The sequence below is a fragment of the Herbaspirillum huttiense genome (genome assembly GCF_047300815.1).
GTDB classification, from domain to species: Bacteria; Pseudomonadota; Gammaproteobacteria; order Burkholderiales; family Burkholderiaceae_D; genus Herbaspirillum; species Herbaspirillum huttiense_A.
The window spans coordinates 3,126,318-3,355,963 of sequence record NZ_CP178608.1 but is presented as its reverse complement, the minus strand read 5'-3'; the positions used below and the strand labels follow the sequence as shown (position 1 = coordinate 3,355,963).

Annotated in this window: 203 protein-coding genes, 2 tRNA genes, 1 pseudogene and 1 riboswitch (2 of these 207 cut by a window edge); of the genes and pseudogenes, 129 read left to right on the top strand and 77 right to left on the bottom strand. The window is 62.7% G+C overall.

Translation table 11 applies throughout. From position 1 onward, the window contains the following. From ACLRDN_RS15425 to ACLRDN_RS15340, 18 genes are all read right to left on the bottom strand, one after another. Window positions 1–1,814, bottom strand: partial view of a molybdopterin-dependent oxidoreductase gene (locus ACLRDN_RS15425; RefSeq protein WP_413457010.1) — the 5' portion only. It extends 964 nt beyond the left edge of the window; the window shows 1,814 of its 2,778 coding nt (coding positions 1–1,814); it begins with the start codon at window positions 1,812–1,814; its stop codon lies off the left edge, out of view. 49 nt (window positions 1,815–1,863) lie between these two features. Continuing rightward, window positions 1,864–3,087: an NAD(P)/FAD-dependent oxidoreductase gene (locus ACLRDN_RS15420; RefSeq protein WP_413457009.1), complete on the bottom strand. Its 1,224-nt coding sequence runs from the start codon at window positions 3,085–3,087 to the stop codon at window positions 1,864–1,866. Window position 3,088: 1 nt separating this feature from the next. Further along, window positions 3,089–3,451 carry a nitrite reductase small subunit NirD gene (gene nirD, locus ACLRDN_RS15415; RefSeq protein WP_034337836.1) on the bottom strand — a complete coding sequence of 121 codons (363 nt, stop codon included), beginning with the start codon at window positions 3,449–3,451 and terminating at the stop codon, window positions 3,089–3,091. Window positions 3,452–3,477: 26 nt separating this feature from the next. After that, window positions 3,478–6,051 (bottom strand): nitrite reductase large subunit NirB, encoded by a 2,574-nt coding sequence (nirB, locus tag ACLRDN_RS15410; RefSeq protein WP_209566856.1) that lies wholly within the window; start codon window positions 6,049–6,051, stop codon window positions 3,478–3,480. An 11-nt stretch (window positions 6,052–6,062) separates the two neighbouring features. Further along, the gene (locus ACLRDN_RS15405) at window positions 6,063–7,370 is read right to left on the bottom strand and encodes an MFS transporter (RefSeq protein WP_413457008.1); all 1,308 of its coding nucleotides are present in this window, start codon (window positions 7,368–7,370) and stop codon (window positions 6,063–6,065) included. Window positions 7,371–7,727: 357 nt separating this feature from the next. Next, window positions 7,728–8,690 carry a dienelactone hydrolase family protein gene (locus ACLRDN_RS15400; RefSeq protein WP_413457007.1) on the bottom strand — a complete coding sequence of 321 codons (963 nt, stop codon included), beginning with the start codon at window positions 8,688–8,690 and terminating at the stop codon, window positions 7,728–7,730. Between the two features lie 137 nt (window positions 8,691–8,827). After that, window positions 8,828–9,145: a YnfA family protein gene (locus ACLRDN_RS15395; RefSeq protein WP_413457006.1), complete on the bottom strand. Its 318-nt coding sequence runs from the start codon at window positions 9,143–9,145 to the stop codon at window positions 8,828–8,830. Window positions 9,146–9,156: 11 nt separating this feature from the next. Continuing rightward, a complete protein-coding gene (locus ACLRDN_RS15390) occupies window positions 9,157–9,648 on the bottom strand; it encodes an MgtC/SapB family protein (RefSeq protein WP_413457005.1) in 492 nt (163 codons plus the stop codon). Window positions 9,649–9,912: 264 nt separating this feature from the next. Further along, entirely contained in the window at window positions 9,913–10,344 is a 432-nt protein-coding gene (locus tag ACLRDN_RS15385; RefSeq protein WP_413457004.1) for a hypothetical protein, read from the bottom strand. Window positions 10,345–10,543: 199 nt separating this feature from the next. Then, window positions 10,544–11,365 carry a helix-turn-helix transcriptional regulator gene (locus tag ACLRDN_RS15380; protein WP_413457003.1) on the bottom strand — a complete coding sequence of 274 codons (822 nt, stop codon included), beginning with the start codon at window positions 11,363–11,365 and terminating at the stop codon, window positions 10,544–10,546. Window positions 11,366–11,371: 6 nt separating this feature from the next. Next, on the bottom strand, window positions 11,372–11,926 hold the full coding sequence (locus tag ACLRDN_RS15375; RefSeq protein WP_413457002.1) for a YbhB/YbcL family Raf kinase inhibitor-like protein: 555 nt from the start codon (window positions 11,924–11,926) through the stop codon (window positions 11,372–11,374). 125 nt (window positions 11,927–12,051) lie between these two features. After that, window positions 12,052–13,101, bottom strand: a complete 1,050-nt coding sequence (locus ACLRDN_RS15370; RefSeq protein ID WP_413457001.1) for a hypothetical protein — start codon at window positions 13,099–13,101, stop codon at window positions 12,052–12,054. Window positions 13,102–13,168: 67 nt separating this feature from the next. Beyond that, entirely contained in the window at window positions 13,169–14,044 is an 876-nt protein-coding gene (locus tag ACLRDN_RS15365; protein ID WP_413457000.1) for a hypothetical protein, read from the bottom strand. A 25-nt stretch (window positions 14,045–14,069) separates the two neighbouring features. Next, window positions 14,070–16,517, bottom strand: a complete 2,448-nt coding sequence (locus ACLRDN_RS15360) for an NfrA family protein (RefSeq protein WP_413456999.1) — start codon at window positions 16,515–16,517, stop codon at window positions 14,070–14,072. 33 nt (window positions 16,518–16,550) lie between these two features. Further along, entirely contained in the window at window positions 16,551–18,719 is a 2,169-nt protein-coding gene (locus ACLRDN_RS15355; RefSeq protein WP_413456998.1) for a glycosyl transferase family protein, read from the bottom strand. A gap of 9 nt (window positions 18,720–18,728) precedes the next feature. Next, complete coding sequence (locus ACLRDN_RS15350) at window positions 18,729–21,029, bottom strand: hypothetical protein (RefSeq protein WP_413456997.1); 2,301 nt, start codon at window positions 21,027–21,029, stop codon at window positions 18,729–18,731. Window positions 21,030–21,535: 506 nt separating this feature from the next. Next, the gene (wecB, locus tag ACLRDN_RS15345; protein ID WP_413456996.1) at window positions 21,536–22,696 is read right to left on the bottom strand and encodes a non-hydrolyzing UDP-N-acetylglucosamine 2-epimerase; all 1,161 of its coding nucleotides are present in this window, start codon (window positions 22,694–22,696) and stop codon (window positions 21,536–21,538) included. Between the two features lie 215 nt (window positions 22,697–22,911). Beyond that, the gene (locus tag ACLRDN_RS15340; RefSeq protein WP_413456995.1) at window positions 22,912–23,172 is read right to left on the bottom strand and encodes a hypothetical protein; all 261 of its coding nucleotides are present in this window, start codon (window positions 23,170–23,172) and stop codon (window positions 22,912–22,914) included. Between the two features lie 132 nt (window positions 23,173–23,304). On the opposite strand from ACLRDN_RS15340, the gene ACLRDN_RS15335 reads away from it, so the two are divergent. Both ACLRDN_RS15335 and ACLRDN_RS15330 read left to right on the top strand, forming a co-directional pair. After that, window positions 23,305–23,685 carry a CidA/LrgA family protein gene (locus ACLRDN_RS15335; protein WP_413456994.1) on the top strand — a complete coding sequence of 127 codons (381 nt, stop codon included), beginning with the start codon at window positions 23,305–23,307 and terminating at the stop codon, window positions 23,683–23,685. Then, complete coding sequence (locus ACLRDN_RS15330; protein WP_413456993.1) at window positions 23,685–24,425, top strand: LrgB family protein; 741 nt, start codon at window positions 23,685–23,687, stop codon at window positions 24,423–24,425. The genes ACLRDN_RS15335 and ACLRDN_RS15330 overlap by 1 nt, the downstream gene beginning before the upstream one ends. Before the next feature lie 16 nt (window positions 24,426–24,441). Here ACLRDN_RS15330 and ACLRDN_RS15325 read toward each other — a convergent pair whose 3' ends face one another. From ACLRDN_RS15325 to ACLRDN_RS15305, 5 genes are all read right to left on the bottom strand, one after another. Beyond that, window positions 24,442–25,359 (bottom strand): LysR family transcriptional regulator, encoded by a 918-nt coding sequence (locus tag ACLRDN_RS15325; protein ID WP_413456992.1) that lies wholly within the window; start codon window positions 25,357–25,359, stop codon window positions 24,442–24,444. Between the two features lie 100 nt (window positions 25,360–25,459). Next, on the bottom strand, window positions 25,460–26,062 hold the full coding sequence (locus ACLRDN_RS15320) for an ABC-type transport auxiliary lipoprotein family protein (RefSeq protein ID WP_413456991.1): 603 nt from the start codon (window positions 26,060–26,062) through the stop codon (window positions 25,460–25,462). Next, window positions 26,059–26,976, bottom strand: a complete 918-nt coding sequence (locus tag ACLRDN_RS15315) for an MlaD family protein (RefSeq protein ID WP_413456990.1) — start codon at window positions 26,974–26,976, stop codon at window positions 26,059–26,061. Before ACLRDN_RS15315 ends, ACLRDN_RS15320 begins: the two co-directional genes overlap by 4 nt. Continuing rightward, complete coding sequence (locus ACLRDN_RS15310; RefSeq protein WP_413456989.1) at window positions 26,976–27,806, bottom strand: ABC transporter ATP-binding protein; 831 nt, start codon at window positions 27,804–27,806, stop codon at window positions 26,976–26,978. The genes ACLRDN_RS15315 and ACLRDN_RS15310 overlap by 1 nt, the downstream gene beginning before the upstream one ends. Then, a complete protein-coding gene (locus ACLRDN_RS15305) occupies window positions 27,800–28,933 on the bottom strand; it encodes an MlaE family ABC transporter permease (RefSeq protein WP_413456988.1) in 1,134 nt (377 codons plus the stop codon). Before ACLRDN_RS15305 ends, ACLRDN_RS15310 begins: the two co-directional genes overlap by 7 nt. Window positions 28,934–29,225: 292 nt before the next feature. On the opposite strand from ACLRDN_RS15305, the gene ACLRDN_RS15300 reads away from it, so the two are divergent. The 3 genes from ACLRDN_RS15300 (at window position 29,226) to ACLRDN_RS15290 (ending at window position 34,384) form a co-directional block, all read left to right on the top strand. Further along, a complete protein-coding gene (locus ACLRDN_RS15300) occupies window positions 29,226–30,347 on the top strand; it encodes a porin (protein ID WP_413456987.1) in 1,122 nt (373 codons plus the stop codon). Window positions 30,348–30,590: 243 nt separating this feature from the next. After that, complete coding sequence (gene tynA, locus ACLRDN_RS15295) at window positions 30,591–32,882, top strand: primary-amine oxidase (protein WP_413456986.1); 2,292 nt, start codon at window positions 30,591–30,593, stop codon at window positions 32,880–32,882. 71 nt (window positions 32,883–32,953) lie between these two features. Then, the gene (locus ACLRDN_RS15290) at window positions 32,954–34,384 is read left to right on the top strand and encodes an aldehyde dehydrogenase family protein (protein ID WP_413456985.1); all 1,431 of its coding nucleotides are present in this window, start codon (window positions 32,954–32,956) and stop codon (window positions 34,382–34,384) included. A gap of 92 nt (window positions 34,385–34,476) precedes the next feature. On the opposite strand, the gene ACLRDN_RS15285 is transcribed toward ACLRDN_RS15290, so the two are convergent. From ACLRDN_RS15285 to ACLRDN_RS15265, 5 genes are all read right to left on the bottom strand, one after another. Beyond that, entirely contained in the window at window positions 34,477–35,472 is a 996-nt protein-coding gene (locus ACLRDN_RS15285; protein WP_413456984.1) for a YCF48-related protein, read from the bottom strand. Between the two features lie 22 nt (window positions 35,473–35,494). Next, the gene (locus ACLRDN_RS15280) at window positions 35,495–37,864 is read right to left on the bottom strand and encodes an efflux RND transporter permease subunit (RefSeq protein ID WP_413456983.1); all 2,370 of its coding nucleotides are present in this window, start codon (window positions 37,862–37,864) and stop codon (window positions 35,495–35,497) included. Between the two features lie 114 nt (window positions 37,865–37,978). Continuing rightward, a complete protein-coding gene (locus ACLRDN_RS15275; RefSeq protein ID WP_413456982.1) occupies window positions 37,979–39,670 on the bottom strand; it encodes a DUF1302 domain-containing protein in 1,692 nt (563 codons plus the stop codon). Window positions 39,671–39,710: 40 nt separating this feature from the next. Further along, complete coding sequence (locus ACLRDN_RS15270) at window positions 39,711–41,072, bottom strand: DUF1329 domain-containing protein (protein WP_413456981.1); 1,362 nt, start codon at window positions 41,070–41,072, stop codon at window positions 39,711–39,713. Window positions 41,073–41,769: 697 nt separating this feature from the next. Further along, window positions 41,770–42,765, bottom strand: a complete 996-nt coding sequence (locus tag ACLRDN_RS15265; protein ID WP_413456980.1) for a helix-turn-helix domain-containing protein — start codon at window positions 42,763–42,765, stop codon at window positions 41,770–41,772. 781 nt (window positions 42,766–43,546) lie between these two features. Between ACLRDN_RS15265 and ACLRDN_RS15260 the strand changes: the two genes are divergently transcribed. The 4 genes from ACLRDN_RS15260 to ACLRDN_RS15245 all read left to right on the top strand — a co-directional run bounded on the left by ACLRDN_RS15260 (window position 43,547) and on the right by ACLRDN_RS15245 (window position 52,207). Continuing rightward, a complete protein-coding gene (locus ACLRDN_RS15260) occupies window positions 43,547–47,155 on the top strand; it encodes a calcium-binding protein (protein WP_413456979.1) in 3,609 nt (1,202 codons plus the stop codon). 90 nt (window positions 47,156–47,245) lie between these two features. Next, window positions 47,246–49,423, top strand: coding sequence for a type I secretion system permease/ATPase (locus tag ACLRDN_RS15255; RefSeq protein WP_413456978.1), 2,178 nt, complete (start codon window positions 47,246–47,248; stop codon window positions 49,421–49,423). Further along, window positions 49,420–50,763: an HlyD family type I secretion periplasmic adaptor subunit gene (locus ACLRDN_RS15250; RefSeq protein WP_413456977.1), complete on the top strand. Its 1,344-nt coding sequence runs from the start codon at window positions 49,420–49,422 to the stop codon at window positions 50,761–50,763. The genes ACLRDN_RS15255 and ACLRDN_RS15250 overlap by 4 nt, the downstream gene beginning before the upstream one ends. Continuing rightward, window positions 50,753–52,207 carry a TolC family protein gene (locus tag ACLRDN_RS15245; RefSeq protein WP_413456976.1) on the top strand — a complete coding sequence of 485 codons (1,455 nt, stop codon included), beginning with the start codon at window positions 50,753–50,755 and terminating at the stop codon, window positions 52,205–52,207. The genes ACLRDN_RS15250 and ACLRDN_RS15245 overlap by 11 nt, the downstream gene beginning before the upstream one ends. A 27-nt stretch (window positions 52,208–52,234) precedes the next feature. Here ACLRDN_RS15245 and ACLRDN_RS15240 read toward each other — a convergent pair whose 3' ends face one another. Next, window positions 52,235–53,425, bottom strand: a complete 1,191-nt coding sequence (locus ACLRDN_RS15240; protein WP_413456975.1) for an MFS transporter — start codon at window positions 53,423–53,425, stop codon at window positions 52,235–52,237. Between the two features lie 312 nt (window positions 53,426–53,737). Here ACLRDN_RS15240 and ACLRDN_RS15235 point away from each other — a divergent pair, with 312 nt between their 5' ends. Then, complete coding sequence (locus ACLRDN_RS15235) at window positions 53,738–56,302, top strand: EAL domain-containing protein (protein WP_413456974.1); 2,565 nt, start codon at window positions 53,738–53,740, stop codon at window positions 56,300–56,302. Between the two features lie 19 nt (window positions 56,303–56,321). On the opposite strand, the gene ACLRDN_RS15230 is transcribed toward ACLRDN_RS15235, so the two are convergent. The 5 genes from ACLRDN_RS15230 to ACLRDN_RS15210 form a co-directional block, all read right to left on the bottom strand. Then, complete coding sequence (locus ACLRDN_RS15230; protein ID WP_413456973.1) at window positions 56,322–57,134, bottom strand: helix-turn-helix domain-containing protein; 813 nt, start codon at window positions 57,132–57,134, stop codon at window positions 56,322–56,324. 9 nt (window positions 57,135–57,143) lie between these two features. Then, entirely contained in the window at window positions 57,144–57,869 is a 726-nt protein-coding gene (locus ACLRDN_RS15225) for a cysteine hydrolase (RefSeq protein WP_413456972.1), read from the bottom strand. Window positions 57,870–57,969: 100 nt separating this feature from the next. Next, window positions 57,970–58,593: a metal-dependent phosphohydrolase gene (locus tag ACLRDN_RS15220; RefSeq protein ID WP_413456971.1), complete on the bottom strand. Its 624-nt coding sequence runs from the start codon at window positions 58,591–58,593 to the stop codon at window positions 57,970–57,972. Window positions 58,594–58,682: 89 nt separating this feature from the next. After that, window positions 58,683–59,303 carry a glutathione S-transferase family protein gene (locus ACLRDN_RS15215; protein ID WP_413456970.1) on the bottom strand — a complete coding sequence of 207 codons (621 nt, stop codon included), beginning with the start codon at window positions 59,301–59,303 and terminating at the stop codon, window positions 58,683–58,685. A 70-nt stretch (window positions 59,304–59,373) separates the two neighbouring features. Then, a complete protein-coding gene (locus tag ACLRDN_RS15210; RefSeq protein WP_413456969.1) occupies window positions 59,374–60,015 on the bottom strand; it encodes an HD domain-containing protein in 642 nt (213 codons plus the stop codon). 116 nt (window positions 60,016–60,131) lie between these two features. On the opposite strand from ACLRDN_RS15210, the gene ACLRDN_RS15205 reads away from it, so the two are divergent. The 3 genes from ACLRDN_RS15205 to ACLRDN_RS15195 all read left to right on the top strand — a co-directional run bounded on the left by ACLRDN_RS15205 (window position 60,132) and on the right by ACLRDN_RS15195 (window position 62,810). Beyond that, entirely contained in the window at window positions 60,132–61,127 is a 996-nt protein-coding gene (locus tag ACLRDN_RS15205) for a GlxA family transcriptional regulator (RefSeq protein ID WP_413456968.1), read from the top strand. 120 nt (window positions 61,128–61,247) lie between these two features. Beyond that, on the top strand, window positions 61,248–61,817 hold the full coding sequence (locus ACLRDN_RS15200; RefSeq protein ID WP_413456967.1) for a TetR family transcriptional regulator: 570 nt from the start codon (window positions 61,248–61,250) through the stop codon (window positions 61,815–61,817). Between the two features lie 93 nt (window positions 61,818–61,910). Continuing rightward, on the top strand, window positions 61,911–62,810 hold the full coding sequence (locus tag ACLRDN_RS15195) for an NAD(P)H-binding protein (RefSeq protein WP_413456966.1): 900 nt from the start codon (window positions 61,911–61,913) through the stop codon (window positions 62,808–62,810). A gap of 53 nt (window positions 62,811–62,863) precedes the next feature. Here ACLRDN_RS15195 and ACLRDN_RS15190 read toward each other — a convergent pair whose 3' ends face one another. After that, a complete protein-coding gene (locus tag ACLRDN_RS15190; protein WP_413456965.1) occupies window positions 62,864–63,988 on the bottom strand; it encodes a sterol desaturase family protein in 1,125 nt (374 codons plus the stop codon). Window positions 63,989–64,452: 464 nt separating this feature from the next. Between ACLRDN_RS15190 and ACLRDN_RS15185 the strand changes: the two genes are divergently transcribed. The 6 genes from ACLRDN_RS15185 to ACLRDN_RS15160 all read left to right on the top strand — a co-directional run bounded on the left by ACLRDN_RS15185 (window position 64,453) and on the right by ACLRDN_RS15160 (window position 70,788). Next, entirely contained in the window at window positions 64,453–64,875 is a 423-nt protein-coding gene (locus ACLRDN_RS15185; protein WP_413456964.1) for a hypothetical protein, read from the top strand. Between the two features lie 90 nt (window positions 64,876–64,965). Beyond that, on the top strand, window positions 64,966–65,370 hold the full coding sequence (locus tag ACLRDN_RS15180) for a winged helix-turn-helix transcriptional regulator (protein ID WP_413456963.1): 405 nt from the start codon (window positions 64,966–64,968) through the stop codon (window positions 65,368–65,370). Next, complete coding sequence (locus ACLRDN_RS15175; RefSeq protein ID WP_413460454.1) at window positions 65,286–65,636, top strand: hypothetical protein; 351 nt, start codon at window positions 65,286–65,288, stop codon at window positions 65,634–65,636. The genes ACLRDN_RS15180 and ACLRDN_RS15175 overlap by 85 nt, the downstream gene beginning before the upstream one ends. 3 nt (window positions 65,637–65,639) lie before the next feature. Continuing rightward, window positions 65,640–66,350, top strand: a complete 711-nt coding sequence (locus ACLRDN_RS15170; RefSeq protein ID WP_413456962.1) for a flagellar motor protein MotB — start codon at window positions 65,640–65,642, stop codon at window positions 66,348–66,350. Further along, complete coding sequence (locus ACLRDN_RS15165; RefSeq protein ID WP_413456961.1) at window positions 66,347–67,996, top strand: EH signature domain-containing protein; 1,650 nt, start codon at window positions 66,347–66,349, stop codon at window positions 67,994–67,996. Before ACLRDN_RS15170 ends, ACLRDN_RS15165 begins: the two co-directional genes overlap by 4 nt. 8 nt (window positions 67,997–68,004) lie before the next feature. After that, window positions 68,005–70,788, top strand: coding sequence for an SNF2-related protein (locus ACLRDN_RS15160; protein ID WP_413456960.1), 2,784 nt, complete (start codon window positions 68,005–68,007; stop codon window positions 70,786–70,788). A gap of 361 nt (window positions 70,789–71,149) precedes the next feature. Here ACLRDN_RS15160 and ACLRDN_RS15155 read toward each other — a convergent pair whose 3' ends face one another. Next, window positions 71,150–71,296 (bottom strand): hypothetical protein, encoded by a 147-nt coding sequence (locus ACLRDN_RS15155; RefSeq protein ID WP_413456959.1) that lies wholly within the window; start codon window positions 71,294–71,296, stop codon window positions 71,150–71,152. A 329-nt stretch (window positions 71,297–71,625) separates the two neighbouring features. Here ACLRDN_RS15155 and ACLRDN_RS15150 point away from each other — a divergent pair, with 329 nt between their 5' ends. The 8 genes and pseudogenes from ACLRDN_RS15150 to ACLRDN_RS15115 all read left to right on the top strand — a co-directional run bounded on the left by ACLRDN_RS15150 (window position 71,626) and on the right by ACLRDN_RS15115 (window position 82,945). Then, window positions 71,626–72,780: a hypothetical protein gene (locus ACLRDN_RS15150; RefSeq protein ID WP_413456958.1), complete on the top strand. Its 1,155-nt coding sequence runs from the start codon at window positions 71,626–71,628 to the stop codon at window positions 72,778–72,780. Then, a complete protein-coding gene (locus ACLRDN_RS15145) occupies window positions 72,777–74,735 on the top strand; it encodes a hypothetical protein (RefSeq protein WP_413456957.1) in 1,959 nt (652 codons plus the stop codon). Before ACLRDN_RS15150 ends, ACLRDN_RS15145 begins: the two co-directional genes overlap by 4 nt. Next, entirely contained in the window at window positions 74,722–77,445 is a 2,724-nt protein-coding gene (locus ACLRDN_RS15140) for a hypothetical protein (protein ID WP_413456956.1), read from the top strand. Before ACLRDN_RS15145 ends, ACLRDN_RS15140 begins: the two co-directional genes overlap by 14 nt. Window positions 77,446–78,018: 573 nt before the next feature. Further along, window positions 78,019–79,233, top strand: coding sequence for a tyrosine-type recombinase/integrase (locus tag ACLRDN_RS15135; protein ID WP_413456955.1), 1,215 nt, complete (start codon window positions 78,019–78,021; stop codon window positions 79,231–79,233). Between the two features lie 438 nt (window positions 79,234–79,671). Further along, complete coding sequence (locus tag ACLRDN_RS15130; RefSeq protein ID WP_413456954.1) at window positions 79,672–79,998, top strand: hypothetical protein; 327 nt, start codon at window positions 79,672–79,674, stop codon at window positions 79,996–79,998. Window positions 79,999–80,061: 63 nt separating this feature from the next. Beyond that, window positions 80,062–80,409 (top strand): annotated as a pseudogene (locus tag ACLRDN_RS15125) (antA/AntB antirepressor family protein); the annotation flags it as partial. Between the two features lie 485 nt (window positions 80,410–80,894). Continuing rightward, window positions 80,895–81,968: a nucleoid-associated protein gene (locus tag ACLRDN_RS15120; protein WP_413456953.1), complete on the top strand. Its 1,074-nt coding sequence runs from the start codon at window positions 80,895–80,897 to the stop codon at window positions 81,966–81,968. Next, a complete protein-coding gene (locus ACLRDN_RS15115; protein WP_413456952.1) occupies window positions 81,965–82,945 on the top strand; it encodes a GTP pyrophosphokinase family protein in 981 nt (326 codons plus the stop codon). Before ACLRDN_RS15120 ends, ACLRDN_RS15115 begins: the two co-directional genes overlap by 4 nt. A gap of 133 nt (window positions 82,946–83,078) precedes the next feature. Here the strand turns inward: ACLRDN_RS15115 and ACLRDN_RS15110 are convergent, their stop codons facing one another. Beyond that, complete coding sequence (locus tag ACLRDN_RS15110; protein ID WP_413456951.1) at window positions 83,079–83,831, bottom strand: S1 family peptidase; 753 nt, start codon at window positions 83,829–83,831, stop codon at window positions 83,079–83,081. Window positions 83,832–83,908: 77 nt separating this feature from the next. Continuing rightward, window positions 83,909–84,739, bottom strand: a complete 831-nt coding sequence (locus tag ACLRDN_RS15105) for a hypothetical protein (protein ID WP_413456950.1) — start codon at window positions 84,737–84,739, stop codon at window positions 83,909–83,911. Window positions 84,740–84,908: 169 nt separating this feature from the next. Between ACLRDN_RS15105 and ACLRDN_RS15100 the strand changes: the two genes are divergently transcribed. The 14 genes from ACLRDN_RS15100 to ACLRDN_RS15035 all read left to right on the top strand — a co-directional run bounded on the left by ACLRDN_RS15100 (window position 84,909) and on the right by ACLRDN_RS15035 (window position 96,687). After that, window positions 84,909–85,796: a restriction endonuclease gene (locus tag ACLRDN_RS15100; protein WP_413456949.1), complete on the top strand. Its 888-nt coding sequence runs from the start codon at window positions 84,909–84,911 to the stop codon at window positions 85,794–85,796. A gap of 326 nt (window positions 85,797–86,122) precedes the next feature. After that, window positions 86,123–86,449 (top strand): hypothetical protein, encoded by a 327-nt coding sequence (locus ACLRDN_RS15095; RefSeq protein WP_413456948.1) that lies wholly within the window; start codon window positions 86,123–86,125, stop codon window positions 86,447–86,449. Between the two features lie 448 nt (window positions 86,450–86,897). Beyond that, window positions 86,898–87,521, top strand: coding sequence for a hypothetical protein (locus ACLRDN_RS15090; RefSeq protein ID WP_413456947.1), 624 nt, complete (start codon window positions 86,898–86,900; stop codon window positions 87,519–87,521). A gap of 213 nt (window positions 87,522–87,734) precedes the next feature. Then, window positions 87,735–88,493, top strand: a complete 759-nt coding sequence (locus ACLRDN_RS15085; RefSeq protein ID WP_413456946.1) for a hypothetical protein — start codon at window positions 87,735–87,737, stop codon at window positions 88,491–88,493. Between the two features lie 68 nt (window positions 88,494–88,561). After that, window positions 88,562–88,951, top strand: coding sequence for a hypothetical protein (locus ACLRDN_RS15080; RefSeq protein ID WP_413456945.1), 390 nt, complete (start codon window positions 88,562–88,564; stop codon window positions 88,949–88,951). Window positions 88,952–89,342: 391 nt separating this feature from the next. Beyond that, complete coding sequence (locus ACLRDN_RS15075; protein ID WP_413456944.1) at window positions 89,343–90,221, top strand: hypothetical protein; 879 nt, start codon at window positions 89,343–89,345, stop codon at window positions 90,219–90,221. Window positions 90,222–90,340: 119 nt separating this feature from the next. Further along, window positions 90,341–90,583: a helix-turn-helix transcriptional regulator gene (locus ACLRDN_RS15070; protein WP_231738658.1), complete on the top strand. Its 243-nt coding sequence runs from the start codon at window positions 90,341–90,343 to the stop codon at window positions 90,581–90,583. Window positions 90,584–90,594: 11 nt separating this feature from the next. Continuing rightward, the gene (locus ACLRDN_RS15065) at window positions 90,595–91,356 is read left to right on the top strand and encodes a phage antirepressor KilAC domain-containing protein (RefSeq protein WP_413456943.1); all 762 of its coding nucleotides are present in this window, start codon (window positions 90,595–90,597) and stop codon (window positions 91,354–91,356) included. Then, on the top strand, window positions 91,356–92,159 hold the full coding sequence (locus tag ACLRDN_RS15060) for a hypothetical protein (protein WP_413456942.1): 804 nt from the start codon (window positions 91,356–91,358) through the stop codon (window positions 92,157–92,159). The genes ACLRDN_RS15065 and ACLRDN_RS15060 overlap by 1 nt, the downstream gene beginning before the upstream one ends. Window positions 92,160–92,167: 8 nt before the next feature. Next, complete coding sequence (locus tag ACLRDN_RS15055; RefSeq protein ID WP_413456941.1) at window positions 92,168–93,526, top strand: replicative DNA helicase; 1,359 nt, start codon at window positions 92,168–92,170, stop codon at window positions 93,524–93,526. A 282-nt stretch (window positions 93,527–93,808) separates the two neighbouring features. Beyond that, complete coding sequence (locus ACLRDN_RS15050; protein ID WP_413456940.1) at window positions 93,809–94,594, top strand: hypothetical protein; 786 nt, start codon at window positions 93,809–93,811, stop codon at window positions 94,592–94,594. A 77-nt stretch (window positions 94,595–94,671) separates the two neighbouring features. Next, window positions 94,672–95,820 carry a phage baseplate assembly protein gene (locus ACLRDN_RS15045; protein ID WP_413456939.1) on the top strand — a complete coding sequence of 383 codons (1,149 nt, stop codon included), beginning with the start codon at window positions 94,672–94,674 and terminating at the stop codon, window positions 95,818–95,820. Beyond that, window positions 95,820–96,443 carry a phage baseplate assembly protein V gene (locus ACLRDN_RS15040; RefSeq protein ID WP_413456938.1) on the top strand — a complete coding sequence of 208 codons (624 nt, stop codon included), beginning with the start codon at window positions 95,820–95,822 and terminating at the stop codon, window positions 96,441–96,443. Before ACLRDN_RS15045 ends, ACLRDN_RS15040 begins: the two co-directional genes overlap by 1 nt. A 22-nt stretch (window positions 96,444–96,465) precedes the next feature. Then, window positions 96,466–96,687, top strand: coding sequence for a hypothetical protein (locus ACLRDN_RS15035; protein ID WP_413456937.1), 222 nt, complete (start codon window positions 96,466–96,468; stop codon window positions 96,685–96,687). A gap of 432 nt (window positions 96,688–97,119) precedes the next feature. On the opposite strand, the gene ACLRDN_RS15030 is transcribed toward ACLRDN_RS15035, so the two are convergent. From ACLRDN_RS15030 to ACLRDN_RS15015, 4 genes are all read right to left on the bottom strand, one after another. Beyond that, window positions 97,120–97,785, bottom strand: a complete 666-nt coding sequence (locus tag ACLRDN_RS15030) for a hypothetical protein (protein WP_413456936.1) — start codon at window positions 97,783–97,785, stop codon at window positions 97,120–97,122. Window positions 97,786–97,934: 149 nt separating this feature from the next. Then, window positions 97,935–98,024: transfer RNA gene (locus tag ACLRDN_RS15025), tRNA-Ser, on the bottom strand. 112 nt (window positions 98,025–98,136) lie between these two features. Continuing rightward, on the bottom strand, window positions 98,137–98,925 hold the full coding sequence (locus tag ACLRDN_RS15020; protein ID WP_413456935.1) for an SDR family oxidoreductase: 789 nt from the start codon (window positions 98,923–98,925) through the stop codon (window positions 98,137–98,139). 97 nt (window positions 98,926–99,022) lie between these two features. After that, window positions 99,023–99,172 (bottom strand): hypothetical protein, encoded by a 150-nt coding sequence (locus ACLRDN_RS15015; protein WP_413456934.1) that lies wholly within the window; start codon window positions 99,170–99,172, stop codon window positions 99,023–99,025. 12 nt (window positions 99,173–99,184) lie between these two features. Here ACLRDN_RS15015 and ACLRDN_RS15010 point away from each other — a divergent pair, with 12 nt between their 5' ends. Continuing rightward, the gene (locus tag ACLRDN_RS15010) at window positions 99,185–99,949 is read left to right on the top strand and encodes a sulfite exporter TauE/SafE family protein (RefSeq protein WP_413456933.1); all 765 of its coding nucleotides are present in this window, start codon (window positions 99,185–99,187) and stop codon (window positions 99,947–99,949) included. Window positions 99,950–99,970: 21 nt separating this feature from the next. Here the strand turns inward: ACLRDN_RS15010 and ACLRDN_RS15005 are convergent, their stop codons facing one another. Continuing rightward, a complete protein-coding gene (locus ACLRDN_RS15005) occupies window positions 99,971–100,909 on the bottom strand; it encodes a LysR substrate-binding domain-containing protein (RefSeq protein ID WP_413456932.1) in 939 nt (312 codons plus the stop codon). Window positions 100,910–101,204: 295 nt separating this feature from the next. On the opposite strand from ACLRDN_RS15005, the gene ACLRDN_RS15000 reads away from it, so the two are divergent. The 14 genes from ACLRDN_RS15000 (at window position 101,205) to ACLRDN_RS14935 (ending at window position 116,026) form a co-directional block, all read left to right on the top strand. Then, window positions 101,205–102,065 (top strand): MaoC family dehydratase N-terminal domain-containing protein, encoded by an 861-nt coding sequence (locus ACLRDN_RS15000; protein WP_413456931.1) that lies wholly within the window; start codon window positions 101,205–101,207, stop codon window positions 102,063–102,065. A gap of 43 nt (window positions 102,066–102,108) precedes the next feature. After that, on the top strand, window positions 102,109–103,275 hold the full coding sequence (locus tag ACLRDN_RS14995) for an acyl-CoA dehydrogenase family protein (protein WP_413456930.1): 1,167 nt from the start codon (window positions 102,109–102,111) through the stop codon (window positions 103,273–103,275). An 8-nt stretch (window positions 103,276–103,283) separates the two neighbouring features. After that, window positions 103,284–104,687 (top strand): MmgE/PrpD family protein, encoded by a 1,404-nt coding sequence (locus ACLRDN_RS14990; protein ID WP_413456929.1) that lies wholly within the window; start codon window positions 103,284–103,286, stop codon window positions 104,685–104,687. Between the two features lie 54 nt (window positions 104,688–104,741). After that, entirely contained in the window at window positions 104,742–105,932 is a 1,191-nt protein-coding gene (locus tag ACLRDN_RS14985; protein WP_413456928.1) for a CaiB/BaiF CoA transferase family protein, read from the top strand. Next, window positions 105,932–106,771 carry an HpcH/HpaI aldolase/citrate lyase family protein gene (locus tag ACLRDN_RS14980; RefSeq protein WP_413456927.1) on the top strand — a complete coding sequence of 280 codons (840 nt, stop codon included), beginning with the start codon at window positions 105,932–105,934 and terminating at the stop codon, window positions 106,769–106,771. Before ACLRDN_RS14985 ends, ACLRDN_RS14980 begins: the two co-directional genes overlap by 1 nt. 93 nt (window positions 106,772–106,864) lie before the next feature. Further along, window positions 106,865–108,175 carry an ABC transporter substrate-binding protein gene (locus tag ACLRDN_RS14975; RefSeq protein ID WP_413456926.1) on the top strand — a complete coding sequence of 437 codons (1,311 nt, stop codon included), beginning with the start codon at window positions 106,865–106,867 and terminating at the stop codon, window positions 108,173–108,175. A gap of 19 nt (window positions 108,176–108,194) precedes the next feature. Further along, a complete protein-coding gene (locus ACLRDN_RS14970) occupies window positions 108,195–109,100 on the top strand; it encodes a branched-chain amino acid ABC transporter permease (protein WP_413456925.1) in 906 nt (301 codons plus the stop codon). Continuing rightward, on the top strand, window positions 109,100–110,089 hold the full coding sequence (locus tag ACLRDN_RS14965; protein WP_413456924.1) for a branched-chain amino acid ABC transporter permease: 990 nt from the start codon (window positions 109,100–109,102) through the stop codon (window positions 110,087–110,089). The genes ACLRDN_RS14970 and ACLRDN_RS14965 overlap by 1 nt, the downstream gene beginning before the upstream one ends. After that, the gene (locus ACLRDN_RS14960; RefSeq protein WP_413456923.1) at window positions 110,086–110,826 is read left to right on the top strand and encodes an ABC transporter ATP-binding protein; all 741 of its coding nucleotides are present in this window, start codon (window positions 110,086–110,088) and stop codon (window positions 110,824–110,826) included. Before ACLRDN_RS14965 ends, ACLRDN_RS14960 begins: the two co-directional genes overlap by 4 nt. Window position 110,827: 1 nt before the next feature. After that, window positions 110,828–111,505, top strand: coding sequence for an ABC transporter ATP-binding protein (locus ACLRDN_RS14955; RefSeq protein ID WP_413456922.1), 678 nt, complete (start codon window positions 110,828–110,830; stop codon window positions 111,503–111,505). A gap of 64 nt (window positions 111,506–111,569) precedes the next feature. Then, window positions 111,570–113,012, top strand: a complete 1,443-nt coding sequence (locus ACLRDN_RS14950) for an aldehyde dehydrogenase family protein (RefSeq protein ID WP_413456921.1) — start codon at window positions 111,570–111,572, stop codon at window positions 113,010–113,012. 10 nt (window positions 113,013–113,022) lie between these two features. Continuing rightward, complete coding sequence (locus ACLRDN_RS14945; RefSeq protein WP_413456920.1) at window positions 113,023–113,793, top strand: SDR family oxidoreductase; 771 nt, start codon at window positions 113,023–113,025, stop codon at window positions 113,791–113,793. Window positions 113,794–113,823: 30 nt separating this feature from the next. Next, window positions 113,824–114,948 carry a zinc-dependent alcohol dehydrogenase family protein gene (locus tag ACLRDN_RS14940; RefSeq protein ID WP_413456919.1) on the top strand — a complete coding sequence of 375 codons (1,125 nt, stop codon included), beginning with the start codon at window positions 113,824–113,826 and terminating at the stop codon, window positions 114,946–114,948. Window positions 114,949–115,000: 52 nt separating this feature from the next. After that, entirely contained in the window at window positions 115,001–116,026 is a 1,026-nt protein-coding gene (locus tag ACLRDN_RS14935; protein ID WP_413456918.1) for a TRAP transporter substrate-binding protein, read from the top strand. Between the two features lie 80 nt (window positions 116,027–116,106). Here ACLRDN_RS14935 and ACLRDN_RS14930 read toward each other — a convergent pair whose 3' ends face one another. Then, window positions 116,107–116,415, bottom strand: a complete 309-nt coding sequence (locus tag ACLRDN_RS14930; RefSeq protein WP_413456917.1) for a hypothetical protein — start codon at window positions 116,413–116,415, stop codon at window positions 116,107–116,109. A gap of 144 nt (window positions 116,416–116,559) precedes the next feature. Next, a complete protein-coding gene (argC, locus tag ACLRDN_RS14925) occupies window positions 116,560–117,492 on the bottom strand; it encodes an N-acetyl-gamma-glutamyl-phosphate reductase (protein WP_413456916.1) in 933 nt (310 codons plus the stop codon). Window positions 117,493–117,648: 156 nt separating this feature from the next. Between argC and ACLRDN_RS14920 the strand changes: the two genes are divergently transcribed. Further along, window positions 117,649–118,566 carry a LysR family transcriptional regulator gene (locus ACLRDN_RS14920; RefSeq protein WP_413456915.1) on the top strand — a complete coding sequence of 306 codons (918 nt, stop codon included), beginning with the start codon at window positions 117,649–117,651 and terminating at the stop codon, window positions 118,564–118,566. Here ACLRDN_RS14920 and ACLRDN_RS14915 read toward each other — a convergent pair. Next, window positions 118,532–119,290, bottom strand: a complete 759-nt coding sequence (locus ACLRDN_RS14915) for a GNAT family N-acetyltransferase (protein WP_413456914.1) — start codon at window positions 119,288–119,290, stop codon at window positions 118,532–118,534. The genes ACLRDN_RS14920 and ACLRDN_RS14915 overlap by 35 nt on opposite strands. A gap of 103 nt (window positions 119,291–119,393) precedes the next feature. On the opposite strand from ACLRDN_RS14915, the gene ACLRDN_RS14910 reads away from it, so the two are divergent. Further along, entirely contained in the window at window positions 119,394–120,869 is a 1,476-nt protein-coding gene (locus ACLRDN_RS14910) for a PLP-dependent aminotransferase family protein (protein ID WP_413456913.1), read from the top strand. On the opposite strand, the gene ACLRDN_RS14905 is transcribed toward ACLRDN_RS14910, so the two are convergent. The 6 genes from ACLRDN_RS14905 to prfB all read right to left on the bottom strand — a co-directional run bounded on the left by ACLRDN_RS14905 (window position 120,851) and on the right by prfB (window position 127,078). Next, a complete protein-coding gene (locus ACLRDN_RS14905) occupies window positions 120,851–121,285 on the bottom strand; it encodes a histidine kinase (protein ID WP_413456912.1) in 435 nt (144 codons plus the stop codon). The two genes, ACLRDN_RS14910 and ACLRDN_RS14905, sit on opposite strands and share 19 nt — an antisense overlap. 123 nt (window positions 121,286–121,408) lie before the next feature. Further along, on the bottom strand, window positions 121,409–121,891 hold the full coding sequence (locus ACLRDN_RS14900) for a DUF4118 domain-containing protein (protein WP_413456911.1): 483 nt from the start codon (window positions 121,889–121,891) through the stop codon (window positions 121,409–121,411). 122 nt (window positions 121,892–122,013) lie between these two features. Next, window positions 122,014–122,946, bottom strand: coding sequence for an alpha/beta hydrolase (locus tag ACLRDN_RS14895; protein ID WP_413456910.1), 933 nt, complete (start codon window positions 122,944–122,946; stop codon window positions 122,014–122,016). 428 nt (window positions 122,947–123,374) lie between these two features. Beyond that, window positions 123,375–124,058, bottom strand: a complete 684-nt coding sequence (locus tag ACLRDN_RS14890) for a glycine zipper 2TM domain-containing protein (protein WP_413456909.1) — start codon at window positions 124,056–124,058, stop codon at window positions 123,375–123,377. Window positions 124,059–124,356: 298 nt separating this feature from the next. Beyond that, on the bottom strand, window positions 124,357–125,898 hold the full coding sequence (lysS, locus tag ACLRDN_RS14885) for a lysine--tRNA ligase (RefSeq protein WP_413456908.1): 1,542 nt from the start codon (window positions 125,896–125,898) through the stop codon (window positions 124,357–124,359). Window positions 125,899–125,973: 75 nt separating this feature from the next. After that, window positions 125,974–127,078 (bottom strand): peptide chain release factor 2 gene (gene prfB / locus ACLRDN_RS14880; RefSeq protein ID WP_100245601.1). Its coding sequence is split into 2 segments (ribosomal slippage): window positions 125,974–126,996 and window positions 126,998–127,078, totalling 1,104 coding nucleotides; the frame shifts between segments, so codons are not numbered across the junction. 177 nt (window positions 127,079–127,255) lie between these two features. Here prfB and ACLRDN_RS14875 point away from each other — a divergent pair. Next, window positions 127,256–129,211 carry a PhoX family protein gene (locus tag ACLRDN_RS14875; RefSeq protein ID WP_413456907.1) on the top strand — a complete coding sequence of 652 codons (1,956 nt, stop codon included), beginning with the start codon at window positions 127,256–127,258 and terminating at the stop codon, window positions 129,209–129,211. An 87-nt stretch (window positions 129,212–129,298) separates the two neighbouring features. Beyond that, window positions 129,299–130,030, top strand: coding sequence for a hypothetical protein (locus ACLRDN_RS14870; protein ID WP_413456906.1), 732 nt, complete (start codon window positions 129,299–129,301; stop codon window positions 130,028–130,030). On the opposite strand, the gene ACLRDN_RS14865 is transcribed toward ACLRDN_RS14870, so the two are convergent. The 4 genes from ACLRDN_RS14865 to ACLRDN_RS14850 all read right to left on the bottom strand — a co-directional run bounded on the left by ACLRDN_RS14865 (window position 129,972) and on the right by ACLRDN_RS14850 (window position 136,797). Beyond that, window positions 129,972–131,657, bottom strand: a complete 1,686-nt coding sequence (locus tag ACLRDN_RS14865; RefSeq protein ID WP_413456905.1) for a diguanylate cyclase domain-containing protein — start codon at window positions 131,655–131,657, stop codon at window positions 129,972–129,974. The two genes, ACLRDN_RS14870 and ACLRDN_RS14865, sit on opposite strands and share 59 nt — an antisense overlap. A gap of 221 nt (window positions 131,658–131,878) precedes the next feature. After that, window positions 131,879–133,573 (bottom strand): single-stranded-DNA-specific exonuclease RecJ, encoded by a 1,695-nt coding sequence (recJ, locus tag ACLRDN_RS14860; protein ID WP_413456904.1) that lies wholly within the window; start codon window positions 133,571–133,573, stop codon window positions 131,879–131,881. Beyond that, entirely contained in the window at window positions 133,570–134,601 is a 1,032-nt protein-coding gene (locus tag ACLRDN_RS14855) for a hypothetical protein (RefSeq protein WP_413456903.1), read from the bottom strand. The genes recJ and ACLRDN_RS14855 overlap by 4 nt, the downstream gene beginning before the upstream one ends. Window positions 134,602–134,673: 72 nt before the next feature. Then, window positions 134,674–136,797 carry an ATP-dependent helicase gene (locus tag ACLRDN_RS14850; protein WP_413456902.1) on the bottom strand — a complete coding sequence of 708 codons (2,124 nt, stop codon included), beginning with the start codon at window positions 136,795–136,797 and terminating at the stop codon, window positions 134,674–134,676. A 329-nt stretch (window positions 136,798–137,126) separates the two neighbouring features. Here ACLRDN_RS14850 and ACLRDN_RS14845 point away from each other — a divergent pair, with 329 nt between their 5' ends. The 10 genes from ACLRDN_RS14845 to pnuC all read left to right on the top strand — a co-directional run bounded on the left by ACLRDN_RS14845 (window position 137,127) and on the right by pnuC (window position 149,228). Then, complete coding sequence (locus ACLRDN_RS14845; protein WP_413456901.1) at window positions 137,127–138,392, top strand: lipoprotein-releasing ABC transporter permease subunit; 1,266 nt, start codon at window positions 137,127–137,129, stop codon at window positions 138,390–138,392. After that, the gene (gene lolD, locus ACLRDN_RS14840) at window positions 138,385–139,101 is read left to right on the top strand and encodes a lipoprotein-releasing ABC transporter ATP-binding protein LolD (protein ID WP_413456900.1); all 717 of its coding nucleotides are present in this window, start codon (window positions 138,385–138,387) and stop codon (window positions 139,099–139,101) included. Before ACLRDN_RS14845 ends, lolD begins: the two co-directional genes overlap by 8 nt. A gap of 106 nt (window positions 139,102–139,207) precedes the next feature. Then, window positions 139,208–140,380 carry an acetylornithine deacetylase gene (gene argE / locus ACLRDN_RS14835; RefSeq protein WP_288064773.1) on the top strand — a complete coding sequence of 391 codons (1,173 nt, stop codon included), beginning with the start codon at window positions 139,208–139,210 and terminating at the stop codon, window positions 140,378–140,380. A 312-nt stretch (window positions 140,381–140,692) separates the two neighbouring features. Further along, window positions 140,693–141,499 (top strand): TatD family hydrolase, encoded by an 807-nt coding sequence (locus ACLRDN_RS14830; protein ID WP_413456899.1) that lies wholly within the window; start codon window positions 140,693–140,695, stop codon window positions 141,497–141,499. After that, on the top strand, window positions 141,499–143,988 hold the full coding sequence (locus ACLRDN_RS14825) for a DNA internalization-related competence protein ComEC/Rec2 (RefSeq protein ID WP_413456898.1): 2,490 nt from the start codon (window positions 141,499–141,501) through the stop codon (window positions 143,986–143,988). Before ACLRDN_RS14830 ends, ACLRDN_RS14825 begins: the two co-directional genes overlap by 1 nt. A 117-nt stretch (window positions 143,989–144,105) precedes the next feature. Further along, window positions 144,106–144,921, top strand: coding sequence for an alpha/beta fold hydrolase (locus ACLRDN_RS14820; protein WP_413456897.1), 816 nt, complete (start codon window positions 144,106–144,108; stop codon window positions 144,919–144,921). Window positions 144,922–145,104: 183 nt separating this feature from the next. Further along, window positions 145,105–146,757, top strand: a complete 1,653-nt coding sequence (locus ACLRDN_RS14815) for a CTP synthase (RefSeq protein WP_154135161.1) — start codon at window positions 145,105–145,107, stop codon at window positions 146,755–146,757. A gap of 113 nt (window positions 146,758–146,870) precedes the next feature. Continuing rightward, complete coding sequence (eno, locus tag ACLRDN_RS14810; RefSeq protein ID WP_039785546.1) at window positions 146,871–148,154, top strand: phosphopyruvate hydratase; 1,284 nt, start codon at window positions 146,871–146,873, stop codon at window positions 148,152–148,154. A 52-nt stretch (window positions 148,155–148,206) separates the two neighbouring features. Beyond that, complete coding sequence (ftsB, locus tag ACLRDN_RS14805; RefSeq protein ID WP_413456896.1) at window positions 148,207–148,599, top strand: cell division protein FtsB; 393 nt, start codon at window positions 148,207–148,209, stop codon at window positions 148,597–148,599. Between the two features lie 23 nt (window positions 148,600–148,622). Beyond that, the gene (gene pnuC / locus ACLRDN_RS14800) at window positions 148,623–149,228 is read left to right on the top strand and encodes a nicotinamide riboside transporter PnuC (RefSeq protein ID WP_413456895.1); all 606 of its coding nucleotides are present in this window, start codon (window positions 148,623–148,625) and stop codon (window positions 149,226–149,228) included. Window positions 149,229–149,245: 17 nt separating this feature from the next. Here the strand turns inward: pnuC and ACLRDN_RS14795 are convergent, their stop codons facing one another. The 3 genes from ACLRDN_RS14795 to ACLRDN_RS14785 all read right to left on the bottom strand — a co-directional run bounded on the left by ACLRDN_RS14795 (window position 149,246) and on the right by ACLRDN_RS14785 (window position 152,596). After that, a complete protein-coding gene (locus ACLRDN_RS14795; RefSeq protein ID WP_413456894.1) occupies window positions 149,246–150,871 on the bottom strand; it encodes a GGDEF domain-containing protein in 1,626 nt (541 codons plus the stop codon). A gap of 292 nt (window positions 150,872–151,163) precedes the next feature. Next, window positions 151,164–151,817 (bottom strand): response regulator, encoded by a 654-nt coding sequence (locus ACLRDN_RS14790; protein ID WP_413456893.1) that lies wholly within the window; start codon window positions 151,815–151,817, stop codon window positions 151,164–151,166. Window positions 151,818–151,891: 74 nt separating this feature from the next. Then, window positions 151,892–152,596: a sensor histidine kinase gene (locus ACLRDN_RS14785; RefSeq protein ID WP_413456892.1), complete on the bottom strand. Its 705-nt coding sequence runs from the start codon at window positions 152,594–152,596 to the stop codon at window positions 151,892–151,894. A 181-nt stretch (window positions 152,597–152,777) separates the two neighbouring features. Here ACLRDN_RS14785 and ACLRDN_RS14780 point away from each other — a divergent pair. Then, window positions 152,778–152,854: transfer RNA gene (locus tag ACLRDN_RS14780), tRNA-Arg, on the top strand. A gap of 282 nt (window positions 152,855–153,136) precedes the next feature. Here ACLRDN_RS14780 and ACLRDN_RS14775 read toward each other — a convergent pair. Continuing rightward, window positions 153,137–153,565, bottom strand: coding sequence for a response regulator (locus ACLRDN_RS14775; protein WP_413456891.1), 429 nt, complete (start codon window positions 153,563–153,565; stop codon window positions 153,137–153,139). Between the two features lie 460 nt (window positions 153,566–154,025). Between ACLRDN_RS14775 and ACLRDN_RS14770 the strand changes: the two genes are divergently transcribed. From ACLRDN_RS14770 to ACLRDN_RS14735, 8 genes are all read left to right on the top strand, one after another. After that, window positions 154,026–155,141 carry a patatin-like phospholipase family protein gene (locus ACLRDN_RS14770; RefSeq protein WP_413456890.1) on the top strand — a complete coding sequence of 372 codons (1,116 nt, stop codon included), beginning with the start codon at window positions 154,026–154,028 and terminating at the stop codon, window positions 155,139–155,141. A 106-nt stretch (window positions 155,142–155,247) separates the two neighbouring features. Then, the gene (locus ACLRDN_RS14765; RefSeq protein ID WP_413456889.1) at window positions 155,248–156,888 is read left to right on the top strand and encodes a methyl-accepting chemotaxis protein; all 1,641 of its coding nucleotides are present in this window, start codon (window positions 155,248–155,250) and stop codon (window positions 156,886–156,888) included. A 218-nt stretch (window positions 156,889–157,106) separates the two neighbouring features. Further along, the gene (locus tag ACLRDN_RS14760; protein ID WP_145601356.1) at window positions 157,107–157,652 is read left to right on the top strand and encodes an iron transporter; all 546 of its coding nucleotides are present in this window, start codon (window positions 157,107–157,109) and stop codon (window positions 157,650–157,652) included. Between the two features lie 107 nt (window positions 157,653–157,759). After that, window positions 157,760–158,110, top strand: coding sequence for a cupredoxin domain-containing protein (locus ACLRDN_RS14755; protein ID WP_413456888.1), 351 nt, complete (start codon window positions 157,760–157,762; stop codon window positions 158,108–158,110). A 63-nt stretch (window positions 158,111–158,173) separates the two neighbouring features. Then, window positions 158,174–159,052: an FTR1 family iron permease gene (locus ACLRDN_RS14750; protein WP_413456887.1), complete on the top strand. Its 879-nt coding sequence runs from the start codon at window positions 158,174–158,176 to the stop codon at window positions 159,050–159,052. 56 nt (window positions 159,053–159,108) lie between these two features. Continuing rightward, on the top strand, window positions 159,109–160,446 hold the full coding sequence (locus ACLRDN_RS14745; protein WP_413460403.1) for a 4Fe-4S binding protein: 1,338 nt from the start codon (window positions 159,109–159,111) through the stop codon (window positions 160,444–160,446). A gap of 165 nt (window positions 160,447–160,611) precedes the next feature. Continuing rightward, a complete protein-coding gene (locus tag ACLRDN_RS14740; protein WP_413456886.1) occupies window positions 160,612–160,947 on the top strand; it encodes a zinc ribbon domain-containing protein YjdM in 336 nt (111 codons plus the stop codon). A gap of 124 nt (window positions 160,948–161,071) precedes the next feature. Continuing rightward, on the top strand, window positions 161,072–162,079 hold the full coding sequence (locus ACLRDN_RS14735) for a bile acid:sodium symporter family protein (protein ID WP_413456885.1): 1,008 nt from the start codon (window positions 161,072–161,074) through the stop codon (window positions 162,077–162,079). Between the two features lie 81 nt (window positions 162,080–162,160). Here ACLRDN_RS14735 and ACLRDN_RS14730 read toward each other — a convergent pair whose 3' ends face one another. Further along, entirely contained in the window at window positions 162,161–163,210 is a 1,050-nt protein-coding gene (locus tag ACLRDN_RS14730) for an NADP(H)-dependent aldo-keto reductase (RefSeq protein ID WP_413456884.1), read from the bottom strand. 197 nt (window positions 163,211–163,407) lie between these two features. Here ACLRDN_RS14730 and ACLRDN_RS14725 point away from each other — a divergent pair, with 197 nt between their 5' ends. Then, a complete protein-coding gene (locus tag ACLRDN_RS14725; protein ID WP_413456883.1) occupies window positions 163,408–164,679 on the top strand; it encodes an MFS transporter in 1,272 nt (423 codons plus the stop codon). Between the two features lie 24 nt (window positions 164,680–164,703). On the opposite strand, the gene ACLRDN_RS14720 is transcribed toward ACLRDN_RS14725, so the two are convergent. After that, window positions 164,704–167,907 (bottom strand): EAL domain-containing protein, encoded by a 3,204-nt coding sequence (locus ACLRDN_RS14720; protein ID WP_413456882.1) that lies wholly within the window; start codon window positions 167,905–167,907, stop codon window positions 164,704–164,706. Window positions 167,908–168,510: 603 nt separating this feature from the next. Here ACLRDN_RS14720 and ACLRDN_RS14715 point away from each other — a divergent pair. After that, complete coding sequence (locus ACLRDN_RS14715) at window positions 168,511–169,617, top strand: S-(hydroxymethyl)glutathione dehydrogenase/class III alcohol dehydrogenase (RefSeq protein ID WP_013234687.1); 1,107 nt, start codon at window positions 168,511–168,513, stop codon at window positions 169,615–169,617. Between the two features lie 10 nt (window positions 169,618–169,627). Continuing rightward, window positions 169,628–170,479 (top strand): S-formylglutathione hydrolase, encoded by an 852-nt coding sequence (gene fghA / locus ACLRDN_RS14710; RefSeq protein ID WP_413456881.1) that lies wholly within the window; start codon window positions 169,628–169,630, stop codon window positions 170,477–170,479. Between the two features lie 196 nt (window positions 170,480–170,675). On the opposite strand, the gene ACLRDN_RS14705 is transcribed toward fghA, so the two are convergent. The 4 genes from ACLRDN_RS14705 to ACLRDN_RS14690 form a co-directional block, all read right to left on the bottom strand. Beyond that, window positions 170,676–171,161, bottom strand: coding sequence for a hypothetical protein (locus tag ACLRDN_RS14705; protein ID WP_413456880.1), 486 nt, complete (start codon window positions 171,159–171,161; stop codon window positions 170,676–170,678). Between the two features lie 25 nt (window positions 171,162–171,186). Next, entirely contained in the window at window positions 171,187–171,849 is a 663-nt protein-coding gene (locus tag ACLRDN_RS14700; protein WP_413456879.1) for a DUF6402 family protein, read from the bottom strand. 355 nt (window positions 171,850–172,204) lie between these two features. Beyond that, window positions 172,205–173,128 carry a Gfo/Idh/MocA family protein gene (locus tag ACLRDN_RS14695; protein ID WP_413456878.1) on the bottom strand — a complete coding sequence of 308 codons (924 nt, stop codon included), beginning with the start codon at window positions 173,126–173,128 and terminating at the stop codon, window positions 172,205–172,207. 46 nt (window positions 173,129–173,174) lie between these two features. Continuing rightward, window positions 173,175–174,164 carry an aldo/keto reductase gene (locus tag ACLRDN_RS14690; protein WP_413456877.1) on the bottom strand — a complete coding sequence of 330 codons (990 nt, stop codon included), beginning with the start codon at window positions 174,162–174,164 and terminating at the stop codon, window positions 173,175–173,177. Window positions 174,165–174,276: 112 nt separating this feature from the next. Here ACLRDN_RS14690 and ACLRDN_RS14685 point away from each other — a divergent pair, with 112 nt between their 5' ends. Further along, window positions 174,277–175,194 (top strand): LysR family transcriptional regulator, encoded by a 918-nt coding sequence (locus ACLRDN_RS14685; protein WP_209534672.1) that lies wholly within the window; start codon window positions 174,277–174,279, stop codon window positions 175,192–175,194. 19 nt (window positions 175,195–175,213) lie between these two features. Here the strand turns inward: ACLRDN_RS14685 and ACLRDN_RS14680 are convergent, their stop codons facing one another. The 3 genes from ACLRDN_RS14680 to ACLRDN_RS14670 all read right to left on the bottom strand — a co-directional run bounded on the left by ACLRDN_RS14680 (window position 175,214) and on the right by ACLRDN_RS14670 (window position 179,704). Beyond that, complete coding sequence (locus ACLRDN_RS14680; RefSeq protein WP_413456876.1) at window positions 175,214–176,782, bottom strand: DHA2 family efflux MFS transporter permease subunit; 1,569 nt, start codon at window positions 176,780–176,782, stop codon at window positions 175,214–175,216. A 50-nt stretch (window positions 176,783–176,832) separates the two neighbouring features. Beyond that, complete coding sequence (locus ACLRDN_RS14675) at window positions 176,833–178,071, bottom strand: HlyD family efflux transporter periplasmic adaptor subunit (RefSeq protein WP_413456875.1); 1,239 nt, start codon at window positions 178,069–178,071, stop codon at window positions 176,833–176,835. A 142-nt stretch (window positions 178,072–178,213) separates the two neighbouring features. After that, complete coding sequence (locus ACLRDN_RS14670; RefSeq protein ID WP_413456874.1) at window positions 178,214–179,704, bottom strand: efflux transporter outer membrane subunit; 1,491 nt, start codon at window positions 179,702–179,704, stop codon at window positions 178,214–178,216. A gap of 265 nt (window positions 179,705–179,969) precedes the next feature. Between ACLRDN_RS14670 and ACLRDN_RS14665 the strand changes: the two genes are divergently transcribed. The 9 genes from ACLRDN_RS14665 (at window position 179,970) to ACLRDN_RS14625 (ending at window position 187,772) form a co-directional block, all read left to right on the top strand. After that, a complete protein-coding gene (locus ACLRDN_RS14665; protein ID WP_413456873.1) occupies window positions 179,970–180,587 on the top strand; it encodes a TetR/AcrR family transcriptional regulator in 618 nt (205 codons plus the stop codon). Window positions 180,588–180,890: 303 nt separating this feature from the next. After that, entirely contained in the window at window positions 180,891–181,502 is a 612-nt protein-coding gene (locus tag ACLRDN_RS14660) for a methylamine utilization protein (protein WP_413456872.1), read from the top strand. A gap of 52 nt (window positions 181,503–181,554) precedes the next feature. Continuing rightward, window positions 181,555–183,945 carry a putative bifunctional diguanylate cyclase/phosphodiesterase gene (locus ACLRDN_RS14655; protein WP_413456871.1) on the top strand — a complete coding sequence of 797 codons (2,391 nt, stop codon included), beginning with the start codon at window positions 181,555–181,557 and terminating at the stop codon, window positions 183,943–183,945. 57 nt (window positions 183,946–184,002) lie between these two features. Beyond that, window positions 184,003–185,016: a DUF3034 family protein gene (locus ACLRDN_RS14650; protein WP_413456870.1), complete on the top strand. Its 1,014-nt coding sequence runs from the start codon at window positions 184,003–184,005 to the stop codon at window positions 185,014–185,016. A 16-nt stretch (window positions 185,017–185,032) separates the two neighbouring features. Next, on the top strand, window positions 185,033–185,479 hold the full coding sequence (locus tag ACLRDN_RS14645) for a group I truncated hemoglobin (protein WP_413456869.1): 447 nt from the start codon (window positions 185,033–185,035) through the stop codon (window positions 185,477–185,479). Window positions 185,480–185,578: 99 nt separating this feature from the next. Beyond that, the gene (locus ACLRDN_RS14640; protein WP_413456868.1) at window positions 185,579–185,950 is read left to right on the top strand and encodes a hypothetical protein; all 372 of its coding nucleotides are present in this window, start codon (window positions 185,579–185,581) and stop codon (window positions 185,948–185,950) included. A gap of 15 nt (window positions 185,951–185,965) precedes the next feature. Further along, window positions 185,966–186,523, top strand: a complete 558-nt coding sequence (locus ACLRDN_RS14635) for an RNA polymerase sigma factor (protein ID WP_413456867.1) — start codon at window positions 185,966–185,968, stop codon at window positions 186,521–186,523. Continuing rightward, window positions 186,520–187,374, top strand: coding sequence for an anti-sigma factor family protein (locus ACLRDN_RS14630; RefSeq protein ID WP_413456866.1), 855 nt, complete (start codon window positions 186,520–186,522; stop codon window positions 187,372–187,374). Before ACLRDN_RS14635 ends, ACLRDN_RS14630 begins: the two co-directional genes overlap by 4 nt. A 209-nt stretch (window positions 187,375–187,583) precedes the next feature. Next, a complete protein-coding gene (locus ACLRDN_RS14625; protein WP_034331488.1) occupies window positions 187,584–187,772 on the top strand; it encodes a hypothetical protein in 189 nt (62 codons plus the stop codon). A gap of 88 nt (window positions 187,773–187,860) precedes the next feature. Here the strand turns inward: ACLRDN_RS14625 and ACLRDN_RS14620 are convergent, their stop codons facing one another. Then, a complete protein-coding gene (locus tag ACLRDN_RS14620; RefSeq protein ID WP_413456865.1) occupies window positions 187,861–188,196 on the bottom strand; it encodes a helix-turn-helix domain-containing protein in 336 nt (111 codons plus the stop codon). Beyond that, a complete protein-coding gene (locus ACLRDN_RS14615) occupies window positions 188,177–188,554 on the bottom strand; it encodes a type II toxin-antitoxin system RelE/ParE family toxin (RefSeq protein WP_413456864.1) in 378 nt (125 codons plus the stop codon). The genes ACLRDN_RS14620 and ACLRDN_RS14615 overlap by 20 nt, the downstream gene beginning before the upstream one ends. Before the next feature lie 207 nt (window positions 188,555–188,761). Here ACLRDN_RS14615 and ACLRDN_RS14610 point away from each other — a divergent pair, with 207 nt between their 5' ends. The 4 genes from ACLRDN_RS14610 to ACLRDN_RS14595 all read left to right on the top strand — a co-directional run bounded on the left by ACLRDN_RS14610 (window position 188,762) and on the right by ACLRDN_RS14595 (window position 191,696). Then, the gene (locus ACLRDN_RS14610) at window positions 188,762–188,950 is read left to right on the top strand and encodes a YjfB family protein (RefSeq protein ID WP_413456863.1); all 189 of its coding nucleotides are present in this window, start codon (window positions 188,762–188,764) and stop codon (window positions 188,948–188,950) included. 213 nt (window positions 188,951–189,163) lie between these two features. After that, window positions 189,164–189,466: a helix-turn-helix domain-containing protein gene (locus ACLRDN_RS14605; protein ID WP_413456862.1), complete on the top strand. Its 303-nt coding sequence runs from the start codon at window positions 189,164–189,166 to the stop codon at window positions 189,464–189,466. Beyond that, window positions 189,463–190,800 carry a type II toxin-antitoxin system HipA family toxin gene (locus ACLRDN_RS14600; protein ID WP_413456861.1) on the top strand — a complete coding sequence of 446 codons (1,338 nt, stop codon included), beginning with the start codon at window positions 189,463–189,465 and terminating at the stop codon, window positions 190,798–190,800. Before ACLRDN_RS14605 ends, ACLRDN_RS14600 begins: the two co-directional genes overlap by 4 nt. Continuing rightward, window positions 190,797–191,696, top strand: coding sequence for a pseudouridine synthase (locus ACLRDN_RS14595; RefSeq protein WP_413456860.1), 900 nt, complete (start codon window positions 190,797–190,799; stop codon window positions 191,694–191,696). Before ACLRDN_RS14600 ends, ACLRDN_RS14595 begins: the two co-directional genes overlap by 4 nt. Before the next feature lie 18 nt (window positions 191,697–191,714). Here ACLRDN_RS14595 and ACLRDN_RS14590 read toward each other — a convergent pair whose 3' ends face one another. Continuing rightward, window positions 191,715–192,383: a GntR family transcriptional regulator gene (locus ACLRDN_RS14590; RefSeq protein ID WP_088753532.1), complete on the bottom strand. Its 669-nt coding sequence runs from the start codon at window positions 192,381–192,383 to the stop codon at window positions 191,715–191,717. A 147-nt stretch (window positions 192,384–192,530) separates the two neighbouring features. Between ACLRDN_RS14590 and dctP the strand changes: the two genes are divergently transcribed. The 14 genes from dctP (at window position 192,531) to ACLRDN_RS14520 (ending at window position 204,290) form a co-directional block, all read left to right on the top strand. Further along, window positions 192,531–193,553 carry a TRAP transporter substrate-binding protein DctP gene (gene dctP / locus ACLRDN_RS14585; RefSeq protein WP_413456859.1) on the top strand — a complete coding sequence of 341 codons (1,023 nt, stop codon included), beginning with the start codon at window positions 192,531–192,533 and terminating at the stop codon, window positions 193,551–193,553. Next, on the top strand, window positions 193,550–194,128 hold the full coding sequence (locus ACLRDN_RS14580) for a TRAP transporter small permease (RefSeq protein WP_413456858.1): 579 nt from the start codon (window positions 193,550–193,552) through the stop codon (window positions 194,126–194,128). The genes dctP and ACLRDN_RS14580 overlap by 4 nt, the downstream gene beginning before the upstream one ends. Continuing rightward, on the top strand, window positions 194,125–195,474 hold the full coding sequence (locus ACLRDN_RS14575) for a TRAP transporter large permease (protein ID WP_121041604.1): 1,350 nt from the start codon (window positions 194,125–194,127) through the stop codon (window positions 195,472–195,474). The genes ACLRDN_RS14580 and ACLRDN_RS14575 overlap by 4 nt, the downstream gene beginning before the upstream one ends. Then, window positions 195,475–197,142, top strand: a complete 1,668-nt coding sequence (gene mdcA / locus ACLRDN_RS14570) for a malonate decarboxylase subunit alpha (protein WP_413456857.1) — start codon at window positions 195,475–195,477, stop codon at window positions 197,140–197,142. It begins immediately after the preceding gene. A 24-nt stretch (window positions 197,143–197,166) separates the two neighbouring features. Then, a complete protein-coding gene (mdcC, locus tag ACLRDN_RS14565) occupies window positions 197,167–197,481 on the top strand; it encodes a malonate decarboxylase acyl carrier protein (protein WP_413456856.1) in 315 nt (104 codons plus the stop codon). Continuing rightward, on the top strand, window positions 197,478–198,374 hold the full coding sequence (locus ACLRDN_RS14560) for a biotin-independent malonate decarboxylase subunit beta (RefSeq protein WP_413456855.1): 897 nt from the start codon (window positions 197,478–197,480) through the stop codon (window positions 198,372–198,374). Before mdcC ends, ACLRDN_RS14560 begins: the two co-directional genes overlap by 4 nt. 9 nt (window positions 198,375–198,383) lie before the next feature. Then, window positions 198,384–199,124: a biotin-independent malonate decarboxylase subunit gamma gene (gene mdcE, locus ACLRDN_RS14555; RefSeq protein ID WP_413456854.1), complete on the top strand. Its 741-nt coding sequence runs from the start codon at window positions 198,384–198,386 to the stop codon at window positions 199,122–199,124. A gap of 2 nt (window positions 199,125–199,126) precedes the next feature. Further along, window positions 199,127–199,849, top strand: coding sequence for a malonate decarboxylase holo-[acyl-carrier-protein] synthase (gene mdcG, locus ACLRDN_RS14550; protein ID WP_413456853.1), 723 nt, complete (start codon window positions 199,127–199,129; stop codon window positions 199,847–199,849). Beyond that, complete coding sequence (gene mdcB / locus ACLRDN_RS14545) at window positions 199,837–200,751, top strand: triphosphoribosyl-dephospho-CoA synthase MdcB (RefSeq protein ID WP_413456852.1); 915 nt, start codon at window positions 199,837–199,839, stop codon at window positions 200,749–200,751. The genes mdcG and mdcB overlap by 13 nt, the downstream gene beginning before the upstream one ends. After that, complete coding sequence (locus tag ACLRDN_RS14540) at window positions 200,748–201,692, top strand: ACP S-malonyltransferase (RefSeq protein WP_413456851.1); 945 nt, start codon at window positions 200,748–200,750, stop codon at window positions 201,690–201,692. Before mdcB ends, ACLRDN_RS14540 begins: the two co-directional genes overlap by 4 nt. A 213-nt stretch (window positions 201,693–201,905) precedes the next feature. Next, window positions 201,906–202,154, top strand: coding sequence for a DUF6139 family protein (locus tag ACLRDN_RS14535; RefSeq protein WP_413456850.1), 249 nt, complete (start codon window positions 201,906–201,908; stop codon window positions 202,152–202,154). Window positions 202,155–202,191: 37 nt separating this feature from the next. After that, a complete protein-coding gene (locus tag ACLRDN_RS14530) occupies window positions 202,192–202,434 on the top strand; it encodes a hypothetical protein (protein ID WP_413456849.1) in 243 nt (80 codons plus the stop codon). 213 nt (window positions 202,435–202,647) lie between these two features. After that, window positions 202,648–203,580, top strand: a complete 933-nt coding sequence (locus tag ACLRDN_RS14525; RefSeq protein ID WP_413456848.1) for a 2-hydroxyacid dehydrogenase — start codon at window positions 202,648–202,650, stop codon at window positions 203,578–203,580. Between the two features lie 215 nt (window positions 203,581–203,795). Further along, window positions 203,796–204,290, top strand: coding sequence for an acyl-CoA thioesterase (locus ACLRDN_RS14520; RefSeq protein WP_413456847.1), 495 nt, complete (start codon window positions 203,796–203,798; stop codon window positions 204,288–204,290). An 82-nt stretch (window positions 204,291–204,372) separates the two neighbouring features. Here the strand turns inward: ACLRDN_RS14520 and ACLRDN_RS14515 are convergent, their stop codons facing one another. After that, the gene (locus ACLRDN_RS14515) at window positions 204,373–205,161 is read right to left on the bottom strand and encodes a 2-keto-4-pentenoate hydratase (protein ID WP_413456846.1); all 789 of its coding nucleotides are present in this window, start codon (window positions 205,159–205,161) and stop codon (window positions 204,373–204,375) included. Window positions 205,162–205,190: 29 nt separating this feature from the next. Beyond that, window positions 205,191–205,646 (bottom strand): CopD family protein, encoded by a 456-nt coding sequence (locus tag ACLRDN_RS14510; protein WP_413456845.1) that lies wholly within the window; start codon window positions 205,644–205,646, stop codon window positions 205,191–205,193. A 176-nt stretch (window positions 205,647–205,822) separates the two neighbouring features. On the opposite strand from ACLRDN_RS14510, the gene ACLRDN_RS14505 reads away from it, so the two are divergent. Together ACLRDN_RS14505 and ACLRDN_RS14500 are read left to right on the top strand one after the other, a co-directional pair. Beyond that, window positions 205,823–206,719 (top strand): MOSC domain-containing protein, encoded by an 897-nt coding sequence (locus ACLRDN_RS14505; RefSeq protein WP_413456844.1) that lies wholly within the window; start codon window positions 205,823–205,825, stop codon window positions 206,717–206,719. A 77-nt stretch (window positions 206,720–206,796) separates the two neighbouring features. Further along, window positions 206,797–207,963, top strand: coding sequence for a branched-chain amino acid ABC transporter substrate-binding protein (locus ACLRDN_RS14500; RefSeq protein ID WP_413456843.1), 1,167 nt, complete (start codon window positions 206,797–206,799; stop codon window positions 207,961–207,963). Window positions 207,964–208,043: 80 nt separating this feature from the next. Here the strand turns inward: ACLRDN_RS14500 and ACLRDN_RS14495 are convergent, their stop codons facing one another. The 3 genes from ACLRDN_RS14495 to ACLRDN_RS14485 form a co-directional block, all read right to left on the bottom strand. After that, entirely contained in the window at window positions 208,044–208,505 is a 462-nt protein-coding gene (locus ACLRDN_RS14495; protein WP_413456842.1) for a hypothetical protein, read from the bottom strand. A gap of 337 nt (window positions 208,506–208,842) precedes the next feature. Next, a complete protein-coding gene (galU, locus tag ACLRDN_RS14490) occupies window positions 208,843–209,856 on the bottom strand; it encodes a UTP--glucose-1-phosphate uridylyltransferase GalU (protein ID WP_413456841.1) in 1,014 nt (337 codons plus the stop codon). 71 nt (window positions 209,857–209,927) lie between these two features. After that, on the bottom strand, window positions 209,928–210,335 hold the full coding sequence (locus ACLRDN_RS14485) for a hypothetical protein (protein ID WP_413456840.1): 408 nt from the start codon (window positions 210,333–210,335) through the stop codon (window positions 209,928–209,930). Between the two features lie 409 nt (window positions 210,336–210,744). On the opposite strand from ACLRDN_RS14485, the gene ACLRDN_RS14480 reads away from it, so the two are divergent. From ACLRDN_RS14480 to cobJ, 17 genes are all read left to right on the top strand, one after another. Continuing rightward, window positions 210,745–210,996, top strand: coding sequence for a GlsB/YeaQ/YmgE family stress response membrane protein (locus ACLRDN_RS14480; protein WP_006463945.1), 252 nt, complete (start codon window positions 210,745–210,747; stop codon window positions 210,994–210,996). Between the two features lie 316 nt (window positions 210,997–211,312). Continuing rightward, window positions 211,313–212,962, top strand: coding sequence for a phosphoglucomutase (alpha-D-glucose-1,6-bisphosphate-dependent) (gene pgm, locus ACLRDN_RS14475; RefSeq protein ID WP_413456839.1), 1,650 nt, complete (start codon window positions 211,313–211,315; stop codon window positions 212,960–212,962). 156 nt (window positions 212,963–213,118) lie between these two features. Then, on the top strand, window positions 213,119–213,478 hold the full coding sequence (locus tag ACLRDN_RS14470) for a hypothetical protein (protein WP_413456838.1): 360 nt from the start codon (window positions 213,119–213,121) through the stop codon (window positions 213,476–213,478). Between the two features lie 545 nt (window positions 213,479–214,023). After that, window positions 214,024–214,707 carry a hypothetical protein gene (locus ACLRDN_RS14465; RefSeq protein WP_413456837.1) on the top strand — a complete coding sequence of 228 codons (684 nt, stop codon included), beginning with the start codon at window positions 214,024–214,026 and terminating at the stop codon, window positions 214,705–214,707. 120 nt (window positions 214,708–214,827) lie between these two features. Continuing rightward, window positions 214,828–215,463, top strand: coding sequence for a hypothetical protein (locus ACLRDN_RS14460; RefSeq protein ID WP_413456836.1), 636 nt, complete (start codon window positions 214,828–214,830; stop codon window positions 215,461–215,463). 78 nt (window positions 215,464–215,541) lie between these two features. Further along, window positions 215,542–215,772: riboswitch (cobalamin riboswitch) on the top strand. A gap of 139 nt (window positions 215,773–215,911) precedes the next feature. Then, window positions 215,912–216,127 carry a CbtB domain-containing protein gene (locus ACLRDN_RS14455; protein ID WP_402705285.1) on the top strand — a complete coding sequence of 72 codons (216 nt, stop codon included), beginning with the start codon at window positions 215,912–215,914 and terminating at the stop codon, window positions 216,125–216,127. Window positions 216,128–216,137: 10 nt separating this feature from the next. Further along, on the top strand, window positions 216,138–216,890 hold the full coding sequence (locus tag ACLRDN_RS14450; RefSeq protein WP_413456835.1) for a CbtA family protein: 753 nt from the start codon (window positions 216,138–216,140) through the stop codon (window positions 216,888–216,890). 64 nt (window positions 216,891–216,954) lie between these two features. After that, a complete protein-coding gene (locus ACLRDN_RS14445; RefSeq protein WP_413456834.1) occupies window positions 216,955–217,296 on the top strand; it encodes a (2Fe-2S) ferredoxin domain-containing protein in 342 nt (113 codons plus the stop codon). Beyond that, complete coding sequence (locus ACLRDN_RS14440) at window positions 217,289–221,419, top strand: cobaltochelatase subunit CobN (RefSeq protein WP_413456833.1); 4,131 nt, start codon at window positions 217,289–217,291, stop codon at window positions 221,417–221,419. Before ACLRDN_RS14445 ends, ACLRDN_RS14440 begins: the two co-directional genes overlap by 8 nt. Beyond that, window positions 221,416–223,404, top strand: a complete 1,989-nt coding sequence (locus tag ACLRDN_RS14435) for a putative cobaltochelatase (protein WP_413456832.1) — start codon at window positions 221,416–221,418, stop codon at window positions 223,402–223,404. Before ACLRDN_RS14440 ends, ACLRDN_RS14435 begins: the two co-directional genes overlap by 4 nt. A 13-nt stretch (window positions 223,405–223,417) precedes the next feature. Beyond that, window positions 223,418–224,143, top strand: a complete 726-nt coding sequence (locus ACLRDN_RS14430; RefSeq protein WP_413456831.1) for a cobalt-precorrin-7 (C(5))-methyltransferase — start codon at window positions 223,418–223,420, stop codon at window positions 224,141–224,143. Further along, window positions 224,140–225,717: a precorrin-8X methylmutase gene (locus ACLRDN_RS14425; protein ID WP_413456830.1), complete on the top strand. Its 1,578-nt coding sequence runs from the start codon at window positions 224,140–224,142 to the stop codon at window positions 225,715–225,717. The genes ACLRDN_RS14430 and ACLRDN_RS14425 overlap by 4 nt, the downstream gene beginning before the upstream one ends. Further along, on the top strand, window positions 225,714–226,907 hold the full coding sequence (gene cbiD, locus ACLRDN_RS14420; protein ID WP_413456829.1) for a cobalt-precorrin-5B (C(1))-methyltransferase CbiD: 1,194 nt from the start codon (window positions 225,714–225,716) through the stop codon (window positions 226,905–226,907). The genes ACLRDN_RS14425 and cbiD overlap by 4 nt, the downstream gene beginning before the upstream one ends. Beyond that, window positions 226,904–227,662 carry a precorrin-2 C(20)-methyltransferase gene (gene cobI / locus ACLRDN_RS14415; RefSeq protein ID WP_413456828.1) on the top strand — a complete coding sequence of 253 codons (759 nt, stop codon included), beginning with the start codon at window positions 226,904–226,906 and terminating at the stop codon, window positions 227,660–227,662. Before cbiD ends, cobI begins: the two co-directional genes overlap by 4 nt. After that, the gene (gene cobM, locus ACLRDN_RS14410) at window positions 227,659–228,435 is read left to right on the top strand and encodes a precorrin-4 C(11)-methyltransferase (protein ID WP_413456827.1); all 777 of its coding nucleotides are present in this window, start codon (window positions 227,659–227,661) and stop codon (window positions 228,433–228,435) included. Before cobI ends, cobM begins: the two co-directional genes overlap by 4 nt. Next, entirely contained in the window at window positions 228,432–229,235 is an 804-nt protein-coding gene (locus tag ACLRDN_RS14405; protein ID WP_413456826.1) for a cobalamin biosynthesis protein, read from the top strand. Before cobM ends, ACLRDN_RS14405 begins: the two co-directional genes overlap by 4 nt. 18 nt (window positions 229,236–229,253) lie before the next feature. Further along, window positions 229,254–229,646: the 5' portion of a precorrin-3B C(17)-methyltransferase gene (cobJ, locus tag ACLRDN_RS14400; protein WP_413456825.1), read on the top strand. It continues 1,167 nt past the right edge of the window; only the first 393 of its 1,560 coding nucleotides appear in the window; the start codon lies at window positions 229,254–229,256; its stop codon lies beyond the right edge, outside the window.

The following is a 229,646-nucleotide window of genomic DNA, read 5'->3' as shown; positions in this document are numbered from 1 at the left end:
CAAACGGCATGGCCCGCAGCGCGCGGCGCGGTCGGTACAAATCGCGCACGCCCATCGGCGTGGCTGAAACGATGATCTTCCAGAACGCGTGCCGTGCCGCTGACGCTGCCATCGGACAAGCGCTGCACCGGCCACTGGATCGGTGCCATTGCGTCATACGCGGCCTTGTCCATTCCGGTCAGGCCGGAGAGATTGAAGACGCGGCGTGCGTGGTGTTCACCTCCTGCACCGGCCTCGCCATTGCGATGCGCGGAGAGGCGCGCGTGTTCCTCAAAGATCGCATGCGGACCCGCAAAATCAAATCCCGCAAAGCCCATGCGCTGCGCGACCTCGCAGATGATCTGCCAATCCCCGCGTGCCTCGCCCGGTGCCGAGAGGAAAGCCCGCTGCCGCGAAATGCGGCGCTCGGAATTGGTAACCGTCCCATCCTTCTCGCCCCAGGCCAGCGCCGGCAGCAGCACGTGGGCCAGCGCATTGGTATCGGTGTGCGTGATGACGTCGGAAGACACCACCAGCTCGCACTTCTGCAGTGCCCGCTGCACCAGGTCTGCATCGGGCAGGCTCACCAGCGGATTGGTGGCCATGATCCACACCGCCTTGATGCGGCCTTCCTCGATGGCGCGGAACATGTCCACGGCCTTGAGGCCCGGCTTGTCCGCGATGCGCGGCGATTGCCAGAAGTCCTGCACGATCTCGCGATGCAGTGGCTGGTCCAGGTCCATGTGCGCGGCCAGCATGTTGGCCAGCCCGCCGACCTCGCGCCCGCCCATGGCATTGGGCTGGCCGGTGATGGAGAAGGGGCCCATGCCGGGCTTGCCGATGCGGCCGGTGGCCAGATGGCAGTTGATGATGCTGTTGACCTTGTCGGTACCGGCCGAGGATTGATTCACGCCCATGGAAAAACCGGTGACGACCTTCTCCGTCTCGGCAAAGGCTTCGTAGAAGGTCAGCAGGTCCTGCAGATCCACCTTGCAGATGCGCGCTACCGTGGCGGGATCGGCGCACTCGGCATCGGCTACTGCCAGCGCCTCGTCGAAGCCCTTGGTGTGCGCGGCGATGAAGGCGTTGTCCCGCAGGCCGCGATGGGCGAGGTAGCTCATCAAGCCGTTGAAGAGCCACACATCCGTGCCCGCCTTGACCGGCAGGTGCAAGTCCGCCAGTTCGCAGGTCACAGTGCGGCGCGGATCGATCACGATCAGGCGCAGGGCAGGGCGGGTTTCCTTGAGCTTGGCGATGCGCTGGAAGAGGATGGGATGGCACCACGCGGCATTGGATCCGACCAGCACGATCAGGTCGGCCAGCTCCAGGTCTTCATAGCAGACCGGTACCAGGTCTTCGCCGAAGGCGCGCTTGTGGCCGGCTACCGCCGAGGACATGCACAGCCGCGAATTGGTATCGATGTTGGCACTGCCGATGTAGCCCTTCATGAGCTTGTTGGCAATGTAGTAGTCCTCGGTCAGCAATTGTCCCGAGACATAGAGTGCCACGGCATCCGGGCCATGTTCGGCGATGACGGCAGAGAACTTGCCCGCCACCTGCTCCAACGCCTGATCCCACGATACCTGTTGCAAGGCGCCTTGCGCATCGCGCACTTGCGGATGCAGCAGGCGGCCATCCAGATCCACCGTTTCCGCGAGGGCCGAGCCTTTCACGCACAGGCGGCCGAAGTTGGCCGGATGCTGCACGTCGCCCTGCACGCCGATGCGGCCATCTTCCTTGAGCGAAGCCGTCACGCCGCAGCCCACGCCGCAGTAGGGGCAGGTGGTCGAGGTGGTGGCCACGGCCAGGGCCAGCGGGGTCTGTGCAAGATTCATTGGTATCCTCTGTTACTAATTGCCGTAGTTGCCGTGGCCGCCGTGATGGCTAGGCGGCATGCTGGCACATGGCCTGTCCGAATGGCAGTTCGCGCCGGAAGGCGCTGATATCGCGGCCGCTCTGGATCAGGTCGAAGTACCACGGTCCGTCTTTGACATCACCATACAGCACCGCGCCGACGAGACGCGAGCCGCGCAATACCAGGCGCTTGTAGATGCCGCGTCGCGGGTCGCGTACCACCAGGTCTTCGGTATCTTCACCGCCGATGAAATCGCCTGCCGAATACAGGTCCACACCGGTGACCTTGAGCTTGGTGGCCGTGGCCTGCTGCACATAGCGGCGATGGCCGGCACCGGCCAGGTGCGCACCGCACACGCGCGCCTGGTCCCAGATCGGCGCCACCAGTCCGAAGGTGGCCTTGCGGTGCTGCACGCATTCGCCCACGGCATAGATGCGCGGGTCGTAGGTCTGCAGGGTGTCGTCGACGATGATGGCGCGCTCGCAATGCAGGCCGGCCGACTTGGCCAGCGCGATGTTGGGACGCACGCCCGCCGTCATCACCACCAGGTCGGCCGGAATGCTGCTGCCATCCTTGAAGCGCACGGCGCTCACGCGATCCGGACCGACGATCTCGTCCGTATGGGCATTGAGCAGGAAGCGCAGGCCCTTGTCTTCCAGCGCCTTCTTGAGCAGGGCAGCAGCGGGCTTGTCGAGCTGCTGGTTCATCAGCGCATCCGTGACGTGCACCACGGTCACGTCCATGCCCTGGCGCATCAGGCCATTGGCCGCTTCCAGCCCGAGCAGGCCGCCCCCGATCACCACGGCATGGCGATGCGTGCGTGCGGCTTGCAGCATGGTGTCCACGTCCTGGATGTCGCGGAAGGCGATCACGCCCGGCAGTTGATGGCCCGGCACCGGGATGATGAAAGGCGTGGAGCCGGTGGCCAGCAGCAGGCGGTCGTATTTCACCGCCAGGCCGGATTGCGCGTGGACGGTACGTTGGCGCCGGTCGACCTGCACCACCGGGTCGCCCGCATGCAGGGTGATGCCGTGTTCGTCATACCAGGCGCGCGGGTTGAGCATGATGTCATCGATGCTCTTGTCACCGGCCAGCACCGGCGAGAGCATGATGCGGTTGTAGTTGCCATGCGGCTCGGCACCGAAGACGGTGATGTCGTAGAGATCCGGTGCGAGCTTCAACAATTCCTCGACCGTGCGCATGCCGGCCATGCCATTGCCGACCACCACCAGCGAGGGCTTGGCGGTGGTCATCTCAGCCACCGATCCAGACTTTGCCTTCATCGATGCGCGCCGGCCAGGCGGGTACCGAATTGGCAGGTTCTTCCAGGCATTGCCCGGTGGTGAGGTCAAAGTGATGCTTGTAGATCGGCGAGGCCACCACGATGCGTTCACCCAGGTTGCCCACCAGCCCGCGCGAGAGCACCGCGGCCTGGGCGTTGGGGTCGTAGTTGCCGATGGCGAAGACGCGCGGCTGCGGCTCGCCCTGGCTGCGGTCGATCACGTGGAAGATGGCTACCTGCTGGTCACCGATCAGCGCGGCCACGCCCGTGTTGGGGACGATCTCGGCCAGTTCGCAGACGGGGGTCCAGTGCTTGATTTGTTGGTCGCTGTGCATGCCGGGCTCCTGATTTTTCCTGATGTTCACACGGTCTCGACGACGACCGGAATATCGAGCAGCTTCTTCTCGGCCACCGTGGCCGGACGGATCTGCCCGCGTTCCTCGACGAACTTGATGTTGCCGTCAGCCGCCTTGCTGTTGACGAAGTGGCGGAAGCGCTTGCGCGTTTCCGGATCGGTGACGGCCTTCTTCCATTCGCACTGGTAAGTATCGACCACGCGCTGCATCTCGGTTTCCAGCTCGGCGGCGATGCCCAGCTTGTCATCGATGACCACGCTCTTGAGGTAATCCAGTCCGCCTTCGAGGTTCTCGCGCCAGGTGCTGGTGCGCTGCAGCCGGTCTGCCGTGCGCACGTAGAACATCAGGAAGCGGTCCACGTAGCGGGTCAGGGTTTCTTCATCCAGGTCGGAGGCGATCAGTTCGGCATGGCGCGGCTTCATGCCGCCATTGCCGCAGACGTACAGGTTCCAGCCCTTGTCGGTGGCGATGATGCCCACGTCCTTGCCTTGCGCCTCGGCGCATTCACGGGTGCAGCCGGAGACGCCGAACTTGATCTTGTGCGGCGAACGCAGGCCCTTGTAGCGGTTTTCGAGCCGCACGGCGAAGCCCACGCTGTCGCCCACGCCATAACGGCACCAGGTCGAGCCGACGCAGGATTTGACGGTGCGCAGCGACTTGCCGTAGGCGTGGCCAGTCTCGAAACCGGCGGCGATCAGTTCTTCCCAGATGTCCGGCAGCTGGTCCACGCGGGCACCGAACAGGTCCACGCGCTGGCCGCCGGTGATCTTGGTGTAGAGGCCGTATTTCTTGGCGATCTGGCCGACCGCGATCAGGCCGTCGGGCGTGACTTCGCCACCGGCCATGCGCGGCACCACCGAGTAGGTGCCATCCTTCTGGATGTTGCCGAGGAAGTAGTCGTTGGAATCCTGCAGGCCGGCGTGTTCCTTCTTGAGCACGAAGTCGTTCCACAGCGAGGCCAGCACATTGGCCACCATCGGCTTGCAGACATCGCAGCCCAGACCCTTGCCGTGCTTGGCCAGCAGTTCATCGAAACTCCTGATCTGGCCCACGCGCACCAGGTGGTGGATTTCCTGGCGCGAGTAGGGGAAGTGTTCACAGACGTGGTTGTTGACGGCCAGGCCCTGCTTCTTCATCTCCGCCTTCATCACCTGCGTGACCAGCGGCACGCAGCCGCCGCAGGCGGTGCCGGCCTTGGTGCAAGCCTTCAGGTCGCCAATCGTGGTGACACCCGAGGCGACCGCCGCACACAGCTGGCCCTTGGAGACATTGTTGCAGGAGCAGATCTGTGCCGATTCCGGCAGGGCATCCACGCCCAGGCCGGGTTTGGCCTTGCCGTCGGATTGCGGCAGGATCAGGAATTCCGGCGACTCCGGCAGCTCGATCTTGTTGAGCATCATCTGCAGCAGCGTGCCGTATTCGGCGGCATCGCCCACCATCACCGCGCCCAGCAGGTGCTTGCCCGATTCGGAGACCACGATCTTCTTGTAGATCTGCTTGCGTTCGTCGGTGAACTGGTAGGAGCGGCTGCCAGCTTCCTTGCCGTGCGCATCGCCGATGCTGGCCACGTCCACGCCCATGAGCTTCAACTTGGTGCTCATGTCGGCGCCGTTGAAGGCGGGCACTTCGATGGCGTCATCGCGGTGCGAGAGCAGGTGCTTGGCCGCAGTGCGGGCCATGTCGTAGCCGGGGGCAACCAGGCCGAAGATCTTGCCGTTCCACAGGGCGCATTCACCGATGGCATAGACGGCCGCGTCCGAGGTGAGGCAGCTGTTGTCGATGACGATGCCGCCACGGTCACCGACCTTCAGGCCAGCCTGGCGCGCCAGTTCGTCACGCGGGCGGATGCCGGCGGAGAAGACGATCATGTCGGTTTCCAGGTGCGAGCCGTCTTCGAAATTCATGCGATGGGTGTGCTGCTTGCCATCGACGATTTCGACCGTGTTCTTTTGCGTATGGGCGGTCACGCCCAGTTCCTCGATCTTCTGGCGCAGGATGCGGCCACCGCTTTCGTCGACCTGTACTGCCATCAAGCGCGGCGCGAATTCGACCACGTGGGTTTCCAGCTTCAGGTCGCGCAGGGCCTTGGCGCATTCCAGGCCCAGCAGGCCGCCGCCGATGACCACGCCGCTCTTGGAACGGCTGCCGCATTCCAGCATCGCTTCCAGGTCTTCGATGGTGCGATAGACGAAGCAATCCTTGCGCTGGTTGCCTGCCACCGTCGGCACGAAGGGATAGGAGCCGGTGGCCAGCACCAGTTTGTCATAGGACAAGGTCTCTTCTGCGCCGGCCACGTTGACCACCACCTGCTTGCGTTCCAGGTCGATGTGCCGGGCCTTGGCATTGAGCTTGAGATCGAACTGCACCGGGCTGCGGCCGGCGTCAAAGAAACCGGGCGCCACCAGCGAGAGATCTTCCGCGCTCTTGCCGGCAAAGAATTCGGAGAGGTGCACGCGGTCGTAGGCCGGGCGCGGTTCTTCACAGAGGATGGTGACCTTGAGGTCGCCTGCGCCGCTCTCGGCCAGGCATTCCAGGAATTTGTGGCCGACCATGCCGTGGCCGATGACGATGATGTTCATGGGTGCTCTCCTCAGGCTGCAACTTTGCTGTCGGCCAGGACGGCATCGCCGCTCTTGTCCGACGCGGTGAAACGGATGGCCACTGCGCACAGTGCCGAAATGGTCACCAGCACGCCCAGCATCGACAGGGTCTGCTGGGTGTTGCCCAGGCCCTTCATCAGGAAGCCCGCAGCCACGGCACCGACGTTGCCACCGGCACCGATGATGCCGGCCACGCCGCCGAGTGCCTTGCGGTCGATGAAGGGCACCAGCGCGTAGGTAGCGCCACAGGCCATGTGGGTGAAGAGGCCGAAGCACAGCATGGCGACGACGGCAGCCACCACGCTGCCGGCATGGGCGAACCACAACAGGCCCAGGCCTTCGCCCAGCATCATCACGAAGAGCAGGGTGGCACGGCGGTTCAGGCCGCCACGCAGGGCCACCTTGTCCGAGATGTAGCCGCCCAAGGCGCGGGCAAACAGCGCCAGCAGGCCGAAGCTGGCCGCAGCGATGCCGGCCGATTCCAGCGAGAGCTGGAAGTGGTCCACGTAGTAGATGGCGGCGATGTTGTGGATGAAGATCTCCACGCCGAAGCAGGCACCGTAGGTGATGAAGAGCATCCACACGCGATAGTTGGCGGCGGCAGCACGGAAGCTGGCCCAGCCGCCGCGCTTGCCGCTTTCGATGGTCACGCCGGCCGCGCGCAGTTCGTCGTAGTTGCCTTCCGGGCAGTCCTGGGTAAAGCGCCAGTAGAGCGCGGCCATCACCAGCATCAGCGCGCCCGGCACCAGCAGCGCCGCGCGCCAGCCCCAGCCTTGCGAAACGCCCAGCATCAGCATGGCGGCCATCAGCAGGGGCATCACGCCCTGTGCCACGCCGCCGCCCGCATTGCCCCAGCCGGCCGTGGCCGCATTGGCCGTGCCGACCACGTTGGGGGCGAACATGACCGAGGTGTGGTACTGGGTGATGACGAAGCTGGCGCCGACGGCACCGATGAGCAGGCGGAAGAACAGGAAGCTCTCGTAGCTCTGCGCGAAGGCCACGCCGATGACCGGCACGGCACCGGCCAGCAGCAGCCCGGTATAGGCCTTGCGCGGACCGAAGCGGTCACACATGGGGCCGATGATGAGGCGCACCAGGATGGTCACGGCCACGGCGGCGATGTTGATGTTGGCGATCTGGCCGGGGGTGAGGTGGAATTCGCCCTTGATGACCGGCATCAGCGGCGCGCAGGCGAACCAGGCGAAGAAGCAGACGAAGAAGGCCATCCAGGTCAGATGGAAGGCGCGCATCTGGGGCGTGCCCAGGGAGAACAGCGCGATACGATTGGATTTGCTCATGTCGGGGTCCCGTAAAAACAAAAAGGCGCCCGCTCGAATCCGAGGCCTTGCCTCGTTTCAAGCGGACGCCATTGTCCGTATGCATTGCAGATCCATCGTTAGATCGGCATCAAAGTGGTGGATCGTCCTTGATCCTGACGGACATTGAGCAAAGGCCGTGCCAGCCGCAGGGTTTTGGCGGGGAGGCAGCAGGGGAGCGGTGTTGCGGGCAGACAGGGGAGATCCGGCACGGCATTGGCGCCGTGCCGGATCACCGATATATATCATTGCGTGATGTATCCGGGTGCGGTCTGCGCATTCGTGGTGCAGTGCATCGTGGCAGTGCAGGCGGCCCGGGATGGGGCACTGGCCCGCCCGTTACAGGCCAAACTGTTCCTGCAGCAACTTCTTGACCGCCTCGCGCGACTGTTCGCGGTAGCGTGGATGGCCGCCGACGGCAAATCCTCGGCGGATGCAGCCGCTGCGCAGCTTGATGAAATCCGGCGCGGGGAGGGTGCGCCCGTCTTGCATGAGGGCTTTGCCGGTATCGAGGTTCATCGAGCCGATGGGGCAGTCCAGGGCGCTGGTGCCCAGCGGCACCCAGACGTTGGCGGGCATGGAGGTGTCGAAGCCGTGCTTGGCCCCGTCGTAGACGGTCAGCTCGACCTTGGCGCCCAGTCGCTGGAGTTGCTCAACATTGAAGCGGCATTTTTCCACCGAGTTGTAGGCATCCTCGCTGCCCATGAAGAGATGCAGCGGGGCGCCGGTGGTGCGCGCAAATTCGGAACAGCTGGGATAAAACAAGAGGTGGATCGCAAAGCGGGTATCGTCTGCGATGGCCGCCTGGCGCACCCGTTCAAAGCTGGCATGCAGCCCGGCGCCCCCGCCACGGCTGAAACCGATGACGGCGATGCGGGCCGGGTCAATGGCCGGATGGGTGGCCAGCAGTTCGAGCGCCTTCAACGCATCCATGGCCGAGGCTGCAACGTTGAGCACGTTCTGGTCTTCGACCGAGCGCTGGATCTGGCGCGGCGTGAAGGAATCGACCACCAGCGTGGCCAGCCCCATGTCGTTGAAGAAGTTGCTCCAGTCCTCTTCTGCCGCCGATACCCCCGCGCTGGAATGCATGATGACCACCGCCGGCAGCCTGCCAGGCGGCGGCTGGCGGGGGAAGCGCAGGTTGGCGCTGATGGTTTCATCGAAGGTGACGGTCTTCTGGTACACCTGGCCGAACGTCGTGCGGCGATTGGCCGACAGGAAGGAAACGCTGCCGTGATCGCTCGCGCCCAGACGCTGGCGCACCTCCTGGGCGCTGCTCTTGAGCGGGACCAGCAGGAGCATGGACAGGCCCATCAACACCAACAGTGCGCTATTCAGTGTCGCAGAGAGAAGCGGGCGGCGTTTCACGGGCGGCGTCTTCATCGGTGTCGGGCTCCTGTGCTCGGTTTGTTCGGGGCAATCGGGGAAGTCGGTACGTGCTATCTGGGCTGGAAGGCAATGAGCGTCATGCCCGCCAGCGCCACGGCCACGCCGGCACAATCCCAGGCGGAAGGCCGCACGCCGTCCACGGCCCACAGCCACAGCATGGCCACGGCGATGTAGACCCCGCCATAGGCCGCATAGACGCGCCCGGAAGCGGCCTCATGCAGCGTCAGCAGCCAGGCGAACAGGGCCAGGCTGGCGGCGGCCGGCAGCAGCAGCCAGGCGCTGCGGTCCTGCTTGAGCCAGAGATAAGGGAGATAGCAGCCGATGATTTCGGCCAGGGCCGTGCAGAGGTAGAGGAAAACCGTCTTCATCGGCGCACGCGTCAGTCTTCTTCGCGCGCGCTGATGTCGGCGCGTTCGTCGTCGGTCTTGCGCAGCCACTGGCGATGCAGGAAGTGCTCCAGCGGCCTTCCGACCACGAAGAGCGCCAGGATCAGGCCCGTCGCAATGAGCGCCACGCGCCACCAGCCGGCCCCGCAGACGATACCCACTGCAGCGGTGACCCAGATCGAGGCCGCCGTGGTCAGGCCGCGTACCTTCTCGCTGCGCTGTTCATGGATGATGACCCCGGCACCCAGGAAGCCGATGCCGGTAATCACGCCCTGGATGGCGCGGCTGACCGCATCGCGGCTGTGCGTGTCGGATTCCAGCGAGAAGTCCATGGCGGCCATGGTGACCAAAGCCGCGCCCAGCGCCACCAGGCCCAGGGTTTTCATGCCGGTCGGTTTGCCGCGCAGGTTGCGGTCGATGCCGATGACGCAGCCGATGAGCATGGCAAAGAGCAGGCGGTAAAAAATTTCCAGGTGGTCGGTCATGGGAGACAGATGCAGTGAGCGAGGGCGTCATTGTAACCTTGCGGTCCATCGCTTTTTTCATCCTCGATGCATACCCCGCGCCACGCGCATAAAAAAGCCCCGTCAACATCGACGGGGCAAATCAGGCATGGCGGGAGGCAAACGCTGCGCCATGCTGCGCTCAAGCATCAAACAACAGGAAACAACAGGAAACAACAGGAACAACGGAGACATCAACTACTTGGAAAGAAAGTGGGCTGCGCACGCGCGGTGCGCAGCCATGGATCAGGAACCCGAACCGCCAGCGCCTCCGGCACCGCCGGTACCGCTGCCGCCAGCTGCACCACCCGCGCCTGCGCCGGTGCCGCCGGCACCACCCGAGCCACCGCCAGGGCCGCCATTGCCGCCGGGCGAAGTCCCCAGCGGACCGCCCTTCATGTCAGTGGAGTTGGGGTTGTTGCCGGAGCGGGACTTCTGGCTGCTGCTCTTGTCCGACTTGTTGTGGTTGCGCATGCTCTTGTTGGAGGAAGAGCTGCCGCTATCGGTGGCGCTGTTGTTGGGCGCCATCTGGCCGCCTGTGGCACCCGTTGCGCCCGAGCCGGCGGCACCCGAACCTGCTGCGCCACCGCTGGCACCCGAATTCTGCGCGAAGGCGCCGGTGCTGAAGGCGGCGACCACGAGGGCGGTGCCGAGGAATTTCAAAGTCGGTTTGGACATGGAGTTCTCCTTGGGTTGTTGTGGGGGCGTCCCGCCATCGCGAGCCGTTGGAGACATACTAGGTCCTGCACCGAAGGAGGGCAGTCGGACGCAGTTTCAATCGCGTGTCGGTGCTTTCGTACCCGGATGACGGCGCTTGTTGTTGAGCCACGCAGGCCATCGCGCCGTTTCGGTGGAAGGGCGGCCAGCGTGCGCGCCCTCAGGGCAGGGTTTGCCGCAGCTCGCTGGGACTGATCCCGTAATGCTGGCGAAAGCGCATCGCAAAGCGCGAGGGCGAGTCATAGCCGCAGGCCGAGGCGATGTCGGCGATGGGCAAGGAGGATGCTTGCAGCTGGTCGAGTGCCAGCCCCAGTTGCACCTTGTCGAGCAGCTCCCGGAAGCCGGTCTGCTCGCGCGCCAGGCGCCGGCGCAGGGTCGAGACGCTGCAATGAAACGCTTCGGCTACCCGCTCCAGGCTGCGTTCTTCCGGCGGCAGCATCAGCAGGTGCTGTTCGATGTGATGGCTGATGGCGTCGCCGCGCTCGCGCAGCAGGCCGCCGATGGCGCCGCGCAGGCAGAGGGCCAGCAACAGGCCTTCGGCCGCCTGGCATTGCAGTTCGACTGCCGCTTCTTCGCGGATGCAGTCCTGCAGATAACGCCAGGCGCGCTGGATATCGGCATCCTGCGCTACGCTGCTGACCGCGCTGGCCTCGCGCGCCTGTACGCCCTGTCCGGGATAGTGCAGGCGAAAGCGCTCGATCACTGCCTGCGGCAGGGACACCATGTCAGCCGCATACTCCCCGCCCTTGGGCAGGTTGGCGACATTGACCTGGGTACCGGCCGCGATGAGCACCAGCACATCCTGCCCGCACAGCAGATGGCGATGGCCCCATTGCATGCGCTTCTTGCCCTGGCGTACGTGGCAGATGCTGGCCAGGCCGATGAAGACCTGGCGCAGCTGCTGTTCGTGGCGGGCGCGGATGCGGGTCAGCGTGGGGCCCGTGCCATGGGCGAAGGGCAGGATGGCGATGTCACTTTGCATGCAGGATCAGCGTCCGTAGGTAGCGGTCAAGCGGGCCTGGCCGAGGGCCGCGCCGTTGAGGAAGAAGCCGAGCATAGCACCGCTGGCTTGCGCATCCAGTGGCAATTTTTCGGTGTTCAGTGCCCAAATGACGAATTGATAGCGGTGCGGCTTGTCACCGGCCGGTGGGCAGGCGCCACCGAAACCGTTGCTGCCGAAATCGGTACGGCCTTGTACTGCACCTGCGGGCAGGCCGTGGCCTTGCGCATTGATGCCGGCCGGCAGGCCGGTGGTGGAGGCCGGCAGGTTGAACACGGTCCAGTGCCACCAGCCACTGCCGGTGGGGGCATCGGGGTCGTAGACGGTCACGGCGAAGCTCTTGGTGCCGGCCGGTGCGTTGGACCAGGACAGCTGTGGCGAGCGGTTCAGGCCGCTGCAGCCGAAGCCGTTGAACACTTCCGCGTTGGAGAGGGCCTGGCCGTCCTTGATGTCGCGGCTGGAGACGGTGAAATCAGCGGCCTGTGCCGACAGTGCAGAAAACGTCAGGGCCAGTGCGGCCACGGAAAGGCGGGAAGAAGACATGCATGCGCTCCAGTGAAGGTTGAGGAGCGCCCATGGTAGAAGGCCCGTGCCCGGCCCATGGTGCAGAAAACGTCAGCCTCGGTGCAGAAAGCGTCAAGGCGCAGACAGCCTTGCGTGCAGCCCTGTCAGAACAGGTTCAGCGAAATCAGGAAGTCCAGCCCCTGGAACAGTTCGACATAACGGCTGGCGGCCGATTCATTGATGACGATGAAACGGGTGAAATCGAACAGGGCAGGTTCCAGCTGAGCATCAATGGCTTGCTGGGCGGCGAAACTGGCGTAGCTGAGGCCGAAACCGTAGAACTGCTGCTTGAACTGGGGATTGAGGTTGGCCTCATCCACGGGATGGAATTTCATGACCAGCCGCGCATGCTGGCTGGCCACCAGGGCCTGTATGGTGCGCAGTGAACTCATCAGGCCATGCAGGTTGCGCTGGGCCTCTTCACTGTGCTGGCCGCAACGCGCCACCATGTTGATGATGTTGGGGAGGAAGCACAGCCAGTGGCGCTGCGCCAGGCCCAGGCCGCTTTGCGGCGCGAGGCTGACCGTGCGCACCTGCGGCAGACCTGGAAAGGCTTGCGGCGAGACCCGGTAGGCGCCGCCATATTTCGGGCTCTGCGCATCGAACCAGATGGCGGGCATCGCATTGACCTGCAGCACGGCTTGCGGTGTGAGGCCCAGGCGCTGCATCAGCATGGGTTTGGCTTGCAGCATGTGCAGCAGCGCGGTGGCGTCGACAATGGCATTGTGGGTCGGTCTGGCCAGCAGCGCATTGCAGGAGGTGTTGCCTTCTTCCAGATAGCACACCGTCTGTACCGCCGTCGCCAGCTTCAACAGCTTGCCCACGAGGTAGCCGGTATGCGGTACGAAGAGGCGCAAGGGCGTCAAGCTCGCAGGCAGGGCCGCGGCCATCTGCTCCAGAAACGCCACCGTGCGTGCCGGATCCCAGATGCCGTCGTCGGTGACGCTGACGTGGGGACCCTCCCATTGCATGCCGCGTCCGCATACCACCAGCGGCGCGCGCACTTCTCCTTCGCGCAGCAATTGCCGTGCGATGGAATAGGTGATGGGGCTGTGCAGGTAGACGATGTCCATGGAAGAGCGATGGCGCGGCCACGAACGCGCGCCGGATGCGGCAAAGGCGTGATGATGGTCGCCTCTGCCTGCATGCACCATGGGAAGATGCTTCACAAACGTAACGGGATGTAACGGGGCGCGATGTCTGCGGCTGACTCCCGTCAGCTCAGGGACGGCGCAGTGCCTCCACCAGCGTTTCGGTCACGTAATGCGGCCCGTCGAAGAGCCAGACCCGGTAACCGCGATAGTGCTGCAATTGGTGAGTCAGTTCCTCCACGGTGGCACTGCGAAATCCGCCCCCGGGCTGCGGACGGAAGGCCTCGGCGATGATGCGCACCCGCGCCGGCCCCAGCCGCTGCGACAGCACCTGCACGTAGTGCAGTGCCACTTGCGGCTCGCGGGCATAGACCCCGACCCCATCCTGGAAGAACACGCCCACGTCCGGTGGCAGCCATGTCAGCAAGCCTGCGGCCAGTGCTTCCGGCCCCACATTGGCGCTGTCATAGACGCTGATCCACAGCGGGCGCGGCAATTGCGCCAGCAACTGGCCCAACTGCGCGGCTTGGCTCCAGGTCGGATCGATCTCCACCGGGAAGTACCAGCCGCTGACCTTGAGGGGCGTGGACAGGCGCGCAAGCCGGGCCGATTGGGCAATCAATTGCGGCAGGTCGGCGCGGGCGGCGGCTTCATCGAAGCGGCCTGCCAGCCCGAGGATCACTTCCTGTGCCCACGGTTCTCGTGCAATGCGCTGCCAGTCGGGCAGGCGCGGCACGGACGGCAATTCACTGCCGGGAACAAAGGCCTGCCCATCGACCGCACTCCATTGCACCAGCAGCGCACGCGCCCCCAGCCGCTGCCACTGGCCGCGCGGTTCTACCGTGGCATTGTCGGGCTGCCAGACGATGCCTTCGATGGCCACCGGCGACCGGGCCGCGAGGTCGCAGCCGGCGCAGGCCGCCAGAAGGCAAGCCGATGCGCCGGCCAGCAGGACGCTGCGGCGCAGGGGGGAGGGCAGGGTGGCCGGGCGCGTGAGAGGCTTCATCGAGAGTCCATCCGAACGGAAGAACTCAGTAGGACAGCGTGGTACTGAGGAAGAATCCCTGCGCCCGTTCATCGCCACCGATGCGCCAGCGATACTGCAGCGACAGGTCCACAGTGGAGCGCGGTGCATGGTAGCGGTCGCTCCGGAACCAGTAGCGCAGGTTCACGCCCGGCCCCAGGCCGATGGCGCTGCGATGGCTGTTGAGCGAATTGAAGTCGGCGTTCAGGCTCAGGTGCGGGAACAGCACCAGCTGCTCACTGAGACCATCGAGCCGGAAGCTGCGCCCGCCCTGCACCGACGCCAGTCCGTAGGTCTGCGGATTGCGCAGGTAGTGGCCAACTTCGCCATACCACTGCGTGGTCCACCACTGTGGACGGTCCACCCGCAGGTCGGTCCCGATGCCGTCGGAATAGGCCGCCTGCACCAGCCAGTCGGCCGAGGACTGGCTGCCCAGCGGGATCAGCCGGCCCACCGAGAGCACCAGGTTCTGGCTGGCCAGCGGTTTCCAGCGTGCGCCCACCGTCGCCTGCGCGGTCTGCGTACCGGTAGCGCCCCCGGATTGGTCATCGAGTGTCTGGAAGACGCGGCCGAATACTTCCACCGGACGCCCGCCCTGGTAGCCGAAGGGCCGCCAGTACGCCTCCGCTCCCGCCTGCAACGTACTGTCGGCAGCCGAGGCGCCGGGGCGTCCGCGATTGCCGGCACTGGGCCCACCACCGCTGCGCGTGAGCGAGGCGATGAAACCGCCACTGCGGTCGATGGTCGCGATGCTGCGGCGGGTGTCGAAACGCTGTTGCGGCGTTTGCGGCAGATGCCCGGCGTCGGCGCTATTGTCTAGGCTGCGTTTGAACCAGGCCAGCGCGGTCTCGTCGTCCCCTGCCTGCACGGCCGCGTAGCCGGCGTCAGTGAGGGCGCGTGCGGGCAGGGCGCCGCGCGTATCAGCTCGCTGGAAAGCATCGCGCGCACCCGCTGCATCGCCTGTTTGCGCGGCCAGATAGGCCAACTGCAGATCGTCCAGCGCATCGAGCGCGCCGCCGTCACGGGCGGCGAGGAAGCGCTCGCGGGCTTGGCGCGGATGACCGGTGCGGGCCAGCAGCATGATCTCGGTCTCGACCGGCAAGCCGCCTTGCGCCAAGGCCGCCTCACCATCGGCGCGGGCACCCGCGCTGTCTCCCAGTCGTGCGCGCAAGGCAGCGCGCCTTGCCAGCAGCGCACTGTCCGCTCCTTGCGCCTGCAGCGTGGCGCCGATGGCCTCCACGGCTTGCTGATCCTGGCCATCGGCTTGCAGGGCGTCGATCTGCAGCAGCCGGTATTGGGCATTCTGCGGCGACCGCGCCACCGCCTCGGTCGCGGCCTGCGCCGCCTGTGTGTACTGTTGCTGCTGCATTGCCTGGTAGCCACGCGTGGCGGCATCGAAGCCGGCATCGCGCGCTTGCGCGCCAGGCGTCACGTGGCAGGGATTGACGTTTTCTGCACCAGCGCGGCTGCAATCCAGTGCTGGCACGGGGAACTGGCGGGACGATACGGGCTGGTTGCGCTTTTCGGCACCGTGTGCTGCCTGAGGCTGTTGCAGGACCCGTTCGGCATCGGCCTGCAGCAGTCGTGCATCGCGCTGTTCAACGGGGCTGCCGTCACTGGTGGCCAAGCGGTTTGCCAGGATGAAATCGGCGTGCGCGGCATCGGCCTGGCCGAGGCGCACGCGAGCGTAGGCGCGCAGCAGCAGCGGGCCGGGCTGGCGTTCGTCCATGGCGTGGGCTTGGTCGGCGGCGCGTTCGGCCTCTGCGATCTGCTCGTTGTGCAGCAGGGCGACCACCAGCATCAGGCGATATTCCATTTCCTGCGGTGCCAGCGCCACGGCCCGGCGTGCTGCCTCCAGCTCGGCCTCCCCCTCGTTGTCGGCCTGTGCACGGAAGACTTCGGCTGCGGCCATGGCGGCGCGTTCGCGTTGCAGTTCGAGCTGGCGGCGCAGCAGCGGGCGCTGGTCGCTGGTGTTGTCCGCGCCTTGGGCCAGTACTTCGCTGGCACGGTCGTAGTCATGAGTCTCGATAAGCGCATTGCCCAGCAGCAGCCAGTACGCCGGATTGTGCGGGGCGGCCGCCACGGCCTGGCGTGCCAGCGTGACGGCCTGGTCGTAGCGCTTGCCATCGTAGGCGCGGTAGGCCGCTGCCGCTGCGGCGTAGCCAGGGTCGCGTGCACTGCCGCGCCGGGCGCTCATGCCGTCGCGTTGTTGTGCGCGCAGTTCGCGCAATTGGCGGCGCAAGGCCATGGAATCCGGTCGCAGGCGGATGGCTTCCTGCAATTGCGCCTGCGCCTGGCCGTAGGCGCCGTGCGCGGCCGAGGCATAGGCCTGCTGGGCCAGGCGATAGGCGGGGCCCGACAGCGGCAGTTCGACCACTGCCGTTTGCGCTTGCGCCGATCCGGCCGTGCTGACGGCCAGCAGCAGGAGCAGCAAGTTGAAAGTCTTGTTCATCATCGTCTGTTCTTGTTGTGGTGATGAGCGCCCGGCTCACGCCGGCTGGCCACCTTGCGCCAGCCAGTCGCGCTGGCGCCGCACGGCCTCTTCGATGGCCTCGCGCGAGATCACGGACTCGTTGACCAGGTAGTCGCCGATGCGGCCATGAAGGTCAGGCCGATAGCGCTGCATGGCCGCATCGAAGACCGGGCGCGACAGCAGTCCGCTGGCGATCAGCAGGTCGCCCAGCAAGGGCACGCGGGCCTCGGTGCGCTCGGGATCGAAGGCATTGTCCTGGCCGCGCAGCAGGCGCAGTCCGGCGGCGATCTCGGATTCGCGCGCCACCATGGCAAAGGGCGCGCGGCCCAGCACGCTTTCCAGTTCGGTCCGCGCAGCGTCGGTCAGTGCGCTGGCCACGGCCACGCGCGCCATGCCCTGGTCGGGCTGGCCGTCCCTGCCGGGCCCGAGGTAGAGGGTGCGCAGGCGGGTACACACTTCCACCGGCAATTCGCCCGCGTGGCGCTGCACGCGTTCCCGCGTGAGGCTGACGCGCGGCAGCCGTTCCTGGTAGGCCAGCGCTTCGGCCAGGGTTTCTTCGTCCAGCCAGCCGTGGCTGACCATGACGCTCCCCAGCGGCAATTGCGTGCGGCGCTGTTCTTCCAGCGCCAGTGTGAGCGTGGCTTCATCGACCGCCTGCCAGGTACGCAGCAGGTCGCCCAGGCGCAAGCGCACGCGGCTGGCAGCGCCGTCCGTGGGAAAGTCGTGCATGGTCTTGTCCCAGGCCAGGGCGCGGCCGGCGAACAGGTACAGCAGGAACAGCCGCCACGCCCGCGCCACCGCCATGAAGTTGACGAAATTGGCCACCACCATGCGCGGTAAGGCCATGAGTCCATGGCGCCAGCCATACAGCTCGGTGGTGAAATAGAAGCGGTGCGCGGCACGATTGAGCATGGCCAGCGCATTGAGCGTGAGCACGGTACGCCACCAGCCGTCACCGGCCAGCAGGGGCGGGTAGAACACGTCCCACCACTGGAAGGTGGTGGCCGCCGAAAACAGGATGAACTGCAGTGCCAGCACATAGCCCAGCATGCTGACGAAGGCCGTGATGACGCCCTTGCGGTCATGCAGCAGCAGGTAGCGCGCTGCCAGCGAGCCGCGCCACTCCATCTGCTCCCAGCTCTGCAGGCCGATGCCGATGACCCAGCGCGCCTTCTGGCGATAGGCCTGGGTGAAGGTATCGGGGAAGTACTCGCGCACGGCCAGCGGCATTTCCAATGTGCTTTCAGCCACCTGCTCGCGCTTGCCGAAGAACCAGGGTTTGCGCCGCACCGTGAACTTCACCGGGAAGCGTGCAAAGATGGTCTGCATGCCCATCTGCGAGAGCTTGGTGCCGACCTCGTAATCCTCGGTCAGGCTGGCGATGTTGAAGGGCTCGCCGTCCGAGGCCTGCATCAAACCGTGCAAGGCCTTGCGCGAGAAACAGGTACCCACGCCCGCCGAGGGCACCAGGCCCGCCACGCTCTCGCGCACCATCATGTCCTTGGCATGGCTTTCGGCGAACTCGTCCATGTAGGTGCCGGCCACCAACTCGAACCATTCGCGCTCCAGCGAGGCCACCGGCAGCTGGATCATGTCCTTGCGCGGCAGCAGGTAGTTGAAGAACTTCAGTTCCAGAGGGTGCAGTACGTCTTCACTGTCGTGCAGGACCACGCCTGCGAACTGCAGGCCCAGCGCGGTTTCGCTGGCGAAGATGGTCTTGACCACCCAGTTCAGGCAATCGGCCTTGCAGGTCGGGCCGGCGTGCGGCACTTCCACGCGGTGCAACTGCTTGTAGCGCACGCGCATGCGTTCGACTTCGGCAATGGTGTCGCGGTCGTTGACATAGGTCCCCACGAAGATGTGGTAGTGCCGGTAGTCCAGCACGGCCACCATGTCCTCGATCATCTGGGCGATGACGTCCGCTTCCATCCAGGCCGGCACCATGATGGCGATGGGCTGCTCGTCGCGCTGGCGCAGCTGCTCCACCGTCAGCGGCGTGCGCACGCGTTCGATGGTGAATTTGCGCCACAGCCGGCGCGACCAGTACCACAGGTCGAAGAACAGGTCATCCAGCGCCGAGAGCAGGATCAGCAGGGCCACCACGGCTGCGGCGATCTCCAGCGCCGCGTAGTAATTGGCGAACAGGAAATTGAGCTGGGCCGTGGCATTGGCAGTGGTGAACATGCGTCGTCCTCACTCCTGGCCGGCGTCGCGCGGCGGTGTCTGGGCCTGCTTGCGCCGGGCTTCCTGCTCGGCGAGGCGACGGCGGCGGGTGCGGCTGGCCAGGATCAGCAACAGCAGGAACAAGCCGATGATGGTCAGCGGCACCACCCACCAGAGGATGTCCGGGATGGTCAGCGAGGGCGCATCCTGCACGGCATCGCGCCCGCTGGCGTCGTTGGTGTCGATCTCGGCCAGCAGTCCCGTCGAGGCCACGGCGGCCACATTGCCGGACGACAGCGCGAAGGGTTTGGCCACCAGCGGACGTTCTTTGCCCACGCTGTGCCAGACCACACCTTGCTGGCCATTGGTCTTGGCCACTTCCAGGATGCCGAGCCGGTCGAAACCGGTGACGTCGAGCATGGGCTTGGCGCTGCTGTCATTCATCACCAGCGTATTGCCCTTGACCTGAACGAGACCTTGCGACGCCTTGAGGGGCAGGTCAAACGCCAGGAAGCTGCCGTCGGGGGCGGCCTCCTTGCCATCGTCCACCACGCTCATGCGGGCACGGTCGGCCGGCAGGCCGGTGCTGGAGGCCACCATGATGACGCGCTGCAGGCTGGCCGGCACGTCCGCCAGGTAGCTGCGTGGCACCAGCAACTGCGCGCCGGCGGCGAAGCGGCGGATCATGCCGGTGAAGTTGGCGTCGTCGTGGGCCTTGTCCAGCTTGAGGTGGCTGGAGCCCAGCACGGCCACCGGGAAGGCTTGTGGCGTTTCGCGGCAGTTGTCGCTGGAGGGCTGGCGCACGAAGGACACGCGCAACTGGTTCTGCGCTGCCAGCGCGCCCGGCGGAATGCGCGCGATGATGCGCTCGCGCTGGCCGTTGGCCTGGAGGCTGCGGGCGCCCAGCAGCACGTCGTTGAGGAACACCGAGGCCACAGGAGGCGTGCGGGTTGCGCCGGGTGCGGCCGAGACGTCCAGCACCAGCTCGGACGGCAGGCGCCCGTCGCTGGCGACTTCGGCGATATCGAAGGAAGCATTCCAGTCGGCGCGGCTGAGCACGTCGATGCTGCCTGGCGCACCGCCCAAGTTTTTCAGGAGGATGAAATCTTCACCCGTCACCGGCTTGTGGGCCGTGCGCGCCACCAGCGAAGCGGCGCCGCTGATGTTGCGCCAGTAGCGGTCGAACATCTGGGCAAAGGCCGGCCCAGCTTGCGGGCCGGCCAGGATGACCGGATGGCCGAAGGCGGAAGCCAACTTCAATTCGCCCGGCTGCAAGCCAGTGGATTGCGGCTGCACGCGGGCGCGCCAGGTGCTGAAGGCGGGCATGGCCTCGGGCGCCGTGGCTTGCACCTGCTGCTGCAGGGCGTTCATGGCGCCATCGATGCCGGAGAGCAGTGCGGCATCCGCCACCAGGATGTCGGCACCTGCCAGGTTCTGGCCCAGGGCCAGCAGTGCGCCGACTTCGGCCGCATCCTTGAGGGTGTGCTGGCCGCTGCCCTGGAGGGCGGCAAAGGCGGCGATGCCGCGCAGACCTTCCGGGACTTTCAGGCGGCTCAGATCGATCACGTCACCCACGCGCGGCAGGACGGTGACCGTGCTGTGCTTGCCCGCGCGCTCCAGCGCCACGCCGATACGCCAGGCGCTGTCGTAGCTCTGCGCGTCCAGCTGGCGTCCTGCCACCATGATGGAAGTCAGCGCCGGCAGGGCACCCCAGGCGGTGCGCAGGTCGCCGATGGCGCGGCTGTCGTAGCGATAGCTGAAGGAGGAGTCCGGGTCCACCCGCAGCACATTGCCGGGCGTGCGCGGATCGGCGCACTGCGAGAGGCCGGAAAGCATGGTGGTCCAGTTCACGCCCAGCCGCACGAATCCATTGGCGCGCGCTGCGCCGTCGATGCCCAGGGACAGGCTGGCATCGCCCTGGTCGGCCGTCATGGCGCGGGCGGCAACGGGATAGGTGTCGATGGCCAGGACCATCGTGGTCCGGCCGCCATCGGCACGCAGATACCTGGCATCGAGTTTCAGGCTGGCATCGGCCAGCGGCACGTTGGCCGGGACCGGCAGATAGAGTTCGCGGCTGCTGTCGTTGGAAGCCAGCACCAGCGGCGTTGTGATGCCCAGCGAAGCCAGGGTCTCGCGGCGCTCGATCCAGGTGTCTTCGCTCAATTTGCGAAAGGCGTCGGCGGCGGACGTGCTACCGATGGGGGCGGCCAGCAAAGCCGGCGAGTAGGCGGTGGCAAATACAGTGGCGGCCAGCGCCATGAACAGCGCTGGTCCCGCAGGCAGGCGCAGGCGGTGCGCAGCCGGCGGCTGGGTGTGGTGGCGTGCAATCATCAGTTTCCTGTCGCAAGAGGGGCCATCGGTCCGCGTGTCCGGACCTTGTGGCGTTTTTCGTTGAATTGTTTGTTGCTCGGTTGCGTGGCTCGGTTGCGTGGGATTAGGAGCGAGGCGGATCGGATTTGGTTGCATGATCGCCATCAGTTTTTGCACCTTGCATCGGGTGTGTACTTTCCTTGCGTCCATTTTCTGGTGAGTTTTTTGGAGGAAGGCGATGGCGATGAAAACTAAGTAAATCAACGGGTTTCATTTCTCCGTCGGCTGCCATGGTCGAAAGGGGAGGAATTGGTTTCCAATCATTTCCGCTGAGGAGAAATATCGAGGTAATGCAACACTGACAGGGATTTGTGAGGATTGCCTACATCCCCTGCACCAGAAAAAAATGGTGAAAATAGTTTGTCGCGGCCGGTTTACTACGCGGCCGGATCGTCAGGAAAACTAAGTAAACACCAGAACGATCCGGGTCGCAGCGTCTCGCCGCTCATGCCATGCGAATGGATGAGTCAGGCCGCAAAGGGCAGGAAAGAGCGCCCCAGGATGGCATCGACAATGCGCGCACAGGCTTGCCCGTCGCCATAAGGATTGTGCTTGCGCGCAAAGCTGCGCCAGAGACGCTCTTCGCTCTGCAGGGTCGCCACCGTATCGACGATGCGACCGGTATCGGTGCCGACCAGCTGGACGGTCCCGGCAGCGACCGCTTCGGGCCGTTCGGTCACGTCGCGCATGACCAGCACCGGCTTGCCCAATGCAGGCGCTTCCTCTTGCACGCCGCCAGAATCGGTCAGGATCACGTGGGCGCGCTGCATCAGGCGCACGAATTGCAGGTAGTCCAGCGGCTCGATGAGGTGCAGGTGGGGCAGTCCCGAGAGCTCTTGCATGACGGGGCCGCGCACGTTGGGATTGAGGTGCACGGGATAGACGATCTGCAGGTCATCGCGCTGCGCCAGCTGGGCCAGTGCGCGGCAGATCTGCAGGAAACCGCTGCCGAAGTTCTCGCGCCGATGGCCCGTGACCAGCAGCAGCCGGCGCTGCGGCAGCAAGGGCGGTAGCGCCGCATCCAGCGCTGCGCGCAGGGCGGCATCGGCATCGATGCGGGCCACTGTCATCTGCAGGGCATCGATGACGGTGTTGCCGGTGACCACGATCTGGCCTTGCAGGTTTTCTGCTTCGAGATTGCGGCGTGATTGCGCCGTGGGGGCGAACATCAGGTCGCTCACCACATCGATGGTGCGGCGGTTCATTTCTTCCGGCCAGGGCTGGTTCATGTCATGCGTGCGCAGGCCGGCCTCTACATGGCCGACCGGGATGCGGCGGTGGAAGGCCGCCATGGCCGCCACCATGGCGGTGGTGGTGTCGCCGTGGACCAGCACGCGGTCGGGCCGGGTCTGCTCCAGCAGCTGGTCGATGGCCGCGAAGAGGCGCGAGGACAAGCCGTTGAGCGTCTGGTCCGGCACCATGACATCGAGGTTGTGGTCGGCCTGGATGGCGAACAGGTCGAGCACCTGCGCCAGCATCTGCTTGTGCTGGCCGGTGGCGCAGACGATGGAGTCGATGGCGGGCTCGGCGTCGAGGGCCTTGACCAAGGGGGCCATCTTGATGGCTTCGGGACGGGTGCCGAAAATCGATAGCACCTTCAGGGGATGGCTGGGGGTAGCGTAATCCATGATGCTCCAGTGCAGGCCGCGTGCGCGGACTGAATCAAAATGAGGAGGGGCGGCCGCCGGTGCGCTGTAGTTGAGTTGTTGTTGGCGTCAGCGCCACGCAGGGCCCGTGGGCAGGCTGCCGGATGGTGGCGGGCAGCCTGGGAGGTGGGACAGGGAGAGAGGGAATTTGGTTCTTGCGGGCAGGCGGACAAGGGTGAGGCAGGCCTCTCACAATCTCAGTGTTGCGCCTGGGCAAGCGCTCCTATCTGATGGCGGGGGGAGCGCTGTGCGTCTGAACTTGCTGTCCTGGCAGCGTGGCGGCGCTTTAGATCGATGATGGTGCGACGCGCGTCGCTGAACTTGCCGGCGGCAACATCGTCCAGTCCGACATGTACATCTTCAGCCACCGATTGGTACCGGTGCTGATTTTCCAGCAAGCGATAGTAAGCTAGGCGCTTCGCATAAAGGACAGTATTCTTGGGTGCACGTGGACGCATGATGACGCTCCTTGTGGGGGAAAGAGACGGATGCTCGCGCAGATTGCCCGGTCCGGCAGCAATGTCATCAAATCAGTATGCTTTCCTCACATTTTTTATCCATCACACCGTTTCAAGCTTTCCAGGCTGCCCATGAATCTCACCCCCTTAGCCATCCTGCTGGTCTTCCAATGCCTGGGCGAAGGCGCCGCGCAATTGCTGGGCCTGCCCATTCCCGGTCCGGTGATCGGCATGCTGCTGTTGCTGATCGCCTTTCTCCGTTCACCACGCCTGGCGCAGATGATGGAGCCGACCTCCTGGGGCATCCTGCAGCACCTGTCCCTGCTGTTCGTGCCGGCCGGGGTGGGCGTGATCGCCGCGGCCGGCCAGCTCAAGGGCGATCTTCCGGCCATCGTGGTGGCGCTGGTGGTGAGCACGGTGCTGGCCATCGCCGTCGCTGCGCTGGTGACCAATGCGGCGATGAAGCGCTTTACCAGCGCACGGCAGGCACCTGACGATGAGGAGTCGCACTGATGCACGGCCTGGCACGCCTCACCGATGTCTGGGTCTATCTGGCGGCTTCTCCGCTGCTGGGCCTGACGACCACGCTGGTGGCCTATCTCTTCGCATTGTGGGTGTATCGCCGCCTGGGCTACCACCCGCTGGCCAATCCGGTGTTGATTGCCATTGCCATCGTGGTCAGCATCCTCGCCCTCACGCACACCCCCTACAAGACCTATTTCGAGGGGGCGCAATTCGTCCACTTCATGCTCGGCCCGGCCACGGTCGCCCTGGCCATGCCGCTCTACAAGCAGTGGCACAACTTCCGCCGGGCAGTGCTGCCGCTGATGCTGGGGCTGGCCGCAGGGTCGGTGACGGCCGTGGTCTCGGCCGTTGGCATCGCCTATGCGATGGGGGCTTCGCGCGACATCCTCATCTCCATGGCGCCCAAGTCGGCCACCACCCCCATTGCGATGGCCATCGCGGAACGCTTCGGCGGCCTGCCCTCGCTGACCGCCGTGCTGGTGATCTGCACCGGCATCCTGGGCGCGGTGCTGGCGCGCTACGTGCTGAACTTCCTGCGCATTGAAAGCCATCCCGTGCGCGGCTTCGCCCTGGGCGTGGCCTCGCATGGCATCGGCACGGCGCGTGCGCTGCAGGTCAGCGCCGAGATGGGCGCCTTCGCCGGACTGGGCATGGGTCTCAATGGCGTCTTCACCGCCGTGCTGGTCCCGGTGCTCATGCCGCTGTTGCTGCGCTGGACCGGAAACTGAGAATAAGCTAAATGATTTACGCGGCGGGCTTCGGGCACCACGGCGGTACCTTGAACTGCTCCACCAGGAAATCACGCATGCGCTGCACCTTGGGCGGCAGGTGGGTGCGGGTCGGGTAGAGGGTGTGCACCATCAGCTGCTCGCCGGTGCTCCAGCCCTCGAACAATTCCACCAGTTCACCGGACTGGATCGCCGCATTGACGATGAAGTCCGGCTGGATCGCGATGCCCTGGCCGGCAATGGCCATGGCCCGGCAAGTAGCGCCGTTGTTGACGTAGACGGTGGAGCGCACGCGCACCTGGCAGGTGTCGCCGTGCACGTGCTTGAAATGCCACTCGTCGCCGCCGTTGCGATAGCTGTAGGAAATGAAGGGGAAATCGCGCAGCTCCGCCGGACTCACCGGCGTTCCGTGCCGCTCCAGGAAGGCCGGCGAGGCGCAGGCGATCATGCGCACCGGTGCCAGGGGCCGCGCCACCATGCGGCTGTCGCCCAGGGCGCTGATGCGGATGGCCATGTCGAAACCTTCTTCAAGCAGGTCGATGGTACGGTCCGACAGGGTGATGTTGAGCGTGATCAGCGGATTCTGTTCGGTGAACTTGCCCCATAGCGGCGCCAGTTGCTCGACCCCGAAATCCTGCGGCGCACCGATGCGCAGCCGCCCGCAGGCCTGGTCGGAATTGAGCCCGACTTCGCTCTCCACATCCTGGATCGATTCCAGCAGTTCCTTGCAGCGCGTGAAGTAGACGCGGCCTTCATCGGTCAGCGAGAGCCGCCGCGTGGTGCGGTGGAGCAGGCGGATGCCCAGAAATTGTTCCAGCTCCGAGACCTGGCGCGAGACCGCCGGCTTGGACTGGCCGGTCACATCCACGGCGGCCACGAAGCTGCCGCTTTCGACCACGGCGACAAAGGTTTCCATCGCTTGCAACTTGTCCATGGCTGCCTTCCGATTTGCAAGAAAAATACCGTCCAGACTGCCACAGGCGAGCGCACTTGCCCATGCTACGTTCGGATAATGGCGGGTTAAGGAAATTCGTTCATCGCACCGTGGCAGCCCACGCCACGACTTCGCCCGACAGCCGCGCCGAGGCGCTGCCAAAGGCGCTGACCACTTCCGGCACCTTGCCGCCGTCCACCGATTCCACCACCGCAAAGCGGCGCGCAGCCAGTTGCTGGCGGGTGGAGGTGTCGACCAGGCGGGCGTCATAGACGATCACCACCTTGGGCTGGCCATTGCGATACTCGGTCTGGAAGGCCAGCAGCGCCCCATTGAGCTCGACCTCGGCAGCGATGTTGGCGTTGTCGCCGGACAGGCGCGGGAAGCGTCCATCGGCCTGGAAGGCATCCAGCAAGCGGTCGCGCAGCAGTTGCGGCGCCGGATCGCTCCAGCGCACGCCGCCATAGGACTTGACCACGTCGCCTTCGGGCAGCACCAGGATGCGTTCGCTGTCGATGCTGCGGCTGGCCGCCGGCGTGGCGATGCGCAGTGCGCGGTACGGGCTGCCGGCCACGGGCGCACTCGCTGAAGCCAGCGGCGGCAGTCGATAGACCGCCAGCGGATCGGCCTTGGGCAGGATCGAACACGCCGTCAGGGCCAGGCTGGCGGCCACCAGGGCGGAGCGCAGGAGCGGGGTCATCATGGGTTGAATTCCTGGAGATTGTCTTGGCCCAGCAGGTAAGCGCCGGGATTGCTTTCCAGCTTGCGGCTGATGGCCCGCACCGAGGCCAGGGTAGTGCGCAGCTCGGTGATGGCCGGGCCGATCTCGGCCACCCCCTGGGCGCCGTTGTTGAGCGCCGCCTGGTTCTGCTGGATCAGCTTCTCGATCTGCTGGCTGCTGGCGGCCAGCGAACGCATGGCCTGCTGCAGGTTGCCCATGGCGTCATTGCCGCGCGTGGCCAGCAACTGGTTGGCTGACTGCATGGCCAGGTTGGCCTGGCGCGCAGCGGCAGCCAGTTCCTGCATGGCCGTGCCGACATTGCCGCGCTGGTTGGCCAGGGTATCGGTCAGTTGTTCGAGGTGCGCCAGGGTCTGGTTCAGGCGCCGGGCATTTTCGGGGGCGAGAAACTGCTTGGCATTGAGCAGCACCTCGTTGACGTTGGAGAGCAGGTCTTCGCCGTTGGAAAGCAAGGAAGTCAGCGGCGAGGGCGAGGCGATGATGATGGGGTCATTGCCGTCCTTGGATTCCAGCCGCGGGCTCTGCGGCGAGCCATTGGTCAGCTGGATCAGTGCGGTACCGGTGATGCCGGCCAGGGCCAGCTTGGCGCCGGTGTCTTCCTTGATGGGGGCCTTGCCGGTCACGCGGATGCGGGCGCGCACCTTGCGCGGGTCGGCCGGGTCCAGGCTCAGGCCGACCACGTCGCCCACCTTGATGCCGCTGTACTGCACGGGACTGCCACGCGAGAGTCCGCTGACCGCCTCGTTGAAGATGACCGTGTAGTAGTCGACGTCGCGGTCCTGGCCGACCTTGGTCAGCCACAGGCAGAACACCAGTGCCGCCAGGGCGACCAGGATCGTGAAGAGTCCGATGAGGACGTGATGGGCACGCGTTTCCATTAGGCGTTTCCTTGATGCGTTGGGGTGGCCGAAGCGCGCAGTGCGGCCTGGCTGGCGGCCCGTCCGCGCGGGCCCTGGAAGTATTGCTGTATCCACGGATCATCGAAGGCCGCCACGGCCTCGATGCGGTCGGCCACCAGCACGCGTTTGGCCGAGAGGACGGCCACGCGGTCGCAGATGGCATAGAGGGTGTCCAGGTCATGGGTGACCAGGAACACGGTCAGGCCCAGCGCATCGCGCAGGGTCAGGATCAGGCGGTCGAAGGCGGCCGCGCTGATGGGGTCGAGGCCGGCGGTCGGTTCGTCCAGGAACAGGATGTCCGGATCCAGCGCCAGCGCACGGGCCAGCGCGGCGCGCTTGATCATGCCACCCGACAGTTCTGCAGGATATTTGTCGCCGGCTGCGATAGGCAGGCCGGCCAGCGCCAGTTTCATGGCCGAGACACCGCGCGCCTCGTTGGCATCGAGCCCGCCGTATTCGGTCAGGGGCAGGGCGATGTTTTCCAGCACGGTCAGCGACGAGAACAGCGCGCCCTGCTGGAACAGCACGCCAAAGCGCCGCTCGTACTGCGATCGGGCGTCGGTGGAGAGCACCGACAGATCCTGTCCGAACACCTTCACCTGTCCGGCCGCCGGACGTTGCAAGCCGACGATGCTGCGCAACAGGACCGACTTGCCGGTGCCGGAGCCGCCCACCACGCCCAGGATTTCACCGCGCCGCACCTGCAGGTCCAGCTGGTCGTGCACCACCTGTGCACCGAACTGGTTGCGCAGGCCGCGCACGTCGATGATCGCCTCCGTGGCGCGGTCCTCGCGCGCCGGGGTCACCATCCCATCTCCATGAAGAACAGGGCCGCCAGGGCATCGAGCAAAATCACCACGAAGATCGACTGCACCACGCTGGAGGTAGTGTGCTGGCCCACCGACTGGGCGCTGCCGCTGACCTTGAAGCCTTCGTTGCAGCCGATGATGGCAATCACGAAGGCAAACAGCGGCGCCTTGACCATGCCCAGCACGAAATGGCGGATGCCCACGTCCTGCTGCAGCAGAGAGAGGAACATGGTCGGGCTGATGTCCAGCGACAGCGCACATACCATCGCGCCGCCGAAGAGGCCCGACATCATGGCGATGAAGGTAAGCAGGGGCATGGAGATCAGCAGCGCGATGATGCGCGGCAGGACCAGCAGGTTGACCGGGTCCAGTCCGAGGGCGCGGATGGCATCGATTTCCTCGTTGGCCTTCATCGAGCCGATCTGCGCCGTAAAGGAACTGGCGGTGCGCCCGGCCATCAGGATGGCCGTCAGCAGGACGGCAAATTCGCGCAGGAAGGAAAACGCCACCAGGTCCACCGTATAGAGGCTGGCGCCGAAGTCGGCCAGCACGGTGGCGCCCAGGAAGGCGACCACGGCGCCCACCATGAAGGTCAGCAGGGAGACGATGGGCACCGCATCCAGCCCGGTCTGTTCAACCTGGGCCACCACGCCGGTGAAGCGCCAGCGCGACGGACGCCAGAACGAGCTTGCCAGGGTCTGCAGGCACAAGCCGGCAAAGCCCAGCAGCCCGCGCGAACAGGCGCGCAGGTTGAGGGTGGCCACGCCGGCCCGTTCGAGCATGTCGGTAATCCAGGCCTGCGGCGGCGGAGCCGCCTTGGGCATGGCGATGGCCTTGGCCTCGGCCACGGCAGCCAGGAGGCCCCGCCAGGCGCGCGGCAGATTGCTGTTGTCGCCGGTCTGGCGCAAGGCTGCCGGCACGCCCAGCAGGTCCACCAGCAGCTTGGCGCCCACGGTATCGAAGGCGGTCAGTGCAGAAAACGTCAGCACCAGTTCATCGTCCGCCGCCGGCCGCTGCTGCGCAATCTGGCGCGACAGCGCGCGGTAGTTGCGCAAGGTCCAGTCGCCCTCCACGTGCAGCACAGGCGGGCTGGACGGTTCGAGGCGGAAGGTGGCAGCGTTGTTCAAATCAGGTCAGGCCGGCGAGGGCAAGGTTGGAAGAGGGCAGTGTACCGAACTTGCGCACCACTGCGCAAAAAGCGTCAGCGGGCCGCAGCAAGTATGGCATGGGCACAGGCTTCGCGCCAGCCGCAATGACCCGCGCGGGCACTATCCCAAGAGGTAATTGCCGCTGGAGGGAGGGGCTCCTACCATGGGCTCACCCTGGACCCGGCCAGTGCCATCCTCCTCCCTCCACCGGCAGAAAGCACCGGGGCTGATTTGACGTTTTCTGCACCATGCCGCGTGCGGCACGCTTCTCATGAAAAAACTCATCTTTACCCTTTCCGCCCTGGGGCTGCTCAACGCCAGCCAATGCGCCCAGGCCCAGACTTCCAGCGTCACCGTCTATGGCGTCATCGACATGAGCCTGGTCTATACCAGCAAGGTCGGCACCGGCAACAGCAGCCGCGTCAGTGTCGATTCGGGGGATGCCATGGCCTCGCGCATCGGCTTTCGCGGCCGGGAGGAGCTGGGCGGCGGACTGGCGGCCATCTTCCAGCTGGAAAACGGATTCTCCGCTGACGACGGCGCCATGGCCACGCCGGGCACCCTGTTCGACCGCAAGTCGGTGGTCGGCCTGAGCAGTCAATACGGCACCCTGACCATCGGCCGCCAGACCGATTACCTGGAGGAGATTGGTCTGCAATACAGTTCCTTCCAGATTTTCGGGGGGGGCGGTGTGCGTGCCGGTCACTTCAACAGCCTCGATCGCCTGACCGGGGCGCGGACCAGCAATTCGCTGCGCTTCGATACGGCCGACATCGACGGCTTTACCGGCAGCCTCTTCTACGGCTTCGGCGAGGTCGCCGGCAAGACGTCGGCGGGACAAGCCTTCGGCGTCGGGGCCAACTACCGGCGCGGCAATGCGGGCATCGGTGCCGCGTACTACCAGAGCAAGCTGGCAGCCGATGCGTCGCCGTCCAGCGCCGGCGATACCGACCTGAAGACCTTCACCCTGGGGACCAGCTACCAGGCGGGTCCGGCCAAGCTGTTTGCCGCCTGGTCGCAGGTACGTCGCCCGACCCAGCAGCCATTGGCTGCCAGCGGGCTGGTCGCCATCACCAGCGCCACTCGCGCCAACGTCTTCGACGTCGGTGTCGACTATGCACTCGATGCCAAGCTGCACCTGCTGGGCAGCGTCATCCACGACCGTGCCGACCTGTCCCGCGCCAGCGGTGGCGCTACGCGCGGACACACCACACAGTTCAATATCGGCATCGACTATTTCTTCAGCAAGCGCACCGATCTCTATGCCATGGCCAGCCGCCAGTCGGCCAGCGACGTGCTCAATCCCGGCGTCATCAGCGCGGCCTATTCGTCGGCACCGGCGGACGACAGCAGCCAGAATGTCTTGCGCATCGGCTTGCGGCACAAGTTCTGATCTCGCCGAAAAACATAGCCGAAAACGGCAAAACAGCCTCCGCAGTGCGGGGGCTGTTTTGCTTTTGAGCGATACGATCCGGGGGCATCAGGGGCGAGGGAAGGCTACATCCGGCAAGCGAACGCAGGCTGCGCGCGGCGCAGGGCCTCGTGCGGCGCGCAGGTTTGCCAAATCGGGCTACGCCGCTGCGGGAAGGGAACGCAATAATCCATCACACCCGTTCCACACCGACACGTCCTGACCATGACCTCCACTCGTTCCCGTTCCCGCCTGCTGCAGAAGGCACTGATCACCACGCTCTCCGCGGCCGGCCTGGCCACTGCCTTGCTGGCGCCGCTGTCGGCCGCCGCCCACGGTGCGGCCGCGCACATGTTGCCGCTCAAGAAGACCCTGGAAGACTTCGGCGCTACCGTGCGCTGGGATGCCTATGCGGGCCTGTGGATCCTCCAGCGCAACAGCGTGACCGTGCGCGTCAAGCCGCGTGCCACGACCGCGCTGGTCAACGGCCAGAGCGTGAAGCTGCCGGTGCCGCTGGTGATGAAGAACGGGCAGCCCTATGTCTCGGACGAATTCATCAATACCGTCTTTGCGCCCAGCCTGGACAAGACTTTCCAGATCGAATCCGTGCCGCATCCGCTGAACCCGCTCAGCGCCGATGAGATCAACGCCACGCTGGACATCTTGAAAGCCAGCGGCCGCTGGCAGCCGACCTATCGCTTTACCGAAATCACGGTGGCCGAAGCGCCCAAGGAGCAGGTCTGGAAATTCGCCCTCGGCGAACGCGGCCTGGCCTTTGCGCGGCGCGCCGATTTCACCTTGCTCGATGGCAGCCAGGTGATTGAAGGCACGGTAGACCTGGGCCAGCGCAGCGTGACGCGCTGGGAGCCCAAGACCGGCGTCCATGGCATGGTGCTGGTGGATGATTTCGCCACCGTCCAGAATGCGATGGAAACCAGCCCCGACTACGCCCAGGCGCTGGCCAAGCGCGGCATCAACGATATCAAGAAGGTGGTGGCCACCCCGCTGACCGTGGGCTACTTTGGCGGCAAGGATGCCTTGCAGGAAGATGCCCGCCTGCTCAAGGTAGTCAGCTACCTGGATGTGGGCGACGGCAATTACTGGGCCCATCCCATCGAGAACCTGGTGGCAGTGGTCGACCTGGTGCAGAAGAAGGTCATCAAGATCGAAGACAATGGCGTGATCCCAGTGCCGATGAAACCGACTGGCTACGACGGCAGCGGCCGCGCACTGGTCCCGCCGCCCAAGCCACTGGACATCAGCGAGCCCGAGGGCAAGAACTACACCATCACCGGCAACACCCTGCGCTGGCGCAACTGGGAGATGCACTTCAAGCTGGATTCGCGCGTGGGCCTGATGTTCTCGACGGTCACCTACAACGACCACGGCAAGAAACGCCAGATCATGTACGAGGGGTCGCTGGGCGGCATGATCGTGCCTTACGGTGATCCGGACGTGGGCTGGTATTTCAAGGCCTACCTGGATTCGGGCGAATACGGCATGGGCACGCTGACCTCACCCATCGAGCGCGGCAAGGATGCGCCCGACAACGTGGTGCTGCTCGATGCCACGCTGGCCGACACCAGCGGCAAGCCGCGCACCATCCCGCGCGCCATTGGCGTCTTCGAGCGCTATGCCGGCCCGGAATTCAAGCACCAGGAATACGGCCAGCCCAATCTGTCGGTGGAGCGGCGTGAGCTGGTGATCCGCTGGATCAGCACGGTCGGCAATTACGACTACATCTTCGACTGGGTCTTCGCCGAGAACGGCACCATCGGCATCAATGCCGGCGCCACCGGCATCGAAGCGGTCAAGGGCGTGAAGTCCTCGACCATGCGCGACGCCAGTGCGGCCGAGGATACCCGTTACGGCACGCTGATCGATCACAACATCGTCGGCACCACGCACCAGCACATCTACAACTTCCGCCTCGACCTGGACATTGATGGCGAAGGCAATTCGCTCACCGAAGTCGATCCGGTGGTGTTGCCCAACACCCGGGGCGGCCCGCGCAGCAGCACCATGCAGACCGTGCAGCGCACCGCCGGGACCGAGCAGCAGGCGGCGCAGAAATTCGATGCCTCGACCATCCGCCTGCTGAGCAACCCGAACAAGTTCAACAAGGTCGGCAATCCGGTCTCTTACCAGTTGATCCCGTATGCGGGCGGTACACACCCGATTGCCAAGGGCGCCAACTTCTCGCCCGACGAATGGCTCAACAAGCGCCTGAGCTTCATGGACCGCCAGCTGTGGGTGACCCGCTATGACCCGCAGCAGCGCTTCCCGGAAGGCAAGTATCCGAACCGCTCGAACGAGGATACCGGCCTGGGGGCCTTCGTCAAGGACAACCAGTCCATCGTCAACCAGGACGATGTGGTCTGGCTGACCACCGGCACCACCCACGTGGCGCGTGCCGAAGAGTGGCCCATCATGCCCACCGAATGGGTGCACGTCCTGTTGAAGCCCTGGAACTTCTTCGACGAGACGCCCACCCTCGGCCTGAACAAGAAGAAATAAGGCTTCCCCAAGCCGGCAAAGCTTGACCGTCCGTGCTCCGGCCCGACGGTCTTTTTTCACAAGGAGACTCCATGCACATTGCATCCAACATCATCGGCGGCCAGCTGCGCACGGGCAGCCGCCTGCTCGATTCGCACAATCCCGCCAACGGCCAGGTCATGGGCCGCTTCCCGCACTCCGATGCCATCGAGGTCGCAGCTGCAGTGGCCGCTGCACGCCAGGCGCAGCCCGGCTGGGCAGCCTTGTCACTGGCGCAGCGGCGCGAGCACCTGCAGCGCGTGGCCGATGCCATCGCTGCCCATGCCGAACGGCTGGCCACGCTGGTGACGCTTGAGCAGGGCCGCCCGCTGGGTGGCGTCGGCCCCGATCAGGTACCGGGTTCGCGCTTCGAACTGTGGGGCTGCGAGGCCTGGACGCGTGCCACCGCCAGCCTCGAACTGGCCCCGGAAGTGGTGTTCGAGGACGAGACCCGGCGCGACGAACTGCATCGCAAGCCCTATGGCGTCGTCGCCGCCATCGCACCCTGGAACTGGCCGCTGATGATTTCCATCTGGCAGATCATCCCGGCGCTCTACACCGGCAATACGGTCGTGCTCAAGCCTTCCGAATACACCAGCGTCTGCGGCCTGGAACTGGCGCGGGTGATCGCAGAAGCACTGCCGCCCGGCGTGCTCAATACCGTCAGCGGCGATGGCAGCGTGGGCGCCCTGCTGGTGGAGGATGCGGACGTCAACAAGATCATGTTTACCGGTTCCGGTGCGACCGGCGCGCGCATCGTCGCGGCGGCCGCGCGCAACCTCACGCCGACCACCATGGAACTGGGCGGCAATGACGCGGCCATCGTGCTGGAGGATGCCGATCCCAAGGCGATTGCGCCGGGCCTGTTCTGGGGGGGCTTCCTCAACATGGGCCAGACCTGCGCCTGTGCCAAGCGGCTTTACGTGCCCGATGCGCTGCATGACCAGATCGTGGCCGAGCTCCAGGCCATCATCGCGGCCACGCCCATGGGCGACGGCTTGCAGCCCGGCATCGCCATGGGGCCGGTACAGAATCCCATGCAATTGAAGAAGGTGGCGGCGCTGGTGGATAGTGCCCGTGAAGAGGGGGCCACCATCGTCTGCGGTGGCGTGCTGCCGGACGGCCCGGGCAATTTCTATCCGCTCACGCTGGTGACCGATATCCGCGATGGTGCGCGCCTGGTGGACGAGGAACAGTTCGGTCCGGTGCTGCCCATCGTCCGCTACAGCGATCTGGAGCAGGCCATCGCCAATGCCAACCGGCTCGATGTCGGCCTGGGCGCGTCGGTGTGGAGCAGCGACACGCAGCGCGCGGCTGAAGTGGCTACCCGCCTGCAGGCCGGGACGGTGTGGGTGAACCAGCATGGCATGGTCCATCCCATGGTGCCCTTCGGCGGCAACAAGCGTTCGGGGTGGGGACTGGAGTTCGGGCAGGAGGGATTGAAGGGGGTGACGCAGCCGCAGGTGATCAGCCTGAAGAAATAACCGTACAGTGCCGTATCAAAAAAAGGATATCTGCGGATATCCTTTTTTTGTGCCGGGCGCGAAGTGAGGCTTACGCGCCCCGGAGAATGACATCAGCGCATCACGCTCGCCTCCAGCTTGGCCTGTCCGCCCTTGCCATACGCGATCGGCCGCTCGGCTCGCCCATCCTGCAGTTCCAGGGTGGTCAGTGCATCGCGAGCCATCGCCTTGATGCGCCATTGCCGTCCGTCGTCCTCGCTCACCAGCAACGCACCGGAGAGCGAGCTCGCCATGACCTGATTGCCTTCGCTGCGCAGGGCCGTGATGGAGCCGCTGGTGGGCGAGGCCAGTACCTGCCAATGCTGCCCGCCATCCTCGCTGCGCAGCAGCTTGCCGCCCAGGCCACCGACGATGATGGCCCCGGAGGCGGTGACCACGCCGCTCCACAGCGAAGCCTTGCTGCCCGTGGCCAGCGCTTCCCAGTGCTGGCCGCCATCGGGCGAGCGGTACAGCACGCCTTGCTCGGCCGCGACGAACAGCGCGCCATCGCGGCCGGGGAAGATGTGCAGCAGGTTCAGGTCGCCGCGCTGCTGGCCCGGTGCCGTGGGCAGCTTGACCTGCCGCCAGCTCTTGCCGCCATCGCGTGTATGCAGCAGCAGCGACCACAAGCCGGCCGCCCAGCCCTCATTGGCATTGGCAAACCAGACCGAGAACAACGGCTGGTCCACGCTGGTGTCGCTGCGCTGCAGGGCCCAGGTCTTGCCGCCATCGGCGGTATGCAGGATCACGCCACCGTGGCCGGCGGCCCAGCCTTGCTCGTTGCCGGCGAAACTGACCGAGGTCAGCGTGGTATCGACCGGCACCTTGTCGGCCTGGCGATAGCTGGCACCGCCGTCGTCGGAGAGGATGATGTAGCCATAGGCGCCCACGGCCACGATGCGGCTGCCGGCACGGGTCGCGCCCAGCATCATGTTGTGCAGGGCATGCGCATCGGAGCGCGCCGGTAACAGCGTGACTGCTGCGCCGGCCTGCGCGAATGCGCCATGGGAGACGCCACCGGCCAGCAGGGCCAGTGCCAGCGCCACGGAATGTTTGCGGAAATAAATCATGACTCGTCCTTGCGATCGGTAATCAGTGCGCCAGGGCGCTGTTGAGCTTGATGGGCGACTTGCGCGGGAACATCTTCTCCAGCACCACCGCAAAAGCGGGCAGGGCGGTCATCGCCATGACCAGGTTGACCAGGAACATGAAGGCCAGCAGCTTGCCCATGTCGGCCTGGAACTTGAGGTCGGAGAAGGACCAGGTGGCCACGCCGATGGCCAGCGTGATGGCCGTGAAGATGGTGGCGATGCCCACCTCCTGGATCGCATTGTGCAGCGCCTCTTCAATGGGCAGGCCAGCGGCCAGATGCAGTTGCAGGCGGTTGTAGATGTAGAAGGCATAGTCCACGCCGATGCCCACGGCCAGCACCATCACGGGCAGCGTGGCCACCGTCAGGCCGATCTGCAATTGCTTCATGAAGGCGTAGCCGATGAAGGTGGCCACCGTCAGCGGCAGGCAGCAGGCGATGATGGCGCGCCAGTCGCGATAGACCGCAAACACCAGTAGGACGATGGCACCGTAGACGTAGAGCATCATGGGCAGCTCGGATTTTTCCACTTCATCGTTGACGGCCGCGATCACGCCCGCGTTGCCGGCAGCCAGGCGGATTTCCAGTCCGGCCAGCTTGTGCTGGTCGCGATAGGTTTTCACCGCCTGGATCACGCCATTGATGGTGGCGGCCTTGTGGTCGGCCAGGAACAGGTGGCTGGCCAGCATGTTGCAGTCCTTGGAGAGGAAGCCGCGTACACGCCCGATCTCCACCGCCAGCGCGGCATAGTTGGCCGCATCCAGCGGCACCGTGAACATGACCGGATTGCCCTCGTTGTAGCCTTCGTTGTAGATCTTCATCTGGTCGGCGAAGGAACTCACGGAGAGCACGCCCGGCACGTGCCGCATGACCGTATCGAACTGATCCTGATAACGCCCGAAGCTGACGTTGTCGCAGGAATTGGAGGGCGTCGAGAGGATCACCGTCAGCCAGTCCAGCCCGTTGCCGTAGTTGTCCGCGATCCAGCGGGCATCGCGGTTGTAGCGGGCATCGGCGTGCAGTTCCGGTGCACCCGGCTGCAAGGTGCCGACCAGGCGGTCATGGCTGTACCAGGCCGAGCCGGCCAGCACCAGCAGAGTGATGAGCACGATGCTGCGGGCCACGCGCGGCTGCGCCGAGCGGGACAGCACGGCCAGCCAGCGGCCTCTGGCTTGTTGGGCGCGCATGGCGCTGTCGGCATAGGTCTTGCCGACCTTCAGCAGCGAGGCCGCCAGCGGCAGCATGACCAGGTTGGTGATGATCTTGTAGCCCACGCCGATGGACGCCGTGATGGCCAGCTCGCGCACCATGGGAATGGGGATCATCACCAGCGTGACGAAGGACACCAGCGCCGTCACCAGCGCCAATACGCCAGGAATCAACAGACCCTTGAAGCTGGCGCGGGCCGCCGCTTCGCAGGACTGGCCGCTGGCAATGCCGCGCACGATGGTGTTGATCTGTTGCACGCCATGCGAGACGCCAATGGCAAACACCAGGAAGGGCACCAGCACCGCCAGCGGATCGAGCCCGTAACCGAGCAGGCGCAGCGTGCCGAACTGCCATACCAGCGACACCAGCGAGCAGGCCACCGGCAGCAGCGTGAAGGGCAGCGAGCGGCAGTACCAGTAGACCGCGATGGTGGTCAGCAGCAAGGCCATGGCGCAGAATTTGAGCACGCCTTCGGCACCATCGGCCACGTCGCCGATCTGCTTGGCAAAGCCGATGATCTGCACTTCGAAGTCGGCGTTCTCGTATTTCGCGCGCAGGTCGTTGAGCAGCTTGTTGTAGGCCAGGTAGTCGACCTTCTCACCCTTGGCATCGAACTCGTTGATTTCGGCCACGATCATGGCGCTGTCCTGGTTGCGCGAGATGAGGGTGCCGACGAAGCCGCCATTGACGGCTGTATTGCGGATCTGCTCGATGGTCTCCGGCGTGAGCGCCGAGGGAATCACGGTGCCGGGGATGACCGGGTCGGCGCGGAATCCTTCCTCGGTGATCTCGTTGACGAAGGTGTTGGGCGTCCACAGCGACTGCACGCCGAGCCGGCTGATGTTGGGCAGGAACATGACGGCCTGCGTCATCTCGGACAGGCGGGTCAGTCCCTCCTTGGTCCAGATGCTGCCCTTGCGCGCGCGCAGCACGATGTTGAGGCGGTTGGCGCCGAGCACGTCATCGCGGTATTGCTTGAAGGTGTCGATGTATTCGTGATGGGTCGGCATCTGTTTTTCAAAGCCGGCGTCCATGCGCAATTGCAGCGCGAAATACGACAGCACGGCGGTAAAAGCCAGCAGCAGGGCCAGGATGGGGATGCGCAGGCGGAACAGGCTGGCTTCGAGTCTATCCAGGCTGAACAGGGAAGGGGCGTTGGCCATGGTGCGGTGGTCTCGGGTCGGAGTTCAAAAACGCTGGCCGCCCGCAGGCGGCGCAGGGAAATACGCGGCAACACGACGACGCGCCCGGACCGTGGAGGGGCCGGGCGCGCTGCCTCAGAAGTTGCGGCTGATGGTCATGCCATAGAAGCTGCGGTCACGCAGCGGTTGATCCAGCACGCTGGCCCCGCCCCAGAACTTGGCCAGGTTCAGCGCCACCTGCCACTTGGCCGGATTCTGGGTAAAGGTGACGGTGAAGTTGGCCATCTTGGCGCCTTGCATGAAGGTCGCCGTGGCATTGGGCGTGCGGCCCTTCACGGCATGGAAGAAGTAGACCTCCGGGATGACCTGCCAGCCCGGGATCACCGAACCATCGTAGACCCAGCTGAAGTCGAAGTTGTAGCCATACGAAGTGGCGCTGCCCACGCCGGAGGTATTGCCGCCATTGGCCAGCGTAGTGTTGGCGTTGGCCGTGGTGTCATAGCCCCAGCCCCAGAGGCCGGCCGCCACGGGGATGCCGCCATAGGCGTTCTTCAGGTTGGGATACTTGATGGCCACTGCTTCCACCATCAGCGTGGCGGTATCGGCGCCCAGGGTCTTGAGCACGGCACCGTGTTCGCTGGGGGTTAGGCTGAGCATGCCGGTGATGGCCAGCTGGTATTTCTCGGTCTCGATGTAGCACTTGCCATTGGTCTGGCACAGGCCGCCGTTGGCGTTCTGTACCGAGCCGTTGAGCGAGACCGCATCCTTGGGCCGGTACGACAGTTCAGTGCCGATGGCCCAGTTGCCCAGCGGGAAGTTGGCCGACAGCCCCACCATCTTGCGGTCTTCCAGGTAGGAGTAGCCCAGCCCGCTGGGGGTGCTGGCCGTGGACAGCACGGGCGACTTGTCGTGGTAGTTCATCACGTACAGGCCAAAGTTCACATCCGCGCCGGGCGGCGTATAGCGCAATGCCACGCCGTACTGGCCGGTGGAGCGCGGGCGGTTGGTGGTGGGCACGCCCAGCGCGTCGGCGCCGATGCCCACCGTGGCGGTGGACCAGTAGCTGCCCACCGGCGGGAAGTAGTTGCTCTCCCAGCCTTGCTGCACGTAGGTTTCCACCGAGAAGCCGCGGCCCAGGCCGGTGGCGAAGTTGACCATGGGCGCGGGCAGGATGGCCTCCTTCAACTGCGTGCCCGGATTGGACAGGCGCATGATATCGATGGCGTTGGTCTGGTTGATGCCCCCGGCGATGAACAGGCTCTCGCCCCAGTTCACCACCTGGTTGCCGACGCGGATGCGGGCGCGTTCTTCCCCCAGGTCGAAGGACTTGCTGACCCACAGGTCCAGCAGGCGGATCTTGGTGTGCAGTTCGTTGCTGGCATCGTTGGACAGCGCGCTGCCGGTGGTGTTGGCGGCGCTGATGTTGCCGGTGGTGCGGGTGGCCGAGAAATCGCGCAGCCAGCTCACGCGCCCCAGGAAATTCACGTCTTCCGGCATGTTGAGCAAAAGCTCATGGGTGCCTTTGAGGTAGGTGGTGAAGCGGTCGCCCCGGTTGTAGTTCAGGTCGCCCTGGTCGTTGAGCGAGGACAGCGCATCGGTACAGCCAGCCGGCGCACTGGGGCCGGTGGCAGCAGCTGCATTGCCGCCGCTGCTGCCGATGACCAGCCCGCAGGCTTGCTTGCCGGCACGCACGCCCACGCCCAGCGAGACCGTGGAGTCGAAGTTGCCGGTGACCGTCTCGCCCTCGAAGGTGATGGCCTGTGCGGCGCCGCTGCACAAGGTGGCGGCCGCCATGGCGATGAGTCTGGTTTGCAGGTGATGTTTCATTATTATTCCTCTCCCGTGGCTGATGCGGTGTCAGGACCGCTCAGCGATCGCTGATGGCACGCAGGTTGTCGGCGCTGTAGAAGCTGGCCTTGGCGCGTGGATTGCCCTTGGCGTCGACTTCCCAAGCCATGTCGCGGCCGGTGCCGGCGGAGTGCAGGTCGAAGACGTAGCGCCCTTCGGCCAGGTTGTATTGGGTGAAACCGGCCTGGTCGCAGCTGCCGGTCTCATAGACCGGGATCACGTAGGCTTCGCGGTGTTTCCACAGCTTGCCCTGGGCGTCGTAATCATCTGCGGCGACCAGGTTCCAGCTGTCTTCATCGACATAGAAAGTGCGCTTGGGCGCGAGGTGGCGCACACCGGCCTTGACGGTGGCTTCCACCACCCAGACGCGGTGCAGCTCATAGCGGCGGGCGTTCTCGGCGATGTAGTCGTCACCGGCCACGTCCTCGAACTTGGCCTTGAAGTCGGTAGCGCCGAAGCTGCCGTAGGGGACGTAGATTTCCTTCTTGCCCACCAGCTTCCAGTCGAAGCGGTCGATGGTGCCGTTGAAGACCATGGGCTCATCCAGGGTGTACTGGTTTTCCATGCCGATCTGGGGCGAGTCGTAGGCGTAGGAGGGCATGCGGCGCACGCGGCGCTGGCCGGGGAAGTAGTAGAAGGTTTCGCCGCCGGCCTGGTTCAGGAAGGTGGTCAGCGACAGCGCCTGGCCAGCCAGCGCCGTGGGCGAGTTGTAGGCGAAGTAGGTGTAGTACTCCACCGGCGGCAGGGTCGAGAGATTCACGCTGCCCTTGGCGGCCCAGGGGAAGAACATGGTCTGCTGCGAGCCGGCCTTGATCCATTCGCTGCTGCCCTTGCGTGGCGAGACGGCGGTGATGGTCGATTTCCATTCCAGGGCCACGCCGCGATAGCGCATCTTGCTGTTGTACATGACCTCTTCGCCGGTCTTGGGCACCGGGAAGGGAATGCCCGGCACCACTGCCTCGGCCAGGCTCCAGCCATCGGCGCCGAGCTTGGCGCTGGTGTTCTTTTTGGTGTTCTCCACCACGAAATCGGGAGCGCTGCAGTAACGGTGGCTGGGGTAGACATCCATCTTGTAACCCTTGATCTGCCTGATCAGGGCGACCTGGCCGGCAGTGAGCTTGCTGGCGTACTTGTCGACGTTGGAGGCATCGATGGTCTCGCTCTTCTTCTCGTCCTTGTACTTGAAGAAATCGCGGCGCAGCTTGCCGTAGGACCAGCCGGGCAGGACCACGTTGTCTTCCTTCCAGTCCGGCACGCCGTTGCCGCCAGCTTTCTCGCCGCCCAGCGGCGTGAGGCTGCCGCCCAGGTCGGCGGGCGTGGCGGCCTGCGCGAAGGTGGCGGCCAGCGCCAGGGCCATGGCGCTCATGTGGATGACCTTCATTGCTCTTCTCCCTTGTGGTGATGCTGATGTGCGTTGGCCGGAGGCGCTGCCGCGTCCTCCGGATGGGGGACCGTTCCCAAGGCGTGGAGGCCTTTCCTGTCGCCGCAACCCGGTCGGGCGCAGAGCCGTTCCTGACAAATCACTGACGGAACGGAAAATTGACTCGCTTATGGCGTTGTCCTGGACAGGTGTTTTTTTGGGAGCAGTGGACGAGGGAGAATGTAGAAGGGGCGCCCATGCAACTGTTAGCCGCTTTTAGCAATTTTCTGGAGGGCGGCCCGAAGGGGATGGTCCAAAATGAAGCGGACTCGCCGGACGCCAATGGGAAAAAGACTTTCCGGCCGGGGCGGACTGGTTGGAGGGACTGGATGATGCACCGCAGACGAAAAGCAGCGATTATTCCCTTACAGGGAAAATGACCTGTGACAAAAACGGGATTGTTGCTGCAAACGGTATTAATCAACCCATCGGTCGATTTTATTGCCTTGAAAGCTCGTATTTTGAGCAGGCCGCCCCCGGTGGACGCGCACATTGCCATGCATATCCGGGGTGCAGAAGAGAGAGGGCCAAGGAGGAGGCGGACCAAGACAGGGCAGCTTTGCCAAAAACGGCTAGGCCTTTGCCCCAAAATTGCCCAGGCACCGGCGCGGGCCGCAGTTGGTAACCGATGTTACCAATGCGGCTCGCCGCCTGAAACTCAGGATTGAGCGACCGTTTTCAGGGTTGTTTCGGAAGGCAGGACGCCGAACATCTTCTTGTATTCCGAGGCAAAGCGGCTGGGATGATTGAAGCCGCACAGTGCGGCCAGGTTGCCGATGGTGTCATGGCGGTCATGGGTGCGGTCCTCACCGCCCCGGCGCTTGATCTCGCGGTGCGCGGCATTGAGCCGCAGGGCCTTGAGGTATTGCAGCGGCGAGATGTCGAGCCGTTCCTCGAAGCAGTATTGGAGCGTGCGGCGGCTCACGTGGGTGGCGCGGCAGACGTCGAGGATGCCGATCTCTTCGCCCGCATGCGCACGCATGTAGTCGATGGCGTTTTGCACGATGCGCTCTCTGCGCTGGCGCGAGGGCAGGGTCGATTCCAGTTCGTGGCTGCCCTGGTTCAGCGACAGCGCCAGCGCCACATTGCTGATGGCGGTGGAGGCCAGCGCGCGCGGGCTGATCGGCCGCGTGGCCGCGCCCGCCGGTGCGTTGAGCAGATCGAAGGCGACCGAGAAGTAATGGCGCAGCATGCCCGCCGTGGCGGCATCGAGCTGCAGCACCGACAGGTCCAGCCATTTGCGTACGCTGGCCTCATCCTGTTCGTGCAGCTGCGACAGGAACAGCTCGCGCTGCACCGAGATGCCCAGCAATTCGATGGGGCCGGTGGTGCGGATGTGGTGCGGCCGGCTGCCATCGAGCACGATCAGCTGGTCTTGCGTGAGCGGCCGGCCGTTGAGCAGGTGACCCTGGGCATCGGTGTTGCAGATGCCGATGACCATCTGCTCGGGCGGCGGCACGATGCGTTCGTGCAGCGCCGTGTTGGTGCTCTCGCGGATGAAGCAGAAATCCTCGGTCTGCACCACGGCCAGGGCGCCGACGAAGCGGCCACTGCCCAGTTGCTGGTACTCCTGCTCCCATCCGGCGAGCGTGCTGGCTTGTTCATCCACGTCCGAAAACTGTTCGGCATGGACGGAGAAATGATCGGAATGCATGGCGCGGGCTCCTCTTGTTTTGGGTCAGCCGATGCAAATTCCGCACCAGCCGGTCAAACAGCCGGAAACGGCAAGCAAGACGCGCATCGGCGCCGCAGACCAGGTCCGCAGGCGGCGAGGGGCAGGCAGGTTTGTTCTCCGTCTCCGTTGTCTCGGAGCACCTTCGGGGGTGTCTCTCGGACATTCATTTTTTTCGCCAATCTACTGAATCAAACGGTAAAGCACAAGGGCGCATTCGTCACATTGGGATTCTGGAGTATTGCGGTGGGCGAAGCATTCGTGGTAGCGCGGCGATGTGTCTCAAAAATGAAAATATGCTCGCTTCGTTCTGTACCTAGGTGAAGTTTCCTGCGTGCTGCCAGTCGGCAGAAATCTTCATATCTTTTCCGCTTGATCTATTTGATGTGCTTTCCATGTCGCATGGGCTGGCGCTTTGCGCCGTGACGCTCGGAAAAAATCTTCATTTCGCCCGTAGGCGGCATGGGAGCGGGCCGCCCTCTTCGGCGCCATGCCGGCCCTTTGGTGCGATTTACGGGGAACCTGTGCCGGGGTTGAATTGCCGTGGGGCAAAACTGTTTTGTCTTTCAGCAAAAGTGGCCGGGTTGACACCTTGTGTCGTCCGCCGACGGAAGCTGCCCTGGGGAGGGCAAGCTTGCAGTGACAACAGAGCAGCGGCATGTCGCCGCGCCGGTTACTGCGCACCCCGGACCACGAAGGGAGGAAAGACGGACGTTTTGCCCCGCCTCCACGCATCGGCTGCACATCGCTCAGGGAACACGACATGAAAACAATAAACGAACACCGCAAGGAAATCCTGCCCGTCATCACCCTGGTGACGCCCGAGAAGCTGCTGGTGCGTCTTTCCGGCAAGACGCGGGTGGTAGCGCAGGGGGCGCGTGATGCTGCTGGCGACACGCTCTTGTTGAAGAAGGCTGAAGCCGCGCCAGCCAGCCTGGGCGAGGCGGCCACCAGGGGATCGGAGCACGCCAGCCTGCCATTTCGCAAGCTGCCGTGGACGGCATCGGGCCGGTGGAGTCGAGGAGCGGCGCTCCCCCTTTCTGCGATCAAGTCTGCGGGCAGGGCGGCCAGCCCGGCGCCAGGTACAGCCGGGGCAGCGGCGCCGCTGGTCTCGTTGGTGCCAGCTGCCATCATTGAGACTGCGATAGCCAATGGGACGCCCGAAAAGCTGACGTTCACGCCGCTCGCAAGCCCCGTCGCGACCAGCCAGGCTGTCCCCGGTGTTGCAGCGGTGATGGGCAGCAGCACGCCGGTTACGGCCACTGCCGTCACGGCCACTTCCGCGCCGTCCGTTTCAGCGCTGGCGGCCCTGTCGCCCGCAGTACCCGCACCCAGAAGCGTGCAGCCTACGGCCACGTCCCCTGCGGCGCTGGCCCCCGCCAGTCCGGTGGCGCCGGCACCGGTCTCGGTGCAGACGGGCAAGCCGGTTCCGGTGTATGTGCCCGTGCTGCTGGATGGGCAGGTGATGCTCTGCCCGATTGATCTCTACTGCCCCGTGTTGATGCCGCTGGCGAGCTTGCCCGCAACCGTCACGCGCGACGCAAGCACGGCACCCGCGAGTGCATCGGCTTCAGTGGCGGCCCCCGCATCGTCGGCGGCGGACCCTTCCAATGCCCCGGCCGTCTATCGCAAGGCGGGCCGCTTTGATCCGGGCAGCTTCCTGCCGCTGCAGGCCTTCACCGAAGGCCAGGTGAGCCAGGCCGATTCCCGCAACGAGGTGAGCGATCGCAGCTGGCGCATCCTCGATGTGCGCCTGCAAGCGGTGACGGCGGCCCAGCTGGCCGCGCTGGACGGCAACCAGGACGGGCAACTGAGCGGTGCCGAGTTGTCCGGCCTCATGGCCTGGTCCGATGCCAACCAGGACGGCATCAGCCAGCCCGGCGAGATCGTCCCGCTGGCCGACGCCCTGCAGCGTGTGAAACGCGATGCGCTGCGCGTCACCGATTACGGCATCTTCACCGCCGGTAACGCCCGCTTGCAGGCCAATGCGCCGGATGAGAATGCGCCGGTCGCGTCCAGCAACTACCGCGCCCTGCGCGACAACGACAACAGCATTGCTGTACCCGGGGGCGGGGTGATCCACTTCCGGGCCGACCAGTTCAAGATCGTCAGCAGTGCACCGGGCACCCTCATCGGTACCGACGGTGCCGACCTGCTCAGCGCCGGCAACAACGGACTGGACTACGCATTGGGCATCGATCCGGCACGCATGACCACACTCATGTCCGGCGACGGCGACGACAAGGTCGTTGGCGGCAATGGCGCCGACACCCTCTGGGCCGGCAATGGCAATGACATCGTCAATGGTTTCGGTGGCAATGACCGCATTTTCGGCGAGAGCGGCGATGACCAGCTTTCCGGCGGTGAGGGTGACGATCTCATCGACGGCGGTGCGGGCACCGATCGCATCTACGGTGGCTGGGGCAATGACCGCCTCCATGGTGGCGACGGCGACGACACCATCATGGGCAGTGATATCGGCAACGCATCCCTGTTTGGATTGACGTCCCTTCCCTCGGATGACGATGTGATCTTCGGTGCAGCGGGCAATGACAGCCTGATGGGTAATGGGGGCAATGACCAGCTCTGGGGCGGCACCGGCAACGACAAGCTCTATGGCGGCGAGGGCAATGACCAGCTCTATGGCGAAGAAGGCGACGACCAGCTGACCGGGGGCAACGGTGAAGACATCCTCTACGGCGGCGACGGCAATGATTACCTGGTCGGCAGCGACATCCGCGCCAACTGGCTGGAGCCGCTGCCGGCCAGCGTGGTAGGCAACGACAAGCTCCATGGCGGTGCCGGCGACGATACGCTCATCACTGCCGGGGGAGATGACTATCTCGATGGCGGCGCCGGCAACGATCACATGGAAGGCGGCAGCGGCAACGATACCTACGTGGTCAGCAGCCCCGGCGATGTGGTGCTGGAGCGCGACAACGGCGGCTACGATGCGGTGCTGGCCGGCTCCAGCTATGCGCTGACCGAGTTCGTGGAAGAACTGCACCTGCTCGAAGGCGGCAACTACAACGCCGGGGGCAATGGCCTGGACAACCTCATCGTGGGCAACGGCCAGGACAACGTCATCGATGGCGGCGCAGGGGCCGATACCATGATCGGGGGCAAGGGCAACGACAGCTATTTCATCGACACCCCCGGCGACAAGGTGGTGGAGCAGGCAGGCGAGGGCATCGATACCGTCTGCTCCCGCATCAGCACTACCCTCGGGGAGAACGTCGAGAACCTGGTGCTGCTGGATGCAGGCACACCGCAGCGCGCCAGCATGGACGGCAAGTCCGTGCTGGTCTATGGGGCGCCGCATGACTACCATCTCGACTACGACCAGGGCGGCGATCTCGCCGGTTACGATGGCACCTGTGGCGAGGCCAGCATCGCAAACCTGCTGACCATCGCCGGCCAGTCCGTCAGCGAGCCCGATGTGCTGCGTCGCGCGATCCAGATGGGCTGGTGCACGCCCAAGAATGCCAGCGGCATGGGAGGCGGGACGAATGTCTACGAACGCAGCAAGATCCTGGACAGCTATCACATGGACCACCAGATGTTCACCAGCTATGAGGAGCAGAAGCTGACCGATGCCCTGCAGGCAGGCCGTGGCGCCATCATCGGGGTGTGCTCGTCGCGGCTCTGGGGCCATGGGGACAACGGCAGCCCGGCACGCAGCGATCACGTGATCACGCTCACCGGCGTAGCCTGCGACGAAGCCACGGGGGCTGCCCTGGGTGTCTACATCACCGATTCCGGCCAGGGAAATGCCAGCGACATGTGCCGTTTCCTGAGCTTGGAGGAGCTGCGTTACGCGGCCAATGTCGACGGCGCGAATGCCATCATCACCGTGGCACCGATCAAGATGATCGACGCCAGCCTCAACGGCACCGGCAACGCGCTGGACAACCAGCTGGTGGGCAATCGCGGCAACAACATCCTCACCGGCGGCCGTGGCGATGACACCCTGGTCGGCCAGGCCGGCAACGACACCTATGTCTTCAGCCGCGGGGATGGACAGGATCTGGTGGCCGACAACGACGCCACCCAGGGCAACCTGGATACGCTGCAGTTCACCGACATCAAGCAGACCAACCTGTGGTTCCGGCACATGGGCAATGACCTGCAGATCGACGTCCTGGGCGCACAGGACCAGATCACCGTCAAGGACTGGTACGTCGGCGGTGCAAGCGGCAGCGACAACCACATCGAGCGCATCAGGACGGCCGAGGGCTACACCCTCTACGACAGCGACGTGGAAAAACTGGTGCAGGCCATGGCCAGTTTCGCGCCGCCCGCAGCGACGCAGACCGAGTGGCGCAGCGGCCAGTCCAGTGCAGGCGAGGTGTTGTTGACCGTGACCCACTGAGGCTGCAACCCCTGTCCTGAAGGCGGCCGGCAAGCCGGGCAGCGGCCGCCGCCGACCCACCCTCCTCGAAGCAACCCTTTCGGAAATCCTATGAACCAGACGGACCACGACCCCGGCCAAGCGGGGACGGACAGCGGCTTGCTGTGCCTGATCATGCTGGCCAAGCTGCACGGCATTGCCGCCGATGCCCAGCAATTGCAGCATCGATTCGGCCGCCAGCCCTTCAGCGTGCAGACAATCCTGCTGGGCGCGCGCGCCCTGGGCATGAAGGCGCGTGCCATCCGCCAGCAAGCCGCAAGGCTGGAACGCACGCCGGTGCCGGCCATCTGCGTCGATCACGCGGGAGGCTTCTTCGTGCTGGCCAAGATCGACGCCGCGCCGCAGGAGTCACCGGGCACGCCCCTGCGCATCCTGATCCAGCGGCCGGGGCAAGCACCGCAGGTCCTCACGCGCAGCGAATTCATGGCGGTCTGGGCCGGGCAGGTGATCCTCATGACCAGCCAGGCCAGCTATGCGGGCGAGTCATCGCGCTTCGACTTCACCTGGTTCATCCCGGCCGTGGTCAAGTATCGCAAGGTGCTGGCCGATGTGCTGCTGATCTCGCTGGTGCTGCAGATCATCGGCCTGGTCACGCCGCTGTTCTTCCAGGTGGTGATGGACAAGGTGCTGGTCAACCACGCCATGATGACGCTCAACGTGATCGCGGTGGGCCTGATCGCGGCCACCATCTTCGAAGCGCTGCTGACCGGCATTCGCACCGCCATTTTCGCCAAGGCCAGCAGCAAGATCGACGTCGAGCTGGGCGCGCGCCTCTTTGCCCATCTGCTGAGCCTGCCGCTGGCCTACTTCCAGGTACGCCGCGCGGGTGATTCGATTGCCCGCGTGCGCGAGCTGGAAAACATCCGCAGCTTCCTCACCGGCAATGCCATGACGCTGGTGCTGGACCTGATGTTTTCCTTCATCTTCCTGGCGGTGATGCTCTGGTACAGCGTGCCGCTGACGCTGATCGTGCTGGCTTCCATCCCGGTCTACCTGCTGTTGTCCCTGATCTTCACACCCGTGCTGCGCGCACGCCTGAACGACAAGTTCAACAAGAGCGCCGAGAACCAGTCCTTCCTGGTGGAGACCCTGACCGGCATGGACACCGTCAAGGCCCTGGCCGTGGAGCCGCACTGGCAACGCAAGTGGGACCAGCAACTGGCCGGCTATGTCGCTGCCGGTCTCACCACCACCAACATCAGCCTGGTGGCCAATGGCGGCGTGAACCTGGTGAGCAAGCTGGTCAGCGTGGGCATCATGTGGATGGGCGCGCTGCAGGTGGTGGACAACACCCTGACCGTGGGCGAGCTGGTGGCCTTCAACATGCTGGCAGGTCAAGTAGCGGCACCCATCCTGCGGCTGGCACAGCTGTGGAATGATTTCCAGCAGATCGGCATTTCCATGAGCCGGCTGGCCGACGTGCTCGATGCGCGCAGCGAAGTGGCGGGCCAGCGCACCCGCCTGCCGCGCGTGAGCGGTGCGATTGCGTTTGAGCGCGTGAGTTTTCGCTATCGCCCCGAGACGCCGGAAGTCATTCGCGGGCTGACGCTGCAGATCCGCCCGGGCGAAGTGATCGGCATCGTCGGCCGCTCCGGGTCCGGCAAGAGCACGCTGGCCAAGCTGGTGCAGCGGCTCTACGTCTGCGAAAGCGGACGCGTCACCGTCGATGGCCAGGACATCGCCATCATCGATACGGCCTCGCTGCGCCAGCAGATCGGCGTGGTGCTGCAGGAGAACACGCTGTTTTCGCGCTCCATCCGCGACAACATCGCCCTGGTCGATTCCTCCGCACCGATCGAGCAGGTGATCGCCGCCGCCAAGCTGGCCGGTGCGCATGACTTCATCTGCGAACTGCCCGAGGGCTATGACACCCTGGTCGGCGAGCAGGGGAGCGGACTGTCCGGCGGACAGCGCCAGCGTATCGCCATTGCGCGGGCGCTCATCAGCAATCCCGGCATCCTCATCTTTGACGAGGCCACCAGCGCGCTGGACTACGAATCCGAAAAAATCATCCAGGACAACATGCGCCAGATCTGTGCCGGGCGCACCGTGCTCATCATCGCGCATCGTCTTTCGGCCGTGCGCGATGCCGACCGCATCGTGGTCATGGAACGCGGCAGCGTCGTCGAGAGCGGCAGCCATGAGCAGTTGCTCATGCTGCCCGATGGCATTTATGCGCATCTGTGTGCGCTGCAGGCCGGCAAGCCATTGCAAGGGGAGACACCATGAGCCTGCATCATCGTTCCCGCGCCTGGCTGGCGCTGTGGCAGCGCTATGGGCGCGTACTGCGGCATGCCTGGCGCCAGCGCGATCGGCGCCAGAGCGACTTTTACAACGAGCAGGAGGCCGAGTTCCTGCCGGCCGCGCTGTCGCTGCAGGAGTCGCCCGGTTCGGCCAGCCTGCGCTGGACTGCGCGGCTGCTCATGGCGATGGTCTTGCTCACGCTGCTGTGGTCGCTGGTGGGGCACATCGACATCGTGGTCAACGCCACCGGCAAGGTCATTCCCTCGGCCCGCATCAAGACCATCGCCTCCATCGAGGTGGCCAGCGTGCGCGACATCCTGGTCAGGGAAGGGCAGCACGTGCGGGTCGGCCAGGTCCTCATGGAACTCGATGCCACCAGCAGTGATGCCGAACGCGACAAGGCCGCCGATGCCGTGGCCCAGGCGCGGTTGCAGGTGGCGCGCGCGGCGGCGATGATGCAGGCGGTGCAGCAGCTGCAGGCGCCGCAGCTGGCCGAGGTCGGTGGCGTAGGGCGTGCGCAGTGGGATTCGGCCGAGCGCCAGTTGCAGGGACAGTACCAGGATTTCCGTGCGCGCCTGGCCCGGCTCGATGACGAGATCACGCGCTACGGAGCTTCCTTGCAGTTGGCCAGCGCACGTGCCGCCGATTACAAGGAGCTGATGACTGACAACACCGTCTCGCGCCACGCCTGGCTGGAGAAAGAGCAGGCCAGGGTGGACCTGCAAGGCCAGTTGAGCGAGGCGCGCAACCAGCGCGCCGCACTGCTGGCACAGACGCAGAAGGAAACCCACGACAGCCGCATCGAAGCCGAGAAGATCATCGAGTCCGCCCAGCAGGACCGGCGCCGCGCCGAAGAGCGCAGCCGCCTGCTCACGCTCATGGCGCCCGTGAGCGGCACCGTGCAGCAGCTGGCCGTGCATACGGTCGGTGGCGTGGTTGCGGCCGCCCAGCCGCTGATGCAGATCGTGCCGGAGGAGGGCGACATCGAGATCGAGGCCTGGCTGGAGAACAAGGATGTCGGCTTCGTCCGTATTGGCCAGGAGGTGGAGGTCAAGATCGATGCCTTCGACTACACCAAGTACGGCACCGTCCCCGCGCGGGTGGTGCATGTCTCGCGCGATGCCATCCAGGATGAGAAGAAAGGGCTGGTCTATTCCGCGCGCATCCTGCTCTCCCGCAACAGCTTGAATGTCGATGGGCGCAGCTTGCCGCTGTCGGCCGGGCTGGCCGTCAATGTCGGGATTCGCACCGGCAGCCGGCGCGTGATCGAGTATGTGCTGTCGCCCTTGATGCGGCATCAGAAGGAGGCCTTGCATGAGCGTTGATGACTCCTTGCGGACGCGCCGTGCGGTAACGGCCCTGATGCTGATGGCCTGGCTGCTCGCGGCTACGGCGGGTGCGGCCGAGCTTGCGCGCTTGGATCCCTTGCTGGCGCGTCCGCCCGAGCTGGACAAGAGAAAAATACTGCCCGGCGACGACCAGCCCATGGCTTGTGCCACCAGCACTTTCGCGCCCGACAAGGTGTTGACGCTGGTCGATGCGGTGGATCTTGCGCTGTGCCATCAGCCCCAGGTCCAAGCCTCGTGGGCCGCGATCAAGCTGCAGTCGTCGCAACTGGGCGAGGCGCGTGCGGCCTACCTGCCCACCCTCGGGGCGGGTGTTGGCCAGTACCGCGAGAGCGCCACATCGGACCAGGGCAGCAGCAAGCGCTCCATCGGCACGCTGTATGCGACGCTGACCTGGCGCCTGCTCGACTTCGGCGGGCGCAGTGCCAACCAGCGCGCCGCCGATGTCCTGCTGCAGGCGGCCTCGGCCAGCCAGGACGCCACCCTGCAGAAGGCCATGGGCAATGCCGTCGGCCTGTATTACGAAGCCCATAGTGCGCGCGCTGCACAGCAGTCGCGCGAGCGCAGCCTGGCACTGGCGCGCCAGATCCTGGAGGCCGCCATCAAGCGCGAGCAGCGCGGCGTGGGCGCCATGCCCGAGACCTTGCAGGCACGCACCTTCGTGGCCAGGGCCGAACTGGAACTGGCGCGCGCCATCGGCCAGTACAAGCGCAGCGTGGTGGTGCTGGCCGTGGGCCTGGGTTTGCTGGACGAGGCGGGCGACGTGCCGGTCATCACGCTGTCCTCCGAGACCGAGGAGGATCCGCTCGGGCTGGAGCAGAACCTGCCGGGCTGGCTGCAATCGGCCCGGCAGTATCACCCGGCGATCCTGGCCGCACGCGGCCAGGTGGAGGCCGCCCGCGAGAAGGTCAAAGTCGCCGCCGCCGACGGCTTGCCGACGCTGGACATGACGGCCAGCCGTTACATCAACGGCCGCCCCAACCAGCCGGGCAGCCGCGGCGATCGTGATACGGTGGTGGGGCTGAACCTGAACATCCCGATCTTCGATGGCTTTGCCAACAGCTACAAGGTCGATGGTGCGCTGGCTCAGGTGGAAATGCGGGAGGCCGAGCTGCGCGAGGTACAGGCGCAGGTGCTGGGCGACATCGCCACCACCTATGCGGAGGCCACCACTGCCTTGCGCAGCTTGGCCTCCGCGCGCAGCCTGCTGGAGGCCGCGCAGCGCTCGGTGGAGTCGGTGCGGCGCAAGTATGACGCGGGCGCGGCCGATATCGTGGAGATGCTCAACGCCCAGACCACCCTGGCCGATGCCGAACTGGAACGCATCCGCGCACTGGGCGAATGGCGCTCGGCGCGATTGCGCCTGCTGGCCAATGCAGGGGAGATGGGACGGGCCAGCTTCACCAAGGCGGCGCGCCGGTGAGCACGCCTGTCCGGTGGCGCAGGTCAGTTACGCGGGCTGGCCCGTGCGTGATGCACGACGCCAGGTCTGCCAGGCGACCAGCACCGACAGTGCCGCACCCAGTGCGAACACCAGTGCGCAGGCGACGCGCTGTCCGATGGCCAGGGTCAGTACGGTGGGCATGAGCACCACGCCGATGAATCCGGCAAACACGCACAGCCCGGTGGCCCGGCCCACCTGGGTGCGTGGTACCAGGACGGCGATCTCGGAGAACAGCACGCCATTCCAGGCCACCACGGCCACGCCGAGTGCGGCCGCCGCCGCGTAGAGCATCGGTACTGGTGCCGGGGCGAAGGCCGACCACGCCAGCATGGCAAAGCCCAGCGTGCCCAGCAGGCCCGAGATGGCCAGCATGCGCAGCGCCGGCACGCCGCGATCAACGCAGCGGCCCCAGACCAGCCGGAACACCACCCCCACCAGATTGAAGAGCGTCAGCAAGACGGCGGCCTGTTCGATCGACATTGCTTGGAAACCATGCAGGAAAGGCACCAGCATCGCAATCGCGGTGACCTGCAGACCCGAGAACAGGAAGGCCACCAGCGTGAGGATGCGCAGCGGCGGATGGCTGCGCAGCAGCGACCAGACGCTCTCTGCGGATGCTGTGCCCTCTTTGTCCGCCGAAGCCGGGTCGTGGTCCTGCGCCGATTTGCTGGTGAAGGCGGCCGCACCGAGCAGGCCGGCCAGGCCCGGCGCCACGAAAGCCCACAGCAAGCCGACGTGCTGCGTCATGACCGGCACCACCAGGGCCGCCAGTGCAGCCCCGGCAGGAACGCCGCTTTGCCGGATCGAGAACAGCAGGCTGCGGTTTTTCAGCGGGCCGCTTTGGCTCAGGAAGTAGGAGCTGGCCGGCGTGATGCCGCCGTAGCCCAGGCCCATGAGCACGCTGCCGGCCAGCACGCCGGCCACGTGGGTGGTCGCAATGAGCAGCATGCCCAAGGCGCAGAGCGCCAGGCACCAGCGGCTGACCTGGAATGCGCCGAGCCGGTGGACGCGGTTGCCGAACCAGATCGACGAGCAGGCCGCCGCCGCGTAGAGCACGGCCGTGTAGACCCCGACCCAGCGCGCGGACATGCCCAGCGTATCGGCCAGCAGGGGCGAGATGGTCAGCACGGCGGTGGCGGCGAAGGAGGTGGCGATCTGGATGGTGGTCAGCAGCAACAGGGCAGTCAAGGCATTCATGGACGAGATCGCGGTACCGGACTGGCCGGGAGAAAAAAAGAAAAGTGGCAGGAGGCTTGCCTCATCGCAGGGCCTGCAAACTTGCAGGCAGGCATCCAAAGCCACAACGGCCACAAAGGCATGATTGTAGGAAAAGATACGGAATCGTGTTTTTCCTGATAGATTCAACGACGGCAACGCTGCTAACGTAGCGCTTGGAGTGCGTGGCATCGGAATGCCGGACAAGCTCGCAGAAGCTCACGCAAGACAGCCAATGCCGGCGAGGCGAACTGGCCGATTCAACGGGCACGGACCAGGGGCGGGGAAGCAGGGATGCGATTTCTCAACAAAGATCATCAATGGAAGATCGGGCAGCTCATCGTCGGTGCCCTGATCTGCTTCATTGGCTGCCTGGCCGCGTTTGGCGCCGCCGGCTTTTTCTGGTTGCAGCACGACCTGGAAGAAAAGATCGTGCAGCCCCTGCTGGAGCGCGAACTCAATCGCGTGCTGGAGGGCTTTCGCTCCGAGTACCTGGCCGGCGGCGTGTTCATCAAGCAGATGCAGGGCCTGATGCTGGAATCCTCGATGCCCCTGCATGGCGACCTGCGTTCGCTGGCCCGCTTCATCGAGGCATTGGCGCGCCGCGAGAATGCCGAGGAGCCGCGCTTTTCCTACATCCAGTTCGGCAACAACCGGGGCCAGCTGATTGCCGTCAATCTCAAGGGTTATGGCAGCCTGGACTACTACCTGCAGGATGACGCCCATCCCGGCCTGCAACATTTCGACCAGCGGCCCGATGGTGAAAACCTCACTCCGCTGTCCGTCACGCCCGATTACGACGCCCGCCAGCGGCCGTGGTACGTCAATGCCGCCGCCGAATGCCCGCAGGTCTCCGCGATCTACTTCAGCATGGGGGCCGATGCGCAATGGAATGCTTCCATGACTTGCCCCGTCAATCGCTCGCCGGAGGACCAGGGCGTGATTGCGGTGGACCTCTCGCAGGCGCGCCTGCAGCATCTGCTGGATACAGCGGTACAGCAGTCGCTGGTGGCCGGGATCTTCATCGTCGATGACAACGAACGCGTATTGCTGCAATCGGACCGGCTCAGTGCGGCGGACAAGCGCTTCCTGATCGACCAGCCGCCGGGCAGCCGCGCGCGTTTCACCGAGCTGGCCATTGCGCGCCTGGCGGACCGCTCGCGCATGGTCAACCTGAAGACCGACGCCAATGGCAAGTTCCTGATCTACCAGAAGCCGCTCTCCAGGATCGACGGCGCGCCTGCGGAACTGGCCGGTTACCGGGTGCTGGTAATCTCGTCCCGCGCCGAGCTGCTGTCGGTCTTCGATGGCATCTTCTGGATCAGTTGGGTGGCACTGGCCGTCATGCTGGCCGGTGGCCTGCTGTTGATCCGTCTGTATCGCGGCAGCATTACCTCACCATTGATGCGGCTGCGCCACCAGGCCGAGCAGGTGGCCTTCCGCGAGGCCAGTGGCACGCATCGCTTCGATCTGCTCTATCCCAAAGGCTGGGCCATCGAAGAGATCGTCTCGGTGCAGGATGCCGTGGAGCGCATGGCCGGCAATCTCTACCGGCTGTATCACGAACTGCGCGACCAAGTCGACCGCGATCAGGAAAGCGGGCTCCTGAGCCTGATCGGCGCAGCCAACCGGCTGGAGCAGAGCGCCTGGGAACAGGCCACGGTCTGCATGGTGGAGATCAACAACTACGTGGTGTTGGCCGACACGCTCAACAAGGTCGCCCTGCGTCACCTGTGGCAGAGCCTGTGCCAGCAGGTGGCGCCGGTGTGGGGCGACTTTGCCGCCCAGCGGCTGGTGCGCTGCCGCTACAGCGAGAGCCGCATTGCCGTGGTGATGCTGGGTGCACCGGCCGACCATGAAGACATGCTCATGCGCCTGCGCAGCAAGTCCGAACTGGTACTGGCGACCGGCGGCGCAGAAGAGGTGCGGGTGTTCCTCAGTTTCGGCGTGAGTGTCTGCGCACAACGCAACAAGGCCGCCATGGAAAAAAGCCTGGCCAATGCGGCCATCGCGCTGCGCCAGGCGCAGCAGCCGGGCGGTGGCGGTTACTGCGTGTTCCAGCCCTCCATGCTGGCGCGCGAGGAACGGGTGCAGGCGCTGTTGGCAGCCATGGATGCGGCCACGCTGGAGGCCGAGTTCAGCATGGTGTACCAGCCCATCTGCGATCTGCGCAGCGGCGCGCTGCACGGTGTGGAGGCGCTCATGCGCTGGCACTCGCCGGTGTTCGGTCCGGTCTCGCCGGCAGAATTCATTCCGCTGGCCGAACGCAGCGAGCGTATCTCGCAGCTGGGAGCGCTGGCCTTCCGCAAGGTGGCGGCCGATGTGGCGCAGTGGCAGGCACAGGGGCTGCTGCCGGAAGGATTCACCGCGCACGTGAACGTGTCGGTGCGGCAGGCCATGAACGTACACTTCTTCGAGCAGGTGCGCGACATCGCCTTGAGTGCTGGCGTGGCGCCGCCGCGCATTACGCTGGAACTCACCGAGAGTTTGCTGATAGATGATGCCCATCATCTGCAGGCGCAGTTTCGGCAACTGAGTGCCTACGGATTCGGACTGTGCCTGGATGATTTTGGTACCGGCTATTCCTCCTTGTCCACGCTGCACAATTTTGATTTTGATTGCGTGAAGCTGGACCGGTCCTTCATCCTGCGGGTGACCGAAGAGGGGCGTGCGTCTTCCTTGCTGCCTGCCATCATCGGCATCGCCCGTTCACAGCAGATGCACTGCGTGGCCGAGGGCGTGGAAACCGAGGAGCAGGCCGAACTGCTGCGTGCCATGGGCTGCGAGTTCGTGCAGGGTTATCTGTTTGCGCGGCCGATGCAAGCACAGGCGCTGGTGGCGTGGATGCAGTCGCGCTGATCGAGGCCGATGCGGCGGTCTATTTTTGCTGTGCGCGGAAGTCCTCGGGATTGACGCCACAAGATTGCTTGAATATTTTGCAGAAGTGACTGCGGCTGCGATAACCAAGCCGTGCGGTGATGGTTTTTATCGGCAACTCCGTCTTGCTCAACAGTTCTTCTGCACGCTTGATGCGCAGGGTGCGTAACAGCGTGAGGGGTGAGCTTCCGTACAGCGCGACGAATTCCCGGTGGAAGTGTGTACGGCTCATCGCTGCCGCGCTGGCCAGTCCCTCCAGCGTGTAGTCTCTTCCCGGGTCCTTCGTCATGAGGTCAACGATCTTGGCCAGACGCGTATGGCGAGTGGCAACCCCGAGAGATTGCACCTCTTGCGCATCAGGCCAGGCGTCACGGACCAAGACCGTCACCAGACGCCGTGCTAGGCAGGTGATGATGGCCGATGAGCCAGGTCCGCCGAATGCGCTTTCGCGAAGCAGTTCGGGGATGGCCCCTGTAAAAATTTCCGTCCCGGCCGCGTTGAGCACGTGGGGCAGATCGAGGAAATCGAACAGCGAGCGCCCGTCCAGCAGCGTCGCACCGAGCAGGCCGTGTGCCAGTACCAGGCCTGGTGCAGGTTGTCGGGTGAGCGGGCCGCAGAGCAGCAGCAATTGCCCGGTACTCACATGAAAGGGCCCGTCGGGCCCGATCAGCTCGCCTTGTCCGGAGAGGACTGCAATGAAATGAGCTTGGCCGGGCGCAGCAGTCCCGATGACTTCTTCGGCGCCTTCAATTTTTCGAAACGCCGAACAACTGATGTCGATTTGTCCGAGCGCCTGGTCAAGACTCAATGGCATGGCAGCCTCCTATTGCTTCTCAATGTGCTTGAGCACTTCGTCGGTGGTCATGACGGCATTGGCGATGTAGCGGAAGTTGATCAACGCACTGTGGTAGCCGTCGCCATCAGGCAGTTTGGGACCGGCCACCGCATCGCGGACCACCACGATTTCAAAGCCGCGTTCCAGGAACTCGCGCAGGTGCGATTCTACGCACAGATTGGACGCCATGCCGGTGAGAATGATTTTCTCGATGCGCAGCTTGCGTAGCTGCAGCATGAGGTCATTGCTCTGCGGTCCGTAGAGCTTGTGCGGGGCCGCAATGATGGTCTGGCCATCCTCGATGTATTGCTTGAATTCGGGCATGAAGTCTGCACCGGAATCACGGAAACCTTCGGTCGTCAGCGCACCAGGCCGTTCAAACATGCGCAGCTGATGCTGGGCCGCCTCGATGGGGGCGGAGAATTCCCAATGATGGTCATGCGGATAATAGTAGTGCGGGGAGATCGCCACCGTGATACCGGCCTTCTTGACGGCTGCGAACAAGGCCAGGAGGTGCGGCACCAGCTGTTGTTCCGTCACGCTTTCTCCCACCAGCGCCCACGAAGCACCCTTGGGGCTCATGAAGTCGATTTGCGGATCAATCACGACCAAGGCCGTGCGGCTCGAATCCCATTCGAAGGTCGATGCGGGCAGCTGGGGATTGTCCGGCCCGGCGTAGGGGTCGGCAACTGCGGGGGTTTTGCGTGATTCCATGAGTAAGCTCCGGTGTGTGTGGTGAGCTTCTACGATAGCCAAGCGAGGGGACGAATTGGTACATTGCATGGCCTGATTCGTCTCATCGTACAGCGCTGGCTCATTCGTCGAATGGCGCCCGGTTCAATACGGCGGGTGCGTCGACGATGGGCAGCGCTTCGCGGTTATGTGCAACCCGGGAACAGATGTGGAACCAATGCGGATAGGGTTGCTTGGTATCGATTTCGTGATTGAGCATGGCGTTGAATTCGCGCTTGAAATGCAGGCGAGGGTAATGCCGCAGCACTTCAGCGACGTCATCTGCGTCAAGCTCCGCACCCGGGACGCCAGAGACGTCATAGGCCAGACCCAGCTGCATCAGGCGGCTGGTGTCGCCACGGAAGCGGTTCATGTCCCAGGTATGCAGTGCTATGTTGTCCCAGACATTCTGGGCGCGCTCGGGCGAGACGCCTTTGTTGACCAGGAATTCACGTGCCGCGAGTGCACCTTCGATCTCGAAGCGATGGGGGCCGGGCGCATGGTCCGTGAGGCCCAGATCATGCAGCACGGCCGAGAGGAACATCAGTTCGTCGTCGACCTTGCTTGCTTCTTTCTTTGCGAAGAGCATGCCGAAGAAATAGCAGCGCATGACGTGGTTGTAAAGCACGTCGCTGGAGACGGCGCGGGCCAGTTCGTCGGCTTGGCGTGCAATGGGGGTGTCGGGGATGGCAATGCCGGCAATCATGAGGATTTCCTCCTGAAGATGTGGATGGCAACGGTGCATGAGAATGGTAGGGCATGCCTGCCTGGCTTCGGCTGTGGCAGGGCGGCGCCTCAGTCAAAGGCGGACATTGCGCGCGCAACTGCCGGCCGCGCGGCGACCCGCTTGAACCACTCATCAAGATTGGGCAGCCTGGACCAGTCAAGCTTGTCCTTGTGCGCGACCGTGATGGTGTATGCCGCGATGTCGGCCAACGAGAAGCTCTCGCCGGCCATGTAAGGGTTCGTCCGTACGTAGCTGTCGGCAAGCTCCAGATTGGCGACGATGGATTTGTGAAAATATCTCGTGCCATCGGTGAGGCCTTCACCCGCCAGCTTGAAGCCTGCCATGCTTGGCGCAATGGCCTCCGTCAGGAAGAAGAAAAAGCGCTCCCAGATCCTGGCCTTGGCATCCAGGTCGGCGCCGCCAAGATTGATGTCAGCTGCCCGCTGTGCCGCGTAGAACATGATGGCATTGGACTGCGTGAGGAGGGTCTGTTCTCTGCCCGCGCGTACCACTGCCAGAGCAGGAACAAGGCCTTGCGGGTTGATGGCCAGGAAAGCCGGTTTCTTGTGCTCTCCCTGTCGCAGCGCGATTTTCCTGATGGTATGCGCAATGCCAGCCTCTTCCAGGGCCACTGCGGCACGCAGGCAGTTGCCGGACCGGGCGCCATAAAGAATGTGGTGATCATCCAAGATGAAAGTCCTCTCATGTGGGGGAATCTGTACGGACGCGATCTGCTGACTACCCGGTGCAGGTTTTCCTTCAGCTCTCGAACGGCGCTGCGTCAATCAGGTCGCAGACATTGGGGCAGTCGAACCCGTGGATGTGCCGGCGACCGACATCAACCAATCCGGTGCCGATGGCGTGATGCGGCTTCTTGCGCGTCACTTCTGCCACGGCCGCCTGGAATGCTTTCTTCATTCCCAGCCGGGGATACAGGGCGAGCGTGTCGTCGACCAGGGACGGGGTAATTTCTTCAAGGCGCAGGCCAAAGATGTCGACGTGCGCGCCAAAGTGAAGCAGCGCCACTTCGGGCGCTTTGCGGTCGGCAATGCCGGCACTTGAATGCAGGGCGATCGCGTCCCAGACCAGCTCGGCCTTCCGTTCCGGATAGCCGTTGGCGATCAGGAATTCGCTAGCCGCGTCGGCACCGTCTACTTCAAAACGGGCATCGCGCGAAAACTCCCCGGTCAGGCCCAGATCGTGCAGCAGCGAGGCCAGATACAGGGCCTCGCGGTCATATTTCAGGCCACGTGTCTTGCCGATGAAGTCCGAGAACCACCACGAACGGTGGAGGTGGTACTGCATGGCCCTGTCATGCACGCGGGCGACAAGGCTGGCCGCCTGGCGTGTCAGTGCAGAGTCCGGCGCGGCGATGCCGCCGATGGTCACGGGGGTGCTCATGGAAATTGCCTCTGGAAGGTAAAGGTACAGGATGCATTCTAGGCAGCGCATGCTTGGCATAAATGACTGTTTAACGTCGATTCGTGCCAAAATGAAATTTTGAGTACGGGATTGCCATGAAGAAACCGAAGCGTGTGGTCATCCTGGGCCTGCCGCCTGTCGATGCCCTGGATGTGACCGGCCCGGCCGAGGTGTTCGCTTATGCCAATCGGCTAAGCCAGCCGGGCGCGGTGCCATACCAGGTAGAACTCATTTCGGCCGGCGCCGACCTCTATCTGGAGAGCGAGACGGGAATCGGACTGCGCGGCCATGCAACGCTCGGCCAGGAGCGCAAATCCGCCAAGCGGATAGATACGCTGGTGGTCGCCACCGGTTTTGCTGCGCTTGCTCATCGCAATCCGGAAGCGATTGCATGGATACGGAGCAGTGCGCCCAAGGTGCGCCGCGTGTGCTCGATCTGCGTCGGCTCATTTGTCCTTGCGGAGGCAGGCCTGCTGAACGGACGCAAGGCGACGACGCATTGGCGCATGGCCAGGCAGTTGGCCGAAACCTATCCGCAAGTGCGGGTTGACCCGGCCCCCATCTGGATGATGGACGGAAATATCTACACCTCTGCAGGGATCTCGGCGGGCATCGATCTGGCGCTCTCGCTCGTGGCGGAAGACTTGGGAGACGGGCTCGCCCTGGATATCGCGAAAAACATGGTCCTCTTCCTGCGCAGGCCGGGCGGACAAGCCCAATTCAGCGTGTCACTCCAGTCGCAGCAAGCGTCGGGCTCCAGCCTCGATGCGCTGCGGCTCTGGATCAGCGAGCATCTGGACGCACAGCTTACCGTGGAGATCATGGCGGACCATATGGCAATGAGTGCAAGAACGCTCATCCGTACTTTTCAGCGGGAGCTCAATACGACACCGGCAAAGTATGTCGAGGAGGTTCGGCTGGAGGCAGTGAGCAGGGCATTGGAGCTGGGCGGCCAATCGCTGGAGGATATTGCCCGCAAATGTGGCTACAACAGCGTCGACGTCCTGCGCAAAGCGTTCACCCGGCGCCTCGGCGTGAGTCCCAAAGACTATGTTGAGCGCTTCTCGCCAAGCGGCGATCCGCCATCGTGATGATGGAGCGCTGGCCGACGCGGCGATCGGCTGGAAAAGACTGTCCGATAAATTATTCCTTGCATCGTTTTGGATTATTACTATAATCTAATTCAACGTAACGCACATCGAGGAAGAGCCATGAGGAAGTCGAAAGCCGATGCAGCCCTGACGCGCCAGCAGATCGTGACGTCAGCTGCTGATGAATTCCGTCTCAATGGCATCACGGCCACGGGCATCGTGCCGCTGATGTCCGGTGTCGGACTGACGCAAGGCGGCTTCTACAAGCATTTTGAATCGAAAGATCAGCTGGTCGCGGAGGCTTGCGCGGCGGCATTGGACGCGCTTGTCGCAAAGTTTGAAACGACAGCGCAGGCCAGCGGTGACGCGGGTTTTGCAGCGATCATCGAGAGTTATCTCTCGGCGGATCACCGCGCCAACAAGGCACAAGGCTGTCCTTTGGCGGCCATGGGAAGCGAGTTGGTCAGGGCAGGTGAAGAGACTCGTCAAGCCGCTTCTCAAGGCTTCAACGACCTGGTTGAGGTCATGAAAAGCAGCCTCATCCGCTCAGGCAAAGAGGAGCCGCGCTCGCAGGCCGTTTTTGCGATGGCGGCCATGGTCGGTGCATTGACGATGTCGCGCATCCTGCCCGACGAAGTGGCTGCGGCTTCCGTTCTTGAAGATGTCAAGCACCATCTTAGTTTGATCTGAGTTCGACCTGAACGTCGTCCGCTTTTTTTTATCGTTTGATGTGCATATGCACTTTCAACATTCTGCACTTTCACCATTCCTTGGAGATACATCATGGCTCACCGTAAATATCTGATTACTGCCGCGACGGGTAAAACCGGCGTCCACACCATCAATGCGCTGTTGAAAGACGGCCACGCCGTTCGTGCGATGGTCCATACCCAGGATGAACGCAGCGAAAGCCTGCGCAAGGCTGGCGCCGAAATCGTCATCGGTGACTTGCTGGAACACGATGATGTTCTGCGGGCTGTCGATGGGGTAACGGCGGCCTACCTCTGCTATCCGGTACGCCCGGGGTTCATCCAGGCGACCGCCTACTTTGCGCATGCGGCACAGCGTGCCGGCCTTGATGTGGTGGTCAGCATGTCGCAGATTTCGGCGCGCGTTGATTCCGAGAGCCATGCTGCTCGCGATCACTGGATTGCAGAACGCGTGCTGGACTGGTCAGGCGTACCGGCAGTCCATCTGCGTCCGAGCCTGTTCTCTGAATGGCTGACCTTCCCGTGGGTGCAGCAACGCCTGGTGGAAGAGGGGAGGATCACGCTGCCGTTTGGTGAAGGGCGCCACGCGCCCATCGGTGCCGAAGACCAGGCGCGGCTCATCTCCACCATCTTGACCAATCCGTCCGCCCATATCGGCAAGACCTATGCGCTGTATGGTCCGGTGGAGTTCAGCCAGAAGGAGCTGGCCGCCGAACTGAGCCGCGTTCTGGGTCGCGACATCGTCTATAGCCCCAGTACGCTTGAGCAATACCGCGCCTACCTGGGTACGTTCAATCTGCCCGAATTCCTCATCCAGCATTTCGTCGCCATTGCGGTCGATTATCAAAACGGGATTTTCTCCGGAGTCGATGGCGTGATTGGCGAGATCACCGGTCAGGCACCCCAGACCGTCGAGCAATTCGTCAACGCCAACATGGACGCGTTCGTGGGCTCCCCGGAGACCGCCTGCTAAGAATCTCCGCAGCCATCTTCTTCGTCACTGGCGGCGTGGCAGTCGCAAGCTGCTTACGCCGCCATGAGCGCATAGGCCAGCACGCCCGCCGCTACGACGTCGATTGCCAGCATCAGCGCTGCGCCAAGACGACGCTCCAGGAAAGCACCCAGCGCCCAGAAGCCGGCCAGCAGGGCAGCGCTGGTGGCGAGCAGCCAACGATACGACTGCCCATCGGATACCCAGAGCACTGCTGCGGCCGCGCCCAGCAACAACAGGAACTGCACGCCCGAGGCCCATCGCGCCAGCTTCGGCAACTCGGTCTCATAACGCCGGCGCGCGGCCTCAAGGTCGAACGGGGCAGGGGCGGCCATCCCGGGTGGACGCCATCCGGGCGGCTTGATGAAGGTTTTCAGCTTGTCCTGCCAGCGGGGCATTTGGGCGGCGTTTTGCAGCAACTGCTGGTAGCCGGAAAAAATCGACCAGAGCGGGTCCCAGCTGTTCAACGGTGTGCGGGTGCCGTAGACCACCGGTTCTTTTTCCTCGGCGAAGGTGCCGAACATGCGGTCCCAGATCACCAGCATGCCGCCGTAGTTCTTGTCGAGATATTGGTCGTTGACGGCATGGTGTACGCGGTGGTTGGAGGGTGAAGAAAACACGCGGTCGAACCAGCCCAGCTTGCCCACGTGCTCGGTATGGATCCAGAACTGGTAGATGAGCACGATCAGTCCGGCGATGCCGAACTGTTCCGGCTCCACGCCCAGGACGGCCATGGGCAGATAGAAAACCCAGCCCAGCAGCGCGACGGTGCTTTCCTGGCGCAGGGCGGTGGAGAGATTGAAGTGCTGGCTCTGGTGGTGCACCGCGTGGGCGGCCCAGCCCAGCGCATTTTCATGGCCGAAGCGGTGCAGCCAGTAATCGAAAAAGTCGAACAGGAGGATGGCCGTGATCCAGCCCAGCGCCCCGTGCCAGAATCGCGCCGCCGGGAACAGGGCGAAGGCGCGGTAGGCCAGGAAATACAGGCCGACCTGGAAGATCTGCGTCACCAATGCCACCAGCTGGCTGATCACGCCCAGCGACAGGCTGGCCAGGGAGTCGGCCAGTTGATAGGTATTGCGTTGGCGCAGGTAGCCATAGCCGAATTCCACTGCGATGAGCAGCAGGAATACGGGGATGGCATAGACGATGATGTTTTCCATGGGGCTTGAAGAGCAGGTGCGGGGAGCGGCGAACCCGCAAGTATGCCGGTTTCAGGGAATATTTTCTTTGGGGGCCCTTTTTTGATGTCAACGCGTTCTGGATGGCTTCTCTCTGCTTAGCTTGATTTCTATAGAAACGTGAGCGACTCATGTTGAGCGAACTTGCCCGATGGAAAGCCCGCAGATCAAGGAAAGTGTGGCACTCAACGTGACAGCAAGTTTAGGATTCATGTATCGTAGAGCTTCGGAAATAGTTGTCATATTGCCAGTGTTTCACCCTGGTGCTTGTTGGGCGTGTCGCTCCGCGTTCCCGTTCCGTTGCACCTAAGCCTAGAAAATTTCTTTTGCGGCAATGACATCGATTTATCGGCGCACCAGCTTGTGTAGGTCACAGCTGCAGGCGCTGCGTAGGCTGCCAACAGAATCGCATAAATAAAAATTGCCCTCCCGGGGAGAGGAACCGAATGAATATTCAAGCTTTGCTGGATGGCGTGCAGTCATCTGTTATTGTTGCTGCACTGTTCTTAGTCGTCATTTTTCTCTTGTTCTTAGCCAAATTCTTGGCACCCGGCCTCGCACATTTGCGCCGCCTGAAAAAAGTCGTCAAACAGCTTTCCAAGCTGGGTAAGAGCGCACCTCTTAAAGAGCTGCGAGAAGTGTTTAGCCAAGATGAAAAGTTGGCACACCTTTGGAACGAATACGAAGAGTCTTTGCACGTGCAATCTGAGGAGCGCGACGGACAACTCATCGATATAGGTGCCAGAGCCACGCTGCCAGCGGAAATGTATTTCAATGGGCAGATTGTTGTTGACAGCCGCTTAGGAACGGAATTTTTCAAGCATCTTCCCGGCATATTTACCGGTATTGGGATTGTTGATTTGCATTGAAAACTGACCCACTTTCCCAGGAAATTTGCATCCAAAGTTGACCCATGTTTAGACCACAATCCTGCTCATGACAGCGAGCGGGAGAACGGAGTGATAGACGTGGCCCTACTTGGAATTATTCGACGCTGGTACATCAGAGACCGCATCTCAATTCGGGAAATCGCCCGCAGGCTCGACATATCCCGCAACACAGTTCGCCGCTACATCCGATCCGATGTCAGCGAACCTGCTTATCCAGCAAGGCGTTCGCCAAGCTCGCTCGATGACTTCACCGCCAGGCTCTCCGCTTGGCTCAGCGCAGAGGCGGTCAAATCTCGGAAGCAAAGAAGGACCCTGAAACAGATGTTCCTGGACTTAAGAGAGCTGGGATACGAGGGGTCGTATGACCGGGTGGCTGCCTTCAGCAGGCAATGGAAGGTGGGTCAAATGGAGAGGGTCAAATCTGCGAGCAAATCAACAGTGTCGTCGAATCCGCGCATCGCGAGGCTACATTAACTGCCGACGTGCTCTCGCGTATTGAGGGAGCGGCAACGCGCCTGGGCAACGCGCAAAAGATGGCGGATGAATATCTGGACGGCGTCAGCAAGGTGCTGGGCGAGGCGCATAACTCATTCGCTACGGAAGTGACTAGAACCTTGAGCAGAGCAAATACGGAGTTCCATTCCAAACTTACGCAGGCCGTCGGATTGCTGCATTCGGCAGTTGGAGAACTGGAAATCACGCTTGCATCCATGGGTAGTCTGACTCCGGCGCGAGGTTAAGCGATGATGGGACCGAAAGTTGCCATCAAGCGAGGTGGCCGCGACGAAGCTGAAAAGCCCTTCTGGATTTCCTTTGCCGACTTGATGACTGCACTGATGGTGCTATTTCTCGTGGTTATGGGCGTTGCTTTGCTGGCGGTAACCAAGAACGTTACAGAGCGTGAAAAGAAAGAAGAAAGGCATCTCCAAGACATCGAGCGCATTTTGGATCGCTTTGAGCAAGCGGCCAAGCGCCATCAAGGCATCAAGATCGACCGTAGCCGTAGTGTGATCGATTTCGGCGAGCGGGCCCGTTTTGCCAAGGCTCGATATAACCTCACTGCCGAGCAAGAGGCTGTGCTCCGTCAGTTCGTTCCGGAAATTCTGAGCCTGGCGAACGACGACTTGGGACAGCGCGTGCTCAAACGTGTGGTCGTCGAGGGCTATACCGACAAGACCGGTAGCTATCTGAGCAATTTGAACCTGAGCTTGCAACGCAGTCAGAGAGTGCTTTGTACGATGTTTGCAACGACTGGTCCAAGCTTGCTTTCCGAGGAGCAGAAGGAGAGCGTGCGAAGACTGTTTCTTGTCGGGGGTTATTCGTTCAATGCCGCCAAGGATACGGACGATGAAAGCCGTCGCGTAGAAATGCGCATTGAGTTTCTTGGGGTAGACGAGGCGCGCCCGGAGTCCCCGCGGCAAGCGGCCAATTTCGGTGAGTGTGCTTTGCAATGAGTGCACTTGCCCATCTCGCTGCGTTATTACATCCGGCTCTGGAAGAAGGGCGCCGGTTAACGAGTGCAGACTCTGGCATCGACGACATCATTGCCCAGATGACGACGAAATCAAAATCACGTAAATCCGGCCATGTCGTGGACGACCATCTGCTCTACACCGTCAAGCAATTCTGGGAAAGTCAGGAGGTGAGGTCTTTCCGGGATGCGTACTTGTTGTCGTGGGGACTTTGTCTGCCTCATCGGCCTCAGGGAGCATGTCTTCTAGAGGATCAACCTCGCTTGCAAAAGGTCCTGGACGGCATTGATGCGTGGCGAGAAAATCCGCGGGCGTATCGGCGTTGTTACCAAGGATTAGTCAAGAGCTACTTTACTTACGATGGGCTGGCAGAAAGCACACCAGCCACGGGAATCCAGAATTGGAAAAAACTGCGGGATTACCTGCTAAATCGGAACAATCTCGTCAAGGACAACTCCCCCAATCCGGAATGGGTCGAAACCGCGCTGGGCAATAAACAGTTGTTCAGTGATCGTCCGTGCGAGCCGTATGTTGACGCTCTGTTGCGCGGAGATAGCGGGGCTATTGATCACTTGTGCGAGCAACTGGGAATCAACAAAGCATCGTGGTTTCTCCGTGAGCTGGTCCTGGCGCAGGTTCAGGCCGCCACCAAGCTCGGACACGCGGAGTTCCAGACCTTGCTGCCTCGCCTATTGGAGCTGCTCGGCAAAAATCAGGTCTTACGTGACAGAGGCATGGTCATGGTGTTGGATCGGTACGTCGAGGTTCCAGGGATGGTGTTGCATCAGGGTCTGAGGGACCAGGCTGTTGCCTGGTGGGGTAATCCATGGCTGCCATCTCATGAGACCGAGTGGGGCGGTGTAACTCCGGCTGCGCGCGCCATGGTTGTTGATTGGCTCAAGCTCGATCTTATCGAGACCTTCTTTACGAAGTTGGCGGAAGACGGTTTTGCCGATCCTCGGCGGATGAATTTCTGGAAGCGTTACGTCAAGGCGATTGATGATATTGAGTTTGCGTTAGGTTCGACAGCACGGAATTCGAGGGAGCGCGACATGGTTCTATTGCGCCACAAGATGAAAGGGCTGTTGTGTGACCTGGATGCCAATGGTACGAACAACGCATTCATTATGCGAATGGGACCGTTGGTCGCCGTTGAATTCAGCGGACTCGGGAATGCATTTTATGGTTACGATGCGCGTAAATCGGTGCCCTTCGATACCTCTGAGTCGCTTAGGCTGGATGTCAACGGACAGAACTCACTCAAGCACAGGGGAAAGAGTCTTCTACGGATGAGTCATAAAGATGGCATTCACAACTGGAGTAAATGGGAGGAGATGTTTGCCGCGACTCTTCGCGCGGAATTCGGGATCGACCCTTCTGCACCGGCAGTGAGCAGAGGGCGCACTGCGCGTAGCTTTACTCGCGTAGAAGAAGTCGACCACTTGAAGCTGGACTATTCATCGTCCGCCCTTCACCGTTTGAAAAATAGATATGGTTTCCAGATTGAGGACAATACGTCCCGTGGCGGAAATCTTTGGGTCTTGACTGATACAGCCAATCAGAAGGTCAACGCCACGTTGACGCACTGGGGATTCCACCACAAGCCTGGAAAAGGCTGGTGGAAGTAAGGGGAAACATGTTCAAGCTATTCAAGCAAGCAAAGGCCAAACCATCCACCGAAGCGCGCTGGGCTCGGAAACTGTCGGCGGTCGGCGTAATGTTGACCGATCAGCAGCTCGCCGAGTTTGGGGCCGCCCTCCATAGGGCGATGTCGCTAGATTTCCAACTCCTCGCTTGGGATGGCTATGACTTGGTCATAGATGGAAACGCTGAACAGCACTACCGAGATTTGAAAGACGCGTTGGAGCGTCGGCAAGTTTCTCCGACCTTAGTGTCTTATTCTCAAGTGTATGACTTGAGCGCCTATTCCGCCCGTATTGAGGGTATCGGGGTAGAGAAGCCCTACTATTCGCCTTACATTGCCAAGAAGCAAGAAGATAGCGAATGGTTTCCCGAAAATGTAAAGCCAGTGATTGTCGTCACCCCGAAAAATGGTGGTGATCCTGTTGCTGTTCCGACCAGCAAGACTGAGATTGAGAAACTTAAGAAGGACCTGCAGACAGCGCACGCAGCAGGTTCTTCTGAAATTTCCGTGCCGTGGGGTAGCGAACCACTGTCACGCGATGAAGCGCAGAGGATCGTCGAGATCTTCGACGCGCTGTTCAAGGATGTTGAGTCCGGTAAACCTATCGATACAGGTACGGCAGCCGGATCAAAAGGAAGCAAGCCGCTTGTCAAGAAGCAGCTCATGCTGCGAGCGAATATTCAGTCTCTCGACTACGAGGAAATGCGGAGAGAGGCGCTGCAGGCGGTCCCCAAGGAGCCGCGATTGCCGAATTGCATTCGGCCGGAATATTCGCTGCTGCCGCACCAACGGGCCGGATTGGCCTGGCTGCAGCATCTCTTCGGCTTGCAGGCGGAGTATCAGGTCCGTGGCGCCGTGCTGGCCGACGATATGGGATTGGGCAAGACATTTCAGTTGCTGGCCTTGATGGCATGGCTACTGGAACGCGACCCGACCATGCCGCCCATCCTGGTGGTGGCACCAGTATCCCTGCTGGAGAACTGGGCTGAGGAGGCCGATAAATTCTTCGTGCCTGGAGCATTGCCGCTACTGACTGCGTACGGCAATAGCCTGAGTGAACTACGTGTGCCACGTTCGCAGATCGACCAGCGATTGCTTGCGGAAGATGGGTTGGTGAAGTTTCTGCGTCCAGACTGGATAGGGCAGGCCAAGGTCGTATTGACAACTTATGAGACCTTGCGCGATCTGGAATTTTCGTTTGCTGCGCAGAAGTGGTCACTGATGGTGTGTGATGAAGCGCAACGCATCAAGAATCCGGCCGCCATGGTAACGCGGGCGGCCAAGAAGCAGAACGTCGCGTTCAAGATCGCATGTACGGGCACTCCTGTCGAGAATACATTGGCTGACATGTGGTGTCTTTTCGATTACGTGCAACCGGGATTGTTGGGAGCGCTGAATGATTTTGGTCGACGCTACCGAAAGCCAATCGAAGCGAAGTCGGACGATGAAAAAGCACGAGTGGAAGAGCTACGCTCCAAGATCGAGCATCAGATTCTAAGACGTCTCAAGGCTGATGTGGCTTCTGATTTGCCGCCAAAGATCATTGTTGAAGAATGTCGCAAGCTCCAATTGTCGACTGTCCAACGAAATCTCTATGCAAAAGCCATTGATGGCTTCAAGAGACGAGCGGACCCTGGCGCGGTCTCTCCTTTCAAGAATCATCTCGGTCTGCTGCACTACCTGCGCTTGATCTGTACGGATCCTCGTCCTCATGGGCTCAACGTCTTCAAGCCGGAGCCAGTCCAGGAGTATCGCGACAAAGCGCCAAAGCTAGATTGGCTGATAAAGCAATTGAAGGACATAGAAAGCAAGGCGGAAAAGGTCATCGTCTTCTGCGAATTCAGAGAAATACAACGTCTCCTTCAGCACTATATCGAAGTCGAATTTGGCTTCCGGGCTGACATCATCAACGGCGACACCAGCGCCTCCGCAAGTCATGTAGACAGTCGCCAGAAGCGCATCAAGGCGTTTCGGGACAGGAAAGGTTTTGGCGTCCTTATTCTGTCTCCTGTGGCTGTCGGATTTGGCGTCAACATTCAGGCGGCAAATCACGTCGTGCATTACACCCGTACTTGGAATCCGGCCAAGGAGGATCAGGCGACGGACCGCGCATATCGCATTGGCCAGACCAAGCCAGTCTACGTCTACTACCCGGTGGTTCAGGCAGACGACTTCGTTACGTTCGATGTCAAGCTTGACCATCTTCTTGCTTATAAGCGAGAGCTAGCGGGAGACATGCTCAATGGCGCAGGGGATGTGAAGCCTGGTGATTTCCATATCGCGGATGTTGTGCCAAACGCGGACGCCGCCGACATTGATGAGCGCGTTACGCTGGACATAGCGCTGCGGATGAGTTGGCAGCACTTCGAGTGTTTGACAGGCGCTTTGTGGCAAAAAAAAGGATATGACTGCTACCGCACTCCTGGAACCAGTGACAACGGCGTGGATGTCGTTGCGCTTCTAGGAAGCAAAGGTCAATTGCTGCAGGCCAAGACCAGCGGGACGGATGGTACGACACTTGGATGGGATGCAGTCAAGGAGGTTGTTGCAGGGGAGGCCTTCTATCGGCGTCGACATCCTCATGTTGACTTTGAAAAGCTTTGCATCACCAACCAATTCTTCAATCGCCAGGCGCATGAGAACGCCATGCTCAACGGTGTCGAGTTGCTGGAGCAGCCTCATCTCTTGCAATTACTAAAGGCCCACACTGTTACGTTGCTTGATGTTGAACGTATTCTGTACGCCGAATGGCAGACATCAGAGGATAGTGCATAGAACGCTCGTAGATTATGCGGCTGCTAAAGCCGTCGATCTTCAGTGAGAAGGAGAACGGATTCGTTGCACAGGTATGGAAATACGACGTTCTCTCTTGGGAGGTTTCCCGCATGAGAACTGCGCCGAAAGGATCTTTAGATTTGATGGAATGAAGAAGTTGAGATGGCGCTTAAGAAGAGGTCCGACACTCTAGATTATTGATTTGCTCGCGGATTTGACCCGCTCCATTGGCCTACCTTCCACCCTCTACCGAGCGTAGCCAACGGTCTTACGACTCCTCATATTCTCGTTTTTTCAGATCTAGAAATATCTGTTTCAGGCTTCTTCGTTGCTTGCGGGATTTAACGGATTCAGCGCTCAGTCAAGCGGAGAGGCGGATAACAAACACGTCAAGAGAGCTAAGCGAATGCCTTGCTGGGTATGCTGGTTTGATCGCGTTTGACCAAATATAACGGAGAACCGTACTGCGGGAGATCTCCAGGCGGAGGGCGATTTCCCGGATTGACATATGGTCTTTGATATATCAGCGTCAAATAGTTTCAAGTAGGGCGACGTTTATCACTCCGCTGTCCCGCTCGTGGTCATTATCAGGATTGAGGTCTAAACATGGGGCAACTTAGGATGCAAATTTCTTGAGAAGGTGGGTCAAATTTCAATTCAAATAAACAAGTTCGCGGATGAGCTCGGCCAGATCAATAAATCTGTAATCAATGAGTAAGATTTTCAATGGATGGGGGAAAAGTGAATTTTGCAGCAAATGGTAGCTGGGGAGCTATTGAGCCGGTAGATGTGCCGGGGAGCAGAATGAGGCTGGACTTTGGCTTGAGGGCGTCCATTATGAGCTTCAATGAATGGGCGGTGCCGGGATTAGGCGGTGCGTCTTTCGTGCGGCAACTGAGCTGGAGCTGCATTGGCATCGCATTGGCCGATCAGATTGGCAAGCCGACCATGGCAGCTCAGGTGGCGGAAGGCGTAGAGGCGTTGGCCAGCTGGATTGCTTTGCGACGCAATAAGGGTTACGAGAAGGATCGACGGGTACAGGGTAAGCGCAAGTTCGGCAGCACCGACAGATTGTCCTTTGACGACGTGCGCAAGCGCGGCGCCTACGTCACGGTACCTTTTCGTCGACCGGCGTCGTCGTCGCTAGCCGGGCTGGGCTTTTGCCGCAAAATGGAACAGCGCTTCAGCGCCTTGAAATTGGACACTCCGGGACTTGAGTTGGTGGATGCTGCCCTGGGAAACAATGACGCGCACAGTGATCTGCTGAAATGGATTTCCAATCCCGGGAAAGACTTCCCTCAAGTATCTGCGGCATTGCGCTCGGCGCTGTTACCCGACTATCAGTCTGCCCAGGAGCAGCAACTGGTCTTGCACCAGTTGTATGGGTTTGGTGAATTTGCCGAACGACGTCGCAATGTCATGGAGCTCCTTCAGGGACAGTTGAATTTATCTTTGTCCGACTTTGATGCCAGCGCGCGCGGGCATTTCCTTTATGGAATCCGCTCTCCCGATCACCGGAATCGACTGGATGGAAGTTTTGCACTGGAGCGAGTGCGTCTGTACGCATTGCGTTGTACCCAAGAGATCGTCGACAGTTTTACCGGCACGGCGCGCATCGCCATTGCTGATCTCGTCAAAATGGACGGAGTCGCCCGCGCGTTCGCCGAGTTGGCCGAAAGTAGCCGGCTGATGCGGGAAAAGCTGCGCCTTCTGCCCGAACCTCCCGCCGATATTACCCAGTTCTGCCAGGAGCAAGATGCACAGAATAATGTAGCGGACCGCCTCCGCCACCTGGTCATGCGCGTTCCGCTGTTGTTTGCGCTCAATGGCGAACAGCTCACGTGCCACGGGCGGGATCGGGGGCGGCTGGTGGACGAGGCTGAACCCGGCGAGGCTGAAATGAGTCTGGATATCGGCGATGTCCCACGACCTTTGTGGCGGCTGACATGGCTATTGCTTGACACTACTACCGCGATGAGGGAGGGCGCATGATGGAACACGGAATTGCGGCACTGGATGTCTTGTTCTCCCCGCCAGAGGGGCGCTATGGCACGCATATGGCGCTATGTGCGATGACTGCCGATATCGATACGCTTAACCGCGCCTTGTCCAGTTTTACCGGCCAAGAATCGCTCACCCGCGCGGCCACTGGCTGGCCACGTGCCGTATTGATGCTGGATGCCTCTCAACCCTTGCCCTGCGCCTCGGCCGTACCCGGCATGGTGTGCCTCGCCCATGATGGCGTCGAGCAGTGGCAGCGGCGGACCACGCTGATGCATGCCAAGGTGGCACTGCTGGCGTTTGCCGATCAGCCAATGGGAGCGCCTACTTCATTCCGTCTAGTGGTGTCCACTGGAAACTGGACGCGGGAAAGCTGGGGGGGCATGTCGTTGATCGATATGTACTGGACGTGCGAATGGAACTGCGCGGAGCTGCGGACCCAGGAGCAGTCCGATGTAGGGGCCGCCTATGATTTCCTGGGCAGACTCATGCAGGGCCTCTATGCACGCAGCGTGCAGGCTTTTGCCAAGGGTCTCTCCTGGTGGGGTGACTGGCGTGTGCGCATGAGCCGGGAGGGTATCCGTTTGCCCGCAAGCCGTTTCGTGCATAGCCTGGATCAGTCTTTGTATGACCACATCAAGCGTGCCATGCGCCGTGCCGATTTTCATACTGTCATTGCCGGTTCGGGTTTCTTTGAGCGGCCGGAGGCTAACGCAACGTCGGGTGCCATGCCGCAGGTGCTGCAAAGCCTGGACGAGATAGTGGAAATTGGCCAGGCCAAGGAGAAGTATCTGGTCTTCAATCCTGATCAGGCGGGGGCGTTGGCGACGTGGGGGGCTGACAAGCGCGCTGGATGGGACCTGTGTATCCCGACCGATCCACTGGGCGAAAAATTTCCAGGCTGCAGGAATTTGCATGCCAAGTTCATCGTCGGCTTACGCAGGTGGAACCGGGATGACGGGAAGCTTGGTTTCCTTTATCTCGGTTCAGGCAACCTTTCCCGACTTGGCTTGCTTTCTCGAGCAGGTCTTGACGGCAGCCAGGCGAGAGGGGGCGTTGGCAATATCGAGACGGGCATCGTTACCCACGAGGAACTCAAGCTGAATTCCGTATGGCGGTCATTGGCATGCGGAGACTACCTGGCGGATCATCCAGCGAGGACGCTGGAGCCGGGTGAAGGCGAGCCGCTGCATACCCCCTTGTCCCCTCCGCCGGTATTGCTGGCCCGTCATGAGGCCCAACAGTTGCTTTTTGTGCGCAGTGGGGATGCGTCGGACTTCCAGTTCCAGTTGCCGGGCACGGACCAGTGGCAGGATGTTGCGGCTGATCAGGATGCGGTGCCCTGGGAAGGGCCTACGCCGATGGTCCTGGCCGTGCGTCGAAGGGCCGGGGATCTTGAGAAGTTCGAGCTGCCGGTGATGTCTGCCAGTGGCGCCTTGTGCCGCCAGACACCGCCTGAACTGGCGGCGGACGACGTCCTTGAGGGTTTGTTGCAATTCCCGGATGCACCAACCTATGCCATCGACACGGTCGATGATGGCAGCGGGATCGGAGCAACGAGGGTTCGGCAGGCGACCAGTGCCCGGATGAATTATCCGCTGCGCTGGCTGGCCTCGGTCATCGAAGCCATCGGTGACCGGCAATCCAGTGTGACGCCGGAACAATTCCCGATCTGGATCAGTCAGGTACGCATGTTGCTACTGGAACAGGTCGCGCCGCTGCATCGCAAGCAGATACGGGATTTACACCTGGACCTGTTCCCGGCCTTGCTGGAAGAAGGATTCAGGCCATCCTGGCTGATCGCGGAGCATCCGTTGCTGCCCGCTTATCAGGCATTGGTGGAAGCACTGCGCAGTTTTTGGTCGCTGCCAGAGCAGCTCCGAGAGTCGGGCGCAGACGGACATGAACACTATTCGGCAAGCGAGGCATCTTATGGAATGGAATGACGTCATTGGCCGCCTGCGCGGCTTGGTGGAGTGCGACAAGTCATTGGCAGGAGAGGACGCGCCGCTATGGCGTTCCGGGCAGGACGCATCGCTGGCCTGGATGGCCGATCGTCTGGAACAGCAGCCTGGCGTATTGGTGGCCGACGAGGTCGGTTTGGGCAAGACGCGCCTTGCCTTGGCGCTGGCGGTATGCGTGGCCTCATGTGGCGGACGCGTGGCATTCCTGGTTCCGCCCGGCCTGATCGCCCAGTGGCGCGATGATGAACTGGGCGCGTTCCTGCGGCAACTGAGACAGTTGCCTGACGGGCGTCGACCCTCATGGATTGACGATCTGCAAGAACTTGACAGTGTCGAGCTAAAGACCTATCGCGATCTTTTTGTCCAGCAGGGTGAGGGGCAGGCATATCCACTGTCGAAGTATGCACCGTGGCTATTCATCTCGCATCGTTTCGGACTGCCTCAGCGCATTGGAAACCAGAGCCGCGATGAACGCTGGGGGCTGCCATTTGCGTTAAAGGGAAAGTTGTTTGGCGGGCATAGCGTCAAGGGCGCAAAGCAGCTGGATATATCGGAGGCTCAGCAGCTAGCCATCACATGGCTGAGCGAAAAGGCGCATATGCCGGAACGCCTGAAGAACATGCTCCGAGCGGCCGATCTCGGGCGTGTACGCGGCGAGACAGTCCGGACTCCCAAGAATGAAAGCCTGTTCCAAGAACTGATTGGAACCCTGATCGGTGATGTCGACCTTATCATCATCGATGAGGCGCACAAGAATCGACTAGGCGCCGAGCTCGTCGACCCGTCCAAAAAAACGGGGGATAAGAGCCAAGAATGGTTGACTTCGCGCATGTCGGCCTGCCTGAACAAAATTCTATTGCGCCCGGAATCGCGTACGCTGGCCGCCAAGCGCCTGGCGTTGACGGCGACCCCTATGGAAATGGACGCGAGTCAATGGAGTGGTGTGCTGTACCGGATCGGACTGGACAAGCCGGAGGTCGAGCGACTCTCTGCTGTAGCCTTGCGTTATTCTGAAGCGGTCAAGGGCCTGACTGTGGGCAGCCCTGGACAGATAGAGACACTCAAGCAGACGGCGACGCAATTCAGGCAGGCTTTCAGTGCGGTCATGACGCGGCGTCTATGGCGTGATCACCCAAGTGTACGGAAATATAGTGAGGCGACCGGCGTGGCCCACTCGGCGCATCCCCATCGGCGGCAGATGCCACCTCGCACCGTGCGTCTGAGTACGTTGCCGGCAGCACAGAGACGTATGCTTGCACACGCTGAGTGCCTTGCAGTGGCTTCGCACGGCATCGAAACAGAGCAGGCGATGAAGACGGCGGGAGCGCGTCTGTCACAGGGCCTGCCGCTTTGGCCGGAAGACCTGAGCGAAGTCTCGAACAAGTCCGGGGCGGACGCAGAGCAGGCCGTGCGAACTCCGGCGGAGCGTGCCAAGCAGCTTCGGCAAGCCTATTGGTTGCAGAAGATTCGTCCGCCAGAGAGCAGTAATGCAGTCGCCAGCCTGCAATGGCATCCACGTATCAAAGGTGCGGTTGAGCTGATCGAAGAGCTCTCCAGGAAAGGCGAAAAGGTGCTGGTCTTTGGCGCCTTCCTGGCACCGATGCGGGCGCTGGACCGGGCACTCAATATTCGCCATTACTTGCGTGACGTGCGCAACAACACTCCCACAGCCTTGCCAACGGGGCTTTCCGTTGGTGACGCCGATATGACCCAATGGATGCGTGACAAGGAGTTTGCATTCACCGACGAGCAGATCGCCGCGTTTCCTGCAACGGCGCAGCGACTGGGCGAGCAGTATAGTCGCGGGCGCGAGAAACTGCGTGATCTGTGTCGCAAGGCGGTAGACGAATTCCTGCGTGTTCCCCAAGTTGACCAGAATGGCGAACGTGAGAATGCCGCCGATCAGGACGACAAGGTGCGGCTGACCAATTGGCTAGTCCAAAGCATGATCGTAGGAAGCGATGACGATTCGCGCAGCGCTGCCGGAAGCCATGAGGAACAGGCCGAGCAACAGCGTGCCCGATCTCTGCTGGAAGATATCTGCGACATCGATATTGCGGCTGCCGACGGTGATGGCGTAGGGGAGGCCGAAGCCGAAGCCCTTGCCCTGGCGTACTCCAGTCGCCAGAAGGCCGTGAAGCGACATTTGGCTGAACTGGATGATGCGGGAGATGGCGCCACCGGGATTTTTCGTATGAGCCCTTTCTCCCAGATGCTGTATGGCGACACCAAGCCAGGGACTCGGCGTGTACGTCAGCGTGCCTTCAATGAACCGAGGATGCACCCGCGCGTACTGATAGGACAGGCTGCCGTGGCCAGCGAAGGATTGAATCTGCATCGTAGCTGCCGCAAGCTGGTGCTGTTTCATCTGGATTGGAATCCTGGGCGCATCGAGCAGCAGATCGGGCGGGTTGATCGCCAGGGAAGTCACTGGATGGAGAAATTCCAAGATTGGCTCGAAAAGCGCATGGATGAGGCGCCGACCATCGATATCCACACGATTGCGATCGGGGAAAGTTACGATGAGCTCCGGACAGAAATCGTCCAGGAACGCGCCAAGGTATTGCGGTCCCAGTTGTTCGGAGAAATTCTTCCAATCGATGTCCTGAATCGCTTGTCTGAAGAGGCGGTGGCAGCGATCAGCCAGATCAGCATCGATTTCACGCCGCCTAAATTGCCTTGGCAAGTATGAAGGCCGTGCATGGGAAGGGCGCTAGGCCAGGAGTCCAGACGGCCGCCATCTTCAGTGTCAGTGAATTCCTGAACAGGTTCACCAGTTCGGCTACTGCGGAAGACATAGCGCCCATGTCCGGTGAGGGCATGGAGGCCGCGCAGCACCTCTACTGCTTGAGTAGGTAAAGAAACTCTATGCTTCCCCCCATTTTCATCTTGGTTGCAGGAATACGTCGCTAAGGAGGTTTAAGGTCGGGTTCGGGTATTTGACCGGGGGGAGTCAGAGTTAATCTAGCATTGCGAGGACTTGACGTCGTTAACAGAAAAATCCGCCATTTGACGCGTGAACGGTATTTTTTATGTGAGCTTGTCTGTGGGATCAAAAGAAAAACGGGCCGCAAAGGCCCGTTTTATATGATGTCCTGGCGGAGGCTGTGTCTTCGGAATTCGAATTCAACAAAATCCATTACCGTCCAAGGTGTAACTTAAACACCTGATTTTAAAAGGTTCTTGCAAAATCATTTGTCTAGCTAAGTCCAAGGAGATGCGTCACAATCTACCTCTAATTTGTGGGTAGAAATGGGGGTAAATTTTGGGTAGGCCAGTTCGACGGAGGCTTTCTGCTCTGTCTGTCAGTGCGAAGAAGGAGCCTGGCTATTATGCCGACGGGGATGGGCTGTATTTGCAGGTTTCCGCCAGTGGTTCCAAATCGTGGATTCTGCGATATCGGCTTAACGGTAAGTCGCGCGAAATGGGATTAGGATCACTGACTGCTTTTTCTCTTGCCGAGGCGCGTGAGCGATGCCGCAATTTCCGCCAGTTGCTTGCGGACGGAATCGATCCCATTGAACATCGCCAGTCGGAGCGGCAGAACAATATAGATGCCGCTGGGCTTCGTCGGACATTTGAAGAATGCGCGATCGATTATCAGCGCCTGCATGCTGACGGGTGGAAAAACGCCAAGCACGCGAGCCAATGGATCAATACACTGACGATGCACGTGTTCCCGGTATTTGGAAAGAAAGACGTCTCCGAGGTAACGAAGGCCGATGTCCTGAAGGCCCTGGAGCCGATATGGACCACCAAAGCCGAGACCGCAGCACGGGTCCGCCAAAGAATACGGGCCGTCCTGGATTGGGCCGCAGCGAGAGACTACCGCAGGAATCATGACCCACATTTGTGGGACCAAGTGGCGCGCTCGCTACCGAAAACCAAAGATGTGAAAAGAGCGAGTCACTTTGCATCATGTCCGTATGTGAGAATCGCCGAGGTCATACAGAATTTTCGTTCGTCGTCTGCCAGTCTGCGAGTCAAGGACGCCTTGGAGTTCATCATTCTAACGGCTGCTCGCTCAGGAGAAGCCAGGGGCGCTACCTGGTCGGAAATTGATTTTGAAATGAAGCGTTGGACTGTGCCTGGGGAAAGAATGAAGGCCGGCAGAGAGCATCGAGTCCCCCTTTCTGCGCGCGCAATCGAGATACTGGAAGCACAGGAGCGCGGAGGCCCGGCTGATCTAGTTTTTCCAAGCGACAAGGGCAGGGTCTATAGCGACATGACGTTCACTATGCTCTTGCGACGCTTAGACTACGATTTCACAGTGCATGGATTCCGTTCGACCTTCCGAGACTGGAGTGCAGAACAGACGGCGTTTCCTCGGGAGGTCTGTGAGGCTGCTCTTGCCCACGTGACGAAAGATGCAACCGAGGCCGCGTATTTCCGGAGCGACCTTTTTGAGAAGCGCAGGCAGCTCATGGACGCATGGGCGGCTTATGTTCAGGCAGTTTCCCCCGTGGTCACAGAAGATTGAGGGATGTGCATCAAGGCAGGTGCCCAGAAAATTTTGGGCATCTCAGGAACTGTAGGGGGGGGCGGCAAACCTCCGCCCCCGTCAACCTTCAAGATAACTACAGGAATTCCTGTAGTTAAGAAGGAAGGCCGCGACGTGGTGTTCTCGGGGCTATCTTGGGGGAAAGTCCGATAGGGGTGATTCGCGCCACCGCTCTTGGTCAGATTTAAAATCTGATCAAGATGCAATTTGGCTTTATCCGATGATGAGATTGAGATTGCGTTTCGATGTCTGGAAAATTCTCGACATCACCACTCGCCTAAATTTTTAGGCGAGTATCAAGATCTGACAGGAGTATCGTTTCTAGAGACGATACCACCTACATCCACCTGCAGAATGGCAAGACTCGTTATTCATAAATTTACGAATTACCCTGGACGCCCTGTCATTGAGTATGCCGTGACCTTGGATATGGCCATAGAGCTGGCTACGGAGATCGAAAAGGAAAATGCGGGAATTCCCGCATTTAGCTCCAAGAAGGGCAAGCATTTCTTCAAGATCACAGGAAAAGAGCTGGGTAATTTGCGGGTCACTTTGGGTGACTTACAAATTTCGAGTAAGGCTCGTTCGCTTCTGGTCTGGACGGAACGTGGTGCGGATGCTCCTAAATTTTTAGGAACTCAAAAATATGGCAATAACATCACGCGACAGGTCTATAACCTGGCGGCGCTGAGCGGCAGCACGGCCCATCGCCTTCTTGGATTGCGGGCAAATCACCAGCTGTAGGGGTGGAAACTACGGGAATTCCTGTAGTTAAAAAGGAAAAGCACCACGGCGGAATGCAGTAAGGACTTCGCGACCTGGATGAAGGATCGAATTCAGCAGTATGGCTTCGTTCTGAATCAGGATTTCACGATGGAGGAGATTTTGACCTCCCCAAAATCGGGGAGTGCAAAAGCCCGCGCCCGGCCTGCCATCGAATACCACCTATCCCTTGACATGGCTAAAGAACTGGCCATGGTAGCTCAAGGCGCCGCTCCCCGATTTTGGGGAGCGGGAATCGAACATGAAGTGCTGGCCCAGCACGAGAAAAACGAACGAAGAGGCCGTGAGCCTTATTTGCTTTTGGTCGGCGGCTTGCTGGGCTTCAGAGCCGGATTATTTCCCGGCGTTTCTTTGTTATCGCGCCGACGTTGATCGGGTTTGCCGGTGGATTTTGCAATTGGTTTTGGACCGGGCTTGAGTGTCATGATTAATCTCCCTCAGATGTCGTAATGGCTTCTCAAAATCAACATGTGAATCATCAGGATCGACCAAAAGGCCGCCACAGACGACGGCGGAAGGATCTGCAATTTCATCTCTAAAGTTCCAAATCCAGCGGACAATCCACAGTTATCTATAGTAGTGCTTTGTTAGCTCTGCTGCAAAATTGAACGACTTGTAAGAGGTGTTTTCTTCTAAGTTTCTGGCAATTTCGGATGAACATTTGGCTTCCCACGAGCCAGTGTTCCTACTTGTCGAAACCGAGTGCTCAAAATTGAACGTTCGGACGGATAGCAGCAATATACTGTATATTCGTACAGTAATGCGGCGGCTCTCGTATAACTGGTTAAACATACAGTTCTTGATATTTAGTCAATGTGTCAAACTTCCCTCAAGAAAATTTGAATGGGGGGGATTACATGTTGAATTTGGACCAGTTGGATATTCGTCGCGTGATTGTTCATCACTTTCCTCGAAGACAAAAAGGGATAAAGCAGCAAGTAGAGCCATCGCTTGAGCAGGCGCTTTATACCTTAACAGCTGCTGGTAAAGGATTGTTCGGAAGGCGAATTGCAGAGGCTCTCGGGCACAGGTCCCATGGAATTCAGGCCGATTTCGTAGAAGTTGGCGAGCGTAGTTTTTTTCAGATTGCAGTTCAAAGTATGCTCGGGGATGACGCGGAATTTATTGCGGGATCTCATCAAATGGCAGCGATGCTTGCGCGTGCACAGGGATTGAAGGACCTCGCCGCATCTAAGCTTCTGGTAGTTTCAGGCGCCGTTACTGAATTCCAGCGACCGTTTATCGCGGTCATCAAGGCCGAGATGCAGGATGCATTTAGCGAACGGAAGATCGAAAATTCGCATGTTGTAATTGACTACATCCGCGACATCTTTCTTACTGAAACTCAGCGCCTATTCAAAATCGGGTTTGTACAGCAGACCGTTGTTACTCCGGACGTGAGTCTCGGCGCATATACAAAGGACGATTTCAGCGTACATTTATTTGATCATTTGCTGACAGGCACTGAAACTCGAAGCGCAGCTTTTTATTTCTACAGTGAATTTTTGGGAGCAGACGTTGCGGCTTCAGATAAGCGCTTGACGCAAGAGTTTTACGAAAAAACTCTCCAATTTATAGATGCCCAATCGTATACGCCAGCCCAGCGGATCGAGAAGTTGGAAGATTTGAGATCGCATCTTCGGAGCAATTCTCAAACTATTTTGGTTGAGGATTTTGCTAACAGCTATTTGTCTGTGCCGGAGCGCACTGCATATGCAGATTACATGGTTAGGAGCGGTTTTCCTACTCATGCAATTACGAAAGATGTTTCCTATGTTAAGAATAAGTTGCGGCGTCGGCAGAAGGTAGTTTTTGACAGCGGGGTAATGATAACTACACCAGCTGACCAGCTGAATCTAATTGATATCACACCTCTTGAAGATGGAACTGTAAACGTACGGATTACCGGAAAAATTCAAAGTCAAGAATGAATCCACAAGATTTTTCCCTCTGGTTTTCTGACCACCGAGCGTCTTTCGATGCCTGGGGGGAATTCGTTGTCGCCACAATATACTCGCGCGTTCGTGACGCTTTGGGCGCCGACCGCATACACGATTTTTTTAAGGTTTTGCCCACGTATAGAGTCAAAAGTGTCGAGTCTGCACGGGCAAAGCAGGTAAAAAAATCATACGTAGATCCACAGCGTCAAATGACTGACCTAGTTGGCTGTAGATTTGTCGTGCTGCTTACCTCAGACATTCCTATCGTCGAACAATGCGTTCTTGATTTTCGCGGTTGGTCCTCTTCAAGAGATCGTCACTATTTAGATGAGGCAGTTGAGCGGCCAGGGGAATTTGACTACCAGTCTGTTCATTATCTAGTCGTAAATCCCTCAGATTTTGACTATAACGGAAGACGGATATTAGAAGGGGCCACTTGCGAAATTCAAATCAGAAGTCTTCTGCAGCATGCATATGCGGAGCTAGTTCACGATAACGTATATAAGCCGCTTGGCTCTGTGCCGGCCAGTGCCAAACGGCTGATCGCAAGATCAATGGCCTTGATGGAGGCAACTGATGAAATGTTTTGCCGTGTCGTTGAAGAGATTCAATCGGTGAATCAGGACAGTAAAGCTTGGTTTTCATTTTTAGACAACGAATATAAGGCGATCACTGGGATTGAATTTGAATCATTGGTTGATGAAGAATCCCTGTTTATCTTTGAAAATTTTAGAGAAATATTTAGAGCAGTAAGCCCAGCCACTGTAGGGAAAATGGTTGGCGCACAGTTTTATCGGGATTTTATTGCTGCACGTTGCACTGAAGATTTATTCCAAAAGCCAATCTCAATTTTTATTCTCTGGCTCGCAAAAAACAGATTTCACGATTTGAGGAATCGCTGGTCATATCATGGATATGATGAGGCTATTGCCGAAATTTGTGCGGCCGTTGGTCAAAAGTGGCATTGAATTTTGATGACAAAAACTAGTTGGGTGCAAGCGCTACGTGAATTTGTGGCGGCCAGCGAGAATGTTAAGCGCAGTAATGTCGGGACCTCAGTAAATGCTTTTGATCCGCATGCCTACATAGTTTTTTGTTGAGCTAATCAGGCAATGATGCGAGGAGCTCAGAAATGGCTGATGCTTTCCATACTGTTCCAATGTCGGAGTCGTTACGAATGCGGCCAGAGTAGATGCCGATAAAGCGAGAGACCTCGCCAAAATATATGCTGGGACCGAATCCTCCTTCGATGTTGGCACTTCCAGTGCCTCGATAGGCGAAGACGGGGGAGCCGGATTGTCCAGGGCGGGTACGACAGTCTATCAGTAGCTGGGGGACGCCATCGTAATCAAGATGCGGCTCCGATGCGAGGAAGCCCGTCGCCCAGATTGGAAGAGATCCAGGACCTGTCAAGCCGAATGGAAACCCAATCACACTCACCGGCTCTGCCGGAACCAACTTTATGGGTACCCCCACCGAAGCGGGATCAATGGGCGAGATTATTGCGCCTGACGCGTTGGTTACTTTCAATGCGACAAAATCAGCTGTCGGCCCAAGATAGGGGTGCTCAAACCAGAGCGGTTCATCGTTGTCTAGCAGCGGCTCCCGATACGACACGAATTCGCCAGGGCTATCGGCCTTGTAGTAGCGGATAACGACATTGTTGGGAATTCCACCGTGCGCGGATAGACATGCCCCTGTGTGCTGATCACGGCCGGTGACGTTATGGCGATTGGTTATTAGGTACATCGCATTTCGCCCACGCGCAATAAACCCCGTGCCACTGGATAAGCGCATTTCGTCAAAGTGCATTTCGATCCGGAGTGATTGAAGCGACGGCGTTGCAATATCCATATGTTGTCTTTGAGTTTGAGGATCTGTTTTGCGGCCACTAGTTTTTCGCAGCCATGAGCCGGCGATGCGGACGCATTTTAGCCATTTGACCTCTTCGCCTGCAGTATCATGAACCTCAGTTCTAGCGGGCTTGATCCCCTGAGAATGGGCTCGCTAGGTATGGATGATGGGCGCTGTTGAGACGCCATGCTCACGGACATCAGGTAGCCCAAATATTCCTTGGACTCGTCGGTTTCGCTTGATGCGAAGCCCGAGCCGCCATGTTTAAGAGCAATCGCAAAACATAGACTATCCAGGATGGAAATCAATCGATAAAAATTTAGCTGGTTTGCATAATCATGAAATAGCCCATGAAGAATCCCATTCCGGTTTAGCCTGGTCGTACTTTGATCGAGAGCAGTATCGACAAATAGGCGCGTTTCAAAAATTGCCCGAAGAGATTGCAGCATCACGATGCGCTCTTCAAAACGACAAGGCGATAATTCTTCCCGCTCGATAAACGCATCTATCTCAGGCAGCATCCAGTTTCGCCTCTTGTGCTGACCCGCGCGCTCGACAGCCATTTTCTGCAGGACCCCTTCGATGACCGGCATCAAAGAGCATATTGCGGCATGGAACAGTCCGCCCGCTGCCGCTTCGATAGATTCGGCAATTTGCGGCGCGAAGTCTCGAATGTGGATCGTTGATTTGTAGCGTCCGATGTACATCGCTGATAAGTGCCCAAGATCGTAAAGCCAGGGCATTACCTTGTTCAGGATTTCCTGATGTTTCGACGGGCCGCATGTTTCCAGGGCTTCTGAGATGGTCTCAATTACAGTAACGGAGGTGAAGGGCGGGAGGGTCCAATCGACCGATAGGAATTGCTCCATCGCCTTCTTCAGTTCGGCGGAACGGTCGAGATTTTTCATTAGCGGTCAGTGAATGGTTCTGGTGAGATCAATTCGCGGGCAATCCAGACGTTGATATTATCCTATTGCAAAGGGAGCGCATGCCGCAATTGGGTGCAGGAAGGGAAAGGTAGAGCGTTATTACAAGCCAATCTGCCCTAGAAATTCTGCTTGGAATTCATTAATTTTGATGACGAATGAGGTTGAGATGGGGATAGGGACGGAGTATGAAAAATTTGTTGCTAGCCTCCAGCAAGCAATTCTGATGGCAGATGAAATCGGGGGCCACAAAAATGTTCACGTACAGAGGAACGTCAAGCTCATTGACAGGTTCGGCATCGAGCGGGAATTTGATCTGTACTGGGAATATGAGTTTGGTGGCTTTGTCTACAAGACGGTTATCGAATGTAAAGATTATGCGTCACGAATTTCTATGGAAAAAATTGACGCGTTGGTGGGCAAGATTCAAGATTTGCCAGATGTGCGACCGGTCTTCGCGACGCGAATTGGCTACCAGAGCGGGGCAGAGGCTCGCGCAAAAGCCCACAAAATCGAATTGCTTATTGCTAGGGAGCAAAGTGAAGTGGACTGGACCCTTGCCGATGGAACTCCGCTGGTGAGGGAAATTAATATCCGGACACATGCGATCATGCCGCCGCGAATTCTGGAGTTTAATGCGACATTTAGTCGCAATTGGCTGAAAGAAAATACGACGTATGGTGAAGGAGAGATGCCGAAATTTGATGGTATGAATAATGAAACATTCATTGATGATGAGGCAGCAGGTGAGCGCTATTCGATCTTTGAGCTTGCTGCAAGACTGGACGCGAAAGATCCTGGTGAGGCAGGCGAGCATACGTACTCAGAAACTTTCGAAAGTGCTTTTTTGGTGCTCAATGATATCCGTGTGAAGCTGGAGTCTTACACTCTGCGTTACGTCCGGCTCCCGATCGTTACGAATGCAATCCAAATCGATATCGCTAAAGAGCTTATTGGGGTGATTGAGTATTTGAGCCAAGGAACATCTACGGCGATTTTTAAGGATCGTGTTGTTAAGAATTGGCGGAAAAAGCCGTAGGCTTGATTGAGCGCGCTGTCTGCATGGGCTTTAGAGTTGCTTATTCTTCCCTGCTTGACTTGTGTTTACAGATCCTGCTACTCTTGAAACGTCCCAAAAAAAAGATGGGACCGGGTTTGGCGACTCGAATTAACACACGGCGGACAGCCGCCCAGAGCGGTTTTTTTTCGTCCGTACACCTCAGCACGTCTTCCATGGCGGGCCTGGGTGGGGATACCTTCGGGTATGCCGGTTGCCGTGTGTGCCGGTTCGCCAACCCCTCCTTGTGCCCGCCACCCTCATTTGGCGATGATTGGCGGGCCTTCACATCACACACGGAGGCTCACATGCCTGGCACCACTACGCCCAATCAATCTCATTCCCCTGTATTCCGAGCCTTTTCATGGCATAGCCCCGGCATTTTTCCCGATCGGAATATTCTTCTGACGGAGTATGCGCGCAACGTTGGCGCCGGGGTTGCCACTCTCCTCGAACTCATCGAATTCAGCGATGAGCAGATGGCGTTTGACGGTCGCCCACTCTTGGAAGAACGGGACAAATCCTCCTTGATGCGCCTGGCGATCGCTTCGGGCAAGTTACTTGCGGACTATGCGCACGCGCAGATTTCTCATGCCAATCGTACGCAAGCTGATTCCGCGGAGGCCAGCCAATGACGACCTCCGCCATCATCCTGACGCATCCGAAATTCGACCGCCCGAAGGTTGAAAACGCTGTTCACCGCGGCCGGAAGCCCAAATGCTGCCTAAACTTCATTGAGGCCAGACGTCAGCGCGCTACTACCAAGGCGTATGCCTCCTACGGGCTTGGCCCTGACGGAAAGCCGTTGCGCTCCCAATCTGCAGGCTCTATGACGAGGACTGTACCGCGAACTGCATGCGCCCAGCTACAGCAGTTCGAGGCGCTTTTCCGAACAACGGATGAAAGGGGGGCAATGCTCATGTCCAACTTCTTAGGCGCCATCCTCGAAACCGAAATCAACCGGCGTTTGAGGGAGGTCCCGGGAAATGACCAACCTTGAGTGCTGCATCAAGCGAAATGGGATCAAGGCCCTAAGTGTGTTGGCCTTCCGTCTGGTTGTCTGCTTTTCTGGAGCCAGGTTCCATGGCCAGGCCTAGCGGTTACAGGGATCCTCAGGGGCGCCATATCCGCGTTTATTCCAGCTTGCTCAATAGCCCGGCGTACCGGGTTATTGGGTTTGCAGCGAAGGCGTTGTTCTTCGATTTGCGAGACAAGCTTACCGGTACGAATAACGGCGCCATCGTGGCCACCTTGGCGGAAATGCGGCACAAGGGATGGAATTCAACGGCCACGCTTGCGAAGGCCTTGTATGAGCTTCGCGCGATGGGTTTTATCGCCGTTACGGTGGAGGGTGGATTGAAGCAGGGCCGGCGTATTCCTTCTCTCTACCGATTCACAGATCTTCCCGTTTTTGAGCAGCCGAAAGAAAGCGTGCGGGCGATGCCCGCAACTTTTGATTTCATGCGTTATACGGCGGTTCGAGAGGCCGAAAGGGGTTTGGCGGAATTGTTCGGAGCACTTCGAGAGCAAGGGCGCAAAAAACAGACCCCGAAAAAAAATCTCCCTGTTCAGAATTTGAACCCGTCCAGTTCACTTTTTGAACCCGAAGGCGATTTTTCCAGTTCAGAATCTGAACAGAGCGGCCTTCTACGGGTTCAGAAAATGAACAGGGGGAGAAAAGCGGAAAAATCGTCAAAACCGCTGTAGACATTGGGTTTGCGGGATGCAAAGGGCAAAATTCCGCAAAACACGCCCCTGTTCAAAATATGAACTCCTTTTATATATTGCCAGGGTGTGGGGTTTGCCTTGGAGATTTTGACGTGGGGGTGCGGGTGACCCAACGATGGTAAAATTTTCGCAGAATTAACTAAAAATCAACTGTCAGAGGCAATCAGTCTCGACTAACCAAGGGGAAGGCATATGCGGAAATCTTTGCTGCTGTTAGCGGCTTTCGTGCTCACAATTTTCTTGTCGGCCTGCAGCAAGCCACAGGATATTGTTTTTGGACCTGAGCCGTTGAAGCAAATCGCCGAGCAAGGCGACCAATTCAAGAAATTGCCGGAAGAGGATCGGACTCTTCTGGTTTCGTATCTGGGGCTGGCCGAGATTGGCAAGGCATTTGGCGCAGATATCAAGCCGGCTACGGGCAGAACGGTCGGGGAGGTATTGGTAGACGCCAGGGCCTGGCGCGAACGCGCAAAAGCAGCAGAGGCTGAAAAGGCGAAGCGAGAAGCAGAGGCCGCGGAGTTACGCCAGAAGGTCTTGGCGGAGAGAAAAGCTGTGGCAGAGCGAATTGCTGCGAGCGCGCTGGTTGCTGTGACAGACAAAAGCGTTCTTCCCAAAAATTACGATATAGGTCGCTACAGCCCGATGTTGACGATTACCTATGCCGTGGAAAATCGGTCCGATAAGACTATCCGCCAGATTAAGGGGGCTGTAACGTTCAAGGACGCTTCTGGTGACACGGTTGGCACGTTGTATGCGGATATCGATGAGCCGGTAAAGCCTGGTCAGACGCTGCGCACAAATACAGGGCGCGGGTGGGAATTAAACCAGTTCATGAATTCAGATAAAGAGAAAATTGCGGGGCGCGACGCAGGATCGATGACCGCCGCCTTTGAGGCGTATTCGATAGCCTTTGAGGGCGGTGAGGTTATCAAAGCGCCGGAGTTGCCGTGAGAAGTACGCGACGATCGTCAGGGCCGTGGCGATTGCGGCAGCCTCGTAGGCCCGATGTCGCGATTCCAGTGGCTGATTATCACAAGCAGGCTAAAGACGCTGGAAATAAGCTGAAGGCGTATGTGTTGACATATGCGTCTGCGGCAGCCGGCGTGTATTTTCTCGCGCTTGCAGGCGGCTCTAAGGACGCGGTGCTGTCGATAATGCAGAAGTGGATATTGCTGGTCTCTATCTGCTTTTATGTGGCAACAGTGATTGTCTGCCTCGTTGAATTGCACATTGATGCAAAGCGGTTTTACAGCCTTGCAAAACAGATGGAGACTCTGCCTGAGTTTCGGAATTGGGACGAGTATTCTGGGTATAAGCGGGTTCGGTTGAAGTTAATTTATGCTTCATACGTCACTGCACTTATTGCCACGTGTGGCTCGATGATTTATTTAGGCACCAGAATTTTTTGAGGCGAGTAGATGCTTAATGGCCGCGTGCGGGGCATACGAGCTCGGTGACCACCTATAATCGGGTTGGGTCCGGCCAACTTGCCGAGTGCTTATAACAATGCCGAAATTGGAACGGTTCCTATATTGGAACTGTTCCAAAAACGGAACCGTTGATGGTCCTGATGGATCTCCTCAAAATTGAGGAGATTGAATTCCGGTGATTCCCGGAATCTCCTCGTCAAGTTGAGCAATCAGCAGTTCCTTTTCATAATTTTATGAACGGATGGCAGATGCGTTATCCGTGCAACTGAGTTGACAAGTTTAGTCATGCCTAGGCCGGCCAGCCGAAAGCGCGGATACCCTTACCGCGTTGGCATGACTTCCAATTTAAGGGGCGTCGAAGGGACGCACGATGATTCCAACTCAACTAGGATCCGGAGACTGGATCAATCTATCTGACGCCGCCGCGTTGTGCAGTGAAGCGCTGGGGCGAAACAAAACAGAAGAGGACATTCTGAAAGCGGGGTATCTCACGTTGCAAGGCGTGGAGCGGCTCAGAATTTATACCTTTCCGCGCGAGCCGGTATTGTTGGCCCCAAGCGAAGAGTCCGACACCATCCGCGAGATGTTTCCTGATATCGACAAATATATTCCTAGGCTATCGAAGGAGGAGCGATTAGCGGCCTCCGGGAGCTTGGCAGCAGGTCAAGTTTTCGAGCTCAACGAAGAGATATTTGAATCGCTGATGCTTCTGCGCCATTTCCATTCGATTGCTGGAAACGTTGCAATTATTCGCGCCCGTTCACCGAGAGAGTTTCAAGGGTGGATTCGTGAGGAGCCCTCAGATGAGGATTCCAACGCTTACTGGTCGAAAATTTTTGTCGGTACGCTTACGCCGCCGATTGAGATTCTGTGGGCAGATCTGCGGGTGGACAGGCAGGAGCTACTAGAATTTATCGAATGTGTGAAGGCAGGAGGCAGTGATGATACTGTGGTGTTGCCTAATCGGGCGAAAAGCAATAAGAAGAAAACTCCACCGATTTCATTTTTGGCGGCCCTCGTCAAGCTGATTTCCGAAATTGCTCGGGCAGCGGAGTCCAAGGGAAAGTCGTTCAGTACAGAAGAGATGCCGGGAACCAAAGCAGAATTTAAAAAGCTCGCAGACCAGCGCGATGCGGAATTCAGATCTTTGTCCGACTCAACTTTCGAAGATTACATCAAGGGGATCTGCAAGTTTAAGCGAGGGGCGTCCGTCTCTGAATTTTATTCAAATCTTGATCTGGGGTCTTAACCTCGTATGAAGACTGGGGTATGTGACCCGCGCGAAACCCTCTTGGTAGCGCGTTACCCCAGTCTGTACCCCAATTACCCCAATTCTCAATAAGAGGATCAGTTTCTAGAGTTGCACCCATGCGCTTTGTCCAGCGCAGTTTGATTAAATTCGAAAGGGTGCAATTTATGTCCGATACCTTGCCTCAGACCGGCTTTGTTCGCCTGCCGGTAGTCCTGAAATTCTTCCCTGTCTCCAAGTCCTCCTGGTGGAGCGGCATCAAGTCTGGCCGCTTCCCGAAGGGGCATAAGCTCTCGGCTCGCGTGACCGCTTGGAAGGCCGAGGACATCCACGCCCTGATCAAGAGCTCCGGCTCGAACTGATCGGAGGCGCCATGATGTCTGAAAAGAAAAAAGCCGTCGCCCTGGCAGGGGTAACGGCTTCGGATACAGCAGTCTCGGGAATCAACTATAGCGCAGCATCCGGGTTTGTGCAAACCATGTCGAGCCGCGAAATTGCGGCGCACTGCGACAAGCAGCACGGCCACGTGATTCGCGATATTCGTGCAATGCTCGATGCACTTCAAGATGATCCGGATCTGGATCATGTTCGCGAGGAAAAGGATTTGCGGGGCTATACCGTCGAATTCCTACTGCCCAAAAACCTCACCCTGACTCTGATCACTGGCTACAGCACCTCGCTGCGGAAGCGGATCGTCGGCCGCTGGCAAGAGCTCGAACGCGGCGGGAGCATCCCGAACACCTTTGCTGCAGCACTGCGCCTGGCGGCGGACCAGCACGAGCAGTTGGAGCGCCAGGCTGTGCAGATCGCCCAGCAGGCTCCGAAGGTCGCTTTGGCGGAGAGCATCTGCCGTACCGATGCGATGTGCAAGATGGGCGTCTTCGCCAAAACCATCGGGTGGGGGCCGAATCGCTTCATCGAGCGTCTGCGCAATGACGACATCTTGATGCAAAACAATCTGCCGTTCCAGCGGTATCTCGATCGCGGCTATTTCCGTGTCATCGAGCGCAAGCCCTGGACGGATTCGACTGGCCACCAGCATCCCGCGTTCACCACCATGATCACCGGCACTGGCCAAGAGTGGCTGGCAAAGCGCTATGGGAAGGCCGCCGGCGGTGCAGGGGAGGGATTCTGATGCCCATCATCCGCGCCCCGCGCCCTGAGCGCAATTTCTATCTGCTGGACAAGACTATCTCCGAGGACAAGCGCCTCACTTGGGCTGCTCGTGGCTTGCTGGTCTTTTTGCTGGGGAAGCCGGACCACTGGCGGGTCTCTGTGCAGGCATTGATCAACGAGACCAAGGATGCCGCGAAAGCTACGGGCCGTGATGGCGTCTATACGGTGCTGAGCGAGTTGATTGGAGCCGGTTATATCACCCGCGAGAAGCACGCCAATGGGACGGTCGACTATCTGGTCAAGGAGCCTAATCCGGAAAATCCGGATGTGGATATTGACCCAGATCCGGAAAAGCCAGATCCGGAAAAGCCAGATCCGGAAAAGCCAGATCCGGAAAAGCCGGACGTATTAGTAAGTACTGATAAGGCAGTAAGGATTGAAGAAGCAGCAAGGGCCGGAAATGCTTCTTCGTCCGGCAAACAGGAAAACTCGAAGTCTCGCAAAGCGGAAACGCTCCAGGCATACCTCGGACGTTGCAAGCAGGAGGGCGTGAAAGCGGTCCCGGAGAATGATCCGATCTTCGAGTACGCAGAGACCGTGGGCCTGAGCTCCCAGATGATGGCCATTGCCTGGTTCTGTTTCAAGCAGCGGTTCCTGCAGAGCGGTAAGCAGCAGAAGGACTGGCGTGCGCACTTCCGCAATGCCGTGCGACAAAACTGGTTCCGCGCCTGGTACATCGGAGCCGACGGTCAGGCAAGCCTGACGACGGTAGGTCAGCAGGCCGCTCGTGAGATGGCGGCAGCAAAGGCGGGTGCTGCATGAAAGCGCCAGTGCAAGCCACTCCCTATGCCCATGAAGCCGAGCAATCCGTCTTGGGAGCGCTGTTGCTCGACAACGGTGCAGCGGACCGCATCGGGGATCTGAAGGCAAAGCATTTCTACCGCGCGGACCATCAGGCGATCTTCACCGAGGCGATTTCGCTCATCTCGAAGGGGGAGCCGGCTGACGTAATCTCGATCTGGGAGCGTTTGCAGGCCCGTGGAGACGTTTTTGACGGCGAGCTGCTGCCATACATCCACCGGATCGCCCAAAACACTCCTAGCAGCGAAAACGTTCACCACTATGCAAGCATCGTGGTTGAAAAGGCATTGCTGCGCGGGCTGCTCCACGTTACCGGCCAGGTTGAGGAGCTGGTCCGCAATCCGCGCGGCCAGAGCGCAGATCAGATCTTGGAAAAGGTGGTCGGCATGGTCAATTCGTTGGCTGCCCGCCGCGTTCGCCAGGAGCCCACGCTGATCAATGAGCTGCTGGTGACATTGATCGAGCAGGCCGCTGAACGCTCCGAGGTTGGAGACGACGCAATGGCGACGGGGATTGCTTCCCTGGATGCTCAGTTGAATGGCGGGGTGAGGCGTGGTCAGTTGGTGATCTTCGCGGGGCGCCCGAGCATGGGCAAGACGGCCCTGTCAATCGATGTGGCTTTGAACATCGCTGAGCGTCACAGTGCATTGCTGTTCAGCATGGAAATGAGCTCCCAAGAAATCGCAGCCAGGGCGCTCGCGAATCGCGGCGGGGTGTCGCTGTCTCGGATCCTCGGTCGCATTGATGATACTGACGCTCAGTCCTGGGGAGCTGTAACGCATGGCTGCAGCCGGCTCAATCAGCTTCGATTCGCCATTGATGACACTGCGGCCATCAGCCTGCTCGAACTGCGCTTGCGGGCGAAGGCATGGAAGCGCCGGCACGGGCTCGATCTGATCGTCGTGGATTACCTCGGGCTCATGACCGGCGGCGAGGGCGAGAAGCGGCATGAGCAAATCGGCTCCTACTCACGCGGACTCAAGGCACTGGCGAAAGAGTTGGATGTGTGCGTTTTGGCGCTCGCGCAGCTCAATCGCAAATCCGAAGACCGCGCAGATCGCCGTCCCCAGCTCTCCGATTTGCGGGATTCCGGCGAAATCGAACAAGACGCCGATGTCGTGGTGCTGATCCATCGTCCCGAAATGCACGATCCGACCAACGAGGCCTTGCGCGGGTTTGCTGAGGCCTTGGTGCGCAAGCAGCGTAATGGCGCGCTGGGCGATATCCCTTTGAAATTCAAGGGCGCTACTTCGCGCTTCGAGGAATGGGCGGGGCCAATCCCCACCACAACACCGCAGAAGAGCGGCTGGAAGGGCGGCTATGACTAGAAAAAAGGCGGGGCGGGCACGCTATTGCGAATGCTGCGGTGATCGCTTCAGGACTGGCGGTCAGGCAACGCAAGGCATTTGCCACGCCTGCACGGCGATTGCCTTGGAAATCATTCGGGTTTGTGGTCCCGAGTGGGTTACGACGGAATCTGTTCTCTTTGCCCGCAACAGGGAACGTTTGCAGCCGCTGATTCGAGCCAGTACACGGGAAGGCTCTGCGGCATTGTTTGGTGGGGTAGCGAATCACTACCCCACCGTGAAAACCGATCGAAAGGTATGACCATGGAAAAGAATTCTGAGATGAAGGGCGTTAAGCCACTGTTCTCCCTAAATGCCGAGACGCTGGCGGCTATCGCGACGCTTCAACAGGCACTCGATATGCGGCAGCGTATCGATAAGGCGATTTCGGAGACGCAAGTGGATACCGCGCAGGCAGAGTATGACGAAGCGATTCGGGATCAGGCCGAGGCCGAAGCGGGGCTGGTGTTGATCGAGACTCGTGAGCAGGCAATAGATGCGGAAAAGATCGTCGCGGCAGCAACGCGGAAGGTCGAAAAGAAGCTGCAGGCCCTTGAGCGTGAAAAGCGCTTGTTGGAGGCGCTCTACGTCAAAGCCAAGCAGGCGGACGATGAAATTCAGACTACCAGGGGCGCGCTCACCGCAGAGGCGAGCATTCTGGCCGAGAACTTCCGCGCTGATTTCGCTGAGCGCTTGGCGGTCCTTGTGGGGGATGTTGTTGCACTTCTGAAGCAAGCGTATGCGGCGCAGACTGTGCTCCATAGTCAGTCCTTGGGGCGCGTCCTGAGTGAATTCAAAATCCCTGATCCGCAAGATGCAAGTGGGATGTATGCCCTTCTGGATGGAGGTATGGCTCGCGTGGGCAATGCGCATGTACCGCTGGCCAGCGCATGGCGTGACGATCCGGACGCGGTTGCCGTTGCTGCGGCCCTCGCGCCGCTCAGCGAGGCGAGCAACAAGGGTTATGCGCATAAGAGTTTCGTTCCACCCAATCAGCGACCGCGGCCGTACGTCCTCCGAGGTTACGGCACGCAAGGTATTGGCAAATGATTTGCCGAGTCTTTGGCTAGGTATTTTTGAGGATGCCTATCGGTGGGCGTCCTCATTAGATTCAGGATGGGATTTCAATGAAAAACAAAGATGAAGTTAGGCTAATAATCGGTGGTTACGAAATATCGTCATGGACCAGCGTTGAGGTATATCAGGGAATGGAGAACCTCCCCAATGGGGCAATTCTTGAACTCGCTGAGTTATACCGGGCAGACAGGGAGGTAACGGCTATCGCTCCTGGAGATTACGTCGAAATTCGGTCGGGCGACGACGCCTTGATCAAAGGATATGTGGATGAGTATCGCATCGCCATGTCTTCCGGAAATCGTTCTGCTGCTCTGTCCATCCGGGGAAAGTGTCTGGATCTCACGGACTGCTCTGCTGAATGGGTCAATGGACAGCTTTCGTTTGTCAATGCGTATGAAATTGCAAAGAAGTTGGTCGATCCATATGGACGTGTCTCTAGTAGGTCGGGAAAAGGAAGGAAGGTCCATCCAATTGAGGTGATATCTGCGGTGGACCCAGAAGAGTTACGAATTATTCAGCAATTGAATGTTTTGGTTGGTGAGACGCCATTCGATATTTTGTCGCGTGTCTGTCGCTATAGTGCCCTGCGTTTCTATGAAAATTCGGATGGAAATCTGGTTTTGTCTCGGGCAGGAACATCTACGATGTCAAGCGGGTTTGAAGAAGGCGTTAATGTGGAGTCCGCCTATATCTCTCGATCAGAAAAAGAGCGCTACAGCGAATATCGATGCCACATTTCTTCCATCATGAATGGCCTTGATGGTAGCGATTTGGGGAATGTCTTGGGAGGAAGTTTCGATTTTGGTGTCAAGAGAAATCGAAAGAAATTCATTGTTGCAGAGGCTACCGCAGGCTTTGCTGAACTCTGTATCCAGAGAGCCGTTTGGGAGCGCAATGCGCGAAATGGCGCGTCAGAGACAATCCATCTTACTACCGATAATTGGCGCGACAGTGCAGGGCGTCTCTGGGAGCCCAACATGCTTGTTGATGTTTGGCTTCCGTCACTCCGAATGAGGGTGCCAGTAAGGTGGCTGATAAGTTCGGTGAATTTCAAGAAGGGTTTGAATGGAACTTATGCCGAGCTGGAGATTGTTCATCCGGATACTTTTAGTCCCGCCCCAATGGCCTTGGAGGTATCCAATTTGGTGGATACGAGTTCGATTTTTAGCGCAGATTATGCACCTTCTTGGGAGCGATAATGGGTATTAAATTTGCCGAGGACACAGCTACTCAGCGCTTGTATCGGCGGCTGTTGAATGTGTTTGGGAAGGCCCGGGTAAAAATCGTAAATGATGCCGGGGATGCGCAGATGATCCAGGCGCGGTTTGGTGGAGATGAGCTTATCGATAGGCTGCCGCGTTTCGCCGAGTTTGGATTTACCTCGGTACCTCCGAATGATAGCGAGGTTTTGGCGATATTTTTGGCTGGTGATAGAAGTAATGCCGCTGTTATTGCGAGCCATCACAGCGGATCAAGGCCGAGAAATCTGAATGAAGGAGAGAGTGCAATATTCAATCAGGTAGGAGTTCGTATCCTGCTGACCAAAGATGGTTTGGTAATCGAAGGAGCCGGTTTGCCAGTAACGATAAATGGGACGCCGAATCTGACAGTTAACGCCAGCAATGGAGTTCACTTGAATACACCTAAACTTTCGGTCAGCGGAGATATTGAAGCAACTGGCAACATTACTGATCAGATGGGGGCGGAAGGAAAGTCCATGGCAAGTATGCGGCAACTTTACAACGAGCATACCCATCAGGTTATCGGGGTTCAGGCTGGCAGTTCCAACGTGGTTTCCGAGCATCCTGGGCAGCAGGCGTGAAATAAAATATTCGGAGGAAAAGATGGATCAAGAAATTCAGTTTGTAAATATCGTGCCGCGTCAAAGGACGCACGAAAGCCACAGAAAGACTGAGAGCGCTTATGGTGCAAGACTCAAGGTAAAGGTGCGTAATCTGAATGGGGGTGGCGCGGAACAAGGTCTCGCAGTCCCTATCCGCGGCACGGACTTGGGCGGGGCCGACTTCAAGGTAAATATTCGCGAATGCAATTCGGACTGGTGGTGACCGCTCTCTGTCTACTCGACATCTTCTCCTGGGCTCAGGAGAAGAGTTAGGGTCGGATTTCAAATCCGATCCTTCAAGGGGGGGGGCTAGTGGAAAGAGCGATATATACGGAGGGGGTCCCTCTTGGGACTTTGATGAATCGTGGGCATTGCGCATCGCGTTGTATCCCCAGCTATGAAGTTTTGAAATTTGGGTAACAAGGTAACAAACCATGGCTAGCATGAGCGCCAGTATCGGTAAGTCGATATTCGCCATCAGTTGCCGCAAAGCCGCTCCAGCTATGGCGCAGGAGCATTTTTTATCGTCGGCGCTTTCGAATTCTAAGCGGCGGATTTTGTTACCCTAGTTGTTACCTTACCGATTAGGGTAACAACTGGGGTAACAAAACAGGGTAACAACTCAGGTAACAAACCGATCGGGAATGATAGGGCGTCAAGAGAACCCCGGAAAGGCAAACGCTAACTGGGCGCCCATCGAAGGCAACTGGCTTTTCGAAAGCTTAACGCTCCCCCTTTCCGGAATAAAGGATCGGGGAATCCTCTCGATTCCATCGAAAATCGAGTCCTGAACTTTGAGGCTCGCTGCCGCCCTTGATATTCGTTGGATCAACGTGGGGCCAGATATGGCCAAGAAAGTGCTTAGACTGTTCACGTTTTCAAACTTCTCTAGGCTGATTGCATAGGCTGCCGCCTGAGAAAATGTTGCTGCCAATGACAAGTCATTGGTATTGGCAATCTCTTCTAATCGCTCCAGGTGTAAGAGTGCCGTCAGTGGATCCGAATTTTCGGGCGCAGGCAGCGTATCCGCCAGGGAGGGGAGATCATCATCGCCCCACGCCGCCGGCTGATCGATGCTGACGGCGTACCTAACCGATTTGCCGGGGCGGACAGACTGGTTGTAGACGGTGGCCAAGATCCAGTCTTGATCTTGCTTGTTCGAGAAGTCAATTTCTGACTTTCTCTTCTCTCCCAATTCTGCAGCGACGACCCACGCACTGCTCTGGAGCTCTTCAAGTTCAACCTGTCCGCGAGCTTGTCGAACCATGCGACGGAAGTCTGCAATCTTCTCTGATAGGAATTTTTTGAACTGCTGGTACATCAGTTTACCCGAGGTATATGAGTTGCCCCATAGCATACTTTCTCGATGTTACAGGCGTATGAGCGCCTTGCTACCACTCTTTGGTTTGTGGGTGAATTTGTGGGTAGAAATGATAAACGGGCCTGAAAGGCCCGTTCTATATGGTGTTCTGGCGGAGGCTGTGAGATTCGAACTCACGGACGGGTCACCCCGTCGGCAGTTTTCAAGACTGCTGGTTTAAACCGCTCACCCAAACCTCCTTGCGTGGCAGCCGGGCATGGCGCCCGTCGCACGAGGGCCGCATTATACATCACATCACTTGCTTTGCATCCACTCCCTGCAGGATGCAAAGCCCGGCCACCAGAGCCCGCCTCAGAACGTCCCCGGATAAGCTCCGCCATCCATCAGCAGATTCTGCCCCGTGATGAACCCCGCCTGCGCACTGCACAGGTAAGCGCAAGCATCCCCGAACTCGGCCGGATCGCCAAAGCGCCCCGACGGATTGAGCTTGCGGCGGTCGGCCAGCACCTCATCGACCGTACGCCCGCTTTCCTTGGCCGCCCCGGTTGCGGTAGAACGCAAGCGATCCGTCTCGAACGGCCCCGGCAGCAGATTGTTGATGGTCACGTTATGCGCCACCGTCTTGCGCGCCAGCCCCGCCACAAAACCCGTCAGCCCCGAGCGCGCGCCATTGGAAAGCCCCAGGATATCGATCGGTGCCCGCACAGCACTCGAGGTGATGTTGACGATGCGCCCGAAGCCGCGCGCGATCATGCCATCCACCGTCGCCTTGATGAGCTCGATGGGGGTGAGCATGTTGGCATCCACCGCCGCAATCCAGTCGTCCCGCGTCCACTCACGGAAGTCGCCCGGCTTGGGCCCACCGGCATTGGTGACGAGAATGTCCGGGGCAGGGCAGGCGGCCAGCGCCAGGGCGCGTCCTTCCGGGGTGGTGATGTCGCACGCGACCGTGGTGATGATGGCACCGGTGGCGGCAGTCTCCGTGCGAATGGCCTGGGCCGTCGCTTCCAGTGCGTCCGCACCGCGCGCCAGCAGGGTGACATGTACGCCTTCGCGCGCCAGCGAGAGTGCACATGCACGGCCGAGGCCCTTGCTCGATGCGCAGACGAGGGCGGTTTTACCTTTGATGCCGAGATCCATTCTGTCTTCCTTTGCTGAGGGGGAAATTGCATGACTACGCAGACCGCCGGGACAGCCCCGGCCGGCTGCGCTACACTGTCGGGCCTGACGGGCAGCGCTACTTCTTCATCACCATGTAGATGGCCAGCGCAATGAGGGCTACCACGCCCATCTCCAGCGCAAATACGATGACGCCGCTCATGTCAGTCTCCTTTTTTTTTATCCTTCGATGCGGCCACTGCATCCTGCAGCCGGCCAGCAGAGGCATCACTGTACACCGATGACGGCTTCCTTGTTTTTCTCCGGCGTAGTCAACTTCCTGCTCGGCGGCCTGCTGGGCGCCATGGGCGGTCTGTTCGGGATCGGCGGCGGCCTCATCGCCATCCCCGTGCTCGGCTACCTCTACGGCATGGACCAGCAACTGGCCCAGGGCACGGCGCTGGTGATGATCGTGCCCAACGTCGTCATCGCCTTCTGGCGCTACAAGCAGCGCAATCACATCCAATGGAGTACCGCTGCCATGATGTGCGTGCCGGCCGTCTTCACCACCTATGTCTCGGCCCGCATCGCCACCGCCATGGCCGCGCGCAGCCTGCATGTCTGCTTTGCCGCCTTCATGGGACTGCTGGCCCTGTATTACCTGTGGACGCTGTTGCGCAACAAGCGCAGCGTGGAGTCGTCGGTGATCCTGTCGCGTCGCTACATTCCATTGGTGGGGATGTCAGCCGGGGCGTCGGCCGGCTTCTTCAGTGTGGGGGGCGCCATCGTCGCCGTGCCTTTGCTGACGGCCTTGTTCGGCGTCACGCAGACCGCTGCGCAAGGCCTGGGGCTGGCCATGGTTACGCCTGGCACGCTGGTGGCCCTGTGGACCTATGCCCATGCGGGGCACGTGGACTGGTCGGTGGGGATACCCATGGCGCTGGGCGGCGTGCTCAGCATCTCCTGGGGCGTGGCCCTGGCGCACCATCTGCCGGAACGGCGCCTGCGCATCCTCTTCTGCGCGGCGCTCTTGCTGCTGTCGGTCTGGATGATGATCGGCGGCTGAGGCTGTCTTGGCCGCTGGGCCTCAGGCGAATTTTTTCTCCAGGACGGGGGGGGCGGCCTCGGTGGGCTGCTGGCTCATCTGCTCGCGGATGAAGTCCACCAGGTTGCGCGCATGCGGCGAAAGCGTCTCCATGGACTGGAACACCATGCTGCGCTCGCGCACGCTCCACGGATCGTTCAATTCCACCACCGACAACTGCATGGTCTGCTGATGCCGCTGTGCCGCCGAGCGCGGCATGATGCCGATGCCGACATTGGTTTCGATCATGCGGCACATGGCTTCAAAGCTGCGCACCTGGATGCGCAGCTTGAGCCGTTGCCCGTGCCCTGACACGATCTTGTTGAGGAAGTGATGCAGGGTGCTGCCCTCGTGCAGGCCGATGTGTTCGTACTCCAGCGTATCGAGGAAGGGAAGGCTGCCCGCGCCCGCCAGCGGATGTTCCAGCGCGGTGGCCAGCACCAGCCTGTCGGTAGAAAAGTTGAGCACCTGCAGCCCATCCCCCTGTACGGGGCCGGCCACGATGCCGATGTCGGCCGTACCTTCCTGGATGCCGCGCAGGATGTCGTGGTTCAGCCGCTCTTCGAGGGCGACGTTGACCTGCGGATGCCTGGCCAGGAACTTGCCCAGGATCTCGGGCATGAATTCGGTCACCGCCGTGGTGTTGGCAAAGATGCGGATGTAGCCCTTGATGCCGTTGTTGTACTGCTGCATGTCGCTCTTCAAATGCTCGACCTGCTGCATGAAAAGCTGCGCGTGATGCAGCAGCGTATGCCCGGCCGGCGTGAGCTGTACGCCCTTGCTCTCGCGATAGAGCAGACGGGTGCCAAAGCGCGTTTCGAGTTCCTTGATGCGATTGCTGGTGGCGGCCAGCGAGAGATTCATGCGCTCGGCGCTGCGGGTGAGGCTGTTGAGTTCGGCGATCAGGATGAACAGGCGCAGGTCGGTCAGGTCGAAAAGCATGATGTCTCCCGGAAAGAATCGGTGAGGAGGGCAACTGCCCTGCGGCAAGCCGGCCCATCCCATGTTGCGGCACGCCGTCAACATCGGTCCGCGCGTGCTCTCGTTGGCTGCCCATGGTACGCCGATTTGCAAAATTGCACGGCCTGAAATGCGGACGACTTGTGATGCGATGCCGCATCCCTTTGTCGTGTGTGACTTCAGTTCTGCGTAAGCCCCCCTTCCAAAAATACAGATTGTCCTCGGCGTGGGGACGCCACAGACTGGCGCCCAACCAACAACCACGATGCGATGAGACATGTCCCACCCCGACCTCGATCTCACCCTGCTGCGGCAGTGGCTGGACAAGACCGAAACGCGCCACGACCAGATCAGCCCGGCCTTGGCGGCAGCGCTGGCGGCCACGCTGGACGGTCCGCGCCAGCCGCAGGTCGGCGATGCGCTGCCGCCGCTGTGGCACTGGATCTATTTCTGGAGCGTGTGCCGCCAGTCGGAAGTGGGCGCGGATGGCCATCCGCAGCGCGGCGGTTTCCTGCCGCCGGTGCCCTTGCCGCGCCGCATGTGGGCCGGGGGACGGCTGCGATTTGCAGCGCCCCTGCCCATTGGCGCTGCGGCTGAGAAGACCTCGCGCATCGCCAGTGTGGACGTCAAGCAGGGACGCACCGGCGCGCTGGCCTTCGTCACCGTGCAGCACACCCTCCGCCATCAGGGCCAGCTGTGCCTGACCGAAGAGCATGACATCGTCTACCGCGACCTGCCGCAGCCAGGTGCCCCGGCGGTGGTGCCGAAGAGCGCGCCCACCGATGCGCGCTGGTCGCGCCGCGTGGAGCCGGACCCGGTGCTGCTGTTCCGGTATTCAGCGCTGACCTTCAACGGCCATCGCATCCATTACGACCGCAGCTATGTCACCGAGGTGGAGGGCTATCCCGGCCTCATCGTCCATGGCCCGCTGATCGCCACCTTGCTGGCCGACCTGGTGGCGCGTGAAATGCCGCAGGCGGTGATGCGCGAGTTCAACTTCCGTTCGGTGGGCACCCTGTTCGATACCGAACCCTTCACGCTGTGCGGCAAGCCCGCTGCCGATGGCAAGAGCGTCGCACTGTGGGCGCAGAACGAACGTGGCGAGCTGGCGATGCAGGCCGAAGCCCTGCTGGACTGATACAAGATAAATCATTTATAGAATTTGTAGACGGAGCCCCCTCATGTCGTATCAAGCCGTCCCCGATGCCTACACCGACCTGCGCGATGCCGTGCGTGACCTGTGCCAGACCTTCCCTGCGGAGTACTGGCGCAAGGTGGACGAAGCACGCGGCTATCCCGAGCAGTTCGTCGATGCCCTCACCAAGGCCGGCTGGATGGCGGCCCTGATCCCGCAGGAATACGGCGGCTCCGGACTGGGGCTGACCGAAGCCTCGGTCATCATGGAAGAGATCAATCGTACCGGCGGCAATTCCGGCGCCTGCCACGGCCAGATGTACAACATGGGCACGCTGCTGCGCCATGGCTCCGAACAGCAGAAGCAGCAATACCTGCCCAAGATCGCCAGCGGCGAAATGCGCCTGCAGTCGATGGGCGTGACCGAGCCCACCACCGGCACCGACACCACGCGCATCAAGACGGTGGCGGTCAGGAAGGGCGATCGTTACGTGGTCAATGGCCAGAAGGTCTGGATCTCGCGGGTCCAGCATTCGGACCTGATGATCCTGCTCGCCAGGACCACTCCGCTGGATCAAGTGAAGAAGAAGTCCGAGGGCATGTCGATCTTCCTGGTGGACCTGAAAGCCGCCATCGGCAAGGGTTTGGAGGTGCGGCCCATCCTCAACATGGTCAATCATGAGACCAATGAACTTTTCTTCGACAACCTGGAAATCCCTGCCGAGAACCTGATCGGCGAAGAGGGGCGCGGCTTCAGGTACATCCTCGACGGCCTCAATGCCGAGCGCACCCTGATCGCCGCCGAGTGCATCGGCGACGGCTACTGGTTCATCGACAAGGCCACGGCCTATGCCAACGAGCGCGTGGTCTTTGATCGCCCCATCGGCATGAATCAGGGCGTGCAGTTCCCCATTGCCGATGCCTACATCGAGATCGAGGCCGCCAACCTGATGCGCTACCAGGCTTGCGCGCTCTTCGATGCGCACCAGAACTGCGGGGCCCAGGCCAACATGGCCAAGTACCTGGCGGCCAAGGCCTCGTGGGAGGCGGCCAACGTCTGCCTGCAGACCCATGGCGGTTTCGGTTTTGCCTGCGAATACGACGTCGAGCGCAAGTTCCGCGAGACGCGGCTGTACCAGGTGGCACCGATTTCGACCAACCTGATTTTTTCCTACGTGGCCGAGCACATCCTCGGTCTGCCCCGTTCCTTCTGAGGCCCGCCATGCAAGCCAGTGCAATGATGTCCACCCATGGTGCAGAAAACGTCAGGGCCGATGCGCACCCCTCGCGCCTGCTGGCGGCCTTCCTCGCCGGGCTGCGGTATGAGGATATTCCGTCAGCGGTGATCGCCCGCGCCGAAGATCTCTACCTCGACTGGTTCGCCTCGGCGCTGGCCGGCAAGACGGCACGCCAGGTCGGCATCATCGAACGTTATGCAGCGCAGATGGGGCCGCAGCAAGGGCCATCGACCATCCTCACCAGCCGTCGCGGGACCACGCCTTACTTTGCCGCGCTGGTCAATGGCGCGGCCTCCCATGTGGTGGAGCAGGATGACGTCCACAATGGCTCGGTATTTCATCCGGCGGCCGTGGTGTTTCCGGCGGCACTGGCGGCTGCGCAGGCGCTGGGCAAGTCGGGTGCGGACCTGCTGGTGGCGGCCGTGGTCGGCTATGAGGCGGGCATTCGCATCGGTGAATTCATGGGCCGCTCACACTACCGGGTCTTCCACACCACCGGCACCGTGGGCACGCTGGCGGCTGCGGTGGCTGTGGGCAAGCTCATGGAGTTCGATGCGCAGCAGTTCCTGCATGCCATGGGCTCGGCGGGAACGCAGGCGGCGGGCTTGTGGGAATTCCTGCGCGATGCGGCCGATTCCAAACAGCTGCATACCGGCAAGGCGGCGGCCGATGGATTGTTGGCGGCCTACCTGGCCAAGGACGGCTTCACCGGCGCGCAACGCATCCTGGAAGGGGCGCAGGGCATGGCCGCAGGCATGTCGAGCGACGCCGATCCTTCCCGTCTCACCGATGGCCTGGGCACCCGCTGGGCCACGGCGGAAACCTCCTTCAAGTTCCACGCCTCCTGCCGCCATACCCATCCGGCCGCCGATGCCCTGCAATTGCTGATGCAGCGCGAGGGCCTGCATCACGGCCAGATCGCCACCGTGACCACGCGCGTGCACCAGGGCGCCATCGACGTGCTGGGACCGGTGGTCGATCCGCAGACGGTGCACCAGGCCAAGTTTTCCATGGGCACGGTATTGGGCTTGATCGCCGTACATCAACAGGCGGGCCTGGGCGAATTCGAACAGCAGGCCTTGAGCGATCCGCGCGTGGCGCAGTTCCGCCAGAAGGTGCAGATGCGCCTGGATAGCGAAGTCGATCAGGCCTATCCGGCGCGCTGGTTGGGCCGGGTGGAAGTGGTCACCATTGACGGCCGCCACTTCGAGGCCGCCGTCGACGTCCCCAAGGGCGATCCTGGCAACACCTTGTCGCGGCCTGAACTGGAGCAGAAGGCCGCACGCCTGATCCGCTTCTCGCAGGCGGCTACCGAGTCCGAGATCGGCGAGATCATTGCACGCGCCTGGCGCCTGCATGAGACGCGCGACCTGCAGCAGCTGTTCTGAAGCCGCACCGCATTCCATCATCCCGACGCGCAACGAACGCCAGGAGAACACGCCATGTCGCAAACCAACCGCCCGCTGGAGGGCATCACCGTCATCAGCCTGGAACACGCCATCGCCGCACCGTTCTGCACGCGCCAGCTGGCCGATCTCGGTGCCCGGGTCATCAAGATCGAGCGGCCCAGGGTGGGTGACTTTGCGCGGGGCTACGACACGCGCGTCAACGGACTGTCCTCACACTTTGTCTGGACCAACCGCTCCAAGGAAAGCCTGACCCTCAACCTCAAGGATGAAGAGGGCAAGCGCATCATCGACCAGCTGCTGGCCGAGGCCGACGTCCTGGTACAGAACCTGGCACCGGGCGCTGCCGCCGGTCTGGGCCTGTCGGCCAAGGTGCTGCAGGCCAGGCATCCGGGCCTGATCGTCTGCGACATTTCCGGCTATGGCGAGGACGGTCCCTATCGCGACAAGAAAGCCTATGACCTGCTGATCCAGAGCGAGGCCGGTTTCCTCTCGGTCACCGGTACGCCGGAGGAAGTGGTCAAGGCCGGTTGCTCGATTGCCGACATCGCCGCCGGCATGTACGCATATTCCAACATCCTGGCGGCCCTCATCAAGCGCGGGCGCGACGGACGCGGCAGCCATATCGACCTGTCTATGCTGGAGGCGCTCACCGAGTGGATGAGTTTCCCGCTGTATTACGCCTACCAGGGCGCCAGTGCGCCGGGGCGTTCGGGCGCCGAACACGCCACCATCTATCCCTACGGACCCTTCGTGGCGGGCGATGGCAAGACCGTCATGCTGGGTTTGCAGAACGAGCGCGAGTGGAAGGTCTTCTGCGAGGTGGTGCTGCAGGATGCGGCGCTGGCCATCGATGCGCGCTTCTCCAGCAATGCGCGCCGGCATGAGCATCGCGAAGCGCTGCGCCAGCTGATCCTGGGCATGTTCGCTGACATGACGGCCGAGCAGGTGGTGGCGCGGCTGGACCAGGCGCAGATCGCCAACGCGCGCGTGAACACCATGCAGGAACTGTGGCAGCACCCGCAACTGGCTGCTCGTGAACGCTGGGCTGAAGTCGACACGCCCGTGGGCAAGGTCGCCGCACTGCTGCCCCCGGGCGCCAACGATAGCTACGACTACCGCATGGAGGCCATTCCCGCGCTCGGCCAGCATACCGATTCCATCCTCGCCACCCTGGGCTATGACGCGGCTGCCATCACCGCCCTGCGCGAACGGGGAGCCGTGTAATGGCACCGCACATCACTACCGCCAGCAGCTACCTGTTCGTACCGGCCAATCGCCCCGAGCGCTACGCCAAGGCATTGGAGAGCGGCGCCGACGCCGTCATCGTCGACCTCGAAGATGCAGTGGCCTTGCCGCAGAAGGAAGACGCGCGCGCCACCCTGGCGCGCTGGCTGCGCGGCAACGGTCCGCAGCCGCGCCTGTGGGTGCGCATCAACGCGGCCGATACCGTCTGGCATGGCGATGACCTGTTGACGTTTTCTGCACTATCGATGGCGGGCATTGTTCTGCCGAAGGCGGAGGATGCCAAGACGCTGTCTTCCATTGCGCGCCGGCTGGGGCCGGGGCGGGGCCTCATCGCCCTCATCGAGAGCGCCGCCGGGCTGGCCGCCATGCGCGAGATCGCGGCGGTACCGGGTGTGCAGCGGCTGGCCTTCGGTTCCATCGACGCGCAAGTTGACCTGGGCATGCAATGCGGGCCGGAGGAAGAAGAGCTGACGCACTTGCGCATCGAGATGGTGATGGCCTCGCGCCTGGCCGGTATTGCGCCGCCCATCGATGGCGTGACCACGGACTTCAACGACGATGCCTTCCTCACGCGCATGGTGCAGCGGGCCCGGCGCATGGGATTTGGCGCCAAGCTGTGCATCCATCCCCGGCAGGTCGAGGGGGTGCGGCGCGGCTTCATGCCCAGCGAACAGGAACTGGCGTGGGCCGAGGAAGTGATGGCGGCCGTGCGCGCCAGCGATGGTGGCGCCATTTCGCTCAAGGGAAAAATGATCGACAAGCCGGTGATCCTGCAGGCAGAAAAATTCCTGCATCAGGCCGGACGCCTGCCGCATTGAAGGGCAGGGCAGCAGAAAAATCAAAGCAGCCGGACAGGCAGTACCCACAGGCCGCAGCGGGGCGCGGCAGGTTCCATCAACAGGAGGAGAGACATGTTCAACAAGAAAATCATCAGCACCCTGCTGGCCGCCGCATCGGCGCTGGCATTCGCCCAGGGCGCAGCGGCCCAGGCCAAGCCGTCCGAACTGAAGATCGGCATCACCACCTTCACCTCGGGACCGGCCTCGGTATTCGGCGTGCCGGCCAAGCAGGCGGCCGAACTGTACCTGGAAGACCTCAACGCCAAGGGTGGCATCAACGGCGTGAAGGTGGTGCCGACCTTCATCGATGAGGGCGTGGGAGGTGACAAGATGCTCTCCGAATACCGCCGCGTGGTGCAGGAAGAAAAGGTCAAGGTGATGCTGGGCTCCATCTCCAGCGGCAACTGCAACATCCTGGCCCCGGTGGCCGAGGATCTGAAGGTGCTCAACATCCTGTGGGATTGCGGTACCGAGAAGGTGCTGGAAGACCGCCGCTACAAGTACGTGGTGCGCACGCAGGCCAATGCCACCACCGAGATGGTGGCCAGCGTCCTGTACCTGCTGCGCCAGAAACCCAATTTCAAGACCATCGCCGTGGTCAACCAGGATTACGCCTGGGGCCGCGATTCCTGGGAGCTGTTCTCGCACACACTCAAGGTGCTCAAGCCGGACGTGAAAGTGGTGGCCGAGCTGTTCCCCAAGTTCGGCGCCTCCGATTTCTCCACCGAGATCAGCCGCCTGCAAGCCCTGCGTCCGGACGTGATCCTTTCGACCTCCTGGGGCGGCGACCTCGATACCTTCGTGCGCCAGTCGGCCCAGCGCGGGCTGATCAAGTCCTCGCTGTTCGTGCTGCCGCTGGCGGAAAGCTCGCTGGAACGCCTGGGCACGACCCTGCCCGATGGCGTCATCATCGGTGCGCGGGGCGACCATTACTTCCTGCATCCGGTGTTGAAGGATGATCCCAAGCTCAAGGGCTTCGTCGACAAGTTCAAGGCCAGGACCGGCGCCTATCCCATCTATTCGGTCTATCACATGATCCAGGCGCTCGACGGGCTGGTGGCCGGTTACGACAAGGCGATCAAGGCCAACAAGGGACAGTGGCCGAGCACCGAGCAACTGGCCGAGGCCATGCATGGCCTGAGTTTCCGTGGCCTGACCGACCAGGTCACCATCCGCGAGGATGGCCAGGGCCTGGAAGACCAGCTGCTGGGCACGACCAAAAAGGTGGCGGGCTACCCGTTCCCCATCCTCGACAAGATCGAAATCTATCCGGCCGAGATGGCCATCGCGCCAGTCGGCCAGAAGTCGGTGGACTGGGTCAAGACGGTCAAGCCCGAGTTGCTCAAGGACTCGCGCATCAAGACCTTTCCTGCCGTGAACTGACGCGGGACGGACGACGATCATGAATCAGGAATTGTTCCTGCTGGCGGTGCTGGATGGCATCTCCTACGCTGCGCTGCTGTTCCTGGTGGCGCTGGGCATGACGCTGGTGTTTGGCGTCATGCGCATCCTCAACATGGCGCATGGCAGCCTGTATGCCTTCGGCGGCTACTTCGCCGCCACCCTGGGCCTGTGGGCGGCCGCACACGGGCTCTCGCCGGCCTGGTCCTTCCTGTGGCTGGTGGTGGCGGCACTGGTGATCGGGGCCGTGCTGGGCAGCGTCATGGAAGTGCTGCTGCTGCGCCGGCTTTATGAGAAGGAGCAGATCCTGCAACTGCTGGTGACCTTTGCCGCCTTCATGATCTTCGAAGACCTGCAACGCATGATCTGGGGCGCCCAGCCTTACTTCGTCTCGGACATCGTCACCTATCTGGGAGTGGCCGAGATCCTGGGCATCACCTATACGCGCTACCAGTTGATGGTCTTGCCGGGCGTGGCGCTGGTGGTGTTCGTGGGGCTGCGCTGGTTCCTGCGTTCCAGCCGCACCGGGCGCCAGATCGTGGCGGTGGCGCATCACCGCGAGGTGGCCACCGCCATGGGCATCGATGCCAAGCGCATCTGCCTGCTCACTTTCGTGGCCGGGTCCATGCTGGGTGCGCTGGGCGGTGCGCTGGCTTCACCCACGACCTCGCTGGTGCCGGGGGTGGGGGCTGAAATGATCGTGCTGTCCTTCGCCGTGGTGGCCACCGCCGGGCTGGGACAGATCGAGGGCACGCTGGTGACCGCGCTGCTGATCGGCCTGGCGCGTTCGTTCTCGGTGTATCTGCAACCTGAACTGGAGGTGCTGGTGCCTTACCTGATCATGGTGCTGGTGCTGCTGTTCCGTCCGCAAGGACTGTTCTCCGTGGCCCAGGCGAGGAGGGTGTGATGACGCGCGCCAATCTTGCCGGCCTGGTGCTGGCGCTGCTGGCCCTGGCTGCACCGCTGGCCTTGCCGTGGCTGAAGACGCCGGTGGTGATCGCGGCCAGCTTCGGGGTGGCGGCACTGGGCGTGTCGATTCTGATTCGTGCCGGGCAGCTGTCCTTCGGGCATGCCATGTATGCGTGTGCGGCCGGCTACGTCGCGGCCTTCCTGGCGCGTGCGGTGCCGCAGTTGGACAGTGCCGTGCTGCTGCTGGCCGGCACGCTGTGCGGCGCCGTCATGGGCATGCTGATCGGGCTGTTCGTGGTGCGTTACCGTGCGATCTTCTTCGGCATGCTCAACCTGGCCTTGTCGATGGTGCTGTTTTCCATCCTCGGCAAGTTCTACAGCTGGACCGGCGGCACCGACGGCATCCGCCTGACGCGCTCGACCTTCTTCGGCCTGCAACTGGATCGCGATGGATTCGAGACCGGCTTGCTGATCGTCTCGGTGCTGCTCTCGGTCATCGTGGCCCTGCTGGTGCAGCGCTATCAGCAGTCCATTGCGGGGCAGGCCCTGGCGGCGGTCAAGACCAATGAGACCCGGCTCGAATACCTCGGCCTCTCGGCCAACCGGGCTCTGTGGATCGGCTATGTGTTCTCGGCGGCGCTGTGCGGATTGTCCGGAGCGATGTTTGCGCTGATGCAGGGGCTGGTCACGCCCGAGATGGGCTATTGGGTGCGCTCGGGCGAGATCGTCTTCATCTCCATCCTCGGCGGCGTGGGCCATCCGGTGGGGGCCTTCCTGGGGGCGGTGGTGTTCGAGTTCGTCAAGCTGTATTCGGCTGCGCTCTTCACCGGTGCCTGGCAGATGGTGCTGGGGCTGGTGTTGATCGGGCTGGTGTTCTTCATTCCTGGCGGGCTGTCGGGCCTGTTGTTCCGCAAGGCCAAGCCGGTGGCAGTGGCCGGGGACAAGGCTGATGCCAGCGCTGCCGTCATCAAGGAGCTGCGTCCATGAGCGCGTTATTGCAGACCCGTGGCCTGCAGCTGGCCTTCGGCGGCGTGGTGGTGGCCGACAGCATCGATTTCGAATTGCAGCAGGGCGAACGCCTGGCCGTGATCGGGCAGAACGGTGCCGGCAAGACCACTTTCATCAACATCTGCACTGGCTTCATCCGGCCCACCGGCGGCAGCGTCCATTTCGATGGCCGCGACATCACCCGCATGGCGCCGCGTGCCATCGTCCAGCGCGGCATTGGCCGCTCCTTCCAGTTGCCGCAGCTGTTCCTGGAGCATACGGTGCGCGACTGCATCCGCCTGGCGGCCGCCGGCCGTAGCGGCGTCTTGCGGCTGTGGACCCCGCTGGCGCGGGTGCTGCCGGACAGCGAGATCGACCGTATCCTGGAACTGGTCGGCCTGCGCCAGCGTGCCGATGATCTGTGCGCCTTGCTGCCCGAAGGCCAGCGCAAGCTGCTCGACATCGCCATGGCCCTGGTGCTGCAACCCAAGCTGCTGATCATGGATGAACCGACCAGCGGTGTCTCCACCGAAGAGAAGCACGGACTCATGGCCATCATCATGCGCGTGCTGGACGAGCAGAAGATCACCTCCATCTTCGTGGAACACGATGTCGACATCGTCACCCGCTACGCCACCCGCGTGGCCGCCTGGATCTCCGGGCGCATCGCAGCCGATGGCCAGCCGGCCGAGGTATTGGGCAATCCCGAGATCCGCCGCAACGTCATAGAGGAATGAGATGCTGAAGATCCATCGCATCAGCGCACGCATCGCCGGCATCACCGTGCTGCGCCAGATCGAGACCGATTTCGAGGCCGGTGCACTGCTGGCCGTGGTCGGCCGCAACGGCGCCGGCAAGACCACCTTGCTGCGCGCCATCATGGGCTTGCTGCCTTTGCAGGAAGGCAGCATCCACTTTGCCGGGCAGGACCTGGCCAGCGTGCCCGCCCATGGCCGCGCAGCGCTGGGCATCGGCTATGCACCGGAAGACCGGGTGATGTTCCCGACCCTGAGCGTGGAAGACAACCTGCGCCTGCCTTGCGACGTGCTGGGGCTGTCCCGGTCCGAGACCGACCGCCGCCTGCAGAAGGCGGTGGAGGTAGTGCCGCAGCTCAAGGAGATGTTGCCGCGTTCGGGTGCGGCGCTTTCCGGAGGACAGGGCAAGATCGCCGCGCTGGGACGCGCGCTCATGGCTGGCACCCGCCTGGTGCTGCTGGATGAACCCTTCCAGGGCCTGGCGCCGGTACTGGCCACGCAATACGGTGAATCCCTGCGCCGCCTGCGCGAGATCGACAGCCAGGTCTGCGTGGTGGTGACCGAATCCAATCGCAGCCTCTTGCGCGACCTGCCTGATGCCACCCTGATGCTGGAACGCGGCGAACTGGTCGCCAACGGCGAACCAATCCTGGCCCATTGAAGAATTTTTTTCTACAACGCAGGCCGGGTATCGGCGGTCTGCTTACCCATTTGAGGAAGACGCCATGAGTTCCCCCAAGACCCTGTTGATCGATGGCCGCTGGCAGGCGGCTCAAGATGGCCAGGCCATCGACGTGATCGATCCCAGCCATGCCAAGGTGTTCACCCAGATCTCGCGCGGCGGCAAGGCCGATATCGACCTGGCGGTCTCAGCGGCGCGACGCGCGTTGTATGGCGACTGGGGCCGTCTGACGGCCACCGAGCGCGGACGCCTGCTGATGCGCCTGGGCGAGCTGATCCTGGCGCATGCCGAGGAAATCGCGCAACTGGAAGCGCGCGATACCGGCAAGCCCATCACCGTGGCGCGCAATGACGTCAAGGTGGTGGCGCGTTACTTCGAGTTCTACGGCAGTGCCGCCGACAAGATCCACGGCGAGACCATCCCCTATCTGGAGGGCTACAACGTCAGCCTGGTACGCGTGCCGCACGGCGTGACGGCGCACATCATTCCCTGGAACTATCCGGCGCAGATGTTCGGACGCTCGCTGGCGCCGGCCTTGGCGATGGGCAATGCCACCGTGCTCAAGCCCTCGGAAGACGCCTGCCTGTCCGGTATCAAGCTGGCTGAACTGGCGCTGGAGGCGGGCTTCCCGCCCGGCGCGCTGAACCTGGTCACCGGCTTCGGCCATGAGGCCGGTGCTGCCCTGACTGCGCATCCGGGCATCGACTTCGCCACCTTCACCGGCTCGCCGGAAGTGGGGGTGATGGTGCAGGAGGCCACGGCCAAGAATCATATTCCGTGTGTGCTGGAGCTCGGCGGCAAGTCGCCGCAGATCGTCTTCGACGACGTCGACCTGGACAAGGCGGTGCCGGTCATCGTCAAGGCCATCACCCAGAACGCGGGCCAGACCTGCTCCGCAGGCAGCCGCCTGCTGGTCCAGGAAACGATTTACGATCAATTCGTGGCGCGCGTGGCCGAGCGTTTTGCGCAGGTGCGGGTCGGCACGCCCGAGATGGACCTGGATTGCGGCCCCATCGTCAATCGCAAGCAGCGCGACCGGGTACAGGGCTTCATCGATGAAGCCATCGCCTCCGGCGTGCCGGTCCTGGCCCAGGGCGCGCTGGGAGAGGGCATTCCCGGGGACGGCTATTTCGTGCGGCCCACGCTGTTCGGACGCGTGCCGCGCGATCACAAGCTGGCCTGCCGCGAAGTGTTCGGGCCGGTGCTCTCGGCCATGTCCTTCAGCGACGAAGAAGATGCGATCGCCCTGGCCAATGCCACCGAATACGGACTGGCGGCGGGCATCTGGACCGAGAACGGCGGCCGCCAGGCGCGCCTGGCGCAGCGAGTGCTGTCGGGGCAGGTCTTCATCAATTGCTATGGCGCGGGCGGGGGCGTGGAGCTGCCTTTCGGTGGCGTCAAGAAGAGCGGCCATGGCCGCGAGAAGGGCTTGCTGGCGCTGGAAGAGATGAGCACCACCAAGACCATCGTCCACTATTTCAAGTAAGGAGAATCGCATGTCGCAACTTGCAGGCAAGGTCGCCATCGTCACCGGCGCGGCCGGCGGATTCGGCGCGGAAATCGCCCGTGCTTATGTGCGCGAAGGCGCCAGCGTCCTGATCGCTGACATCAATGGCGAAGGTGCACAGGCGCTGGCTGCGCAGCTCGGCCCCAAGGCCGTCGCCGCCACCTGCGACGTCACCAGCGCGGCCGCCGTGCAGTCCGCGGTGCGCCTGTGCGTGGAGCGGTTCGGCATTCCCGACATCGTGGTCAACAATGCCGGTGCCACCCACCGCAACCAGCCCATGCTGCAGGTGGATGAGCAGACTTTCGATCGGGTCTTCGCCATCAACGTCAAATCCATTTTCCACATGACGCATGCCGTGGTGCCGCTCTTGCGTGAGCGCAACCAGCGCGAGCCGGGGCGCGGCGGGGTGATCCTCAATGTCGGTTCGGTGGCCGGCATCCGGCCCCGTCCGGGGCTGACCTGGTACAACAGCTCCAAGGGCGCGGTCAACATGCTCTCCAAGTCAATGGCGGTGGAACTGGCGCCGGACCGCATTCGCGTCAACGCCATCTGCCCGGTCATGGGCGCCACCGGCCTGCTGGAGCAATTCATGGGCATGCCGGATACCCCGGAAAATCGCGCCCGCTTCATCTCCACCATTCCGCTGGGCCGCATGTGCGAAGCCACCGATGTGGCCAACGTGGCGGTATTTTTGGCCACTGACGCATCGCATTTCTTGACCGGGATGGAAGTACCGGTCGATGGCGGTCGTGTAATCTAGGCGTTTTCCAACCAGGAGGGAGACGACACCATGAAAATCCAAGCCGCCGTACTGCGCGAAGTGACCGAGGCCCACCCGTTCGCGGTGAGCCCGCCGCTGAAGATCGAGGAGCTCGATCTCGATCCGCCCGGCCCCGGTGAAGTGCTGGTCAAGATGAAGGCCGCCGGCCTGTGCCACTCGGACCTGTCGGTCATCACCGGCGTGCGTCCGCGTCCGGTGCCCATGGCACTGGGCCACGAGGCCTCGGCCGAAGTGGTCGAGGTCGGCAGCGGCGTGACCGACCTGCGCGCCGGTGACCTGGTGGTGCTGGTCTTCGTGCCCAGCTGCGGCCACTGCCTGCCTTGCATGGAAGGGCGGCCGGCGCTGTGCGAACCGGGTGCGGCCACCAATACCGTGGGTGAATTGCTGACCGGCCAGCGCCGTCTGCGCGATCGGGCGCAGCCCGTGCACCATCACATGGGGGTATCGGCCTTTGCCGATCACGCGGTGGTCTCGCGCCGTTCCTGCGTGAAGATCGACGCTGACATCGACCCCGTGCAGGCGGCCCTGTTCGGCTGTGCCGTGCTCACCGGCGTGGGCGCAGCAGTCAATACGGCCGAGGTCAAGGCCGGGACCACGGCCGCCGTGCTGGGACTGGGCGGCGTGGGCCTGTGCACCATGCTGGGCGCACTGGCTTCGGGGGCGCGCGAGGTGATCGCGGTGGACCTCCACGACAGCAAGCTGGAAGTGGCACGCGCACTGGGTGCCACGGCCACCGTCAATGCCCGTGATCCGGATGCGGTGGAGAAGGTCAAGGCGCTCACCAAGGGTGGCGTCGATTACGCCTTCGAGATGGCCGGGTCGGTGCAGGCCATGGAGGCCGCCTATCGCATGACCCGGCGCGGCGGCATGACAGTCACCGCCGGCCTGCCGGCCCCGAACCAGAACTGGGCCCTGCAGCAGGTCAGCCTGGTGGCCGAGGAGCGGACCGTCAAAGGCAGCTACATCGGCTCCTGCGTGCCGGTGCGCGACATCCCGCGCTACATCGGCCTGTACCAGGCCGGCAAGCTGCCGGTGGACAAGCTCATGGGCGAGAGACTGGCGCTGGCCGACATCAATCGCGGCTTCGACCGCCTGCACAGCGGGGAGGGCCTGCGTGACCTGATCGTGTTCTAACGCCGGAAGCCGAGGTCATCGGCTTCTGGCTTCACCCCCGGAGGAGACATCCATGACCATCATCACAATGCGGGCGGCACTGACCGCCTGCGCCTTCGCCACGCTGGGCCTCTCAGCCACGCCCGCGCTGGCCCAGCAGAGCATCGTCATCAAGTTCAGCCACGTGGTGGCCAATGACACGCCCAAGGGCAAGGGCGCGGAACGCTTCAAGGAACTGGCCGAGAAGGCCACCAATGGCCGCGTGAAGGTCGAGGTCTATCCCAACAGCACGCTCTACAAGGACAAGGAAGAGCTGGAAGCCCTGCAGCTGGGATCGGTCCAGATGCTGGCGCCTTCGCTGGCCAAGTTCGGACCGCTGGGCGCCAAGGAGTTCGAGGTGTTCGACCTGCCCTACATCTTCCCCAACAAGGCGGTATTGAAACGGGTAACCGAAGGACCGGTCGGGCAGGGCTTGTTCGAGCGGCTGGAGAGCCGGGGGATCAAGGGCCTGGCCTACTGGGATAACGGCATGAAGGTGATGACGGCCAACCGCCCGTTGCACAAGGTCACGGACTTCCGTGCCTTGAAGATGCGTATCCAGTCCTCCAAGGTGCTCGATGAACAGTTCCGCGCACTCAAGGCCAATCCGCAGGTGCTGGCGTTTTCCGAGGTGTACCAGGCCATGCAGACCGGGGTGGTCGATGGCAGCGAGAATACGCCCTCCAACGTCTATACCCAGAAGATGCATGAGGTGCAATCGAACCTGACGGTCTCGGATCACGGCTACATCGGGTATGCGGTGATCGTGAACAAGAAGTTCTGGGAGGCCCTGCCGGCGGACGTGCGCACGCAGCTGGAGGCCGCCATGAAGGAGGCGACGGTCTACGCCAACACCATCGCCCAGAAGGAAAATGACGATGCCCTGGCGGCCATCAAGGCCAGCGGCAAGACCCGGGTCTATACGCTCACCGAGGAAGAAAAAGCCGAATGGCGGCGTGCACTGCTGCCGGTGCACAAGAGCATGGCCGCGCGCGTGGGCCAGGATCTGATCGATGCGATCTATAAGGAAAGCGAGGCGGCTGGCGTGAAGATGAACTGAGCGACTGCCCGGTGAAGCTCATCTGGCGGCCTGCAGCGATGCAGGCCGTTTTTCATGAAGCCCATACGGGGCGGAAAAACTTACTTTTTCTTGCGCTCGCGCACGTATTGCTCGGCCGCCGTGACGGCATTCTGCAGGGTTTCCATCTTGGAATTGCCCGGTTTGAAATCACCGAACTCATGCGTGGTACGGTCCGGCAGGTCGATATGGACGAAGGCCGTCCATTTGCCATCGGTACGCAATACGGGAGTCAGTTTGATGGTCGCGTCAAGATACTTGCACGCGATAGAGCCTAAGGTGGTGGACATCGCTTCGAAGCGGGGGCGGCAATCACTGCTGAGGGGGCGGCCGCCACCGGCTGGTTGGGTGGGAAATCGAAGTGCCATCATGCCACAGCCTGCGCTTTCCTGCCTTGCGCTACTTCAGTCCTTTACCGCAATTTACGAGCCGTATGCTTGACGGCGGGCGCTGTCTTGTGGACAGCGCCCGCCTGTCAGGGGTCAGTGCTGATGAGCTTGGCGTTTCTATGCGAGTCAGCGCGCGCCCAGCATGAGGTCCAGGTTCTGCACGGCGGCACCGGAGGCACCCTTGCCGAGGTTGTCGAAGACGGCGCACAGCAGGATGTGGCCTTCTTGCGCATTGCCGAAGACGCCCAGCGTCATGTCGTTGCTGTCATTGTGGCGGGTCGGGTCGAGCCGGGCGGTGTCCGCGCTTTGTTGCGCATCCAGCACCGTGACGTAAGGCGCACCGGCGTAATGCGCCTGCAGCGCGGCGCGCAGGGTCTCCAGCGTGGCGTGGGCCGGCAGCAGGCGCGTCTGCAGGGAGATGGACAGCACGATGCCTTGGCGGAACGCGCCATAGCTGGGCACGAAGACCGGGCGCTGCGACAGGCCGGCGTGCAGTTGCATCTCCGGCGGATGCTTGTGCGCCAGGCCCAGTCCGTAGAGCACGAAGGGCGCGGCTTGCGCGGCCTCTGGACCTTCGTACTGCTCGACCTGGGCACGTCCGCCCCCGGAATAGCCGGAGACCGCATGGATGGCCAGCGGATAATCGGCCGGCACCAGCCCGGCCTGGACCAGCGGACGCAGCAGGGCAATGGCGCCGGTCGGGTAGCAGCCCGGATTGGTCACGCGCTGTGCATGGGCAATGGCTTGCGGCTGTTCTGCCGACAGTTCGGGGAAGCCATAGACCCAGCCGGCACTGGTGCGATGGGCCGAGCTGGCATCGATCACGCGCACCTTGGGGTTCTCGATCAAGGTGATGGCTTCGCGCGCGGCGGCATCCGGCAGGCACAGCAGGGCGATGTCGGCGCTGTTGATGGCCTCGGCGCGGCGGCGTGCATCCTTGCGTTCGGCGGCCGGCAGGGTCAGCACGCGCAGGTCGTCGCGGCCGCGCAGGCGTTCGTGGATCTGCAGGCCGGTGGTGCCTTGGTCGCCATCGATGAAGATCAGGGGAAGAGTGCTCACGGGTTGCTCCAGTGCAGGAAAGGGCGCCGAGGAAAAACGGCCGGCGCTTGTCGAAGACCTGCATGTTGAACCCGATCGTATAATTGGAAAAGTTGAATATCACAAAGAGATCGTTCAGTTTTCCTGAATGTCGATTTTTCTCACGGGAGCCATGCAATGCGTGAATTGAGCCTGGACCGCCTGCGTACCCTGGTCGCCATCGCCGACCTCGGTTCCTTTGCCGCTGCTGCGCGCGAGCTGCACCTGGCGCCGCCTACGGTGAGCCTGCACATCAGCGAGCTGGAAGAGCGCATCGGCGCACCGCTGCTGCTGCGCCAGCGCACCCAGGTGCGCCCTTCGGGCATCGGCGCCACCCTGATTGCGCGCGCCCGCCAATTGCTGGCAGCGGCCGACCAGGCGCTGGAAGAAGTGGGGCGGCAGGTGCAGGGGCTGGCCGGACGGGTGCGGCTGGGCGCTTCCACCGGGGCCATTGCCACGCTGCTGCCGCAAGTACTGGAGCGGCTGGGCCAGCGCCATCCCGATATCGACGTGCAGATCCACATCCTGACCTCGCAGGAGACCCTGTCGCAACTGACCGAGGGCGTGCTTGACGTCGGCCTGGTGGCGCTGCCGCAGTCGCCCGTGGGCGGTGTGAGCGTAAAACCCTGGCGGCGCGATCCGGTGATGGCCTTCCTGCCGGCGGCCTGGCAGGCGCCCCGGCTGGTCACACCGGGCTGGCTGGCCGCGCAGCCGCTGATCCTCAATGCGCCCGAGACGCGCCTCTCGCGCCTGACCAGTGAATGGTTCGCGGGCGCCGGTGAACAACCGGCCGCGCGCATCCAGCTCAATTTCAATGATGCCATCAAGAGCCTGGTGGCCGCCGGTTACGGTGCCACCCTGTTGCCGCATGAGGCCAGCGCCCGGGGCGAGCAGTTGCCGCTGGATCCGCGCATCGTCATGCGGCCGCTGCGGCCCGCGCTGTGGCGGCCCCTGGGCATCGCGCACCGTGCCAGCCACCTGGAGCCGGCCACACGCCATGTGCTGGAGGCGCTCTGGGAACTCAAGCAGTTGAAGACACCGCGTGCTCGCCAGTGAGTGCTGCGCGCGTGAGAGCGGAAAGTGACTGGCGCTGCTGTCCCTGTGCATCGAAATTGCTATCGTCCAGCCATCGCTCGAACGCCTGCCGCAGCGCTGGCCATTCTTGGTCGATGATGGAGAACCACGCCGTATCGCGGCCGCGCCCACGGTAGACGATGGCCTGGCGGAAAATGCCCTCGAAGCTGAAGCCCAGGCGCTGCGCCGCTGCACGTGAGGGCGCATTGAGGCTGTCGCACTTCCATTCATAACGGCGATAGCCGAGATCGTCGAAGACATGGCGCATCAGCAGGTAGTGCGCCTCGGTGGCCATGCGGCTGCGTTTGAGGCGAGGTGAGAAGGAGACATGCCCGACCTCGATCACGCCGTGCGCCGGTTCGATGCGCATGAGCGCCAGGGTGCCGACCGCTTCGCCACTGGCCAGGTCGATCACGGCATGGTGCAGCGGGTCCTGGGCGGCCTGCATCTGCTCGGCCTGGTGGCGGTAGCTGGCGGCGTCCGGGAAGGGGCCGCTCATCATGTAGGTCCAGTCACGGCCATCCGGCGCGGTGGCAAAGGCGGCGTGCAACTGAGCGGCATGGCGGGCGGCATCGAGCCGCTCCAGCCGGCAGCTGCGGCCTCGCAGGGTCTGGCCTGCGGGGCGCGCACATGGCTGCCAGCCGGGCAGGGCGGGTCCCACGGGTTGCTGATATTCGTTGAGGCGGGCTGGCTGCAGATCGGTCATGGTCATGTTCAGGAAGGTCAGGAGCTGGCACGATAGCGTTTTCGTGGCATCATCAAAAGTGCCACACGACGTCGATTTGATGGAGCCACGAAAGTCCTTGCCGATGCCTCTTTCCCTGCTGTCTTCCCCGCTCGATGCCAGGCCCGGCGCGTCCTCGCGCCAGCAGCAATTGCTGGCGCGCTTCAAACGCGCCATCCTGGGCGGCCAGTTGCCGCCTGGTAGCCGCCTGCCTTCCACCCGCAGCCTGTGCGAGCAGTTGCAGGTGGCACGCAATACCGTGCTGGCGGTCTACGAGCAACTGGTGGCAGAAGGCTACGCCCAGGCAGACCGGCAAGGCACGCGGGTGGCCACGCTGCAGGCCGCGCCCGCCATGGCCGGCACGGAACTCCCATCACCACGCAGTAGCAGCCAGCGCCAGTCGCGCCGCGTCAGCACCATGAAACCCACGCGGGATGCCGGCGACCGTGCCTTGCCGCTCACACCCGGCATGCCGGCGTTGAATCGCTTTCCGTTGAATGCCTGGCTGCGTTGCCAGGAGCGCGCCCTCAAGCGAACGGGCCCGATGGCGCTGGCCTATGGCGATCCGCTGGGAGAACCTGCCCTGCGTGAGGCCATCGCGCAATACCTGCGGGTGGCGCGCGGGGTGCGCTGCGAGGCCGCCCAGGTGGTGGTGACCGAGGGTTCCCAGGGGGCGCTGTCGCTGTGCGTGCGGCTCTTCGCCAACCCTGGTGAGCGCGCTTGGCTGGAAGATCCGGGCTATGGCGGGGTGCGCGCCGCCTTCCATGCAGGCGATATGAAGATGCGTTCCATGCCGGTCGACCACGAGGGCGTCGTCATTGACCCGCGGGCCTGGCGCTGGCCGCCGCAGCTGATCCATGTGACGCCTTCGCACCAGTATCCGACCGGCGCGGTGCTGTCGCTGGCGCGCCGCCTGGCGCTCATTGCGCGGGCTCGTGAACACGGCTGCTGGATCATCGAGGACGATTACGACAGCGAATTTCGCCATCACGGCCATCCGATCCCGGCCGTGCAGGGGCTGGTGCCGGATGCGCCGGTGCTGTATGTGGGGACCTTCAGCAAGACGCTGTTCCCGGGCTTGCGCATCGGTTTCCTGGTTTTGCCGGCGTCAGTCGGGGAGGGCGCCGGGCCGGCGCTGGCCGAGCTGCTGCGCGGCGGACACCGCCTGGAGCAATTGGCGCTGGCCGAGTTCATGGCCGGGGGACAGTTCGCGCGCCACCTGGGGCGCATGCGGCGGCTTTATCGCGAGCGTCAGCAGGCCTTGCGCACGGCCTTGCAGACGCACCTGCCGGACCTGGAGGTGCAAGGCGGTGAGAGCGGCCTGCACCTGACGCTGCGGCTGCCACCGGGTTGTCCGGATAGCGCCGTCAGTACGGCGGCGCGGGCGGCGGGCATGAATGTGGGCGCGCTGTCGTCGTTTTCAGAGGGACAGGCGCAGGGATGCCACAACGGGCTGGTGATCGGTTACGGCAACACCTCGCCGGAGCAGTTCGGTCCGCTGATCCGGCGCCTGGCGGGAATCGTGCGGCGCAGCTTGCGGGCTCAGAGCGTGGCGGGGTGATGCAGGCGCTGCCGTACGCAGTGCGTGACCACATTCATGTAGTCGGCCGCACGGGCGGGCTTGGCGGCATACCAGATGCGGCTGTCCTGCTCCTGGGCGAAATCGGTCGACATGGGCGCTGCCGTGAAGAGCACTAGCGGAATCTGCGCCAGTTCCTGGTAGACGCACAGGGTGCGCAGCAATTCATACCCTTCTGCGCCGAAGCAGCTGCGCGGATCCAGCAGGATCAGGTCGGGCAGGTCCTTGCTGTGGCACAGCGCCTGCGTGAGCAGCGATGCATTGGCCAGCTCGGCATCGTCAAACCAGTTGAACTGGCAGGGTAACTGGCTGCGCCAGAGGGCAAAGCGGGCGGTTTCGATGGCATCCAGATCGCCGTCGATGACGAGGATGCGGGGCAGGTGATGGGTCTGGGTCATGGCGGCCTCCTTGCTGGGATGGAGCCATCTTAGGAGAGCTGCGCCAGGAGGGCTATCAGGGGCTTCCTGATGGGGTGGTGCCTGCGCACGGACGGCGCAGGCTGGCGGGATGGGTTGGCCGGATCAGGCGCCGTCGCTGGCCGTGCTTTCGAACTGCCTGGCGTACTCGGCGCGGCGTGCCTGGTCGGATTCGATGAGCAGGCGATAGCGGGTTTCCGACACGCGCTGCTGCAGCACCGCGGCGTAGCGCTCGCGTTGCAGCCATTCAATGATGAGGGAGGCGGTCGCCACGATGACGGTATAGACCAGGATCAGGAACAGGTCTTTGTCGTTCAGGCCATCCATCGTGTAGTAGGGCTTGCGGAAGAAGAACATGGCCGTCGGGATGCTGATGGCCAGCAGGCCCAGCGAATACAGGTAGCCGAACAGATAGCTCATCACGATGCAATTGACGGCAAAAAACAGCATCGACAGCGATTCTTCGACAAACGGCGCCAGCGCATAGCGCAGCCCGAACGCCGCCACGAAGCCGAAGGTACTCACGTAGACGGGCCGGAACCCCTGCGGGCGCCAGCTCTTGGCATTCTTGAGTCGGATCAGGCTCATGATGGTTTTGGAATGGGGGCGCGTCGTATCCATCTTGGTTCACATTGCGCTGCGGCGCAATAGGCTCATGTTAAGAATGCTGTCTGTCAAAAGGCTTACTGCCGTTGTTTCTTCACGTCAATTCAGCCGCGTCTGTCTTTGAGCGGCGAAGAATGCCCGAGATACTTGCGGCTCATCTCGTTGCCGTGGATCTCGATGCTGCGCTTGATGAACATCACGGTTTCATTGGTGACGATCTCGCGTTCATTGTCCACGGTGATGATGTGATAACAATCCCCCAGCCAGACCACCTTGCGCACTTCCGCATTGATCTGCTGCTGGATCATCTCGGCGTTGCGCGGGGAGGCGGTCTCGTCGTCGATGGAGTGAATGATCAGGGTATCGGTGCGCACCAGCTGCAGCGATTGGCGCACGAAGGCAATCATGCGCAGGGCCGCACGCAGGTGGCGCGCCGGGATGGAGGCGGCGCCGACGGCGGCCACGCCATCCTTTTCCAGGGCGGCGGCCACGCGGCGGCGCATTTCGTAATTCTTGATGCCGTAGGGTTCGCTTTCCTTGTAGGACCAGTTGCGCACGCCCATGTCGTAGACCACGGTGAGCAGCTTCCAGTACCAGGGCACGGACCAGCCGTCGTATTGCAGCACGGGCGAGAGCAGCACCACCGACAGCAATTCCTTGCTGCGGGCTGCCACCGCCAGGGCCAGCGTGGCGCCCATGGACAGGCCGCACAGCGAGACGGTGCGGAATTCTTCCTTCAGGCGCGCTACCCGGCTCTCGACCACGGCGCACCAGGCTTCCCAATCGGGGGAGACGCGCGGATTGGTCAGCGAAGCGGAGTAGTTCTCGATGTTCAGGGCGATGACGGTACAGCCGGCTTTCTTGAGCTGCTTGGGGATGGAACCCATTTCCAGGTGTGAACCGCACAGCCCGTGCAGCAGGATGACTGCATGGTCCTTGTGGGGACCGCCATGTCGTTCTTCGGTGTGCCGCTGGTCGGCCGGTTCGGCCGCTGCGCTTGCAGTGCCGATGCTATGTGTGGATGACAGTGAGTCCATAAATCTTCAAACGCTTTTCGCGCCTTTTGGCGCGCCCTGGCGAATCGTTCGCCCCCCGTTCAGTACGAGTAAGCGGGCCGACGCTTGAGCGTTCTGTTTCCCGGCTACCAACTCCGCTGCGTCCAGGCGGATGACTTTTGACAAAAGTCTAACTGCCTCGGCGAAATGTTGCCAGCGTTTATCAATTGCGTTCCCAGGTTCGCCGGAAGAGGGTGGCGTGGCGTGCCATTCGGCAGGAATATGACAATCTGACGACAGGATAACGTTGTAAAGGCGCAATCGGTGCACAAATCTTCATATCCAGCACCAAATACACATAGCCGGCCCCTCCCTGGAGGGAGGAAACAACGAAAAAGCCCTTCGAGACCACTCGAAGGGCTTTTGCTGCTGCCGGACAAGGGCCGGGCCGGTTTGCTGCCGTGCCGGGCTCAGCCGCGACCTTCCAGGTGGCCATTGACCACGCGCACCTGGTCGCCGACACGCCAGTTTTCGCTGGTTTGCGGGAAGCTGCGGGTCTTGCCATTGTCCATGCGCACGTCGACGACGTAGCTGGTGGTGGTGCGCACGTTCTTTTCCACTTCGTTGCCGGCATAACCGCCGCCGACGGCGCCGGCGATGGTGGCCAGGGTACGGCCGGTACCGCCGCCGATCTGGTTGCCCAGCAGGCCGCCGACCACGGCGCCACCGGCAATGCCCACGCCGCTGGTCGGTACGCTGTGGCGCACGGTACGCACGCCGATCACTTCACCGCAGCTGCTGCAGACGGCCGAGGCGCGCTGGGCCACCGGGGCTGCTGCCTGGGCCGGGTAGGCGCCTGGCTGTGGCCGGTAGGAGGTCGATTGCGGGGCTTGCTGCTGCACCAGCGGCTGCTGGTTCTGGACCGGCTGGCCGGCCTGTTCCATGGCCGCGACCTGCTGCGGGGAATTGGCGCTCTTGGAGCTGGGCAACAGGCCCGTCATGGCGGCCACGCCGATCAGGCTGACCAGGATCACGGCCACCGAAGCACCGGCCACCAGCGGATGAATCCGGCCCGATGAAGCGGGTGCGGAAGACTGGCTCACGGCGTTGTGGTTGGCGTTCAGGTTTTGCGGGGTGTTGGTATTGGTTTCCATGATGACCTCTCTAGTTGTTCTGTTGTCGTTGATGAGTGGATGACTGGATTATGGAGTGGTCATGGGCCAAAAAAAATCCCGATTCTGTGTCAGTTGTAAGGACTTGTAATCCTGCAACAGACGGGCTGGACAAGGGTTTGCGGCAAGACAACGCTGCTCTGCGGCAAGCGCAGGGCGATTCAGGCGGGAGGGGGGATGTGCGGGGAGGAGGGGGTTCCGCATCCCGGAGGGGATGCGGAGGCAGCAAGGCTGGGCGCGGCAACGCGGGAGCGGCACAGCGCCGTCCCGCGTGCGACGATCAGTCTTCGCGGCGCAGGTGCGGGAACAGGATCACGTCACGGATGTTGGGCGAGTCGGTGATGAGCATCATGAGGCGGTCGATGCCGATGCCGCAGCCACCGGCCGGTGGCATGCCGTATTCCAGGGCACGAATGTAGTCGGCGTCGTAGTACATGGCTTCTTCGTCGCCGGCGTCCTTGGCGGCCACTTGCGCCTGGAAGCGGGCGGCCTGGTCTTCGGCATCATTCAACTCGGAGAAGCCATTGGCGATCTCGCGGCCGGTGATGAACAGCTCGAAGCGCTCGGTGATGCCGGCGACCGTGTCGGAAGCGCGCGCCAGCGGCGAGACCTCGACCGGGTAGTCGATGATGTAGGTCGGGTTCCACAGCTGCGATTCGGCCGTCTCTTCGAACAGCGCCAGTTGCAGCGCGCCGATGCCGGCACCGGCCAGCGGGGCCTGGTCGGTCTTGACGCCGAACTTCTTGAGTTCAGCGCGCAGGAAGTCGATGTCGGCCAGTTGCGCTTCGGTGTAGGTCGGGGCGTACTTCAGGATTGCGCCGGTGATGGTCAGGCGGTCGAAGGGTTTGGACAGGTCCAGCTCGCGGCCCTGGTAGGTCAGCACCGCGGTGCCGTGCGCATCGATGGCTGCCTGGCGGATCACCTGTTCGGTGAAGCCCATGAGCCACTGGTAATCCACGTAGGCGGCGTAGAACTCCATCATCGTGAATTCCGGATTGTGACGCGGCGAGACGCCTTCATTGCGGAAGTTGCGGTTGACCTCGAAGACGCGCTCGAAGCCGCCGACCACCAGGCGCTTCAGATACAGCTCGGGGGCGATGCGCATGAACATCTGCATGTCCAGGGCATTGTGGTGAGTGATGAAGGGCTTGGCCGCGGCGCCGCCCGGGATCGGGTGCAGCATCGGGGTTTCCACTTCCATGAAGCCGTTGGTTTCCATGAAGCGGCGGATCGACGACATCGCTGCGGTACGCGCCTTGAAGGTACGGCGGGTCTCTTCGCTCATGATCAGGTCGACGTAGCGCTGGCGGTACTTCATTTCCTGGTCGGCCAGGCCGTGGAACTTGTCCGGCAGCGGGCGCAGCGACTTGGTGATGAGCTTCAACTTGGTGACCTTGATGGACAGTTCGCCGGTCTTGGTCTTGAAGAGGGTCCCTTCGGCACCGAGGATATCGCCCAGGTCATAGTGCTTGAAGGCGGCCATGGCTTCTTCGCCGGTGACGTCGCGGGTCACGTAGAGCTGGATGCGGCCATCGGCGCGCAGGCCCGAGGCGTCTTGCAGGGTGGCGAAGGCCGCCTTGCCCATGACACGCTTCAACATCATGCGGCCGGCGACGGTCACGCTGACGGGCTCGGCTTCCAGGGCTTCGTTCTCGAAACCGTCGTATTTCGCATGCAGGTCGGCGGCATTGTTGGCCGGGCGGAAATCGTTGGGGAAGGCGACGCCCTGCTCGCGGATGGCGGCCAGCTTGGCGCGGCGCTCGGCGATGATGCTGTTCTCGTCGGCTGCCGGCTGGGCGGCGGGGGTGTTTTGCGTGGTCATGGTTGGAATTCTTGAAGGTTGAACGGTCGGATCAGCAAGAGCAGGCCGCGCAGCGAGGCCGCGCGGCCACCGGGATCAGACGCCCTGTTTCAGCGAGGCCGCGATGAAGTCGTCGATGTCGCCATCGAGGACGGCCTTGGTATTGCCGGTTTCGAAGTTGGTGCGCAGGTCCTTGATGCGGGACTGGTCCAGCACGTAGGAGCGAATCTGGTGGCCCCAGCCGACGTCGGTCTTGGAGTCTTCCAGTTTCTGCTGTTCGCTCATGCGCTTGCGCAGTTCCAGTTCGAACAGCTTGGCGCGCAGCATGTCCCAGGCTTCGGCCCGGTTGCGGTGCTGGCTGCGGTCGTTCTGGCATTGCACGACGATGCCCGTCGGGGCGTGCGTCAGGCGCACGGCGGAGTCGGTCTTGTTGATGTGCTGGCCACCCGCGCCGGAGGCACGGTAGGTGTCCACCCGCACGTCGGCCGGGTTGATCTCGATCTCGAAGGATTCATCCACTTCGGGATAGACGAAGAGGCTCGAGAACGAGGTATGGCGGCCATTGGACGAGTCGAACGGCGACTTGCGCACCAGGCGGTGCACGCCCGTTTCGGTGCGCAGGAAGCCATAGGCGTATTCGCCCTCGACCTTGATGGTGGCAGTCTTGATGCCGGCCACTTCACCGTCGGACTGTTCCAGGATCTCGGCCTTGAAGCCCTTGCGCTCGCAGTAGCGCAGGTATTGGCGCAGCAGCATGGAAGCCCAGTCCTGGGCTTCAGTACCGCCGGCACCGGCCTGGATATCGATGAAGCAGTTGTTGGCGTCCATGGGGCCGCTGAACATGCGGCGGAATTCCATGTCTTCGACCAGCTTCTTCAGGGTCTCGGCATCGGCTTCGATGGCGACGATGGTGTCTTCGTCCTTTTCCTCGCGTGCCATCTCGAAGAGATCACGCGCATCGGTGAGCTCGCTGTCGATCTTGATGAGGGTATGGACGATCGCTTCCAGCGATTTCTTTTCCTTGCCGAGGTCCTGGGCCCGCTTCTGGTCGTTCCAGACGTTGGGGTCTTCCAGTTCGGCGTTGACTTGTTCGAGTTTCTCCGACTTCACATCGAAGTCAAAGATACCTCCGAAGCTCGGTGGCACGGGTGGCCAGATCATCGAGCAAGGATTGGAGGGAATTGAGGCGTTCTGCTTCCATGATGGTTTCTTTTGCGATCAAACCTCGAATTATACAAGAGGAGGAGGGCAGTTTCACCCCCGTCACGCGCCTGTCATTTTCCGTCGCTACCATCGGCGCGCTTGTTTGACTGACAAAATACTGACGGGTGCGTCCGCCGCTGCCCGACATCTGCTAGCCACCACCGGAGAATCCTCGATGAGACAGCCTGCCCCCACCGCCACTCCCGCCGTCGCCGACCAGCCGCAAGCCGGCCGCCGCAACCTGCTCAAGGCCCTGGGCGCCGCGCCCCTGCTGCCGCTGGCTGGCGGCCTGTCGGCCTCGGCCCTGCTGGCCGCCTGCGCCACCCCGGGTGCGGGCAAGCCCTTCGCCTCGGCGCGTTTCACCGGCATGCCGGCCCCGACCCTGGACAACCCGGCCGCCATGGCCGCCACCACCGTCGGCTCGGCCCTGGAAGTGACTTTTGCAGATGGCAGCAAGCAAAGCTACAAGCTGGCCTATCAGCCTTTCTTCATGACCGGCGACATGGTGCCCAACGGAAAGGGCGGCAGCATCCTGGCCGGCGGCTACCTGGACATCAACAACCAGCCCATCATCGACCGATCCCTGCCGGGCAAGGAACGCCAGTTCTATTCCGACTGCCCGGACGGCTCTTCGCTGCTGACCGTGGCGGGTGCCAAGGTGCCGGGTGTGAAGGGCAATGCGGTATTTGCCGTGGTGCAATTCGAATACACCACGCGCGACCAGAAGCAGGCGGCCATGTACGGCCAGCTGCCTTCGCCCATCGCCGTGCTGACTTTGGACCAGGACCCCTCGTCGGGCAAGCTGTCGCTGGTGCAGTACCACAATGTCGATACTTCCCAGGTCAATGGCCTGTGGATCACCTGCGGTGCCAGCCTGTCGCCCTGGAATACGCACCTGTCGTCGGAAGAATATGAACCGGACGCCTCGGCCATCGCCTCCAACCCCCAATTCAAGGCCTTCAGCAAGAACCTGTATGGCGACGAGAACCGCGCCAATCCCTATCACTATGGCCACCTGCCGGAAGTGACCGTCAACCCGGACGGCACCGGTTCCATCAAGAAGCACTATTGCCTGGGCCGCATCTCGCATGAGCTGGTGCAGGTCATGCCGGACCAGCGCACGGTGCTCATGGGCGATGATGCCACCAATGGCGGCCTGTTCATGTTCATCGCCGATCGCGCCGCTGACCTGTCCTCGGGCACCCTCTATGTGGCGCGATGGGAGCAGGTCTCGGGCGTTGGCCCGGGTGCCGGCAAATTGTCGTGGGTACGCCTGGGCAGTGCCACCAGCGCCGAAATCAAGGCCATGGCGGACCGCTACAAGTCCACCGACATCATGGACATCCGCACCAGCGATCCGGCTGACGGTTCCTTCTCCAAGATCCCGTTCAATGGCAAGTTCAACTGGGTGCGCGTCAAGCCGGGCATGGAAAAGGCGGCCGCCTTCCTGGAAACCCACCGCTACGCGGCACTGGCCGGTGGCAGCCTGGGCTTCACCAAGATGGAAGGCACCACCGTCAATGCCCGCGACAAGATCGCCTATTCGGCCATGTCCTATGTGCAGACGTCGATGCTCAACGGCTCCGGCCACATCAAGGTCGAAGGCCCCAAGGCGGGTGCCGTGTATGCCCTGAACCTGCGCGGCGGCCAGCGCGATGCCGGCGGCAATGCCATCGACAGCGAATGGGTGGCCATCGACATGGCCCCGCCAGCCGCCTTGGTGGGCGTGGACCTGAAGACCCCGGATGCCTTGGGCAATCTGGCCGACCAGGAACACATCGCCAATCCGGACAACATCAAGTTCTCCGAAAAGCTGCGCACCTTGTTCATCGGCGAAGACAGCGGCATGCACGTCAACAATTTCCTGTGGGCCTACAACGTCGATACCAAGGCGCTCACCCGCGTGCTGTCCTGCCCGGCGGGCGCTGAATCGACCGGCCTGCATGCGGTGGACGAGATCAACGGCTGGACCTACGTGATGAGCAACTTCCAGCACGCCGGCGACTGGGAGAAAGGCCTGCACGACAAGGTCAAGGACACCCTCGATCCGCTGGTACGCGCCAACTTCAAGGACCGCTTCGGTGCCACGGTGGGCTACCTGACCGGTTTGCCGCAGACCGGCAAGGCCTGATGTGAAGTAAAAGGCTTCAGTCTGAAGGGGGCGGACGGAACGCATTCTGCTAGGATCAGTCCTATCAGCGTTTCGTCCCGCCCGCCGATGACCAGAAAGCTGTTCTCCCTTCTGCCGCTGTCCTTGCTGTGCGCCGTCCTATTGGGCGGCTGCGCCTCGCCCTCCGCGCCGCATGGCGAAGTCAAGGGAGCCGAGGCCAGTTCACGCGAGATGGGGCAATCCGACAGCAACCGCGTGGCCACCTTGGCCATGCGCGCCAATCTCGATAGCCTGTACCTGCTGATGTCCAAGCTGTATCGGCGCAACCCGGCCGAATGGAAGAAAACCGCCGCCACCCGCGAGGAGGCCGAGAAAAAGGTCAGACAAGCCATCGAGCAGCGCCAGGCCTGGCCCGAATTGCAGGGCAAGCGCGACATCCAGGCCATGACGCTGGCCTTGTCACCGGAGTTCAAGGGGGATCGGGTCGCGGCCTTCATCGATGCGACTGCCGACATGATCATCGTCGCGCATGGCAACAAGATCGAATTCTTCCTGGTCGACGGGCTCGACGCCCAGCATCTCTACAATGCCGCGCGCAATGTTGAAATCGCCGCCTGGATTCTGTCCAGCCGCAAGAATGCCAACGGCACGCCCCTGCTGCTGTCCGACGAGATCGGCAGCGACGCGCGCAACCTGAGTTTTGAACGGGAATTCGGCAAGATCGTCGGCCGTCTCGACCTGATGGCCGAATTCATGACCGAGCGCTATCGCCGCGCTGGTATCAGCTATGTGCAGAACCTGCTGGGCGGGTCATTCCTGCAGTTCCTGCCGGTGCGTTGATTTCATCCACCACGACGGATTGCGCCGGCGCAATCACGTAGCAACCACGCCCATTGCCCTTGGCGGCATACATGGCTTTGTCGGCGGCCTGCAGCAGGCTGTCGGCGTCGCAGCTGCCATCACATACGGCAATGCCCACCGAGACGCCCAGCTGGTACTCGCCCTGCGTCAGATGCAGCGTTTCGGAGACCACCCGGATGCATTTTTCTGCCAGCACCTGTGCGCCGTTTTCATAGGGCTGGCCGAGGTCGGTGATGAGCAGCACGAATTCATCGCCGCCCACGCGCGCCAGCGTATCGCCATGGCGGGCCACCTGGCGCAGCCGCCGCGTAATTTCCTGCAGCACCAGATCACCGGCCTTGTGGCCGAGGGTGTCGTTGATCGGCTTGAAACCGTCCAGATCGAGGAACAGCAGCGCCACCCCATTGCGTTCGCGGCAGGCGTGGGTGAGGGCGGCTTCCATGCGTTCGGCCAGCATCATGCGGTTGGGCAGGCCGGTGAGCACATCGTGGTGCGCCTGGTGCTGCAGTTCGGCCTGGTGCAGTTTCAGGCGCGACAGCAAGCCGTTGAAGGCCATGGTCAGGTGCCCGACTTCATCGCGCCGTTCCACCGGTAGCGGCGACAGCGGCAGTTCGCCACGGGTCATGCGGTCGGCCAGTGCGGCGGCGCGGCGCAAAGGGCGGAAGAACCAGAGATAGGCCAGTATCACCAGCACGATCACCATCCCACCCTGGATCAGTCCACCGCGTCCGATCAGGGCGCGGGTGTGTGCCACGGTGGGCAGGGCGGCGGCCAGCGGCAGCGTCACGGCCACCATCCAGCTGGTGCCGGGCACCGAGGCAAAGGCCTTGATTTCATTGACGCCGTTGGCGGCCTCGCCTACGCCATTGCCACGGAAACCTTGTTGCACGGCCTGGTCCATCAGCGCATCCTTTCCGACCGGCGGCAGCTGGCTGTAGAACAGGGCTTCGTCGCTGGAGGCGATGACCATGCGCTGGTTCGGGGAAATCAGCTGGAAGCCGCCGGACGGCCCCAGCTTTGCGCGCTGCAGATGGTCGAGGAAGCCCGGTGCGTTGAGGTCGGTACTGCCGCCCAGCACGCCCACCACCTTGCCTTCGGCATTGCGCAGCGGAGTGAGCATGGCGATGATGGGTTTGCCGCTGGCCGGGCTGGCCAGGGGCGGGCAGATGACGGTAGCACCCTGCAGTACGCGTTCGAAATCGGCATACTGAGTCAGCGACAGGGCACGCCGGCCGTTCAGGGTCGGATAGTCGATCACGATCAAGCCATTGGCGTCGGCCACGAACAGGCCCTGGGCAAACAGCGGCTGCAGTTCCTGGTGTTCCTGCAGCCAGGTGCGCACGGCGGCGCGGTCCGCCAGCATGGCGGGAGGAAGGTGCTGCGCCAGGCGTTCAAGGTAGCGCGCACGTTCCTGCACGCGGTAGCCGATGTCTTCTGCCAGATAGCTGGCGATGGTGCTTTGCTGCTCGGCCGCGACCTGGGCCTGCTCCTTTTCGAGAAAGCCGATCAGGATGTTGTAGCGCATGACCGCACTGCCCACGATCAGCATAAGGCCGAAGAGGACGAGACGAGTCACCAGGCTGCAATGGATGCGCGTGATCTTCATTCAGGGATTTGATGTTGTTGTTATTCCTCGGAGCGCCCGTGGTACCCGCTTCCCTCAAATCGATCCGGAAGTCGCTCCAAGTCAACATTGTGCCACTGCAACGGAGCGCCTGTCGGCTTTTTTTGTGCGTGTTGCCATGCCGCAATCCTTCTCTGGCGCGGGTTCGCGCCAGAGAAGCTTGTGGAGAATCGCCGGTTCTCCGGCAGGGGGGCGGAGCCAGTTCAGGCCGGTTCTGCGTGCTCGACCATCAGTTGCACCGTGGTCTTGCCGTTGTACTCATTGGCATCGAGCCGGAAGGCCACCTGGGCATGATCGGGCAGGGCATCGGTGTGCCCGAACCAGATGGCGTCGTACTTGCGGCCACCCTTTTCCAGCTGCAGCTTGAGGTGCTTTTCCTTCAGGATACGCTGGCTGAGCACGCGGAAATGATCGCGGAACACCGGCGGGGCGAAGCCCTGGCCCCAGACCTGCTGGTCCATCAGGGTGATGAATTCGACCGAATAATAGCTGTCCTCCAGTTCACCATCGGTCTCGATGACGCGTTCCAGCTGGTTTTGCGTGAGCCAGTCGCGGCCGACCGCTTCGAAGGCCTGCGAGAAGGCATCGAAGGCGTCGGCATGGATGGTCAATCCGGCCGCCATGGCGTGGCCGCCGAACTTGGTCATTACCGAAGGCGCGTGCTTGGATACCAGGTCCAGCGCGTCGCGCAGGTGGAAGCCCGCAATCGAGCGGCCCGAGCCCTTGATGAAACCTTCATCGCCCGGCGCGAAGGTGATCGTGGGGCGGTAGAACTTGTCCTTCAGGCGCGAGGCCACGATGCCGATCACGCCCTGGTGCCAGGAAGGATCGAAGACGGCGATGGTGCGGCGGTCGGCCGGATTGAAGTCGTCCAGCAGCAGCAGGGCGGTGTCCTGCATGCCGGCCTCGATGTCGCGCCGTTCGCGGTTGATGGCATCGAGTTGCTGGGCGATGGCCCAGGCGCGGCCTTCGTCATCGGTAGTAAGGCATTCGATGCCCAGCGACATGTCGGCCAGGCGGCCGGCGGCGTTCAGGCGCGGGCCCACGGCAAAGCCGAGGTCGAACGGGGTGGCGCGGCGCGCTTCGCGGCCGGCGGCCCGGAACAGGGCGGCGATACCGGGATGCATCTTGCCGCTGCGCATGCGCTTCAAGCCTTGGGCCACCAGGATGCGGTTGTTGGCATCGAGCTTGACCACGTCGGCCACCGTGCCCAGGGCCACCAGGTCGAGCAGGCTGTCCAGGCGCGGCTGGGTCTGGGCATCGAACAGGCCGCGCTTGCGCATCTCGGCGCGCAAGGCCAGCAGCACGTAGAACATCACCCCCACGCCCGCCAGGTTCTTGCTGGGGAAGCCGCACTGTGGCTGGTTGGGGTTGACGATCACGCGCGCCTCCGGCAGGGCATCGCCCGGCAGGTGGTGGTCGGTCACCACGACGTCGATGCCGCGCCGCTTGGCTTCGGCCACGCCGTCGATGCTGGCGATGCCGTTGTCGACGGTGACGATGATGTCAGGATTCTTCTCCCGCACGGTCAATTCGACAATTTCGGGCGTGAGGCCATAACCGTATTCGAAGCGGTTGGGCACGATGTAGTCCACCTGCGCGCCCAGCAGGCGCAGGCCGCGCAGGCCGACGGCACAGGCGGTGGCGCCGTCGCAGTCGTAGTCGGCGACGATGACCAGCTTCTTGCGTTCGGCGATGGCATCGGCCAGGTAGCTGGCGGCCGCTTCGATATGCAGCAGGCCGGAGGGCGCAATCAGGGCATTGAGCTCGCTGGCCAGTTCGCGTGCAGTAGACAGGCCGCGCGCCGCATAGACGCGCGCCAGCACCGGATGCACGCCTTCGGCAATCAGTTGCTCGGCTTGGGAAATGTCATAGGAACGAGTGGTGACGCGAATCATGCCGACAGCCCCGACAGTGAAGCTTTACGCCAGAACCGGCGCAGTGCGCCCCGCGTGACCGCCACTTCCAGGCTGCGGTCAGCACCCGTCAGGATCAGGTTCAGCGATTCCAGGCTGCCGGCCTTGAGCGACACCAGCAAGGGCGCCAGCCAGTCGCGGTCCAGGTGCTCCAGATGCTGCAGCCACAGGCCCCATTCCTCGGCCAGCGCCGCTTCGGCCAGTGCATCCAGCACCAGCAGGCGATGGCCACTGCCCTGGGCCACTTGGGCCGCGCCACCGTTGGCGCGCTCTTCGCCAAAGGCGCGCAGCCAGCCGCGCAGGCCGAAGCGCTCGGCGTAGGTATCGTCGGCGCGTACGCCGGCATCGGCTCCGCCCCAGATCCAGATCGAATTGATGGCCTTCTGGCCGCGCATTTCGCGCTGTTCATTGAGCGACTCGGCGAACCACTGCATCTGCACTTCGTTCTGCAGCTTGCGCCAGGCCAGCTCGCCCGGCCCTTCCGGCATCCAGATGTCGACGTTGCGTCCGCTGGCAGCCGACGGCGTGGAGGTGCGCAGCCCGGCCCAGGCGTCGGCCCGGATGAACCAGGTGCGGGCGTCGCCATAGACCAGCTCATGGCCGATCTCGGTGAACAGGGGCAGGGCGGCGGCGAACAGGCGGCGCGATTCATCCTCTTCCAGCTGCAGCTGGCCGATGTCGGTCAGTACCAGGTGGTCACGCGCCACGTGGATGTGGGCCGGATGCAGCACGAACCAGTGCCCGGCCGCAGGCGCGTGGCCCAGACGCTGCATCAGGGCGCTGGCGGCTGCGGGGCTGGAATCCTGGGGCGCAGGCGGCAGGCCGAAGCGCCGGGCCAGCCAGTGCTCATGCGGCAGGGCGCGCGAAAACGGATCATGCGCCTGGCGTGGCGCGGCCTTGCCACGGCCCAGCAGCATGGCCAGGGCCGGTGCCTGGCTCTGGCGCAGCAGGTCGCGCGCCAGTTCGGCCGGGGGCAGGGCAAAGGGGATGAGGATGTCGAGTTGATTCATGGGGCGCTATTTTAGCGGCTGGCGCGCCGCTTGGCCCCGGTTGCCTGAACAAGGCTTCACTTCAAAGCCAGGTCAGCCACTGTTCCAGGCCTTTTTTGCACGCTGGCGCACCAGCATGCGCACGCTGTCGGGCATAGGCGTGCGCGCGCCGTTGGTCTCGGCCGAGAACCACAGGCTGTCTTCAAAGAACGGCAGCATGCGCGGCGTGATGAAGCGGCTGCGGATGCCATTGACGTGGCGGTCGCCCTGCGCGGTCTGCTGGGTAATGTAGAAGCGCTGCGGCACCACCAGGTGCAGATACTCCTTGGCGCGCGTCATGGCCACGTAGAGCAGGCGCCGCTCTTCGGCGATCTCGGCCTCGCTGCCGGTGGCCAGGTCCGAGGGGATGCAGCCATCAACCACGTTGAGCACGTGGACCGAGCGCCATTCCTGGCCCTTGGCGGAGTGGATGGTGGAAAGGATCAGGTAATCTTCGTCGCGGTAGGGCGGGGCGGAGAAGTCGCTGCTGGCTTCGGGCGGGTCCAGCGTCAGTTCTGTCAGGAATTTCTCGCGCGAGGCGTAGCCATTGGCCAGTGCGGTCAGTTGCTCGATATCGGCAGCGCGGGCGTCGGCGTCTTCGTAGCGCTGCTCCAGTTGCGGCAGATACCAGTCGCGCGCGGCCTGGATGTCGGTCGGCCAGGTGGCGCTGGCGCGGCGCATCAGGTCGTAGGTATCGGCAAAGGCCTGCCATTGCAGGGCGATACTGGCGGGGGCGCCGAAGTTCAGCAGCGCATCGGCCGGGTCGCTGGCGGCGGCCATCAGGTCCAGCACCTTCCTGGCGGTAGCGGGGCCGACACCGGGAATCAATTGCAGCGCCCGGAAGCCGGCCATGCGCCCGCTCGGATTGTGCGCCAGGCGCAGCAGCGAGAGCAGGTCCTTGATGTGGGTGCTTTCCAGGAACTTGAGTCCGCCGAATTTCACGAAGGGGATATTGCGCCGGACCAGCTCCAGTTCCAGCGCCGCGCTGTGGGTGGCGGTACGAAACAGCACCGCCTGGGATTTCAGGGTGAGCCCTTCTTCACGATGCGCCAGGATGCGGTTGGCCACCCAGCGCGCCTGTTCGGCCTCATCCGGGATGACCACCAGCTGCGGCTTCTGTGAGGACGGCTTGTCGCTCCAGAGCTGCTTGACGTGCCGTTCCGGGGCATCGGCGATGACGGCGTTGGACGCCTGCAGGATGGGCTGGGTGGAGCGGTAGTTCTGTTCCAGCGTCAAGAGCCGCGCCGGCTGGGTGAACAGATCGGGAAAATCGAGGATGTTGCGCACCGTAGCGCCCCGGAAGGAATAGATGGACTGGGCATCGTCACCCACGGCGGTCACGCCGGCGCCATCGGGCTTCATTCGTTGCAGGATCTCGGCTTGCAGGCGGTTGGTGTCCTGGTATTCATCCACCAGTACGTGATCGAAGCGGGCGCCGACCGATTGCGCAATCTCGCGGTCGGAGAGCATGTCGGCCCAGAACAGCAGCAGGTCGTCGTAATCCAGCACGTGCTGGGCTTCCTTGGCCTCGACATAGCGGGTAAAGAGTTCGCCCAGCAGCCTTTCCCATTCCCGGCACCAGGGGAATTGCGTCTGCAGCACGGTGCCCAGGTCTTGCCGGGTATTGACCACACGTGAATAAATGGACAGGCAAGTGCCCTTCAGCGGAAAACGCTTGTCGGTGGACGACAGCCCCATCTCGTGGCGCAGCAGGCCGATCAGGTCTTCGGAATCGCCGCGATCCTGGATGGTGAAGTCTTCTTCCAGGCCGATGACGGCCGCGTACTCGCGCAACAGCCGCGCGCCGATGGCGTGGAAGGTGCCTGACCAGGGCAGTTGCGGCGGACTGTCGGTGGCCGCCAGCCCCAGCACCTGGCGGATCACCTGGCCCACGCGCCGGCCCATGTCGGCCGCCGCCCGGCGCGAGAAGGTCAGCAGCAGGATGCGTTGCGGGTCGGCCCCATCGAGGATCAGCCTGGCGACCCGGTGCGCCAGGGTATTGGTCTTGCCCGAACCGGCACCGGCCACGATGAGCAGCGGCGGCTGCTGTGCCGGTGCCATCTTGCTGCCATGCTCGACCGCCTCGCGCTGCTGTGCGTTCAGGCGCGCAAACGGATCGCGCTCGCCGGTGGGCGGGCTGCTGGTGTCTGGGGTGTCCTGGGCGAGTTCGGGTGGCATGGTGCGGGGAAATTCATATCGGCGATGGGTGGGCAAGGGGGTACTGTATATATAACCAGTCCCCGATGCAACATCAGGCATATCCACCATATGAAACATCCTGGCGCGAACCTCTGCCGTGGAAGTGAATCTACAGGCTTCACGGCGGGCGACCGACGGGCCAGGTGCGAACATGGGGCAGATGGCCAGGGATGGGCCATGGCTGCAAACTGTGGCAAACTTCGCGCTTTGTCTTCGCCCGTGTTGGCGTGCGGCCAGAGGATTGCGTTCCGGAACCGGGGTGCGAGGCCACTGGCAGCACATTGTGCAGGCCCTCTCCCGGAGCAATTTTGAGTCTGATTAAAAACCTGCCGTTCGAATGGCTGGTCGGCATCCGCTACACGCGGGCTGGCAAGCGCAGCGGCCGCAACAGTTTCATTTCCTTCATTTCCCTCATTTCCATGGCCGGCATCGCGCTCGGCGTGGCGGCCCTGATCGTCGTGCTGTCGGTCATGAACGGCTTCCAGAAGGAAGTGCGTGACCGCATGCTCTCCGTGCTGGCCCACATCGAAGTCTTCGATGCCTCCGGTTCCATGAAGGACTGGCAGGCCGTGGCCAAGCAGACCTTCCAGAATCCCGAGGTACTGGGCGCAGCGCCCTACGTATCGGGCCAGGCCATGATGACGCGTGACGACAACCTGCGCGGCGTGCTGGTGCGCGGCGTGCTGCCCGAGGAAGAGCCCAAGGTGTCGGATGTGGCCAAGCAGGTCAAGCAGGGCAGTTTCGCTTCCCTGAAACCAGGCGAATTCAACATCATCATCGGCGGCGAACTGGCGCGCGGCATGCGCGTGGGCCTGGGCGACAAGGTGACGGTGATCGTGCCGCAAGGGCAGGTGACTCCGGCCGGCGTCTTGCCGCGCCTGAAGCAATTCACGGTGACCGGGATCTTCGAAGCCGGCCATTATGAATTCGATTCGTCACTGGCCTTCATCCAGTTGCAGGATGCCGAAACCCTGTTCCGCATGGATGCCCCCACCGGCGTGCGCCTGCGCATCCGCGACATGCTGCAGGCCCCGGAAGTGACCCAGCAGCTGGCCCGCACCCTCTCCGGCGACCTTTACCTGCGCGACTGGTCGCAGCAGAACAGCAACTGGTTCGCGGCCGTCAAGACCGAAAAGCGGATGATGTTCATCATCCTCGCGCTCATCATCGCCGTGGCGGCCTTCAATCTGGTGTCCACGCTGGTGATGACGGTCACCGACAAGCAGGCTGACATCGCCATCCTGCGCACGCTGGGGGCCTCTCCCGCCTCCATCATGAAGATTTTTGTCATCCAGGGGGCCCTGGTGGGCCTGGTTGGTACGGCCATCGGCGTCGGCCTCGGGGTGCTGGTGGCGCTCAATATCGACGTGCTGGTGCCGGCCATCGAGCGGGCTTTCCACGTGCAGTTCCTGCCCAAGAGCATCTACGTGATTTCTGAATTGCCGTCCGAACTGATCTGGTCGGACGTCTACACCATCGGCGCGCTGGCGGTGGTGCTGGCCTTCCTGGCCACCTTGTATCCGAGCTGGGCAGCGGCCCGTGTCAAACCGGCGGAGGCGCTGCGCTATGAATAACAACGATCCGATCAAGAACCGCCAGGCTGTGCTGTCGTCGCGCGGCTTGGGCAAGACCTTCACCCAGGGCAAGTATTCGGTGAAGGTGTTAGGTAATGTCGATATCGACGTCTACCACGGCGAGCAAGTCGCCATCGTCGGCGCCTCCGGCTCCGGCAAATCGACCCTGCTGCACCTGCTGGGCGGGCTCGATACGCCCAGCACCGGCACCGTCAGCCTGCTGGGCAAGGATTTCGCCAGCCTGGGGGAGAGCGAGCGCGGCACGCTGCGCAACCAGTCGCTGGGCTTCGTTTATCAGTTCCACCATCTGCTGCCGGAATTCTCGGCGCTGGACAACGTGGCCATGCCGCTGATGATTCGCCGCGTCAAACGTGCCCAAGCGCAGGAGCAGGCACGCGAGATGCTGGAGAAGGTCGGCCTGGCGCAGCGCGTGACGCACGTGCCGGGGGAGCTTTCCGGTGGCGAGCGCCAGCGGGTGGCGCTGGCGCGCGCGCTGGTGACGCGTCCGGCCTGCGTGCTGGCCGATGAACCGACCGGCAACCTGGACCGCAGCACGGCCGACCGCACCTTCGAACTGATGATTGAACTCTCGCGCACGCTGGGCACGGCCTTCGTGATCGTGACCCACGACATCGAACTGGCAGGCCGGTGTGCGCGTGTATTGCGCTTGTCCGACCAGGGGCTGAAAGTGGCCGGTCAGCAGCCTTGATGCATTCCGGGTAAGCTAATGCCCCTGACGCCGCCGTCTTGATACAAGACGGCGGTGTGCTTTTGACGATATGAATATCTGAACAGATGGACACTGGAGCAAGACAATGAACACCCGCCAATGGCTAGAGACCCTGGTCGCCTTCGATACCACCAGCCGCAATTCCAACCTGGAACTGATCACTACCGTGCGTGACAGCCTGGAAAAGCAGGGCATCTCCTCCTGGCTGGCGCACAACAAGGAGCAGACCAAGGCCAACCTGTTCGCCACCTTGCCCGCCACCGCCGGCCCGAATGCCGGCAGCACCGAGGGCGGCATCGTGCTCTCCGGCCACACCGACGTGGTGCCGGTGGATGGCCAGAAATGGGATACCGATCCTTTCAAGCTGACCGAGAAGGATGGCAGCCTGTTCGGTCGCGGTACCTGCGACATGAAGGGTTTCATCGCGACTTCGCTGGCGCTGGTGCCGGAATTCCTGGCCATGCCGCGCGTGAAGCCGATTCACCTGGCGTTTTCCTATGATGAAGAAATCGGCTGCATCGGCGCGCCCGTGATGCTGGAAGAAATCGTCAAGCGCGGCATCAAGGTTGATGGCTGCGTGGTGGGTGAACCCACCAGCATGAACGTGGTGGTGGCGCACAAGGGCATCAACGTGTTTGCCTGCAAGGTGCACGGCAAGTCCGCGCACTCGTCGCTGACCCCGCAAGGCTGCAACGCCATCGAGCACGCCGCACGCCTGATCTGTGCCATCCGCGATTTCGCCGATGGTTACAAGGCCAATGGCCCGTATGACCAATTCTTCGATGTGCCCTTCAGCACCATGACCACCAATCAGATCCGTGGCGGCATCGCGGTCAACACCATTCCCGAGCTGTGTGAATTTACTTACGAATTCCGCAACCTGCCCGGCATGAGCGTGGCCGACATCCAGGCCCAGATCGACAAGTACATCGCCGAAGTGCTGCTGCCCAAGATGCGCAGCGAATTCCCGGAGGCCCGCGTGGAGATCGACAACTTCGCCGGCAGCCCGGCGCTGGAAGCGGTCGAGCAGGCGGCCATCACCGAGCTGGTGCGCGCCCTGACGGGGGATCGCGAAACCCGCAAGGTGGCCTATGGCACCGAGGCCGGCCTGTTCCAGCAGATCGGCATCCCGACCATCGTCTGCGGTCCTGGCGACATCGGCAATGCCCACAAGCCCAATGAGTTCGTGACGCTGTCGCAGATGGAACGCTGCGAGCAGTTCCTGCGCAAGCTGGGCAAGTCGCTGCAGCCGGCCTGATCAAGCCTGATCGGTGCGCCCGGGTAGCGTGCGAGATGAAGGACGCGAGCGATCGCGTCCTTTTTTCATGTCTGCGCGTGAAGGATCTGGAATTTCTTTACCATTGTTAATTACTGCAAGAGGGCGTTAGACGGTAAACTGCGCGGGTTGAAGCCGGTTCAAACCGGCTATGCTGTTCAAACAACAAGACGCTTCGGGGGAAGCGAGCCGCATCAGCCTGGCTGAATCATGCGATCGCGCCCCGTGGCGGGTGTCGTTATCCGGAGCCGCTGCCCGACGGGCCGGTTTTTCCGATTTTCGCCAAGCCAGCACATGTGGGTCGATACGCACTGCCATCTCGACGCCGGGGAATTCGGCGACCGTTCCGCTGCCGTGGCCGCCGAGGCCGCGCAGGCCGGTGTACGCGCCATCGTCATTCCCGCCATCGCCAAAGTGAACTTCAAGGAAGTTGGGCGGCTGGCGCGCGAAGTCGGCAATGCCGTCTACGCGCTGGGCATTCATCCGCTTTACGTCCCTACTGCCAAGGAATCCGATCTGGAGGTGCTGCGCACGGCCATCGCCGAGGCGCTGGACGATCCTCTGTTTGTGGGCATTGGTGAAATCGGGCTGGACTTCTTCGTGCCGGCGCTGAAGGAAGCGCCGCTGCGCGAGAAGCAGGAATTTTTCTTTGCCGAGCAGCTCAAGCTGGCGCGCGACTTCGACTTGCCGGTCCTGCTGCATGTGCGGCGCTCCCAGGACATCATCCTCAAATACCTGCGCCGCATCCGCGTGCCCGGCGGCATTGCCCATGCCTTCAATGGCAGTGAACAGCAGGCCCGGACCTTCGTGGAGCTGGGGCTGCACCTGGGATTCGGCGGTGCCATGACCTTCCCGCGTTCGCTGCAGATCCGCCGCCTGGCGACGCAATTGCCTTTGTCGTCCATCGTGCTGGAGACTGATGCGCCGGATATTTCCCCGGCCTGGCGCCATCCCGACATCAATATGCCGGACCAGATCCCGCGCATCGGTGAAGTGCTGGCCGAGCTGCGCCAGCTGCCGCTGCAGGAGATCGCCGCCGCCACCACCGCCAATGCCCAGGCCGCGCTGCCGCGCCTGGCGCAAGCAGGATTGCCCCTCTGATGCGCGCGCTGATCATCGGGTTTGCCATCGGTGTGGGATTGCTGCAGGTGCAGGGCCAGTTGCCGGGCACCGAATGGGTTGCGGTCGGGCTGGTGCTGGCGCTCTTGCTGGGGTTGACGGCCTGGAAATTCTGGCAGCCTTTCCTGCGGGTACCGCTGTTGCTGACCTGCGGCGCCTGGCTGGGCTTCCTGTGGGCGGCTTCCTTCGCCCTGTATTACCTGGATCAGGAGTTGCCCAAAGCCTGGGAAGGACGCGACATGACCGTCATCGGCACCATCGCGGATCTGCCCGCGCATACCGAGCAGGGCGTGCGCTTCCGTTTCGATGTGGAGCAGGTGGTGATGCAGGGGGGCGTGAAGCCGCCGGTGCCGCCCCGGCTGGCGCTGTCCTGGTACGGCAACCAGCGCTACCAGCTGCCTTCCGAGGATGGCGAGCAGGCCGCGCCGCCGCGCATGGCCGTGCCCGACCTGCGGCCGGGCGAGCGCTGGCGCCTGCAGGTGCGGCTCAAGCGTCCGCATGGCAATGCCAATCCGGATGGCTTCGACTACGAACTGTGGCTGCTGCAGGATGATGTGCGGGCCACCGGCTACGTAGTGGGTCGTCCGGCGGCGTCGGGGGCGGCGCTGACGGCGGTCAACCGCCGTGTCGATGACTTCGTCTGGACGCCTTCGCATATGATCGACAGCGTCCGCGGCTGGCTGCGCGACCGTATCTACTCGGCACTGCCCGGCGCCCCCTATGCCGGCGTGATCGCGGCCCTGGTCATGGGCGACCAGCGCGGCATCAACCAGGCGGACTGGACCGTGTTCAATCGCACCGGCATCGGCCATCTGATGGCCATCTCCGGCCTGCACATCACCATGCTGGCGGCTCTCTGCGGCGGCCTGGCAAGCTGGCTGTGGCGGCGCTCCTTCTTTACGGGCGCGCAATTGCCGCTGCGCCTGCCGGCCCAGAAGGTGGCGGTGATCGCGGGGATGGCGGCGGCGTTCCTCTATGTGCTGTTGGCTGGCTTCGGCGTGCCGGCGCAACGGACCCTCTATATGCTCATCGTGGTCGGGATCGCTTTCTGGCGCGGCCGCATCGTGCGCGTGTCGGTGGTGCAGTGCCTGGCCCTGGCGCTGGTCTTGCTGCTGGATCCGTGGGCGGTGCTGTGGCCGGGCTTCTGGCTATCCTTCGGGGCTGTGGCCTTGCTGCTGTATGGCTCGGTCGGCCGCATGCAGCCGCCGCAGGCCATGGCCGCAGCGGCCTCTCGCAAGCACTGGTGGCCGGCCCTGCTGCAGCGGATCAAGGAGGCCGGCTATGCACAATATGTCGTCACCCTCGGGCTGGTGCCGCTGACGGTGCTCCTGTTCGGCCAATATTCCCTGGTCAGCCCGATTGCCAATGCGGTGGCCATTCCCCTGGTGTCGCTGGTCATCACGCCGCTGGCCCTGTTGGGCAGCATCCTGCCCGCCGTGCTTGCGCAATTCGTGCTGCAAGTGCCGCATCAATTGCTGGTGTGGCTGGCCGATTTCCTGCAGGTGCTCGACGCCATGCCGTGGGCCGTGTGGCAAACGCCGCTGCCGGGCGCGTGGATGTTCGCGCTGGCCCTGGGCGGCACCCTGCTGGTGCTGGCGCCGCGTGGCTGGCCGGTGCGCTGGCTGGGGCTGTTCGGCTGGTTGCCCTTGCTGCTCAATGCGCCGGTGGCGCCGGCCGAAGGCAGCATGCGCGTGACCGCCTTCGACGTGGGGCAGGGCATGGCGGTGCTGGTGGAAACCCCGGGTCATCGCCTGCTCTACGATACCGGCCCGTATTACACCGCCGAATCGGACGGGGCCACGCGAGTGATCTTGCCTTACCTGCGTGCGCGCGGCATCGACCATCTGGATAGGGTGGTGATTTCGCATAACGACAACGATCATTCAGGCGGGGCTTTGTCGCTCTTCAAGCATCTGCCGGTTGATAGTGTCTATTCTTCGCTGGCCACGGACAGTCCCATCCTGCGGGCGGCCCCGGCGCACACGCGCTGCCAGGCCGGGCAATCGTGGAACTGGGATGGTATCGGCTTCACCGTCCTGCATCCGGACGCTGCCAGTTACGACAGCGACAAATGGCGGCCCAATGCGCGCAGTTGCGTGCTGAAGGTGCAGATCGGGCGCCAGTCCGTCTTGCTGGCCGGGGATATCGAAGCGGTGCAGGAAGATGAACTGGTCAGCGGACCGCTGGCCGACCGCTTGCCATCCACGGTGCTGCTGGCGCCGCATCATGGCAGCGGGACCTCCTCGACCGAACCCTTCCTGCGGGCGGTGCGGCCGGAACTGGCGGTGTTCCAGGTCGGCTATCGCAACCGTTTCAATCACCCCAAGCCGGAAGTCTATGAACGTTATGGCAAGCTGGGCATCCGCCGCCTGCGCACTGACGAAACCGGCGCGCTGACCATGACCTTGGGCGACCAGTTGCAAGTGGAGCAATACCGCAAACAGCACGCGCGTTACTGGTACGAGCAGTGATGCCCGTGGGCGGGGCCGGTCCTGCCTGATCCTTCATTTCGCGATGCGGGAAAATAGCACGCTCGCGGCGCTGGCCGTTTTGCTATGCTGCGGCCATTGCCCAGCCTGTGCCTTTCCATGAGCCATCCGATTCTTCATTTCGCCCACGCCAACAGCTATCCGGCGGGGACTTACGGCATGTTCTTCGAGCAGCTGCGCGCCCATTACGATGTGCGCGCCTTGCCGATCCACGCCCACAATCCGCGCTTTCCGGTCGATGACGGCTGGCGTACCCTGGCCCGCGAACTGCGCGAGGAGCTCGAGCGCAGCTATACCGAACCGGTGATCCTGGTGGGCCATTCCATGGGCGGCATTCTCGCGCTGATGGCCGCGCGCAAGCGGCCGGCACTGGTGCGCTGCGTGGTGCTGCTGGATTCGCCCATCGTGGCCGGCTGGCGCGCGCACCTGCTGCGCCTGGCCAAGCTGCTGAAGTATGAAAGCCGCCACTCGCCCTCGGTGGCCTCGGCGCGCCGCCGCGACAACTGGCCCGACATGGAAGCGGCTTATCAGCATTACGCCGCCAAGTCTCTCTTTGCTGCCTGGCCGCAGCAGGTACTGCGTGACTATGTGCAGCATGGGCTGGTGCCGCACCCTAGCGGTGGCGTCAGGCTGCGCTTTTCGCGCGAGACCGAAACGGCGGTCTACCGCACCATTCCCCATCACCTCGGGCGCCTGGCGCGCCAGACTTATCCGGTGCCGGTGGGCTTCGTGGGCGGCGTCGATTCGGTGGAGTGCCGCCTGGCCGGACTGGACGCCACGCGCCGGCTGGTCGGACCGAATTTCCTGCATATCGCCGGAGGGCACCTGTTCCCGATGGAGTCGCCGGTAGAGGCGGCCCGGGCCACGCACACCATGATCGGGCAGCTGTTGCAGGGCAGGGGGGCTTCAGATTGAATAGTGCGGAGATGAACCAATCTGCCGGAGCGATGGTCAAGAAGCCATTCCCGGCGGCCGGGCATGTTTTCCTGCTGCAAGTTTGTCGATGACGAGACACTAATCGCAAGCAGGCTTAAAAAACGAGCCGGTTTTGGGGTATAATTTGAATTTCCCGCATGTGCCGTTCGGCACTCATCTGTAATGACCAAGTTTGTATTTGTCACTGGCGGCGTCGTGTCTTCCCTGGGTAAAGGGATTGCCGCCGCGTCCCTGGCTGCGATCCTCGAATCGCGCGGCCTCAAAGTCACCCTCCTGAAGCTCGATCCCTACATCAACGTCGACCCCGGCACCATGAGCCCGTTGCAGCACGGTGAAGTGTTCGTCACCGATGACGGCGCCGAAACCGACCTCGACCTGGGCCACTACGAGCGTTTCATCTCGGCCAAGATGAAGAAGGTGAACAATTTCACCACCGGCCAGGTGTATGAATCGGTGATCCGCAAGGAACGCCGTGGCGAATACCTGGGCAAGACCGTCCAGGTGATCCCGCACATCACCAACGAGATCCAGGAATTCATCCATCGCGGCGCCGAAGGTTTCGAAGTGGCGCTGGTGGAAATCGGCGGCACCGTCGGTGACATCGAATCGCTGCCCTTCCTGGAAGCTGCGCGCCAGTTGAGCCTGCGCTCCGGCCGCAACGCCACCGCCTTCGTCCACCTGACCCTGGTGCCGTTCCTGGCCTCGGCCGGCGAACTCAAGACCAAGCCCACCCAGCACAGCGTGCAGAAACTGCGCGAAATCGGCATTTCGCCCGACGCGCTGCTGTGCCGTGCCGACCGCCGCATCCCGGACGACGAACGCGACAAGATCTCGCTGTTCTCCAACGTCGCCGCCGACGCCGTCATTTCGGTGTGGGATGCCGATAGCATCTATAAGATTCCGCAGATGCTGCACGACCAGGGTTTGGATACCATCATCTGCGAAAAGCTGGGCCTGTCGCCCAAGCCTGCCGATCTGTCGATGTGGGACAAGCTGATCGATGCGCAGAACAATCCTTCGCACGAAGTCACCATCGGCATGGTCGGCAAGTATGTCGACCTGACCGAGTCCTACAAGTCGCTGACCGAAGCGCTGCGCCACGCCGGCATCCATACCGGTAGCCGCGTCAACATCGAGTACCTGGATTCGGAAGAGATCGAAGCCAACGGCACCGACAGCCTGGACAAGTACGATGCCATCCTGGTGCCTGGCGGCTTCGGCAAGCGCGGCGTGGAAGGCAAGATTGCCGCCGCCCGCTACGCCCGCGAAAACAAGGTCCCGTACCTGGGCATCTGCCTGGGCATGCAAGTGGCCCTGCTGGAATATGCACGCAACAAGGCTGGCCTGTCCAAGGCGAACTCGACCGAGTTCGACCCGGATACCGAGCAACCGGTGGTGGCCCTGATCGACGAATGGCAGAACCATGACGGCAAGGTCGAGCGCCGCGATGCCAATTCCGACCTGGGCGGCACCATGCGCCTGGGCGCGCAGACCTGTGCGGTCAAGCCGGGCACCCTGGCTGCAGAGATCTACGGCGACAGCGTGACCGAACGTCACCGCCATCGCTATGAAGCCAACAACTTCTACCTGACCCGTGTGGAAGAAGCCGGCATGGTCGTTTCGGCCCGTACCCCGACCGAAGACCTGTGCGAAATCATGGAACTGCCGCGCACCGGCGAGAACGCTCACCCGTTCTACATCGGCGTGCAGTATCACCCGGAGTTCAAGTCCACCCCGCGTGATGGGCATCCGCTGTTCATTTCGTACATCCGTGCCGCACTGGCGCACCACGCGGCGTTGAAAGGCCAGGCATAAGCTGCCGGCCTGATGCGTGAAACGGCTGCCGTCGGGCGGCCGTTTCAACATGGGGGCCCCGGCCATGGGCCCGCACCCGCCAACAATTTTTAAAACCTCGATGGAGATCTGGAATGAGTGCAATCGTTGATATTATCGGCCGCGAAGTGATCGACTCGCGTGGCAATCCGACCGTGGAATGCGACGTGCTGCTGGAATCCGGCGTGCTGGGCCGCGCGGCCGTGCCGTCGGGCGCCTCCACCGGCTCGCGCGAAGCGATCGAACTGCGTGACGGCGACAAGAGCCGCTATTTCGGCAAGGGCGTGCTGCAAGCCTGCGAAAACATCAACACCGAGATCTCGGAAGCCATCATGGGCCTGGACGCCAATGAGCAAGCCTTCCTGGATCGCACCCTGATCGACCTGGACGGCACCGAGAACAAGAGCCGCCTGGGCGCCAACGCCATGCTGGCCGTCTCGATGGCCGTGGCCAAGGCCGCTGCCGAAGAATCGGGCCTGCCCCTGTACCGCTACTTCGGCGGCAGCGGCTCCATGCAGATGCCGGTGCCGATGATGAACGTCATCAACGGCGGCGCCCACGCCGACAACAACCTGGATATCCAGGAATTCATGATCATCCCGGTCGGCGCACCGAGCTTCCGTGAAGCCCTGCGCTATGGCGCCGAGGTGTTCCACACCCTCAAGAAGATCCTGCACGACCGTGGCCTGGCCACGTCCGTCGGCGACGAAGGCGGCTTCGCCCCCAACGTTTCCAGCCACGAAGAAGCCATCAAGCTGATCATCGAAGCCATCGAGAAGGCTGGCTACGAGCCGGGTACCCAGATCGCCCTGGGCCTGGACTGCGCCGCTTCCGAGTACTACAAGGACGGCAACTACCATCTGGCCGGTGAAAACATGGTGCTGACCCCGGCGCAAAAGACGGGTCTCCTGGCATCCTGGTGCGACAAGTACCCGATCATCAGCATCGAAGACGGCATGGCCGAGAACGACTGGGCTGGCTGGAAGCTCCTGACCGAAACCCTGGGCAAGAAGGTGCAGCTGGTGGGCGACGACCTGTTCGTCACCAACACCAAGATCCTCAAGGAAGGCATCGACAAGGGCATCGGCAACTCGATCCTGATCAAGATCAACCAGATCGGTACCCTCACCGAGACCTTTGCCGCCATCGAAATGGCCAAGCGTGCCGGCTACACCGCCGTGATCTCGCACCGTTCGGGCGAAACCGAAGACTCGACCATCGCCGATATCGCCGTGGGCATGAACGCCCTGCAGATCAAGACTGGCTCGATGTCGCGTTCGGACCGCATGGCCAAGTACAACCAGCTGCTGCGTATCGAAGAAGACCTGGGCGACATCGCCAGCTACCCCGGCCGCGCTGCGTTCTACAACCTGAAGTAAGAAGCTTGCGGCGCCGTCCCTCGGGCCGGCGCCGCACTGAAAGCTCCCGGCTATGCGCCTGATCATTCTCTGCCTGTCCTTCCTGCTGGTCGTGATCCAGTACCCGCTTTGGCTGGGCAAGGGCGGCTGGTTCAAGGTCTGGGAGCTTGACCGTCAGGTGCAACTGGCGCACAAGAAGAACGATGAACTCAAGGAGCGCAACGCCAAGCTGTCCTCCGAAGTGGACGACCTGAAGCAGTCCAAGGGGGCGGTGGAGGAGCGTGCACGTTTCGAGCTGGGCATGATCCGCCAGAACGAAATCTTCATCCAGCTGCTCGATGGCAGTTCCGGCAAGCCGGCGGCCGCCATCAATCCCAATCCCTACATGCCCGGCTCCGGGCAGCCCAATAGTGTCTCCGTACCGGCCAATGCGCCGTCTTCCGCAGGCCGTGTCGCCACGCGCTGAGTTGCTGTCGTCTTTTCCTTCCTATGCGTCCTGATACCCCGCTGACCTGGCTGGGCCTCATCACCACGCCGCTGGAGCTGGTCTCCTTTGCGCTGGCCGTACTGACCGTCTGGCTCAACATCCGCCAGAATCATTGGGCGTGGCTGTTTTCCATCCTCTCGTCGTTGCTGTACGCAGCGGTCTTTGCCGATGCACGCCTCTATGGCGATGCCGGCTTGCAGTTCGTCTTCGTGGCGGTGTCGGTGTGGGGCTGGAGCCAATGGCTGCGCGGCGGCGAGGACCATCGTCCATTGCAGGTGTCCACGCTGGCCGCGCGCGGCCGGGCCGTCATGGTGCTGAGCTGGCTGGCAGGATGGCTGCTGCTGTCGTGGTTCCTGCAGCGTTATACAGATACTGATGTGCCGCACATGGATGGCTTCCTCACGGCGGGCAGCCTGGTCGGCCAATTCCTGCTGTCGCGCAAGAAGCTGGAAAACTGGCTGGTCTGGATTGCGGTGGATGTGCTTTACGTGGGCCTGTATCTCTACAAGCACCTGACGCTGACCGCCATGTTGTATGCGCTCTTCGTGCTCATGGCCGCAGCCGGCTGGCGCAGCTGGCGCCGCGCAGCAAGCCCAAATGGCAGCTGAAACGCGGGTGTCAGACGTTATGGGGAGGGCGGCAGGCCCGGTGCCTCCGCGGCAGGTGGATCGGCAAAGACGATGCGGTTCTTGCCGGCATTCTTCGCTTTATACAACGCCACGTCGGTGCGCTTGAGCAGTTCGGCCTGGCTCTCGCCCGGCTGATACACCGCCACGCCGGCACTGAAGGTGATGAGCAGGCGCTGGCTCTCATGCATGAAGATGCGTTTGGTCAGTTCACGCTGCACGCGCGTGATGATCTGGACCGCATCCTGCGCGCTGGTCTCGGGCATGAGGATGACGAATTCCTCGCCACCGAAGCGCGCGATCACATCCAGCTTGCGCAAGGTTTCGCGGATCACCTGCACCAGGTGCACCAGCACTTCGTCGCCGGTGGCGTGGCCATGCGTGTCATTGATGCGCTTGAAATCATCCAGGTCCAGCAAGGCCACGCACAGCGGCGTTTCGCGCCGCAGGGCGTTGGCGATCTCGCGATCCAGTGATTCATCCATGCCGCGCCGGTTGAGGCTGCCCGTCAACTGGTCTTCGCGCACCAGTTCACCCATCTGCTGCAATTGCTGTTCCAGCGCCTGGATACGCTCCTCGGCCTTTTCCACTTCCTGGCGCGCATCGACCATGGCGTCGCGTGAGCGGGTGGCTTCTTCCTGGGCCTTCTGCGTCTCGGTCATGATTTCGCTGAGCACGCTGTTGAGATCAGCGATGTTGCCCGCCTGGCTGATCTGCTGGGAGAAACCGCGAATGGTGCGCTGGTAATTGTCAGTGGTGGAGACCATGGCCGAAAGCCGGTCCACGAAGGTCAGCATCATGTTCTTGACCACCACTTTTTCCTCGGACAGGGTGTTCTTCAGCAGGCCCTGCTTGTAGATCACTTCCTTGAGGTTCTTGGTGGCATCGGCCAGCGAGGTGTTGCTGAGCGGACCGGCGATCAGGCTCTGCACGGTTTCGATCTGGCTCGACAGCCACGAGCCCTGTTCCAGCAGTCCGTTGATGTTTTCCAGCAGCAGCTGGAACAGGCGCATCAGCAATTCCTGCTGCTGGGCCATGTCGTCGGTCTTGAGCTCGATCTGGAAGCTCAACTGCTTGACGCGGGTGATGATCTCGTTCATCGCCTGCTCGGAGAACGCCATTTTGAGGTCCTGGCCGCTGTTGCGCGATTCATTGGCCAGTTCCGGTGCGGTCGAGAGCAGCGAGGGCAGGTTGAAGACCAGGATGCGCGCCAGCATCTCGCGCAGCATCTTCTCTTTGACGCTGTCGCGGATGAATTGTCGTTCCAGATCGATGGGGACCAGCTCGCCGTGCTGCACGGCCGGTTTGGCCGGCACGATGGGACGGCTTTGCCAGTTGGCGTCAGCGAACTCAATGAGCTGGCGCTCGAACTCGGTCCAGTCGCCGTTCTCGCGGGCACGCACCAGGCGTGTGCCCAGCAGGCCGTTTTCCCCCGGCTGGCGCGAGAGCTTGGTGGCGAAGGTGCTCAGTACCGACTCGGCAGTCACGCCGGGCATGCCGCCCTGGATTTCCTCATAGGCGATGCGATAGGCATCCGGCGTGGGGGAGATGCGCCGGGCCCCAAGCCGCTGGAAAGCTTCTCGGGCAATCTCGACAGGCGTGAGCGTGGACGGTTTCTTGGACATGCCGGCTGGTGACTGTATTGTTGGTGTGTTCGTCTGTATGCACGGGGGATTTCCTACGGTATCGGCGCAGGCGGGCTTTGCTTGAGCAAGGCCATCCACCCCGGTCATCGCACAAACGCAGCTTCGTCTCCCCCTCAGCCACAGTCCGTTGCCGCGTCCCGGCAGGGAGAGGCAAAAATGACAACTAATTGTACGTCAGCGCCAGTTCCGTGGATGCATTTAATAGGAGGAGAAAAGCCCCTTTCCAACTGGGAAGCCGGTGTTTCCCGTGAGGCGGGACCGGGGCCGGCGCTCATTCCACCAGGTTGTTCTTGAGCGCGTAATGGGTGAGTTCGGCGTTGTGGCGCATTTTCATCTTGGCCAGTACGCGGGAGCGATACATGCTGATGGTCTTGACTGACAGCAGCAGTTCGGTGGCGATGTCGCTGACGGTCTTGCCGGAGGCGATCATGACCATGGTCTGGTACTCCCGGTCCGAGAGCGTTTCATGCAGCGGGGTGTCGTGATCGAAGCCGATCTGGTTGGCCAGTTCCTGCGCCAGCGAGGGGCTCACGTACTTGCGCCCGGCGGCGGCCTGGCGGATGGCCGCGAGCAGTTCGCCCGGGCTGGCCTGCTTGTTGAGGAAGCCGGCCGCACCCGCTTTGAGCGAGCGGATCGCGTACTGGTCTTCGCGGTGGATGGACAGGATCAGCACCGGCAGTTCAGGCTGTTCCTTGCGGATCTGCTTGAGGATGTCGATGCCGCTGCGGTCGGGCAGCACGATGTCGAGCAACATGACATCGCCATTGGCTTCGCGCGCCAGCTTGATGGCCTCCAGCCCGTTGGCGGCATTGCCGGCCACGACGATGTCCTTGCTGCCGGCGCAGATCTGGCGCAGGCCTTCGCGCACGATGGCGTGATCATCAGCGATCAGGACCTTGATGGCGGCGGTGGCTTTCTTGCTCATGGGCGGACTGCGGAACTCCTCGTGAAACCGTGCTCTGGGCTGTGGCGGGCGAGGGTGTATTTTATAGTGTTCATTCAGTCTGCAACAGGCAAACGAACGCTCACCATAGTGCCGCCCCCAAGGCGGGATTCCAGCATCAGGCTGCCGCCCAATGCCGCAGCGCGGGTACGCATGTTGGCCAGGCCGTGGCATTGGCTGCGGCGCTGCTGATCCTGCCCGGCGTGCTGTGGCGGCATGCCGACGCCATCGTCAGCCACCTGCAGGAGCAGCTCCCGGCCGACCTTGAGGCTGACCTCGACCTTGCGTGCCTGCGCGTGGCGGGCCACGTTGGCCAGTGCTTCGCGCAGGATGCGCAGCAGGCTCACCACCACGAAAGTCTCCAGCACTGGCGGTGTGTCGGGGCACTGCACGTGGCACTCCAGTGCGGTTTGCCGACTGAAATGACGGCACTGCCAGCGCAGTGCATCGGCCAGCCCGAATTCGACGACAGGGGGGTGCAGGTCATCGATGAGCCGTTCCATGCCTTCGCGCGCCTGGTCCAGCAATTGCTGCGCGTAGTCGGCATGTGGCTGGGCTGCGTGTTGCTCGCGTGCCAGTTGTTCCCGCAACTGGCCCAGCGCCATGCCGATGCCGGTCAGCTGTGCGCCCAGCTCGTCGTGCAGGTCGCGTGCGATGCGCGTGCGTTCTTCTTCACGTAGGCGTTGTTCATGTGATGGATCTGAGGCGGGAAAGACAGGCATGCAGGCGATGTGAATGGAGAAGGGTGAATAATCCTTCATGATAGCCTTGCAGCACCGCAGGGTCATCCCTGTTGTCTCAAAGGGTGGCCTGCGCAGCTGTTGCGTGGGTGCCGCCGACGCTGGAGCGCAGGTGAACCTGCCGCGTTTTTCCTGTCAGGCAAAAAAAACGAGAGAAGGGGCTTCCCAAACGGGAAAACTTGCTGATATAATTTTGTTTTTCGCGGCTGTAGCTCAGCTGGATAGAGTACTTGGCTACGAACCAAGGGGTCGTGGGTTCGATTCCTGCCAGCCGCACCAGATATAAAGGGTCCATCGCAAGATGGGCCCTTTTGTCTTTTGTGCGCCGCTTTTTCCTGATGGCGGACACGTCAGCCTTCAGTGGCCACCTCGCCCCGCGCCATCCTCCGGCACATCGCCGCCGAGAGGGCAGCCGCCGGATCCGGAACGTATCCCTTGACCGGCCCTCTCCCCGATCCCCCCTTGGCTGACCGAATTTTCGATCAACTCCATGCTTGCGTGCTTGATGTGGTTTCCTCCGGCGCACGGGCGATCAGGCGCGATGCAGCCACGTGCCTGGCTTCAGTTGTGGCTGGAAGCCACCGCAAGCCAGCGCTGGACGGTGTGATTGACCAACTGCATGAACTCGCGCGCATCCACCGGTTTGACCAGGTAATCGTTGGCACCGGCTTCACGCGAGCGCGCGGCGTCGGTTTCGTCGTAGGAAGTGGCGAACATGATCACCGGCAGTGTGCGGGTATGGGGCTGGCTGCGCAGCATGTGCAGGAGATCGAGTCCTTCCATGCGGGGCAAGCGGGGTTCCAGCAGGATCAGGCAGGGCAGGGTGTCAGGGTGGTGTTGCGCCTGCGGGCTGAAGAGCGATTCCATGGCTCGCTCCGCATCCTCGAACCAGCCGAAGTCGCACTCCAGCTTGCTGCGCCAAAGGCTGAAGCGCGCCAGTTCCACCGACTCCGGACTGGGATCGACCATCAATATGCTGGGGCGGGACATGCGTTATGTGCGGAACTGGGCGTTGTTTTTTGAATGTTGCATTTCTGCTTTACAGCAAGTTTGACATAGCAGGATACAGAAATCCATTGCTCAATACTCACGCACACGCCAGCGTGCGCCTGATTTCGTACCGTAGCCACAGTTGCGCACCAAGTTGCAATTACCGTAGTGAGCTTACGTGAGAATTACAATGCCAGCTTGATTGCCAGCGCTAGCCTCCATTTGCCATGTTCAAGCGCGCCGGTACTACCTCATTAAATTTCTGAATGCCAGATATAAGCGAATAAAATCTCGCACTGCAACATTTACGCATTGCTGCTCGGCTATATTCCTGACAGTTGCGTCAGGGTCGCGACGAATTTACCTCGTGGCAGTTTTCAGAGACGCCACAGCGATGCTTCCGGTGCATCGCACAAAAAATCCAAAAAAGCAGGACATGCAGGTCAACAAGGGGAGTGCTATGAAGGTTTCGCCACGACGAAACAGGAAGGCCTTGGTCATCGGGGGCGGGGCGCCCAATTCGACCTTGATCGCCGGGGCACTGGCTGCCTTCCTGGCGGAAGGGGTGGAGTTCGACGTCATCTCGGCCTCTGGTGCCGGCGTGCTCATGGGTTTGCTGGCCACTGCGCCACGCGACGCCTCGCCGCAGGCCGCGCTCATGCAATGGGCTGAAGTCGGCGTGGCCGACAGCATCTACAAGCTCTTTCCGGTCAACTACAAGGTCTTCAAGAAACCGGGCGCCCAGGCCGAGAGCTATCGCGATGCGATGCTGAACCAGTTCCAGCAGATGCCGGGTCTGGCTGCCTCGCCCTTTGCCGCGATGTTCAGCCAGCATTTCGCCGAGGCCTCGGCCAAGTGGAATGACTGGATGCACCTGATGATGTCGGCCATGTCGCCCTCGGACCTGCATTCGGGCAGCCTCGGGCTGTGCGCCCACCTGCCTTTCCTGGAGCAGTCCATCGATTTTTCGGCGGTGCCGCGCATGGCCCCCGAGTTCTACATCAACGCCTACAACCTCGACCGTCACCGCATGCAGATCTGGAACAAGGACCAGATCACCCCGGCGCACGTGCGGGCTTCGCTGTCCTTCCCCTTCCTCTATGCGCCCACCGAAATCGATGGCGAGCATTACATCGAAGGCGCGGCGCTGGATACGCTCAACTTCACTCCCTTCATCACCGACCCGGAGACGGGCGCGGCGCCTGCAGGCGAGGTCGATACCCTGGTGGTGCTGGACATCCTCGGGGAGGATCGCCTGATCCGCAAGCCCCGCAATCTCTATGATGCGTGGGTGCGCTCCATCATCACGCCGCTGGTGAAGATCTCGCAGACCGAGCAACGCCTCTTCGAGCTGGAGCACAATCGTGATCCGGCCACCGGCGCGCCGTTGCGCCAGGTGCTCAAGGTTGACCTGATGGCCGGCGTGCCGCAAGACCACTGGCCCCATGTGCTGGACTGGTCGGCCTCCAACATGCAGCTGCTGTTCCAGGTGGGCTATCGCGCGGGCGTGGATTTCTGTCGCCAGCACGGTGAGCTGCTCGGGGCGGATGCGCAGGATGCGCCGCTGGCTGCCTGAGCGCAGGGGAGTGGGCGGCGGGCGCTTTTCTTCATCCTTTTTTCTTGTTCTGTAGCTGAACCCGCGTGCTGCGGCGCGCTTCATTTCCTTCGGTGAATTTTCCATCATGACCATTACCAAGCGCCTCATCCTCACTCTCTCGACAGCCCTGCTGGCGCTGCTGTTCGTCGGCGCCGACGGACTCTGGCAACTGCAGCGTGCCCAGCAGCGGCTGGAGCTGATCCAGAACCGCATCATTCCCGGCATGGACAGCCTGAACCTGCTGAAGGGTTACCTGGCCGATTCGCGCCTGGCGGGCTATCGCCTGTCGGTGTTCGCCAACCTGCCCGACAAGACCGCCTTGCAGAAGGCAGTCGATGCTGCCAACAAGGCGCTGGATGAAGAATTCGCCCATTACGAGCGCGATCTCATTTTCGATGAGAAGGACCGTGCCCTGATCCAGGCCGACAAGGCCAACATCGAGGCCTACCGCAAGGCCCTGGTGCCGTTCTTCGCTGCCGCCTACGCCAATGACATGGACGGCGTACGCGCCACGCTGCAGGCCGGCACGCCCCTGGCGCTGTCGGCCGGTGCGGCCAAGAAGGGATTCGACGACCACATCCTGGTGGGCCGCCAGATGATCGACGCCGTCAAGCAGGAGAGCGATGCCGCCTACGCCTTTGCCCTGCGCGCGATGATCGGCGTGATCGTGGTGGCGGTGCTGCTGACCGCCGTGCTGGGCATCCGCACGCTGCGCAGTGTCACGCGCAGCCTGGGCAAGATCCAGCAGACCTTCGAGCACGTCAGCCAGACCCTGGACCTGTCGCGCCCGGTGCCGGTGGAACGCATGGATGAAATCGGCCGCACCGCCGCCGCCTTCAACAAGCTGCTGGCCCGTATCGTGGAGGTGGTGGCCACGACCCGCAGTTCCACCGATTCGGTGACGGTCGCCGCGCGCCAGATTGCCGCTGGCAATGCCGACCTGTCGGCGCGTACCGAGCAGCAGGCCGCGGCCCTGGAGGAAAGTGCGTCCAGCCTGGAAGAACTGACTTCGGTCGTGTTGCAGAATACCCAGAACGCGCGCCAGGCCAACGAGCTGGCACAATCGGCCTCGCACATTGCTTCGCAGGGCGGGGATGTGGTGCGCCAGGTGGTCGACACCATGAACTCCATCAATGCGTCCTCGCGCAAGATCGTCGACATCATCGCGGTCATCGACGGCATCGCCTTCCAGACCAACATCCTGGCCCTGAACGCCGCCGTGGAAGCGGCCCGCGCCGGTGAGCAAGGACGCGGCTTTGCGGTGGTGGCCTCGGAAGTGCGTTCGCTGGCCCAGCGCTCGGCGGCCGCCGCCAAGGAAATCAAGGAACTGATCGACGATTCGGTTGACAAGGTCGGCAGCGGCAGCAAGCTGGTGGAGCAGGCGGGCGTGACCATGAGCGACATCGTCGACAGCGTCCAGCGCGTGACCCAGATCGTGGGCAACATCGCCGACGCCAGCGAAGAACAGAGCGCCGGCATTACCCAGGTCAACCAGGCCATCTCGCAGATGGACCAGGGCACCCAGCAGAATGCAGCGCTGGTGGAAGAGGCCGCCGCAGCGGCCCAGGCCCTGCAGGGCCAGGCCGAGAAGCTGGAGAGCGTGGTGGCGGTCTTCAAGCTGGAAGGGCGCGCGCCGGCAGGTGTGCGCACTGTGCAAGTCCCACCTGCAACTGGCCGTGCACAAGTGCCGGCCGCACGCCAGGTGGCGGAGATGGAAGAGTTCTGATCCAGGGTGCAAAGCGGCCGAAAGCCGCCTCCCGCCTGCGTTGCCCGCAACATGAAACGCCCGGCCTGTGCCGGGCGTTTTTTTCATCTGTGCACGTTTTTACCTATCCGGTCAGCATTGCTGTGAAGGATTGCACTAAAGGGTGGGAGCCGGCTGCCTCAAAGGGTGATATACTTAATGCTAATCATTATCATTTGACCCACCTTGGAGAATACGCAATGATCGGTTTCAAGAAACTGGCTGTGGCCGCAGCGCTGAGCCTGTCCTTTGCCGGCGCCGCCTCGGCCGCCGAGTACCCCATCGGCAAGCCGCAGATCCAGAACGGCTTCGAAGTCAACGCCGTCTACCTGCAGCCGGTGAAGATGGAACCGGACGGCATGATGCGCAAGGCTGAAGAATCCGACATCCACCTCGAAGCCGACATCCGCGCCGTGGCCAAGAACCCCAACGGTTTCGCCGAAGGCGACTGGATGCCCTACATGGTCATCAAGTATGAACTGACCAAGGTTGGTTCCACCAAGTCCATCAAGGGCGACATGATGCCCATGGTGGCCAATGACGGTCCGCACTACGGCGACAACGTGAAGCTGGAAGGCCCGGGCAAGTACAAGCTCAAGCTGACCATCTCCTCGCCGCAAGCCAATGAACACGCCCACTTCGGCCGTCACGTCGACAAGGAAACCGGCGTCGGTCCTTGGTTCAAGACCTTCGAGCTGAACTACGACTTCACCTTCGCCGGCATCGGCAAGAAGGGCGGCTACTAAGCGGATCGCCGGATCTTGATCCAGACCGCACGTTTGCAGTGATGCGATGCCGGTCCGCGCCGTGATGGCGGACCGGCTTCACCGTTTAGAGAGTTCCGGAGTTTTTCATGATCGCAAGAATCGTCCGACTGATCTGCCTGTCACTGGCCGCGATGACCATGCTGGGCAGCGCCGCGCAGGCCAGCGCTTCCGACCTGCCGACCTTCAAGCTGGAGATGCAGGACGGCAAGCTCATCCCGCCGCGCATCGAAGTGCCGGCCGGACAGCGCATCAAGATCGAAGTGCACAACATCGGCAAGTCTGCCGCGGAGTTCGAAAGCGTCGAACTGCGCAAGGAAAAGGTGCTGGCACCGGGTGCCCAGTCCTTCGTGGTGATTGCCCCCTTGCGTCCGGGCGAATACAAGTTTTTCGATGACTTCCACCTCAACATGCCGCCGGGTGTGATCGTCGCCAAGTAAGAGGGCGCACGCGCAATCAGTACGGAAGCGGGGAAGTCCAGGTTTTCAGGAAGGGAAAGTTTGATGGGACAGGTCATGTTCATCGTCTGGCGCGAAAGCGTCGAGGCGCTTCTGGTGGTCGGCATCCTTTATGCCTGGCTGAAGAACGGCGATGTCGGCGCGCGGCGCGGCATTCCCTATCTGTGGGGCGGCGTGGTCGCGGGGGTGGTGCTGGCCGGGGCCCTGGGCGCAGCGCTGCTGGGCTTTTCGGAACTGCTTTCGGGCGACGCCCAGACCTACTTCCAGATTGCCATCGTCCTGATTGCGGCGGTGCTGATTGTGCAGATGGTGTTCTGGATGCGCAAGCACGGCCGCACCTTGAAGAAGGAGATGGAAAGCTCCATGCAGTCCAGCTATGAAAGCGGCAACTGGTGGGGCGTGTTCGTGCTGGTGATGCTGGCGATCGCCCGCGAAGGCAGCGAGACTGCCGTTTTCCTGTACGGCATTGGCCTGGGCCAGCAGGATGCCAGCACGGCGTCGCTGGTGCTGGCGGGGGCGATCGGGTTCGGGTTGGCCTTCCTGACCTTCTATCTGCTGCAGCTGGGCGGCAAGATCTTCTCCTGGCGCCGTTTCTTCCAGGTCACCGAAGTGATTCTGCTGTTGCTGGCGGCCGGTTTGCTGGTCACCGGCGTGGAAAAGCTGTTCGACGTATTGCTGGAAAGCTCCGACGTGCTGGCCTCGGCCAGCTGGACCATGACCCTGACCGGCCAGCTCTGGGATACCTCGGCGCTGCTGGATGATTCCACCACCCTGGGCAGCCTGGTCTCGACCCTGACCGGCTATCGCGCCCGTCCGGCGCTGCTGTCGGTGATCGTCTATGCCCTCTACTGGGTCGTGGTATGTTCGTTCCTTTATCGAAAACCCCAGCCTCAGCTCAAGAGCAAGAGGCAGGAAGCCGTCTGAATCTCATGACAACCTGTACGCAATCGCCGACTCTGCTCACGCGTACCGGAGACTGGATGCGCCGCCATGGCGCATTCATCCGAGGCCTGCAATGGATCGTGGTGGCTGTCTATGCACTGCTGATCCTGGTCCCGGTGTTCCTCCCGCTGCCTGACGAAACCGCCCATCTCTGGTCCAACCTCACCCTGATCGCCCAGTTCGCCTTCTGGGGCATCTGGTGGCCCTTCGTGCTGGTCAGCATGGTGCTGATGGGCCGTGTGTGGTGCGGTGTGCTCTGTCCGGAAGGGGCGCTGACCGAGTTCGCCAGCCGCCACGGACGCGGACGCGCCATTCCCAAGTGGGTGCGCTGGGGCGGCTGGCCCTTCGTGGCCTTCGCCCTCACCACCGTGTACGGCCAGATGGTCAGCGTCTACCAGTATCCCAAAGCGGTGCTGCTGGTGCTGGGCGGCTCCACGGTCGGCGCCATGATCATCGGCTACCTGTATGGCCGCGACAAGCGCGTGTGGTGCAAATACCTGTGCCCGGTCAATGGCGTCTTCGGCCTGCTGGCCAAACTGGCCCCGGTTCACTACAAGGTGAACGAAGATGCATGGCGCGCCTCCTATCATCCCGAACACAAGATCATTCCCATCAATTGCGCCCCGCTGGTCCCTTTGCGCAATATGAAGGGGGCTTCCGACTGCCACATGTGCGGCCGCTGCAGTGGCCATCGGGATGCGATTGCCCTGAGCTTCCGTCCGCCTGCGGTGGAGGTGGTGCATTTCGGCAAGACCCAGAACAACCTGTGGGAAAGCGCACTGGTGCTGTACGGCCTGCTGGGCATCGCCATCGGCGCCTTCCACTGGACGGTCAGCCCCTGGTTCATCGCCATCAAGCAGGACATCGCGACCTGGCTGATCGAGCGCGACATCATGTGGCCCTTCGGCACCCAGGCGCCGTGGTGGCTGCTGACCAATTATCCGCAGCAAAGCGATGTCTTCACCTGGCTCGATGGCGCCATGGTCGTGGGCTACATCCTCGCCACCGGCCTGGTGCTGGGCACCGGCGTGGCGCTGATGTTCGGGCTGGCCACGCGGCTGCTGGGCAAATGGGAGTGGAGCCGCTTCAACCACCTGGTGCAGGCATTGATCCCGCTGGCGGGCTGCGGCGTCTTCGTCGGCCTCTCGGCCACCACCATCAGCCTGCTGCGGGCAGAGCACTGGCCGGTCTATTGGGCCAACGATGTGCGCGCGGCGCTCCTGACGGCCATGACGCTGTGGAGCCTGTGGCTGTGCTGGAAAGTGGTGGCGCGCCATGCCACCCATTGGGTTCAGCAAGTGCTGGCCATGCTGCCGGCGATCGGTGGCCTGGCGTTGGTCAATACCGCGTGGTGGCTGATGTTCTGGGGCTGGTAGGGCGTTCTCCGCAGCAATCGTGTGAAGGAAAAAGGCAGGCTTGCTCACAAGCCTGCTTTTTTATTTGCGTTTTATTTGATCTTGGGTCTTGCAGGCTATGTGAAGTTGGCGACCGAAGCAGTACAATCGCTGCCTTTTCAAGCCATTTGCCGGAGTTTAATTTACATGAGCACCTTGCCCACCTGTCCCCAATGCCAGTCCGAATTCACCTATGAGGATGGCAGCCAGTTCGTCTGCCCCGAATGCGGCCACGAGTGGAGCGCCCAGGCGGCGCCCGCCGAGCAGGCCCGCGTCTGGCGCGATGCCTCGGGCAACGTGCTGCAGGATGGCGATACCGTCACCGTGATCAAGGACCTGAAGTTGAAGGGCGGCGGCGGCGTGGTCAAGATGGGCACCAAGGTCAAGAACATCCGCTTGGTCGAGGGCGACCACGATATCGACTGCAAGATCGACGGTTTCGGCTCCATGGGCCTGAAGACCGAATTCGTGCGCAAGGCCTGATCCTTTTACGCATCATGAGCGGGCCCTGCAAGCCGGCCCCGCTCTCACGTAAAATGGCGGTTTGCCCGCAGCCTATGTATACATAAGCTGCAGGCTCTCCGATCAAGACAACAACGAAACCGCCATGGCCCGTCCCCGCTTCCTGCCCGATAACATGACCCTGATGCTGCTGGCCGTCGTGCTGACCGCATCCTTCCTTCCCTGTACCGGCCAGGTGGCCGAAGCCTTCGACGGGCTGACCACCTTCATGATCGGCCTGCTGTTCTTCATGCATGGAGCCAAGCTGTCGCGGGAAGCCGTGGTGGCCGGTTTCACGCACTGGAAGCTGCACGTTACCGTACTGCTGTGTACCTTTGCGCTGTTCCCGCTCATCGGCCTGGCCTTGAAGCCGGTGCTGCTGCAATTCATCACGCCCGAGTTGTACCTGGGGCTGCTGTTCCTGTGCGTGCTGCCCTCCACCGTGCAGTCGTCCATTGCCTTCACTTCGGTGGCGCGCGGCAATGTGCCGGCGGCGATCTGTGCGGCCTCCGCCTCCAATCTGCTGGGCATCTTCCTGACACCGCTGCTGGTGGGCGTGCTGGTGGTGGCCCATGATGGCGGCGGACATTCCTCGCTCGATTCCATCCTGAAAATCGTTTATCAATTGCTGCTGCCCTTCGTGGCCGGCCAGATCGCCCGTCCCTTCATCGGCCGCTGGGTCGAGCGCAACAAGTCCTGGCTCAAGTTCGTCGACCAGAGCTCCATCCTGCTGGTGGTCTATGTGGCCTTCAGCGAGGCGGTGGTACAGGGCCTGTGGCACCAGGTGCCGGTGTCGATGCTGGTGGCGCTGCTGGTCATCAATGCGGTACTGCTGGCCATCATCATGGGGCTGACCACCTTCGGCAGCCGCCGCCTGGGCTTCAACAAGGAGGACGAGATCACCATCGTCTTCTGCGGCTCCAAGAAGAGCCTGGCCTCGGGCGTGCCCATGGCCAAGGTGCTGTTCTCCAGCGGCGCCATCGGCATGGTGCTCTTGCCGGTGATGCTGTTCCACCAGATCCAGTTGATGGTGTGCGCCGTGATGGCCGCGCGTTATGGGGCGCGTGATGAACACGTGAAGGCGGCCGTGGCCACTGAAAGCGGCGGCGACTGATTCTGCTGGCGCTGTAGCCACCAAAAAAAATGACCGGCAAGCCGGTCATTTTTTTTGCCTGTGCGGCTCACCCGTTCCGGATCAGGGCGCCGGATTGGGCTGCTTGCGGTGGATGGCTTCGATGCCCGCAATCACCTCGTCGCTCAGTTGCACCTGGGCGCTGTCGATGTTGCTGCGCAGCTGTTCCATCGTGGTCGCGCCGATGATGTTGGAGGTCAGGAATTGGCGGCTGTTGACATAGGCCAGCGCCATCTGGGCCGGATCCAGTCCGTGCTGGCGCGCCAGCGCCACGTATTGTGCGGTGGCGCTCTCGGCTTGCGGATTGGTATAGCGCACGAAGCGTTCGAACAGCGTCAGGCGTCCGCCTGCAGGGCGTGCACCCTCCAGGTATTTGCCGCTCAACATGCCGAAAGCCAGCGGCGAGTAGGCCAGCAGGCCAACTTGCTCACGATGGGCGAATTCAGCCAGGTTCACTTCGAAGCTGCGGTTGAGCAGGTTGTACGGGTTCTGGATGGTAACGATGCGCTCCAGTCCATGCTGCTCGGCCGCGCGCAGGAACTGCGCCACGCCCCAGGCGGTCTCGTTGGACAAGCCGATGGTGCGGATCTTGCCGGCCTTCACGAATTCGGAAAGCACCGTCAACGTCTCTTCGATGGGCACCGTGGTTTCATCTTCCACATGCTCGTAGCCCAACTGGCCGAAGCTGTTCACGCTGCGGTCCGGCCAGTGGAGCTGGTACAGGTCCACATGATCCAGTTGCAGGCGTTCCAGGCTGCCATGCAGGGCGTCGGTCAAGCCCTTTCGGTCCAGGTCATTGATGCCGCCGCGAATGTGTCGCGGGTTGTGCGGCTTGCGAGCCGGGCCGGTGCACTTGGTGGCAATAAGCAACTGGTCGCGCTTGCCGGATTTCTTGAGCCAGGTGCCGAGATAACGCTCGGTGAGCCCTTGCGTTTCCGCCTTGGGCGGGACCGGATACATTTCGGCGGCGTCGATCAGGTTGATGCCGCGTTCGACGGCGTAGTCCAGTTGCGAGTGGGCGTCGGCTTCGGTGTTCTGCTCGCCCCAGGTCATGGTGCCCAGCGTGATGAGGCTGACCTTGAGGTCGGTGCGGCCGAGTTGGCGGTACTGCATTCGGATTCTCCTTGTGATGTGCCGGCAGGGACGGGGCGCCTCCTGCCGGCTGGCGCGGGATCGGGTAGTATAGCGGCGCCCGTCCTGCCTTGCAGGGCAGGGCCGCGGCGGCGCCAAGACCGTTCGCGCCAGGCCGGTTGCTGCTTGCAGCGCCCGGACCCGATAACGCCAGGACACCCCCTTCCCATCCACGAGACATGTCATCCACATCCCCCGGTGCGACCCCCGATGATGCCGCCGCACCGCTGCGCCATCACACGCCCTTCAAGCTATTCTGGTGCGCCAGCGTGGCCTCCACCATCGCCTTGCAGATGCAGATCGTCGCGGTCGGCTGGCAGGTCTACCAGCTCACCCACAGCGCTTTCGATCTCGGCATCGTGGGCCTGGTGCAGTTCATTCCTTCCTTGATCTTGGTGTTCGTCGTAGGCCACGTGGCCGACCGCTTCGATCGCCGCAACGTCGCCCGCGTCAGTTCGCTGGTCGAAGCCGCCGCAGCCGCCACGCTGGCCTTGGGCAGCCTGCATGGCTGGCTCAGCCGCGAGATGATCTTCGTGATCGTGGCCGTCATCGGCGCGGGCCGGGCCTTCTCCAAGCCGACCATGTCGGCCCTGCTGCCCAGCCTGATGTCGCCGAAGGCCTTGCCGGGCGCCGTGGCGGGCTCGGCCTCGGCGACCCAGTTCGCCATCATCATCGGCCCGGCATTGGGCGGATTTCTCTACGTGGCTGGTCCGGCGGTGGTGTATGCCAGCAGCTGCGCGCTGTTCATCGCTTGCAGCGTGCTGTTGTCGCTGATCCGGCGTCCGGCCCAGGTCACGGCAGCCCAGGCCGCACCGGCCAAGCCGACCGGCGCCAGCCTGTCCTCGGTGTTCGCGGGACTGGCCTTCATCCGCAGCAAGCCCGCCATCTTCGGTGCCATTTCGCTGGACATGTTTGCCGTGCTGCTGGGTGGCGCCACCGCCTTGCTGCCGGTCTTCGCCAACGACATCCTGCATACCGGTGCGGTCGGCCTGGGCCTGCTGCGCTCGGCTCCGGCGGCCGGGGCCTTGATCGTGGCGCTGCTGCTGGCGCGCTTTCCGCTGGGCGGCCGGGTAGGGCGCACCATGTTCATCGCCGTGGCCGTGTTCGGGCTGGCCACCATCGTCTTCGGCCTGTCGCGCTCTTTCCCGCTGTCGCTGGCGGCGCTGGCGGTGCTGGGTGCGGCCGACATGATCAGCGTGGTGGTGCGCTCCTCCTTCGTCCAGCTGGAAACGCCCGACGCCATGCGCGGCCGCGTCTCGGCCGTCAATTCGGTCTTCATCGGAACGTCCAATCAGTTGGGAGAATTCGAGTCGGGGCTCACCGCCGCCTGGTTCGGTGCGGTGCCGGCCGTGCTCATCGGTGGCATCGGCACGCTGCTCATCGTGCTGCTGTGGATGCGCCTGTTCCCCTCGCTCTACCAGGTCGACCGTCTGGCCGCACGGCAGTCCTGAGGCGCGCGGCAAGCGCGCCGGGGCTCAGGGGGGATCGCCGTCGGTCACCAGTACCTGGCTGGCCTGGCGCATGGCCTGCTGCTGCAAGAGAAGCATCTGCAGGAACTGCGCATAGGGCACCGGCTTGCTGAAGTAATAGCCCTGGTATTCATCCGAGCCGAACTCGCGCAGGGCTTGCAATTGCCTCTCCGTCTCTACGCCTTCGGTCACCACCTTCAGGTTCAGGGCATGGCTCATGGCGATGATGGCCTGCACGATGGCGCTGCTGTTGGCGTCGTCCGGAATGTCGTTGATGAAGGATTTGTCGATCTTCAGCGTATTGACCGGGAAGCGCTTGAGATAGGCCAGTGAGGAATAGCCGGTACCGAAGTCGTCAATCGAAATGGTGAAGCCTTCTGCACGGATGCCATCCATGATCGCAATGGCGCGGTCGCGGTTGTGCATGACCATGCTCTCGGTGATCTCGAACTCCAGGCAGGCCGGTGGCGTGCCGTGACGCTGGACCACGCTCTTGATGTCTTCCAGCAGGTGTTCGTCGCCGAACTGGCTGCCGGTCAGGTTGATGGAGATGCGTCCGCATACCAGGTCGCGTTCCAGCATCAGGCCGATGTCCCGGCAAGCCTCTTCCAGCACGATCAGGCCGATCTGGTCGATCAGCCGGGTCTCTTCGGCCAGCGGGATGAATTCGCCCGGCGGCACCAGCCCGCGCACCGGATGCTGCCAGCGCACCAGCGCTTCGGCACCCACGATGCCACCGGTGGCCAGGTTGATCTTGGGCTGGTAGTGCACCACGAATTCGCCGCGTTCGATGGCGCGGCGCAGTTCGGCTTCCAGCGCGATGCGTTCCACCGTGTTGGTGTTGACCTCGTCGGAGAAGAAGCGATAGTCATCCTTGCCATGGTGCTTGGCGCGGTACATGGCGATGTCGGCGTTCTTGATGAGGGTTTGCGCATTGTCGCCATCGCCCGGATAGGTGGCGATGCCGATACTGGCCGAGAGCATGGCTTCCTGGCCATCGATGATGAAGGGCTTGCGCGCCTCGGTCAGCAGCTTCTGGGCGATCTCGCCCAGCTGCAGCGGATCGTCGAAGTCATCCACCAGCACGATGAATTCATCCCCGCCCACGCGTGCCAGGATATCCAGCTCGCGCAGCGAATTGCGAAAGCGCTGGGCGATTTCCTGCAGTACCGCTTCGCCGGCCTCGTGGCCGAAGGTATCGTTGATGTTCTTGAAGCGGTCCAGGTCCATCAGCAGTACCGCCACCATGCCGTTGCGGTGTTCGGCGTGGGTGATGGCGTTGGAGACGTGCTGGGTGCACAGGAAGCGGTTGGGCAGGCCGGTCAGTTCGTCGTAGTGCGCCAGGTGGCGGATGCGCTCGTCGGCACGGCGGCTCTCGATGGCCACGCTGGCCAGATCGGCGGCAATGTTGGCCAGCTGCAGGTATTCGTTGCTGGGGGCCTGGTTTTCCTTGAGCAGGGCAGCGAACACGCCCAGCAACTGGCCTTCCTTGCCCATGATGGGCCAGGCGCCGCAGGAAGGGTAGACCTCGACGTCGATGAGCACCCGCAAGTGCTCGGTGACCGGATCGCGCGCGATGTCGGTGACGATGCAGGGACCGCGCCGCAGCGCCGCTTCCGCGCCGACCCCGCAACCGTGGCGGATCGGCATGCCCTGCAAGGCGCGCAGCAGGCGCGGCGGATAACGGCGGCTCAGTACCGAGGTGAAGTGCGACGCCTGTTCATTGACCAGCATCACGCAACTGGCGCCATAGGGCAGCTGCGCATCGGCAAAACCGACGATCTCGTTGAGGATGCCGTCGAGGTCGTCATCGGCCATCACCATGTGCAAGACGCGGTTCTGCTCGCTCTGCAGCAGCTCGGCGCGCTTGCGGGCGCTGATGTCGCGCAGGATGGCGAAGATCGCATAGCCGCGCTCGAACTCGGCGCGGTTCAGGGTGACGTCGGTGTGGATGATCTTGTTGCGGCGGACCGTGACCCATTCGAACTGCTGGGGTTGCCCGGCCAGGACCCGGCCGACCAGTTCATCGATGTCAGGCTGCTCGGATGGACGGTTTTTCTGGCGCGAGAACAGGCCGACCTTGCGGCCGATGATGCGTTCCTTGTCCGGCACCCCGAAAAAGCGCAGCGCCGCCGCATTGCAGTCCAGGTAGCGCAGTTCGGAGGAAATGAGCACGATGGGATCACTGCCTTCCTCGTAGAGCTTGCGGTAGCGGTATTCACTGGACGAGAGCGCATGGTCCAGGCGGCGCTGGTAGCGGTAATACACCAGGAAGGCAATGAGCGCGATCAGGATGAAACCCAAAATACCGGTGGCCAGCAGGATGCGGTTTTCGGTACGGCTGCGCCAGGGTGCCAGCACATCTTCCATGCGCCGCGCGTAGACCGCCACCAGCGACCATTTGTCCAGCCGCTTGTAGGAGAACAGCAGCGGCTCGCCGGTCAGGTGCGAGATCTCCTCGAAGGCGCCTTCTTCGGCGCCGGCGCGAATGCGCGCCATGCTTTTGGCATCGGCCAGGCTGACACTGAGCCAGCGCTCCTCGAAGGGCGAGCGCAGCATCATCGATCCGCTGTCGGTACGCAGCGAGACAATGGCCTCGAAATTGGTGATGCGCTTGTAGAAGTCGAAGAAGGTCGCCGCCTTCAGTTCGGCCACCAGCAGGCCGACGGGCCGGCTGCTGCTGTCGTAGAGGTTCATGGCCACCGGCAGCACCAGCTCACGGTTGTAGCGGCTGCGCATGAGCTGTCCCACGAACAGGCCGGGGCGGCCCGGATTGCCATCCACATGGGTCAGCTTGTGGTCTTCCGGAATGCTGGTGGTGTCCAGGGCACGCAGGGAGCTGGCGCGGGTGTTGCCGTTGCGGTCGATGTAGCGCAGCACCATCACCGTGGGCAGGCGCTGCTGCATGCCCGACAGCAGGCGATAGAGTCCTTGGTCATCGTCGAGCAGGTCGGGGCCTGCGCCATGGATGTGCTCGGCCCCGGACCAGAGCAACTGGTCGAGCTCGCCGAAAATGCGTTCGGCATGTTCCTGCACGCTGCGCACGGCCGCCATCGAGCTGGCGCGTTCGGCGTCGATGGTCAGCTGGCGGTCCTGGCGGATTTCCCACCAGGTCTGCACCACGATGAACGACCCGACGAAGCCGACGAAGAGCAGCAAGGTCTTCAGGGTAGTACCTGGGCGTCCCGGCGATTTTTTCTGTTTTCCCATGTGACCGATATCACATCACCTGTCGTTAGGCAGCGGATCGCTGCACGTCCCTTGGCCCGGAGAGATACCGGACGACCGTTTCGACAGCCCTCGCACGCACATGGCGCGTTGCTCGCCAGCGCAACGGCGGCAAGCCGCAGGCGTTCACACGAGGTGAACGCTTACGCCAAAATTACGTGGATGCCCCCACTTTCTGATACACGCAATGGCAGTATGCCATCCCGTGTCCTGCTGCGCTTTGTTGGCGCTTGTCCTTGCGTTCTGTACTTGTTTGTGTGCTGATCGGTAGCCGGCTTGCCCGCCACGTTCGCCGTTTGTTTTGTAGCAACCTTACCGCAAGCCCAAGGCTTTGTCATCCTGCGCGCAACGTCGCCGCAACGCGACAGTGTGATTTTCATGTCAGAGGGAAATTTTCACTTGTTCCGATATCAACATGAAGCTGTGTAAAGGGTAGCGCATGCATTTTCGTTTGCAATGCGATAATACTGCCTAGCTGGCAGTTTCATCTGCATCATCGTTTTCCTGAATTTTCCTGACGGTTGTCGGCCTTCGTGCGGCGGTCGGGAGGTTTTACTTCAATCATCACGCAAAGGACCCATCCCTATGAAGACAAGAGCAGCGGTAGCATGGCAGGCAGGCAAGCCCTTGACCATCGAGGAAGTCGAACTTGGCGGCCCCAAGGCCGGCGAAGTCCTGGTCGAGATCAAGGCCACCGGCATCTGCCACACCGACTATTACACGCTCTCGGGTGCCGACCCGGAAGGCATCTTCCCGGCCATCCTCGGCCATGAAGGTGCAGGCGTGGTGGTCGACGTCGGCCCGGGCGTGAAATCGCTCAAGAAGGATGACCACGTCATCCCCCTGTACACGCCGGAATGCCGCGAGTGCAAATTCTGTCTTTCGCAGAAGACCAACCTGTGCCAGGCCATTCGCGCCACCCAAGGCCGCGGCCTGATGCCGGACGCCACCAGCCGCTTCTCGCTGGACGGCAAGCCGTTGTTCCACTACATGGGCACGTCCACCTTCTCCAACTACATCGTCGTGCCGGAAATCGCCCTGGCCAAGATCCGTTCGGACGCGCCTTTCGACAAGGTCTGCTACATCGGCTGTGGCGTGACCACCGGCGTGGGTGCCGTGCTGTTCACTGCCAAGGTGGAGGCGGGCGCCAACGTGGTGGTGTTCGGTTTGGGCGGTATTGGACTGAACGTCATCCAGGCGGCCAAGATGGTGGGGGCCAACAAGATCATCGGCGTCGATTTGAACCCGGCGCGCGAAGCCATGGCGCGCAAGTTCGGCATGACCGACTTCATCAATCCCAAGGATGTGCCCAACGTGGTCGATGCCATCATCGGCATGACCGATGGCGGCGCCGACTACAGCTTCGAGTGCATCGGCAATACCACCACCATGCGCCAGTCGCTGGAGTGCTGCCACAAGGGCTGGGGCCAGTCCATCATCATCGGCGTGGCCGCAGCCGGCCAGGAGATCTCGACCCGTCCGTTCCAGCTGGTGACTGGCCGCGTCTGGAAGGGCTCGGCCTTCGGTGGTGCGCGCGGCCGTACCGACGTGCCCAAGATCGTCGACTGGTACATGGAAGGCAAGCTCAACATTGATGACCTGATCACGCACAAGCTGCCGCTGGAGCGCATCAATGAAGGCTTCGACCTGATGAAGAGCGGCGAGTCGATCCGCTCCGTGGTCGAGTTCTGAGGAGGGCGCGATGCTGGAGACCCTCTCCGAGCACGGCTGCTTTGGCGGCGTGCAGGGCTTTTATCGCCATGCTTCGCCCGCCATCGGGCTGGACATGCGCTTGTCGGTGTTCGTTCCGCCGCAGGCCGGGCAGGGCGGCGGCAAGCAGCCCGTGCTGTTTTATTTGGCCGGGCTGACCTGCACGGAAGAAACCTTCATGATCAAGGCCGGTGCGCAACGCGTGGCAGCCGAGCTGGGGCTGATCCTGGTCAGTTGCGACACCAGTCCGCGCGGCGCGGGCATTGCCGGTGAAAGCGACAACTGGGACTTCGGCGTGGGCGCAGGCTTCTATCTGGATGCCACGCAAGCGCCCTGGAGTCGGCACTACCGCATGGAAAGCTACGTGGTGGAGGACCTGCGCCGCGCCGTGCTGGACCGCTTCCCGGCTGACCCGCAGCGCATGGGGATCTTCGGGCACTCGATGGGCGGACACGGGGCATTGACGCTGGCTTTGCGCCATCGCGATCTCTACCGTTCGGTGTCGGCGTTCGCGCCCATTGCTGCACCGGTGCATTGCCCGTGGGGCCAGAAGGCCTTCAGTCACTACCTGGGTGATGACCAGCAGAGCTGGCAGGCGCATGATGCCAGCGAGCTGATGCGCAAGCTCTATGCGCCGTTCCCGCAGGGCATCCTGATCGACCAGGGGCTGGCCGACAAATTCCTGACCGAGCAGCTGCAACCGGAGCGTTTCGAAGCGGCCTGCAAGGAGGCCTCACAGCCACTGACCTTGCGCCGGCATGCGGGGTATGACCACGGGTATTACTTCATCGAGAGTTTTGTGGAAGATCATTTGCGATTCCACCATGCGAATTTGATGGCTTGAACTCGATTGAGCTGAAATGAAGGGCTGACGATCAACATCGTCAGCCCTTATTTTTTTCTTCCGTCTTTCCACATGCTCTGCCGAGCCGAGCTGTTTGTATCGCGGCAGGCTCCACCCGCTGCGGCGGGCAGCACAGTTGCCGCAGACAAGATCAAGGGAATGACCGGCGATTCTGGTTGTGCGTGAGGCTGAAAATTCACTCAATCATGTTTCTGATAGCGCTGCATTGGGACGATTGCTTGTCCAGGGAGCATTCGAGATTGGAATAAGGTGATGTCGACTTCTCGCCCGCACACTCGTGGATGTTTTCCCAAATATAGGCTGGACCTTCGCCGCCGGGAAAAGCTGCGCTTCTCCCATCGGCACTCCAGAAAAATACGGAGCGGCCCATCCCGACCGACCCTTGGGAATACGCGGTAATCGGAATGATGGGCCAGGTACTGTCTCTCACGACTTTCTTGGACAGCAGGTCAACGACGGTGTAAAACGCATCGCCGTCGGAGAGCGTGAACAGGCCGTAAGGATCCAGCCAAGACCACCTTTCGCCGCCGCGGAATGCGTATTCGATCAGGGCGCACTTGGCCCCCGGATTGACCAGAATGGTCTGCGGTTCGATGGCGGGGCGGATCAGTTGAGGGACTTTGCGTAAAAGGAGATAGCTCGCCAGGAGCACTATGACCATGCATGCAAATAGTGTTCCGGAACGTTTATTTGGCATGGCTTTGAAGCAGTATCGACTGGATGTCTTTTGACGTCAGCCTGAATCGATAGGGCGTCCTGAGTTTGGTGGTCCTGATATCGCTAAAGACCATCAGGTCGCCTCCTTTGCCAGTCTCCTCCCTGTGCGCTGTGAATTTTTGATTGTTTACGATCAGATAGTCATCCGGACAAGTTCCTCGCGATTCGCCCAGAGCATACAGCCGAACAAAGGGTTGCTTGGTCTTTCTCCAATGCCCGAGTTGCTCATCGGTATATCCCTCGATTATCTCCCCTGTATCAAGCGTTATTCGATAGAACCGTCGACGCGCAGGCTTTCCCGTCTCTTGCTCCAGAACGATGAAATACTCGTCGAATTCTTTCTCGTGAGACGTGTCAGGAGGGGCAATGCCACGCCATTCGCCCTCTCCGTCCGGCACAAACGCCGGAAAGATGGTGGATTCGGACGAGATGCCGTCCGTGCCGTTCAGGGTCGAAATGAGTGGACAACCTTGGCTGCTTCGCATTCCATGGAGAACCCGTGGTCGACCGTTCGGCAGTACGTTAGTGGGGAGACCTTCGGCAATGACGCAACGCTTGCTGCATGCAATGCTTGCTCCTTGATACGTGTAAGCGCGGCCGTAACTGGAGCACGCCTGAACACCGTCAATCATGCTTGCTCCGCAGGCTGCCACGTCGCCCTGCCGGATCCAGCCCCGGATATTCACGAGGCCTCCCGCATCATCATGTCGGCTGACTTTAAATGGAACGTGGAGTCTTTCTTGCTTGAGATCAGAGGATGCACGGCAGCTTTTCCATCGATGAAAATCTGGAAAGTTACGCGAGATGTACGCTGTGCTCTATAGTAAGAAGTTGATTTTAGGTGTGCATTTACCTTGTACAGCTGCTCACCAAGTTTTTTTCAATATCGGATCATGTGTATTCGAAGGCCACGTCAACAATGAAAAAACCGGCCCAATTGGGCCGGTCTCGTCGAAGCCCGGCGTCCCCTGGGCCGCCGTCATGTGATCAGACGAACGCGTCAGTAACAACATGCTCCCCCAGCATGAACGCATCGGCCACATGCCGCAGCGGCGCCACATCCACATCGGACGATCCACTGCGGACCAGTTTGCAGAAATGTGCATACAGCGAGGGATACTCCCCCTCCACCGGCAGATCGCACGGCGCATCGTTGATCCACAGTTCATGTCCGCCCTTTTTCAGGTGGACCCGGGTGCTGTCGGTCTCGATGACGATGTCCCAGGTCTGTTCACCCGTCTGGCGCCAGTCGAAGTCCGCGTGCACATCCGTGCCCAGGGCATCGGTAAAGGCCAGGCGCGCGGCAATCGGCGTCTGGCGGTTGGCGGGTACTTCCAGCGTGGCCTGCTTCAGGAACATCGCCTGCGGCAGGATCTCGGTGACGATCGACAAGGCATTGATGCCCGGATCAAAGACGCCCAGGCCGCCCGGCTGCCAGATCCATTCCTGGTCCGGATGCCAGTGGCGCACGTCTTCACGCCAGATCACCTTGACCGTGCGCGGCGCATGTTCCTGCAGATGGCGCTTGACCACCTGCACCGCCGGCGCATGGCGCGAGTGCCAGCTGGCGAACAGGGTCACGCCTTTTTCGGCCGCCAGGTTCTTCAGCGATTCGACTTCGGAGAGGGTGGCGCCGGGCGGCTTTTCCAGGAACACGTGCTTGCCCGCGCTCAGCGCTTCACGTGCGGCTTCATAGCGGTACTGCGGCGGCATGCACAGGGAGATCGCCTCGATGGCCGTGCCCGAGGCCAGCATCTCGGCCATGCTCTTGTAGGCGGTCACGCCCTCGATGCTGTTGTTGCGGCTGGCGGTGGCGACCAGCTTGAAATCAGCATTGCCGGCGATGGCCGGAGCATGCTGGTCATAAACGATCTTGCCGACGCCGGCGATGGCGAGCTGGATGGGTGTCATGGTGTCCTTGCTTATTATTGGTTACATGAAGGGGAGGGGCCACAGATTACCAGCGTTGATGCACGTACGGGGCAATGTCGTGCAGATAGAGTTCGCGCAGCGCCTGCATCACCTCATCCGTGATCGGCGGCAGGGCGCTGGCAGCGCTGTTGGACTGCGCCTGCTCGACGTTGCGTGCACCGGGGATGACGGTGCTGATGCCGCTTTCCATCAAAATCCAGCGCAGCGCAAATTGCGCCATGGGAACACTTTGCGGTACCAGCGCACGGATCTTCTCCACGGCGGCCAGCGCGACCTCATAAGGCACGCCCGAGAAGGTCTCGCCGACATCGAAGGCTTCGCCGTGACGATTGAACTGGCGATGGTCGTCGGCGGCAAAGGTGGTCTGCGCGCTCATCTTGCCGGTCAGCAGTCCCGAGGCCAGCGGCACGCGGGCGATCACGGCGATGTCGCGGCGCTGTGCTTCCTGCAGGAACAGCCCGATGGGGCGCTGGCGGAAGATGTTGAAGATGATCTGCACCGATTTCACGTTCGGGTATTCGATGGCCTTGAGGGCTTCTTCCACCTTCTCCACCGAGACGCCGTAATGGCCGATCTTGCCGGCCGCGACCAGCTCATCCATGTAAGCGAACACTTCCTGCTGGTAATACACCTCGGTAGGCGGGCAGTGCAGTTGCACCAGGTCCAGGCAATCGACCTCCAGGTTCTTGAGCGAACGATCCACGAATGCGGTGAGATTGTCCTTGTTGTTGTAGCCGCTGGCCACATGCGGCGAGAGCCGGCGCCCGGCCTTGGTGGCCACGAACGGACGTGCGCCGCCTCGTTCCTTCAAGACCTGCGCAATCAACTGCTCGGAGCGGCCATCGCCATAGACATCGGCCGTGTCGATGAAGGTGACGCCCGCATCCAGTGCGGCGTGCAGCGCGGCCTTGGCATCCTGGGAAGAGACGTCACCCCACGAGCCGCCAATGGCCCAGGCGCCAAATCCGATTTCCGAAACGTCCGCACCCGTGCGGCCAAAGCGTCTTGATTTCATGCCGGTACTCCTTCTGAGCATTCCAAAAGCCGTAGTTATACCGCGCACCACGCGCGAGGATGACTGGTTTAAGATGAGCCTGATTCATTGCTGAAGTGATTTCAATTCATCCATGTCGCTCCTCGACCATATCGAATTTTCTGATCTGCGGATCTTCGTCACCATCTTGCGCACCGGCAGTTTCAAGGCCGCCGCGATCCAGCTTGGCTTGACGCCCTCGGCCACCAGCCATGCCATGAAGCGGCTGGAGGAGCGGCTCTCGACCCAGTTGCTGTACCGCTCCAGCCGCGCGATCTCGCCCACGGCGGCCGGCAGTGAACTGGCGGCCAGGCTGGAGGAAGGATTCGAGCAGATCGCGCAGGCGCTGGGCCAGCTGGAAGGCTCGGCAGAGGGGAGCCTGGGCGAATTGCGCATCAACGTCTTCGCCGACGCCGCCCATCTGCTGATCGAACCGGCCATTCCCGAATTCGTGCGGCTATGTCCCAAGGTCAAGCTCACCATCGTGGTCGATGACAAGCCCATCGACATTGTCAGCGAAGGCTATGACGCCGGCATCCGCTACGGCCACTACGTGCCCGAGGGCATGGTGACCGCGCCGCTCACGCGCGCGCATCGCTGGGTGGCAGCGGCCTCGCCGGCGTATCTGGATCGGCATGGACGGCCGCTCACATTGGAAGACCTGCAGCAGCACACCTGCCTGCAATTGCTCCTGGGCGACAACTCCAGCTACCAGTGGGAGTTCGGCAAAGGCAAACACCGCCAGCGCATCCGCGTGCCGGGCCTGGTGACGATCAACAATACGGCGGCCACCATCGCGGCGGCCAAGGCCGGGGTCGGTATCGCCTATCTGTTGGAGGGAAGGATCAGCAAGGAAATCGACGAAGGCTCGCTGGAAGCCATCCTGGAAGAATGGGCGGCCCCCAGCGAGCCTTTTCACATGTACTACAGCAGCCGGCGCCACGCGCATCCGGCCTTGCGCAAGCTCATCGACATCATCCGCCTGCAGCACGGCCTGTCACGGCTGCGTTAGCCGCCACAGGCCGGCCAGCTCAGTGCGCCGCCGACGCTTCGGCCGCACCCGCGCCGCCCTTGGAGGGCTTGATGATCCAGATCAGCGGGATGATGACGATGAAGATCACCGCCGAGACATAGAAGATGTCATTGATGCCCAGCATCGCCGCCTGGAAGGTGATGGTCCGCTCCAGCATCCCTGCGGTCTGCTCGGCGTTCAGGCCCAAGGTGCTGCTGAGGTTGTTGACGGTCTCCTGCAGCCAGGGGCTGTAGGGGGTGGCGTGTTCGGTCAGCTGGGCGTGGTGCATGATGGTGCGGTTGTTCCAGGCCGTGGTCGAAATGGAGGTGCCGACCGCGCCGCAGAAGACGCGCACGAAGGACGACAGGCCGGCCGCCGCCGGGATGCGTTCCGGTGGCAGGCCGGAGAGCAGCAGCACCGTCAGCGGCACGAAGAACATGGCCGTCGGAATCCCCTGCAGGAGCGTGGGCAGGATCACCGTCATTTGATCCACCTGCAGGTTGTAGCGCGAGCGCAGCCAGAACACGATGGCAAAGCCGATGAAGGACGCCGTGGCCACCTTGCGCGCATCCACCAGCGGCAGGAAGCGTCCGATGAGCGGCATCAGGATCACCGCGAAAATGCCGATCGGTGCGGTCGACAGCCCCGAGTCGATCGAGCGATAGCCCAGGTATTGCTGCAGCCATTGCGGCAGGATCACCAGGTTGCCGAAGAAGACCCCGTAGCCGATGGAAATGGCAATGGTGCCGCCGGCGAAGTTGCGCCGGCCGAACAGGCGCAGGTCCACCACCGGATGGTCATTGTTCAGCTCCCACACCACGAAGTAGGCAAAGGCGATCAGCGCGATGATGCCCAGCGTGACGATGGTGGGCGAGGCGAACCAGTCCAGGTCCTTGCCCTTGTCGAGCATGATCTGGAAGGCCGCTACCCAGGTCACCAGCAGCGCCAGGCCGATCTTGTCGATGGGCAGTTTGTGGATCGGCGTCTCGCGCGAGCGATAGATGGCCAGCGTGACGCCGGCGGCAATCAGGCCTACCGGGATGTTGATGTAGAAGATCCAGGGCCAGGTATAGCTGTCGGTGATCCACCCGCCCAGCGCGGGGCCGGCCACCGGTGCCACCACTGCCGTCATGCCCCATAGCGCCAGGGCGAAGGAGGATTTCGATTTGGGGTAGGCCCCCAGCAGCAGCGATTGCGACAGCGGCACCATGGGGCCAGCCACCAGGCCTTGCAGCACGCGCGCGGCCAGCAGGATGGGCAGGGTGGGCGCCAGGCCGCACAGCCAGGAGGCCAGCACGAACAGCAGCACCGAGGTCACGAACAGGCGCACCGCGCCCAGGCGCTGCGTCAGCCATCCGGTCAGCGGGATCGAGATGGCGTTGGCAGCGGCAAACGAGGTGATGACCCAGGTGCCTTCATCGACCGACACACCCAGGTTGCCCGAGATGGTCGGAATGGCGACGTTGGCGATGGACGAATCCAGCACGTTCATGAACACCGCCAGCGACACCGACAAGGTGCCCAGCACCAGGTTGGCACCCGTCAGCGGCGGTGGCGGCGTGTAGGGTTTGGGGGGAGTAGTGGCCATAAGGCTTGATCAATGTCCGGTGAAGGTCGGGTAGGGACAGCCGCACCCCATCAGGTGTGCGGCACCGCCACCGGTGCGGCGGCCGCCTTGCTCTTGCGCGCCTGCGGCAGGCCGCTGGCGTTGTCGCTGATGATGCGCTCGACGATGGCATCGGCCTGCTTGCCGAGGTCGTCATAGACATTGGTCTGGTAATTGGTCGGCACCGCTTCCAGCGCACGGCCATCGCCATGGATGTCCACAGTGGCGGTAGTGGACAGGCCGATGCGCAGCGGATGCGCGCGCACCTGTTCCGGATCGAGCGCAATGCGCACCGGCACGCGCTGCACCACCTTGATCCAGTTGCCGGTGGCGTTCTGCGCCGGCAGCAGCGAGAAGGCGCCACCGGTCCCGGCCGAGAAGCCGATCACGGTGCCCTTGTACTTGACGCTGGAACCGTAGACGTCAGCGATCACTTCCACCGGCTGCCCCAGGCGGATGTGCTGCAACTGGCTTTCCTTGAAGTTGGCGTCGATCCAGATCTGTTCCAGCGGCACGATGGCCATGAGCGGATTGCCGGCCGCGATGCGCTGGCCAACTTGCACCGAACGCTTGGAGACGAAGCCTGCGACCGGCGCCACGATGTTCACGCGGGCATAGTTCAGGTAGGCATTGCGCACGGCGGTGGCCGCCTGCAGCACGTTGGGGTGCTCGGTCACGCTGGTGTGGTCGGTCAGGGCGCGGTTGGCGGCTGCAGCAGCGCGGGCCTGGTCGAGTGCGGCGACGGCGCTCTTGACGGCGTCGCGCGCGTGCGAGACGTCTTCCTGCGAGACGGCGCCGGAAGCCAGGCCGGCCTGGCGGCGCTGCAGGTCTTCCCGGGCACGGGCCAGGTTGCTGTCGGCTGCAGCCACATTGGCGGCCAGCGTGTCGTTGTTCAGGAACAGCTGGCGGGTCTGGCGCACGGCCTGGGCCAGGGCGGCCTGGGCCTGCTCGAGTGCCAGCTTGGTGTCAGCCGCATCGAGTGCCACCAGCGGCTGGCCGGCCTTGACCACTTGCGTGTCGTCGGCCTTGACGGCCACGACTGTGCCGCCGACCTGGGCGGAGATCTGCACGACGTTGCCACCGACGTAGGCGTCATCGGTTTCTTCAAAGAAGCGGGCATGCAGGAACCAGTACAGGAAACAGGCGATGGCGATCACCAGCAGGACCAGCGTGAGCAGGATCAACTGGCGCTTGCGTTTGCCGTTGCCATTTCCGTTGCCATTGCCATTGCTGCTGGCTTGCGCGTTTTGTGGGGTGGTGCTGTCACTCATGGAGGACTCCGTTCTATCTTTTTGTAGTCGGTCAATCAGCCCTGCCGCGAAGACAGGGCCGTCCCGCTCACCGGCGCAGGGTGGAGAAGCCGGTGGCGGGCGGGGTTCAGTTCAATCGTTCATGCAGTCTTGAGACGGCGCTTCAGCGCGACTGCGCCAGGCCGGTCTGCTGGGCGTCGAAACCGCCGCCCAGGGCCTTGTAGAGCGCGACCTGCTGGTCACGACGCTGGGCTTCCAGCGCCACCAGCGACTGGCGCTGGGCCAGTACGCCCGTCTCCGAGGAGAGCAGTGTCAGTTGCGACACCAGGCCCAGTCGATAGCGCTCGCGCGCCAGGTCGTAGGCACGTTCGGCGGCTTGCAGGGCTTCACGGCGGATCGGCAGCTGGCGCTCGATGGAGTGGATCGCCGCAATCTGGCGCGCCACGTCGGCATAGGCATCGTTCAAGGTCTTGTTGTAGGTAGCCACGGCCAGCTCATAGTTGGCCACCTCGCCCTTGAGCCCGGCGCGCAGTGCGCCGCCTTCGAAGATCGGCAGCGTGATCGCCGGACCGAAGGCGATGCTCTTGCTGGCGGCCGTGAAGGGGTTGGCATCGATCAGGCTGTCGAAGCCGATCATGGCGCTCAGGTTGATGTCCGGATAGAAGCGCGCCTTGGCCACGTCGATGCCCCGGCTGGCGGCTTCCACCTGCCAGCGTGCGGCCACGATGTCAGGACGGCGGCCCAGCAGGTTCAGCGGCAGGTCGGCCGGCAGGCCCGGCGTGGCCAGGTTCTGCATCGAGGGCGCGGCCAGTTGCAGGCCACGGTCCGGTCCCTTGCCGCTCAAGGCGCCGAGCTGCTGGCGCAGCAGCACGATCTGGCCGGCGCTCTGTTCCAGCTGGGCGCGGGCGTCGGCACTGCTGGTGCGCGACTGGTTGCGTTCGATCTGGCTGTCCAGACCGGTCTTGACACGGTCGGCGGTAATGGTTTCCAGGCCGCTGCGCTGCTGTACCGTACGCTGCAGGATCTCCTGCACCGCATATTGCGCAGCCAACTGGCTGTAGACCGAGACGATGGACGCGGTCAGCGCCAAGCGCGCCTCCTGCTCGCTGGCCTGGGCGGCTTTCTGGCTGGAGATGGCTTGCTCCAGCGCGGCCTGGTTCTTGTTCCAGAGGTCCAGTTCATAGCCGACGTTCAGGCCGGCTTTTTTCTCGTTGTACCAGTTGCCCCCGTAAGGCGGCGGATAGATCGAGGTGCTGGAAAACTGGTTGCGGATCAGCGAGGCTTCCGCATTCACGGTCGGCAGCAGCGGGGCGCCGCGCGACTCGGCCAGTGCGGCGGCCGCGCCGATGCGGGCGCGCGCCTGTTGCAGGCTGGGGCTGGCAGCCAGGGCTTCCTCGATCAGGGCAGTGAGTTGGGCGTCACCGAACTGGCGCACCCAGTCGCTGCCCGGCCATTGGCCGTTGGGGGCGCCCGGATTGGGGTCCGACAGGCTGCGTGCAGTACTGAAATCGCCCGCCTGGGCCAGCTGCTTGTCGGTGCCGATGCCCTCGAAGCTGGCACAGCCTGCCAGGCCGATGGCGCCGATCAGCGCCGCCAGCACGGCCTTGGCCGCCTTCGCCCGCGTCCGGGTGGCGGGCGAGTTGATGCATTTCATAGAATTCTCCACGAAGAGGTTTTTTTGGCGATACGAGTTCTTTTTCGAGTTTTGCGATGGGCGCCGGACCGATGCTCCAGCGTTGAGCCGCGAACACTCGCGGGACCGGCCGGAGGGGGTGGCAAGCGCTACTCTTGATTTACGAGTACCATCCGGAGGTCGGGCGAGTAAAAACTCATTTTTCGTATTATACTTCGATATACGAACAATCACTCACGTTGTGAATTCGCGTCGGGGGCGGGCGAATTCCTCACCAAAGCTGCCAATGAAACTGCAACCCAGAAAAGAACCTCGCCAAGCGCGTTCGCGGGCGATGGTCGATACCATCCTTGATGCCATGTCGCGCGTGCTCGTCGAGCGTGGCTATGCCAAGACCAATACCAATCTCGTGGCCGAATCGGCCGGTATCAGCGTCGGTTCGCTGTACCAGTATTTCCCCAACAAGGATGCCCTGATCTTTGCGCTGCGCGAGCGCCACAGCACGCGCATGCTCACGCTCTTCGAAGACGTGGTGGCCCATATCGATGCCTCGGGCACGCTGGCCGGCGACTTTGAAAAACTGATCAACGCGCTGGTAGCGGCGCACCTGCTGGAGCCGGAGCTGAACCGCATCCTGGAAGAGGAATTCCCGGCCTACAACCTGCCGATCTCGCAGGAGATCCGCCAGGGCTTCTTCGATTCCATCCGCCGCGTGCTGGAAAAGCACCGCGCCAGCATCACCCCGCCGGATCTGGATGTGGCCACCTTCGTGGTCCAGCGCATGATGAAGGCGCTCATCAAGGCGGTGGTGCTGACTGGTTACGGCGGCGTGTCGCCGGCCAGTGTGCGTACCGAGATCCTGCCGGCCGTGGTCGGCTACCTGACGGCCGCGCGCAGTCAGTAGAGCGACATCAATGATCTGGTTGCTGAGGGGCATCCAGTATTGAAATTCACGGGCATAATTGTCAGAGTGAAGTTAAAGACAGCGATCCAGGCGGCCACCGAGGGAGGGAAGGCCCCTGGCGCCGAACTATTTCCTGATGGCAATTCAGAAACTCCCTGATATCGCAATTTAGATGCTTCCGTATATAGATGCTTCCGTATAGTGCGTGGACGGAAAGCTGGCGGGATGCGCCGTTGCCTCGGGCACCGGTAGCCACCTACATTGCCCTTATTTTTCAGTGACAGCGATATGCAGAAAAAGAACATGCGCCAAGCCCCCCTCTGGGTCCTCTTCCTGTTGTGGGCAGGGAGCTGGGCTGCGGGCGCCCAGGCCGCCGTGTCGGTGCAGGTGCTCGACAGCGCCGGCCAGCCCGTGCCCAATGCGGTCGTGTATGCCGAGCCGGCCGGCGGCGGATCTGCAGCCAAGGCGGCCAAGCAGGTCGAGATCGAGCAGAAGAATAAGACCTTCATTCCTCTGGTCACGGTGGTGCAGACCGGGACGCCGATCATCTTCCCCAATCATGACAATGTGCGGCATCACGTTTATTCGTTTTCGCCAGCCAAGACCTTCGAGCTGAAGCTGTATTCGGGCGTGCCAGGCAGCCCGGTGCTTTTCGACAAGGCCGGCACCGTGGTGCTGGGCTGCAATATTCATGACGAGATGGTGGCGTATGTACAAGTGGTCAATACGTCCCATTTCGGCGTAAGCGACACACGCGGCGTGGTGCGGCTGGAGGGCATCCCCAATGGCCGCTATGCGCTCAAGGCCTGGTATTTCACCATGGGGCCGAACCAGGCGGCGGTGGAGCAGCCGCTGGAGGTGCAGGGCGAGGGCCGGGCTGCCATCAAGCTCAATGTCAAGGCGGTGCCGCTGTAGGGCGCCGTGAACGCAACAGACCGATAACACTACTAGAGGAAACGGGGCAGGGGTGCGTCTTTACCGTCTGGAAAGCAAGATCGTCGCGCTGTTCATCACCCTCATCGTGGTGGTGCAACTGGCCGGCTTCGTGGCGATCCGAACCGCCATCGATCGCAATGCGCGCAGCGCCATCAGCGAGGAGCTGGTCATTGGCGAGCGCGTCTTCACGCGCCTCTTGGACCAGAACGCCCAGAAGCTGACCCAGGGAGCGCGCCTGCTGGCTTCTGACTTCGGTTTCCGCCAGGCCATCGGCACCGATGACCGCGACACCATCGCCTCGGTACTGGCCAATCACGGGGCCCGCATCGGTGCTTCCATGGGCATGCTCATCGGGACCGATGGCAACATCCGTGCGTCCACCCTTGAATATCCCGATACCGACCTGCAGCGCAGCAGCCTGGAGCTGGTGCGCCGCGCCGGCAATGGCAATGGCGCCGCCGACAGCGCCGTGGTCGGCGACAGCCTGTTCCAGATCGTGGCCGTGCCGATCAAGGCCCCGGTCACCATTGCCTGGGTGGTCATGGGCTTCCCGGTGGACCGCGAACTGGTCAACGACATGCGGGCGCTGTCTCAACTGCAGGTGTCGATCCTGGTACGCCAGCGCGGCGGTGCCGACTGGACAGCCGATGTCTCTACCCTCTCCAAGCCCGAGGCCAAGATGATGGCCAGGGAGGCCAGCAGCCATCCCATGGAACTGGCTGCGGCCACCGACCTGCAGATCGACGGCAACCAGTATCGGGCCCGCGTGCTGCCCTTGGCGCGCGCCAGCAATGGCCAGGAAGCGGTGGCGGTATTGCAGCGTTCGGTCAGCGAAGCGGTGGCCCCCTACCAGCGGCTGCAATTGATTCTGCTCAGCATCACGGTGCTGGGTGTGCTGGGTGCGGCCGTGGCCAGCGCCGTCATGGCGCGCCGCATTACCAGTCCCCTGCGTGACCTGGCTACCGTGGCCAAGCGGCTGGGGGAGGGGGACTACAGCGAAGGGCTGTACATTCGTCGCCAGGATGAAATCGGCCGCCTCGGTGCGGCCTTCGAGACCATGCGCTCGGAAATCGCCAGCCGCGAACTCAAGATCAGCCGGCTGGCGTATCAGGATCAATTGACGGGCCTGCCCAACCGGGTGCAGTTCACTGACCTGCTGCGGGAAGCGATCACCCAGGCCCGGGCCCAGCCCGGGGGCAGCTGCCACATTCTCATGATGGACCTGGACCGCTTCCAGCAGGTCAATGACGTGCTCGGCCACAGCTTCGGCGACGACCTGCTGCGCCAGGTCGCGGTGCGCCTGTCGGCGCAGTTGCTGTCCCCGGGGGCCAAAGTGGCGCGCCTGGGCGGCGACGAATTCGCCATCCTGCTGCCGGGCGTCGATCTCGACGGGGCCCTGGACCAGGCGGCCCACATCCTGCGCGCACTGGAGCAGCCGCTGTCGCTGCAGGAGCAGACCGTGGACCTGGGTGCCGGCATCGGCGTGGCCGGCTATCCGGCCCATGGCGAGACCAGCGAGGTGCTGCTCAGCCATGTCGAGGTGGCCATGTACACCGCCAAGCGCAAGGGCAGCGGCGTGGTGATCTATGACCCGGCCATCGACCAGAGCAGCCAGGAAAGCCTGTCGCTGCTGTCCGAACTGCGCCGCGCGCTGGAACGCGACGAATTCATGCTCTACCTGCAGCCCAAGCTGGACCTGGCTACGGGTTCCGTGGTCGGTGGCGAGGCGCTGGTGCGCTGGGTGCATCCCGAGAAGGGTTTCATCGGGCCGGACAATTTCATTCCCTTCGCCGAAACCACCGGTTTCATCCGCATGCTGACCATCTGGATGATGGAAAAGGTGGCGCGCCTCTCTGCGCAATTGCAGGCGCAGGGACTTCGGCTGAAGTTTTCGGTCAATCTCTCCACCCGCGACTTGCTGGACCAGGAACTGCCGGCCGCCTTTGGCGCCATCCTGGAACGCCATCGCCTGACCCCGGCGGCACTCTGCCTGGAGATCACCGAGAGCGCCATCATGGATGACCCGGCACGCGCCCAAGCCACCCTGGACCGGCTGGCGGCCATGGGGTTTGCCCTGAGCATCGATGACTTCGGGACCGGCTACTCGTCGCTGGCCTACCTGAAGCGCCTGCCGGTGGATGAACTGAAGATCGACAAATCCTTCGTCATGAAGATGGCGCAGGACCAGGATGATGCCAAGATCGTGCGCTCCACCGTGGACCTGGGCCACAACCTGGGCTTGCGGGTGGTCGCCGAGGGCGTGGAAAGCGAGGAAGTCTGGTTCCTGTTGCGGCAGATGGGCTGCGACCAGGGGCAGGGCTATTTCATGGGCAAGCCGATGCCGGTGGAACGTTTCCTGGAATGGCTGCAGCAATGGCGGGCCCCGGAGATGCTGGATCAGTCCGAAAACGTGGCGATATGAACATCGGCGCAGGGGGCCGCGCCAGCAAAGAACGAGCAAGAGGGAGCAGGGGGCAGCATGAAGAAATTGAGCAAACGCGGCGCCTTCGCGCTGCTGGCGACGCTGGCCGCGCCGGTCGTGGCGCAGACTAGCGACGCCGAGCGGGAAGCCTGGATGCAGGCCCAGCAACGCAAGACCGCGCAGGCCATGCGTGCTTCTGCTGCGGGTAGCGCCGCGGTGGCGCCAGAGCCGGCCACCGGGCCTGACCAGGCCGCCTGGATGCCCGACCTGGGCAAGCTCATTGCCACCGGCGGGGTGATCCAGGTCGAGGGCGCCGGCGGCGGCGGCCTCACGCCCTGGGCGCTCATCACTGGCTACGGCACCCGCGACAGCTATGGCGCCAACGCCCATTACGCCTATCTGTCCACCCAGGATTACACGCTCAAGTCCTATGGCGTGGCCGTGGGCCTGATGGACCGGGTGGAGCTGTCGCTGGCCAAGCAGGAGTTCTACGGCAGCCTGGCCCCGCTGGCCGATCTCAAGATTACCCAGGACATCGTCGGCCTCAAGGTCAAGGTGGCCGGCGACGCCGTCTACGACCAGGATCGCTGGCTGCCGCAGATCTCCATGGGCGCCATGTTCAAGCACAACAACGGCATCAGCGGACTGGGTGCGGTCACCAGCGTCAGGCAACTCGGTGCGGCCAGCGACGCCGGCATCGATTACTACCTGTCGGCCACCAAGCTGCTGCTGGCGCAGAGCCTGCTGCTCAACGGCACGCTGCGGTTGACCAAGGCCAACCAGATGGGGCTGCTCGGCTTCGGCGGCGATCTCAACGACCGCTACCAGGCCATGGGCGAATTTTCGGCGGCCTACATGATCAACCGCAAGCTGGCGCTGGGCGTCGAATACCGCATGAAGCCGCGCAACCTGGCCGCCGACCACGAGAAGGATTATTACGATGCCTTCCTGGCCTGGTTCCCCGGCAAGAACCTGTCGATGACCCTGGCCTATGTGGCGCTGGGCGACATCACCGTCTACAACCCCAAGCGGCAGCGCGGCGTCTATCTGTCGCTGCAGGCCGGTTTCTGAGCGAGCAGGAGCAGCGATGATCAACTTCAGGATGAAGCAAGCCGCCACTGCCCTGGCCCTGGCCTTCACGCTCGGTATGGCCCATGCGCAGACGGCTGCAGTGCCCGATGACAGCCTGTTTCGCGACCTGGGCGGCCTGCCCGTGATCCAGCAGGTGGTCGACGATTTCATGAGCAACATGCTGGCCGACACGCGGATTGCTCACACCTTCAAGGATTCCAACATCAAGCGCGTCAAGGACAAGCTGGTGGAACAGTTCTGCCAGTTGAGCGGCGGCGGCTGTGTCTACACGGGCGACCCCATGCGCGAGGTGCACCAGGGTCTCAAGCTGAGCAATGCCGACTTCAATGCCCTGGTCGAAGACCTGCAGTTGGCCATGGACAAGAACGGCATCCCCTCGCGCACGCAAAACCGGCTGCTGGCCTTGCTGGCGCCGATGCAGCGCGAGACAGTGAGCCGCTAGCAAAAATATTTTCCGGGGGCGGGAATAAAGCAGGGCCGCTATCCGTATACGTCGGCATGGGTTGGCATTCCGCCTGACCCGACCACGAAAGGAAATACCATGAGACTGCTCGCAACTTCCCTGCTGGCGCTGGCCTGCGCCTCGGTGTCTTTCACTGTCTCGGCCCAGAGAGCCGGCGTCAAGACCATGGATGGCATCCTGGTCGATGCCAACGGCATGACCGTCTATACCTTCGACAAGGACACCGCCAACAGCGGCAAGAGCGTCTGCAACGGCCCCTGTGCCAAGCTGTGGCCGCCGGTGGCCCCCATGGGCATGCCAGGGGCACCCTATTCTACGGTGACCCGCGACGACGGTAGCGCGCAACTGGCCTACCAGGGCAAGCCCTTGTACCTGTACGAAGCCGACAAGAAGGCTGGCGACCGTACCGGCGACAACTTCAAGGACGTCTGGCACGTCGTCAAGCCCTGACCGAGGCGCGCGCCCATGTTCGGACGGACCGCCAGGCTGCAGCGGCAGCAACGGGAGCGACAGGCCGATGAGCAGGCCATGCTGGCCTGCCTGCCGCGCCTGCGCCGCTACGCCCGCGCCCTGACCGGCGCGCGCGAGAGCGCCGACGACCTGGTGCAGGACACCCTGGAGCGCGCCTGGCAGAAGCTGGACAGCTGGAAGCGGGGCAGCGACATGCGGCCCTGGCTGTTTGCCATCATGCACAACCTGCACGCCGACCAGCGCCGCCAGCCGGCGCTGGTTACGGTGGAGCTGGAGCAGGCGGCCGAAGCGGCGGCGCCGCAGTCGGCCGCCGAGCAGGGTTTGGCGCTGGACCTGGAAGCGGCACTGCAGCTGCTGCCGGCCGAACAGCGCGAAGTCTTGCTGCTGGTGGTGCTCGAAGAGATGCGTTATGAAGAAGTCGCCGCCACGCTGGGCATTCCGACCGGGACCGTGATGTCCCGCCTGTCGCGCGCCCGCGAGCGGCTGCGGCAATGGATGGAGGGGCCCGGCGGCCGCAACGAGGCCGGCTCGACCCTGAAGGTGGTGAAATGAAGACCCCTGCACTCCCCGAAGAAGACCTGCATGCCTACGCCGACGGCCAGCTGCCGGCGGCGCGCGCCAGTGAAATGGCCGCCTGGCTGGAACAGGACCCGGCCCACGCCGAGGACCTGCAGCGCTTGCGCGCCTGGCGCGCACAGAACCGCGCCTTGCACGCGCACTACGATCCGGTGTTGGAAGAGCCCCTGCCGCCGCGCCTGGCTGCCGCCGTGCTGGCCGGTGCATCCGAGCCGCACCGGCGCCGCGACGAAGGGCACGAAGACTCCGCCAACCGCCCGCGCTGGTGGCGCTACGCCGCCATGCTGTTGCTCACGTTGACGGGTGCAGCGGGCGGCTGGCTGGCCCATGACCTCAGTGCCGGCAGCCGCGCCCGCAATGCGCTGGCCACAGGCCCGGCCGTGCTGGCGCGCCAGGCGGCGGTGGCCCATACCGTCTTCAGTGCCGATTTGCGCAGGCCGGTGGAAGTCGGCGCCGACCAGGAACAGGCGCTGGTGACCTGGCTGTCGCGCCGGCTGGGGGTGAACGTGCGCGCCCCCAAGCTGGCCCCGCTGGGATATGACCTGATCGGGGGCCGGCTGCTGCCGGGCCAGAGCGGTCCGGTGGCGCAGTTCATGTACCAGGATGCGGCCGGCCAGCGGCTGACCCTGTATGTTTCGCATGACCAGGTGCAGAACCGCGAGACCGGTTTCCGCTTCGCCCAGGAAGGCAAGGTCAACGTCTTCTACTGGATCGATGGCCAGTTCGGTTATGCGCTTTCCGGGGGCATTGCCCGTGCCGAACTCTCCCGCATCGCCAGCTCGGTCTACGAGCAGCTGGCGCCGGTGGCGCCCGCACCGGCGCGTTGAACCGGTCACAGCGGCGCTGCGGCGGCCTTGCCGTTTACACATGCAAAAGCGGGTAAGGACCGGGCAAATCCCGTCAAGACCGGTCGCCGCCTGCCGCTAACACATTCACCCATGTCGTAAAGCCTGGCCAACCATGGAGGGGGGATGTGGAAACATGGACGATCAGGCTGGCGACATGGTCCGGTTGCACTTCAGACAAGGAGTTTCATATGGAGCTAGCAACTATCGCCAGCGGTGCAGCAACGGCCTGGCTGGTCGACAAGGCGGCGCAGTCCGTCGGCATCGATCTGGGCAAGGTCGCCAAGGCGGCGGTGGATGATGTGGTGGGCGTGGCTACGACAGTGGCGCGCTTGCCGGCCAATGTGAATATTGGCCGCATCATCAATACCATCGTCTAGGTGGCCAGGGCGTGCTGGACTGGCGTTCGCTTGATCGCACCCTTCGGGGTGCGATTTTTTTTGCGCCGGGGTTGAGAACGTGTGCGTTTCACGCCACGGTGAGGGTCAGGGCGCCGAGGGCGTCGGCGGCGGGGCGGACCCGGATGTCGATGTCGTAGCCCAGCCGGGTCAGGCAGTCCATCAGCTTGCGCTCTGACAGGTTGCTGAAATCGCCGCGCATCATGCCTGATACCTTCGGCTGCGGAATCCCCATGCGTTGCGCGGCCGCCTGCTGGCTCAGTCCCAGTGTGCGAATGGCTTTGCGGATTTGTATGACCAGTCCGGTCTTGATGCGCAGCTTGTCGGCGTCTGGCAAGCCCAGATCGGCGAAGACATTGCCGCTGCTGCGCAGGATATCGGTTCCCTCAACGACTGTTTTTTGCATGACGTAACTCCTCGGCTCTGGCGGTGGCTATCTTCAGTCTGGTCCGGATGATGTCCATGTCCGTCTGCGGCGTAGCATTTCCGCTTTTGCTTTTTTTCTGAAAACAATGCAATACGAAAACGGCTTCCTCGAACTTCACCGTATAGACCGCCCGATAGGTGTCGCCGATGTGATCTTCCACGATCTCCAGCACGCCAGCACCGCCGAATCCTTTCAATATTTTGGTTTTTTCGTAGCGATCGCTCATTTGGGCCAGTGACAGCGCGAAGCCGAAACGCTGGCGGACCTCGGCGGGCAGGGCCAGCAAGTCTTTGTAGCTGCTCGCGATCCATTCAAGTGGTTTCTCATCGGTAAACATCGTAACAGGCTATACCTGTTCAGGTAAATGCCCTGTGGCTGATAGTATCTAATGCAATGATCTCGAAGATCTTCGATCGGAGTGGCGCCCGTGTTTTTGCCTTATCGAAATATTTCTTGATTGATGTAAAGAAACAGCGTCCAATGCCGTAATCAAGGCACCGGCCGACGCATCCTGTCATCCGGTATCCCCCACAAGGAGAGCGTTATGGATGTTACTCAAATCGCATCATTGGCTACCAGCATGGCTTCGGCGCAGACTTCGGACTCGGTCAACGTACTGATGCTCAAGAAGGCGCTCAATACCCAGGCTGCTGCAGCCGTGGGCTTGCTGCAGGCGCTGCCGCCGTTGCCGGCCAACCCGAACATCGGGCGCAACGTCAATACCACCGCCTGAATAAGCTGGCCCTTTTGAAATCGCAGTCCGCCCGGACTGCGATTTTTTTTCCCCTTTCGCTGCGCATCGCCTCGCCCCGGCCTTGGTCTTGGCCTATCAAAAGTGACAATAAATTGTGCATAAAATAAAAACAACAATTTATTAATCTTGCTTTCTCCTGAATGTTCAATAAAATGGTCATATATTAAAAGAACCATTTAATTGGATCTTCCCATGACCAATCTGCAAGACATCGGCCAGCGCATCCGTACCGCCCGCAGGGCGCGGGGGATGACCGCCGTCGCGCTGGCCGCGCTGGCCGGTATGCACCGCAATACCTTGCTGGCGCTGGAAACTGGGCGCGGCAACATCGAACTGGTCAAGCTGCTGGCCCTGTGCGAGGAGCTGCAGCTGGACCTGCTGCTGCTGCCGCGCCAGGCCGCGCCGCTGCGTGCGGCAGAGGCGCAAGGCGCTGGCAGCCAGACCGAACTGGGGGCGCGGCTGCAAGCGCTCATGGGCGAAGGAGGCGGCGCATGAGCATGCTGCGCTCCCTGCGCATTCGCCTCGGCCAGAGCGAGGTCGGTTCGCTGTTCGCCCTGGATGACGGGCGCTGCTATTTCCGTTTCGATGACGCCTATGCCTTGCAGGGGGATGATCGTCCCGTCCTCTCGCAGCTCTACCTGGCTTCTGCCGAAGAACGTACCCGCGCCCAGCTGCTCGATCCCACGCTGGCGGCCAACCGGGGCGATGGCCGTGGCGGCTTGCCTGCCTTCTTCCAGAATCTCCTGCCCGAAGGGCAGTTGCGCAAACACCTGATCCAGCGCGCCGGTCTCGCTCCGGACGATGAATTTGGCCTGCTGGCCTATTGCGGCCGCGATCTGCCGGGCGATGTCTCGGCGCTGGCCGAAGAACTGGACGAACGCGGTCTTGGCCGCCTGCTGGGCCAGGGCCATGACAGCTACGAGATGAGTTCCGGCCAGTTGCCGGTGCCGGGCGGGGAATCGCTCTCGGGCGTGCAGCCCAAGCTGGCCCTGGTGCGGGAGAGCGGGGGACGCTACGTCATGCGTTCCAAGGACAGCCAGGGCAGCCACTTCATCGCCAAGCTGCCCGCCACCGACTATCCCAACATCCCGCAGGTGGAGTTTGCCTCGCTGACCCTGGCCGCTGCCGCTGGCGTGCAGACTTGCCGGTTCGGCCTGGAGCCGCTGTCAGCCATCGGCGATCACCTGCCGTTCGGCCTGCGCAACGACGCCAGCCGTTTCCTGCTGGTGCAGCGCTTCGATCGCGATGCACCCACGCCGACCGGACGCTTGCACATGGAGGATTTCGCCCAGGTCACCGGTACCGCGCCGGCGGCCAAGTATGTCGGTACCTATGCGGCCATCGGCGTGGTGCTGCTCGAGCGCAGTACGCGCGGGGCCGAGGATGTCTACGAGTTGCTGCGGCGGATCAAGGTCAACGAGCTGCTCGGCAATTTCGATGCGCACCTGAAGAATTTCAGCCTGCTGTATCACACGCCCCAGCAGGCCGCGCTCTCACCAGCTTATGACATCGTGGCCTATGCCGCTTACGTGGGCGGTGATGGCCATGCGCTGGCCTTCGTGCCAGGACAGAAGGGCAAGCAATTGCTCACGCCCGCCATCCTGCGCCAGCTCGCCAACCTGTGGCGTCTGCCGGAGCCACGATTGCAGGCGGTGCTGGTGGAGACGGTCGAGCGCGCCATGACGCAATGGCCGTCCCTGATCGAAAGCCTCCCCTTTACCGACGCCCAGCGCGGCAAGCTGCTGGCGCATCTGGAGGCCAACGCCAGCGTGGCTGCCTGGCGCCGCCGCGCCGCGCGCAGGAAGCCTGCCGACGGGGAGGGCGCATGAGGCCCACGCCCACCCTGCCCATGCGCGAAGGCCTGTCGCCCAGCTACCTGTGGCTGCAACCGGGGCCCTGGCGCGACATGCTGTCCTTCCTGGCCGAGCGCTTTACGGCCGTACCCGAATCGATCTGGCGCGAGCGCCTGCTGCGGGGAGAGGTGCGCAACCAGCAGGGTGAAGCATTACGCCCGGAGTCGCCCTATCGCAGCGGCGATTGCATCTTCTACTACCGTGAATTGCCTGAGGGTGAAGCGCGCATTCCGGTGCAAGAGCAGATCCTGCATCTGGACGATCACCTGCTGGTAGCCGACAAACCGCACTTCCTGCCGGTGATCCCGACCGGCCGTTTCGTGCAGGAGACCCTGCTGGTGCGGCTCAAGAAAACCACCGGCCTGCAGGACCTGGTCCCCATCCACCGCCTGGACCGGGAGACGGCCGGGGTGATCGTCTTTTCGCATCAGCCGGCCAGCCGGGGCAAGTATCAGTCCATGTTCCAGCAACGGTCCATGTTCAAGGTATATGAAGCGATTGCCCCGCTGCGGCCGGATCTGGCGTTGCCACGGGTGCACCGCAGCCGGGTGGAAGAGATCCCTGAACAGTTCTTCAAGATGCATGAGGCCGAAGGTACGCCCAATTCGGAAACCCACATCTCCCTGCTGGAGCAGCGGGGAGAATTCGGCCTCTACCAGCTGGAACCGGTCACCGGACGGCGTCACCAGTTGCGGGTGCACATGGCCTCGCTGGGCATTCCCATCCTCAACGATCTGTTCTATCCGCACGCCGTGCCCGTGGGCGTGGCCGATGATCTGGACAAGCCCCTCAAACTGCTGGCCCGTTCCCTGTTCTTCATCGATCCGCTCGATGGCCGCGAGCGGCATTTCGTCAGCCAGCGCAGCCTCTAGCCGATGCGGTAACGCCGATCAGGCGGCCGACTTGAGCTGATGCAGGGATGCCACCAGGTCAGCAAAGCGCTGTCCCTGGATCATGATGTGCTGGCGCAGCACCTCGACGGTGCGTTCCGGGTCGCCGGCGATGATGGCATCCACGACGGCCTGGTGTTCGTCATAGGACATCTTGAGGCGGTCCCGCACCCGCAACTGCAGGCGGCGATACGGCCGCAGGCGGCGGTGCAGGGCGCGCGCCTGCTCGGCCAGGAAGCCATTGTGGCTGCCGGCGTAGATGTGGTCGTGGAAGGCCTCGTTCAGGTAGAAATAGGCATCCGGATCGCAGGCATCGCGCGCCGCCTGGCAGGCCTGGTGCGCCGCCAGCAGCTCGGCGTGCTCGGCCGGCGTCATGCGGCGCGCGGCCAGGCGGCCGCACATGGCTTCGAATTCGGCCATCACTTCAAACATCTCGATCAATTGCTGCGGGCCGATCTCGGCCACGATGGCCCCCCGGCGCGGCCGCATCTCAACGATGCCCATCGAGGCCAGCTGGATCAGCGCTTCACGGATGGGCGTGCGCGAGACACCGAATTCTTCGGCCAGCGAGGTTTCATCCAGATGCTGGCCCGGTGCCAGCTTGCCGACGGCGATCAGCTCTTCAATCGATTCACGCAGGGTTTCAGAACGGGTCTTTGGCGTGTCCATGGTGTGTTGCCTCTAAAACAAGCATTGTAAAGGGAAGGGCTTCCACGGGATTAATGCTTGACAATGTATGCGTTTCGCCTGAAATTGTATACACGATGAGAGCATAAAAACACAGTAGTTCCATCAATTCCTGGAGGAGATACCAGCATGACCACATTTACCCGTCGCCATTTCCTTGGCACCCTAGCAGCTGCACCGCTTGCCGCCGCCATGCCCGCCGCCTGGGCGCAAACGGGCAGCCTGAAGATTTCTCACCAGTTTCCCGGTGGCACCCTGACAGAAGGCGACTTCCGAGACCGCCTGGTGCGCATGTTCGCCCAGCAGGTGAACGAAAAGACCAAAGGGGCCTTGAAGTTCGAGATCTATCCCGGCTCGTCCCTGATGAAGACCAACGCCCAGTTCTCCGCCCTGCGCAAGGGTGCGCTGGACATGTCGCTGGTGCCGCTGAACTATGCCGGCGGCGAAGTCCCGGAAACCAACATCGGGCTCATGCCGGGCCTGGTGACTTCCTACCAGCAGGGCGCTGCCTGGAAGAATGCCGAAGTGGGCAAGGAACTGGCCCGCATCCTGGGCGAGAAGGGCGTAGTCATCGTCAGCTGGATCTGGCAGGCCGGCGGCGTAGCCTCGCGCGGCAAGCCCATCGTCGATCCGGCCGATGCCAAGGGCATGAAGGTGCGCGGCGGTTCACGCGAGATGGACCTGATCCTGAAGGAAGCGGGTGCCGCCGTGGTGACCCTGCCTTCCAATGAAATCTATGCCGCCATGCAGACCGGCGCGATGGATGCGGCGATGACGTCGTCGACTTCCTTCATGTCCTTCCGCCTGGAGGAGGTGGCCAAGTCCCTCACGACCGGGCGCGACAAGGCATACTGGTACATGTTCGAGCCGCTGATGATGTCCAAGGCCGTCTTTGAACGCCTGCCCAAGGACCAGCAGGCCGTCATCATGGCCGTCGGTGCAGACATGGAACAGTTCGCCACCAAGGCTGCCCAGGCCGACGACATCGCCGTGGCCCAGGTCTACCAGAAGGCCGGTGCCAAGGTGGTTGACCTCAACGCCGAGGTCGTCAAGAAGTGGCAGGACATCGCCCGCAATACCGCCTGGAAGGACTTCGCGGCCCGCAATGCCAACTGCGCCAAGCTGCTGGCCCTGGCGGAGAAGACCGTATGAGCCACGGCTTCGAGATGCCCGGCGCGGCGGCCACGCGCCCGGCCGTACCGGCCAGCGCCCCGGTGGCCTGGCTGGCGGCCTTCCTGCAGGGCTACCACCGCGTGGCCGTGTTCCTGGGGATGATTGCGCTGCTGGTCACCTCCTGCATCCTCACCTATTCGGTGGTGGTGCGTTACTTCTTCCATCAGCCCACCGACTGGCAGGATGAAGCCTCGGTCTTCATGCTCGTTGGCGTGATCTTCCTGTGCTCGGCTTATGTGCAGTCGCTGCGCGGGCACATCGGCATCGAGGCCCTGGCGGGTTTGCTCTCGCCGCTGGCCAACAAGGTGCGCATGTTCATCGTGGATGTGGTGTCCTTCCTGTTCTGCGCTTTCTTCACCTGGAAGTCGTGGACCCTGTTCCATGAAGCCTGGGTGGAGGGGCAGACCACGTCGTCCACCTTTGCGCCGCCGCTGTGGATCCCGTATTCGCTGATGGCGCTGGGCATGAGCATGCTGACGCTGCAATTGCTGGTGCAGGTGCTCACGCGCATCACCGGCACCATTCCTGCTGCAACGTCCGGAGGTGCGCAATGAGTCCGCTGACCCTGGGTGTGCTCTATGGCGTGGTCACCATCCTGGTGATGTGTTCGGGCATGCCGATCGCCTTCGCGCTGGGCGTGGTGGCGACCGGCTTCATGTATTTCTTCATGCCGGAATCGTCGCTCGATACCATCACGCAAAACGTTTATGAAGAAATCGCTTCCATCACGCTGCTGTCGATTCCGCTCTTCATCCTGAAGGGGGCGGCCATCGGCAAATCCCCTGCCGGCAAGGACTTGTATTCGGCCATCCACGCCTGGTTGAACAAGGTGCCGGGCGGGCTGGGCATCGCCAACGTGTTTGCCTGCGCGCTCTTTGCCGCCATGGCCGGTTCGTCGCCGGCCACCTGCTCGGCCATCGGCTCGGCGGGCATTCCCGAGATGCGCCGTCGTGGCTATTCACCGGGTTTTGCAGCGGGCATCATCGCCGCCGGCGGCACGCTGGGCATCCTGTTGCCGCCGTCCATCACCATGATCCTGTATGCCGTGGCCGCCGAGCAGTCGCTGGGACGCCTGTTCCTGGCCGGTATCGGGCCGGGCGTGCTGCTGGTGATCCTGTTTGCGGGTTATGCGGTCTTCCGGGCGCGCAAGGAATACAAGCTGGCGCATGCCGTCTACACCGCCGGTGGGGCCAAGTCGGCCTACCTGGATGACGAACATTTCACGCTGGCCCAGAAAGTGGAAATGCTGCCGCGCGTACTGCCTTTCCTGATCTTGCTGATCGGGGTGATGGTGGCGCTCTATGGTGGCCTGGCCACGCCTTCCGAAACCGCTGGCCTGGGCGCGCTGCTGGCGCTGGTGCTGATCGCGGTGGTCTATCGCATCTACAAGCCCAAAGAGATCGCACCCTTCCTCAGTTCCACCATCAAGGAATCGGGGATGCTGCTGCTCATCATCGGCATGTCGCTGCTGTATTCCTACGTGATGAGCTACCTGCACATCAGCCAGTCGGCAGCGCAATGGGTAGTGGACCTGCATCTGTCGAAGTGGCTGCTGCTGGCCGTGATCCTGGGCATGGTGATCGTGCTGGGCTTCTTCTTGCCGCCGGTGTCGATCATCCTCATGACCGCGCCCATCATCCTGCCGCCGCTCAAGGCCGCCGGTTTCGACCTGATCTGGTTCGGCATCGTCATGACGGTGGTCATGGAGATGGGCCTGATCCACCCGCCGGTGGGGCTGAATCTGTTCGTGATCAAGAACATCGCACCCGATATCGCACTGGGCGATGTCATCAAGGGTACGATTCCTTTCCTGGCGCTGATGTTTCTCGCGGTCCTGCTCTTGTGCATGTTCCCGGGCATCGCGACCGTATTGCCTGATCTGTTGATGGGAGCCAAGTAAATGAGTAGTAGCGAACGCGTGTGGAATGCGCGCCAGAAGAACCGTGAACAGCGGCTGGCGCGCGCCACCGCCGCATTGGGTAGCCAGTTGCAGGGCAAGATCGCGCCTGCGGACAAGTTGGCGGACCTGCTCTATGCGGTGCTGGAAAACGGCGACCGGGTCTGTGTCGAGGGCAACAACCAGAAGCAGGCCGATTTCCTGGCCAAGGGCTTGGCGGCACTCGATCCGGCGCGGGTCAACGGCTTGCACATGCTGTTTTCGGTGCTGGCCTTGCCGGAACATCTGGACGTGTTCGAGAAGGGCATTGCCGACCGGCTCGATTTTTCCTTCTCCGGTCCGCAGGCCGGCCGCCTGGCCAAGCTGGCCTCGGCCGGCAAGCTCAACATCGGTGCCATCCATACTTACCTGGAGCTGTTTGGCCGCTACTTCGTCGACCTGACGCCGCGCGTGGCGCTGGTGGCCGCGCAGGCGGCCGACCGCCACGGCAATCTCTATACCGGGCCCAATACTGAAGATACGCCCGCCATTGCCGAAGCGACCGCCTTCTCCAGCGGCATCGTCATTGCGCAGGTGAACGAAATCGTCGATGAGTTGCCGCGCGTGGACATCCCGGCCGACTGGGTCAGCTTCGCCATCAAGGCCCCCACGCCGCATTACATCGAACCGCTCTTCACGCGCGACCCGGCGCAGATTTCCGAGATCCAGGTGCTCATGGCGATGATGGCCATCAAGGGCATCTATGCCGAATACGGTGTGCAGCGTTTGAATCACGGCATCGGTTTCGATACTGCGGCCATCGAGCTGATCCTGCCCACCTATGCCGAATCGCTGGGCCTGCGCGGCAAGATCTGCAAGCACTGGGCGCTCAATCCACATCCGGCGCTCATACCTGCTATCGAGGCCGGGTTTGTGGAGTCCGTGCACTCCTTCGGCTCCGAGCTGGGCATGGAAGATTACATTCGCGCACGGCCCGATGTCTTCTTCGTCGGACCCGATGGCTCCATGCGCAGCAACCGCGCCTTCTCGCAGACGGCCGGCCACTATGGCTGTGACATGTTCATCGGGTCGACCTTGCAGATCGACTTGCAGGGCAATTCCTCCACGGCCACGCTGGGCCGCATCGCCGGCTTTGGCGGTGCCCCCAACATGGGCGCAGATGCGCGCGGACGCCGCCATGCCAGCGAAGCCTGGCTCAAGGCCGGCCAGCAGGCGCGCGCCGGACGCAATACCATTCCGCGCGGCCAGAAGCTGGTGGTGCAGACGGTGGAGACCTTCCGCGAGCACATGCAGCCGGCTTTCGTCGAGAAGCTGGACGCATGGCAGCTGGGCGAGCAGGCCAAGATGCCGATTCCACCCGTCATGATTTATGGCGACGACGTCACCCACATCCTCACCGAAGAGGGCATCGCCAACCTGCTGCTGTGCCGTACCGAAGAAGAGCGCGAGCAGGCCATCCGCGGCGTGGCCGGTTATACGGCCGTCGGCATGGGCCGCGACAAGCGCATGGTGGAGAATCTGCGCGACCGTGGCATCATCCGCCGCGCCGAAGACCTCGGCATCGACAAGCGCATGGCCACCCGCGACCTGCTGGCGGCCAAGAACATGAAGGACCTGGTGCGGGCCTCCGGCGGGCTGTACAACCCGCCCAAGCGCTTCCGCAACTGGTGATTTCCCTGCAATGAAAGCGACATTATGGAAACTTTGACTTTTCGCTTCGAGCACGGCCAGCGCCGCCTCAAGGCCACGCCTGAACTGGTTGGCGTGGTCAGCTCGGGCAACCTGGAAGTACTGATCGAGAAAACGGCCCTCAACGGTGCCTGCGCCATCGAGGTCAAGACCGCCGCGCGCGGCTTCGGCACCATCTGGGAAGCGGTGATGACCGACTTCCAGCAACGCTGGCAACTGGCCGATACCCGCATCTCCATCAACGACATGGGGGCCACGCCGGCCGTGGTCAGCCTGCGCCTGGACCAGGCCGTGGAAGCCATGGTGGAGGAGGGCGCATGAGTGCGAGCTATCTGGAAGCCACGGCGCGCGAGCGCATCCTGGCGGTACTCGACGCGGGCAGCTTCAAGGAACTGCTTCCCCCCGCGCAGCGCGTGGTCAGCCCGCACCTGGGCCAGCTCGATGCGCCGGTGTCCTTTGATGATGGCGTGATCATCGGCGAAGGCCTGCTGGGCGGACGCGCCGTGATGGCCGCCGCGCAGGAAGGCGGATTCATGGGCGGGGCCGTGGGCGAGGTGCACGGTGCCAAGCTGGTGGGGCTGCTCAAGCGCGCCATGGCCAGGCAGGCCGCTGGCGTGATCCTGCTGCTGGAAACCGGCGGCGTGCGCCTGCATGAAGCCAATGCCGGGCTCATCGCCGTTTCCGAAGTGATGCGTGCAGTGCTGGAAGCCCGTGCCGCTGGCATCCCGGTGATCGTGCTGGTCGGTGGTGCCAATGGCTGCTTCGGCGGCATGGGCATCGTGGCGCGGTGTGCCAATACCGTCATCATGTCCGAGGAAGGGCGGCTGGCCATGTCCGGTCCGGAAGTGATCGAGACCGCCAATGGCGTCGAGGAATTCGATTCGCGCGACCGTGCGCTGGTCTGGCGCACTACCGGCGGCAAGCATCGCTACCTGATCGGCGATTGCCAGGAACTGGTGAGCGACGACATTGACGCCTTCCGCACGGCAGCCATCGCCGCGTTGTCCGCCGTCGGCGATGCGAAGCTGACGCTGGCCGGCCTGCAAGCCGAGCAGGAGATGCTGCGCCGTCGCATCGCCACTTTCGGTCATGCCGAGGACCCGATGGACATCTGGGCCGAGCTGGGCGTGGCCCGGCCGGAAACGGTGCCGATGCTGGAAGCCGCTGCCTTCACTGCGCTGGCCGAGCGCCTGCGCATCGTCTCCAAGGCCTGAGAGGAATTCATGAACCAGACTGTTACTCCCCCCCAGGTCGACTGGCGCGCACTGGCACAGGACCTGTTCCCGCAAGGCCATGCGATCACCGAGCAGGATCACTTCCTCTCCGGCACGGCGCCGGTTGATGGCCGTACCGTCACCGCGGTCGGTACCACCGGGCATACGCCCATCGGCATCGAGATTGCCTTGGCCCAGGCCAGTGCGATCCTGCAGACGGTGCGGGAACATCCCGGCCGGCCCATCGTGATCCTGGTCGATACCCAGGGCCAGCGCTTGCGCCACCGCGATGAAATGCTGGGCATCAACAGCTACATGGCGCATCTGGGCAAATGCGTGGAACTGGCGCGACGCCAGGGCCATCGCGTGGTCGGGCTGGTGTATGACCAGGCGCTGTCGGGCGGCTTCATCACCAGCGGCCTGATCGCCGATGCCTGCTATGCCTTGCCGGACGCGACCATTCGCGTGATGGGCCTGCCAGCGATGGCACGCATTACCAAGGTGCCGGAAGAACGGCTGACCGAACTGGCCAAGAGCAATCCGGTGTTTGCCCCCGGTCCTGAAAATTATTTGCGCATGGGCGGCGTTGCCGAGATCTGGAATGGGGACCTCGCCACGGCGCTGGCCGCTGCGCTGGCCCAGGATCGCAGTGCCGACACCCGTGCGGCCACGGGTCTCGAGCGGGGCGGGCGCAAGTGGGCGCAACGCGTCATCGATGCGGTCGCCAACGATATGCCCTTGAACGGATGAACATGTCGTCCACACTCGCGCTTGCTGACTCGCGTCATCACCTGCTCTGGCTGAGCGAGGCCGGTTGGTCGCGCCTGCTGGCCGGCGGCAGTGATGCACGCCAGCAGGCCACGCTGCAGCACTGGCAGCGCATGCGCTGGCCGCTGATCGTGCGGCGCCGCGACGTGGAGGCCAAGGACGAAGAAATCTGTGCCGGCATCGCCTTGCCGCCCGATGCCCAGGGCAACAAGCCGCGCATCGCGCTGCGGGTGAGGGCAGATGAAGTAGCCTCCAGCCGCGCACCTTTCCTGCTGCGCGACATTGTCGCTGCGCGTCTGGCCGGTCTGCCGGCCGCGTGGCAGGCTAGGCTGGCGGAGTTGCAGGAGCACATGGAGCGCGCCGGTATTGCTCTCTCTGTATTCGGTTCTCTGGCCTGGCAGGCGGTGACGGCGCAAGTTTATCTGCGCAGCAGTTCCGACATCGACCTGCTGTTCCAGCCGTGCAGCCAGGCCCAGCTGGAAGCGGGCGTGCGGCTGCTGGCCTGGCAGGCGATGTTCCTGCCGCTGGATGGAGAAATCGTGTTTCCCGACGGGGCCGCCGTGTCGTGGAAGGAATGGCGACAGGTCGCGGTGCTGGGCAGCCATCCCGAAGGCCAGGTGCTGGTCAAACGGCCCGCCAGCGTAGCGCTCGAACGCGTGGGCACCCTGCGCGCCAGCCTGCCCCAGGAGCAGACATGCGCCGCCTGATGCAGCATCCCGATACGCTGGCCCGGCCGCTGCACCACATGCAGAAGCGCCGGGCCGCCAGCGAGAACCTGGCCTTCTGCCGCCAGCTGGCGCGTCTGGCGGTGCGCAGCCTGTACCAGGAACTGGTGCTCTATCCCAAGCCGGGCCTGGTCTCGCGCGTGGACAATGGCAGCCACACTGACATGACGGCCGAGACCTTCCTGCGTAGTCTGTTCGCCTTGCGCCATTATTTTTTCCAGATCGCCGTAGCAGGGCTGGAGGCAGAGCCCTTCCATACCCTGCAGCAATCGGCGATCCGCGCCGAAGAGCGCATGCTGCGCGCCACCAACGGCATCAACACGCATCGCGGCGCGATCTTTGCGCTGGGCATGCTGTGCGCCGCCACGGGATATGCGCGGGGCCGTCACATGCCCCTGCAACCGGCCACCCTCCGCGCCACTTTGCTGATCCAGTGGGGCGATGCACTGGCCCGCCATAGCGCGGCAGCGATGCCGTGCGGCCAGCACAGCCATGGCCAGCGCGTGGCCGCCGAGCATGCCGTGGGCGGGGCGAGAGAGGAGGGCGCGCTGGGCTTCCCGGCGGTGTTCGAGGTGGCCTTGCCACAATTGCAGGCCACGCTGGCGGCCGGACGCGATCTTTATCACGCCCGGATCGATGCGCTCTTTGCGCTCATGGCGCATCTCAGCGATACCAACGTCTATCATCGCGGCGGGGCCGAGGGTGCGGCCCTGGTTCGCAGCCGCAGCGCGGCCTTCCTGGCGGCGGGCGGTACCGCGCTTGCCGATTGGCAAGCGCAGGCGCTGGACTGTCATCGCGAGTTCGTTGCCCGCCGCCTGTCGCCGGGGGGCGCGGCCGATCTGCTGGCGGCGGCTTGTCTGGTCCGCGAGGTCGGCAACTTATGAGTCTGCGCCTGGCTATCCTGTGTCCGGGGCAGGGCGCGCAGCATGCAGGGATGTTCGATCTGCTGCGCGATGATCCCTTGGCCAGCGCCTTCCTGAGGCAATGCGATCTGTCCTCGCATCTTCAGGCAGCGGTGGAAACGGTGCTCAATGATCCTGCCCAGCTGTACGCCAATCGCAATGCCCAACCGCTGATCGTCGCGGCGCAACTCGCCGCATGGCAAGCGATGCGGGAGCCGTTGTCAGCCTTCGCGGGTGCGCCTTTGGTGGTGGCGGGTTACAGCGTGGGCGAACTGGCCGCCTATGCGGTGGCCGGGATCCTCGATCCCGCTGAGACTGTCGCGCTGGCCGCACGACGCGCTGCAGCGATGACCGAGGCTGCCAGCGTGCAACCGGAACAAGGCTTGATGGCCATTGGTGGACTGCCGCTTGCTGTCGCGCAGGAATGCCTGGCGCGGCATGGTGGTCATGTGGCCATCGTCACCGGTGAAGACACGTTCATCGCCGGTGGTAACGGGAAAGCCCTGCAAGCCGCCGCGGATGAGCTTGCTGCCGCCGGTGCGCGGACTTCATCCCTGCCCGTCGGGCTGGCCTCGCACACCCCGTTGATGCAGGCAGCCACGGATGCTTTTGCCGCAGAGCTTGCCGCACTCCAGTTGCGCTCCCCCGGTCCGGCCTTGCTGGCAGGTGTCACCGCCCAGGCGATTACCAACGCAGCGCAGGCCCGGTCCCTGCTGGTGCGCCAGCTGGTGGAGCCCATCCAGTGGGCTGGCTGCATGGATGCCATGGCTGAGCGCGGCGTGACGGTCGCGCTGGAACTGGGCCCTGGCGCAGCGCTGTCGCGCATGCTGCGCGAGCGCCATCCGCAGATTGCCTGCCGTTCGCTGGCGGACTTCCGCAGCCTCTCGGGCGCGCTGGCCTGGCTGCGGCGGCAAACTGACTGAATCGGCGCGCGGTACGCGCGCGGCTGGCATCTGCGCCATGCTGGTGCTATCGTGAAATGAAGAATTCTTCCATTACCCTGACCCCTGTCGGATCCGGCTGACAGCGCAACCCGCTTTGTGCTGTGCATGTGCTTGCGGCGGCGAACCAATGCCCGAACCCTCAGTCGCATCTTGAAGCAGTGCCCATGTTCAACCCGACCAGGAGGCCCCAAGATGAAAGTCGATGTGTACAAGCGCCCGGACGGCGACGGTTTGTTTTCCTACCTCGTCCTGCCCCACGAAAAGCCCATGCCGGAAGAGGTAACCAATACCGACTGGCAGCTCCATGAGCAAAACGTGGACTTTGAGCGCGATGGCAAGCGGCATTTCACGCTGGAGGCCGAAGATGCCTTCATGCAGATCGGCGAGAAAGGCTACGCCATCACCCATCTGGACCAACGCAGCGGCGACGGCGCAGCCTGAGACCCAGGCTATCGGCCCACCCGCAGAGGAGACCATCATGCCCACCGAACAAGTAGGTGATTACGAAGTGGAATACGCCGGCGTGCGCCTCATCGGCGGCGACGAATGGGTGGCCCAGGTGGCCATCTTCGGCCATTCCACCAATCCGATGCACCGCAACCCGGTGTTCCCGGTACAGCGCGTGCTGCCCGACCAGACCTTCGCCGATGAAAAGGCGGCCGAGGCGGGCGCGCGCCAGGCCGCGCATGACATGCTGGAGAAGCAGACAGCGCGGCATTGACCGCCGGTTCCCCCTGAAGAAGCCCGATGCGCCTGTTGGCGCATCGGGCTTCTTCACATTGGCCGCTCATGGCATGAAATTCGCATGCTGAAGACGGCAGCGGCTGACAAGCGACAGGCTGTCCACTCAGCCTGCTCTGCCGTTTCGCAATAGAATGGCGATGATTGCATTTTCCTTCACCTCTTCCTTTTCCTCGTCCGGCCAGGTCCCCTCATGAAACCGCCTCTGCTCGTCCTGATTCACCTTTCCGAAGAAAGCACCGCCACCATCGCCGCTCACTACGACATCCTCTACGCGCCGGATCGCCCGCGCCGTGACGCGATGATCGCCGGCCCGGCCAAAAAGGTGGCCGTGGTACTGACCAACGGTTCCACCGGCCTGACTGCCGACGAAATGCGCGCCTTGCCGCATCTGCAATTGGTCTGCGCCCTGGGTGCAGGCTTTGAAAACATCGACGCCGCCCATGCCAAGGCCCACGGCATCGAAATCGCTACCGGTGCCGGTACCAACGAAGATTGCGTGGCCGACCATGCGATGGGCCTGCTGCTGGCCATCCTGCGCAATATCCCGGTGCTGGACCGCTACACCCGCGACGGCGGCTGGCGCGAGACCATCCCCCTGCAACCGCAACTGGCGGGCAAGCGGGTGGGTATCGTCGGCATGGGCAATATCGGCAAGAAGATCGCCCGCCGCGCCGCTGCCTTTGATGCCGAGATCGCCTATTGCAACCGCAAGAAGCGCGATGACGTCGATTTCCACTACTTCCCGGACGTGGCCCAATTGGCCGGCTGGGCGGATTGCCTGATCGTGGCAGCCCCCGGCGGCGCACAGACCCATCACCTCATCAATGCACGCGTGCTGGAAGAACTTGGTCCCCAGGGCTACCTGGTCAACATCGGCCGTGGCAGCATCGTCGATACCGAGGCCCTGGCCGCTGCCTTGTCGGCCGGGCGGCTGGCCGGTGCCGGCCTGGATGTCTACGAAGACGAGCCCAAGCCGCCTGCCGCCCTGATCGGCCTGCCCAATGTGGTATTGACGCCGCACATCGCCGGCTGGTCGCCGGAAGCCATCAGCGCCTCCGTACGCCAGTTCCTGCGCAATTGCGAGGAGCATTTCGCGGCGGCCGAGCCGGTGGTGCGGGCCTGAGCAGGCCGCCACGCGACCGCTGACGCGAGTTTTTTTGCCATAGCCGGGCTGGCTGGCCGATAATGTCGGCCGCGGCCGTTGCGCTTTCCTCCACGAAAGCGCAACGGCCGGTCGCCTGTGCGCGCTCGGGGGAGCGTGCTGGCGGCCGGCGCCGCAGTGACGTTTCATTCCAAGATCAACCCATCGCCATCACACTACAGAGAGAGCCACGCACCATGGATCTGCCATCTCACCAACTCACCATGACGGTCCTGATGACCCCGGACATGGCCAACTTCGCCGGCAACGTGCACGGGGGCACCATCCTCAAGCTGCTTGACCAGGTGGCCTATGCTTGCGGCAGCCGCTATGCCGGCCAGTACGTGGTGACCCTGTCGGTGGACCAGGTGATGTTCCGCCAGCCCATCCACGTGGGCGAGCTGGTGACCTTCCTGGCCAGCGTCAACCATACCGGCAAGTCGTCCATGGAAATCGGCGTCAAGGTGGTGGCCGAGAACATCCGCACCCAGGAAACGCGCCACGTCAACAGCTGCTTCTTCACCATGGTGGCCGTGGACGACCAGCGCAAGCCGATCCCGGTGCCGCCGCTGCGTCCCTTCTCGCAGGAAGAAAAGCGCCGTTTCGAGGCCGCCGTGCTCCGCAAGTCGCTGCGCCAGGAACTGGCGCGCCGCTACGAGCAAGTCAAGCCGGGCAGTGACAAGGCCAATTGAGGCCAGCCCTCGGGATTGCCCCAAGCAAAAGGGGGATGCGCGACGGCGCATCCCCCTTTTTTGTTGCCCGTCCGGATGCTGATCAGTCCAGCACCACCACCACCGAGCCCAGCACGCCCAGGTCGGCACGCATCGTCTGTCCGGCCTGTATCGGCATCGGCACGATGGTCGATCCGCTGGCCACCAGCTGGCCGGCGGCCAGGGTCAGCCCGTGCTCGCGCAGTTCATTGGCCAGCCAGGTCAGGGCCACGCGCGGGTCGCCCAAGACCTGGGCACCACTGCCGGCGCGTTCTTCACCGCCCTCGATGCGGCCCGAGGTCGCCAGGGCGGCCAGGTCCAGGCTGCGCCAGTCCACGCTGGCCGGTGCACCCAGCACGAACTGGTCGGCACAGCAGTTGTCGGCGATCAGCTGCGCCGCCCCGACCTGGCGGAACAGGTCGTAACGGGTATCGGGAATCTCGATGCCCGGATGGACCGCAGCGACGGCTGCCAGTACTTCTTCCTGCGTATAAGGCGTACTGCGCGGGGCCAGCGTGCTGCCCATGCGGAAGACCACTTCCACCTCGGCTACCCGCATCAGGTTCTCGCCCAGGGTGATGTGCGCGCCGCTGCGATGTACGCGCTCAGCCAGCAGGCGGCCCGCCAGCGGCGCATCGACGTTGAGCATCTGCTGTCCGCCCGGGCCGGTGGCAGCGATCTTCCAACCGATCAGCGGGGCGAAGCTGCGCGCTTCCAGACGGCGCTGGATGTCATAGGCCTGGCGGCGGTCGGCCGGTTGCAAGTGCGCCGGCAGTTGCGCGATGCGGCGGTTATGGGCCCAGCAGTCCCACAGCAGGTCGGCCGCTTCCTGGCATTGTGTATCGGTCAGCACGGAGGTCTCCCCCTACAAAGAAGATGTGTTCAGGCGCTCAAGGGACCCAGCGCACCGATGGCGATGCTCAGCAGTCCCAGGCACAGGTTGATGCCCACCAGCGTGCGCACCTGGCGCAATGCGCGCGAGGCGCGGTCCCAGTCCTGCTGGGCAGCCGCGAGTTTGAGGCGGCGGAAGGGTGCGAAGAAGATGTGGGCGAAGATCAGCATCATCACCACGCCGATGCCGCTCATGGCGTGCACGTAAGGCGGCAACTTGGCCGCGCCGGCACCCATCACGGCCATCATGTGCAGGCCGCTGCCCAGCACCAGCGCGATGGCCACCCACACCCAGATGAAGAAATTGGCCAGCACGGCCGCCATCAGGGTCAGCCGCTGCTCGGGGTGCAGCACGCCCAACGCGGGCCGCAGGGCCATATGGGCGAAGAACATGCCGCCGACCCAGAGGGTCAGGCCCAGCAGATGGAAGAATTTGGCAAACAGCATGGCGCTCCCGTCAGGAAAGTTCATCTTCGTTGGTCGCCGCATTGTCGCATGAGTGGGAACACGGCGTATCGTCTGCCGAGATAAAAGGCCAGCTTGTGGTAATGTCTTGCCGGAACTTCAGCATCACCATTCATCGGGCGCTTGCTTGCGCCGCCATCCGGGGGGACGGTTTCACCATGTCGAACACGAGCAGTACCAGCACCACCAGTACCAGTACCAGTACTACCATCGGCGCGATTTACCTGTATCCCATCAAGTCCTGCGGGGGACTGTCCTTGCCCCGAGCCGAGATCGGTCCGCTGGGCCTGGCGCTGGACCGCCACTGGATGCTGGTCAATCGCCAGGGCCAGTTCCTGAGCCAGCGCACGCATCCGCAGATGGCCTGCATCACGCCCGCCTTCGAGGGCGATACGCTGGTGGTGCGTGCCCCGGGCATGCCCGCACTGGAATTGCCCGTCACCGGCCAGGACGGTGCCACGCTCGCCGTGCAGGTCTGGGACAGCCGCCTCGAAGCGCTGGACCAGGGCGAGCCGGCGCGGGCATGGTTCTCGCATTACCTGCAGGAGGACGCCCGGCTGGTCCGCTTCAACCCGGCCGTGACGCGTACCTGCAGTACCCGCTGGACCGGCCAGTATCGTGCCACTACGCAGTTCTCCGATGGCTACCCGCTGCTGGTGATCGGCCAGGCCTCGCTGGATGACCTCAACGCCCGGCTCGCGGCCAAGGGCGCACCGGCCCTGCCCATGGATCGCTTCCGCCCGAACCTGGTGATCGCCGGTTGGGAGGCCTATGAAGAAGACTTCATCGATACCCTGCGCCTGGGCAGTGGCGAGGATGCGGTGGAGTTGAAGCTGGTGAAGCCTTGTGCCAGATGTCCCATCCCTGGCGTCGACCAGCGCAGTGGCCAGCGCGATCCGCAATGGCCCGATGAACCGCTGGACACCCTGGCTACCTATCGCGCCAATGCGCGGGTGGGCGGCGGTTTGACCTTTGGCCAGAACGCCATCGTCATCGGCGGGGAGGGTGGCGTAATCGAGGCCGGGCAGCCGGTCCACTGGGAACTGAACTTCTGAGAGCGTCCGCCAAGGCGCCGTCAAATCAACATCAATGCAACATCAAGCCACAAGCCGGTAGTACCGCAAGGAAGAAGATGATCAAGGCATTACGTAGACCGCTCCTGTTCGCCCTGGCCCTGCTGGGGGCAGGTGGCAGTTTCATGATGGGCCGCGCCAGTGCCGAGCCCCGCACCGTGTTGATTGGCCTGGCCGCGCCCATGAGCGGCCTGTCCGGCAGTACCGGGGTGGCCCTGGAGCGCGCCGCTCAGCTGGCGGTGGACGACATCAACAGCGGCAAGCCCGTCATCGCCGGCGAGCCGGTGCTCTTCAAGCTGCTGCCTCAGGACGACCGGGCCGACCCGCGCACCGGCGAGCTGATCGCCGACTACTTCGTCAAGAGCCGGGTGGCCGCCGTGGTCGGCCACTGGAACAGCGGGGTGGGCATTCCTGCCGCGCGCATCTATGCCGCCGCCGGCATCCCCCACGTGGCACCTGCAGTGACGGCACCGGCCTATACGCAGCAGGGCGACGCCAGCGCCTTTCGCATCGTGCCACACGATGGAGAAGGAGCGCGGCTGACGGCCGACTACGTGGTGCGCGACCTCAAGGCCGGCAACATCGCGGTCATCGATGACAGCACCGTTTTCGGCACTACCTATGCTGATGAATTCGTCAAGTCGGTCAAGGCCTTGCAGGGCAGGGTGGGGGCACGCTATGCGGTGAGCAGCAAGACCTCGGATTTCAACAGCATCCTGCGCGCCATTCGTGACAGCGATCCGGATGTGGTGTTCTTCGCCGGGCTCGATGCCCAGGCCGCACAACTGGTGCAGGACATGCGGCGACTGCAGGTCCGCGCGCGGCTGGTTGGCATCGGTGGCGTGGTCGGCCCGACCTTTCTCAAACTGGCCGGTGCGGCCGGCGAGGGCGTGAGCGTCGTCGAGCCGGGCCTGCCTTCCTACAAGGGACCGCAATGGACCCATTTCGAGCAGGCCTGGAAGGCGCGCTACCGTGACGACATCTATCTTTACGCTCCCTTTGCCTACGACGCCGTGCGCGTGATCGTCGCTGCCATGCGCGAGGCCGATTCGGTGGAGCCGGCCAAGGTCACGGCGAGCCTGCACCGGATTCGCTACAAGGGCATCTCCGGCAATATCGCCTTCGATGCGCAAGGCAACCTGCGTGATCCGGTTTTCACTCTTTACCAGGTCAGCCAGGGGCGCTGGCGCGTCATCCGCAGCATGGGCCATTCCGAGAAGAACTGAGGGGCAGCCCCAAAAACAATGCCGCCCGGCGTGAACCGGGCGGCATTGGATGGCAACGGCAGGACTTGCCTGCGGCCTGCTTACTTCTTGGGGCGGCCGACCTTCAGCGGAGTCAGGCTGCCGAGGATGTCCTTCAATTCGGTGATCTTCAGGTTCTTGATCAGCGACACGCCGATACGCAGCAGATCGCTCTTCTTGATCTCCACGCCAGACTTCAGGCAGGTCTTCTTGACCTGGGCCAGCACGGCGTATTCGTTCTCGGGCATGGTGAAGCTGTCGCGCACTTGCTTGACCTTCTTGGCCTTGGGGGCCTTCTCGATTTTTTCTACCTTCTCGGCCTTGACCGGCTTGTCTGCCTTCTCGGGCTTGGCGACCTTCTCGACCTTCTTTTCGGTGGCCGGTGCGGCAGCGGGCTTGGCGGCTGCACGGGTGGCGGGCTTGACGGCAGGTTTCTTCACCGCGGCGGGCTTGGGGGCTGCCGCCTTGGCGACAGGTTTCTTGGTTTCGGTTGCTGCTGCTGCGGCTTGAACTCTGGTGGCCATGAACGCTCCTCTGAAAATTGATATAAACAATATATATTTTTTGCGCCTTTGCCGCAACATTCCTGCCGCCTGGCAACGATTTCATCGTCGTATTTCGATGTTGCAAACGTTTTCAGGCGGGTGCGGTGGCCTCAGCATACGCGCTTGGCCCCGATTGCGGCGTAGTACTTGTCCCGGGCGAAATGAACTTCTCCAGATTCATGGCCGCGATGCTAGCAAGTCCAGGTTAAAACTCTGTGACAAAGGTCAAAACAATTTATACGAGGCTTGGCAGCACAAAAAAAAGCAGCCCGGCCTTGCGGACGGACTGCAATCAACAACGCTCTCTACCGGGGACTTACATGATGCTGTTGGCGACGGCTGGCAATGTGTCGTTGGAGACCGGAGTGCCGGCCGGCTGGTTGCCGGCTGCGGTCTTCAGCGGCGTGACGGTCGCCGGGCCCTTGGGCTGGGCGGCCTGCGCCAGATCGTTTTGGCTGGTGAATTCCTGCAGGAACTGGGCGAAACCGGTGCCCACTTCCTTGTGCTTGAAGCCCATCGCCACCGCTGCCTTCAGGTAGCCCAGCTTGGAGCCGCAATCGAAACGCTGGCCTTCGTAGCGATAAGCCAGGATCTGTTCCTGTTCCAGCAGGGCCGAGATGGCGTCGGTCAGCTGGATCTCGCCACCGGCACCGGTGCCGATATTTTCCAGGCGCTCGAAGATGGCCGGGGTCAGCACGTAGCGACCCACCACGGCCAGGGTCGACGGTGCGTCTTCCGGGGACGGCTTTTCGACGATGCCGCTGAGCAGTTCGGTACGTTCGCCGTGGGCAGTGCCGCTGACGATGCCGTACTGGCGGGTTTCCGGACGCGGCACGTCCTGCACGGCCAGGAGACTCTTGCCTTCGCGTTCGTAGAGTTCGGTCATCTGTGCCATCACGTTCTTCTGGCCGGGCGCAGCATCCATGAAATCGTCCGCCAGCAGCACGGCGAAGGGCTCGTCGCCCACCAGCGGCTTGGCCAGCAGCACGGCGTGGCCCAGGCCCAGGGGTTCAGCCTGGCGCACGTAGACGCAGTTGATGTGCTTGGGGATGACGTTGCGGATGGTCTCCAGCAGCTTCACCTTGCCGGCCGCTTCCAGTTCGGATTCCAGCTCATAGGCCTTGTCGAAGTGGTCTTCGATGGCGCGCTTGTTGCGGCCGGTGATGAAAATCATCTCGGTGATGCCCGCTTCCACGGCTTCTTCGACAGCGTACTGGATCAGCGGCTTGTCGACGATGGGCAGCATTTCCTTGGGCTGTGCCTTGGTGGCGGGAAGAAAGCGGCTGCCGAGGCCAGCGACGGGGAAAACGGCTTTGGTGATTTTTTTCATGGTAAGTCCAGGTTTGGTTGAGTCAAGGGCGTGACACCCTCATGCACACAATGCAGGCTTGCTGGTGCTGCTCACGCCTGTCTGTTGTTCTTGATCATTTTCATTTGCAAAAACGCGCGGCCGCCCTGGAACAAGGGCGCTACGCCGGGAAAAGCATGGCTCAGTGCATGGGCTGCCGTTTCCAGCAGCGAGATGCGCGGCGGGTGGCGCGGCTCTTGCGCCACCGGTAGAGCCTGCTCATCCACCAGTTCGATGCGCTGCGGCAGGCTGCCTTCATTGAGCTGGTCCAGGACCGACGCTAGCTGTGGCGCCTTCACCGAAATCTGGTGCAGCATCTCAGCCGATTCGCGGGCATAGCGTGCATAGTGTTCGGCCAGGTCGGCGCCACCGGCCGCTTGCGGCGCGGGCCCGAACGCATTGAGCGCGAAGGCGTTGGCGAAGACGGGCGACGGGTTGGCACTGGTTTGAATGGCGGACATGATCGGCTGCTCTCTCGGAATATCGGGCTGGCAAATGCGCTATGGCGCTACTGGCGCCGGCTGCGGCAAACGATTGCATGCTGCACTGCGCCTATGGGGAGCAAGATTAAGAAAACTCTCGCTTCCTCTCTATAGGAATGCCGCCTTTTGCTGTGTAGGAAAAGAGGAAGACTCTTCAGTGCCCGCATCTGCCCACGGTCAACCCCGTGCCTGAGGCCTCGTACGGGCTCGAAAGGCGTACATGGCGGGCTTGTCCTACAGGGGAATGGGCCGCTGTCCGATACCTGGCGCGGACGCGTTTTTCTATCATCACCTCATCTGTTGCGCCGAGCGCTTGCAGAGAAGAGGAAGCCGCCCGGCGGATTCCGACATCAACCCAAGAACGACAGAACGATTGAAAGGGAACATCATGGAACACGGACTCATCGCATGGCTGATCATTGGTGCCGTTGCCGGCTGGCTGGCCGGTGTGCTGGTCAAGGGCGGCGGCTTCGGCTTGCTGGCCGACATCCTGATCGGTATCGTCGGCGCCGTCATCGGCGGCTGGCTGGCGGGCCTGTTGGGCATCGCCGTGGGCGGCGGCATCCTGGCCTCCATCATCACGGCTACCTTGGGCGCGATCGTCTTGCTGGTGATCGTGCGTGCCTTCCGGCGTGCCTGACCGGGACAGCATCCGGCCGGGGTCCCCCCGGCCGGTGTGAAGCCTCAATGAATGCGTCCGTGCTTGCGCCCGGACGCGTTTTGCTTTTCGGCATCATGCTTCATGCGGCAGCGCCAGTGGCGCTGGCCCTGCCCGGCAAAGCCCATGAATCGTGATCTGCGGCAAGACTCCTGCAAGAATGTTCATAGTGATGCTGCAGCGCGCCATCCGCGCGTTACAATAGTTGTGACGTTAGTAAAAAATCAAGTTGCGAAGGGACGCGCCGCTGGCTTGCGCCTTCGTTTCCTCAGGTAATCCTTCATCCAGAAAAGACATCATGAGTAGCGTCAATCCCCTCGCCGGCAAGCGTGCCGCGCCTTCCGCCCTGGTGAACCTGCCGGTGCTGCTGTCGAACTACTACAGCCTGCGTCCCGATGTGGCCGAGGCGGGCCACCGGGTGGCCTTCGGCACCTCCGGCCATCGTGGCAACGCCAATGCCCACAGCTTCAACGAATGGCACGTGCTGGCCATCACCCAGGCCATCTGCGATTACCGCAAGGAGCAGGGTTTCAAGGGGCCGCTGTTCCTGGGCATCGATACCCATGCCTTGTCGGAACCGGCCTGGCACAGCGCGCTGGAAGTGCTGGCCGCCAACGAGGTGGTGACCATGCTGGCCGAGGGCAGCCCCTATGCGCCCACGCCGGCCGTCTCGCACGCCATCCTCACCCACAACCGCGTGCACCGCGACAAGCTGGCCGACGGCATCGTGGTCACGCCCTCGCACAATCCGCCCGACAATGGCGGCTTCAAGTACAACATGCCCAATGGCGGCCCGTCGGATTCCAACGTCACCAGCTGGATCGAGAAGCGCGCCAATGGCTATCTGGAGCACAAGCTCGAAGGCGTGCGCCGCATCGGCTTCGAGAAGGCCTTGAAGGCCGAGACCACGCGCCGCTACGATTATCTGGACAATTACGTCGGCGACCTGCCCAACATCATCGACCTGGGCGCCATTTCGGCGGCCAACGTGAAGATCGGCGTGGACCCGATGGGCGGCGCCGGCCTGCATTACTGGTCGGCCATCGCCGATCGCTACAAGCTCAACCTGGAAGTGGTCAACACCGAGGTCGATGCCAGCTTCCGCTTCGTGCCGCTGGACTGGGACGCGCAGATCCGCATGGATCCGTCCTCGCCCTATGCCATGAGCGAGCTGATCGCCCTGAAGGATCGCTTCGACGTGGCCATGGCCTGCGATACCGACCATGACCGCCACGGCATCGTCGCCAAGAGCACCGGGCTGCTGCCGGCCAACGACTACCTGTCTGTGGCGGCGTATTACCTGTTCCGCCATCGCCCCGCCTGGCGCGCCGATGCGGCCGTAGGCAAGACCCTGGTGTCGAGCCAGATGATCAACCGCGTGGCCGACCACCTGGGGCGCAAGCTGCTGGAGATGCCGGTGGGCTTCAAGTGGTTCGTCGATGGCTTGTATGACGGCAGCCTGGCCTTCGGCTGCGAGGAAAGCGCCGGCGCTTCCTTCGTGCGTTTCGATGGCCAGCCCTGGAGCACCGACAAGGACGGCATCACCGCCGCCTTGCTGGCCGCCGAGATGACTGCGCGTACCGGCAACGATCCCGGCAAGATATACCAGGATTTGACCCGGCAACTGGGTGCGCCTGTCAATGGCCGCAAGGAAGCGGCGGCTACACCTGAGCAGAAGGCCCGCCTGTCCAAGCTCTCGCCGGAGGATGTGAGCTCCACCGAGCTGGCCGGTGAAACCATCCGCGAAGTGATGACCACGGCGCCCGCCAACGGCAAGGCCTTTGGCGGCCTGAAGATCGTCACCGACAATGGCTGGTTTGCAGCGCGCCCATCGGGCACCGAGAGCATCTACAAGATCTACGGCGAGAGCTTCCGCGACGAGGCGCATCTGGAGCGCATCTTTGCCGAGGCCCAGGAGATCGTGACGCGCGCGCTGAAGTCGAGCTGAAGCGTCGCAGCCATCCGCGTGGAGAACGCCGCCGCCCCTTGGGCTGGCGGCGTTTTTTTTCGCGACTTCCTACAGGCAAATGGGCCGATGTCTGGCTGAGGGCAGGGCAGGGGCTTCGTAAGATGAGGCATTGATTCACTCGCCAGGAGGACTGCCATGGACCCGTCGCAACCGGATCCCTCATCGCCACGCCGTCCGCCTTCCGCGCAGGCTGCAGGGGCCGCCCTGCTGCGTCCGCCCGGCACGCCGCACGCAGCGCAGGGAAATAGCGCACCTGACCACATCGTGGCCGACCCGGGCCATGTGGTAGAGCCGGACGGGACCGAAGACCCCCTGGCCAATATCGATGACGACTTGCTGGCCCCTTCGGGCCAGCCGGTATCCAACCCTTCACCCCCTCAGGAGAACGCCATGCACAAGCCCCAGGATACCCCGCCGGTGGAAGTCCCGCCCCTGGATCCGACCCCGCCCCAGGACCCGATTCCGCACCAGAACCCGATGGCCGGCCATCGCTGATGCGCGTGGCTATGCAGTGATCCCGATTGCCGTCCCGCAGGAGGCCCGTTTGAACCTGAGCTTGCACACCCCCCAGGAAATACCGCCCGTCAACGAACCGAACGTGCCACCCCCAACGCTGCCGGATGATGAGCCGGTACCGGTGGAGGATCCGCCGACCAATCCTCTGCCCTCGGACAAACCGTTGCGGATGTAAGCATGTTGTGATCCCGGCAGGCTTGTCTTGCCGGATGGCTCCAGGGGTGGCCGAGGCCGCGCGTGGAGCCATTTTCTTCGTATCTGCAAAATGGCCTGTCGTCGGCTTCCCCCGTCCCTCGCGGCCCAGCGCCGCGCTGCCTCTTTTTCCTTCATTTCGGCATCAAACCAGCCCTATCCAGGGTGCATCCGGCTGAAAAATCTCGCCTCATTCTCCTGCGCTGATTGAGACTTTTCCGGTTCAACTCCGCTTGCATTTGTGGAAACATTCGGCTTTTTTGGCCGCAATGGGTCCCTGGAGCCAGCATCGCCCTCCGCCCGCTCGCTGTGGTCGCACAAGGAGTGGCGCCGTGTTTCCCTATCCCCCGCAGCCTTCCGGGTTTCCGCCTGCGCGCCGTCATGTGGTGCAGGCCGCGCTGCCCCTGTACGTGCTGGTGCGGCATGGGGCCGGCAGTGCCGCGCCACAGCAGGTACTGTGCGAACCGGTGGCAAGCGGTGAGGCCGCAGGCTGCGAGGCCATGGTGCTGTATTTCTCCCCACTGGAAGCCAGCATCGACGCGCTCTGGCAGGACTTGCCGCCGGGACGCTATGCGGTCTTGCCGGTCTCGGCCTTCTCGCCCGACGATCTGCTCAAGCGCCACCAAGGCCGCCTGCCGGTCTGCCTGCATCTGGCCTGGGGGGCGCAAGACGGACACCTGGCGGTGCGTGCACAGGGCGGGCCGGTCCGGATTTCGTCGGCCAGCGTGGCCCATGTGTCTGCAATGACAGACACCATCCCCCTGGCGATCGGCCACGCCGATCTGGCTGGCTATGCCCGGCTGTGGGAATGCGCCGGACTCTTCGCCCATGCCGAGACCCATGCCCGCCTGCTGGCCTTGTCCGCGCAAGAATGCCACCGCCATGCCGAGCGCGCCCTGTTGCGGGTGCCAGGCAAGGCGCTGCCGGGGCAGCCGATCAACCAGCTTGCCCTGTATGACGCCGAATCGGCGCAATGGCACTTCATCGCGCTGGACCTGATTGCCGGCCAGAAGTGACTTCCTGCCGTGCATTGAGAGTTTTCTGATATTCACGGCCTGATCCTTCTGCAACCATGGCTGACAAGAGTGTCGCCGAGCTTTCCCGTCCTGACCTGCCGCCTGTAGAAGGAGCTGTCCATGAATCGCTTCCTTGCCCTTGTCCGTCCCTGGAAGGCAAGCGCATTGCGCTGTCTGCCGCTGATTCTGCTCTTTGTCTGCTTCGCGGCACTGCCGGGTCCGCCTGCGCCGCCCGGAGAGGTGCTGGACAGCTGCCTGGCCGTCGACCGGATTCCCTTGAGCGCGGTCAGCATCGATCCCGTGGCGGGGCGGGTGGAGGTTATGGAGGGTGGTCCCGCCTCGCCTTACCGGCTGTATCTGCCGGATGGCGACAACCGCATGCTGCGGATCGGCTACGCCAGCGGCAAGCCGCCCGGACGCGACTATCTCTTCGTCAACTCGCACCGCGGCTACCTCGACCGTGCGGTCGGCCTGGCGCCGGACGCCCCGGCCCGGCTGGAGCGCCCGCAGAAAGCCTCCTTTGCCATGCTGGGCTACCTGGGCGAGCGCTACCTGTGCCTGATGGAAGTGCACGGGCAGGGCGGCCGCAACCGCCAGCGCTCGGCCTATGTTGCCCGCATTCCCATGCGCATGGGCGTGGAAATGAGCCTGTACTACAAACTGGCAGCTTCTCCCGCCTTGCCGCAGTTACCTGCTTTGCCATCCCCTTCGTCCTCCTCGCCGGCGCAAGCTGCGCCGGCCGGCTTGCCCCGCTGAGGCCGTTTCCGGCCGACTGCCTGCCTCCGATCCGTGACAATGCAGGTTGCCCAAGCCTGTCCTCGCCTTTATACTTCGCCCCTTAGCATTGCTTCTGGTATTCCGTGCGCAGCCGCGCCCGGGATTGAAACGGGAAGCCGGTGCGGCCGGTGCCACAGCATCGGGCCAAAGCCGGCGCTGCCCCCGCAACGGTAAGCGAGGAAGGACACGCACTACGCCACTGTGCCCCGCGCATGGGAAGGCGCCTGTCCCGAAGCCCCAGGCTTCCCCTCGCCAGCCCGGAGACCGGCCCGAGGCAAGTTCTTGAATGCATCGCGGAGGGCGATCATGCGGAAAGCTTCCATCATTTCCCGCTGGTGTGAACCGGCGCCGTCAGCCGACGGCGGGATTGTGCTTGGGCGCTTGCCGTGTGGCTTCCTTCGTTTCATCCACCTGCCAAGGAAAGCGCATGTCCACTCCCTCCGGTCTCAACACCCGTCACACCGCTGATTCTTCCTCTTCCAGCCGCACCGGCAGCCAGGTCTGGCGCGACCGCATCGCGCCCTCGCTGCTGGCCTTCGCGCTGGGCGTGGCGCTGATCTACGGCGCTGGCTTCGCCTCCAAGGTGGAGCTGCACAATGCCGCCCACGATGGCCGCCACTCGGCCGGTTTCCCCTGCCACTGAGGAGCGGACGATGAACTGGACCGTGTTCCGGCGCATGGCGTCGGCAGTAGTGGTGGCAGGCGCCTTGTCGGGCGTGCTGCTGTCGGGCGTGCAGCAATTCCAGGTCGAAAAGATCATCCTCAAGGCCGAGGAATATGAAAAGGCCGGTGAATCTGCGGCCCCCGCAGCCGATGGCCATGCTCACGAAGCCGCCGCCCATGCGGCTGCGCACGAGCACTCTCATGCGAACGCCCATGAACACGAACATGCGCATGACGCCAGTGCCTGGGAGCCGGCTGATGGCGCCGAGCGCACCGGCTATACCGTGCTGGCCAACGTGAGCATGGCGGTCGGTTTCGCCTTGATGCTGGTGGCGGCCTTTGCCCTGAGCGGACGCCAGATCAGCTGGCGCAGCGGCCTGTTGTGGGGCCTGGCCGGTTATGGCGTGTTCTTTGTCGCACCCTCCTTGGGTCTGCCGCCGGAAGTGCCGGGCACGCTGGCCGCACCGCTGCAGGCCCGCCAGCTGTGGTGGGTGATGACCGCCGCCATGACGGCGGCCAGCCTGGGCTTGTTCGTCTTCACCCGTGGCTGGCCTTGGAAGCTGGTGGGCGTCATGCTGCTGGTGGTGCCGCACTTCATCGGCGCACCGCAGCCGGAAGTGCACGGCAGCGTGGCTCCGGAAGAACTGGCCCATGCCTTCATCCGCGCCACGGCGGCAGCCAATGCGGTGTTCTGGCTGGCCCTGGGCGGGCTGACCGGTTTCTTCTATCGCCGCTTCGGCTGATGGGCCGGCCTTGACGGGCCCCTGTCCGGCGTTGCTGCGCCGGGGAAAGTAAAGCATCAAAGCCATGAGAACTCATCATCGTCACGTGCTCATGTGCGTGGGTCCGCGTTGTACCGAAAACGGCGTGCTGGCCGAAGCCATGTTCGGCGTACTGGGCGAACAGATCGACGCCCGCCCCGAGCTGCGCGTCAAGCGCACCCGTACCCACTGCATGGTGGCCTGCAAGGCGCAGGCCCCGGTGGTGGTGGTCTATCCCGAGGGCGTGTGGTATCGCTGCGAGGATGCCGCCGCCATCGAGCGCGTGGTGGTGGAGCACCTGGAAGGCGGGCGCGAAGTGAGCGACCTCATCTTCCATCGCCTGGGCACCGGTGATGTGCTGCCGGAAGCGGAGGTCTCCGATGCATGAACCCATGGCCCGCATCGTCCTGTTGACGCACGCCCCGACCGACCTGGCGCTGCTGGCTGCCGCTCGCGCGCAGTTGCCGGCGGATTTTCCCACCGTGGCGGGCTACGACCTGCAAGCCCTGCAATCCGGCACCGATGAGCAGGGCCAGCCGCTGCGCACGCTGGCGACCCTGCTGCGCGCGGAGCTGGCCAGCGCGCAAGTGATCGTGCTACGCGTACTCGGACGGCTGGGTGCAGTGGCCGGTTTTCCTGAATTGCTGCGCGCTGCGCGCGCCGAAGGACGGCACCTGATCGTGCTGTCCGGCACCGGCGAGCCCGATGCCGAACTGGCCGCTGCTTCCACTGCTGCACCGCACGTGCAACAGCAGGCGCTGGCGTATTTCAACGGCGGCGGCAGCGTCAACCTGGCGCAGCTGCTGCGCTGCCTGTCGGATCGCCTGCTGCTGAGCGGCTACGGTTACGAGCCCGCGCAAGCCTTGCCGGAACACGGCCTCTACCATCCCGACCTGGAACAGGACGCCCGCCTCGACGACTGGCTGGCCCTGCGCGCACAGGCCCCGGCGGGCAAGCCGGCGGTGGGCATCATCTTCTACCGGGCACACTGGCTATCGGGCAATACCGCCTTCATCGATGCGCTGGTGGCAGCACTGGAGGCGCGCGGCATGGATGTGCTGCCGGTCTTCACGTCCTCGCTGCGGGTGTCGGCCGCCAGTGGGGCGGCACTGCCGCCTGCGCTGACGTATTTCGCCGAGGGCCGGGTCGATCTCATCATCAACACCACCAGCTTCGCCATGGGCGAGATTACGGCCGGCGGCATCACGCCGGCGGGCTGGTCGGTCTCGGTGCTGGAACAGTTGAACCGCCCGGTGCTGCAGGCCATCACCAGCAGCATGACGCAGGACCAGTGGCAGCATTCCACGCGCGGCATGAATCCGCTGGATGCGGCCATGAACGTGGTCCTGCCCGAATTCGACGGCCGCATCATCGGGGTGCCGCTGTCCTTCAAGCACACCAGTGAGGCGGGCGTGGTGCAGTACCAGGCCCTGCCGGACCGCGTGCGCCGCATCGCCGGGCTGGCGCAGCGGCTGGTGCGCCTGCGCTGCACGCCCAATGCAGAAAAGCGCATCGCCTTCATCTTCACCAATTCCAGCAGCAAGGCCGCGCAGATCGGCAATGCCGTGGGGCTGGATGCGCCCGAGTCGCTCATGGCCGTACTGCGCGCCCTGGCAGCAGATGGCTATGCCATCGGCGATCTGCCCGACACCGGTACTGCACTCATCCACGAACTGGTGGACCGCTGCTCCTACGACGATATCCTGCTCACCGAAGACCAACTGCGCCGTGCTGCCGCACGCATTCCGGCGGCGCGCTATGCGCAATGGTTCGCCGCCTTGCCCGTCGCCTTGCAGGCCAGGATGCAGCGCCAATGGGGCGCCGCGCCCGGCGAGGCTTACGTGCACGACCAGCACCTGGTCATTGCCGGCCTTGACTTGGGCAATGCCTTCGTAGCCCTGCAGCCGCCGCGTGGCTACGGCATGGATCCGGACGCCATCTATCACCAGCCTGACCTGCCGCCCACGCATCACTACTATGCGCTGTACCGCTGGCTGGATGAAGAATGGGGCGCGGATGCCATCGTCCACGTCGGCAAGCACGGCACCCTCGAGTGGTTGCCGGGCAAGGGCGTGGGCCTGTCTGAAGAATGCTTCCCGGACGCCTTGCTGGGCGACGTACCGCTGTTCTATCCCTTCATCATCAATGATCCCGGCGAAGGCTCGCAGGCCAAGCGCCGCGCCCATGCCGTGGTGGTGGACCACCTGACGCCGCCCATGACCACCGCCGACAGCTACGGCGCGCTGGCCCAGCTCACGCAGCTGGTGGACGAGTATTACCAGGTCGAGGTGCTTGATCCGGCCAAGCTGCCACTGCTGCAGCAGCAGATCTGGGAGCTGGTGCGGCAGACCAATCTGGATACGGACCTGCAATACAAGCTGCTGCATCATGACCACGATCATGACCATGAGCACGGGCACGACCATGGGCATCACCATCATCACGGACATCATCATCATCACGATGACCATCACCATCATCACGACCATGACCACGCGCACGACGACGGCGCGCTGCCGCACGCGCTGAGCGAACTGGATGGCGCCGGTGTGGCGCACCTGATCGAGGACCTCGACGGCTACCTGTGCGAACTGGGCGCCGCCCAGATCCGCGACGGCCTGCACATCCTCGGCCGCATGCCCGATGCGCAGCAACTGCCGGACATGCTGGTGGCCCTGACGCGCCTGCCCAACCAGGACCTGCCGGGCCTGCAGGAAGAAGTGGCGCGGCTCTTCGGCCTGTCGCTGGACATGCTGCTGGAACACAAGGGCCGCCGCCTCAACATCGACGATGCCTTGGCTCGCACGGCCGGACGTGCCATTGTCACCCGCGCCGATGCGCTCGAAGCCATCGATGCGCTGTGCCTGTCGCTGATGCAGGCCCTGCAGCAGCAAGGCTTTGCAGTGCAGTCCATCGAGGGCGTGATCCAGACCTTGTTCGCGCCGTTGTTCAGCGCCCCGGCCGAAGAAAAACCGCGCCTGCAACCGACCCTGCAAAAAAGTGCGGGTAGCGTGCTCGGCGGCATGCGCGCCATGGCGCGACCGGCCGCGCCGCTCAAGCGCGCAGCACCGGCTGCTGCCATCAAGGCTACCGACACCGGCGCCGTGCGCCGCATCCTCAGCTTCGCCTGCGAGCAGCTGGTACCGCGCCTGCAGCGCACCGATGAAGAAATCAGCAACCTGCTCAACGGCCTGCGCGGCGGCTACATTCCGGCCGGGCCCAGCGGTTCGCCCACGCGCGGCATGGCGCATATTCTGCCGACCGGGCGCAATTTTTACTCGGTCGATCCGCGCAGCGTGCCCTCGCAATCGGCCTGGCGCGTGGGCCAGCAACTGGCGCGCGAAGTGCTGGAGCGTCATCACCGCGAGAGCGGCGACTATCCCGAGAGCGTCGCCATCAGCATCTGGGGCACCAGCGCCATGCGTACCCACGGCGACGATGTGGCGCAGATCCTGTCATTGATGGGTGCGCAGCCGGTCTGGCGCGAGGGCAACCGGCAGGTGGCCGGTGTCGAACTGATCCCGCTGGAGCAACTGCAGCGTCCGCGCATCGACGTGACCACGCGCATCAGCGGCTTCTTCCGCGATGCCTTCCCGCAGCTCATCGAACTGATCGACGATGCCGTGCAACTGGCCATCGCCGCCGACGAGCCAGACCACCTGAACTTCGTGCGCAAGCATTACCTGCGCGATCTGCAGCAGGCCATGCAGGGCGGACTGGGCCAGGCCGAGGCGGCGGCGCAGGCCTCCTATCGCGTCTTCGGGGCCAAGCCGGGCAGCTACGGTGCCGGCATCCTGCCCCTGATCCAGGAAAAGAACTGGCAGGACCAGGCCGATTTCGCCGAGGCCTACATCAACTGGGGCGGCTACGCCTACGGCCGCAAGGTGCAGGGCGCGGACCAGCGCGAGGCCTTCCGCCAGCGTCTCTCGGGCGTGCAGGTGGCCTTGCACAACCAGGACAACCGCGAACACGACATCTTCGACAGCGACGACTACCTGCAGTACCACGGCGGCATGATCGCCACCATCCGCGCCTTGTCCGGCCAACAGCCGCGCCACTATTTCGGTGACAGCCACGACCCGCAGCGCGCCGCCGTGCGCGACCTGAAGGAAGAAACCTTGCGCGTCTTCCGCGCCCGCGTGGTCAATCCCAAGTGGCTGGCCAGCATCCGCCGCCATGGCTACAAGGGCGGCCTGGAACTGACGGCTACCGTCGATTACCTGTTCGGCTACGATGCCACCGCGCAAGTGATGGAAGACTGGATGTACCAGCAACTGGCCGAGACCTATGGTTTCGATCCGGCCATGCGCGAGTTCCTGGAACAGGCCAACCCCTGGGCCCAGAACGCCATCGCCGAGCGCCTGCTGGAAGCCGCCAGCCGTGGCATGTGGCAGACACCAGCGGTACAGACCATCGAACAGTTGCGCTCACTCTACCTGCACAGTGAAGCCCTGCTGGAAGCACGCGGTGAAACCGTGCGCGGCAGTGAACATACCAAGGACATGCAATGACGGCCTTCAATGCCTATCCCTTCGCGGCCATTGTCGGCCAGCCGCTGCTGAAGCAGGCGCTGCTGCTGTGTGCGGTCGATCCCGGCATCGGCGGAGTGCTGGTGCGCGGCGACAAGGGCACGGCCAAGAGTACGGCCGCCCGTGGCCTGACCCAGGTGCTGCCGCCGATCACCCTGAGCGCGGGCTGCGCTTTCCACTGCGCGCCAGGCCAGCCGGCCAGTGCCTGTACAGTTTGCAATACAGACCCGGTACAGCATCAGGACACCGTACCCTTCGTGACCTTGCCACTTGGCGCCACCGAAGACCGCGTGCTCGGTTCGCTGGACCTGCAGCAGGCGCTGCAGGGCGGCCAGCGCGCGTTCCAGCCCGGCCTGCTGGCGGCGGCCCATCGCGGCATCCTCTACATCGATGAAGTCAATTTGCTGGCCGACCACCTGGTCGATGTGCTGCTCGATGTGGCCGCCATGGGCGTCAATTCAGTGCAGCGCGAGGGCATCTCCGTCAGTCATCCGGCGCGCTTCACGCTGATCGGCACCATGAACCTGGAAGAGGGCGATTTGCGGCCGCAATTGCTGGACCGCTTCGGGCTCATGGTGGAAGTGAGCGCACCGACCGACAAAACCGTGCGCGCCGAGGTGGTACGCCGACGCATTGCCTTCGAGACTGATCCCGCCGCCTTTGCGCAGCGCTGGCAGCCGCAGCAGGACGCCTTGCTCGCGCAGGTGGCCGAGGCCCAGCGCCTGCTGCCGGACGTGGTGCTGGACGATGCCATGCTGGAGCTGATCAGCCATCTCTGCTGCGAGTTTGAGGTGGCCAGCCTGCGCGCCGACATCGTCATGCACAAGACCGCGCGCGCCATCGCCGCCCTGCAGGCCCGCACGCGGGTTACGCCCGACGACGTACGCGAGGCCGCCTTGCTGGTCCTGCCGCATCGCCGCCGCCGCAAGCCCTTCGAGCAGACCGGCATGGACGAGGACAAGCTGGACGACCTGGTCGACCAGGCGCGCCAGCCCGAGCCGCCGCCGCCGCAAGCCGGGCACGGCGACGCTCCGGGCGAGGAAGCGGCAGAGACAGCTCCTTCCGATGAGCCGCAGCAGGAACAGGAACAGGAGCAGGAAGGCGAGGGCGGACAACAGACCTTCGCCGTTGCCGCAGCGGGTACGGCCCGCAGAATCAGTGTGGCTGCCACGCCGCAAGCCGCCGCCAATGCAGCCAGCGGCCGCCGCAGCGCAGTCGCCGATGCCAACCGGGGCAACGCCGTGCGCGCCGTGCCCGATGCGAATCCTGACCGCTTGGCCATCGGTGCCACCCTGCGCAGTGCCGCCGTGCGCGGCGCGCTGGCGGGCGAGACGGATGGGCCCCTCACCGTCACGCGTGATGACCTGCATCGCCAGGTCCGCAGCGGGCGCGGTGCCAACCTGATCGTCTTCGTGGTCGATGCCTCCGGCTCCATGGCCGCACAACGGCGCATGGAAGCGGTCAAGGGCGCGGTGCTTGCGCTGCTGACCGATGCTTATCAGCGCCGTGACCAACTGGCCGTGATCGCCTTCCGTGGCGAGCAGGCACAATTGCTGCTGGCCCCGACGCGCAGCGCCGATCTGGCCGAGCAGGGCTTGCGCGAGCTGCCGACCGGCGGCCGCACGCCGTTGCCGCATGCGCTGCAACTGGCGGCGCAAGTGCTGCAGCAAGCCGCCCAACAGAGCGCGCAGGAAGCACCGCCGCTGCTGGTGATCCTCTCCGACGGCAAGGCCAACGTCAGCCTGCCCGGCAGCAGCGGCGACCCCTGGACCGAAACCCTGCAGGCCGCACAGACGCTGGCCGCACAGGGCGTACCAGCCCTGGTGCTGGACACCGAAGCCGGTTACCTGCGCCTGGGCCGTGCGGCCCAGTTGGCCGAGGCGCTGGGTGCGCCTTGCCTGACCCTCGAACAATTGACCGGCGACGCCCTGGCGTTGACCGTGCGCGCGCAACTGGGCGCGCGCTGAACTAGGAAAACACATGATCATCTGCATCGGTGCCGGACCCGGCGACCATTCCTACCTGACCCTGCGCGGCGCGGAGCTGATCCGCAATGCCGATGTGGTGGCCGGCTTCAATGCCGTGGTCGATGTGGTCAAGGACCTCATCCCCGCCAGCGCGCAGGTCGTGCTGATGGGCTACCGCGACCAGGTCGCCAAGCTCGACGAAGTCGCCGCCCTGCATCACGCGGGCAAGCGCTGCGTGGTGGTCTTCATGGGCGATATCCACTTCAGCGGCTTCCAGTACCTGGAGCGCGTGGAGCGTGCTTGCGGCCATCGCGTGGAAACCCTGCCCGGCATTTCCTCGGCGCAGATCCTCGCTTCCAGGGCGCGGGTGTGCTTTGATGAAACGACCTTCATCACCTTCCACCGGCGCGGCGACCTGGAGCCCTTCAAGCGCCACTTGGTGAACGTATTGAACGACGGGCGCAATGCCATCGTCATCCCTTGTCCGTGGGATGCGGCGCGCTCCTTCATGCCGCGCCACATTGCGACTTACCTGCTGCAACAGGGCGTCAATCCCGAACATCCCACGGAAGTCTGGGAAAACCTGACCCGGGGCGACGCCGAGTGGCACGGCAAGCTTGCCGATTGTGCCGACAAGGAATTCAGCGACATGAGCATCATGCTCATCCGCACCTTGACGCCCATGGACAGCCAGATCGAACCGCCGCCGGAAAAGGTGGCAGCGGGAGCCCCGGCATGAGCGCCACGCGCCAATCGGCCGTCGTGATCGCCGGCCACGGCAGCCGCGATCCCGATGCCCTGCGGGAATTCGAGGCACTGGTGGCGCTGGTGCGGGATCGCGCCGAGGGCCGCATCGTGCGCCATGGCTATCTGGAATTTGCGGCTCCCACGATCTCGGAAGCGGCCGCTGCCTGCGTGGCCGACGGCGCCACCGAAGTGGCGGTGGTGCCCGGCGTACTGCTGGGCGCACGCCACGCCAAGAACGACATGCCGGCCGAACTGCTGGCACTGGCCCGCGATTATCCGCAGGTTGATTTCCATTTCGGTGCGCCCATGGACTTGCACCCGCTGTTGCTGCAACTGGTACAGCAGCGCGTGGTGGAAGCCGAAGCCGGTTCGGAAGAAATCATCCATCGCCAGGACGCCTGCCTGGTGCTGGTCGGCCGTGGTACCACCGACCCGGATGCCAATGGCGAGATCGCCAAGCTGGCGCGCATGGTGCAGGAAGGCATGGGCTTTGGCGGCGTCAAGGTCTGCTTCTCGGGCACGGCCACGCCGCTGGTGCGGGACGGCTTGTCCCAGGCCGCAGGCGAAGGCTGGCAGCGTCTGGTGGTGTTGCCGTTCTTCCTCTTCGATGGCGTGCTGGTCAAGCGTATCTACGCTGCTGCCGATGAACTGGCACAGCGCGAGCCGGGCGTGGAAGTGCTCAAGGCCGCCTATCTGGGCGTGCATGCGCACGTGGCCGACGTGATGCTGGAACGCGCGCGCGATGCCGCTGAAGGCCGTGCCGCCATGAACTGCACGCTCTGCAAGTACCGGGTGCAGATCGTCGGCTTCGAGCAGCAGGTCGGCGAGCCGCAGCGTGCGCATCACCTGCAGGTGCGTGATCTGTCCGCGCGCGAGCAGCTGGCGCCGGCCACGGCAGGCACGGCCCCTTACGTGCCCCATCCCATCGAAGCGGAAAGCATGGAGATCATCCAGGCCGGACGCGACTGGAGCGGCTTCCCGCCCGATCACCTGACGGTCTTGCAGCGCCTGGTCCACACCAGCGGCGACTTCGCCGTGGCCGATGAAATCTATTTTTCCGCCGGTGCCGTACAGGCCGGCATGAAGGCCTTGCTGCGCACCAAGCGGGTAGTAACGGATGTGACCATGGTGCAGACCGGCCTCAAGCGCGCCGTGCTGGAACAGCTGGGCGTGGAAACCTGGTGCGGCGTGCACGATCCCGAATCGCACCTGATGGCGCAGAACCTGGGCATGACCCGTTCGGCCGCCGGAATCCGCCGCGCCTGGCAAAAGTTTGGCAACGACATGGTGCTGGCCATCGGTGATGCGCCCACGGCCATCACCGAGGCGGTGCGCCTGATCCGCGACCATGGCTGGCGGCCGCAACTGGTGATCGGCTTGCCGGTCGGCTTTGTCGGCACGCGCGAGAGCAAGGATGAACTGCGCCGCTGCCTGCAGGTGCCGCGCATCACCAACAGCGGTACGCGCGGCGGCTCGCCCTGGGCGGCCAGCGTGGTCAATGCGCTGATGATCGATGCCATCGCCTGGCTGGTCGCGCAGGAAGCGCAGAGCGAAGGCGTGCAGTGAAAGAGGCTAACGGCGAGCTGCAGCGTGCCGAGTACGACCTGTCCGTGCTGGCGCCCAATGGCCTGCGGCGCGGACGCAGTACCGGCAGTTGCGCCACCGCTGCGGTGCGTGCGGCCTTGTATCGCTTGCTGGCGGGCATGACGGTGCAGCAGACCGAAGTGAGCCTGCCGGATGGCCTGCATTACCTGAGCGTGCCGATCCAGTCGGTGAGCATGATCGATACCGATACCGCCCAGGCGGAAGTGCTCAAGGATGGCGGCGATGATCCCGACAATACGCACGGCGCGACCATTGTGGCGCAGGTGCGGCGCAATGCCGGGGGAGAGATCCGCTTCTTCGCCGGCGAGGGCGTCGGCACGGCCACCATGCCCGGCCTGCGCGTGGCGGTCGGTGAGCCGGCCATCAACCCGGTGCCGCGTGCGATGATGCGGGCGGCCGTGGCGGAGGTGCTGGCGGAGCTGCAGCCGGAGGACGGGTCTTGCGGATTCGACCTCACCATCGGCTGTCGCGAAGGTCTCTCGATTGCGCCCAAGACTTTCAATCCCAAGCTGGGCATCGTCGGCGGCATTTCCATCCTGGGCACATCGGGCATTGTTGAACCGATGTCGATGGCCTCGTGGATCGCCTCCATCGAGGTCTACATCCGCGTGGCCCTGGCCGCCTGTGCGCCGGGCGATGCGGTGGCCTACCTGCCGGGCAAGATCGGCCGTGTCTTCGTGGCACAGGCCCTGGGCCTGCCCGACAAGCGCAGCGTGCAGATCGCCAATTTCCTCGGCGATGCGCTGGACTTCGCGCAAAAGGCACTGGCCGAAGAGGGACGCACGCTGCCGCTGCTGTGGCTGGCGGGGCATCCGGGCAAACTGGCCAAGGTGCTGGATGGGGTGTGGGATACGCACTCCAGCAAGAGCAACATGGCCATGCAGGGCGTGGCCCGCGTGGCCGAAGAAATGAACGCGGCAGGGCAGGGTGTCTTGTTTGACGCCAGCCTGCTGCAGCAGATGAAGGAAGCCAATACGGTGGAAGCAATCATAGAACTGGTGCGCCAGCAGGATGCCGCGTTGTCGCGCCGCCTCTGGTGCGAGATCGAAGCCCGCATTGCGGCGCTCACCCAGGCGCGCGTGCCGGCGGTGGAACGCATCGCAGTGCGGCTGTTCGATCTGGATGGACAGCAGCTGGGAGAGGGCGCATGAGCGGGCGTCTTACGGGGATCGGTGTCGGCCCCGGTCCGGCCGGCTATCTGCCGCTGGCGGCGCTCACTGCGCTGCGCTCGGCCGACGTGATCTACATTCCGCGTGCGCGTGGCGCGGACTTGTCGGTGGCCCTGCAATGCCTGGAAGGCGTGGAGTTCGACCGCAGCCGCCTGTGCGAGATCGAATTCAACATGGATCCGGACCGCCAGGTCCTGCAGGAACATTACGCGCAACTGGGACAGCAACTGGCGGCGCAACTGCGTGAGGGGCTGCAGGTGGTGTATCTCACCATCGGTGATGCGCTGACCTATTCGACCTATGGCTATGTGCTGGCGGCCGTGCGTGACCTGTATCCCGGGTGTGAGTGCGTGACGCTGCCCGGCATCACCAGCTATGCCGCTGCGGCTGCCGCGCTGGAATGGCCGCTGGGGGTGGGCAAGGAGCGCACGTTGATCCTGCCCTGTCCGGAAGACGCCGCCACCCTGCGCACTGAAATCGAAGGCCATGACATCGTCGTGTTGATGAAGGTAGGCGCGCGCCTGCCCTGGGTGCTGGCCTTGCTGCGCGAGATGGGCATCGCCCGGCATTGCGGTTTTGCCCGCCGCATCGGTCTGGAAGGCGAAGTGCTGGCCACTGACCTCACCGCGCTGGATGCGGCAGAGGCGAGCGGTTACCTGGCCGTGCTGCTGATCCGCAAGACGGCCCAGGCGCAGCGCCATCGCGCGCCCCAAGAGAATTCGAAAGGAAATGCATGAAAGTTTATTTCGTAGGGGCCGGCCCCGGTGCGGCCGACCTCATCACCCTGCGCGGTGCGCGCCTGCTGGGCCAGGTGCGCATGGTGCTGTATGCGGGTTCGCTGGTGCCGACCGCCTTGCTGGAGCATTGCCATCCCGAGGCCGAGATCATCGATACCGCCGCCCTCGATCTGGAGCAGCAGCAAGCCTGCTACGTGCGTGCGCAGGAGCAGGGCATCGACGTGGTGCGACTGCATTCGGGTGACCCCGCCATCTATGGCGCGACTGCCGAACAGATGCGCCGCCTCGATGCGCTGGGCATGGCCTATGAAGTGGTGCCGGGCGTGTCGTCCTTCACCGCTGCCGCAGCGGCGGTGTCGGCCGAACTGACCAAGCCGGAAGTGTCGCAGAGCGTGATCCTGACGCGGGTGTCGGGGCGTGCTTCGGCGGTGCCGGAATCGGAGTCAATCGCCTCACTGGCGGCACATCGTGCCACCATGTGCATCTTCCTCTCCGGCCCGCACCTGAAGAAGATCGTCAACGACCTGCTGCTGCACTATCCGCCTGAGACCCCCGTCACGCTGGTCTATCGCGCCACATGGCCGGAGCAGCGCATCTACCAGGGATCGCTCGACAAGGTGCTGGAAGAGAACAAGCGCGGCGAATGGAACCTGACCACCATGATGCTGGTGGGTGCCGCCCTGAACAAGGAGCAGGTCGCCGAATCCAGTCTCTATTCCAAGGACTTCACGCACCTCTTCCGCGTGGTCAAGAAGAACAAGGACGCCGCATGAATCCGCCTGCTGCCCCGGCTGAACTGGGCCTGTGGCCGGTGCGTGCCGAGGCGGCGGCGCTGGCCCTGTACCTGCAGCAGAAGTTGGGCGGCGAGCTGTATCAGCCGTGGCTGCAGGCCGAGGGCGGACTGTCGCAGCGGCAGCAGTTCGCGCTGGCCTATCGCCGCCATCGTCAATGGATCATGATCGGCGCCACCGGCATTGCCGTGCGCTTCCTGGATGGCCTGCCGCAGGACAAGCACAGCGATCCGGCGCTGGTGGTGGTCGATGAGGTGGCGCGGTTTGCCATCGCCTTGCTGGCCGGACATGAGGGCGGGGCCAACGGCCTGGCCTATCGTGTGGCGCAGTTGACGGGGGCGCAGTCGGTGGTGACGACCGCCACGGAAGTGGTCAAGCCGCTGGTGCTGGGCATCGGTTGCCGCAAGCTGGCCTCGGCAGAGCAAATTTCGCTGGCCGTCTCGCAGGCGCTGGACCTGTGCCCCGGCGCCTCGCTGGCCCAGGTGCGCGAAGTGGCCACCATCGACATCAAGGCGCAAGAGCCGGGCTTGCTGGCCTTTTGCGCCACCCATGACTTGCCGCTGCGCGTGATTGCCCGCGAGCAGATTGCCCAGCGTGCCTGGGTCGGCAAGCCCTCGGAGTGGGTGCGCCAGAATGTGGGCGTGGACGGCGTCTGCGAACCGGCGGCCTTGATCGCCAGCCCGCGTGGCGGTCTGTTGCTGGGCAAGACCGCGCTGGACGGGGTGACCGTGGCCGTGGTGGACGATGCCGATGCATGGCGGATATTCGAAGATAAGCTGTAAAACATTGAAAGTATGCAGATGGAAGCCGTCAAGAAAAAAGGCGTATTGAACCTGGTCTCCGTAGGCCCCGGTTTCGAAGAAATGATCATCCCGCGCGCCATCGAGGCCTTGCGCGACAGCGAGGTCATCGTCGCCTACGAGTTGTACCTGCGCTGGATCGCATCGCACATCGAGGGCAAGGAAATCCATACGCCGCCCCTCACGCAAGAGCGCGAGCGCGCCTTGCTGGCCATCGAGCAGGCCCGCGCCGGACGCCGCGTGGCGCTCATCTCCAGTGGTGACATCGGCATCTACGCCATGGCCGCGCTGGCCTTCGACGACATGCGCGAGGACGATACCTATGAGGTCAACGTCATTCCCGGCGTGACCTCGGCCAATGCCTGCGCTTCGCTGCTGGGGTCGCCGCTGTCG

Coding starts and splice junctions, on each gene's coding strand:
- ACLRDN_RS14875 (WP_413456907.1), top strand. CDS start 127,256: ATGAGACAGCCTGCCCCCACCGCCACTCCCGCCGTCGCCGACCAGCCG.
- recJ (WP_413456904.1), bottom strand. CDS start 133,573: ATGATTCGCGTCACCACTCGTTCCTATGACATTTCCCAAGCCGAGCAA.
- ACLRDN_RS14575 (WP_121041604.1), top strand. CDS start 194,125: ATGAGTCCGCTGACCCTGGGTGTGCTCTATGGCGTGGTCACCATCCTG.
- ACLRDN_RS15400 (WP_413457007.1), bottom strand. CDS start 8,690: ATGCTCCTGCTGGTCCCGCTCAAGAGCAGCGCCCAGGAGGTGCGCCAG.
- ACLRDN_RS14620 (WP_413456865.1), bottom strand. CDS start 188,196: ATGCAAAAAACAGTCGTTGAGGGAACCGATATCCTGCGCAGCAGCGGC.
- ACLRDN_RS15095 (WP_413456948.1), top strand. CDS start 86,123: ATGCCTGGCACCACTACGCCCAATCAATCTCATTCCCCTGTATTCCGA.
- ACLRDN_RS15185 (WP_413456964.1), top strand. CDS start 64,453: ATGAATATTCAAGCTTTGCTGGATGGCGTGCAGTCATCTGTTATTGTT.
- ACLRDN_RS14785 (WP_413456892.1), bottom strand. CDS start 152,596: ATGAAGGATTATTCACCCTTCTCCATTCACATCGCCTGCATGCCTGTC.
- ACLRDN_RS15340 (WP_413456995.1), bottom strand. CDS start 23,172: ATGCGTCCACGTGCACCCAAGAATACTGTCCTTTATGCGAAGCGCCTA.
- ACLRDN_RS14650 (WP_413456870.1), top strand. CDS start 184,003: ATGAAGAAATTGAGCAAACGCGGCGCCTTCGCGCTGCTGGCGACGCTG.
- mdcE (WP_413456854.1), top strand. CDS start 198,384: ATGAACCAGACTGTTACTCCCCCCCAGGTCGACTGGCGCGCACTGGCA.
- ACLRDN_RS15395 (WP_413457006.1), bottom strand. CDS start 9,145: ATGAAGACGGTTTTCCTCTACCTCTGCACGGCCCTGGCCGAAATCATC.
- ACLRDN_RS14455 (WP_402705285.1), top strand. CDS start 215,912: ATGTCCACTCCCTCCGGTCTCAACACCCGTCACACCGCTGATTCTTCC.
- ACLRDN_RS14715 (WP_013234687.1), top strand. CDS start 168,511: ATGAAGACAAGAGCAGCGGTAGCATGGCAGGCAGGCAAGCCCTTGACC.
- eno (WP_039785546.1), top strand. CDS start 146,871: ATGAGTGCAATCGTTGATATTATCGGCCGCGAAGTGATCGACTCGCGT.
- ACLRDN_RS14695 (WP_413456878.1), bottom strand. CDS start 173,128: ATGACACCCATCCAGCTCGCCATCGCCGGCGTCGGCAAGATCGTTTAT.
- ACLRDN_RS14930 (WP_413456917.1), bottom strand. CDS start 116,415: ATGATGGCACTTCGATTTCCCACCCAACCAGCCGGTGGCGGCCGCCCC.
- ACLRDN_RS14825 (WP_413456898.1), top strand. CDS start 141,499: ATGCGCGCGCTGATCATCGGGTTTGCCATCGGTGTGGGATTGCTGCAG.
- ACLRDN_RS14995 (WP_413456930.1), top strand. CDS start 102,109: ATGTCGTATCAAGCCGTCCCCGATGCCTACACCGACCTGCGCGATGCC.
- ACLRDN_RS14460 (WP_413456836.1), top strand. CDS start 214,828: ATGAATCGCTTCCTTGCCCTTGTCCGTCCCTGGAAGGCAAGCGCATTG.
- tynA (WP_413456986.1), top strand. CDS start 30,591: ATGACCTCCACTCGTTCCCGTTCCCGCCTGCTGCAGAAGGCACTGATC.
- ACLRDN_RS14535 (WP_413456850.1), top strand. CDS start 201,906: ATGAAAGTCGATGTGTACAAGCGCCCGGACGGCGACGGTTTGTTTTCC.
- ACLRDN_RS15355 (WP_413456998.1), bottom strand. CDS start 18,719: ATGTTCACCACTGCCAATGCCACGGCCCAGCTCAATTTCCTGTTCGCC.
- ACLRDN_RS14765 (WP_413456889.1), top strand. CDS start 155,248: ATGACCATTACCAAGCGCCTCATCCTCACTCTCTCGACAGCCCTGCTG.
- ACLRDN_RS14795 (WP_413456894.1), bottom strand. CDS start 150,871: ATGTCCAAGAAACCGTCCACGCTCACGCCTGTCGAGATTGCCCGAGAA.
- ACLRDN_RS14435 (WP_413456832.1), top strand. CDS start 221,416: ATGACGGCCTTCAATGCCTATCCCTTCGCGGCCATTGTCGGCCAGCCG.
- mdcB (WP_413456852.1), top strand. CDS start 199,837: ATGCGCCGCCTGATGCAGCATCCCGATACGCTGGCCCGGCCGCTGCAC.
- cobM (WP_413456827.1), top strand. CDS start 227,659: ATGAAAGTTTATTTCGTAGGGGCCGGCCCCGGTGCGGCCGACCTCATC.
- ACLRDN_RS14425 (WP_413456830.1), top strand. CDS start 224,140: ATGAGCGCCACGCGCCAATCGGCCGTCGTGATCGCCGGCCACGGCAGC.
- ACLRDN_RS15320 (WP_413456991.1), bottom strand. CDS start 26,062: ATGATGACCCCGCTCCTGCGCTCCGCCCTGGTGGCCGCCAGCCTGGCC.
- ACLRDN_RS15330 (WP_413456993.1), top strand. CDS start 23,685: ATGCACGGCCTGGCACGCCTCACCGATGTCTGGGTCTATCTGGCGGCT.
- mdcA (WP_413456857.1), top strand. CDS start 195,475: ATGAGTAGTAGCGAACGCGTGTGGAATGCGCGCCAGAAGAACCGTGAA.
- ACLRDN_RS14760 (WP_145601356.1), top strand. CDS start 157,107: ATGATCGGTTTCAAGAAACTGGCTGTGGCCGCAGCGCTGAGCCTGTCC.
- ACLRDN_RS14610 (WP_413456863.1), top strand. CDS start 188,762: ATGGATGTTACTCAAATCGCATCATTGGCTACCAGCATGGCTTCGGCG.
- ACLRDN_RS15325 (WP_413456992.1), bottom strand. CDS start 25,359: ATGGACAAGTTGCAAGCGATGGAAACCTTTGTCGCCGTGGTCGAAAGC.
- ACLRDN_RS15115 (WP_413456952.1), top strand. CDS start 81,965: ATGAATCCACAAGATTTTTCCCTCTGGTTTTCTGACCACCGAGCGTCT.
- pgm (WP_413456839.1), top strand. CDS start 211,313: ATGAGTAGCGTCAATCCCCTCGCCGGCAAGCGTGCCGCGCCTTCCGCC.
- ACLRDN_RS14865 (WP_413456905.1), bottom strand. CDS start 131,657: ATGAAGATCACGCGCATCCATTGCAGCCTGGTGACTCGTCTCGTCCTC.
- ACLRDN_RS14520 (WP_413456847.1), top strand. CDS start 203,796: ATGGATCTGCCATCTCACCAACTCACCATGACGGTCCTGATGACCCCG.
- ACLRDN_RS14955 (WP_413456922.1), top strand. CDS start 110,828: ATGCTGAAGATCCATCGCATCAGCGCACGCATCGCCGGCATCACCGTG.
- ACLRDN_RS15280 (WP_413456983.1), bottom strand. CDS start 37,864: ATGGCCAACGCCCCTTCCCTGTTCAGCCTGGATAGACTCGAAGCCAGC.
- ACLRDN_RS14500 (WP_413456843.1), top strand. CDS start 206,797: ATGATCAAGGCATTACGTAGACCGCTCCTGTTCGCCCTGGCCCTGCTG.
- ACLRDN_RS15045 (WP_413456939.1), top strand. CDS start 94,672: ATGAAAAACAAAGATGAAGTTAGGCTAATAATCGGTGGTTACGAAATA.
- ACLRDN_RS15160 (WP_413456960.1), top strand. CDS start 68,005: ATGTTCAAGCTATTCAAGCAAGCAAAGGCCAAACCATCCACCGAAGCG.
- ACLRDN_RS15205 (WP_413456968.1), top strand. CDS start 60,132: ATGAAGAAACCGAAGCGTGTGGTCATCCTGGGCCTGCCGCCTGTCGAT.
- ACLRDN_RS15375 (WP_413457002.1), bottom strand. CDS start 11,926: ATGTCTTCTTCCCGCCTTTCCGTGGCCGCACTGGCCCTGACGTTTTCT.
- pnuC (WP_413456895.1), top strand. CDS start 148,623: ATGCGTCCTGATACCCCGCTGACCTGGCTGGGCCTCATCACCACGCCG.
- ACLRDN_RS14735 (WP_413456885.1), top strand. CDS start 161,072: ATGGCCCGTCCCCGCTTCCTGCCCGATAACATGACCCTGATGCTGCTG.
- ACLRDN_RS15420 (WP_413457009.1), bottom strand. CDS start 3,087: ATGACCACCGCCAAGCCCTCGCTGGTGGTGGTCGGCAATGGCATGGCC.
- lolD (WP_413456900.1), top strand. CDS start 138,385: ATGAATAACAACGATCCGATCAAGAACCGCCAGGCTGTGCTGTCGTCG.
- cobI (WP_413456828.1), top strand. CDS start 226,904: ATGAGCGGGCGTCTTACGGGGATCGGTGTCGGCCCCGGTCCGGCCGGC.
- ACLRDN_RS14600 (WP_413456861.1), top strand. CDS start 189,463: ATGAGCATGCTGCGCTCCCTGCGCATTCGCCTCGGCCAGAGCGAGGTC.
- ACLRDN_RS15145 (WP_413456957.1), top strand. CDS start 72,777: ATGATGGAACACGGAATTGCGGCACTGGATGTCTTGTTCTCCCCGCCA.
- ACLRDN_RS15370 (WP_413457001.1), bottom strand. CDS start 13,101: ATGGTGCATGCAGGCAGAGGCGACCATCATCACGCCTTTGCCGCATCC.
- ACLRDN_RS14635 (WP_413456867.1), top strand. CDS start 185,966: ATGTTCGGACGGACCGCCAGGCTGCAGCGGCAGCAACGGGAGCGACAG.
- ACLRDN_RS14745 (WP_413460403.1), top strand. CDS start 159,109: ATGCGCCGCCATGGCGCATTCATCCGAGGCCTGCAATGGATCGTGGTG.
- ACLRDN_RS14705 (WP_413456880.1), bottom strand. CDS start 171,161: ATGGTCATAGTGCTCCTGGCGAGCTATCTCCTTTTACGCAAAGTCCCT.
- ACLRDN_RS14450 (WP_413456835.1), top strand. CDS start 216,138: ATGAACTGGACCGTGTTCCGGCGCATGGCGTCGGCAGTAGTGGTGGCA.
- ACLRDN_RS15275 (WP_413456982.1), bottom strand. CDS start 39,670: ATGAAACATCACCTGCAAACCAGACTCATCGCCATGGCGGCCGCCACC.
- ACLRDN_RS15380 (WP_413457003.1), bottom strand. CDS start 11,365: ATGCAAAGTGACATCGCCATCCTGCCCTTCGCCCATGGCACGGGCCCC.
- fghA (WP_413456881.1), top strand. CDS start 169,628: ATGCTGGAGACCCTCTCCGAGCACGGCTGCTTTGGCGGCGTGCAGGGC.
- ACLRDN_RS14950 (WP_413456921.1), top strand. CDS start 111,570: ATGAGTTCCCCCAAGACCCTGTTGATCGATGGCCGCTGGCAGGCGGCT.
- ACLRDN_RS14750 (WP_413456887.1), top strand. CDS start 158,174: ATGGGACAGGTCATGTTCATCGTCTGGCGCGAAAGCGTCGAGGCGCTT.
- ftsB (WP_413456896.1), top strand. CDS start 148,207: ATGCGCCTGATCATTCTCTGCCTGTCCTTCCTGCTGGTCGTGATCCAG.
- ACLRDN_RS14870 (WP_413456906.1), top strand. CDS start 129,299: ATGACCAGAAAGCTGTTCTCCCTTCTGCCGCTGTCCTTGCTGTGCGCC.
- ACLRDN_RS15100 (WP_413456949.1), top strand. CDS start 84,909: ATGACGAATGAGGTTGAGATGGGGATAGGGACGGAGTATGAAAAATTT.
- ACLRDN_RS14965 (WP_413456924.1), top strand. CDS start 109,100: ATGACGCGCGCCAATCTTGCCGGCCTGGTGCTGGCGCTGCTGGCCCTG.
- ACLRDN_RS14440 (WP_413456833.1), top strand. CDS start 217,289: ATGCATGAACCCATGGCCCGCATCGTCCTGTTGACGCACGCCCCGACC.
- ACLRDN_RS15235 (WP_413456974.1), top strand. CDS start 53,738: ATGCGATTTCTCAACAAAGATCATCAATGGAAGATCGGGCAGCTCATC.
- mdcC (WP_413456856.1), top strand. CDS start 197,167: ATGGAAACTTTGACTTTTCGCTTCGAGCACGGCCAGCGCCGCCTCAAG.
- ACLRDN_RS15230 (WP_413456973.1), bottom strand. CDS start 57,134: ATGCCATTGAGTCTTGACCAGGCGCTCGGACAAATCGACATCAGTTGT.
- ACLRDN_RS15195 (WP_413456966.1), top strand. CDS start 61,911: ATGGCTCACCGTAAATATCTGATTACTGCCGCGACGGGTAAAACCGGC.
- ACLRDN_RS14615 (WP_413456864.1), bottom strand. CDS start 188,554: ATGTTTACCGATGAGAAACCACTTGAATGGATCGCGAGCAGCTACAAA.
- ACLRDN_RS14525 (WP_413456848.1), top strand. CDS start 202,648: ATGAAACCGCCTCTGCTCGTCCTGATTCACCTTTCCGAAGAAAGCACC.
- ACLRDN_RS14910 (WP_413456913.1), top strand. CDS start 119,394: ATGCCTCTTTCCCTGCTGTCTTCCCCGCTCGATGCCAGGCCCGGCGCG.
- ACLRDN_RS15255 (WP_413456978.1), top strand. CDS start 47,246: ATGAACCAGACGGACCACGACCCCGGCCAAGCGGGGACGGACAGCGGC.
- ACLRDN_RS14700 (WP_413456879.1), bottom strand. CDS start 171,849: ATGATTGACGGTGTTCAGGCGTGCTCCAGTTACGGCCGCGCTTACACG.
- ACLRDN_RS14470 (WP_413456838.1), top strand. CDS start 213,119: ATGGACCCGTCGCAACCGGATCCCTCATCGCCACGCCGTCCGCCTTCC.
- ACLRDN_RS14820 (WP_413456897.1), top strand. CDS start 144,106: ATGAGCCATCCGATTCTTCATTTCGCCCACGCCAACAGCTATCCGGCG.
- ACLRDN_RS14630 (WP_413456866.1), top strand. CDS start 186,520: ATGAAGACCCCTGCACTCCCCGAAGAAGACCTGCATGCCTACGCCGAC.
- ACLRDN_RS14580 (WP_413456858.1), top strand. CDS start 193,550: ATGAGCCACGGCTTCGAGATGCCCGGCGCGGCGGCCACGCGCCCGGCC.
- ACLRDN_RS15250 (WP_413456977.1), top strand. CDS start 49,420: ATGAGCCTGCATCATCGTTCCCGCGCCTGGCTGGCGCTGTGGCAGCGC.
- ACLRDN_RS15260 (WP_413456979.1), top strand. CDS start 43,547: ATGAAAACAATAAACGAACACCGCAAGGAAATCCTGCCCGTCATCACC.
- ACLRDN_RS15030 (WP_413456936.1), bottom strand. CDS start 97,785: ATGTACCAGCAGTTCAAAAAATTCCTATCAGAGAAGATTGCAGACTTC.
- ACLRDN_RS15385 (WP_413457004.1), bottom strand. CDS start 10,344: ATGTCCAAACCGACTTTGAAATTCCTCGGCACCGCCCTCGTGGTCGCC.
- ACLRDN_RS14790 (WP_413456893.1), bottom strand. CDS start 151,817: ATGAGCAAGAAAGCCACCGCCGCCATCAAGGTCCTGATCGCTGATGAT.
- ACLRDN_RS14855 (WP_413456903.1), bottom strand. CDS start 134,601: ATGAATCAACTCGACATCCTCATCCCCTTTGCCCTGCCCCCGGCCGAA.
- ACLRDN_RS15060 (WP_413456942.1), top strand. CDS start 91,356: ATGCCCATCATCCGCGCCCCGCGCCCTGAGCGCAATTTCTATCTGCTG.
- ACLRDN_RS14505 (WP_413456844.1), top strand. CDS start 205,823: ATGTCGAACACGAGCAGTACCAGCACCACCAGTACCAGTACCAGTACT.
- ACLRDN_RS14945 (WP_413456920.1), top strand. CDS start 113,023: ATGTCGCAACTTGCAGGCAAGGTCGCCATCGTCACCGGCGCGGCCGGC.
- nirB (WP_209566856.1), bottom strand. CDS start 6,051: ATGAACATCATCGTCATCGGCCACGGCATGGTCGGCCACAAATTCCTG.
- ACLRDN_RS15010 (WP_413456933.1), top strand. CDS start 99,185: ATGACGGCTTCCTTGTTTTTCTCCGGCGTAGTCAACTTCCTGCTCGGC.
- ACLRDN_RS15075 (WP_413456944.1), top strand. CDS start 89,343: ATGATTCCAACTCAACTAGGATCCGGAGACTGGATCAATCTATCTGAC.
- ACLRDN_RS15265 (WP_413456980.1), bottom strand. CDS start 42,765: ATGCATTCCGATCATTTCTCCGTCCATGCCGAACAGTTTTCGGACGTG.
- ACLRDN_RS15270 (WP_413456981.1), bottom strand. CDS start 41,072: ATGAAGGTCATCCACATGAGCGCCATGGCCCTGGCGCTGGCCGCCACC.
- ACLRDN_RS14480 (WP_006463945.1), top strand. CDS start 210,745: ATGGAACACGGACTCATCGCATGGCTGATCATTGGTGCCGTTGCCGGC.
- galU (WP_413456841.1), bottom strand. CDS start 209,856: ATGAAAAAAATCACCAAAGCCGTTTTCCCCGTCGCTGGCCTCGGCAGC.
- ACLRDN_RS15150 (WP_413456958.1), top strand. CDS start 71,626: ATGAGCTTCAATGAATGGGCGGTGCCGGGATTAGGCGGTGCGTCTTTC.
- ACLRDN_RS15120 (WP_413456953.1), top strand. CDS start 80,895: ATGTTGAATTTGGACCAGTTGGATATTCGTCGCGTGATTGTTCATCAC.
- ACLRDN_RS14895 (WP_413456910.1), bottom strand. CDS start 122,946: ATGGACTCACTGTCATCCACACATAGCATCGGCACTGCAAGCGCAGCG.
- ACLRDN_RS15390 (WP_413457005.1), bottom strand. CDS start 9,648: ATGACCGACCACCTGGAAATTTTTTACCGCCTGCTCTTTGCCATGCTC.
- ACLRDN_RS15335 (WP_413456994.1), top strand. CDS start 23,305: ATGAATCTCACCCCCTTAGCCATCCTGCTGGTCTTCCAATGCCTGGGC.
- ACLRDN_RS14640 (WP_413456868.1), top strand. CDS start 185,579: ATGAGACTGCTCGCAACTTCCCTGCTGGCGCTGGCCTGCGCCTCGGTG.
- ACLRDN_RS14890 (WP_413456909.1), bottom strand. CDS start 124,058: ATGGAAACCAATACCAACACCCCGCAAAACCTGAACGCCAACCACAAC.
- ACLRDN_RS15240 (WP_413456975.1), bottom strand. CDS start 53,425: ATGAATGCCTTGACTGCCCTGTTGCTGCTGACCACCATCCAGATCGCC.
- ACLRDN_RS14975 (WP_413456926.1), top strand. CDS start 106,865: ATGTTCAACAAGAAAATCATCAGCACCCTGCTGGCCGCCGCATCGGCG.
- ACLRDN_RS15315 (WP_413456990.1), bottom strand. CDS start 26,976: ATGGAAACGCGTGCCCATCACGTCCTCATCGGACTCTTCACGATCCTG.
- ACLRDN_RS14935 (WP_413456918.1), top strand. CDS start 115,001: ATGACCATCATCACAATGCGGGCGGCACTGACCGCCTGCGCCTTCGCC.
- ACLRDN_RS15015 (WP_413456934.1), bottom strand. CDS start 99,172: ATGCCTCTGCTGGCCGGCTGCAGGATGCAGTGGCCGCATCGAAGGATA.
- ACLRDN_RS14625 (WP_034331488.1), top strand. CDS start 187,584: ATGGAGCTAGCAACTATCGCCAGCGGTGCAGCAACGGCCTGGCTGGTC.
- ACLRDN_RS14680 (WP_413456876.1), bottom strand. CDS start 176,782: ATGGCCACTACTCCCCCCAAACCCTACACGCCGCCACCGCCGCTGACG.
- ACLRDN_RS15085 (WP_413456946.1), top strand. CDS start 87,735: ATGCGGAAATCTTTGCTGCTGTTAGCGGCTTTCGTGCTCACAATTTTC.
- ACLRDN_RS15040 (WP_413456938.1), top strand. CDS start 95,820: ATGGGTATTAAATTTGCCGAGGACACAGCTACTCAGCGCTTGTATCGG.
- ACLRDN_RS15405 (WP_413457008.1), bottom strand. CDS start 7,370: ATGAGCAAATCCAATCGTATCGCGCTGTTCTCCCTGGGCACGCCCCAG.
- ACLRDN_RS14660 (WP_413456872.1), top strand. CDS start 180,891: ATGCGCCAAGCCCCCCTCTGGGTCCTCTTCCTGTTGTGGGCAGGGAGC.
- ACLRDN_RS14510 (WP_413456845.1), bottom strand. CDS start 205,646: ATGCTGTTTGCCAAATTCTTCCATCTGCTGGGCCTGACCCTCTGGGTC.
- ACLRDN_RS14595 (WP_413456860.1), top strand. CDS start 190,797: ATGAGGCCCACGCCCACCCTGCCCATGCGCGAAGGCCTGTCGCCCAGC.
- ACLRDN_RS15300 (WP_413456987.1), top strand. CDS start 29,226: ATGAAAAAACTCATCTTTACCCTTTCCGCCCTGGGGCTGCTCAACGCC.
- ACLRDN_RS15210 (WP_413456969.1), bottom strand. CDS start 60,015: ATGAGCACCCCCGTGACCATCGGCGGCATCGCCGCGCCGGACTCTGCA.
- ACLRDN_RS14590 (WP_088753532.1), bottom strand. CDS start 192,383: ATGGACACGCCAAAGACCCGTTCTGAAACCCTGCGTGAATCGATTGAA.
- ACLRDN_RS15035 (WP_413456937.1), top strand. CDS start 96,466: ATGGATCAAGAAATTCAGTTTGTAAATATCGTGCCGCGTCAAAGGACG.
- ACLRDN_RS15050 (WP_413456940.1), top strand. CDS start 93,809: ATGGAAAAGAATTCTGAGATGAAGGGCGTTAAGCCACTGTTCTCCCTA.
- ACLRDN_RS14430 (WP_413456831.1), top strand. CDS start 223,418: ATGATCATCTGCATCGGTGCCGGACCCGGCGACCATTCCTACCTGACC.
- ACLRDN_RS15020 (WP_413456935.1), bottom strand. CDS start 98,925: ATGGATCTCGGCATCAAAGGTAAAACCGCCCTCGTCTGCGCATCGAGC.
- ACLRDN_RS14495 (WP_413456842.1), bottom strand. CDS start 208,505: ATGGCCACCAGAGTTCAAGCCGCAGCAGCAGCAACCGAAACCAAGAAA.
- ACLRDN_RS14980 (WP_413456927.1), top strand. CDS start 105,932: ATGGCACCGCACATCACTACCGCCAGCAGCTACCTGTTCGTACCGGCC.
- ACLRDN_RS14900 (WP_413456911.1), bottom strand. CDS start 121,891: ATGAGCCTGATCCGACTCAAGAATGCCAAGAGCTGGCGCCCGCAGGGG.
- ACLRDN_RS15165 (WP_413456961.1), top strand. CDS start 66,347: ATGAGTGCACTTGCCCATCTCGCTGCGTTATTACATCCGGCTCTGGAA.
- ACLRDN_RS15360 (WP_413456999.1), bottom strand. CDS start 16,517: ATGATGAACAAGACTTTCAACTTGCTGCTCCTGCTGCTGGCCGTCAGC.
- ACLRDN_RS15200 (WP_413456967.1), top strand. CDS start 61,248: ATGAGGAAGTCGAAAGCCGATGCAGCCCTGACGCGCCAGCAGATCGTG.
- ACLRDN_RS15285 (WP_413456984.1), bottom strand. CDS start 35,472: ATGATTTATTTCCGCAAACATTCCGTGGCGCTGGCACTGGCCCTGCTG.
- ACLRDN_RS15170 (WP_413456962.1), top strand. CDS start 65,640: ATGATGGGACCGAAAGTTGCCATCAAGCGAGGTGGCCGCGACGAAGCT.
- ACLRDN_RS15350 (WP_413456997.1), bottom strand. CDS start 21,029: ATGATTGCACGCCACCACACCCAGCCGCCGGCTGCGCACCGCCTGCGC.
- ACLRDN_RS15155 (WP_413456959.1), bottom strand. CDS start 71,296: ATGTCAATCCGGGAAATCGCCCTCCGCCTGGAGATCTCCCGCAGTACG.
- ACLRDN_RS15070 (WP_231738658.1), top strand. CDS start 90,341: ATGCGCTTTGTCCAGCGCAGTTTGATTAAATTCGAAAGGGTGCAATTT.
- ACLRDN_RS14675 (WP_413456875.1), bottom strand. CDS start 178,071: ATGAGTGACAGCACCACCCCACAAAACGCGCAAGCCAGCAGCAATGGC.
- ACLRDN_RS14940 (WP_413456919.1), top strand. CDS start 113,824: ATGAAAATCCAAGCCGCCGTACTGCGCGAAGTGACCGAGGCCCACCCG.
- ACLRDN_RS14670 (WP_413456874.1), bottom strand. CDS start 179,704: ATGAAATGCATCAACTCGCCCGCCACCCGGACGCGGGCGAAGGCGGCC.
- ACLRDN_RS15310 (WP_413456989.1), bottom strand. CDS start 27,806: ATGGTGACCCCGGCGCGCGAGGACCGCGCCACGGAGGCGATCATCGAC.
- ACLRDN_RS15290 (WP_413456985.1), top strand. CDS start 32,954: ATGCACATTGCATCCAACATCATCGGCGGCCAGCTGCGCACGGGCAGC.
- ACLRDN_RS15365 (WP_413457000.1), bottom strand. CDS start 14,044: ATGAAGCCTCTCACGCGCCCGGCCACCCTGCCCTCCCCCCTGCGCCGC.
- ACLRDN_RS14850 (WP_413456902.1), bottom strand. CDS start 136,797: ATGCCACCCGAACTCGCCCAGGACACCCCAGACACCAGCAGCCCGCCC.
- ACLRDN_RS14990 (WP_413456929.1), top strand. CDS start 103,284: ATGCAAGCCAGTGCAATGATGTCCACCCATGGTGCAGAAAACGTCAGG.
- ACLRDN_RS14830 (WP_413456899.1), top strand. CDS start 140,693: ATGTGGGTCGATACGCACTGCCATCTCGACGCCGGGGAATTCGGCGAC.
- ACLRDN_RS15220 (WP_413456971.1), bottom strand. CDS start 58,593: ATGATTGCCGGCATTGCCATCCCCGACACCCCCATTGCACGCCAAGCC.
- lysS (WP_413456908.1), bottom strand. CDS start 125,898: ATGACCACGCAAAACACCCCCGCCGCCCAGCCGGCAGCCGACGAGAAC.
- ACLRDN_RS15065 (WP_413456943.1), top strand. CDS start 90,595: ATGATGTCTGAAAAGAAAAAAGCCGTCGCCCTGGCAGGGGTAACGGCT.
- nirD (WP_034337836.1), bottom strand. CDS start 3,451: ATGCACAGCGACCAACAAATCAAGCACTGGACCCCCGTCTGCGAACTG.
- ACLRDN_RS14560 (WP_413456855.1), top strand. CDS start 197,478: ATGAGTGCGAGCTATCTGGAAGCCACGGCGCGCGAGCGCATCCTGGCG.
- ACLRDN_RS14815 (WP_154135161.1), top strand. CDS start 145,105: ATGACCAAGTTTGTATTTGTCACTGGCGGCGTCGTGTCTTCCCTGGGT.
- ACLRDN_RS15175 (WP_413460454.1), top strand. CDS start 65,286: ATGGAAGGTGGGTCAAATGGAGAGGGTCAAATCTGCGAGCAAATCAAC.
- ACLRDN_RS14915 (WP_413456914.1), bottom strand. CDS start 119,290: ATGACCGATCTGCAGCCAGCCCGCCTCAACGAATATCAGCAACCCGTG.
- ACLRDN_RS14960 (WP_413456923.1), top strand. CDS start 110,086: ATGAGCGCGTTATTGCAGACCCGTGGCCTGCAGCTGGCCTTCGGCGGC.
- ACLRDN_RS15105 (WP_413456950.1), bottom strand. CDS start 84,739: ATGAAAAATCTCGACCGTTCCGCCGAACTGAAGAAGGCGATGGAGCAA.
- ACLRDN_RS14445 (WP_413456834.1), top strand. CDS start 216,955: ATGAGAACTCATCATCGTCACGTGCTCATGTGCGTGGGTCCGCGTTGT.
- ACLRDN_RS14775 (WP_413456891.1), bottom strand. CDS start 153,565: ATGTCCCGCCCCAGCATATTGATGGTCGATCCCAGTCCGGAGTCGGTG.
- ACLRDN_RS14755 (WP_413456888.1), top strand. CDS start 157,760: ATGATCGCAAGAATCGTCCGACTGATCTGCCTGTCACTGGCCGCGATG.
- ACLRDN_RS14665 (WP_413456873.1), top strand. CDS start 179,970: ATGAAACTGCAACCCAGAAAAGAACCTCGCCAAGCGCGTTCGCGGGCG.
- ACLRDN_RS15140 (WP_413456956.1), top strand. CDS start 74,722: ATGGAATGGAATGACGTCATTGGCCGCCTGCGCGGCTTGGTGGAGTGC.
- ACLRDN_RS15090 (WP_413456947.1), top strand. CDS start 86,898: ATGGCCAGGCCTAGCGGTTACAGGGATCCTCAGGGGCGCCATATCCGC.
- ACLRDN_RS15110 (WP_413456951.1), bottom strand. CDS start 83,831: ATGGATATTGCAACGCCGTCGCTTCAATCACTCCGGATCGAAATGCAC.
- ACLRDN_RS14645 (WP_413456869.1), top strand. CDS start 185,033: ATGATCAACTTCAGGATGAAGCAAGCCGCCACTGCCCTGGCCCTGGCC.
- ACLRDN_RS14605 (WP_413456862.1), top strand. CDS start 189,164: ATGACCAATCTGCAAGACATCGGCCAGCGCATCCGTACCGCCCGCAGG.
- ACLRDN_RS14540 (WP_413456851.1), top strand. CDS start 200,748: ATGAGTCTGCGCCTGGCTATCCTGTGTCCGGGGCAGGGCGCGCAGCAT.
- ACLRDN_RS14905 (WP_413456912.1), bottom strand. CDS start 121,285: ATGACCCAGACCCATCACCTGCCCCGCATCCTCGTCATCGACGGCGAT.
- ACLRDN_RS15190 (WP_413456965.1), bottom strand. CDS start 63,988: ATGGAAAACATCATCGTCTATGCCATCCCCGTATTCCTGCTGCTCATC.
- ACLRDN_RS14720 (WP_413456882.1), bottom strand. CDS start 167,907: ATGGGAAAACAGAAAAAATCGCCGGGACGCCCAGGTACTACCCTGAAG.
- ACLRDN_RS14485 (WP_413456840.1), bottom strand. CDS start 210,335: ATGTCCGCCATTCAAACCAGTGCCAACCCGTCGCCCGTCTTCGCCAAC.
- ACLRDN_RS15225 (WP_413456972.1), bottom strand. CDS start 57,869: ATGGAATCACGCAAAACCCCCGCAGTTGCCGACCCCTACGCCGGGCCG.
- ACLRDN_RS15245 (WP_413456976.1), top strand. CDS start 50,753: ATGAGCGTTGATGACTCCTTGCGGACGCGCCGTGCGGTAACGGCCCTG.
- ACLRDN_RS14685 (WP_209534672.1), top strand. CDS start 174,277: ATGTCGCTCCTCGACCATATCGAATTTTCTGATCTGCGGATCTTCGTC.
- ACLRDN_RS14405 (WP_413456826.1), top strand. CDS start 228,432: ATGAATCCGCCTGCTGCCCCGGCTGAACTGGGCCTGTGGCCGGTGCGT.
- ACLRDN_RS15000 (WP_413456931.1), top strand. CDS start 101,205: ATGTCCCACCCCGACCTCGATCTCACCCTGCTGCGGCAGTGGCTGGAC.
- ACLRDN_RS14730 (WP_413456884.1), bottom strand. CDS start 163,210: ATGCAGTACCGCCAACTCGGCCGCACCGACCTCAAGGTCAGCCTCATC.
- ACLRDN_RS14970 (WP_413456925.1), top strand. CDS start 108,195: ATGAATCAGGAATTGTTCCTGCTGGCGGTGCTGGATGGCATCTCCTAC.
- dctP (WP_413456859.1), top strand. CDS start 192,531: ATGACCACATTTACCCGTCGCCATTTCCTTGGCACCCTAGCAGCTGCA.
- ACLRDN_RS14770 (WP_413456890.1), top strand. CDS start 154,026: ATGAAGGTTTCGCCACGACGAAACAGGAAGGCCTTGGTCATCGGGGGC.
- ACLRDN_RS14530 (WP_413456849.1), top strand. CDS start 202,192: ATGCCCACCGAACAAGTAGGTGATTACGAAGTGGAATACGCCGGCGTG.
- ACLRDN_RS14740 (WP_413456886.1), top strand. CDS start 160,612: ATGAGCACCTTGCCCACCTGTCCCCAATGCCAGTCCGAATTCACCTAT.
- argE (WP_288064773.1), top strand. CDS start 139,208: ATGAACACCCGCCAATGGCTAGAGACCCTGGTCGCCTTCGATACCACC.
- ACLRDN_RS14985 (WP_413456928.1), top strand. CDS start 104,742: ATGTCGCAAACCAACCGCCCGCTGGAGGGCATCACCGTCATCAGCCTG.
- ACLRDN_RS14725 (WP_413456883.1), top strand. CDS start 163,408: ATGTCATCCACATCCCCCGGTGCGACCCCCGATGATGCCGCCGCACCG.
- mdcG (WP_413456853.1), top strand. CDS start 199,127: ATGTCGTCCACACTCGCGCTTGCTGACTCGCGTCATCACCTGCTCTGG.
- wecB (WP_413456996.1), bottom strand. CDS start 22,696: ATGGATTACGCTACCCCCAGCCATCCCCTGAAGGTGCTATCGATTTTC.
- ACLRDN_RS15005 (WP_413456932.1), bottom strand. CDS start 100,909: ATGCTTTTCGACCTGACCGACCTGCGCCTGTTCATCCTGATCGCCGAA.
- ACLRDN_RS14920 (WP_413456915.1), top strand. CDS start 117,649: ATGCGTGAATTGAGCCTGGACCGCCTGCGTACCCTGGTCGCCATCGCC.
- ACLRDN_RS14690 (WP_413456877.1), bottom strand. CDS start 174,164: ATGAAATCAAGACGCTTTGGCCGCACGGGTGCGGACGTTTCGGAAATC.